At 63.4% G+C, this 227,596-nt stretch carries 222 protein-coding genes, 1 tRNA gene and 1 pseudogene (2 of these 224 cut by a window edge); 77 read left to right on the forward strand and 147 right to left on the reverse strand.

The features are described 5' to 3' along the window. The 3 genes from ispE to ISS97_RS04560 form a co-directional block, all read right to left on the reverse strand. Positions 1-203 carry the beginning of a 4-(cytidine 5'-diphospho)-2-C-methyl-D-erythritol kinase gene (gene ispE, locus ISS97_RS04550; RefSeq protein WP_379985887.1) on the reverse strand. The gene continues 1,195 nt to the left of window position 1, outside the view, so 203 of the gene's 1,398 nt are visible here — the first part of the coding sequence; the start codon lies at positions 201-203; its stop codon lies beyond the left edge, outside the window. A 69-nt stretch (positions 204-272) separates the two neighbouring features. Continuing rightward, positions 273-881 (reverse strand): lipoprotein insertase outer membrane protein LolB, encoded by a 609-nt coding sequence (lolB, locus tag ISS97_RS04555; RefSeq protein WP_379986163.1) that lies wholly within the window; start codon positions 879-881, stop codon positions 273-275. A gap of 11 nt (positions 882-892) precedes the next feature. Then, the gene (locus ISS97_RS04560) at positions 893-2,635 is read right to left on the reverse strand and encodes a tetratricopeptide repeat protein (protein ID WP_379985888.1); all 1,743 of its coding nucleotides are present in this window, start codon (positions 2,633-2,635) and stop codon (positions 893-895) included. A 109-nt stretch (positions 2,636-2,744) separates the two neighbouring features. Here ISS97_RS04560 and hemA point away from each other — a divergent pair, with 109 nt between their 5' ends. The 4 genes from hemA (at position 2,745) to ppk2 (ending at position 8,133) form a co-directional block, all read left to right on the forward strand. Then, positions 2,745-4,019 (forward strand): glutamyl-tRNA reductase, encoded by a 1,275-nt coding sequence (hemA, locus tag ISS97_RS04565; RefSeq protein WP_379985889.1) that lies wholly within the window; start codon positions 2,745-2,747, stop codon positions 4,017-4,019. An 83-nt stretch (positions 4,020-4,102) separates the two neighbouring features. Further along, positions 4,103-5,179 (forward strand): peptide chain release factor 1, encoded by a 1,077-nt coding sequence (prfA, locus tag ISS97_RS04570; protein WP_379986164.1) that lies wholly within the window; start codon positions 4,103-4,105, stop codon positions 5,177-5,179. Between the two features lie 58 nt (positions 5,180-5,237). Beyond that, positions 5,238-7,340 carry an O-linked N-acetylglucosamine transferase, SPINDLY family protein gene (locus ISS97_RS04575; protein WP_379985890.1) on the forward strand — a complete coding sequence of 701 codons (2,103 nt, stop codon included), beginning with the start codon at positions 5,238-5,240 and terminating at the stop codon, positions 7,338-7,340. A gap of 19 nt (positions 7,341-7,359) precedes the next feature. After that, positions 7,360-8,133, forward strand: a complete 774-nt coding sequence (gene ppk2, locus ISS97_RS04580; protein ID WP_379985891.1) for a polyphosphate kinase 2 — start codon at positions 7,360-7,362, stop codon at positions 8,131-8,133. On the opposite strand, the gene ISS97_RS04585 is transcribed toward ppk2, so the two are convergent. Genes ISS97_RS04585 through ISS97_RS04595 form a run of 3 tightly spaced genes read right to left on the reverse strand, consistent with a single transcriptional unit; the run spans position 8,130 to position 10,152 of the window. Continuing rightward, the gene (locus ISS97_RS04585) at positions 8,130-8,396 is read right to left on the reverse strand and encodes an acylphosphatase (RefSeq protein ID WP_379985892.1); all 267 of its coding nucleotides are present in this window, start codon (positions 8,394-8,396) and stop codon (positions 8,130-8,132) included. The genes ppk2 and ISS97_RS04585 overlap by 4 nt on opposite strands. A gap of 11 nt (positions 8,397-8,407) precedes the next feature. Beyond that, positions 8,408-8,887 (reverse strand): TlpA family protein disulfide reductase, encoded by a 480-nt coding sequence (locus ISS97_RS04590; protein WP_379985893.1) that lies wholly within the window; start codon positions 8,885-8,887, stop codon positions 8,408-8,410. Further along, positions 8,884-10,152, reverse strand: a complete 1,269-nt coding sequence (locus tag ISS97_RS04595; RefSeq protein ID WP_379985894.1) for a YihY family inner membrane protein — start codon at positions 10,150-10,152, stop codon at positions 8,884-8,886. Before ISS97_RS04595 ends, ISS97_RS04590 begins: the two co-directional genes overlap by 4 nt. A 121-nt stretch (positions 10,153-10,273) precedes the next feature. Between ISS97_RS04595 and wrbA the strand changes: the two genes are divergently transcribed. From wrbA to ISS97_RS04615, 4 genes are all read left to right on the forward strand, one after another. After that, entirely contained in the window at positions 10,274-10,876 is a 603-nt protein-coding gene (wrbA, locus tag ISS97_RS04600; protein WP_379985895.1) for an NAD(P)H:quinone oxidoreductase, read from the forward strand. After that, positions 10,873-11,211, forward strand: coding sequence for a DUF2069 domain-containing protein (locus ISS97_RS04605; RefSeq protein ID WP_379985896.1), 339 nt, complete (start codon positions 10,873-10,875; stop codon positions 11,209-11,211). The genes wrbA and ISS97_RS04605 overlap by 4 nt, the downstream gene beginning before the upstream one ends. A 235-nt stretch (positions 11,212-11,446) precedes the next feature. Continuing rightward, the gene (locus tag ISS97_RS04610) at positions 11,447-13,084 is read left to right on the forward strand and encodes an acyl-CoA dehydrogenase family protein (protein ID WP_379985897.1); all 1,638 of its coding nucleotides are present in this window, start codon (positions 11,447-11,449) and stop codon (positions 13,082-13,084) included. Positions 13,085-13,229: 145 nt separating this feature from the next. After that, positions 13,230-13,721: an asparaginase domain-containing protein gene (locus ISS97_RS04615; protein ID WP_379985898.1), complete on the forward strand. Its 492-nt coding sequence runs from the start codon at positions 13,230-13,232 to the stop codon at positions 13,719-13,721. An 82-nt stretch (positions 13,722-13,803) separates the two neighbouring features. On the opposite strand, the gene ISS97_RS04620 is transcribed toward ISS97_RS04615, so the two are convergent. Continuing rightward, on the reverse strand, positions 13,804-16,443 hold the full coding sequence (locus ISS97_RS04620; RefSeq protein WP_379985899.1) for a protease pro-enzyme activation domain-containing protein: 2,640 nt from the start codon (positions 16,441-16,443) through the stop codon (positions 13,804-13,806). A gap of 171 nt (positions 16,444-16,614) precedes the next feature. Here ISS97_RS04620 and ISS97_RS04625 point away from each other — a divergent pair, with 171 nt between their 5' ends. Next, on the forward strand, positions 16,615-17,061 hold the full coding sequence (locus ISS97_RS04625; RefSeq protein WP_379985900.1) for a hypothetical protein: 447 nt from the start codon (positions 16,615-16,617) through the stop codon (positions 17,059-17,061). Between the two features lie 87 nt (positions 17,062-17,148). Here ISS97_RS04625 and sufT read toward each other — a convergent pair whose 3' ends face one another. After that, complete coding sequence (gene sufT, locus ISS97_RS04630) at positions 17,149-17,721, reverse strand: putative Fe-S cluster assembly protein SufT (protein WP_379985901.1); 573 nt, start codon at positions 17,719-17,721, stop codon at positions 17,149-17,151. 247 nt (positions 17,722-17,968) lie between these two features. Here sufT and ISS97_RS04635 point away from each other — a divergent pair, with 247 nt between their 5' ends. Next, on the forward strand, positions 17,969-18,403 hold the full coding sequence (locus ISS97_RS04635; RefSeq protein WP_379985902.1) for a hypothetical protein: 435 nt from the start codon (positions 17,969-17,971) through the stop codon (positions 18,401-18,403). 187 nt (positions 18,404-18,590) lie between these two features. On the opposite strand, the gene ISS97_RS04640 is transcribed toward ISS97_RS04635, so the two are convergent. Together ISS97_RS04640 and ISS97_RS04645 are read right to left on the reverse strand one after the other, a co-directional pair. After that, positions 18,591-20,018 (reverse strand): NAD(P)(+) transhydrogenase (Re/Si-specific) subunit beta, encoded by a 1,428-nt coding sequence (locus ISS97_RS04640; RefSeq protein WP_379985903.1) that lies wholly within the window; start codon positions 20,016-20,018, stop codon positions 18,591-18,593. Beyond that, on the reverse strand, positions 20,018-20,323 hold the full coding sequence (locus ISS97_RS04645) for an NAD(P) transhydrogenase subunit alpha (RefSeq protein WP_090448774.1): 306 nt from the start codon (positions 20,321-20,323) through the stop codon (positions 20,018-20,020). Before ISS97_RS04645 ends, ISS97_RS04640 begins: the two co-directional genes overlap by 1 nt. 93 nt (positions 20,324-20,416) lie before the next feature. On the opposite strand from ISS97_RS04645, the gene ISS97_RS04650 reads away from it, so the two are divergent. Genes ISS97_RS04650 through ISS97_RS04660 form a run of 3 tightly spaced genes read left to right on the forward strand, consistent with a single transcriptional unit; the run spans position 20,417 to position 21,986 of the window. Next, positions 20,417-21,049 (forward strand): RNA polymerase sigma factor, encoded by a 633-nt coding sequence (locus ISS97_RS04650; RefSeq protein WP_379985904.1) that lies wholly within the window; start codon positions 20,417-20,419, stop codon positions 21,047-21,049. Further along, entirely contained in the window at positions 21,046-21,432 is a 387-nt protein-coding gene (locus ISS97_RS04655) for a hypothetical protein (protein ID WP_379985905.1), read from the forward strand. Before ISS97_RS04650 ends, ISS97_RS04655 begins: the two co-directional genes overlap by 4 nt. A 5-nt stretch (positions 21,433-21,437) precedes the next feature. Continuing rightward, positions 21,438-21,986: a DUF3106 domain-containing protein gene (locus ISS97_RS04660; RefSeq protein WP_379985906.1), complete on the forward strand. Its 549-nt coding sequence runs from the start codon at positions 21,438-21,440 to the stop codon at positions 21,984-21,986. A 55-nt stretch (positions 21,987-22,041) separates the two neighbouring features. On the opposite strand, the gene ISS97_RS04665 is transcribed toward ISS97_RS04660, so the two are convergent. Continuing rightward, the gene (locus ISS97_RS04665) at positions 22,042-23,142 is read right to left on the reverse strand and encodes an NAD(P) transhydrogenase subunit alpha (RefSeq protein WP_379985907.1); all 1,101 of its coding nucleotides are present in this window, start codon (positions 23,140-23,142) and stop codon (positions 22,042-22,044) included. Between the two features lie 187 nt (positions 23,143-23,329). On the opposite strand from ISS97_RS04665, the gene cdd reads away from it, so the two are divergent. Continuing rightward, positions 23,330-23,743: a cytidine deaminase gene (cdd, locus tag ISS97_RS04670; protein ID WP_379985908.1), complete on the forward strand. Its 414-nt coding sequence runs from the start codon at positions 23,330-23,332 to the stop codon at positions 23,741-23,743. 97 nt (positions 23,744-23,840) lie between these two features. Then, on the forward strand, positions 23,841-24,410 hold the full coding sequence (locus ISS97_RS04675) for a hypothetical protein (RefSeq protein ID WP_379985909.1): 570 nt from the start codon (positions 23,841-23,843) through the stop codon (positions 24,408-24,410). Between the two features lie 55 nt (positions 24,411-24,465). Here ISS97_RS04675 and ISS97_RS04680 read toward each other — a convergent pair whose 3' ends face one another. Then, positions 24,466-25,104 carry a PH domain-containing protein gene (locus tag ISS97_RS04680; protein WP_379985910.1) on the reverse strand — a complete coding sequence of 213 codons (639 nt, stop codon included), beginning with the start codon at positions 25,102-25,104 and terminating at the stop codon, positions 24,466-24,468. 104 nt (positions 25,105-25,208) lie between these two features. On the opposite strand from ISS97_RS04680, the gene ISS97_RS04685 reads away from it, so the two are divergent. Continuing rightward, positions 25,209-25,469 carry a hypothetical protein gene (locus ISS97_RS04685; RefSeq protein WP_379985911.1) on the forward strand — a complete coding sequence of 87 codons (261 nt, stop codon included), beginning with the start codon at positions 25,209-25,211 and terminating at the stop codon, positions 25,467-25,469. A gap of 195 nt (positions 25,470-25,664) precedes the next feature. Beyond that, positions 25,665-26,003 (forward strand): hypothetical protein, encoded by a 339-nt coding sequence (locus ISS97_RS04690; RefSeq protein WP_379985912.1) that lies wholly within the window; start codon positions 25,665-25,667, stop codon positions 26,001-26,003. Between the two features lie 166 nt (positions 26,004-26,169). On the opposite strand, the gene ISS97_RS04695 is transcribed toward ISS97_RS04690, so the two are convergent. The 3 genes from ISS97_RS04695 to ISS97_RS04705 form a co-directional block, all read right to left on the reverse strand. Next, positions 26,170-27,102, reverse strand: coding sequence for an alpha/beta hydrolase family protein (locus ISS97_RS04695; RefSeq protein ID WP_379985913.1), 933 nt, complete (start codon positions 27,100-27,102; stop codon positions 26,170-26,172). A 179-nt stretch (positions 27,103-27,281) separates the two neighbouring features. Then, complete coding sequence (locus ISS97_RS04700; RefSeq protein ID WP_379985914.1) at positions 27,282-27,872, reverse strand: hypothetical protein; 591 nt, start codon at positions 27,870-27,872, stop codon at positions 27,282-27,284. A gap of 68 nt (positions 27,873-27,940) precedes the next feature. Next, positions 27,941-28,861, reverse strand: a complete 921-nt coding sequence (locus tag ISS97_RS04705; protein WP_379985915.1) for an alpha/beta fold hydrolase — start codon at positions 28,859-28,861, stop codon at positions 27,941-27,943. 130 nt (positions 28,862-28,991) lie between these two features. On the opposite strand from ISS97_RS04705, the gene ISS97_RS04710 reads away from it, so the two are divergent. From ISS97_RS04710 to ISS97_RS04730, 5 genes are all read left to right on the forward strand, one after another. Continuing rightward, positions 28,992-29,561 (forward strand): nitroreductase family protein, encoded by a 570-nt coding sequence (locus ISS97_RS04710; protein ID WP_379985916.1) that lies wholly within the window; start codon positions 28,992-28,994, stop codon positions 29,559-29,561. After that, complete coding sequence (locus tag ISS97_RS04715) at positions 29,558-30,457, forward strand: 5'-3' exonuclease (RefSeq protein ID WP_379985917.1); 900 nt, start codon at positions 29,558-29,560, stop codon at positions 30,455-30,457. Before ISS97_RS04710 ends, ISS97_RS04715 begins: the two co-directional genes overlap by 4 nt. Before the next feature lie 552 nt (positions 30,458-31,009). Next, positions 31,010-31,837 carry an AraC family transcriptional regulator gene (locus ISS97_RS04720; protein ID WP_379985918.1) on the forward strand — a complete coding sequence of 276 codons (828 nt, stop codon included), beginning with the start codon at positions 31,010-31,012 and terminating at the stop codon, positions 31,835-31,837. Positions 31,838-32,005: 168 nt separating this feature from the next. Continuing rightward, complete coding sequence (locus ISS97_RS04725; protein WP_379985919.1) at positions 32,006-32,965, forward strand: DMT family transporter; 960 nt, start codon at positions 32,006-32,008, stop codon at positions 32,963-32,965. A 63-nt stretch (positions 32,966-33,028) separates the two neighbouring features. Further along, positions 33,029-33,601: an NUDIX hydrolase gene (locus ISS97_RS04730; RefSeq protein ID WP_379985920.1), complete on the forward strand. Its 573-nt coding sequence runs from the start codon at positions 33,029-33,031 to the stop codon at positions 33,599-33,601. Between the two features lie 96 nt (positions 33,602-33,697). Here ISS97_RS04730 and ISS97_RS04735 read toward each other — a convergent pair whose 3' ends face one another. Continuing rightward, a complete protein-coding gene (locus ISS97_RS04735) occupies positions 33,698-36,115 on the reverse strand; it encodes an Ig-like domain-containing protein (RefSeq protein WP_379985921.1) in 2,418 nt (805 codons plus the stop codon). Positions 36,116-36,462: 347 nt separating this feature from the next. Here ISS97_RS04735 and ISS97_RS04740 point away from each other — a divergent pair, with 347 nt between their 5' ends. Further along, the gene (locus tag ISS97_RS04740; protein ID WP_379985922.1) at positions 36,463-36,825 is read left to right on the forward strand and encodes a hypothetical protein; all 363 of its coding nucleotides are present in this window, start codon (positions 36,463-36,465) and stop codon (positions 36,823-36,825) included. Between the two features lie 120 nt (positions 36,826-36,945). Continuing rightward, positions 36,946-37,137: pseudogene (locus ISS97_RS04745) on the forward strand (IS3 family transposase); the annotation flags it as partial. On the opposite strand, the gene ISS97_RS04750 reads toward ISS97_RS04745, so the two are convergent. Next, complete coding sequence (locus tag ISS97_RS04750; protein WP_379985923.1) at positions 37,121-38,161, reverse strand: aldo/keto reductase; 1,041 nt, start codon at positions 38,159-38,161, stop codon at positions 37,121-37,123. The pseudogene ISS97_RS04745 and the gene ISS97_RS04750 sit on opposite strands and share 17 nt — an antisense overlap. Before the next feature lie 80 nt (positions 38,162-38,241). Here ISS97_RS04750 and ISS97_RS04755 point away from each other — a divergent pair, with 80 nt between their 5' ends. Further along, a complete protein-coding gene (locus tag ISS97_RS04755; RefSeq protein WP_379985924.1) occupies positions 38,242-38,793 on the forward strand; it encodes a TetR/AcrR family transcriptional regulator in 552 nt (183 codons plus the stop codon). Between the two features lie 32 nt (positions 38,794-38,825). On the opposite strand, the gene ISS97_RS04760 is transcribed toward ISS97_RS04755, so the two are convergent. From ISS97_RS04760 to ISS97_RS04810, 11 genes are all read right to left on the reverse strand, one after another. Further along, positions 38,826-39,362, reverse strand: a complete 537-nt coding sequence (locus ISS97_RS04760; RefSeq protein WP_449757858.1) for a hypothetical protein — start codon at positions 39,360-39,362, stop codon at positions 38,826-38,828. A 45-nt stretch (positions 39,363-39,407) separates the two neighbouring features. After that, positions 39,408-39,710 carry an STAS domain-containing protein gene (locus ISS97_RS04765; protein ID WP_379985925.1) on the reverse strand — a complete coding sequence of 101 codons (303 nt, stop codon included), beginning with the start codon at positions 39,708-39,710 and terminating at the stop codon, positions 39,408-39,410. 22 nt (positions 39,711-39,732) lie between these two features. Further along, positions 39,733-40,914, reverse strand: a complete 1,182-nt coding sequence (locus ISS97_RS04770) for a methyl-accepting chemotaxis protein (RefSeq protein ID WP_379985926.1) — start codon at positions 40,912-40,914, stop codon at positions 39,733-39,735. A 282-nt stretch (positions 40,915-41,196) separates the two neighbouring features. After that, positions 41,197-42,297, reverse strand: coding sequence for a protein-glutamate methylesterase/protein-glutamine glutaminase (locus ISS97_RS04775; protein WP_379985927.1), 1,101 nt, complete (start codon positions 42,295-42,297; stop codon positions 41,197-41,199). A gap of 129 nt (positions 42,298-42,426) precedes the next feature. Continuing rightward, positions 42,427-43,080, reverse strand: coding sequence for a chemoreceptor glutamine deamidase CheD (gene cheD / locus ISS97_RS04780; protein WP_379985928.1), 654 nt, complete (start codon positions 43,078-43,080; stop codon positions 42,427-42,429). Next, on the reverse strand, positions 43,077-43,958 hold the full coding sequence (locus tag ISS97_RS04785; protein WP_379985929.1) for a CheR family methyltransferase: 882 nt from the start codon (positions 43,956-43,958) through the stop codon (positions 43,077-43,079). The genes cheD and ISS97_RS04785 overlap by 4 nt, the downstream gene beginning before the upstream one ends. Positions 43,959-43,963: 5 nt before the next feature. Beyond that, positions 43,964-45,688: a methyl-accepting chemotaxis protein gene (locus ISS97_RS04790; RefSeq protein ID WP_379985930.1), complete on the reverse strand. Its 1,725-nt coding sequence runs from the start codon at positions 45,686-45,688 to the stop codon at positions 43,964-43,966. Between the two features lie 11 nt (positions 45,689-45,699). Continuing rightward, positions 45,700-46,227 (reverse strand): chemotaxis protein CheW, encoded by a 528-nt coding sequence (locus ISS97_RS04795; RefSeq protein ID WP_379985931.1) that lies wholly within the window; start codon positions 46,225-46,227, stop codon positions 45,700-45,702. A gap of 685 nt (positions 46,228-46,912) precedes the next feature. Then, entirely contained in the window at positions 46,913-48,871 is a 1,959-nt protein-coding gene (locus ISS97_RS04800; RefSeq protein ID WP_379985932.1) for a chemotaxis protein CheA, read from the reverse strand. Positions 48,872-48,881: 10 nt separating this feature from the next. Further along, positions 48,882-49,244 carry a response regulator gene (locus ISS97_RS04805; RefSeq protein WP_379985933.1) on the reverse strand — a complete coding sequence of 121 codons (363 nt, stop codon included), beginning with the start codon at positions 49,242-49,244 and terminating at the stop codon, positions 48,882-48,884. An 11-nt stretch (positions 49,245-49,255) separates the two neighbouring features. Then, on the reverse strand, positions 49,256-49,576 hold the full coding sequence (locus ISS97_RS04810) for an STAS domain-containing protein (protein ID WP_379985934.1): 321 nt from the start codon (positions 49,574-49,576) through the stop codon (positions 49,256-49,258). 679 nt (positions 49,577-50,255) lie between these two features. Here ISS97_RS04810 and fliK point away from each other — a divergent pair. Then, complete coding sequence (gene fliK, locus ISS97_RS04815; protein WP_379985935.1) at positions 50,256-51,392, forward strand: flagellar hook-length control protein FliK; 1,137 nt, start codon at positions 50,256-50,258, stop codon at positions 51,390-51,392. Beyond that, positions 51,389-51,655, forward strand: a complete 267-nt coding sequence (locus tag ISS97_RS04820) for a flagellar biosynthesis protein (protein ID WP_379985936.1) — start codon at positions 51,389-51,391, stop codon at positions 51,653-51,655. Before fliK ends, ISS97_RS04820 begins: the two co-directional genes overlap by 4 nt. 83 nt (positions 51,656-51,738) lie before the next feature. On the opposite strand, the gene ISS97_RS04825 is transcribed toward ISS97_RS04820, so the two are convergent. From ISS97_RS04825 to cls, 4 genes are all read right to left on the reverse strand, one after another. Beyond that, positions 51,739-52,293 carry a hypothetical protein gene (locus ISS97_RS04825; RefSeq protein ID WP_379985937.1) on the reverse strand — a complete coding sequence of 185 codons (555 nt, stop codon included), beginning with the start codon at positions 52,291-52,293 and terminating at the stop codon, positions 51,739-51,741. Between the two features lie 170 nt (positions 52,294-52,463). Next, positions 52,464-53,057, reverse strand: a complete 594-nt coding sequence (locus ISS97_RS04830; protein ID WP_379985938.1) for a hypothetical protein — start codon at positions 53,055-53,057, stop codon at positions 52,464-52,466. 239 nt (positions 53,058-53,296) lie between these two features. Continuing rightward, entirely contained in the window at positions 53,297-53,629 is a 333-nt protein-coding gene (locus ISS97_RS04835) for a hypothetical protein (protein WP_379985939.1), read from the reverse strand. Between the two features lie 378 nt (positions 53,630-54,007). Then, a complete protein-coding gene (gene cls / locus ISS97_RS04840; RefSeq protein WP_379986166.1) occupies positions 54,008-55,411 on the reverse strand; it encodes a cardiolipin synthase in 1,404 nt (467 codons plus the stop codon). 260 nt (positions 55,412-55,671) lie between these two features. Between cls and ISS97_RS04845 the strand changes: the two genes are divergently transcribed. Then, positions 55,672-56,319: a dihydrofolate reductase family protein gene (locus tag ISS97_RS04845; RefSeq protein ID WP_379985941.1), complete on the forward strand. Its 648-nt coding sequence runs from the start codon at positions 55,672-55,674 to the stop codon at positions 56,317-56,319. 89 nt (positions 56,320-56,408) lie between these two features. Beyond that, a complete protein-coding gene (locus ISS97_RS04850) occupies positions 56,409-56,918 on the forward strand; it encodes a protease inhibitor I42 family protein (RefSeq protein ID WP_379985942.1) in 510 nt (169 codons plus the stop codon). A 457-nt stretch (positions 56,919-57,375) separates the two neighbouring features. On the opposite strand, the gene ISS97_RS04855 is transcribed toward ISS97_RS04850, so the two are convergent. The 19 genes from ISS97_RS04855 to ISS97_RS04945 form a co-directional block, all read right to left on the reverse strand. Further along, a complete protein-coding gene (locus ISS97_RS04855) occupies positions 57,376-57,792 on the reverse strand; it encodes a DUF2802 domain-containing protein (protein WP_379985943.1) in 417 nt (138 codons plus the stop codon). Next, positions 57,782-58,258, reverse strand: a complete 477-nt coding sequence (locus ISS97_RS04860) for a chemotaxis protein CheW (protein WP_379985944.1) — start codon at positions 58,256-58,258, stop codon at positions 57,782-57,784. The genes ISS97_RS04855 and ISS97_RS04860 overlap by 11 nt, the downstream gene beginning before the upstream one ends. A gap of 30 nt (positions 58,259-58,288) precedes the next feature. Further along, positions 58,289-59,281, reverse strand: coding sequence for a flagellar motor protein MotD (motD, locus tag ISS97_RS04865; protein WP_379985945.1), 993 nt, complete (start codon positions 59,279-59,281; stop codon positions 58,289-58,291). Next, positions 59,278-60,018, reverse strand: a complete 741-nt coding sequence (locus ISS97_RS04870; protein ID WP_379985946.1) for a flagellar motor protein — start codon at positions 60,016-60,018, stop codon at positions 59,278-59,280. The genes motD and ISS97_RS04870 overlap by 4 nt, the downstream gene beginning before the upstream one ends. Position 60,019: 1 nt before the next feature. After that, the gene (locus tag ISS97_RS04875) at positions 60,020-62,008 is read right to left on the reverse strand and encodes a chemotaxis protein CheA (RefSeq protein ID WP_379985947.1); all 1,989 of its coding nucleotides are present in this window, start codon (positions 62,006-62,008) and stop codon (positions 60,020-60,022) included. 11 nt (positions 62,009-62,019) lie between these two features. After that, positions 62,020-62,661: a protein phosphatase CheZ gene (locus tag ISS97_RS04880; protein WP_379985948.1), complete on the reverse strand. Its 642-nt coding sequence runs from the start codon at positions 62,659-62,661 to the stop codon at positions 62,020-62,022. Further along, complete coding sequence (gene cheY, locus ISS97_RS04885) at positions 62,658-63,065, reverse strand: chemotaxis response regulator CheY (protein WP_090448814.1); 408 nt, start codon at positions 63,063-63,065, stop codon at positions 62,658-62,660. The genes ISS97_RS04880 and cheY overlap by 4 nt, the downstream gene beginning before the upstream one ends. A gap of 75 nt (positions 63,066-63,140) precedes the next feature. Next, positions 63,141-63,947: an RNA polymerase sigma factor FliA gene (locus ISS97_RS04890; RefSeq protein WP_379985949.1), complete on the reverse strand. Its 807-nt coding sequence runs from the start codon at positions 63,945-63,947 to the stop codon at positions 63,141-63,143. 1 nt (position 63,948) lies between these two features. Further along, positions 63,949-64,911, reverse strand: a complete 963-nt coding sequence (locus ISS97_RS04895) for a MinD/ParA family protein (RefSeq protein ID WP_379985950.1) — start codon at positions 64,909-64,911, stop codon at positions 63,949-63,951. After that, entirely contained in the window at positions 64,911-66,149 is a 1,239-nt protein-coding gene (gene flhF / locus ISS97_RS04900; protein ID WP_379985951.1) for a flagellar biosynthesis protein FlhF, read from the reverse strand. The genes ISS97_RS04895 and flhF overlap by 1 nt, the downstream gene beginning before the upstream one ends. Before the next feature lie 164 nt (positions 66,150-66,313). After that, positions 66,314-68,407 carry a flagellar biosynthesis protein FlhA gene (gene flhA / locus ISS97_RS04905; RefSeq protein ID WP_379985952.1) on the reverse strand — a complete coding sequence of 698 codons (2,094 nt, stop codon included), beginning with the start codon at positions 68,405-68,407 and terminating at the stop codon, positions 66,314-66,316. A 318-nt stretch (positions 68,408-68,725) separates the two neighbouring features. Next, positions 68,726-69,865 carry a flagellar biosynthesis protein FlhB gene (gene flhB, locus ISS97_RS04910; protein WP_379985953.1) on the reverse strand — a complete coding sequence of 380 codons (1,140 nt, stop codon included), beginning with the start codon at positions 69,863-69,865 and terminating at the stop codon, positions 68,726-68,728. A 4-nt stretch (positions 69,866-69,869) separates the two neighbouring features. Next, complete coding sequence (gene fliR / locus ISS97_RS04915; RefSeq protein ID WP_379985955.1) at positions 69,870-70,640, reverse strand: flagellar biosynthetic protein FliR; 771 nt, start codon at positions 70,638-70,640, stop codon at positions 69,870-69,872. Then, positions 70,637-70,906, reverse strand: a complete 270-nt coding sequence (gene fliQ / locus ISS97_RS04920; RefSeq protein WP_379985956.1) for a flagellar biosynthesis protein FliQ — start codon at positions 70,904-70,906, stop codon at positions 70,637-70,639. Before fliQ ends, fliR begins: the two co-directional genes overlap by 4 nt. Positions 70,907-71,411: 505 nt before the next feature. Next, positions 71,412-72,173, reverse strand: a complete 762-nt coding sequence (gene fliP / locus ISS97_RS04925; RefSeq protein WP_379985958.1) for a flagellar type III secretion system pore protein FliP — start codon at positions 72,171-72,173, stop codon at positions 71,412-71,414. Next, on the reverse strand, positions 72,158-72,520 hold the full coding sequence (gene fliO / locus ISS97_RS04930) for a flagellar biosynthetic protein FliO (RefSeq protein ID WP_379985960.1): 363 nt from the start codon (positions 72,518-72,520) through the stop codon (positions 72,158-72,160). Before fliO ends, fliP begins: the two co-directional genes overlap by 16 nt. Positions 72,521-72,530: 10 nt before the next feature. Next, complete coding sequence (fliN, locus tag ISS97_RS04935; protein WP_255367205.1) at positions 72,531-72,818, reverse strand: flagellar motor switch protein FliN; 288 nt, start codon at positions 72,816-72,818, stop codon at positions 72,531-72,533. Positions 72,819-72,877: 59 nt separating this feature from the next. Continuing rightward, the gene (fliM, locus tag ISS97_RS04940) at positions 72,878-73,894 is read right to left on the reverse strand and encodes a flagellar motor switch protein FliM (protein ID WP_379985962.1); all 1,017 of its coding nucleotides are present in this window, start codon (positions 73,892-73,894) and stop codon (positions 72,878-72,880) included. Between the two features lie 7 nt (positions 73,895-73,901). Then, entirely contained in the window at positions 73,902-74,417 is a 516-nt protein-coding gene (locus tag ISS97_RS04945) for a flagellar basal body-associated FliL family protein (RefSeq protein ID WP_379985963.1), read from the reverse strand. A 391-nt stretch (positions 74,418-74,808) separates the two neighbouring features. On the opposite strand from ISS97_RS04945, the gene ISS97_RS04950 reads away from it, so the two are divergent. Together ISS97_RS04950 and ISS97_RS04955 are read left to right on the forward strand one after the other, a co-directional pair. After that, positions 74,809-75,246, forward strand: coding sequence for a hypothetical protein (locus ISS97_RS04950; protein WP_379985964.1), 438 nt, complete (start codon positions 74,809-74,811; stop codon positions 75,244-75,246). Continuing rightward, the gene (locus ISS97_RS04955; RefSeq protein WP_379985965.1) at positions 75,230-76,363 is read left to right on the forward strand and encodes an MBL fold metallo-hydrolase; all 1,134 of its coding nucleotides are present in this window, start codon (positions 75,230-75,232) and stop codon (positions 76,361-76,363) included. Before ISS97_RS04950 ends, ISS97_RS04955 begins: the two co-directional genes overlap by 17 nt. Before the next feature lie 57 nt (positions 76,364-76,420). Here the strand turns inward: ISS97_RS04955 and ISS97_RS04960 are convergent, their stop codons facing one another. From ISS97_RS04960 to ISS97_RS05000, 9 genes are all read right to left on the reverse strand, one after another. Then, the gene (locus tag ISS97_RS04960) at positions 76,421-76,828 is read right to left on the reverse strand and encodes a GFA family protein (RefSeq protein WP_379985966.1); all 408 of its coding nucleotides are present in this window, start codon (positions 76,826-76,828) and stop codon (positions 76,421-76,423) included. Positions 76,829-76,981: 153 nt separating this feature from the next. Then, positions 76,982-77,881 (reverse strand): patatin-like phospholipase family protein, encoded by a 900-nt coding sequence (locus tag ISS97_RS04965; protein ID WP_379985967.1) that lies wholly within the window; start codon positions 77,879-77,881, stop codon positions 76,982-76,984. 103 nt (positions 77,882-77,984) lie between these two features. Beyond that, a complete protein-coding gene (locus ISS97_RS04970; protein ID WP_379985968.1) occupies positions 77,985-78,977 on the reverse strand; it encodes an RES family NAD+ phosphorylase in 993 nt (330 codons plus the stop codon). Then, positions 78,974-79,375, reverse strand: coding sequence for a hypothetical protein (locus tag ISS97_RS04975; protein WP_379985969.1), 402 nt, complete (start codon positions 79,373-79,375; stop codon positions 78,974-78,976). Before ISS97_RS04975 ends, ISS97_RS04970 begins: the two co-directional genes overlap by 4 nt. Positions 79,376-79,703: 328 nt before the next feature. Further along, a complete protein-coding gene (locus tag ISS97_RS04980) occupies positions 79,704-79,988 on the reverse strand; it encodes a hypothetical protein (protein WP_379985970.1) in 285 nt (94 codons plus the stop codon). A 59-nt stretch (positions 79,989-80,047) separates the two neighbouring features. Continuing rightward, on the reverse strand, positions 80,048-80,404 hold the full coding sequence (locus ISS97_RS04985; protein WP_379985971.1) for an EF-Tu C-terminal domain-related protein: 357 nt from the start codon (positions 80,402-80,404) through the stop codon (positions 80,048-80,050). Between the two features lie 343 nt (positions 80,405-80,747). Beyond that, a complete protein-coding gene (locus ISS97_RS04990) occupies positions 80,748-81,149 on the reverse strand; it encodes a VOC family protein (protein ID WP_379985972.1) in 402 nt (133 codons plus the stop codon). Positions 81,150-81,353: 204 nt separating this feature from the next. After that, positions 81,354-81,941, reverse strand: a complete 588-nt coding sequence (locus tag ISS97_RS04995) for a YdeI/OmpD-associated family protein (protein WP_379985973.1) — start codon at positions 81,939-81,941, stop codon at positions 81,354-81,356. A gap of 115 nt (positions 81,942-82,056) precedes the next feature. Next, positions 82,057-82,938 carry a LysR substrate-binding domain-containing protein gene (locus ISS97_RS05000; protein ID WP_379985974.1) on the reverse strand — a complete coding sequence of 294 codons (882 nt, stop codon included), beginning with the start codon at positions 82,936-82,938 and terminating at the stop codon, positions 82,057-82,059. Positions 82,939-82,943: 5 nt separating this feature from the next. Here ISS97_RS05000 and ISS97_RS05005 point away from each other — a divergent pair, with 5 nt between their 5' ends. After that, positions 82,944-83,492 carry a nuclear transport factor 2 family protein gene (locus ISS97_RS05005; protein ID WP_379985975.1) on the forward strand — a complete coding sequence of 183 codons (549 nt, stop codon included), beginning with the start codon at positions 82,944-82,946 and terminating at the stop codon, positions 83,490-83,492. Positions 83,493-83,670: 178 nt separating this feature from the next. Here ISS97_RS05005 and ISS97_RS05010 read toward each other — a convergent pair whose 3' ends face one another. The 5 genes from ISS97_RS05010 to ISS97_RS05030 all read right to left on the reverse strand — a co-directional run bounded on the left by ISS97_RS05010 (position 83,671) and on the right by ISS97_RS05030 (position 94,837). After that, on the reverse strand, positions 83,671-85,533 hold the full coding sequence (locus tag ISS97_RS05010; protein WP_379985976.1) for a glycoside hydrolase family 2 protein: 1,863 nt from the start codon (positions 85,531-85,533) through the stop codon (positions 83,671-83,673). Positions 85,534-85,758: 225 nt separating this feature from the next. Then, entirely contained in the window at positions 85,759-88,128 is a 2,370-nt protein-coding gene (locus ISS97_RS05015; RefSeq protein ID WP_379985977.1) for a GH92 family glycosyl hydrolase, read from the reverse strand. 60 nt (positions 88,129-88,188) lie between these two features. Then, a complete protein-coding gene (locus ISS97_RS05020) occupies positions 88,189-91,371 on the reverse strand; it encodes a TonB-dependent receptor (protein WP_379985978.1) in 3,183 nt (1,060 codons plus the stop codon). A 917-nt stretch (positions 91,372-92,288) separates the two neighbouring features. Continuing rightward, complete coding sequence (locus ISS97_RS05025) at positions 92,289-94,151, reverse strand: sensor histidine kinase (protein ID WP_379985979.1); 1,863 nt, start codon at positions 94,149-94,151, stop codon at positions 92,289-92,291. Further along, positions 94,148-94,837 (reverse strand): response regulator transcription factor, encoded by a 690-nt coding sequence (locus ISS97_RS05030; protein ID WP_379985980.1) that lies wholly within the window; start codon positions 94,835-94,837, stop codon positions 94,148-94,150. Before ISS97_RS05030 ends, ISS97_RS05025 begins: the two co-directional genes overlap by 4 nt. 198 nt (positions 94,838-95,035) lie before the next feature. On the opposite strand from ISS97_RS05030, the gene ISS97_RS05035 reads away from it, so the two are divergent. Then, complete coding sequence (locus tag ISS97_RS05035) at positions 95,036-98,710, forward strand: Ig-like domain-containing protein (protein ID WP_379985981.1); 3,675 nt, start codon at positions 95,036-95,038, stop codon at positions 98,708-98,710. A 36-nt stretch (positions 98,711-98,746) separates the two neighbouring features. Here ISS97_RS05035 and ISS97_RS05040 read toward each other — a convergent pair whose 3' ends face one another. From ISS97_RS05040 to ISS97_RS05065, 6 genes are all read right to left on the reverse strand, one after another. Next, on the reverse strand, positions 98,747-98,992 hold the full coding sequence (locus ISS97_RS05040; protein ID WP_379985982.1) for an XAC0095 family protein: 246 nt from the start codon (positions 98,990-98,992) through the stop codon (positions 98,747-98,749). Between the two features lie 864 nt (positions 98,993-99,856). Beyond that, positions 99,857-100,246, reverse strand: a complete 390-nt coding sequence (locus ISS97_RS05045; RefSeq protein WP_379985983.1) for an ACT domain-containing protein — start codon at positions 100,244-100,246, stop codon at positions 99,857-99,859. A gap of 101 nt (positions 100,247-100,347) precedes the next feature. Next, positions 100,348-100,761, reverse strand: coding sequence for a nuclear transport factor 2 family protein (locus ISS97_RS05050; protein WP_379985984.1), 414 nt, complete (start codon positions 100,759-100,761; stop codon positions 100,348-100,350). Positions 100,762-100,969: 208 nt separating this feature from the next. Continuing rightward, positions 100,970-101,272 (reverse strand): putative quinol monooxygenase, encoded by a 303-nt coding sequence (locus tag ISS97_RS05055; RefSeq protein WP_379985985.1) that lies wholly within the window; start codon positions 101,270-101,272, stop codon positions 100,970-100,972. Between the two features lie 15 nt (positions 101,273-101,287). Next, positions 101,288-102,226: an NADP-dependent oxidoreductase gene (locus tag ISS97_RS05060; RefSeq protein ID WP_379985986.1), complete on the reverse strand. Its 939-nt coding sequence runs from the start codon at positions 102,224-102,226 to the stop codon at positions 101,288-101,290. Between the two features lie 76 nt (positions 102,227-102,302). After that, positions 102,303-103,211: a haloalkane dehalogenase gene (locus tag ISS97_RS05065; RefSeq protein ID WP_379985987.1), complete on the reverse strand. Its 909-nt coding sequence runs from the start codon at positions 103,209-103,211 to the stop codon at positions 102,303-102,305. Between the two features lie 376 nt (positions 103,212-103,587). Between ISS97_RS05065 and ISS97_RS05070 the strand changes: the two genes are divergently transcribed. Beyond that, complete coding sequence (locus ISS97_RS05070; protein WP_379985988.1) at positions 103,588-104,826, forward strand: TetR/AcrR family transcriptional regulator; 1,239 nt, start codon at positions 103,588-103,590, stop codon at positions 104,824-104,826. Positions 104,827-105,247: 421 nt separating this feature from the next. Here ISS97_RS05070 and ISS97_RS05075 read toward each other — a convergent pair whose 3' ends face one another. Then, complete coding sequence (locus tag ISS97_RS05075; RefSeq protein WP_379985989.1) at positions 105,248-105,835, reverse strand: DUF1415 domain-containing protein; 588 nt, start codon at positions 105,833-105,835, stop codon at positions 105,248-105,250. A 297-nt stretch (positions 105,836-106,132) separates the two neighbouring features. Between ISS97_RS05075 and ISS97_RS05080 the strand changes: the two genes are divergently transcribed. Continuing rightward, positions 106,133-107,710, forward strand: a complete 1,578-nt coding sequence (locus tag ISS97_RS05080; protein WP_379985990.1) for an SDR family NAD(P)-dependent oxidoreductase — start codon at positions 106,133-106,135, stop codon at positions 107,708-107,710. A gap of 561 nt (positions 107,711-108,271) precedes the next feature. On the opposite strand, the gene ISS97_RS05085 is transcribed toward ISS97_RS05080, so the two are convergent. From ISS97_RS05085 to ISS97_RS05155, 15 genes are all read right to left on the reverse strand, one after another. After that, positions 108,272-108,658: a hypothetical protein gene (locus tag ISS97_RS05085; RefSeq protein ID WP_379985991.1), complete on the reverse strand. Its 387-nt coding sequence runs from the start codon at positions 108,656-108,658 to the stop codon at positions 108,272-108,274. An 83-nt stretch (positions 108,659-108,741) separates the two neighbouring features. Beyond that, positions 108,742-109,296 carry a hypothetical protein gene (locus tag ISS97_RS05090; RefSeq protein ID WP_379985992.1) on the reverse strand — a complete coding sequence of 185 codons (555 nt, stop codon included), beginning with the start codon at positions 109,294-109,296 and terminating at the stop codon, positions 108,742-108,744. A 112-nt stretch (positions 109,297-109,408) separates the two neighbouring features. Further along, on the reverse strand, positions 109,409-110,365 hold the full coding sequence (locus ISS97_RS05095; protein ID WP_379985993.1) for a hypothetical protein: 957 nt from the start codon (positions 110,363-110,365) through the stop codon (positions 109,409-109,411). A gap of 1,052 nt (positions 110,366-111,417) precedes the next feature. Next, positions 111,418-111,870, reverse strand: a complete 453-nt coding sequence (locus tag ISS97_RS05100) for a VOC family protein (protein WP_379985994.1) — start codon at positions 111,868-111,870, stop codon at positions 111,418-111,420. A gap of 110 nt (positions 111,871-111,980) precedes the next feature. Next, a complete protein-coding gene (locus ISS97_RS05105) occupies positions 111,981-112,649 on the reverse strand; it encodes a DUF998 domain-containing protein (RefSeq protein WP_379985995.1) in 669 nt (222 codons plus the stop codon). Positions 112,650-112,802: 153 nt separating this feature from the next. Next, the gene (locus ISS97_RS05110) at positions 112,803-113,441 is read right to left on the reverse strand and encodes a glutathione S-transferase family protein (RefSeq protein ID WP_379985996.1); all 639 of its coding nucleotides are present in this window, start codon (positions 113,439-113,441) and stop codon (positions 112,803-112,805) included. A gap of 244 nt (positions 113,442-113,685) precedes the next feature. Further along, positions 113,686-116,028, reverse strand: coding sequence for a glycoside hydrolase family 31 protein (locus ISS97_RS05115; protein WP_379985997.1), 2,343 nt, complete (start codon positions 116,026-116,028; stop codon positions 113,686-113,688). A 264-nt stretch (positions 116,029-116,292) separates the two neighbouring features. Continuing rightward, entirely contained in the window at positions 116,293-116,649 is a 357-nt protein-coding gene (locus ISS97_RS05120; RefSeq protein ID WP_379985998.1) for a DUF1428 domain-containing protein, read from the reverse strand. Positions 116,650-116,785: 136 nt separating this feature from the next. Then, a complete protein-coding gene (locus ISS97_RS05125; RefSeq protein WP_379985999.1) occupies positions 116,786-117,205 on the reverse strand; it encodes a hypothetical protein in 420 nt (139 codons plus the stop codon). Between the two features lie 39 nt (positions 117,206-117,244). Further along, complete coding sequence (locus ISS97_RS05130; protein WP_379986000.1) at positions 117,245-117,559, reverse strand: hypothetical protein; 315 nt, start codon at positions 117,557-117,559, stop codon at positions 117,245-117,247. 93 nt (positions 117,560-117,652) lie between these two features. Further along, the gene (locus ISS97_RS05135) at positions 117,653-118,138 is read right to left on the reverse strand and encodes a cupin domain-containing protein (protein WP_379986001.1); all 486 of its coding nucleotides are present in this window, start codon (positions 118,136-118,138) and stop codon (positions 117,653-117,655) included. A gap of 128 nt (positions 118,139-118,266) precedes the next feature. Further along, positions 118,267-118,755, reverse strand: coding sequence for a hypothetical protein (locus ISS97_RS05140; RefSeq protein ID WP_379986002.1), 489 nt, complete (start codon positions 118,753-118,755; stop codon positions 118,267-118,269). Between the two features lie 163 nt (positions 118,756-118,918). After that, positions 118,919-119,689, reverse strand: coding sequence for a TIGR00266 family protein (locus tag ISS97_RS05145; RefSeq protein ID WP_379986003.1), 771 nt, complete (start codon positions 119,687-119,689; stop codon positions 118,919-118,921). A gap of 557 nt (positions 119,690-120,246) precedes the next feature. Further along, positions 120,247-121,125 (reverse strand): PA3715 family protein, encoded by an 879-nt coding sequence (locus ISS97_RS05150; protein WP_379986005.1) that lies wholly within the window; start codon positions 121,123-121,125, stop codon positions 120,247-120,249. 150 nt (positions 121,126-121,275) lie between these two features. Next, positions 121,276-121,749 (reverse strand): Lrp/AsnC family transcriptional regulator, encoded by a 474-nt coding sequence (locus ISS97_RS05155; RefSeq protein WP_379986006.1) that lies wholly within the window; start codon positions 121,747-121,749, stop codon positions 121,276-121,278. Between the two features lie 79 nt (positions 121,750-121,828). Between ISS97_RS05155 and ISS97_RS05160 the strand changes: the two genes are divergently transcribed. Then, positions 121,829-122,308, forward strand: coding sequence for a DUF4440 domain-containing protein (locus tag ISS97_RS05160; RefSeq protein ID WP_379986007.1), 480 nt, complete (start codon positions 121,829-121,831; stop codon positions 122,306-122,308). 222 nt (positions 122,309-122,530) lie between these two features. On the opposite strand, the gene ISS97_RS05165 is transcribed toward ISS97_RS05160, so the two are convergent. The 24 genes from ISS97_RS05165 to flgB form a co-directional block, all read right to left on the reverse strand. After that, positions 122,531-123,574 carry a flagellar hook-length control protein FliK gene (locus ISS97_RS05165; protein WP_379986008.1) on the reverse strand — a complete coding sequence of 348 codons (1,044 nt, stop codon included), beginning with the start codon at positions 123,572-123,574 and terminating at the stop codon, positions 122,531-122,533. 12 nt (positions 123,575-123,586) lie between these two features. Further along, the gene (fliJ, locus tag ISS97_RS05170) at positions 123,587-124,030 is read right to left on the reverse strand and encodes a flagellar export protein FliJ (RefSeq protein ID WP_379986009.1); all 444 of its coding nucleotides are present in this window, start codon (positions 124,028-124,030) and stop codon (positions 123,587-123,589) included. Beyond that, positions 124,027-125,391, reverse strand: a complete 1,365-nt coding sequence (gene fliI / locus ISS97_RS05175) for a flagellar protein export ATPase FliI (protein ID WP_379986010.1) — start codon at positions 125,389-125,391, stop codon at positions 124,027-124,029. The genes fliJ and fliI overlap by 4 nt, the downstream gene beginning before the upstream one ends. After that, a complete protein-coding gene (locus ISS97_RS05180; RefSeq protein WP_379986011.1) occupies positions 125,388-126,017 on the reverse strand; it encodes a flagellar assembly protein FliH in 630 nt (209 codons plus the stop codon). Before ISS97_RS05180 ends, fliI begins: the two co-directional genes overlap by 4 nt. Continuing rightward, a complete protein-coding gene (fliG, locus tag ISS97_RS05185; RefSeq protein WP_379986168.1) occupies positions 126,017-127,006 on the reverse strand; it encodes a flagellar motor switch protein FliG in 990 nt (329 codons plus the stop codon). The genes ISS97_RS05180 and fliG overlap by 1 nt, the downstream gene beginning before the upstream one ends. A 7-nt stretch (positions 127,007-127,013) precedes the next feature. Further along, positions 127,014-128,684 (reverse strand): flagellar basal-body MS-ring/collar protein FliF, encoded by a 1,671-nt coding sequence (gene fliF / locus ISS97_RS05190; RefSeq protein WP_379986013.1) that lies wholly within the window; start codon positions 128,682-128,684, stop codon positions 127,014-127,016. 114 nt (positions 128,685-128,798) lie between these two features. Beyond that, positions 128,799-129,128, reverse strand: a complete 330-nt coding sequence (gene fliE / locus ISS97_RS05195) for a flagellar hook-basal body complex protein FliE (RefSeq protein ID WP_379986014.1) — start codon at positions 129,126-129,128, stop codon at positions 128,799-128,801. 783 nt (positions 129,129-129,911) lie between these two features. Beyond that, positions 129,912-131,372, reverse strand: coding sequence for a sigma-54 dependent transcriptional regulator (locus tag ISS97_RS05200; RefSeq protein WP_379986015.1), 1,461 nt, complete (start codon positions 131,370-131,372; stop codon positions 129,912-129,914). 356 nt (positions 131,373-131,728) lie between these two features. Further along, positions 131,729-132,286: a PilZ domain-containing protein gene (locus ISS97_RS05205; protein ID WP_379986016.1), complete on the reverse strand. Its 558-nt coding sequence runs from the start codon at positions 132,284-132,286 to the stop codon at positions 131,729-131,731. A gap of 135 nt (positions 132,287-132,421) precedes the next feature. After that, complete coding sequence (gene fliT / locus ISS97_RS05210; RefSeq protein WP_379986018.1) at positions 132,422-132,724, reverse strand: flagellar protein FliT; 303 nt, start codon at positions 132,722-132,724, stop codon at positions 132,422-132,424. Next, positions 132,721-133,137 (reverse strand): flagellar export chaperone FliS, encoded by a 417-nt coding sequence (fliS, locus tag ISS97_RS05215; RefSeq protein WP_379986019.1) that lies wholly within the window; start codon positions 133,135-133,137, stop codon positions 132,721-132,723. The genes fliT and fliS overlap by 4 nt, the downstream gene beginning before the upstream one ends. Before the next feature lie 15 nt (positions 133,138-133,152). Then, the gene (gene fliD / locus ISS97_RS05220; protein WP_379986020.1) at positions 133,153-134,541 is read right to left on the reverse strand and encodes a flagellar filament capping protein FliD; all 1,389 of its coding nucleotides are present in this window, start codon (positions 134,539-134,541) and stop codon (positions 133,153-133,155) included. Between the two features lie 62 nt (positions 134,542-134,603). After that, on the reverse strand, positions 134,604-135,734 hold the full coding sequence (locus ISS97_RS05225) for a flagellin (protein ID WP_379986021.1): 1,131 nt from the start codon (positions 135,732-135,734) through the stop codon (positions 134,604-134,606). A gap of 227 nt (positions 135,735-135,961) precedes the next feature. Beyond that, positions 135,962-137,152: a flagellar hook-associated protein FlgL gene (flgL, locus tag ISS97_RS05230; RefSeq protein WP_379986023.1), complete on the reverse strand. Its 1,191-nt coding sequence runs from the start codon at positions 137,150-137,152 to the stop codon at positions 135,962-135,964. An 11-nt stretch (positions 137,153-137,163) separates the two neighbouring features. After that, positions 137,164-139,041, reverse strand: a complete 1,878-nt coding sequence (flgK, locus tag ISS97_RS05235) for a flagellar hook-associated protein FlgK (RefSeq protein ID WP_379986025.1) — start codon at positions 139,039-139,041, stop codon at positions 137,164-137,166. 78 nt (positions 139,042-139,119) lie between these two features. Next, positions 139,120-140,112 carry a flagellar assembly peptidoglycan hydrolase FlgJ gene (gene flgJ / locus ISS97_RS05240; RefSeq protein WP_379986027.1) on the reverse strand — a complete coding sequence of 331 codons (993 nt, stop codon included), beginning with the start codon at positions 140,110-140,112 and terminating at the stop codon, positions 139,120-139,122. 1 nt (position 140,113) lies between these two features. Then, positions 140,114-141,232, reverse strand: coding sequence for a flagellar basal body P-ring protein FlgI (locus ISS97_RS05245; protein WP_379986029.1), 1,119 nt, complete (start codon positions 141,230-141,232; stop codon positions 140,114-140,116). Positions 141,233-141,612: 380 nt separating this feature from the next. Further along, positions 141,613-142,290 (reverse strand): flagellar basal body L-ring protein FlgH, encoded by a 678-nt coding sequence (gene flgH / locus ISS97_RS05250; RefSeq protein ID WP_379986170.1) that lies wholly within the window; start codon positions 142,288-142,290, stop codon positions 141,613-141,615. Between the two features lie 14 nt (positions 142,291-142,304). Then, positions 142,305-143,090, reverse strand: coding sequence for a flagellar basal-body rod protein FlgG (flgG, locus tag ISS97_RS05255; RefSeq protein WP_379986030.1), 786 nt, complete (start codon positions 143,088-143,090; stop codon positions 142,305-142,307). Between the two features lie 53 nt (positions 143,091-143,143). Next, a complete protein-coding gene (flgF, locus tag ISS97_RS05260; protein ID WP_379986031.1) occupies positions 143,144-143,884 on the reverse strand; it encodes a flagellar basal-body rod protein FlgF in 741 nt (246 codons plus the stop codon). 22 nt (positions 143,885-143,906) lie between these two features. Then, the gene (flgE, locus tag ISS97_RS05265) at positions 143,907-145,127 is read right to left on the reverse strand and encodes a flagellar hook protein FlgE (RefSeq protein ID WP_379986032.1); all 1,221 of its coding nucleotides are present in this window, start codon (positions 145,125-145,127) and stop codon (positions 143,907-143,909) included. Between the two features lie 295 nt (positions 145,128-145,422). Continuing rightward, complete coding sequence (locus ISS97_RS05270) at positions 145,423-146,076, reverse strand: flagellar hook assembly protein FlgD (RefSeq protein ID WP_379986034.1); 654 nt, start codon at positions 146,074-146,076, stop codon at positions 145,423-145,425. Positions 146,077-146,101: 25 nt separating this feature from the next. Continuing rightward, entirely contained in the window at positions 146,102-146,521 is a 420-nt protein-coding gene (flgC, locus tag ISS97_RS05275; protein ID WP_379986036.1) for a flagellar basal body rod protein FlgC, read from the reverse strand. Further along, positions 146,521-146,922, reverse strand: coding sequence for a flagellar basal body rod protein FlgB (gene flgB / locus ISS97_RS05280; RefSeq protein WP_379986038.1), 402 nt, complete (start codon positions 146,920-146,922; stop codon positions 146,521-146,523). The genes flgC and flgB overlap by 1 nt, the downstream gene beginning before the upstream one ends. 813 nt (positions 146,923-147,735) lie before the next feature. Between flgB and ISS97_RS05285 the strand changes: the two genes are divergently transcribed. The 5 genes from ISS97_RS05285 to ISS97_RS05305 all read left to right on the forward strand — a co-directional run bounded on the left by ISS97_RS05285 (position 147,736) and on the right by ISS97_RS05305 (position 152,051). Beyond that, the gene (locus ISS97_RS05285; RefSeq protein WP_379986039.1) at positions 147,736-149,046 is read left to right on the forward strand and encodes a methyl-accepting chemotaxis protein; all 1,311 of its coding nucleotides are present in this window, start codon (positions 147,736-147,738) and stop codon (positions 149,044-149,046) included. Beyond that, entirely contained in the window at positions 149,043-149,732 is a 690-nt protein-coding gene (flgA, locus tag ISS97_RS05290) for a flagellar basal body P-ring formation chaperone FlgA (protein ID WP_379986041.1), read from the forward strand. Before ISS97_RS05285 ends, flgA begins: the two co-directional genes overlap by 4 nt. A 91-nt stretch (positions 149,733-149,823) precedes the next feature. After that, positions 149,824-150,135, forward strand: a complete 312-nt coding sequence (flgM, locus tag ISS97_RS05295; RefSeq protein WP_379986043.1) for a flagellar biosynthesis anti-sigma factor FlgM — start codon at positions 149,824-149,826, stop codon at positions 150,133-150,135. Next, the gene (gene flgN / locus ISS97_RS05300; protein WP_379986045.1) at positions 150,132-150,575 is read left to right on the forward strand and encodes a flagellar export chaperone FlgN; all 444 of its coding nucleotides are present in this window, start codon (positions 150,132-150,134) and stop codon (positions 150,573-150,575) included. Before flgM ends, flgN begins: the two co-directional genes overlap by 4 nt. 210 nt (positions 150,576-150,785) lie before the next feature. Next, complete coding sequence (locus tag ISS97_RS05305) at positions 150,786-152,051, forward strand: EAL and HDOD domain-containing protein (protein WP_379986047.1); 1,266 nt, start codon at positions 150,786-150,788, stop codon at positions 152,049-152,051. 441 nt (positions 152,052-152,492) lie between these two features. Here the strand turns inward: ISS97_RS05305 and ISS97_RS05310 are convergent, their stop codons facing one another. The 7 genes from ISS97_RS05310 to rsmD form a co-directional block, all read right to left on the reverse strand. Continuing rightward, positions 152,493-153,521, reverse strand: coding sequence for a TMEM43 family protein (locus tag ISS97_RS05310; RefSeq protein ID WP_379986049.1), 1,029 nt, complete (start codon positions 153,519-153,521; stop codon positions 152,493-152,495). Continuing rightward, positions 153,518-154,372 carry an MBL fold metallo-hydrolase gene (locus ISS97_RS05315; RefSeq protein ID WP_379986051.1) on the reverse strand — a complete coding sequence of 285 codons (855 nt, stop codon included), beginning with the start codon at positions 154,370-154,372 and terminating at the stop codon, positions 153,518-153,520. Before ISS97_RS05315 ends, ISS97_RS05310 begins: the two co-directional genes overlap by 4 nt. Before the next feature lie 168 nt (positions 154,373-154,540). Further along, on the reverse strand, positions 154,541-156,280 hold the full coding sequence (gene ggt, locus ISS97_RS05320; RefSeq protein ID WP_379986052.1) for a gamma-glutamyltransferase: 1,740 nt from the start codon (positions 156,278-156,280) through the stop codon (positions 154,541-154,543). Between the two features lie 294 nt (positions 156,281-156,574). Then, positions 156,575-156,826, reverse strand: coding sequence for a YfhL family 4Fe-4S dicluster ferredoxin (locus ISS97_RS05325; protein WP_266171341.1), 252 nt, complete (start codon positions 156,824-156,826; stop codon positions 156,575-156,577). 293 nt (positions 156,827-157,119) lie between these two features. After that, positions 157,120-157,626, reverse strand: a complete 507-nt coding sequence (locus ISS97_RS05330) for a hypothetical protein (RefSeq protein WP_379986172.1) — start codon at positions 157,624-157,626, stop codon at positions 157,120-157,122. Positions 157,627-157,790: 164 nt separating this feature from the next. Further along, positions 157,791-158,294: a pantetheine-phosphate adenylyltransferase gene (coaD, locus tag ISS97_RS05335; protein WP_379986054.1), complete on the reverse strand. Its 504-nt coding sequence runs from the start codon at positions 158,292-158,294 to the stop codon at positions 157,791-157,793. A gap of 88 nt (positions 158,295-158,382) precedes the next feature. Beyond that, positions 158,383-158,952, reverse strand: a complete 570-nt coding sequence (gene rsmD, locus ISS97_RS05340) for a 16S rRNA (guanine(966)-N(2))-methyltransferase RsmD (RefSeq protein WP_379986056.1) — start codon at positions 158,950-158,952, stop codon at positions 158,383-158,385. 77 nt (positions 158,953-159,029) lie between these two features. Here rsmD and ftsY point away from each other — a divergent pair, with 77 nt between their 5' ends. The 6 genes from ftsY (at position 159,030) to ISS97_RS05370 (ending at position 164,629) form a co-directional block, all read left to right on the forward strand. Further along, on the forward strand, positions 159,030-160,178 hold the full coding sequence (ftsY, locus tag ISS97_RS05345) for a signal recognition particle-docking protein FtsY (protein ID WP_379986057.1): 1,149 nt from the start codon (positions 159,030-159,032) through the stop codon (positions 160,176-160,178). 31 nt (positions 160,179-160,209) lie between these two features. Then, the gene (locus ISS97_RS05350) at positions 160,210-161,277 is read left to right on the forward strand and encodes an AsmA family protein (protein ID WP_379986059.1); all 1,068 of its coding nucleotides are present in this window, start codon (positions 160,210-160,212) and stop codon (positions 161,275-161,277) included. Continuing rightward, positions 161,274-162,335 carry an A/G-specific adenine glycosylase gene (gene mutY, locus ISS97_RS05355; protein WP_379986061.1) on the forward strand — a complete coding sequence of 354 codons (1,062 nt, stop codon included), beginning with the start codon at positions 161,274-161,276 and terminating at the stop codon, positions 162,333-162,335. The genes ISS97_RS05350 and mutY overlap by 4 nt, the downstream gene beginning before the upstream one ends. Continuing rightward, positions 162,332-162,610 (forward strand): oxidative damage protection protein, encoded by a 279-nt coding sequence (locus tag ISS97_RS05360; protein ID WP_379986062.1) that lies wholly within the window; start codon positions 162,332-162,334, stop codon positions 162,608-162,610. Before mutY ends, ISS97_RS05360 begins: the two co-directional genes overlap by 4 nt. Before the next feature lie 73 nt (positions 162,611-162,683). After that, positions 162,684-162,759: transfer RNA gene (locus tag ISS97_RS05365), tRNA-Phe, on the forward strand. A gap of 169 nt (positions 162,760-162,928) precedes the next feature. Continuing rightward, a complete protein-coding gene (locus ISS97_RS05370; protein ID WP_379986063.1) occupies positions 162,929-164,629 on the forward strand; it encodes an MASE1 domain-containing protein in 1,701 nt (566 codons plus the stop codon). Here ISS97_RS05370 and ISS97_RS05375 read toward each other — a convergent pair. Further along, the gene (locus tag ISS97_RS05375; RefSeq protein ID WP_379986064.1) at positions 164,613-165,176 is read right to left on the reverse strand and encodes a hypothetical protein; all 564 of its coding nucleotides are present in this window, start codon (positions 165,174-165,176) and stop codon (positions 164,613-164,615) included. The two genes, ISS97_RS05370 and ISS97_RS05375, sit on opposite strands and share 17 nt — an antisense overlap. Before the next feature lie 223 nt (positions 165,177-165,399). Here ISS97_RS05375 and ISS97_RS05380 point away from each other — a divergent pair, with 223 nt between their 5' ends. Then, positions 165,400-165,816 carry a PepSY domain-containing protein gene (locus ISS97_RS05380; protein ID WP_379986065.1) on the forward strand — a complete coding sequence of 139 codons (417 nt, stop codon included), beginning with the start codon at positions 165,400-165,402 and terminating at the stop codon, positions 165,814-165,816. 45 nt (positions 165,817-165,861) lie between these two features. Here ISS97_RS05380 and ISS97_RS05385 read toward each other — a convergent pair whose 3' ends face one another. Together ISS97_RS05385 and ISS97_RS05390 are read right to left on the reverse strand one after the other, a co-directional pair. Then, positions 165,862-168,744: a type 2 lanthipeptide synthetase LanM family protein gene (locus tag ISS97_RS05385; RefSeq protein WP_379986066.1), complete on the reverse strand. Its 2,883-nt coding sequence runs from the start codon at positions 168,742-168,744 to the stop codon at positions 165,862-165,864. A gap of 3 nt (positions 168,745-168,747) precedes the next feature. Continuing rightward, entirely contained in the window at positions 168,748-168,930 is a 183-nt protein-coding gene (locus ISS97_RS05390) for a DUF6229 family protein (protein ID WP_379986067.1), read from the reverse strand. A 323-nt stretch (positions 168,931-169,253) separates the two neighbouring features. Here ISS97_RS05390 and ISS97_RS05395 point away from each other — a divergent pair, with 323 nt between their 5' ends. Beyond that, positions 169,254-170,906, forward strand: a complete 1,653-nt coding sequence (locus tag ISS97_RS05395; RefSeq protein ID WP_379986068.1) for a M28 family metallopeptidase — start codon at positions 169,254-169,256, stop codon at positions 170,904-170,906. Positions 170,907-170,993: 87 nt separating this feature from the next. After that, on the forward strand, positions 170,994-173,156 hold the full coding sequence (locus tag ISS97_RS05400) for a hypothetical protein (protein ID WP_379986069.1): 2,163 nt from the start codon (positions 170,994-170,996) through the stop codon (positions 173,154-173,156). Positions 173,157-173,227: 71 nt separating this feature from the next. On the opposite strand, the gene ISS97_RS05405 is transcribed toward ISS97_RS05400, so the two are convergent. After that, positions 173,228-174,016, reverse strand: a complete 789-nt coding sequence (locus tag ISS97_RS05405) for a TorF family putative porin (RefSeq protein WP_379986070.1) — start codon at positions 174,014-174,016, stop codon at positions 173,228-173,230. After that, positions 174,013-175,545, reverse strand: a complete 1,533-nt coding sequence (locus ISS97_RS05410; protein ID WP_379986071.1) for a BCCT family transporter — start codon at positions 175,543-175,545, stop codon at positions 174,013-174,015. The genes ISS97_RS05405 and ISS97_RS05410 overlap by 4 nt, the downstream gene beginning before the upstream one ends. Before the next feature lie 298 nt (positions 175,546-175,843). On the opposite strand from ISS97_RS05410, the gene betI reads away from it, so the two are divergent. From betI to ISS97_RS05430, 4 genes are all read left to right on the forward strand, one after another. Next, positions 175,844-176,434, forward strand: coding sequence for a transcriptional regulator BetI (betI, locus tag ISS97_RS05415; RefSeq protein ID WP_379986072.1), 591 nt, complete (start codon positions 175,844-175,846; stop codon positions 176,432-176,434). 35 nt (positions 176,435-176,469) lie between these two features. Beyond that, complete coding sequence (betB, locus tag ISS97_RS05420; protein WP_379986073.1) at positions 176,470-177,942, forward strand: betaine-aldehyde dehydrogenase; 1,473 nt, start codon at positions 176,470-176,472, stop codon at positions 177,940-177,942. A 60-nt stretch (positions 177,943-178,002) separates the two neighbouring features. Beyond that, positions 178,003-179,679: a choline dehydrogenase gene (betA, locus tag ISS97_RS05425; RefSeq protein WP_379986075.1), complete on the forward strand. Its 1,677-nt coding sequence runs from the start codon at positions 178,003-178,005 to the stop codon at positions 179,677-179,679. A 204-nt stretch (positions 179,680-179,883) separates the two neighbouring features. After that, on the forward strand, positions 179,884-180,144 hold the full coding sequence (locus ISS97_RS05430; protein ID WP_379986077.1) for a hypothetical protein: 261 nt from the start codon (positions 179,884-179,886) through the stop codon (positions 180,142-180,144). Positions 180,145-180,159: 15 nt separating this feature from the next. Here ISS97_RS05430 and ybaL read toward each other — a convergent pair whose 3' ends face one another. From ybaL to ISS97_RS05445, 3 genes are all read right to left on the reverse strand, one after another. Continuing rightward, entirely contained in the window at positions 180,160-181,842 is a 1,683-nt protein-coding gene (gene ybaL, locus ISS97_RS05435) for a YbaL family putative K(+) efflux transporter (RefSeq protein WP_379986078.1), read from the reverse strand. A 152-nt stretch (positions 181,843-181,994) separates the two neighbouring features. Further along, a complete protein-coding gene (gene recQ, locus ISS97_RS05440) occupies positions 181,995-183,809 on the reverse strand; it encodes a DNA helicase RecQ (RefSeq protein WP_379986080.1) in 1,815 nt (604 codons plus the stop codon). A gap of 555 nt (positions 183,810-184,364) precedes the next feature. Beyond that, complete coding sequence (locus ISS97_RS05445) at positions 184,365-184,706, reverse strand: MGMT family protein (protein ID WP_379986082.1); 342 nt, start codon at positions 184,704-184,706, stop codon at positions 184,365-184,367. Positions 184,707-184,773: 67 nt separating this feature from the next. Between ISS97_RS05445 and ISS97_RS05450 the strand changes: the two genes are divergently transcribed. Further along, positions 184,774-185,178, forward strand: coding sequence for a hypothetical protein (locus ISS97_RS05450; protein WP_379986084.1), 405 nt, complete (start codon positions 184,774-184,776; stop codon positions 185,176-185,178). A 12-nt stretch (positions 185,179-185,190) separates the two neighbouring features. Here ISS97_RS05450 and ISS97_RS05455 read toward each other — a convergent pair whose 3' ends face one another. Beyond that, the gene (locus ISS97_RS05455) at positions 185,191-186,309 is read right to left on the reverse strand and encodes an inorganic phosphate transporter (RefSeq protein WP_379986086.1); all 1,119 of its coding nucleotides are present in this window, start codon (positions 186,307-186,309) and stop codon (positions 185,191-185,193) included. A 10-nt stretch (positions 186,310-186,319) separates the two neighbouring features. Further along, positions 186,320-186,949, reverse strand: coding sequence for a DUF47 domain-containing protein (locus tag ISS97_RS05460; protein WP_379986088.1), 630 nt, complete (start codon positions 186,947-186,949; stop codon positions 186,320-186,322). 141 nt (positions 186,950-187,090) lie between these two features. Here ISS97_RS05460 and ISS97_RS05465 point away from each other — a divergent pair, with 141 nt between their 5' ends. Continuing rightward, the gene (locus tag ISS97_RS05465) at positions 187,091-188,410 is read left to right on the forward strand and encodes a hemolysin family protein (protein WP_379986089.1); all 1,320 of its coding nucleotides are present in this window, start codon (positions 187,091-187,093) and stop codon (positions 188,408-188,410) included. A gap of 2 nt (positions 188,411-188,412) precedes the next feature. Here ISS97_RS05465 and ISS97_RS05470 read toward each other — a convergent pair whose 3' ends face one another. Next, entirely contained in the window at positions 188,413-189,171 is a 759-nt protein-coding gene (locus ISS97_RS05470; RefSeq protein ID WP_379986091.1) for an RNA methyltransferase, read from the reverse strand. Between the two features lie 187 nt (positions 189,172-189,358). Here ISS97_RS05470 and ISS97_RS05475 point away from each other — a divergent pair, with 187 nt between their 5' ends. Beyond that, on the forward strand, positions 189,359-190,162 hold the full coding sequence (locus tag ISS97_RS05475; RefSeq protein ID WP_379986093.1) for an inositol monophosphatase family protein: 804 nt from the start codon (positions 189,359-189,361) through the stop codon (positions 190,160-190,162). Positions 190,163-190,265: 103 nt separating this feature from the next. Here the strand turns inward: ISS97_RS05475 and hda are convergent, their stop codons facing one another. From hda to ISS97_RS05495, 4 genes are all read right to left on the reverse strand, one after another. Further along, the gene (gene hda / locus ISS97_RS05480; RefSeq protein ID WP_379986095.1) at positions 190,266-190,976 is read right to left on the reverse strand and encodes a DnaA regulatory inactivator Hda; all 711 of its coding nucleotides are present in this window, start codon (positions 190,974-190,976) and stop codon (positions 190,266-190,268) included. After that, a complete protein-coding gene (locus ISS97_RS05485) occupies positions 190,973-192,142 on the reverse strand; it encodes an AI-2E family transporter (protein WP_379986097.1) in 1,170 nt (389 codons plus the stop codon). The genes hda and ISS97_RS05485 overlap by 4 nt, the downstream gene beginning before the upstream one ends. 89 nt (positions 192,143-192,231) lie before the next feature. Beyond that, positions 192,232-192,816, reverse strand: coding sequence for a CDP-alcohol phosphatidyltransferase family protein (locus ISS97_RS05490; protein WP_379986098.1), 585 nt, complete (start codon positions 192,814-192,816; stop codon positions 192,232-192,234). Positions 192,817-192,843: 27 nt separating this feature from the next. After that, positions 192,844-193,827 (reverse strand): DUF2066 domain-containing protein, encoded by a 984-nt coding sequence (locus tag ISS97_RS05495; RefSeq protein ID WP_379986099.1) that lies wholly within the window; start codon positions 193,825-193,827, stop codon positions 192,844-192,846. Positions 193,828-193,920: 93 nt separating this feature from the next. Between ISS97_RS05495 and purM the strand changes: the two genes are divergently transcribed. The 3 genes from purM to ISS97_RS05510 all read left to right on the forward strand — a co-directional run bounded on the left by purM (position 193,921) and on the right by ISS97_RS05510 (position 196,521). Then, entirely contained in the window at positions 193,921-194,949 is a 1,029-nt protein-coding gene (gene purM, locus ISS97_RS05500; RefSeq protein WP_379986100.1) for a phosphoribosylformylglycinamidine cyclo-ligase, read from the forward strand. Between the two features lie 103 nt (positions 194,950-195,052). Then, positions 195,053-195,718 (forward strand): phosphoribosylglycinamide formyltransferase, encoded by a 666-nt coding sequence (gene purN / locus ISS97_RS05505; protein ID WP_379986102.1) that lies wholly within the window; start codon positions 195,053-195,055, stop codon positions 195,716-195,718. Positions 195,719-195,813: 95 nt separating this feature from the next. Beyond that, positions 195,814-196,521, forward strand: a complete 708-nt coding sequence (locus ISS97_RS05510) for a DUF3108 domain-containing protein (protein WP_379986104.1) — start codon at positions 195,814-195,816, stop codon at positions 196,519-196,521. 73 nt (positions 196,522-196,594) lie between these two features. Here the strand turns inward: ISS97_RS05510 and murA are convergent, their stop codons facing one another. Together murA and ISS97_RS05520 are read right to left on the reverse strand one after the other, a co-directional pair. Further along, positions 196,595-197,854, reverse strand: coding sequence for a UDP-N-acetylglucosamine 1-carboxyvinyltransferase (gene murA, locus ISS97_RS05515; protein WP_090448935.1), 1,260 nt, complete (start codon positions 197,852-197,854; stop codon positions 196,595-196,597). A gap of 43 nt (positions 197,855-197,897) precedes the next feature. Next, positions 197,898-198,137 carry a BolA family protein gene (locus ISS97_RS05520; protein WP_379986106.1) on the reverse strand — a complete coding sequence of 80 codons (240 nt, stop codon included), beginning with the start codon at positions 198,135-198,137 and terminating at the stop codon, positions 197,898-197,900. A gap of 256 nt (positions 198,138-198,393) precedes the next feature. Between ISS97_RS05520 and ISS97_RS05525 the strand changes: the two genes are divergently transcribed. From ISS97_RS05525 to ptsP, 12 genes are all read left to right on the forward strand, one after another. Then, positions 198,394-199,407: a KpsF/GutQ family sugar-phosphate isomerase gene (locus ISS97_RS05525; RefSeq protein WP_379986107.1), complete on the forward strand. Its 1,014-nt coding sequence runs from the start codon at positions 198,394-198,396 to the stop codon at positions 199,405-199,407. A 122-nt stretch (positions 199,408-199,529) separates the two neighbouring features. Then, positions 199,530-200,081 (forward strand): KdsC family phosphatase, encoded by a 552-nt coding sequence (locus ISS97_RS05530; RefSeq protein ID WP_379986109.1) that lies wholly within the window; start codon positions 199,530-199,532, stop codon positions 200,079-200,081. Further along, a complete protein-coding gene (gene lptC / locus ISS97_RS05535) occupies positions 200,078-200,680 on the forward strand; it encodes an LPS export ABC transporter periplasmic protein LptC (protein WP_379986111.1) in 603 nt (200 codons plus the stop codon). Before ISS97_RS05530 ends, lptC begins: the two co-directional genes overlap by 4 nt. After that, positions 200,637-201,221: a lipopolysaccharide transport periplasmic protein LptA gene (gene lptA / locus ISS97_RS05540; RefSeq protein ID WP_379986112.1), complete on the forward strand. Its 585-nt coding sequence runs from the start codon at positions 200,637-200,639 to the stop codon at positions 201,219-201,221. The genes lptC and lptA overlap by 44 nt, the downstream gene beginning before the upstream one ends. A gap of 3 nt (positions 201,222-201,224) precedes the next feature. Continuing rightward, positions 201,225-201,944, forward strand: coding sequence for an LPS export ABC transporter ATP-binding protein (gene lptB, locus ISS97_RS05545; protein WP_379986113.1), 720 nt, complete (start codon positions 201,225-201,227; stop codon positions 201,942-201,944). A gap of 192 nt (positions 201,945-202,136) precedes the next feature. After that, positions 202,137-203,594 carry an RNA polymerase factor sigma-54 gene (locus ISS97_RS05550; protein WP_379986173.1) on the forward strand — a complete coding sequence of 486 codons (1,458 nt, stop codon included), beginning with the start codon at positions 202,137-202,139 and terminating at the stop codon, positions 203,592-203,594. A gap of 173 nt (positions 203,595-203,767) precedes the next feature. After that, positions 203,768-204,091, forward strand: coding sequence for a ribosome hibernation-promoting factor, HPF/YfiA family (gene hpf, locus ISS97_RS05555; protein ID WP_379986115.1), 324 nt, complete (start codon positions 203,768-203,770; stop codon positions 204,089-204,091). 161 nt (positions 204,092-204,252) lie between these two features. Next, positions 204,253-205,203, forward strand: coding sequence for an HPr(Ser) kinase/phosphatase (gene hprK / locus ISS97_RS05560; protein WP_379986116.1), 951 nt, complete (start codon positions 204,253-204,255; stop codon positions 205,201-205,203). A 4-nt stretch (positions 205,204-205,207) separates the two neighbouring features. Then, entirely contained in the window at positions 205,208-206,110 is a 903-nt protein-coding gene (gene rapZ, locus ISS97_RS05565; protein ID WP_379986117.1) for an RNase adapter RapZ, read from the forward strand. Between the two features lie 43 nt (positions 206,111-206,153). Continuing rightward, positions 206,154-206,546: a PTS sugar transporter subunit IIA gene (locus ISS97_RS05570; RefSeq protein WP_379986118.1), complete on the forward strand. Its 393-nt coding sequence runs from the start codon at positions 206,154-206,156 to the stop codon at positions 206,544-206,546. Continuing rightward, positions 206,539-206,808: an HPr family phosphocarrier protein gene (locus tag ISS97_RS05575; protein ID WP_379986120.1), complete on the forward strand. Its 270-nt coding sequence runs from the start codon at positions 206,539-206,541 to the stop codon at positions 206,806-206,808. Before ISS97_RS05570 ends, ISS97_RS05575 begins: the two co-directional genes overlap by 8 nt. A 152-nt stretch (positions 206,809-206,960) precedes the next feature. Continuing rightward, positions 206,961-208,691: a phosphoenolpyruvate--protein phosphotransferase gene (gene ptsP / locus ISS97_RS05580; protein ID WP_379986121.1), complete on the forward strand. Its 1,731-nt coding sequence runs from the start codon at positions 206,961-206,963 to the stop codon at positions 208,689-208,691. A gap of 12 nt (positions 208,692-208,703) precedes the next feature. Here ptsP and ISS97_RS05585 read toward each other — a convergent pair whose 3' ends face one another. After that, positions 208,704-209,306, reverse strand: a complete 603-nt coding sequence (locus ISS97_RS05585; protein WP_379986123.1) for a hypothetical protein — start codon at positions 209,304-209,306, stop codon at positions 208,704-208,706. 64 nt (positions 209,307-209,370) lie between these two features. Next, positions 209,371-210,255: a LysR substrate-binding domain-containing protein gene (locus ISS97_RS05590; protein WP_379986125.1), complete on the reverse strand. Its 885-nt coding sequence runs from the start codon at positions 210,253-210,255 to the stop codon at positions 209,371-209,373. An 89-nt stretch (positions 210,256-210,344) separates the two neighbouring features. Between ISS97_RS05590 and ISS97_RS05595 the strand changes: the two genes are divergently transcribed. Continuing rightward, positions 210,345-211,370: a YeiH family protein gene (locus ISS97_RS05595; protein WP_379986126.1), complete on the forward strand. Its 1,026-nt coding sequence runs from the start codon at positions 210,345-210,347 to the stop codon at positions 211,368-211,370. A 63-nt stretch (positions 211,371-211,433) separates the two neighbouring features. Here ISS97_RS05595 and tsaB read toward each other — a convergent pair whose 3' ends face one another. Then, positions 211,434-212,120, reverse strand: a complete 687-nt coding sequence (gene tsaB, locus ISS97_RS05600; protein ID WP_379986128.1) for a tRNA (adenosine(37)-N6)-threonylcarbamoyltransferase complex dimerization subunit type 1 TsaB — start codon at positions 212,118-212,120, stop codon at positions 211,434-211,436. Beyond that, positions 212,117-213,472 (reverse strand): cell envelope integrity protein CreD, encoded by a 1,356-nt coding sequence (gene creD / locus ISS97_RS05605; RefSeq protein ID WP_379986130.1) that lies wholly within the window; start codon positions 213,470-213,472, stop codon positions 212,117-212,119. Before creD ends, tsaB begins: the two co-directional genes overlap by 4 nt. A 276-nt stretch (positions 213,473-213,748) precedes the next feature. Here creD and ISS97_RS05610 point away from each other — a divergent pair, with 276 nt between their 5' ends. The 3 genes from ISS97_RS05610 to ISS97_RS05620 all read left to right on the forward strand — a co-directional run bounded on the left by ISS97_RS05610 (position 213,749) and on the right by ISS97_RS05620 (position 216,003). Next, the gene (locus ISS97_RS05610) at positions 213,749-214,180 is read left to right on the forward strand and encodes a YciI family protein (protein WP_379986132.1); all 432 of its coding nucleotides are present in this window, start codon (positions 213,749-213,751) and stop codon (positions 214,178-214,180) included. A gap of 29 nt (positions 214,181-214,209) precedes the next feature. Further along, complete coding sequence (locus tag ISS97_RS05615) at positions 214,210-214,629, forward strand: VOC family protein (protein ID WP_379986133.1); 420 nt, start codon at positions 214,210-214,212, stop codon at positions 214,627-214,629. Between the two features lie 87 nt (positions 214,630-214,716). Next, complete coding sequence (locus ISS97_RS05620) at positions 214,717-216,003, forward strand: RNA polymerase sigma factor (RefSeq protein ID WP_379986135.1); 1,287 nt, start codon at positions 214,717-214,719, stop codon at positions 216,001-216,003. 9 nt (positions 216,004-216,012) lie between these two features. On the opposite strand, the gene ISS97_RS05625 is transcribed toward ISS97_RS05620, so the two are convergent. Then, entirely contained in the window at positions 216,013-216,381 is a 369-nt protein-coding gene (locus ISS97_RS05625; RefSeq protein WP_379986136.1) for a VOC family protein, read from the reverse strand. Between the two features lie 61 nt (positions 216,382-216,442). Continuing rightward, positions 216,443-218,365, reverse strand: a complete 1,923-nt coding sequence (locus ISS97_RS05630) for an ATP-dependent DNA helicase (protein WP_379986138.1) — start codon at positions 218,363-218,365, stop codon at positions 216,443-216,445. Positions 218,366-218,438: 73 nt separating this feature from the next. On the opposite strand from ISS97_RS05630, the gene ISS97_RS05635 reads away from it, so the two are divergent. Continuing rightward, complete coding sequence (locus ISS97_RS05635) at positions 218,439-218,999, forward strand: DUF4166 domain-containing protein (RefSeq protein WP_379986139.1); 561 nt, start codon at positions 218,439-218,441, stop codon at positions 218,997-218,999. Positions 219,000-219,024: 25 nt separating this feature from the next. On the opposite strand, the gene ISS97_RS05640 is transcribed toward ISS97_RS05635, so the two are convergent. From ISS97_RS05640 to hrpA, 6 genes are all read right to left on the reverse strand, one after another. After that, positions 219,025-219,558, reverse strand: a complete 534-nt coding sequence (locus tag ISS97_RS05640) for a tetratricopeptide repeat protein (protein ID WP_379986141.1) — start codon at positions 219,556-219,558, stop codon at positions 219,025-219,027. A 2-nt stretch (positions 219,559-219,560) separates the two neighbouring features. Then, entirely contained in the window at positions 219,561-221,888 is a 2,328-nt protein-coding gene (mrcB, locus tag ISS97_RS05645; RefSeq protein WP_379986143.1) for a penicillin-binding protein 1B, read from the reverse strand. 128 nt (positions 221,889-222,016) lie between these two features. Next, on the reverse strand, positions 222,017-222,859 hold the full coding sequence (locus ISS97_RS05650; RefSeq protein ID WP_379986144.1) for an NAD(P)H-binding protein: 843 nt from the start codon (positions 222,857-222,859) through the stop codon (positions 222,017-222,019). A gap of 324 nt (positions 222,860-223,183) precedes the next feature. Further along, the gene (locus ISS97_RS05655) at positions 223,184-224,890 is read right to left on the reverse strand and encodes a hypothetical protein (RefSeq protein WP_379986145.1); all 1,707 of its coding nucleotides are present in this window, start codon (positions 224,888-224,890) and stop codon (positions 223,184-223,186) included. Positions 224,891-224,975: 85 nt separating this feature from the next. Further along, on the reverse strand, positions 224,976-227,123 hold the full coding sequence (locus ISS97_RS05660) for a bifunctional (p)ppGpp synthetase/guanosine-3',5'-bis(diphosphate) 3'-pyrophosphohydrolase (RefSeq protein WP_379986175.1): 2,148 nt from the start codon (positions 227,121-227,123) through the stop codon (positions 224,976-224,978). A gap of 139 nt (positions 227,124-227,262) precedes the next feature. Continuing rightward, positions 227,263-227,596, reverse strand: the end of a protein-coding gene (gene hrpA / locus ISS97_RS05665; RefSeq protein WP_379986146.1) for an ATP-dependent RNA helicase HrpA. 3,731 nt of this gene lie beyond the right edge of the window; the window shows 334 of its 4,065 coding nt (coding positions 3,732-4,065); its start codon lies off the right edge, out of view; the stop codon is at positions 227,263-227,265.

A 227,596-nucleotide genomic window follows, 5' to 3' on the forward strand; every position in this document is an offset into this window, starting at 1 on the left:
CCCACCAGTTGATTGTCGGCGTCGCTGAGTGCCACCCAGACCATGCCGCGCTCAATGGCCTGCACCAGCAGCTCCGGCGGCATCGATACATGCACGTAGAACGGCCAGGCGCGATGGCCGCGGAACAACTCCATGGCGGCGCGCTCAATGGCGCACAAAGCCTCGACCTGAGCGGGCACGGCGCGCTCGATGTGATACGTCATGACGATTCCGTTATGCGGCCAGTGTCCGCAAGGGGCGCAAAGCCTAACCCAAGCGCCTCGCTATAGGGCTCAGTTGAAGGTCCAGGACTCAATCGACAAGCGGACCTTGTAAGGCGGCTTCTCGGCAAAGACCTTGGTCGGCACGGGCGGTTGGCGACCCGCATCCCACTCACGGTAATCCACGTCCCAGCCATCCTGCTGCAGCAGGGACGGCAGGCGATTCGCCCCGAAATTGAGCTCCGCCGGACCGCTATCGGCGCGCAGCCCCAGCACCCACGCACGCAGATCGCGCAGCGGCACTTCCCAACCCAGCGCCTTGTGCATCAGCGATTCGGCATCCGGTCCGCGCAGCGGGCCGCCATCCAGCCCTTCCAGCAGGGCGCCATCCGGGCCACCGCTGAGGCGGAAACTCTTGCCGATCACCGGCGAGCGCAGGGTGAATTCATAGCGCTCGCCATTCTGCGTCCAGTTGAGCGTGCCGCTGCCGCCATCCTTGCCATCCGACACACCCAGCTTGCCCTGCAGACTCCAATGATCGGCACCGGCAAGCGCCCGCTCGCGCGCCTCCTGCTCACCGAGCAAGGCAGCATCGCCCTTCATACGGACGGCGGGTGTCGGCACACAGGCGGCGAGCAACAGCGGCAAGGCGGCCCCGAGATATCGGAGGCCGCGCTTCAGGGATGCATAGGTCATGGATTGAGCCGCTTGAGCGTGGTGTGCAGGTTATGGCTTTGCGGATCAATGCGGCGTACTTCGTCGAACACGCGCCGCGCATCCTCCTGCCGCCCCTGCTTCCACAGCACCTCACCCAGGTGAATGCCGACGTCCGCGTCCTTGCGTGTCTGCCAAGCACTGCGCAGGGATTGCTCAGCCTGATCCAGATGCCCCAGCCGGTATTGCAGCCAGCCCCAGGAGTCAGCGATGGCCGGGTCGTCCGGCTTGGCGGCACGGGCGGTCTGGATCAGCTTCTCGGCTTCGGGCAGGTCGCGATTGGCATCGGCCAGGGTGTAACCCAGGGCATTGCTGGCATCGACATCGTCCGGCTTGAGCTGCAGCAACCGGCGGAAATCGGCGACAGCCTGGTCGGTCTGACCGGCTTCTGCATAGGCCAGTCCGCGCCCATAGAGCAGTTCGGGATCGTCCGGCACCACCTGCAGCGCGCGACTGAATGCCGCTTCGGCCTGCGCGTATTTCTGGTCCTGCATGAACAGCCCGGCGTCCACTTCATAGGCACGGCGCAGCTGGCCGGGCTGATCGAGGTAGTCGGTCTGCATCTGCGACAGCTGTTCGTGCGCCTCGGTCGCCTTGCCCTGCTTGTGCAGCAGCACAGCGCTGCGCAGGTCAGCGTCGAAGGCATGCTCGTCGTCGTCGGGCACCTGGCTGTACCAATCCAGGGCTTCCTCGCTGCGATTGAGCATCTCGGCAAGCTGGCCGAGCAAGAAAGCACTACTGTCCCGCACCTGCTCCGGCGAGCGCTGCAGCTGGGCGTAGAGGCGCGTCAGCGCCTTGGTGTCGTTGGCACGGGCGGCCAGGGCGGCGCGCAGACTGTAGGTATCGGCATTCTGCGGACCGCTGTCGAGCAACTTGGATGCGCCGGCATAGTCGCCAGCCTGCCCAAGCAGGGTGGCATAGGCCAGCCGCAGGCCAAGGTTCTTGGGCGCGCGGGCGAGAGCCTTCTGGAACAGTACCTGCGCACCGGCACGATCGCCATTGCTGAACTTCAGGCGCCCGGCCCAGGCGTAAGTCTCTGCGCTGTTGAAGCGCTTGATCGCCGCATCGGCAATCTGCTGCGCGTACGCGTGACGGCCGAGCTTATCGCCCAGCTCGCTCATCGCCAGCCAGGCCTGCGCATCGGCGGGCAGCCGCTGCGGCGTTGCCAGCGCCTCAAGCAGACGTGCCGCCTGCGACGGATCGCGACTGCTCAGCAAGGCGCGTCCGAACTGACGCCACGCATCCGGATCGCCGCTGCCGGTGAGCAGCTCAAGCTGATGCCTGGCCTCATCCGAATCGCCCCGATCCAGCGCCAATTGCGCACGGGCCATCGCCAGCGAGGCCGGCTTGGCACCCAACGCCTGCCAACGTGCAATGGCCTGCTCCGCCAAAGCGTTGTCATGCACCGCAATAGCCATACCGGCTGCCTGTTCGGCGACCCGCGGATCGTTGCTCAGCATCATTGCCTTGCCGTAGGCGGCCGAGGCTGTCTTGAGATCGGTGCGCGTCAGCGCCATCTCGCCAGCCAGCAACTGAGCAATCAGGTCATGCTCGGCATCCGGCGTGGCCACCACCAGGTGATCCAGCGGCTGGGAGGCTGCCCCAGCCGACCGGGCGGGACGCTGGCCGGGCGCCGTGGCGCAGCCCGTCACCGTCAGAATCAGTAGTCCGCTCGCCGCAAAATGCCGCAGTTGCTTGAACTTGGCCCACCTGCTCAGCACACTATTCTCCGTTCATCCGTCTGTTACAGCGTCGTCACCTTATGGAACGGTCGGTGCGCCGGCCTAGTTTACGCTGCCGGATGCCTGCCGCCTCCAATCACCTCACACCATGCCGCTGATCGCCTTAGGGCTCAATCACCTCACCGCGCCGGTCCAGTTGCGCGAGCAAGTGGCATTCGATACGGATGCCGCTGGCGCCGCGCTGCATGAGCTCAGCCTGGAGCCCGGCGTGGAAGAGGCGATGATCCTCTCCACCTGCAACCGCACCGAGTTGTACGTGAGTGTTGCGGCCGGCGCAGAAACGGTGCCGCAGGCATGGTTGAGCCGTCATCATCAGCTGACCCCCGGCAAGCTGGACGAGTTCCTCTATCGCCACGACGAGGACGAAGCCGTACGTCACATGTTCCGCGTGGCCACCGGACTGGATTCGATGGTGCTGGGCGAACCGCAGATCCTCGGCCAGGTGAAGGATGCGTATCAGCTGGCGCGCGACGCGCAATCACTGCGCGCACCGATGGACCGCCTGCTGCAACACACCTTCGCGGTAGCCAAGCGCGTGCGCACTGACACCCGCATCGGCGCACACACCGTGTCGGTAGCTTTCACCGCAGTGCGGCTGGCCGAGCAGGTATTCACCGATCTGAAACAGGCTTGCGTACTGCTGATCGGCGCTGGCGACACCATCGAACTGGCCGCGCGCCATCTCGCCGACAAACAGGTACGCCGCCTGATCGTGGCCAACCGCACCATGGAGAACGCGCAGGAGCTGGCCAGCCGTCACGGCGGCTACGCCATCGCCCTGCACGATCTGCCGCAGCATCTGGCCGAAGCCGACATCGTGATTTCCTCCACCGCCGCGCGCCAGCCCGTGGTGTCGCGCACGATGGTGGAGAAGGCCATCGGCGCACGCCGGCGCAAACCGATGTTCATGGTCGACATCGCGGTGCCGCGCGATATCGAAGCCTCCGTAGGCGAACTCGACGACGTCTTCCTCTATGGCATCGACGACCTGCGCCAGGTCATCGACGAGAACCGCCGCTCGCGCGAAGCCGCTGCTCGCGAGGCGGGCGCCATCATCGACCTGCAGGTGGAACGGTACATGGCCTGGCGCCGCGCGCTCACCGTGCGCAATCCGGCGGTGGACATGCGCCAACATGCCGAGACTTATCGCGACGAAGTGCTGGACAAGGCACGCGCCATGCTCGCCCGCGGCAAATCGCCGGACGAAGCGCTCGCCTTCCTCGCCAACACCCTCACCAACAAACTGCTGCACCATCCCAGTGCCCGTCTGCGCGAAGCCGCGCTGAGCGGCGACATGGAACTGCTGCACGCAGCGGGACGCCTCTACGGGCTGGACGAGAAGGATACGGATACCGGGGCTTAGCGACGCTCATCGACGTCCCGCCCGGCGCTTCGCGCGCCGCCTCCCTATCCGCCATCCTGATCCGTCCCATGACCGCATCCTCATTGACCCCATCCATCCGCCGCAAACTCGAAGCCCTGGCCGAGCGTCACGAAGAAATCGGCCTGCTGCTTGCGCAACCCGACGTACTCGCCGACGGCGCGCGCTTTCGCGACCTTTCCCGCGAATACGCCCAGCTCGAACCGGTCATTGCATCGCTGCGCGAGCACGCTCAGACCGAGCGCGCGCTGGACGAGTCGCGCGCGATGCTGTCCGACCCGGACATGCGCGAACTCGCGGCAGACGACATCCAGCAGCTGGAAACCCGACTGACCCAGCTGGATGACGAACTGCAGATCCTGCTGCTGCCCAAGGACCCGCGCGACGAGGCCAATCTGTTCCTCGAAGTGCGCGCCGGCACCGGCGGCGACGAAGCAGCGATCTTCGCTGGCGATGTGTTTCGCATGTATGTGCGCTACGCCGAGCGCCAGCGCTGGCACGTCGAGATACTCAGCGAGAACCAAGGCGAGCACGGCGGCTACAAGGAAGTCGTGGCACGCATCGAGGGCAAGGGTGCGTTCTCCCGGCTGAAATTCGAGTCCGGCGCGCATTGCGTGAAGCGCGTGCCCGCCACCGAGTCACAGGGCCGCGTACACACCTCGACCGCAACCGTGGCCGTGCTGCCCGAACTGGACGACATCGAGGACATCGATATCGCCGCGTCCGATCTGAAGATCGACACCTTCCGCGCGTCCGGCGCCGGCGGCCAGCACGTCAACAAGACCGACTCCGCGATCCGCATCACCCACCTGCCCTCCGGCATCGTGGTGGAGTGCCAGGACGAGCGCAGCCAGCACAAGAACCGCGCCCGCGCCATGAGCCTGCTCAAAGCCCGCCTGCTCGACGAGGCGCAATCCAAGCAGACCGCCGAGCAGGCGGAATCGCGCCGGCTGCAGGTGGGAAGCGGCAGCCGCAGCCAGCGCATCCGCACTTATCGCTACAAGGACAACCTGGTCACCGACCACCGGATCGGGCTCGACCTGTACCGCCTGCCGGAGATCATGCAAGGCGACCTGGACGATCTGATCGGCGCCCTTATCCGCGAACATCAGGCCGACGAACTGAAATCCCTCGCAGGGTGAGAGCCAACGCACGCAGTCTGCGATTGGCAGTGACGGCCTGCTGGGTTAGCGTGCGCGGATGAAGCCGTCACACCGATCCGAACTCCTCGCCTATCAGCACCAGCTCGCCCAGTTGCTCGAGCGCGGCGAGGCGCCACAAGCCGATCAGCTGGCGCTGCGTGCACGCGCCGACTTCCCACAGGACGCGGAGATAGCCCGCCTGCACGGCCTGGCCCTGCTCCAGTTGACTCGCCACGAGGACGCGCGCGAAGCGCTGCTGCAAGCCGACCGTCTCGCGCCCGATAGCGTCGAGGTGCAATGCAACCTGGCCAGCCTGCAATTGAGCGAAGGCGATGTCGATGGCGCCATTGAGCGTCTGCGCGCCGCGCTACGGCTGCACCCCGGACATGCCGCCATCCTGCTTATGCTGGGCAATGCACTGATGACCGCCGCACGCTATGCACAGGCGCGCGAGTCCTACGCCATGGCCACCCACGGCGCGCCTCAGCACGCCGGACTGCGCCTCAATCTGGCGGCCGCAGAGTTGGAGCTTGGCAATCTCGAGCAAGCCAATCAGCACGTCGACGAAGCCCTGCAATTGGCCCCGAAATTCGACGGCGCCTATGCGCTGCGTGCCCGCGTGCTGCAGGCGCAAGGCCATTTGCACGAAGCCGCCAACGCCTGGCTGCAGGCGGAGAAACTGGCGCCGGAGCATCCGCATTACCCCTTCCATGCCGGCCTGGTGCTGGACGATGCCGGCGATCTTCCCCAGGCCGCCGCCGCGTTTGAACGGGCACTGCGACTCGACGCCGCCTCTGGCGCCGCACTGGGCATGCTGGTGTTCGCCAAGCGACGGCTCTACGACTGGCCCGGACTGGATGAGCTGTGCACACAACTGCACCGCGCCGTTGCCGACGGGCGAGAAGGTGTCACACCGTTCGCCTTTCTCGCCGAAGACGCCAGCGCCGCCGAGCAGCGCCGTTGCGCCAGCACTTACGCAGCCAGTATCGAGCAGCAGGCCGCCGCTTTGCGCAAGGAGCTTTCCCTTACGCTCCACCTGCCCAAAGCAGACGCGCCGATGCGTGTCGGCTTTGTCTCCAACGGCTTCGGCGAGCGACCCATCGGCCAGTTCACCGTGGCCCTGCTGGAACAACTGAGCGACAGCCTTCTGGACGTCCATCTGTTCTGCACGGCATCGAACGAAGGCGATTCGATCCGCCGGCGTCTGGAAGCCACCGCAACCATGCACGATGTCGCGCACCTGACCCCGCCGGGGCTGGCACGGCACATCCACCAGACTGGCATCGAAATCCTGTTCGACCTGCGCAGCTATGGCGGCGGTGCCAACAGCGATCTGTTCGAATTCCGTCCAGCGCCCGTGCAAGTGAACTGGTTTGCCTATCCCGCCACGTCCGGCGCGTCGTGGACGGACTACCTGCTCACGGATGCCGTCGCTCTGCCTGCCACCTTGCGCGATGCCTTCAGCGAAAAGATCGTGCGCCTGCCGCGTTGCGCGCTGCCGGTCGACAACACCTGCACCGTCGGCATGCCGCCATCCCGCGAAGCCTGTGGCCTGCCCGCGGAAGCTGTGGTGTTCGCCAGCTTCAACGGGAGCCACAAACTCAATCCGGCCGCGTTCGCGCGCTTCATGCTGATCCTGCAGCAGGTGCCGGGCAGCGTGCTGTGGCTGTTCAGTGGCCCGGATGGCGCCGACGACCGGCTGCGTGCCGCGGCAACGGCGCTGGACATAGAGCCGCAACGCCTGGTGTTCATGCCGCGCTTGCCGCATGCCGAACATCTCGCGCGCCTGACCCACGCCGACCTGTTCCTCGACACCCTGCCGTGCAACGCGCAGTCCACGGCGGTCGATGCCTTGTGGGCCGGTTGTCCGGTACTGACCTGGGTCGGCCAGACACTGGCTGGACGGCAGTGTGCGAGCCTGCTGTATCACGCCCACTTGCCGGAGATGGTCGCCGAGGACGAGGAGTCCTTCGTCGCCATGGCCACCCATCTCGGCAATGATCGCGAAGCGCTGGCGACGCTGCGCCAGCATCTCGCCCAACGGCGTTCACAACTGCCACTGTTTGACATGCAAGGCTTCGCGGCCGATTTCCGTCGCGCCGTACAAGCCATGGGTTCGCGCTATCGCATCGGGCGCCCGCCCATCGATCTGGATCTGTAATCAACAACGGGGAGTCGTCATGGCCAAGAACGACAAACGCTATCGCGAGACCATGGAAGAGCTGCAGATAGAGCTGGCCGGCCTGCATCGCTGGCTTAAGCGCAGCGGCAAACGGCTGATGGTGATCTTCGAAGGCCGCGACGCTGCCGGCAAGGGCGGCACCATCAAGGCCATCACCGAGTCGATGGACACGCGCGGCTACCGCATCGTCGCGCTATCCAAACCGGACGAGCGTGAAGCCACACAGTGGTACTTCCAGCGCTACGTTGAACACCTGCCCTCCGCAGGCGAGTTCGTGCTGTTCGATCGCAGCTGGTACAACCGCGCCGTGGTGGAGCCAGCCATGGGCTTCTGCACCAAGGATCAGTACGAGGCATTCATGCAGACCGTGCCGACCTTCGAGAAACTGCTCACCGACGACGGCATCATCCTGATGAAGTACTGGCTGGCGGTGGATCAGGAAGAGCAGGAGCAGCGCTTTGCGTCGCGCGCCAAAGATCCACTCAAGCGTTGGAAGCTCTCGCCGGTCGATCTCGCCTCGCGCGGCAAATATGCCGAGATCGGGCATCTGCGCGACGTCATGATCGAGCGCACGCACCAACCGAGCTCACCCTGGTTCGTGGCGGACTTCAACGATCAGAAGCGCGGTCGCATCAATCTGATCCGGCACCTGCTCGAACAGATCCCGCGCCATGACGAAACCGTGCCCAAAGTGAAACTGGGACCGCTCAAGGGCAAGCCCAGGCACGAGAAAGTGACGGACAAGGCACTGTGGGTGCCCAACACCTATTAGGTGGTACTGAAGCCCTTCGGTGCAGCGCCCGACCAGGCTTCGCGCTGCACTTCCGTCACCTTGGCTGTCGACGGCCCTCGCCATAGCCAGCGCTCCAGTGCCTCGATGGCTGACTCGCTGCCGCAGGCCAGCACTTCCACGCGTCCGTCGGGCAGGTTCTTGGCGTAACCGACAAGGCCCAGCGTCAGCGCCTGCTCGCGCGCGCTGGCACGATAGAACACGCCTTGCACCCGTCCACTGACCAAAAAGCGTGCCGCCGCCATGATGCCCCGCCTTATTTACCCAATCCAATCGCCTGACCCAGCGACGCCTCGGTAACCGGTCCGACGAAGCGCTTCGCTACCTTGCCGTCCGGCCCGATCAGCCAGGTTGTCGGCAGGCCGCGCGGCTCGTCGAAATCCTTCACCGGCTTGTCCAGCGTCACCTGCGCAACCGGATAGCTGACTGGATGCTTGGCCAGAAAGGACTGAATGTCAGCCTTGTCGCTGTCCTCATACGCCAGGCCGATCGCGGCGACCTTGTCCTTGTGCGTGCTGACGAAGTTGGAGATGTCGGGCATTTCCTTGATGCACGGCACACACCAGGTGGCCCAGAAATTCACGATCACAAACTTGCCGCGGTGCTCGGTGAGGTCGTACGGCTTGCCGTCCAGCGTAGTGATCTTGAGTGCGGGCTGCGCCGGCATCGCGGCGTGAACGCTCGCGGCACCGAGCAAAGCAGCGAGAGAGAAAACGAGCAAGGGAAGCCACTTCATACAACAATTTCCTTTTCCTCAGGGATGGGGGACGGCGGATAGGCCTGGTCGAGCTTGGCGCCCAGCGTGCTCTTCAGCGTGTCGGCGGCCTGACCCAGCAGCTGCAACAACTCATCGGGCAACTGAATACCCAGCGTCTGCGCCTCCTGCACAGGATCAAGCGGCAGAGGGTAGCCCGCATGGCGGTACACGCGCAGCAGATCGGTGGCATCCAGACTGCGGCTGAGCAGCCAGCCACCCGACTCGCTGCGCTGGATCAGGTCGGCGTGTTGCAGGTCATCGAAGAATACGGTGACGGACGCGCTACGCAGATACGGCTCCTGTACCCGCACCGTAGCCACGTCCACGCTGACGCCTTTGCGCTGCGCCTCCACAAAATGACGCAACACCACCAGCAGGCCGAGAAACTCGGAGCCTTCGGGCAGGCACGCGCTCGGCACCTGGTATTCGTACGCCGATACCGACGCCGCCACCGAAGCACCAAGGATCACGATGATCCACGACAGATAGATCCACAGCAGCAGAATCGGCAGCGCCGCCAGCGCCGCGCCATAAATCTGCTGATAGGTCTGCGCGTGGTGTACGAACACGGCAAAGCCCCAGCGCGCGATCTCAAACAACACCGCGCCGAGCAGCGCGCCAATCGCCGCATCCTTTAGCGACACCCTGCGATTCGGCACCACGGTGTACAGCAGCCACAAAGTGATGAAGGTCACCACAAACGGCAGGACGCCCAACAGGCGCGCGCCAAAACCGAGCTGGCCGGCCGCATCCTTCAGCAAAGGCACGGCGGTGACGTAAGAACTGGCGGCGAGGCCGCCCACCACAAGGATCGGCCCCAGGGTCAGTGCTGCCCAGTACAACAAAAGCCGTGGCCCCCAACCGCGCGGCTGATGCACGCGCCAGATGCGATTGAGACGATCCTCGATGCTGATCATCATCGAGATCGCACTGAACAGCATCACGATCACGCTGATGCCGGTGAGCTTGCTCGCGTTATCGGCAAACGCCAGCAACGCGTTCTTCACCGTATCCGCCGCCGCGGGCACAAAGTTGAAGACGAAATTGATCAGCGTATTGCGCCACTCGGCAAACACCGGAAACGCGGAGAACATCGCCAGCACAGCCACCGTCAGCGGCACCAGCGAGACCAGGGTGGTGTAAGAAAGCGCGCCCGCCGTCTCGAAGCATTTGTCGTCGATAAAGCGCTGCCACATGAAGCGGCTGAAGCTGGTAGTGCGGTCGCGGTCGAAACGCCAATTCATGGCTTTCCCTCTTCGGCTGCTGTCACCCGAAGTGCTCGGCGGCAACATGGGCGGAATCGACCGGTACACTACCCGATCCGCACTGAATGCCCCAAACCATCTACTCCACGAGCCACGCCGCATGAGCCGAGACATCCTGGTCCTCTACTACAGCCGCACCGGCCACACCGCCCAGTTGGCCCGCCTGATCGCGCGCGGTGTGGAGGAAGTGCCCGGCATGCAGGCGCGCCTGCGCCAGGTGCCGCCGGTGGCTCCGGTCACCGAAGTCGCGCAGCCACCCGAACCCGAAGATGGTGCGCCGTACGTGACCAAGCAGGACCTCACCGATTGCGCCGGCCTCGCGCTCGGCAGCCCCACGCGCTTCGGCAATATGGCGGCCCCGCTCAAGCATTTCATCGACACGACGGGCGCTGAGTGGGCCAGCGGCGCGCTGGCTGGCAAGCCGGCCGCCGTCTTCACCTCCACCAGCACCATGCATGGCGGACAGGAATCCACGCTGTTGAGTATGGCCTTGCCGCTGCTTCACCACGGCATGCTGTTGCTTGGCGTGCCATATACCGAGCCCGCACTGACATCCACGCATAGCGGTGGCACACCCTACGGCGCCAGCCACGTTGCCGGCCCCAAGGGCGACAACCCCATCAGCGAACACGAGCGCGAACTCGCGCGCGCCCTGGGCCGCCGCCTTGCCGACGTGGCGCGCAAGCTGGGCAGCGCGGCATGACGACAGCGGTTCCCGCCCACTATCGCCTTGGCCTCGCCGCCTGGGCCGGCCTGCTGCTATTGCAACTCGTATGGCACGGCTGGCTGTTCCCCGCGCAGTTGATGCCGGTATGGCTGGTGTTGTTGATCACCGTGGTGCCGCTGCTGCTGCCGCTGCTGGCGATCCGCGACGTGCGGCGCGCGCTGCTGTGGGTGGGCATCCTCAGCCTGTTCTATTTTTGCCATGGCATCGCCGAGGGCTGGAGTTCCTCCAGCGAACGCTGGCTGGCACTGGCCGAAATCATCCTCACCCTGCTGCTGATCGGCACCCTGGGCGCTGGCGTAAAGCGCAAGTAGGAGCCCACCCTGTGGGCGAAACGGCCCGCAAGGGCCGCGCTTTATCTGCATAGATGGCAAAAGCTGGCCCTGCTCCGCAGGGCTTTCACTCGGGCCATCCATGGCCCTCGCCCTTCGGGCGGCTTCGCCGTGCACACCGGCAATCCTGCCGGTATGTCGCGCACAGGGTGCGCTCCTACGAAACCCGTCCGCGTTGACGCCTATACTCTCAGGACGCATGCCTGGGAGCCGTTCCATGGGATTCCTGCAAGACGCGCCGCAACTGGCGCATCCGTATCGCGACGATCGCCTGCTCACCGCCCTGCTCGATCGCTGCCTGCCGATGGATCGCCGCACCGCGCTCGACGCCGACCTCGACGCGCTGGGCGACTACGCACAAATGGCCTGGAAGCGCGCCAGCGCCACCACGCGCCGCAAACCCGTACTGACCCAATGGGACGCCTGGGGCCGGCGCGTGGATCGCATCGAGCTGACCACCGCGTGGCAGGAAGGCCCGCAACTCACCACGCACCACGCTGTGCTCGCCGCCGGCCACGACAGCCATCCCTGCGCACGCCTGGAAGAGTTCGCCCGTGTCTACCTCTATCACCTCGCCAGCGAGTTCTACACTTGCCCGCTGGCCATGACCGACGGCGCCGCCACCGCACTCAAGGCCGCCGGCAATCGCGCGCTGATCGAGCGCGCACTGCCGCACTTTCTCAGCCGCGATCCCGCTACGTTCTGGCTCAGCGGACAGTGGATGACCGAAACACCCGGCGGCTCGGATGTCGGCAACACCGAAACCATCGCGCGTCGCGATCCTGACGGGCAATGGCGTCTCTACGGCCGCAAGTGGTTCAGTTCGGCCGTCGTCGGCGAAGCCGCCCTGGCTTTGGCACGCCCTGAAGGTGGCGAACCCGGCACCGCCGCACTGGCCCTGTTCTATGTGGAAACCATGGACGGCAGCCAGCGCAAGCCGCAGCTGGTGATCGACCGCCTCAAAAACAAACTGGGCACGCACGAACTGCCCACCGCCGAAATCCATCTCGAGGGCCTTCCCGCATGGCCCGTCGGCGAGCTCGCGCATGGCGTACGCCAGGTCGCACCGATGCTCAACGTCACGCGCACCTGGAACGCGATCTGCGCCGTCGCCAGCATGGCCCGCGCCGTCCATCTGGCCCGCGACTACGCACGCCGCCGCCACGCCTTCGGTAAAGCACTCGTCGATCAGCCGCTGCACGCCCACACACTGGCCGGCATGCAGGCGGAATTTGAAGCCGCCTTTGCCTTGGCGTTTGAAGTCGCCCATCTGCTCGGCCGCGTCGAACACGACGCCGCCACACCACAGGAAGCCGCCCTGCTGCGCCTGCTCACTCCGCTGGCCAAACTCTGGACCGGCAAGCTCGCCGTCAAGCTTTGCTCGGAGGCGATGGAATGCTTCGGCGGCGCCGGCTATATCGAAGACACCGGCCTGCCGCAGCTTCTGCGCGACGCCCAGGTCTACGCCATCTGGGAAGGCACCACCAACGTACTCTCCCTCGACAGCCTGCGCGCCCTCGCCGGCAAAGCCCCCGGCGCCCTGCACGAAGCCATCGGCCATTGGCTTGCCGACAACGACGACATGCACGCCGCCAGCACCATCCAGCACGTACTCGACGCCGCCACACACTGGCTCGACCACCACGGCCAACAGCGCGACACCCTGGAAGCCGGCGCCCGCGGCCTCGCCATCACCCTCGCCCGCTGCGCCGCCGCGGCTCTGCTGGCACGCCAAGCCGCATGGTCAAAACAACGCGGCGACATGCGCCCCGGAGCGGCACTGCGCCGCTTCATCAGCCACGGCCTTGATCGGCTAGTCACTCCAAACTCCACCGACACCACCCTATTGCTGTAGGAGCGCACCCTGTGCGCGAAAGCCCTGCGCAGCAGGGCCATGTTCTTTCTCCACATGGCAAAAGCAGCCCAGCGTTGCAGGGCTTTCGCGCACAGGGTGCGCTCCTACACTTAAACTACCCACCCCCAAACCACGGCCACCCCACATGCAGCACCTCACCATCGTCACCACCGGCGGCACCATCGACAAGATCTACTTCGACGACAAGTCGGACTATAAGATCGGCGCCCCGCAGATCGGCGACATCCTCAGCCAGCTCGGCGTCGCGTTCCAGTTCGACGTGATCCCGATCCTGCGCAAGGACAGCCTGCACATGGGTGAGGAAGACCGCGCACTGGTGCGCTCCACCATCGAGGCACAGCCACACCGCCACGTGCTGGTCACCCACGGCACCGACACCATGGTGGAAACCGCTAAGGAGCTGGCCAACATCAAGGGCAAGGTGATCGTGCTCACCGGCGCGCTGAACCCGGCACGCTTCCAGGGCTCGGATGCCGTGTTCAACATCGGCTGCGCCGTGGCCGCCGTGCAGACCCTGCCGGACGGCGTCTACATCACCATGAACGGCCGCGTGTGGGATCCGTCCAAGGTGCGCAAGAACCGCGACGCGAATCGCTTCGAAGAAGCCAACGGCTGATCCGCATTCATCGACGCAAAAAGAACGGGCCCGGTCATCGCTGACCGGGCCCGTTCCATTTACAGGCAAGCTAAGGCAAGCCTTACTGCACGTTCAAGTTGACATCGTCCACCACGAACGAGGTCTGCAGCGAGCTATCCTCGGTGCCCGTGAACTTGATGGTCACGGTCTGGCCGATGTACGCGCTGAGATCAAACGTACGCAGGGCATAGCCCGACGCCGCGTTGAGGTTGGAGTACGTCGCCAGCGTCTTCAGCACGGTACCGCTGCTGTTGAGCACCTGCACGTTCAACTTGTCGTACGCGGTGGAGCCGGTCTCCGCCGTGTCGATGTGCAGGTAGAACGTCAGCGAAGCCGAGGTCTTGCCGCTCGGAATCGCGACCTGCTGCGACAGGGTGTCGGTATGGCTGCTGCCATAACCGTCCAGCCACACGAACCAGCTACCGGCATGCGCGGTTTCACCACTGCAGGTGCTGTTGCTGCACAGCGCACCCGAGCTGATCGACCACGGCGAGGCCGCACCGCTCTCGAAGCCGGTGTTGCCCAGCAACTGCGTCGCACCGCCGCCGCTGCTCACGGTCACCGAAGCGGTCTTGCTGCTGGTCTTGCCGCTCGCGCTGTCGGTGACGGTTTCGGTCACGCTGTAGGTACCGGCCGCCGCATAGGTATGGCTCGGGCTGGTCGCGGTCGAGGTGCCGTTGTCGCCGAAGGTCCAGGAGTGCGACGTAATGCTGCCGCCGCTATCGGTGGAGCTGTCGGTGAAGTTGGCGGTCAGGCCGCTGGTGGTGTAGCTGAAGTTCGCCGTCGGCGTGCCACCCGTGCCGCCGCCCGACACCCAGTTCGCCGCAGCGAAGGTGTTGAGCTTGGCGATATCCAGCGAGCCCCAGCCGGTGGTGTAGTCCCAGCCGGCGGCGGCGTTGTAGCCATAGCCGTTGTAACCGTTGTTGCCCGAGGTCACGTCGTGCAGCAGCTCCGGATGGTTCGGGAAGTCTGCATACATCTTCGAGGTCGGGAACGGCAGGTTGTTGCTGTTGGCCGACTGGATGCGCGACCACACACCGACGAAGATCGGCGACGCCAGGCTGGTGCCGCCGATCTGCGCGACGCTGCCCTGGTAGACGATCTGCGCACCGCTGGACTGCGCGGCGTCAAAGGCCACGTCAGGCAGCACACGCTTGGTCACCGAGGAACCCAGCGCCGTGGTCTGCCAAGCCGGTGCGTTCTCGAACGAGCTGACACCGCCACCGGTCGCCCACAGACGCTTGCGCGTATCGGTGGAGCTGACCTGGGCGAGGCCTTCGTTCCACACCGTCTCACCCGCCCACACATTGCCGTTGGTGGTGGACAGCGTGGTGCCACCCACCGCGACCACGTACGGCGAGGTCGCCGGTTCGCTCACCGAGTACGAACTCAGATTGGCCGTGACCGTGCCGGACGAGTTGGTCAGCACACCGCCCTGCGACTCGTACACACCTTCGTCGCCCGAGGAGATCGAGAAGGTCTGGCCCTGCGCGACGGCCTGCTGGAACACGTTGTCGTCAGCCGCCTGCGTGCCGGCGTTGTGCGAAGCGGTTTCGTCTTCGCCCAGCGACACGTTGATGACCTTGGCGACGTTGTCGGTCACGGCCTTGTTGTAGGCGGCGGTGATGCCGGCGTCGGTGAGGCTGCCGTTGTTGGTGCCGTTGGCTGCGGTGTAGAGGATCAGCTTCTGCACACCACCCGAGGTACCGACGATGGTCTGCGTATCCAGATCCCACTCGCCGTCGCCGTTGGCGTCATCCCACAACGCGGCGGTGCCGACCTTGACGGTCTGCACGTTGGTCGTGGGCAGGCCGGCATTGCTGGTGAAGGTGTTGAGGTCGCTGATGGTCTGGGTGGTGTCGCCCCAGGTGATCACACCGACCGTGGTGTTGGACGCGTTCGGCGTGGTGCCGGCGTCGTAGATCGAAGCGAACTGGGTCGGGTTGTGGCTGGTGATGCTGCCGGTCGCCTGCGTGGTGACGTTGCTGTGCAACTCGCTGGACGTATTCGGCTTGATGAAGTGATACATCGTGTGCTTCACGCTCACGTCCTGCAGGCCGAGCACCGCGTTGACGGTATCGCCCAGCGCCGCAGGCACCAGCACTTCGCCGTCGTTGGCGATGCGCTGGCGGCCACGGAATTCAAACTGTTTCATGGTGGTGCGGAAGCCGGCCTGCACGCTGCCGGCATTGCCGTCGGCCTCGACCAGCAGGTTGTTCGGCGCCACCGTGATGTTGGTGAAACCGGCCGACCGCAAATGCGCGATCACAGCCTGCACCTGCTGCTCGGTCGGTGCGTAGGTGGCCTTGAACTGCGCCGGCGTGAGGAACTTGCCGTAGTGCGCGCTGCCCGGCGTGGCCAGCTCATGCAGGAACTGCTGCAGCTGGGTTTCGTTGCGCAGCTTCAGGCTTACTGCAACGTGCAGCGGCTTGCTCTGTTCCAGCGGCGTCACCAGCGTATCGGCGACGGTCGGATTGCCACGCATGGTCAGCGTCCAGGCCTGCCCCGCGGCCATGGTGGAAACGCTGGCCGTACCGGCCGGTGCCGCGGACTTCTGCATGGCCGCGTGCGTTTTGGTGTTTACCCACGAATCGGTCGCCGCCTGCGTGGTGCCGGCCAGCATCGCCATCGAGACGGCCAGCGGCAGCAGTGCCTTACGGTGACCCTTTGCAACTCCCCACGTTGTTTTACGACTGGTCATTCCATAACTCCAGACATTTTTTTGGGACAAACGAGCCCTATGCGGCCTCGTGGCCCCATGAGTAATGCCGTGCGTGGCACGGCTCCGGTTGGTGATTGCCCAGCGATCCTTCGAACGTCCGGATCACGACTTCCCCTGGTCATTCCATAACGCAGCCGTGTCTGGACTTGCTTGCATCAGCGACGCCGCCATGACGCAAAACGCCGCTTCCGGATCATCCGTCAACCTCCCCAGGTGACGGATTCGTCGACGCTAAGTGCAGCGCACAGGCGCGTCAATGAGTTCGAAAGAGGCCAAAAAACGCGCATTGCGCTGCGATTTTCAAAAGTGCAAAAGGCAACTTTTTACGATTTTGTTCGCGAAATAAATCGCCGCCGAAAGTTTCAACGCCGTCACGCGGGGATCGAAGGGACACATGCCTGCGCGGCATATCGACATGCCGTTCGCCATTTCTTGCGTTTCAAACGAGGCACCTGTCCTATGACTTTCGGCATAGATAAACGGATGCTGAAGAAAGGTTTCAACCGCGACCAATATGACGTTTCGTTGACTTGCCGGAACGTGACGAAGCGCACGCAAGAAGGCCCGGTCGTTGCCGACCGGGCCTTTGTTTCTTGATCGACTCGCAATGCTTTCCCGACTCAGCGGAAGTACTAGCCACGCCGCTGTGGCCACCGCATCACAGATGCGTTGAACGCGCTCAAATCAAAGCATGCCGGTTTCGAGCTTGGCCGCGTCCGACATCATCGAGTGATTCCACGGCGGATCGAACACCAGATCCACATCGGCCTCGACCACGGTGGGAATCAGCTCCAGCTTGGTGCGCACATCGTCCACCAGGATGTCGCCCATGCCGCAGCCGGGCGCGGTCAGCGTCATCTTCACGTAGACCTTGCGGCTGCCCTGGTCGCTGCCTTCGGGTGCCGACTGCTCCAGGCTCACGTCGTAGACGAGACCCAGCTCGACCACATTGATCGGAATCTCCGGGTCGAACACGGTGCGCAATTGCTGCCACACCAGTTTCTCGACATCGGCATCGCTGGCGTCTTCAGCCAGTTCGATCGGCGGCGGCGGCTCCTTGCCCAGCGCGTCCGCGTCCTTGCCGGCCACGCGGAACAGGTTGCCCTCCACGTAAACAGTGAAGCTGCCACCCAGGGCTTGGGTGATGTAGCCAACCTGCCCTGCCGGCAGCGTCACGGTTTCACCCTGCGGCACCATGACGGCCTCGCAGTCACGCTCCAGGGTGAAAGGTTCGCTGCTAAGACTGAAACCGCTCATGCCGATCCTGCGAATCACTGTCGAAAGGCTCGGCGATTGCCGGGCCAAGCTGTCTATTATGCCGGCCCGCGTGGCCGTTCGCTTCTCAAATCAGGCCACGGCAGGGGGTTCTCAAGGCCATGAGACCGGCCGCCCTTGTTCCTCGCGTTATGATTAACGCTTTATGCGGGCCGCCTTGCCGGCCCGCGCCAACGATATGCCCAGGGGAATTCCGCGTGCCAGCCCAGCTTTCCTGCCCTCGCCTGCCATGAGCGCACGTGCCTTGTTTGCGTTTCTGTTTGCCCTGATCAGCGCCACCATGCTGGGCATGGCTGCCGGCGCCGTATGGATGCTACCCACGCTTTATATGCAGCGCGCGCTGCCCTGGCTCGCCCTGCCCATCGGCTGGGTGCTGGGCCGGGCCATTCGTGGCTGGGTGCGTTCCGAGCCACGCAGCGCGGCGGCACTGGCCGCACTGGCTACCGCCATCGCCTCGCTTTATGTCGGCATGCTCACGGCTGCGGCACGCATCGCCGGCAGCATGGGGCTAGGCCTGGTCGATGCGATCCGCACCGCGGGCACGGGCTTGCTGGTGTCCCTGACCAGGCTCGCCACGACCGACGGCGATCTCGCCTGGTATGTGCTGGGGGTCGCTCTAGCTGCCTATGCCGCGTGGTCAGCCAAGCCCGCAGCGAAACTGTAGGAGCGCACCCTGTGCGCGACATACCGGCAGGATTGCCGGTGTGCACGGCGAAGCCGCCCGAAGGGCGAGGGCCATGGATGGCCCGAGTGAAAGCCCTGCATAGCAGGGCCAGCTTTTGCCACTTAGGAGATAAGGAGCGGCCCTGACGGGCCGCTTCGCGCACAAGGTGCGCTCCTACACGCGGTCCTCAGGTATCGAGCGTTTTCAGCTCGGCGACCAGTTGCCCCGCCGCGGCCTGCCCGTCGCCGTACAACATCCGCGCGTTGTCGGCGTAGAACAGCGCGTTCTCGATGCCCGCAAACCCGGTGCCTTTGCCGCGCTTGACCACGATCACATGCTTCGCGGCCGACACGTCCAGGATCGGCATGCCGTAGATCGGCGACGCCGGATCGGTCTTCGCCAGCGGGTTCACCACATCGTTGGCACCGATCACCAGCGCCACATCGGTGGCTGGGAACTCGGGGTTGATGTCTTCCATATCGGCGATCAGGTCATAGGGCACGCCGGCTTCCGCCAGCAGCACATTCATATGCCCCGGCATGCGCCCCGCCACCGGATGAATGGCGAACTTCACCTTCACCCCGCGCGCAATCAGCAGCTGCGCGAACTCCCACACCTTGTGCTGCGCCTGGGCCACCGCCATGCCGTAGCCGGGCACGATCACCACACGCTCCGCATAAGCCATCATCACTGCCGCGTCGTTGGCCTCGATCGGCTTCTGGCTGCCGCCGATCTCCTGCGCCGCCACGCCCGATGCGCCGAAGTTGCCGAACAACACATTGCCGATCGAGCGGTTCATCGCCTTCGCCATCAGCTGCGTCAGCAAGGTACCCGCCGCGCCCACCACCGTGCCGGCGATGATCATTGCCTCGTTCTGCAACACGAAGCCCTCGAACGCCACGGCCAGACCAGTGAAGGCGTTGTACAGCGAGATCACCACCGGCATGTCGGCGCCGCCGATCGGCAAAGTCATCATCAAGCCGAACAACAGCGCCAGCACGAAGAACGCCGCGATCAATCCCAGGGTCAGTTGCCCGCAGACCAGCGCCACGCCAATGGCCACCGCCGCCGCCAGCACCAGCATGTTGACCACGCGCTGGCCAGGAAACACGAAGCGCTTGTCCAGCCAGCCCTGTAATTTGGCGAACGCAATCAATGAGCCGGAAAAACTCACGGCACCAATCAGGGCACCCAGCACCGCCAGCGTCAGTTGCGCCGTTCCCGGCGCGGCGCCATCGGCAGTGAACTTGCCGCCGTCTAGCAAGGTGATGCTGCTGTTGGCATAGCCGATCAGCTCGGCCGCACCGATCGCCGCCGCCGCGCCACCACCCATGCCGTTGTACAGCGCCACCATCTGCGGCATCGCCGTCATCGCCACCCGGCGGCCTGACCACCATGCGGCCGACACACCGATCAACACCGCCACCAGGATCAGCGTGCGGTTGTGGATATCCGGCAGCGCAAAGGTCGCCAGCACCGCCAGCAACATGCCCACGCCCGCCCACACGATGCCGCCCCGCGCGGTGCGCGGCGAGCTCATGCGCTTCAAACCAAGGATAAAAAGCAGTGCGGCGAGGAAATAACAGGCTTTGATCAAGGTCGGCAGCCAGGCCATCACTTGGCCTCCTTGCCGCCGGCCGGCTTGCTGGATTTGAACATCTCCAGCATCCGCTCGGTCACCACGTAGCCGCCGGCGGCATTGCCCGCCCCCAGCAACACGCCCAGAAAGCCAATCGCAATTTCAAACGATGTTTCCGCATGCCCTAGCGCAACCATGGCGCCAACCAGCACAATGCCGTGCACAAAATTCGAGCCGGACATCAACGGTGTGTGCAGGATCACCGGCACTCTTGCGATGATCTCGTAGCCGGTAAATGCGGCCAGCATGAAGATGTAAAGCGCCAGGAACCCGTCGATCATGACCCCTCCCTGCCAACCCGTTGTTGTCGGAGCATCATACGGTTGCAGGTCAACCCGTGCGAGCCTGCCGCGTTGATGCGGAGAGCCGACCCGATGGAGTCTCCGGATGCCCGATCCGACGAACCGGACGACCGCGCCGTGAACAGCGTCGTCTCCACACTCGAAACGGAACTGCTGGTCGAAGACACCCGCGCGGTACCCGCCTCGCTGGACGCCTTCCTGGCTCAAGTGGAACGCCGTGCCTTTCGCCTGGCCGAAATGAACCTCGGCCACCGCGAGGACGCGATGGACGCCGTGCAGGACGCCATGCTGCGCCTCGTTCGCAACTACCGCGACAAGCCTGCACAGGAATGGACGCCGCTGTTCTGGGGCATCCTGCGCCGCCGCATCGTCGATCTGCAGCGCCGCCGCAAGGTGCGCTCGATCGTGGTGGGCTGGCTCGGCGGCGGCCGCGACGACGATGGCGACGAGCTCCCGGTCTGGGAACCCGCCGACACCGCTCCTGGCCCGCTGGACCGTCTACAGGATTCACAGTCGTACGCCGACATGGCCGTCGCCGTGAAGAAACTGCCGCAACGCCAGCGCGAGGCTTTCATGCTGCGCGTGCTGGAAGGCCTGGATGTAGCCGAAACCGCCCAGGCCATGGGCTGTTCGGAAGGTAGCGTGAAAACCCATCTGTCGCGTGCCATGCACAACCTGCGCGACCAATTGGAGGACTGGCGATGAATGCGCCCGACAACAACCTGGAACGCCGCGCCCGCGCGCTGTACCGCGAAGCCAGCCGGCATGTCGACCCGGCCACCGCCGGCCGCCTGCGTGCCGCCCGCCGCGAGGCGCTGGCTGCCGCTAACGCGCCCGCCCAGCACCATCTCGCCCGCGTGCTGGTGCCCGCCGGCGCCTTCGCCGCGGTCGCTTTCGCGGCGCTGATGATGTGGTCGCCGATGCAGCATCGCGGGTCGTCCGCGCCATCGTCCGCCGTCGCGGCACAAACCGTGGAAGTGGACGGCGACCTGCCGCCCGATCCGACCAACGCCGATCCCTCCATGGTCCAGAACCTGGACTTCTATGGCTGGCTGGCCACTAACGACGCCAGTCAGGCCAGCCGTTGAATCGTATGCGTTTGATCCGTTTTGCCCTGCCCCTGCTACTGGCCTGCCTGCTTGGCGGCGTGGCCGTGCCGGCATGGGCTCAAGCGATGCCACCCCCGCCGCCACCGGGTAACGGCCCGCCTCCGCCGCCGCGTTCGTGGGACAGCCTTTCGCCCGCCGAGCGCGACATGCTCGGGCCGCTCAGCAAGGAGTGGAACAGCTACCCGCCCGACAAACAGGCGCATATGCTGCAACGCGTGCAGCAGTGGAACACGCTGCCGCCGGATCGCCGCGCGGAAATCCGCCAGCGCATCGAGCAATGGCAGAAGATGACGCCCGAGCAGCGCGACCAGGCGCGCGAGAACATGCGCAAGTTCCAGCAGCTCACGCCGGACCAGCGTCAGCAGGTACATAACGCCTACCAGCGCTATCAATCCCTGCCGCAGGAACAGCGCCAGCAACTGATGCGCCAGTTCCGCCAGCAGAACGGCATCCCGCCGCACCGCTCACCCCCGCCGGGCATGCCGCGGCCAATGATGGGACCGCCGCCATCGCATGGAGCACACGGTCGTTGATACAAGAAAGCCCCGCATCGCGGGGCTTTCTTTTTACCGATGATGAAGGTGCAGCTCAGTTCTGGAAATGCGGCTCGCCGCCGTGCGTCACGCAACTCTTCGCCACCAGCTCATCGTTGAAATCCGGCTTCAATGCACCGTCCTGCACCAACAGCTCAACGAAGTTGTACACGTTGCGCGCATACATCTCCGACGCATGCAGCGGTGCGCCCGCCGGCAGATTGAGCGGCCCGAGAATCACCACGCCACCATGCTCCACCCGCTCACCCGGCCGGGTCAGCTCGCAATTGCCGCCGCCCTCCGCCGCAAGATCCACGATCAACGCGCCGGGCTTCATACCTTCCACCATCGCCGCGGTCAGGATCTTCGGTGAAGGACGCCCCGGCACCGCGGCCGTCGTCACAATCACATCCACCGCCTTCAAATGATCAGCCAGCGCCTGCTGCTGCGCGGCGCGCTCTTCCGCCGACAACTCACGCGCATAACCGCCGCTGCCCGCCGCGCTCACACCGAGATCGAGGAACTTCGCACCCAGCGACTCCACCTGCTCGCGCGTCTCGGGACGCACGTCATAACCCTCGATCTGCGCGCCCAAGCGACGCGCCGTGGCAATCGCCTGCAAGCCCGCCACACCCGCGCCGATCACCAACACGCGCGAAGGGCGGATCGTGCCGGCCGCCGTCGTAAGCATCGGGAAAAACTTCGGCGCCGATTCCGCCGCGATCAACATCGCGCGATAACCCGCCACCGCCGCCTGCGAACTCAACACATCCATCGCCTGCGCACGCGTGGTCCGCGGCAGCAGCTCCAGCGAAAACGCCGTGAGCTTGCGCTTGCCCATCGCCACGATGCGCGCCGCCGCGCCATAAGGCCGCAACTGTCCCACCACCACCGTGCCTTCGCGAAGCCCACCCCACACCGCATCGTCGGGCGGCAACACACAAGCCAGCAGATCCGCCTGGGCCTGCACAGCCGCGGCATCCGCGAACTCCACATCTGCATAACTGCTGTCGGGAAAACCAGCCGACGCACCCGCGCCGTGCTCCAGCAACACGCGCAGCCCTTTGCCGCGCAGCTTCTTCGCCACCTCGGGCGTAATCGCCACGCGCCGTTCGCCGGCGGCGGTCTCACGCAATGCGGCCACGGTGATCGGCATCGTGCATCCCCTGCGGAAAGGTCCGTGCATCTTAGAGCCAGCCACACACCACCGAGTAGCCCCATCGCCGGGCGGCCCAAGCCAGCCACTTGCCATCTGTCCCGCCGACAGGGTTAGACTGGCCCACCGCCGCACCGGCACCGCGCCACGCGCACCGATGCCAAGGGGTCCCACCATGGAGATCCCGATGTCCGTGCAACACGCAACCGATCCCCTGATTGCCCTGGCCCGCGAAGCACGCGAGCAAGCCTACGCGCCTTATTCCCGCTTCCTCGTCGGCGCCGCCCTGCTCACCCGCGACGGCCGCCACTTCCTCGGCTGCAACGTAGAAAACGCCGCCTACGGCCTATGCAACTGCGCCGAACGCACCGCCCTGTTCGCCGCCATCGCCGCCGGCTACAAACCCCGCGACTTCGCCCGCCTCGCCGTCATCGGCGACACCGAAGGCCCTATCAGCCCCTGCGGCGCGTGCCGTCAGGTGATGTACGAGCTATGCGACGAAGCGATGCCGGTGCTGCTTGCCAATCTGCATGGCGTGGTGCGGGAGACCACGGTGGATGCGTTGTTGCCGGGATCGTTTCGGTTGCCGGTCACCGCCTGATCTACAGTGAAGAACGTCGCCGCAGCCATCGCCCGAGCAACGAGCGAGACAGGCGCACGAAGTCGAACGTAAGCTGCCAAACCATCAGGAGGGGGAGATGCGCCGGATTCTCACACTGACAGGCTTTGCTCTGTCCTTTGCGTTCGGCTCAACCGCATTGGCAGCGTCGTCGCCCGGCACAGGTGGCCTGCCTCCTTGGCACTTTCAGATGACGCCACAAGAGGTCATGTCGTTTACCGACTACGGCCCCTACAAGACCTTCAGCAATGGTGATCTGGAAACCTATGCTGGGTTGTTCAACAACCACAAGGAGAACGTGCAGTTCTTCTTCAAGGATGGAAAGCTGGCGCGCATCGGGATCTATCTTTACGAAGGTCAGGATGTCAAAGCGGCTGCCAATGTATGGGGGAGGACGTACGAGGCGTTAAAGGCACAATACGGAGCCATCGAGCTGCCGGATATTCACATCGAGCCGGGTGGCACCGAGCTTGCGCCCGAAATCGTGGCAGTCACAGGCGGCGCCAACGTGGATGTCACAGGTAAATCGCAGATGGCTCCTATCAAACAACCTGCTGACAAGTTTGTATTCGCCGGCTTTCGACGCCAAAACGTGCAAGGGCAAACCTTTTACTACGTGACGGTCTTCTACGACCCACCGCGCGGCTAATTGGGTCGCCGACGCAGTCCCTCCAGGCGCCGCATCGGCAACCATTGCCGCGATTTCAAGCCGCCTTCGCTACGCGTACTGATTGCTGCGCTTCGCGAATCAACGCATAGACCTGGCGCGCATCGCCAATCAGATCAAAAGCAGGCGGCATCCTCCCGCTTGTTCCTGGCCAGGGAGTTCCCGCCATCATGGAGAACCCAAAGTTATTCGGGCCAAACATGATGGTGCCGCTGCGATCCGATCGCTCGCTAAAGGTGATATCACTCAGGGTGGTCAACGGCAGGCTGTTCACCTGCCTGGTGAACAGCCCGCTCATGATGATGACGCGCTGGTCAGTGACGCCGTAGTACGTACGCCGACGCAGGTAGGCATCGGCAAAGAAGCGGCCCACGATCATGTACAAACCGATCAGCACGAAAGGAATGCCCCATAGCGTCATGAAAACGGGCGCGTCCTTGGCCGAGCTCACCGAATACTCCCAGAAGAAGGCGAAGCCGCCCCACATCAAGCTGAAGGGCACCGCCAAAATATCGCTGCCACGAAAGCACACACCTTGCTTAGGCACACCACTCCACAGCAATCGCTCCTCACGCCCGAGCTCAGGCCTGAGCATCTGCTCCGTCGAAAACGTCACGTTCTCCCCCTTCCCCTGACAGCTGCCACGATGGCAACCGATGCTGGCGGCACGTTTCACCCCAATGAAACGCGACCCTTCCAGCAAATCCTACCCGCTAGCAGATTGGGCGGCCAGCACGAACAAACGGCGGGTCCGGATGGACCCGCGTTTTGGAGGAACGGATGAAAGCTTGGCCTTCAGTTTCCAGCATGGTGAAAGTCTGGCTCGCGACGACTTTTCTGGCGTCTCTGGCTTTCGTGCTGGCACTTCGCTACCAGCCGCCAGACGAAGAAACCATGTTCAATAATCTGGGCGGACAGATCGCTCTAGCGATGATCGAAGTCGCAGCACCGGCTTTCATCGGCCTTCTGGCTTTTCTTCTGATAGGCGCACTGATCAAGCGTCACGCACTGAATCGCGCCACAGATCGGTCGCATCACTGACAACCAGCGCTACAGCGCACTACAGAAAACCCTGACAGACGCACACCGCATCATTTGCTACGTTCGGCCAGTCGCCAACGCCGTCTCTCTTAGGGCTACGTCGGCGACCATTGCAGCGATGCAGTGAAAGCGCGGGCCGCGTGAGCTGGAACTCACACGACCCGCTAACCAAACCAACTGACTAAGGAGTTGATTGTGGCTAAGCCCGATCATACGGCACCCGTTCGCCTGTCGGATCCCCCCGGCGACAAACCCTCCCTCCCACGCAACCGCTCGCGCGCTCTTTCAGGCGCGGATAGAGAAGCGCGCAAGCGTCGCTCCATCAAACTCACCGGCATCGCTATTGCCGTGGATGCGGTCGCGTGTGTGCTTGCTCGCAGCGACGCGCTCGAGGGCGCGCAGGCCAATGCCATGTCAGCGGATGCAACGCACGACCCGCTGACACTGGAGTGCAGGGGCGGCCTACTCGTCGCGGTTCACTTTCTCAAGCAATACGCGAAAAAGTTGAAGCAAGGGAAAGTGGCAGACGACTAGCGCCCTATGATCACCCGCGGCACATCGCGTTATGAGCACGGTGTGCCGCACCTGGGCGAGCTCAAGGTAGGCGAAGACTTTCCATGCGATACCTGACTAGTTTGCGGGTAGCGTTTAAGCGGCCCAATCTTGACCAACAGGACAAGAAAGATTCGCTCCCGTTACCTCACTTGGCGAGCGGCGCCAGCCATCGCAGCAGCGCACGCGAAAGCTCCGCGCGCTTGTCGGAGTACGCGTGATCGGCAGCCAGATGCAAAGCAGTTACCTGACCATCCCCCGCTTGGCGAAGTGCGGCGGCGAAGGCTTCACTGGCGTTCGCCAGGCCGTCATCCGATGTGATAACCAGCGCTGGTCGCTGCTTGAGAGCACCCACTTTTGACTGGAACGCCCAGCCGGAGGCATGGTCGGCGAGTTCCTTGGCAAGTCCATCAGATGTGCATCCGCTGAGCGGAGCCATGCCCTCCTCGGCCAATCCCGCGCTCATCTTCCGTATGGCGGTCGGAAGAGAATCCTGCGTCTGCATTTGTCCGAAGATACCCCCCATATCAGCCGCGGATATCATCGCGATGCCTTTGACGGCGGGGTCCGCCGAGGCCGCCTGCACGGTCATGAATCCACCCATGCTGTGTCCTACCAACACGATGCGTGTCGGATCCAGCCGCAGTCGCTGGGCATTCGCGGGTTGCCGCACATAAGCGAGTACGGCCGCCGTGTCTTCAATGGCATGCGAGAAAGAAAAGTCGCCAGAAGAGCCCCACGACCCGCGATAGTTGAAATAGACAACATCCCATCCCGCACGACGCATATCCTGCGCCAGATCCAGATTGCGCTCATTGCCCGGAAAGCCGTGCAAAAGGATCACTGCAGGATGCGGCCCCGCACCCTCCGCAACGTAGACCAGCGCATTCATCTGCGCCCCATGGCTGGGTATCTGCATCACCTCCATGGAAGCCTTCTCCACGCCCTTCGGCTTGGCGAGGAGGTTGGCTTTGGAATTGGCAGCATCCGGTGTGACTTCTCCTTGTGAAGGAGTGGGACACAACGTGAAGCACGCGCACAAACAGACCATCAGGAACACAGACGCCGGGTGGATCTTCATGTAGCCCCCACTAAATGGATTGCCAGACTTCTGAAGAAAATTCGTATGCAAACACCGTGTACACAGCAGGCGCCATCACCACAACGTCAGATTGCACCATCAAAGTAACATCTCGAAAGATGGCCCTTCCTTCAAGCGCTCATCTTGGCTCGAAAGAAGACATCGCCTGTCGTTGCATCTCAATCCGGCTTAGCTGCCACCATGATCCGCTTGTATTCACTGACGGTTTCAGTCTGTGAAGGCCCGTCGTTATAGGAGTTTGCGGTCTCCTCATGAATCGCATTGTGATCCGCACTCATGGTCGCGTGAATGATGGTATGCACCTTGTCACCACCCGCCTCGCTATCCAGCTCAACCGTCCAGGCATTGCCCGCAATCACCGTCGTGAATTCGGTGCAGCCTTGCATGTTGTCGCACCAGACGCTTTTATAGGACTTCGCGCGCGGGTCCCACCACGTATAGCTTTGGCCGACGACATGACCACTGGTGCCGCGCGACCAAAAATCCTGGACCACCGAGAAACCGCCCGGACCTTTCGTGATGGTCATGACACCATGATCAACACCTGCCTTCGTCGAGCTTCTTCCGGGCACCGTGCGAAGAGTGACGTTCCACTTACCGATCCGCGGATAGAGCGCAGACATCTCTGACGGCGGCGTGCTCGTCGCAGCCTGTAGCGCTTTAGCGTCGGGCGCTGCGGATGCACGTCCTACCGCAGCCATGCAAGGCACTACGGACAAAACGCAGATGAACGCGATCGACTTTTTCATAGATCATTCCTGTCGTGCCCCAGGGCGTTCGAAGCAGCCAAACCGAGTTCAAGCCTTGGGTCCCACGCCTAACGCCCCCTGCGCAGCAACGCCTCCAAAGCATGATTGAAAGTCGCCGGATCGTCGACAAACACCGCATGCCCCGCCCCTGGCACCACCACCCACGTCGCTCCACGAATACTCGCCGCCATCTCCTTCTGCACATCCAGCAGCGGCGATTCGGCTGAGGCAATTACCAGCGTCGGCTTATCGACCTTCTGCAACGCCGGCCGTCGATCCGCGCCGAAGATATCCGCCACCAGCATGGCGGTACCGATGGAAGATGGTGTGCGTTGGGCTGATGCGATCACGGCGCCGATATCCAGATCAGGATGCTCGCGCTTGAAGATGGAGCGCACCATGCGCTCGGCATAGTCCGCGGGATGTGCGGCATACACGCCCAGCCCAGTGATGATCTGGCGACTGAATTCCTTATGCAGATCCAGCTCCACCGGTCCGGCTAACACGGGCGAATCGACAAAGGCGATGCCCGCGAGATCCGCCGTACCGAATTGCAGGATATACGCCGCCACATCCTGCGCACCTTGCGACCAGCCCACGATCACGAAACGCTTTACCTGCAACTGCACGAGCAGTTCATGCAGATCCTGCGCGCGACGCTCGGGTGTGTTGCCGGTCTGCATCAGCGACGAAGCGCCCTGCGAGCGCGAGTCCACGGCGATCACGCGTCGCGACGATGAGAACGTATCGAGTTGCCCGCGCCATAGCGTCGTCGTCAGCGTCCAACCGGGGATCAGCACCAGAGCGGGCTCGGTGTCGCGCGTGCCGGCTTGCAGGTAATGAATGTGCGCGCCGTCGCTAGTGACGAACTCGCCATCGCGGATGGCGGCAGGTGTTGTCGCTGCACTGGCCGCAACGGGTAGCGTCAACGCCAGCACGGTGACCAGAACCCTACCGACGCCCGCAACAAACCGCTTGGGAACACCCATCGCCGTCTCCCGCCTCAGGACATGAGCGCCGATGGTAGGCCGCCCTTCCTGCGGGTGCCCCGTCCCTCATCGCACTGGGGCCGCTTGCCCCCTGGTAGTAGGATGACTTCTTTTTCGCCCCGCCTCCCCTATGTCGAACGCACTTTCCCTGCTGCAACACCGCCATTCCGTGCCATCGCGCCAGCTGGGCGAGCCCGCGCCGGACGAGGCCACGCTGCATGCCCTGCTCGAAGCCGCCATCCGCGTACCGGACCACGGCAAGCTGGTGCCGTATCGACTGATCCTGCTGCGCGGCGACGCCAAATTGCGTTTCGGCGAACGCCTGGCGGCGATGGCGATCGAGCGCAATCCCGAACTCCCCGAGTCCAACCGCGAGAAGGATCGCCAGCGCTACACCTTCGCGCCGCTGGTGGTGGCGGTGGTCGCGCGCATCGACGGCAACAGCAAAGTGCCAGCCATCGAACAGAACCTCGCCGCCGGCTGCGTCGCCTACAACCTGCTGCTCGGCGCGCAGGCGCTGGGCTTCGGCGCCAATTGGCTCACCGGTTGGGCGGCCTACGACCGCGAAGTCGGCGGCATGCTGGGCCTGGCCGAAAACGAACACGTCACCGGTTTCGTCCACATCGGTACACCGCAAATCGACGTACCCGACCGTGACCGCCCCGCGCTCGCCGACCTGCTGTCCACGTGGACGCCATGAGCGCCGCACTTCCAGCCGTCCATTTGATCGACGGCAGTCTGTATGTGTTTCGCGCATGGCATTCCATGCCGAACGAATTCACTGACGTCGACGGCCACCCCGTCAACGCCGTGCACGGCTTCACCCGCTTCCTGTGCGAACTGCTGGAGCGTGTGAAGCCACCGCACGTCGCCGTCGCCTTCGACGCCTCACTCACCACCTCGTTCCGCAACGCCATCTACCCGGCCTACAAAGCCAACCGCGAACTGCCGCCACCCGATCTGGAACACCAGTTCGTGCTGTGCCGCGAAGTCGCCGAAGCCTTGGGTATCGTGGTGATGATCGACCACAGCTACGAAGCCGACGACCTCATCGGCAGCTCCCTGTGGAGCCTGCGCGGCCACGGTTTCCGCAGCGTCATCGTCTCCGCCGACAAAGACTTCGGCCAGCTCCTCGGCGAACACGACGAACAATGGGACTACGCCCGCGGCCTGCGCTGGGGCCCTGCCGGCGTGCATGAAAAACTCGGCGTGCATCCCCATCAAGTCGCCGACTACCTCGCCCTCTGCGGCGACGCCGTCGACAACATCCCCGGCGTCCCCGGCATCGGCGCCAAAACCGCCGCCGCCCTGCTCACCCACTTCGGCACCCTCGACGCCCTGCTCGAACGCATCGAAGAAATCCCCTTCCTACGCATCCGCGGCGCCGCCAGCTGCGCACAAAAACTGCGCGAACACGGCCAATCCGCCCTGCTCTATCGGCGACTGACACGCATCGCGCTGGATGCCCCCGTCTCCAACCATGCCGATGCATGGCTGCGTTTGAATGGCGACGGCGCGCGTATGGATGCGCTGTGCGAGCGGCTTCGCTTCGGGCCGCTGACGCGGCAGCGGTTGAGGGCGTTGATTCAGAGCTGAGCGCTCGCGGCATCACCCGATGCCTGCGGAAACGCGATCCCAAGTACTCACCCCTCCCCAACCCTCCCCTGTAAACAGGGGAGGGGGCAGAAGCTTTACTAGGCGATGCGTCAGCGAGCCCGTAACGGGTCCCCTGTGGAGCGGTGAGGGTTGGACGATCAGGCCCCGAAGGGGGCATCGGCATGGATGCCGATGCCTTTTCGACACGACAGGGACGTCGTGTCGAAAAGCCCGGCCAACCCTCACGGACTCGGAGGGCGAAGCCCGGAGAGCGCGTAAGAGGGGTGCCTTTTCTTTTGGTTACTTTTCTTTGGGCAAGCAAAGAAAAGTGACCCGACTCGCGGCAGCGAGGCGGAAGCCCGCCGCAGGCGAGCCCGGCCGCGACAACGCGACAATCGAGGCGCACCACTCTGGATGACCAGCTTCGCTGTTGTGAAGCGCCTCCGGCCTACGCCGGAATGACGAAGTAGACACGGCGTCTCGAGTGTCGAAACCTCGCTCCAACCCACCCCGAAGAGAGGGGCGGCAAAGCAACATGGCAGAATCCCCACCATGCAAGGCGTCCCCCACCACTTCGACCACCCCCAAGACGCGGCCGAATTCCGCCACCCCGCCCATCGCCCCGGCGTGGAGTTGTATCGCGCCCACATCATCCGCCACGCCTTCCACCCCCATACCCACGACGGCTTCGGCCTCGGCGCCATCGAATCCGGCGTCGAACGCTTCCGCTACCGCGGCGCCGACCATCTCGCGCCACCCGACTCGGTCGTGATGATGAATCCCGACGAGCTGCACACCGGCCGCGCGGAAACCGAAGGCGGCTGGCACTACCGCATGGTCTACATCGAGCAGGCCGCGGTGGAAGCCATCACCGGCGAACCCGGCTGGAGCTTCGGCGATGCCGTGCGCGAAGACCTGCCCAGCGCACGACGCGTCACGCATCTGCTCGCCGCGTTATGGCAAACCAGCGAGCCGCTCGCCTTCGACAGCCTGTTGCTCAAACTGCTCAACGAATTTCGCCACCACGCGCGCATCCCGCGCGCCGCGCAGGCGGAGCCAGCCGTGCGTTTCGCGCCAGTGATCGACTACCTGCGCGCTCATCTCGCGCAGCGCCTCACGCTGGAAGAGCTGGCCGCCGTCGCCAGCCTCAGCCCGTTCCATTTTTTGCGTCAGTTCCAGGCCCAGCACCATGCCACCCCGCAACAGATGCTGATGGCGTTCCGCCTCTCCGAAGCCAAGCGCCTGCTGACCTGCGGCGAAGCCCCCGCCCAGGTCGCCGCCGCCACCGGCCTCACTGACCAGGCCCATCTCACCCGCGCCTTCGCCCGCCGCTACGGCGTCACCCCCGCCCGCTACCAACGCCAGGTCATACGCGCGTAGGAGCGCACCCTGTGCGCGAAAGCCCTGCGGAGCAGGGCCAAGCTCTCGTACGGCTTTTGTCCAAAGTCGGCCCTGCTCCGCAGGGCTTTCGCGCACAGGGTGCGCTCCTACGGGGTCACCGCAATTTGGTACAAGACTCAGCGCACGCCATCGCCGATGCTCCGCCTCATGTGGACTGGAACGCTCTACGCACTTATCGCCGGCCTGATGTGGGGCCTGGTTTTCGTCGGCCCGCTGCTGATCCCGGAATACCCCGCAGCGCTGCAATCGGTCGGCCGCTATCTCGCCTTCGGACTGATTGCGCTGCCGCTGGCCTGGCTCGACCGCGCCGCGCTGCGCCGCCTCACCCGCAGCGACTGGCTGGAAGCGATCAAGCTCGCCGCCATCGGCAACCTGCTCTATTACCTGTGCCTCGCCAGCGCCATTCAGCGCGCGGGCGGCCCACTGCCCACCATGATCATCGGCACCTTGCCGGTGGTGATCGCGATCAGCGCCAACCTGCGCAACGCGCGCCGCGACGGCCGCCTGCCCTGGCTGCGCCTGGCGCCTTCGCTGCTGTTGATCGCCGCCGGTATCGCCTGCGTGAACCAGGCCGAGCTGGCCGCGCTACGCAACGATGCACACGCTGACATCACTCGCTACGCCTACGGTGCCTTGCTCGCCTTCGGCGCCGTGGCGTGCTGGACCTGGTATCCATTGCGCAATGCCGACTGGCTACGCCATCACCCCGGCCGCAGCCCGCGCACCTGGGCCACCGCGCAAGGCGTAGCGACCCTACCGCTCGCACTGACCGGCTACCTCGTGCTGTGGCTGGTCATGGGCGTCAGCGGAAGCCCGTTCGCGATGCCGTTCGGTCCGCGGCCGGCAGTGTTCATCGGCCTGATGGCGGCGATCGGCCTGTTTGCCTCATGGCTCGGCACGCTGTGCTGGAACGAAGCCAGCCAGCGCCTTCCCACGGCACTCGCCGGCCAGCTCATCGTGTTCGAGACATTGGCGGCGCTCAGCTACGCCTACATCCTGCGCGGCCATCCGCCCGGCGCGCAGACCTTGCTCGGCATCGCCCTGCTAGTGGCCGGCGTGATGTGGGCGGTGCGGGTGAAACCGGAGCCGGTGGAACTGAACGCCTAACGGTTGTGGGCGTCATACCGGCGCGGCACCATGCGTGATCCCTTTATCGATGCCGGATCACTCATGAGCACACCAGCCCACCGCATTCCCGCCGACGCCAACGCACCCGTCGAAACCCTCTACGAAGGCCGCTGGCTGAGCCTGCGCAAGCGCGGTCGCTGGGAGTACGCCGAGCGCAACAACCCCGGCGGCGCGGTGATCATCCTGGCGGTGACGCCGGAAGACAACGTGCTGTTCGTCGAGCAATACCGCGTCTCCATCCTGCAAAACACCATCGAAATGCCCGCCGGCCTGGTCGGCGACGAACACGGCCACCACGACGAAAGCGCCCTGCTCGCCGCCCAGCGCGAACTGGAAGAAGAAACCGGCTACCGCTGCAAGCGCGTGGAGTTCGTGCACGAAGGCCCATCGTCGTCCGGCATGAGCACCGAGATGATCGCCTTCGTGCGCGCGTGGGATCTGGAGAAAGTGGGTCCCGGCGGCGGCGATGAGCACGAGAACATCGTGGTGCATGAAGTGCCGCGCAAAGAAGCCGGCGCGTGGTTGTTCGCCAAAGCGGCCGAGGGCTACTCGATCGACCCGAAGCTGTTTGCGGGACTGTGGTTTATCGAACACACCGGCGGCGTGACAGCGTAAGGCGAACCAGCGGCGCGATACGCTTCACAAAAAAGCGACCAAGCCAGGAAAGGCTTGGCCGCTTTCGTTTCACACTGCGGGATTCGCAGTGCTACATCACATCACGGCACTCGCATGCTCGTTCGGCAACACAAGAGAACCGTTCAACGATGCAACGTCGTGCCACGAGACGTTCGCGCCCTGTGCAGTGGCGCTTTCCATGGCGCCGCCTTCCACATCCTGGAGCGCCAGGTGACCGACATCCTGCGTGTGTTCCGCCGCAAAAAGGTCGCTTTCGCCGGAACTCAGCATGTCATTCGCCGACAGCCCCTCAGCAGACTGGACACCTGGTGCAGCGTGTTCCGGCGCATCAACGTCGAACACGAAAGGCGCACCGAGCTGACCCTCAACCGAAGGGATCACCGAGTAACGGCCCATACCCAGTTCCTGTGGGATTTCGAAGGACCAATGGCCATTGGCGTCAGCGCGGACTTCACCCATATGACCCAGCGGGTAGACATAGAAGCTGACCAGTGCGCCCGGCTCAGCCGTTCCGGTCAGTAGCGGCGTGCTATCGCCAGTGTGGCCGTAAACTGAGATCTCGCTCAGCCCGCTACCCGAGTTGTCATAGACATGCTCGATGACCGGCAACGTCGGGAACACCGGAGCAGGATCGACGGTGAACACGAAGGGTTCACTGCTCAATCCGTTGGACTCCGCCGTGATCGAATGCACACCAATGTCACTGTGCACCTCGAAGGTCCAATGGCCGTTCTCATCAGCCACGGCCTTGCCGAGATAGCCGAGCTCACTGTCGTAAAAGGAGACGGTGGCGTTCGCCTTGGCTGTACCGGACAGCAGCGGCGTGGCATCGTCAGTGTGGTCACCGTTCTTGATGATGCTCGCCGTGCCCTCGTTGTCGTAACCCTCCTCGATCACCGGCGCCTGAGGTACTGGCGGCTGAGTCGTTGCATCACCGATGGTGAACACGAAAGGCTCGCTGGTCAGCGAGCCGCTGTAGGCCGTGATCGTGTGCTCGCCCAAGGGCAGGGCATTGGGCACATCGAAGGTCCAATGGCTGTTTTCATCCGTATAAGCCTGACCAAGATAGCCCTGCTTGCTGTCGTAAAGAGTGATGACCCTATCCGGATCAGCTGTGCCGAACAGGCGTGGCGTAGCGTCGTCGGTATAGCCACCATTGTCGATGACACCCACCGCACCCTCATCGTCATAACCCTGCGTGATGACCAGCGGCTGCGGGTCCGGCTGAGCCGTTGGTGCATCGAGTGTGAAGACGAACGCGTTGCTGCTCTGATCGCCACTAACGGCGGTAATCGTGTGCTTACCAAGCGCATCAAGCGAAGCATCGAAGAACCATTGACCCTTGCCGTCGGCCGTCACCTGACCGAGATAGCCCTGCTGGCTATCGTAAAGGTCGATGACCGCATTCGGCCCGGCTGTACCGGATAGGCGCGGATGGGCATCGTCGGTGTGGCCGTTGTTCCCGAACGCGCCCGTACAGGCCCCCGCGTCGTCATAACCCTGCGTGATCACAAGCGGCTGCTCGACCGGCGGCTGAACCGTCGGTGCATCGACGGTGAATACGAAGGCGCCACCAGTCAGCCATTGGCCATCGGCCTGGGCGCTGATTGAGTGCGTACCGAGAGACAGCGCGTCAGGCACCTGGAAAGACCAGCGGCCATCCGCATCGGCGTAAGCCTCGCCGATATAGCCTTTGGAATCATCGTAGAAATAGAGGTGCGCGTTCGGATGAGCCGTGCCGGACAGCAGAGGCGTGGCATCGTCAGTGTGATCGCCGTTCTTAAATACGCCTTCGGTGCCCACGTTGTCGTAACCCTGCTCGATCGTTCCCGTGGGCGCGTCGACAGTGAACGTGAAGTTGTCGCTGCTTTGATCGCCAGCGACACCATAAATTGAATGCTGGCCATTCAGCAGCGAACCGGGCACATCGAAAGTCCAATGGCCTTTGGCATCCGCCACCGCCTCGCCGAGATACCCCTGTAAGTTATCGTAAAACTTGATGACTGCATTCGGTGCCGCGGTCCCCGACAAGCGTGGCGTGGCATCGTCGGTATGACCACCGTTCATGAACGTGCCTTCGACGCCCTCATCGTCATAGCCTTGCTCGATAACCAGAGGCTGCGTGCCCGGCGGAGTCGTCGGAGCGTCGACCGTGAACACAAAGAAATCGCTGGTTTCATCACCGCAGCTGGCGAAGATCGAGTGCTCGCCTAGCTCGAGCTGCGGCACATCAAGGAACCACTCGCCCTTCTCGTTGGCGCGGGCCTGACCGAGATACGTTGTGCCGTCCCAAAGATCGACGAGCGCACCCGGCTCGGCCATGCCGGACAGACGCGGCGTAGCGTCATCAGTGTGGCCGCCATTGGCGAACGAGCCTTCAACACCTTCGTTGTCGTAGCCCTGATCGATGGTCAGCGCCTGTGTGGGCTTGATCGAGCTCGAGGCCCTCTCTTCAAAAAGCGATTCCATCATTATGGTTGTCTTGTTATTCATGACGTGATGCCTTTCCTAGTTTGTGTTCTATTTCTGAAAGAAAAATGTTCGCTATCACGCATATGGCTATGCCATACCGTGCCTCGGCACAAGCAACAATCTGTCTGCGCATCGGGGCACAGCAACGTACTGCCGCGTCTGGTACGCGTTCCATGCAATTTCTACGATTCTTTGCACCGCAACAATTGTTTCAGCCCTGCACTGAAACCGCTGGCGCATCGCACAGCTCAAACCTGCCTCACCATCTCCCACTCATGAAAAGGAGGAGCGACCTAAAGATTTCCCGTTAGCGGCCGATCCATTGAATCGTCGCCCTTTACACGATTCCCACTATTGGATCACCGCCCATGAAGACCCTGATCGCCGCCGCCCTTCTCTTGCTCGCCCCGGTCGCCTCCCACGCTGCCTGCTCCCCTGCCGACTTCGCCATCAAGGACTTCAAGTTCAAGTCCACCGGCACCGGCACCGGCCTGCGCCTCAGCCTCAGCGGCCAGCTGGTCAACCATTGCACCGAAGCTGCCGCCGCCCAGGTCCGCATCGAAGCCAAAGACTCCGGCGGCAAAGTGCTGCAGAGCAAGCAAGGCTGGCCGGCCGGCACCACCAACATCGCCCCAGGCCAATCCGTCGACTTCGACCTCGGCCGCCTGTTCCGCTACGAATCCGACATGCAGGACTACACCGTCAGCGTCTCCGACGTGCGCGCCTGGTAAGAGCCCTTTTTGAAACAGGCAAGTCTTTCGGCCCCGCAAGGGGCCGTTTTTTTGCCTCGGCAACGCAAAACGGTAGCTGTTGCCCACGACGGGCGATGAACCGCACCATCCGGCGGACCTTACGGCAGTCGCGAGGAAGCACGCAGCGATGTGTTCGATTACATTGAGGTTTTCTATAACCGGCAACGCCGGCATGGACATCTGGGTGGCCTTGCGCCAATGATGTTCGAGGCAGTCCAACGGCAAAGCGCCGCCTTTTGCGATACAGAATGCTGCGATATGCCAATTCCTGTATTCAGGCGTCTGCTCTGAATCCGGTGGCCGCCTCTGCAGCACGGTGCAATAGGGCCGGTACAGACACACCTTGGTGGTCTAAGCGAGGGGTGTAAGAAGCTTCCAGCTTCTTAGCCTCATCATCAGTCAGATTGATCGAGAGCGCCGCAATCGCGTCATCGATATGCTTGGTTTTGAGTGCGCCCACGATCGGTGCCGCAACTACGCGATTGCGACGGAGCCATGCGAGAGCGATCTGTGCCTGGTCCACTCCGCGCTCTGCAGCGACAGCGCCAACCGCTTCGATGATTTCCTGATCGCTCGCCGCTGCTATCGAGCTTTGCTCGGCGCCCGAGGGCTCGGTTTTTGAACGCTCGGTTATTTGACCCCATGGACGGGCAAGACGGCCACGCGCAAGTGGGCTGTAGACAATCGTCTGTACACCTTGGTCATCGCAAAGGGGCAGCATTTCTCGCTCCTCCTCCCGAGCGAGCAGGTTGTAATTGTTCTGCATGGAGATGAAGCGCGCCCAACCGTTTGCCTTCTGCAGATGCAGCGCCTTGCTGAACTCCCAAGCCATCATCGAAGACGCTCCGATGTAGCGAACCTTGCCCATCTTCACTAAGTCATGCAACGCCTCAAGTGTTTCTTCCCAAGGCGTCAGTTGATCGCGACGATGAATTTGGTACAGATCTATGTAATCTGTCCCTAGCCGACGCAGGCTGTGATCGACCTCAGTCAGGATCGCCTTGCGGGATAGGCCGAGGGCGTTAGGGCCATTGCGCGTGGGCGCGGACAGCTTGGTAGCAATGACCACCGCGTCACGGTTGGCGAAATCTTTTAGTGCCCTCCCCACGAACTCCTCACTCGACCCTGTCGAATACATATTGGCAGTGTCGAAAAAGTTGATGCCAGCTTCGACAGCATGGCGGATCAGGACGCGGCTTGCGTCTTCGTTGAGAGACCATGCTGGGTGCCCCTGTGCCGGTTGACCAAAACCCATACAGCCGATGCAGATGGGGGATACGTCCAGTCCAGTATTGCCAAGCTTTTTGTATTGCATGATGGATGCCTTTCGTTGAAAATGAGAGTGCTCTCCGTATTAAGAGGAGAGATCTCCGTTTTGTCAAGAGGAAAGTCAAATTGAGCGAAAAACTGCGCACTGACGCCCGTGTCAATCGGGATCGCATCCTCGAAGTGGCGCGGGACATGCTCACCACAGATCCAGATGTCTCGCTGAACTCCATCGCGAAGCTGGCAGGCGTTGGCGCGGGCACGCTCTATCGCCACTTCCCGAGCCGGGAAGCCCTTGTGCTGGGGGTTTATAGGAACGAGATAGACGCTCAAGTTGAACTCGCATCGGCGCTGCTGGCCCAACACCAGCCGCTCATGGCGTTTCGCCTGTGGTGCGACCGGCTTGCTCAACTAGGAAGGGTGAAGCACGCGATCGCCACATCGCTTCACGCGACGCTTTCGCACAAGGACTCCCAAGAGGCCTACCTGCCGATGCTGGACGCAGTTCAAAAGCTGATGTCAGCCTGCGAAGCCACTGGGGAGATTTCGCCAGGCAACACTGCGGCTGACATACTGGTTCTTCTGTCTTGCCTGTGGCGCATTCCACCCACCAGTGACGGCGAAGCTCAGGCAAGGAGAGTCCTCGCCCTCACCTTCCGCGCCATGGGCGCAAAGCAATGACGAGCAACGCAGCGCTCGTCACTGCTGCAGCGTCAAGGATGAGCGCAGCCGACCTGCCATAGCGAGGCGAGCGCGCCCCCTAACCGATGGCAGGTACACGTTGTCGTCCAAATTGCCATGAGATATTTCCGGATCTGTTCGGCCTCGGCGTGGACGGCCCACGCACCGGGCTGCTGCTCGGTCGCCAGACCCATGCGCTGCAAGCGTTGCAGGCGGCCGAGCAGCACCTGCCGTTGGCGCTGCAGCCGGGGTTCGGCAAAGCGTTCGACGCGCACCAAGCCGTCGTCGCCGGCCTTGCGTTGCAAGCTGCGATCCAGCCCCGTCCACCGTTCTTGTTCGACTTCGCGCAGCATGGCGCGCTGCATCTCCAACTCGGTGCGTGGCCCCAGCCATTCGATCGCCAGCTCAGATGCCCGGCGGCGCATCCCCTCGGCGATGCAGTCTCGGAAAATGATGAGGTCTTTGCCGGTGTCGTCCTTGCCGCGCAAGACGACGTGCGTATGCGGGTTGTCGGTGTTCCAGTGATCGACCGCGACCCACTCCAGCCGCGTGCCCAGATCGGCCTCCATGCGCACCAAGGTGCCGGGTGCGTTCCTACAGGAGGTGTTGCGATTTCAGTGCAGGACGAACAGCTTGTCGAAGCCTGCTACACGAAGCGTCCCACGCAACTCACTACCCGCATTGACGATGCGAATCTCCGACCGCTCCCCACCCGCATGCTCCCGCAACAACAACAACATCCCCAGCGCGGAACTATCCATGCTGTTCACCTCCCCCAGATCGATCACATAGCTGCGCGCAGCACGCGACCCCAGGCAAGCATCGTGAAAATCCCGATGCACAGTGAAATCGAAGCGCTCACCCAACTGCAGGGTCACGCAATCCTGTTCGGTATCGTGATGAATGGTCAGGCTCATAGCCGCGTTCCCCAGATAAAACTCAGAACAACTCAATCTCGCCCGCTTCCATCGAATTCTGCAGTGCCGGCCCGCGCGAACGCAGGCGCGCCTTTTCGCGCTGCATGGCAAGGCGTGCGCGCACGCGCTGCGCATGCTCGGCCAGTGCCGAAGCCTCGACGTTGGTGCAGGCCAGCTCTTCGATGTCGCGCGTGCAATCGGCGGTGACTTCCTGCAGCTCGACCAGACGCGTGCGGGTCTGGTTGATGAGCTGGCTGAGGATGTCCTCGAACTGCAGCGAGCGGATGGTGGTGGAGACGTCACTGCCCAGGCCGCGGTTGATCTCCACCACTTGGTCGGCCACGGCGCTGGTGCGCGCATCGCTCTCGGTGACGTGAGCCATCATCGCGTCGATGCCGCCCTTGGTGGAGAGCGCCACGTTCAGATCCTGCGAGGCCATGGCGCCGACCAGGCCGCGCAACTGTTCCATCGCCGTGCGCGCACGCTCGACGTGGCTGCCGATCTGTTCGTTGAACTGGTTGGAGTTGCTGGCCAGGTTGCGGATCTCCCCCGCCACCACCGCAAAGCCGCGCCCCGCCTCACCCGCACGCGCCGCCTCGATCGAGGCATTCAGCGCCAGCAGATTGGTTTCCTCTGCAATGGTGTTGACGTTCTTGAGCAGGCCGAACACCGCATCCATTTCCTTCGCCATACCGTCGATGCGGTAGACGATGCGCAGGCTGTCGCGCGACAGCTGCACGATCAGGCCCACGAAATGTTCCAGCAGGTCGCCGGTACGCGCGGCAAAGTCCTGCACCGACACACCACCGTTCTGCACATCGATGATCTGCTTCAACAACGACTGCTGCAGGCTGGTCTTGTGCGACAGGCCATCGAAGCCGCCACCCAGTTCCGACACGGCATCGCGCAGCAGGTCCAGCGCCTGATGCAATTCGCGCGCGGCGTGGCCGAGCTCATCCACCAGGGCTTCACGCACATCCTCCAGCGCTTCGCGCACCGGTGCGGTGTCAGCCTGTGGTGACGCCACCGTCACGATGCGCGCAGGCGTACGCCGCTGCTCCACGATCCACACCGCGGTCAGCGCCACGATCATCAGCGGCGCCAGCCACACGGGCTGCCACAGCAGGCAAAGCAGAAGCGCCACGGCGCTGGCAGCGAGGCCGAGCGGCAGGCGCGGGATGGACGGGGCGGGAATGGCAGACATGTAAGAGCCTATTTAAGATCTCCCCGTAGCTCGCGTTGAGTCGCTAGGCGCGCCAGGCGGTGGTGCGTGGCGCAGCGCCTGACTGGCCGTCAGGTCAAGCCACGCGCCACCGCCTGGCGCGCCTAGCGACTCAACCCTGCGGGCCGGGTCTGTTTGCCCGCAGGGCCGCGTCATCACTCGGTTGTGTACGGACGTACACGCCCTCGTTCTTCCTTGCCCTGCGTGCAAACAGATCCCGGCGCGGGCCACGGGGAGATCTTAAATAGGCTCTACGCGTCCAGGTCAGCGATAAGCGGCGCGCGGCGCGCCGGCAACGGGTTTGCGCGCCAGCTCCAGCAGGCGCGCGGCGATATGTTCGAGCGACAGCATCTCGTTGGCGGCGCCGAGCTTCCAGGCCGCGCCTGGCATACCCCACACCACCGAGCTGGCCTCGTCCTGCACGATGGTGGACGCGCCGGCTTCTTTCAGTTCGGCCAGGCCGCGCGCGCCGTCGTCGCCCATGCCGGTAAGCAGCGCAGCGATGGCGGTGCTACCCACGGTCGCGGCCATCGAGCGGAACAGCACATCCACGCTCGGCTTGTGCCGGTTCACCGGCGGGCCGTCGTGCAGGCGGCAGACATGGCGCGCACCGTCCCACATCACCAGCAGATGCTGGCTGCCGGGCGCGATGTACGCGTGGCCGGGCTGGATCGGCTGACCGTCGCGCGCTTCGCACACACGCATGGCGGAACAGTTGTCCATGCGCGCCGCGAACGGCGCACTGAAAGCGGCGGGAATGTGCTGGGTAATCAGGATCGGTGGCGCATCCGGCGGCATCGCTTCAAGCACCACACGGATCGCTTCGGTACCGCCAGTGGAGGCACCAATGGCGATGATCGGGCTGCCGCCGCGCGAATCCGCGGTTTGCGCGCGCGGCAACACCGCATCGGCGGACAGGCGCGGCGCCACTTCCAGCTTACGTACGGCGGTGCGCTGGCGCGGCCGTGCCAGCGCCGCGAGCTTCACCTTGGCGCAGATGTCCTGCGCACCTTCCGCGAAGGTGCTGGCCAGATCGCTGCTCGGCTTGGTGAAGAAATCCACCGCGCCCAGTTCCAGCGCGCGCAGGGTAACTTCCGCGCCTTGCTGGGTCAGCGAGGACACCATCACCACCGGCATCGGTCGCAGGCGCATCAGGTTTTCGAGAAAGGTCAGCCCATCCATGCGCGGCATCTCGACGTCGAGCGTAAGCACGTCGGGTTCGAGCTGCTTGATCTTTTCGCGCGCGATCAGCGGATCCGCCGCCGTCCCTACTACCTCGATCATCGGATCGCAGGACAGCATGGTCGTCAGCAGTTTCCGCACCAGCGCGGAATCGTCGATCACCAGGACACGGACTCGGGACATTCAAGCTTCTCGTCGTTGCATGGGTGGTGGCGGCAGGTATGCATCAAGGCCGGGGAGCGAGGGCGCGGCCACCCATACCGCATGGCAAGTCCCCCTGTAGGGCGCGCCCTCGCTGCCCGGTCCTGGCTCCTAAAACAGCTCCACCTCTCCCTTTATCGGATCGTTTGCCAAACGCTTGAGGTAATTCCGCTCGCCGTCCACCAGCACGCTCGCCTGATGGCCGCGCAACTGGCGCACGCGGACCTTGCCGCTGCGCGGAAAAAACTGCACTTGGCGCGGGTACACATCGCCCACATCGGCCGCGGCCAGCTCCAGCTTCTCGGCCGCCAGATAACGCCGCACGAAGGCGATATTGCGTTCGCCGATGTCGGTCATCTGGGTCAGCACGCGGCCGCCGCCGAACACCTTCACTTCCAGGTCTTCGCGCTTGCCGCCTGCCTTGAGAATCGCGTTGATCAACTGCTCCATGGCATCGTTGCCATAGCGCGCCGCGCGCCCCACCGTGGCCGACCAGCCATCGCGCTCGCCCATCGGCTCCGGCAACATGAAATGGTTCATGCCGCCGATGTTGCGGCGCCGGTCGCGGATGCAGGCCGAGACGCAGGAGCCGAGCACCGTAGCGATCAACTCGTCCTGCATGCTTACGTAAAACTCGCCCGGCAATACCTTGGCGGTCATGCTGCCCTGGGCCGGATCCCAGTAACGGCGTACATGCTCAAAGCCTGGCAGCACGCTCGATTCACCGGCGCCAACGAGGGCGTAACGTGGTCCCGGCGCGTTCATGCCGGACGCTTCCGGTAGACCGTGCGGCCTACCAGGTCGAAGTCGTCGCTGAGCCCGTGCATCGATTCGGAATGGCCGAGGAACAGATATCCTTCCGCCACCAGCTTGCCCGCGTAGCGCCGGAACAGACGCTCCTTGGTCGGCTTGTCGAAATAGATCACCACGTTGCGGCAGAAGATCGCGTCGAACAGACCCGACATCGGCCACTCATGCAACAGATTCAACGGCTGGATCACCACCAGCTCGCGCAAACGCGGATGGATACAGGCCAACCCTTCATAACTGCCCTCGCCGCGCAGGAACCAGCGGCGACGACGCTCCGCACTTACACCGCCGAGCTTGTCGATGCTGTACACGCCTTCGCGCGCACCGGCCAGCGCCTGCGGCGACAGATCGGTGGCAAGGATCTTCGCGTCCACATCCGCGCCATGACGCTCCAACGCCTCGGCCAGCACCATCGCCAGCGCGTACGGCTCTTCGCCGGTGGAACAGCCCGCCGACCAGATGCGCAGCCGATCGCCCTGCCGCCGCTTCTGCTGCAGCCATTGCGGCAGCAAGGTCTGTTCCAGCAAGTCGTAGTGATGCGACTCGCGGAAGAATGACGTGACATTGGTGCTGATCGCGCTGGCCAGATCGCCCAGCTCGCTGTCCGGGTCGCGCCGCAACAGCTCGCAGTAACTGCCAAACTCTTTCAGTCCCAGCGCGCGCAGACGACGCAGCAAACGTCCCTGCACCAACTGCCGCTTCTGGTCGCTCAGCGCGATACCGCAGTGCTGCAACACGAAATCGCGCAGGAAGCGAAAGTCCGCATCGCCGAGCACCGGCCCACCGGTGCCCGCCACGGTCACTTGATTGTCGAAGGTCACCGTGGCGGACATGAGGCTCAGAATTCCTTCCAGACGCCAGCGTCAGCCGTCTCGACCGCTACCCGTGCGGGTCGGGCGACCGGCGCCGCACTGCGCACCGCGGCGAACACTGCTTCCACTTCGGCCGTGGCCGTGTTGGTCGCTTTGCGTGCCGGGGCGGCAGCCGCCGCCGATTCGTCGCCCAGGCGGAAGAAGCCGACCTGACGCGACAGCTCGCCGGCCTGTTCCTGCATAGCGCGGGCCGCCGCAGCCGCCTCTTCCACCAGCGCGGCGTTCTGCTGAGTCATCTCGTCCATCTGGGTGACGGCGTTGTTGACCTGATCGATGCCGGCGGACTGCTCCTGACTGGCGGCAGCGATCTCGGCCACGATGTCCGTCACTTTCTTCACGCTGTCCACGATCTCGGCCAGCGCCTTGCCCGACTGGTCGACCAGCGACGTACCCGTGCGCACCTTCTCGGCACTGTCGGCGATCAGGCCCTTGATCTCCTTCGCCGCACCCGCGCTGCGCTGCGCCAGGTTGCGCACTTCGGTCGCCACCACCGCGAAGCCGCGGCCCTGCTCGCCGGCACGCGCCGCTTCAACGGCCGCATTCAAGGCCAGCAGGTTGGTCTGGAAAGCGATCTCGTCGATCAGGCTGACGATGTCGGAAATCTTGCGGCTCGAATCGTTGATCTCGCGCATCGCGCCGACCGCCTGCGTCACCACCTCGCCGCCGCGCTCCGCCTGTTCGCGGGCACCGCGGGCCAGCTGGTTGGCGTGGCTGGCGTTTTCGGCGTTCTGCTTCACGGTGGAGGTCATCTCCTCCATCGACGATGCGGTTTCTTCCAGGCTGGAAGCCTGTTCCTGCGTACGCTGGCTCAGATCGTCGTTGCCGCGGGCGATCTGCTGCGCCGCCGTGCTCACCGCCGTGGAGCCATGCCGCACTTCGCCGACGATGGCCGACAGGCGGTCGTCCATGGTGCGGAACGCCTGCAGCAGCTGGCCCAGCTCGTCGTTGCGGCGTACCTGGATGTCATGACCCAGCTTGCCTTCGGAAATCGCGTTGGCCACCTGCACCGCATGGTTGAGCGTATTGATGATCGAACGGATCAGCAGCACCGCTGCGACCAGCGCAATCAACAGGCCGGCCAACAGCGAGACCAAGCTGACCGCGCGGATCCACTGATAGCGGCTCAGCTGCTCGTTGAAGATCTGCTTGGCATCCACACGCTGCGCCTCGACCAGCTTGGCCAGCGCGGCCTGGCGCTCCATCAACAACGGGCGCACCTGCATTTCCAGCACATCCGACGCGCCGGCGTCTTTCTGGTTCAGCGCATCCAGCATGTCCTTCTTGGCCTGCGCGTAATCCTCGTCGGTCGAGCGCCACGCCTTGTACTGTTTCTCAACGCTCGCCGTCCTCGGCAGAACCTCGAACTGCTTCTTCATATCAACCATTTCGGATTGATACTTGTCGAACTCACCGATCTTCTGCTTGAGCTGATCCGGCTTGTCGACCACGTTGGCCGCTTCGCCCAGCACGATGAACGACATCAGCGAACGTTGAGTGATGCGGCTGACCAGTTCCGTCGGCACCATCTCCTCGTCATACATCTTGCGCATGCCTTCGTTCTGCATATGCATGGCGCCAAGACCGATGGCCGCGCCACCGATCAACATCAGGCCGAGCAGACCGAGCACGCCGCGCAGGCGGTTGCGGACAGTCAGGGCGGGAAGCTTCAATTTGATAGCAGGCATTTTCATCACGATTCCTGTCAGGCCACGGCCTTCACGTCATTTGCCGCGGGCAGAGCGGCTTCCAGCATCTGCGCATCCTGCGGTTGCAACAGCTTGTCCACGTCCAGCAGCAACACCATCCGCTCGGCGACGGAGGTAAGCCCCTTCAGATATTCGGTATCCACCGTGGTGCCCATGTCCGGCACCGGACGCACCGCATCAGCGGCCACGTCCATCACATCCGACACCCCATCCACCACCACGCCAAACAAGCGCCCGGCGACCGTGACGATCACCGTGACCGTGGTGGCGGTGTATTCCTCCCGCGGCAACCCGAAGCGCAGGCGCAAATCCAGCACCGGCACAATCGCGCCGCGCAGATTCAACACACCCAGCACATACGAAGGCGCCTGAGGAATCCGCGTCACCGGCGTCCACCCGCGAATCTCCCGCACGGCAAGAATGTCCATGCCGTACTCCTCGCGCCCGAGACCGACGATCAGATATTGAGTCGTTACCGCGATATCCGCGGCCGGTGCCTGAGCACCAAACAATGACTGGCTCATGAGTTCTTTCATCTGCGGGAAGGAAACCCGCCCCCTTGGTAGCTATCGGCAGCGGTGAGGCAGGCTTGAGCGGTTGTGTGGGGCCTTAGTGAAAAGAGAGAGCCTCTTCTTCACCGCTCGCCATAAGCCCAAACGCGAAAATGCGAACACCGAACCTCAACGCCACTGGACCCCGGCCTGCGCCGGGGTGACGGCCTTTAGAGGGCGTCTCAAGTACTCACCCCTCCCCAACCCTCCCCTGCGAGCAGGGGAGGGGGCAGAAGCAGAAAGGCGATGCGTCAGCGAGCCCGTAACGGGTCCCCTGTGGAGCGGTGAGGGTTGGACGAAAAGGCCCGAAGGGGAACCGGCATGGATGCCGGTTCCTTTTCGACAGGACATGGATGTCCTGTCGAAAAGCCCGGCCAACCCTCACGAACCCGCAGGCGTAGCCGGAGGGCGCGCAAGAGGGGTGCCTTTTCTTTTGGTTACTTTTCTTTGGGCAAGCAAAGAAAAGTAACTCGGCCTCCGGCAGGAGGACGAAACCCCGCCGCAGGCGGACCCGGTCGCGCTAACGCGACAATCGAAACGCTTCACTACTGGATTCCGGCCTGCGCCGGAATGACGAGGTAGGAGGGAATGTCGCACGACCGCCCCCTCCCCCGCAGGGACTACCTTCGAGTCGCCGAAGGGAGAAGGAGCAAGCGCATCAGGCGGCGCGCCGCCGCCCCTGCTGCCGAATCAACCCAGCCACATCCACAATCAACGCCACCGACCCATCCGCCAAAATCGTCGCCCCCGAAATCCCGGCAACCCGCCGATAATTCGCCTCCAGCGACTTCACCACCGCCTGCTGCTGCCCGATCAACGCATCCACAAACAGCCCCACGCGATGGCCCTCGCCCTCGACCACAATCACCAGCCCCTGCTCGATATCCGCGCGGGAACTGCTGCAACCAAACGCATCGCGCAACCGCACAATCGGCAGCCAGCTATCGCGGAAGCGGAACAACTCGCCGCCCCCCGTCACCGTACGCAAGGCATCGCCGCGCAACTGCACCGACTCCACGATGGAAGCCAGTGGCACGATGTAGTGCTCCTCGCCCACCATCGCGGTCAGCCCATCGATGATCGCCAACGTCAGCGGCAAAGTGATGGTGAACACCGAACCCTGCCCGGCCACGCTGCGAATACCGACGCTGCCGCCCAGATCCACCACATTGCGGCGGACCACATCCATACCTACGCCACGACCGGACAGATCGGTCGTCGTCGCCGCGGTGGAGAAACCCGGCTGGAAGATCAACTCGGCCACCGCCTCGTCGCTCATGCCCTCGGCGCTGTTGATCAACCCGCGCTGCAAGGCCTTGGCGATGATGGCCTCGCGATTGAGGCCCGCACCGTCGTCGCTGATTTCCACCACGATGGAACCGCCGCGATGCGAGGCCTCAAGCCGCAACGTGCCGGTTTCGCCCTTGCCCGCCGCGCGGCGGCGATCCGGCGTTTCCAGACCGTGGTCAATCGCGTTGCGCACCAGATGCACCAACGGATCGCCGATCTTCTCCAGCACCGTCTTGTCCAGCTCGGTCTGTTCACCGATCAGATCCAGCTTCACCTGTTTGCCGAGTTTCTGGCTCAGGTCGCGCACCATGCGCGGAAAGCGGTTGAACACCGAGGCGATCGGCAGCATGCGGATGCCCATCACGCTCTCTTGCAGCAAGCGCGTATGACGCGCGAGCTGCGCCAGGCCCTGCTGCAGCAGCTCAATGCGATTAGCGTCGAAGCCTTCGCGGAAGGTATCGAGCATGGACTGGGTGATCACCAGCTCGCCGACCAAATCGATCAGGCCGTCGATCTTGTCGATGCCTACACGTACCGAACTCGATTCCACGGCCACTTCGCGACTGGCGCGCGGTGCCGTCGCAGCGACCGGTGCGGCAACCGGCGCAGGCTCGGGCGCAGCCTCGACAAGTTCCTCGATCGCCAGATCGCATTCGTCTTCGACCCACTCGAATACCGCAGCAATAGCGGCACGCGTTACCTTGCCGCGCAGCTCGATGGTCCAGCCCACATAGCAATCCGAAGGCTCCAGCGCGGCCAGCGTGGGCAATTGCCCCAGCGCTGGCTCAACCTTCAGTTCGCCGAGTTCCGCCAGCTCGCGGAACATGCGCAACGGCTCATTGCCGCCCGCCAGCATGCCGCGATGCGGCGTGAAACGGATGCGCCACGCCGATGCTCCCGCCTCGGTAAGCTTGGCCGCGCCCGGCTTGGGCGGCGCCTCGCGACCGACGGCGGCGGCAAGCTCCTGGCGCAGTTGTTCGCTATGCGCATCGGCCAGTGCCTCACCCGACTGCGCACGCACGAACATGCCGCGCAGGCAGTCCACCGAGCGCAACAGCAGTTCGACGATGCCGGCATCGATGGCACGGCGGCCATCGCGCAGTTCATCCAGCAGCGACTCCGCCTCATGGGTGAACGCCGCCATGTCCGGAAAACCGAACGTGGCCGCGCCGCCCTTGATCGAGTGCGCCGCGCGGAAAATGCTGTGGACCAGCTCCGTATCGCCGCCACCGTCCAGCGCCAGTAGCGCGGTTTCCATGGCGTCGAGGCCTTCACGGCTCTCGTCGAAGAAGGTCTGATGAAACTGCGCCAGGCTCACCGTGCTCATGAAGGTTTACTCAGCCGAGAACGCGCTTGACGGTGGCCAGCAACTGGTCCGGATCGAACGGCTTCACCAGCCAGCCGGTCGCGCCTGCTGCCTTGCCTTCCATCTTGCGGTCGGTGTGCGACTCGGTGGTCAGCATCAGGATCGGCACGCCTTTGTATTCCGGCATGGTACGCAGCTCGCGCACCATGCTGATGCCGTCCATCACCGGCATGTTCACGTCGGCCAGCACCAGGTCGAAGCGCGAACCCTTGGCCGCATCGACCGCCAGCTGGCCGTTCTCGGCTTCGCTCACATCGTGACCGGCACCGCGCAGGGTGAAAGCCACCATGCCGCGCATCGATGCCGAATCGTCCACTGCAAGAATCTTTGCCATCGTCTACCTCATCAGGCCGGCGTCGACGCCGGCAGTTCCAGTGTGTGTGCCAGGCCCAGCAAGGTGGCGGCGTCGCGCAGCGCGGCACTTGCGCCAGTCCAGGCGACGGCCAGGCCTTTGGATGCCGCGTCGCGGCGGAACACGGCCAACAGTTGCAGGGCTGCAGTGTCGACGCGTTCTACTGCGCTGGCATCGAGCTCGGCGGCGGATGTGGCGAGCGCAGCCTGCAGTTCGGCCTTGACTGCCGGCAGGTCGGCGATGCGGCAATCGGCGGGCAGTGTTACTCGCGTTGTCGCTTCGCTGGCTGGCGTTGGTTTGGCCTTGCTGCCCATCCGGGGGATGCCTGTGTGTTGTTGGTGTACATGGCGGTTATCGGCGGGGTGGGGGTTGGCTTTAGCGCCGGCTGGCGATTTCCTCCATCGTCCCTGGGGAGAAGGTTCGGCCCTAGCGACATCCCCTCCTACTTCGTCATTCCGGCGCAGGCCGGAAGCGCTTCACAACAGCGAAGCTGGTCATCCAGTAGTGGTGCGCTCCGGTTGTCGCGTCTGCGTGCCCTGGCCGCTTATGCAGCGGGCATTTCGGACGCCTGCCGGCGCCCGAGTCACTTTCTCTTTGCTGGCCCACGCACCCGCCGGAGCGGGTGCGAACAGCGCAGCTGGCCCGAAGGGCGGAGGGCATGGATGCCCGGAGTCAAGAGAAAGTAACCAAAGAGAAATGGCCTCAGAGCAGGCGGTGTGCTTCATAGCCACGCCTTTTCCAGTGCCAGACCTCGGGATGGTTTTCTTCGTTTGGCGCTTTGCTCCCTCCCCTGCTCGCAGGGGAGGGTTGGGGAGGGGTGTGGGTGCTCGGGATATCGCTACTATGAAGCGCAGGTAGGAGCGCATCCTGTGCGCGACGCTCTACAACGCAAGATATTAAACAAGCCCCTCAAGTTCCTCCCCCATCTGCCGATGTCTGATTGACACATGGCGACCAGGCGTCAACCGGTTGACGCTATGCCAAGGAGTCCGCTTGATCATCCAGCCAACCAGTCTCGCCGCTTTGACCTGGGCCGGTGCCGCTTCCGGCGCCAGCGCGGAGAGTTGGCGTGTCGGTGCGGTGTTGGCGGCGCGGACGCTTGGTTTTAGCGAACAGATGAAGCTGGTGTTGCAGATTGGCGCGCTGACGGTGGAGGCCGAGCCGCCGGGTACGCAGTTGCCTTCGCAGTTTCAGGTGCGCGTGCTCAGCCTGGGTGCCGAACCGAAGCTGGAGATCTTGGGTACTGCGCCAGTCGATCAGGCGGTGAGCCGTGCGTTACGCGAACGCCTACCGCAGCAGAATGGTTACGCGCCGCTGCTTGCCACGCTTGGCGCACTGGCCCAGCGGCCGTTGCTGCGGCAATTGCCGGCACCGTTGCGCGCCGCGCTCGCTTTGCTCGAGCACAGCATTCGCACGCCGACCGAAATCACGCATGGCTTGGGTCTGCGTGAAGCCATGAAACGCAGCGGCCTGTTTCTCGAATCGCAATTGGCGCAGCCGCAGACCGATCTTGAAATGCTCGGTGAAGATGACTGGAAAGCTGCCCTGCTGCGCCTGGCAAACACGCTTGACCGATCCTCGCCCCCACCACACCCCAACGATCAGGAAACCGCGCCGCCCTTGATCCAGCGCGGCCTGGTCGCGCAACCGCGCGCGCCGATGCCGGAGCCCTTGCAGCCGGGCGATGTGGAAAGCCTGCTGCTGCGCCTGCATGGCGAAGTGCATGCCGCGCTCGCGCGTCTGGAAGTGGCCCAGCTCGAAGCGCATAACGCCGGTGCGTGGATGATCGAGATCCCGTTACAGGGCGAAGGTGGCCAGGACATTCTGCAACTGCAACTGACCCCGAACGCCGACGACCCCGAACACCCCACCGCGTGGACCTTCGGCTTCGCCATCGACCTGCCCCGGCTCGGTCCCGTGCAGGGCGAACTGCAATTGCGGGGGCTGCGTTTGTCCGTACGCTTGTGGGTGCAGCGCGCGGAAAGCGTCGAACGTATCGAGCGCCGCTTTACCGAACTCAGTCAGCAACTCACCGCCAACGGCCTGATCCTCGATCAGCTCACCTGCCAGACCGGCCTGCCCCAGCCGCCCAGCACGCGCAGCGCGGTGTTGCTGAAGGCCACCGCATGACCGCCGCGCTGCCCCCGCCCAGCCGCAAGGTCACGCTCAGCCTCTCCTCCTCCGGGCCGGGCGCCCCTTCGCCGCAACTCAAACCCGAAGCGCTGGAAGAACTGCTCTCTCGCGCACGGTCGATGGGTTTGCCCTTGCACCATGACGCACAAGTCGCCGCGCTGCTCGCCGCATTGCGCTTGCGCGCGGATGTGCCGGGCGAGTTGTATGCCGCGGCGGCAGCCGTGCTTGGATGTGTGTATCGGGCAGCCGAAGAAGGCTGACGCACTGACCGCTTAAAAAAAAGCTCGCCTTATTCGGCGAGCTTTTTTCTATTGATGTGCTGTCCAACGCAGACGCTTGACCGTTACTTCCCGGTACTTGGCGCCGAGCTCGATGCGCCATGCGACGCACCCTGAACATTGGGCATCGATCCATGCTGATACCCGCCGAAGTTCGCCGGCTGGTAACCCCGGTCATTGTTGAAACGCATGTGCCCCATCGGGAACTGATTATTCGGACCCGCCAGCGCGAGACGCCGGCCGTCCAGGTTCACCCAATGCCACTGCCCGATCGGCACCGGCACGGCAGATACATAGGCAAACTGCGCGTCGTAATTGCCTTCCTGGCGCGGCGTGGCCTTTAGCGCCAGATTGATCACGAACTGACTGGCCACCGGCTTGCCGTGGTCATACGCCGGTTTGGTGATCATCTCGTCGAGGTTCTTGTCGAGCAGCCGGCGAACCACGGGCGACAACTCGATCGCCGGAGAGGCGCCGGTGACCTTGCCCTGGGAATTCACCTGCACCAGGACCGGTACGACCTTCGGCGGGAAAGGACTGAGTGAACCACTGGACGCCATGGCGGCGCCGGCGGTGACCGATAAAACGCCCACAAGCACGAATGCATGAAACCGTTTCATAAGATCTCCTTCGACCATGATGGATCAGTGTCCTGAGCCTGTTGCCGATGCTCGGCCCTCACCCTCCGGCGACTGTCCTCCCAGCGTGACCGGCCGTCAACTGAAACCATTGTCATGGGCGGGTGGAACCGCCGTTCACGGCTCGCGGCAGCCGAGAAAGACTGAGCGACCTACAGCACCTCGAACTTACGGACGATCCAGCACAGCTGGTAAGCGACCGCAATCAACGCGTATGAAGCGTGGAACCAGGCTTTGCGTGTCCAGATGGCGACCATGCAGGCGCCGATATGACCCACGCTGCGAAACACGATCTCGTTGCCGAAACTGTCGAAATACAAGTCGCCCTTGATCAACGTGTCGACCATGCCCGCCACAAACACCAGCGCGAGCGTGCCAAAGAACCAGCCGCGCTTGCTGTAGTAGTACTCGCGATAGTGCCCGAAGCGCTCGGCATCACTGGGAATGACAAAGGTGGACACCAGGAACAGCAGCATGGCGTACAACGTGACGAACACATAGAGCAGAAACGTCCAGTCCGCCACACGCGCCAGCCGGTACTCCCACCACCAGAAGCTGATCAGATACACGAAGACAAACCATACCCACAGCATATGCACCCAATACAGCCGGATACGCCTGGGGTTGTCGATAATCCGCGCGATCTGCCCAAGGAGATGGGTCAGACCAAGGCCCACCACGATGCCGAGCACGACCCGTATATGCAGGTATTCGGAGATGCTTGAAATCTCGACAGGATGCATCATGAGCCGACTTCTTATGTCGTAAACGTCCATCGCCATCGGCCTGCTGATAGGGACGGATGCGCAAGGCGAGGCCACTGTTGGCTCAAACCTAATCTTTTTCTCGGCAAATTCAATAAGGCATTTCTCAGTCAAGCCTGCCTTCCAACCATCAAGCGCAGCATTCAATCTCACGCCTGCAGATGAGGCGCACCGTTCCTCACGCGATGCGCCACGAAAGCGATCATGCGAACGCGGGAAAACTACCCATCCAGCTCAAGACTGAGCGACTCGGCGTATTGCGCGAGAAAGAAAACACCCGCAAACAGACCTTCGGTGCATGTCGCCGTGAGCGGCCAATGACCGGGCTCGACCGACACGCTGTTGGCTTGCGCATCGCGAAACGCCTCGCTGTTGGCGAGCAGGCACGTGATGGCGTTGATCGCCATCGCGATGCCACCGAGTTGCGCGGCGCGGCGTTGCTGCGGATGACCCGCGGTGTCCGCCAGATAAAACGGACGGCCGAGTGGGTTGCTGGGATAGCCGTCGGAGGGAACCGACGGGCGTGCGACTACCGTATGATCTGGCGTAGCCATATCAACTCCAAGTCAGTTGGTTTGGTCAGCGGGTCGTGGGAGTTAACGGCTCTCACGGCCCGCGCTTCATAGCATCACTGCCATGGTCAACGACGTAGCTCTCAAAGAGAGAGCGTCAGTGACTTGCCGAACGTACCGAATTGGCGTGAGGGTGTCTGTAGGCATTGGCCGCTTTGACAGCGGGGCCTGAAGGAAACGAAACGTCTACTGCGCTCCACTCGACATCGTTGGCAGCAACGGACATGGGGCTTTCGTATCCACAGCAACCCAACTGAAAGCCTTCAGGCCCACTGTGACTCGATGCCGTAGCTGGGCGACCGCGCATCACGAAGGCGGCGTAACAGCCCATTCACCCCGCTCCACTGCCTGGACACGCCCTCACATAAACGAATCCGCCAACCGCGCAATCCCTTCTCGCCCACGCCGCCACCCAGGCCGCGTCCGCCAGGACTCCAGCGAAAGCACTGTAGCGTCGGCCAGATAACCCGCCTCCACCTCGCGTAAACGCCCCACCACATCGCGGTCATAACAAAGCATCCCGATCTCCGCATTCAACGCAAACGAACGAATGTCGAGATTGATCGATCCGATCAACGCGATGTCGTCATCCACGCTCAAGTGCTTGGCATGCAGAAAATGCGGCCGATACAGCGCTATCTTCACGCCACTGCGCATCAGTTCGTCGTAGTACGACTCTTGCGCCCACGCGGTCAGGCGCTGGTTGTTGCTTTCCGACAGGATCAATTGCACCTCCACGCCCGACAGCGCGGCGATGCGCAGTGCGGCAAGCGTGGCGTCATCCGGTATGAAGTACGGCGTGGTCAGCACCAGCTTGCGCTGCGCGAGATGGATCAGCGCATTGACCGCATCGCGTGCGTTCTCGAAGGGATAGGCCGGGCCGCTAGGCAGCAACTGCGTGGGGACATCGGCATCGCTGACCGAATAGGTGGCCGCCACCTCCAGGCGCTCGCCGGTCTCGATGTACCAGTCGCTGGCAAACACCGCCTGTAGATGCGCGACCTCCGGTCCCTCGATCCGAGCCACCAGTTCGCGATTCGGAAAGCCACGCACAAATGCCGGCGAAGCCAGATTCTGCGAGCCGACATAAGCGGCTTTGTTGTCGAACACCGCGACCTTGCGGTGATTGCGCAGATCCATGCGCCCGCTGCGACGCCAGCGCAGCCCGCCGGGCAGCATGTCATGCACGATCACCCCCGCATCCCGCAAGGGCTGCGCGTAACGACGCAAGCCGGGCTTGGCGCCCACCGCATCCAGCAGCACGCGGCATTGCACACCGCGAGCCACGGCACGCTTCAGCGCGGCGACCACCGCATCGCCTACGGCATCGTCGAACATCAGGTAGTACAGAAGGTGTATGCGCTCGCGCGCCGCATCGATGTCGGCGATCAGCGCACGCAGGGAACCATCGTAGTCATCGAGCAACTGCACGCTGTTGCCATGCGTCGGCATGAAATCGCCCAACCGTTCCACCAGCGGCGCCACTTCGGCCGCCGCCGTGCCGTCCGGCGGCACCCAGCGCAATGCCGTCATCGTGGCCTGCTCCGCCCGGATCACCTCCGATGCATTGGTCTGCCGCCGCACCCGTTCGCGCGACAGCCACGGATGCCCAAACAACAAGTACATCGGCAGCCCCAGCAGCGGCACAAAGCCCACCAGCAACAGCCAGCTGCGCGCCGCCGCCGGCGTAGTGCGCGAGGGAATCCAGAACAGTGCCGCCAGCCGGATCAACCAGTCGATACCCAGCAGCCACGTGCCTTGCATCCAATCGAACGACACTGCCGGCTCCTCCGGGGGCGAATGGGGTGATTCTGCCGGGCGCGGGTGGTAACGGAAAGTTATGCGGCAAACGGCCACTCATCAGCCGCCATCCGGGCGGCACAACCAAACGTGGCCGGCAAAGGGAACTTGCCGCCGTCCCTGGATGAGCGCTAGATAGGCGCCCAGGATAAGAACCGAAGCCTGCTCGTGCGTCCGAACACCCTCCGCCTGTTGGTCTTCCCCAGCTAGAAGCGAGACACACCATGCCAAAACTTCGCGTCCAGAGCTTTGCGGTTTCCCTAGACGGCTACGGCGCCGGGCCAGATCAGGATCTGGAACACCCGCTCGGCGTCGGCGGCCCGGAATTGATGGAGTGGTTCTTTCATTCACGCCTGTGGCGCAACATGCAGGGCGAAGACGGTGGCGAAACCGGCGTCGACAACGCGATGGCCGAACAAGGCTTTGCCAACATCGGCGCCTGGATTCTCGGCCGCAACATGTTCGGCCCGGTGCGCGGCCCCTGGCCAGACGACAGCTGGAAAGGCTGGTGGGGCGACGAGCCGCCCTACCACACGCCCGTCTTCGTACTGACCCACTACCCGCGCGCGCCACTCAAGATGGTGGGAGGCACGGAGTTCCATTTCGTCACCGAAGGCATTCACGCCGCACTGGCGCAAGCCACCGCTGCCGCAGGTAGCCGCGACGTCCGCCTCGGCGGCGGTGCCGCCACCATCCGGCAATACCTGCGCGCCGGCTTGATCGACGAACTGCACCTCGTCATCCGCCCCATCCTGCTCGGCGCCGGCGAGTCGCTATGGGACGGCCTCAATCTGCGCGCCCTGGGCTACGAGTGCACGCGGCACGTCGCTGGCGAACGAGCAATGCATGTCTTTCTGACCAAGCGCGGATAACGCATGCCAACATCGCACCGCACCCTCACCTCAGCATCCAAGTAGGATGCCCTCTGTATTTCCTGGCACGCGGACTTCAAGGAGGTTTTATGTCTACGCGAATCAAGGTATCGATAGCCGGATTACTGATCACCTGCTCAACCTTGACCTGCGCGCTCGCAAGCGCAGCGGACACACCGAAGCGCACGGCAAAACCCGCCGTGGTAGTCACCGAAGCCAATGACCGGCAAGAAGTGACGCTCGATGCAGGACAACTGTTCTGCGTACGCCTTCCGCAGAACCCATCGACCGGGATGTCCTGGTCAATGAACCAGGTCCCAGCAGGCATCCTCAAGCCTCTAGGCGAACCCACCGACCACAGCACCAGCAAGGGAACCGCCATGGTCGGCCAGCCAGGCACCACACAGTGGGCCTTCATCGCCACCGGCGCGAACACCTCTGACGTACAACAAACCCTGCGCTTCGAATACCGCCAGTGGTGGTCCAAGGATTTCGACGCACCGGGCAAGGTGATCTTCTTTCACGTGGTAGTGCACGCAAAGAACCAGTCAAAAATACCCACCACAGCACCCTCAAAAGCAGCCTGCGACGCTGCCTGATCACCACAAGTGCGGGCAACACCCGCGCTGCTCTTGCTTATGCTGTTGCCGTTGCTCTCTGCTCTTGACCTCCGGGTCCCCTGTGGAGCGGTGAGGGTTGGACGAAAAGGCCCCGAAGGGGGCATCGACAGGACGTCGATGCCTTTTCGACACGACATGGATGTCGTGTCGAAAAGCCCGGCCAACCCTCACGGACCCGTAGGCGAAGCCGGAGGGCGCGTAAGAGGGGTGCCCTCTCTTTTGGTTACTTTTCTCTGGGCAAGCAGAGAAAAGTAACTCGGCCTCCGGCAGGAGGACGAAAGCCCGCCGCAGGCGAGCCCGTGCGCGACAACGCGACAACCAAGCGATAACGCTACTGGATCCCTGCCTACGCAGGGATGACGAACGTAGGAAGCGCTATCGCGAGCACCCGCCCCTCACCCCAACCCTCTCCCCGAAGGGGAGAGGGAGCAAAACGTTACTGCTGACGCGACGAAACCATCCCCTCCCGCGCCGCATGCAAGCTCCGCAACAACTCCGCCTCCCCCCGCGACAACCCACAGTGCTCGACCAACTGGTCCGCACCCGCCCCTTCGCTCACGAGGCGACGCGCCACGTCATAACTTGAAACCGCCGGCGCGACAGATGCCACCTCGCGCACACGCACAGGCGAACGCTCCCGCACAGGCTCCGGCACAGGCGCGGCAGGCTTCGCCTCCAGCGTGCGCTGCACCCGCGACAACACCGCCACCAGCATCGACGTCGGCACATCCGTCAGCGCCGCCGCCTCACTCACGGCACGCAACCGCTTCAGCTCCACACGCACCTGCCACAGCACCACACCCTGCCCCACCACCAACAGCGCGAGTGCAGCCACACCCAGTTCAAGCCACATGATCGAGCTCCTCCGGCAGACGGCACATGCGACGCACATCGAGCAGCGCAACGAAACCACCCTGCCATGGCACTACCGCTTTCACCGGATCGTCATCACGTACGGTGCGCCCCGGCGGCGGCGCCAGCGTCTGCTCGCCGACATCCAGCAGATCGCCCACGGCATCCACGCGAAGCCCCACCAGGTTCCCCCCGTGAGAAAGAACGACGATGCGCGCGCGCGAATCATCGACACTGGCCTGACGCGCGAGCCCCAGACGCAGACAACCATCGAGCACCGGCACGATGCGCCCGCGCAGATGGCGGATACCAAGCAGATCGCTCGCGGCACCAGGCACCGGCGTGACCTCGCCATCGCGGATCACTTCGCTGACCTGGGTCAGCGGCGCGGCATAAGCCTGGCCGGCGAGATGAAAGATCAGCCAGCCCCGCTCGGCGGGTGTCATGGCAAGAGGATCCTGATTCATGCGGCCACTCGATATGACATTCAGAAAAAATCAGCCGGCGCCATGCGGCGCATCGACAACGGGCGTCGTGCGCAGCGGTTCGAGCTTGGCCGACACCGGCAGCGTGCCTGGCGGCAAGGATGGTGCGGTTGGAACTTCGCTCTGCGGCGGCGCGGGTGCAGGGGCGCTTTCCACCAGCTGGCCGGCATGCTCCGTATCGCTGGAGAAACGCGCCGGCACATTCTGGTCGCTGAGCACCACCACCAGCACGCGGCGGTTGCGGTTGCGCCCTTCCTGGCTGACGTTGTCGGCCGCAGGTTTGTACTCGCCCCAGCCGATGATGCCGAGCCGGTTCGGGTCCACGCCGTGTTCGGAGAACAGGCGCGCTACGGTAGCGGCGCGTGCGGCGGACAGCTCCCAGTTGGAGGGAAACACCGTGGTGTTGATCGGCACGTCGTCGGTATAGCCCTCGACGCGCAAGGGATTGGGGAACGGCGCAAGGATGCCGGCAATGCTGCGCAGGGTGACGTCGGCCGGTTCGGAAAGCCGCGCCACACCACTCGGAAACAGGATGTCGGTGCGGATCTCGATTTCCAGCCAGCTCTGCGAGCGGCGCACCACCACCAGGCTCTTGTCGATCAGCGGTTGCAAAGCCTTCTGCACCTGATCCTGGATGCGCTGCAGGTTTTCCTGCCCGGTTTCGCGGCTGGCCAGCGAGCCCGACGTCATCTGCGGCTGCAGCGAACGCGTGGCCAGCGGCGGTGCCAGGCGCGGAGCGATCGAAGGCGGCGTAGTGGAGCTGGAACGCTTCGCCGGTACCGGCGCCACCGGCGTCGCATTGTTGCTGTGCACCGGCTGGATCTGTTTGTTGTTGCCGTTGAAGGCTTCGATGATGGATTCCGACATCACGCGGTACTTGCCTTCGTTCACCACCGACACCGCGTACATCACCACGAAGAACGCCAGCAACAAGGTCATCAGGTCGGCATAGGGGATCGCCCATGCTTCGTGATTGATGTGCTCCTCGTGCTTCTTGCGTTTCATGCCAGGTAACCCTGCAGGCGGCTTTCGATCTGGCGCGGATTGTCGCCGCGCGCGATCGAGACCAGGCCCTCGATCAGGATTTCGCGCATCTGTCCCTGCTTGTGAATCATGCCCTTCAGGCGCGAAGCCATCGGCAGCATCAGCAAGTTGGCCAGCGCCACGCCATAGATGGTGGCGACGAATGCAGCCGCGATGCCGTGGCCGAGCTTGCTCGGGTCGGCCAGGTTCTGCATCACCGCCATCAGGCCCATCACCGCACCAATGATGCCCATGGTCGGCGAATAGATACCGGCCTGCTCGAACACCTTGGCGCCCGCCAGATCGACGTGCTCGCGCGTTTCCTGCTCCACTTCGAGCACGCCGCGGATGGCTTCCGGCTCGCTGCCGTCGACCAGCAGCTGCAGGCCCTTGCGTATAAAACCGTCCTGCTCCGAATCGATCTGCGGCTCCAGGCCGAGCAGGCCCTGACGGCGCGAAATTTCGCTCCAGCCGATCACGCGGCTGATCAGATCGTCAGGCTGGTGGCGCGGCGGCTTGTAGACCATCGGCAGCATGCCGATCGCATGCTTGAGCACCTTGCCCTGCGTCTGTACCAGCAGCGCCGCAATGGTGCCCATGAACACGATCACGAAGGCAGCCGGGTTCCACAGGGCCTCGATGCTCGAACCCTTGAGGATGGTGCCGACGATGATGACCACGAAGGCCAGGATCGTTCCAATGAGACTCACCAGATCCATGTCAGACCAACGCTCCTGAAGAAGAATGCTTTACCGGGGCCGATGCCGGTGCGGTCAGCAACAGACCGCCATCGCCCACCAGCCCGGCCAGATCGAGCACCAGCGCCAGCCGGCCATCGCCGGTAACGGTGGCGCCCGCCACGCCAGGCACGCCGGCAAACAGCGGCCCCAACGGCTTGACCATCACGTCCTCGCGACCGATCACCGCATGCACCAGGCAGCCCATGCGCTGATGGCCGATATGCAGCACCACCACATGACGGCCAGCGGTATCGGCCGCACCGCTCCACGCCGAGAGATCGCCCAGCGGCAACGCACGATCACGATGCGAAGCCACCAGGGAACCGTCGAGCAGACGATCCTGCCCCTGCGCGAGCTCGAACACCTCGTCCACATTGCTCAGCGGCATCGCGAACAGACGCTCGCCCACGCGTACCATCAGCACACGCAGGATAGCCAGCGTCAGCGGCACGGTGAGTTCCAGCTCGCTGCCCTGGCCGAGCTTCGAGCGCACCTGCAAGGTGCCGCCGAGTTCGGCCACGCGGGTCTTCACCACATCCATGCCGACGCCGCGGCCGGAGATGTCGGAGACGGTGCTGGCGGTGCTGAAGCCGGGGCGGAAAATCAGTTCAAGGCATTCGGTCTCGCTCAAGCGCTCGGCCTGGGCCTGATCGATCACGCCTTTTTCCACCGCCTTGCGGCGGAGGATGTCCGGATTCATGCCGCGGCCGTCGTCGGACACCACGATCACGATGCGCTCGCCGCGCTGGCTCGCCGCAAGACGCACGCGCCCCTTGCGCGACTTGCCGGCACGCTCGCGTTCTTCCGGTGTCTCCAGACCGTGATCGACCGCATTGCGCAGCAGATGCACCAGCGGATCGGCCAGCGATTCGACCAGGCTGCGGTCGAGATCGGTATCCTCGCCTTCCTGCACCAGCTCGATCTCTTTGCCAAGCTGGCGCGCGAGATCGCGCACGATGCGCGGGAAGCGCTGGAACAAGCGGCCGACCGGCTGCATGCGCATGCCGAGTACGGCACCCTGCAATTCGTCGGCGACGCGATCCAGATCGCCGGTGGCGACATTCAGCGGCTCGTCGCCGCTGCTGGCGGCGAGACTCATCAAACGATTGCGCACCAGCACCAGTTCGCCGGCGCGATTGACCAGCGCGTCGAGACGTGTGGTGTCGACGCGCACGGTGGCTTCCGGCGCCGGAGCGCTTTTTGCCGCTGCCTTCGGCGCCGCAGGTGCCGGTGCGGCGACAGCCGATGCCGGTTGTCCCGCTACCGTTTGGCCTGGCACCCCGCCCCTGCCATGCAGGCTGTCGAGCAAGGCTTCAAATTCGTTGTCGTCAATGCTGTTCGACGATGCCGGTGCGGCACCCGGCGACACACCCTTGCCATGCAGGTTGTCCAGCAAGGCTTCGAACTCGTCGTCATCGATGCTGCCCGATGTTGCGGGGGCCGGCGCCGCGCCTGGCGAGCCGCCCTTGCCGTACAGGCTGTCGAGCAGAGCCTCGAATTCGCTGTCGTCGATGGTGCCGCCACCTTCCGTGTCGGCTTGCGGCTCCGGCTCCGGCTTCGGCGGTGGTGCGGGAGCGGCGGCGCGTTGCACCGTCGGCTGCAAACGTTTCAATAGCTGCGCAGGCGCGGGCGGCAACTCGCTGGACGAAGCCAGCGCCGCCATCATGTCGTTGAGCAGGTCGAGCGCTTCCAGCAGCGCGTCCATCTGCGCCGAGTCGAGCACGAAAGCGCCATTGCGTGCTTCGTTGAGCAGGTCCTCGGCGTGATGGCACAACTGCACCATCGGATCGACCCCGAGAAACCCGGCGCCACCCTTGACGGTATGGAACGCGCGGAACACCGCGTTGAGCAGTTCCGCGTCACGCGGCGACGCTTCCAGATCGACCAGTTGTTCGCCCAGGCGCTGCACCAACTCCCCGGCCTCGACCAGGAAGTCGTCGCGCAGCTCACTGTCCAACGTCGGATCCATGCGCGGGCCGCTCAGAAACCGAATTCGCTGAGCAGGCGGTCGGCCTCGTCCTGGCTCGACACCTTGGCCGCGGCCACCGGCGCCTCGCCGCCCGCCAGTGCGCCGGTGAGGCGAACCAGTTCGAGCAGAGACGACTCCACGCTGCCGATGAAGGTGGCAACCTTCTTGATGCGCTGGCCGGAGAGATCCTGCCAGGACTGCGCCATCACCATATCGGACAGACCTTCGCGGCACTGCATGGCGAAATCGCGTGCCTGATGCGCAAGCACCGCGGCCGGCTGACCCGCCTCGCTCCACTCCAGCACTTCGCCGGCATTGTTCTCCAGCGCTTCGGCCTGCGGACGCATGCGCTCGGCGAAATCGATGCTGCGATGCGCCGCCTTGGAACTCATTTCCAGTACGTCGTGCAGATTCTGGCGCGCATCGGCGACGCTGTCGGGCACACCTTCCTGCGCCAGTTCGCCACCAAGGCGGCGTACGGCTTCGTGCAGATCGCGCGCCAGCAGGCCGAGCGCGCGGAACAGATGCTGTTCGCGCTGGCGCACCATGGTATCCAGCGCCTGCTCGAAGGCCGGGCCTTCCGGGCTATGCAGCAGTTGCTGCAATTCCGGCGGCAGGCCACTGCTCAACGTGGAGGTCATCACTGCGCTCATGCGCTTGCTCCTTGTGCGGCAAGCCGCTCGAAAATCTTGTCGAGCTTTTCCTTCAGCGTGGCCGCGGTGAAGGGCTTGACGATGTAACCATTCACACCGGCCTGAGCGGCGGCAATGATCTGGTCGCGATTGTTCTCGGCGGTAACCATCAGCACCGGCAGCCCTTTCAGGGCCGGCTCGGCGCGGATCGCGCGCAGCAGGTCGATGCCGGTCATGTTGGGCATGTTCCAGTCGGTGACGACCATGTCGAACGGCATCTTCTTGAGCATGTCGATCGCATTCACGCCGTCGTCCGCCTCCTGGATCAGCGGGTTGCTGAAACCCAGCTCGACCAGCAGGTTGCGCACGATGCGCCGCATGGTGGAGAAGTCGTCGACCACCAGGATTTTCATGTTCTTGTCCAACGGGAAACTCCGGAAGTCCTTGTGGGGGTAGAGAAAGAGCGGGAACGGGGGATGGGGAAACAGGGAACAGCGGCTTTAGCGTTGGGAGGGTGGGGTGGCTTTCGCCTCGCGACGACGCCCTCCGTTCCCCGTTCCCCGCTCCCCGTTCCCCGCCTCATCCCGCCAACCCGTCATGCGCGCCTTCAACCGGATCAGCGCCTGCCCATGGATCTGGCACACACGCGATTCGGTCACGCCGAGCACGGCGCCGATCTCTTTCAGGTTCAGCTCCTGCTCGTAGTACAGCGACATCACCAACTGTTCGCGTTCGGGCAGGCCGCCGATCGCGTCGACCAGGGCGTGGCGCATGCCCTCCTGTTCGATACGGTCCTGCGGACCCAGCCCTTCCTGGTCGGCCACGTCGAGCGCGGCGCCATCGTCGTCGTCCTCCGGCGCGGAGAGACTGAGCAGGCGCGCGCTGGCGGCGTCCGCCAGGATCTGGTGGTACTCCTGCACACTGATGCCCATGCGCCGGATGACTTCGGCGTCGGCGGCATCGGCGCCGGTTTCGTTCTCGATCTGCCGCACCACTTCGGTCACTTCGCGCAACTTGCGATGCACCGAGCGGGGCGTCCAATCGGTCTTGCGCAACTCGTCGAGCATCGCGCCGCGGATGCGGATGCCCGCATACGTCTCGAAGCTCGCCAGCCGGTCGGTGGCGTAATTTCGCGCCGCTTCCAACAGACCGATCATGCCGGCCTGCACCAGGTCATCCACATCCACGCTCGGCGGCAGCCGGCCCATCAGGTGATAGGCGATACGGCGCACCAGAGGCGCATGCCGGCGCACCATTTCCTCTGTGCTTTCGCGTTGCAGTTGTAGGTATTCGGAAGCCACGCTCATCTCACCACCCCTTACCGACGCCATCCGGTGCGGCCCGACCACCGAAAAAGGCAATCCGGTCACGGCCCGATCTCTGGGGTTCCCCCCATGTATCGACCACACCCGCCATTTGCTTGAATCCCCGCGACGCACGACTGGCCGGCCATAAATCCACCACAGCGCTCTGGCGCCGGATGGCCTGCCGCAAATGTTCGTCGTAGGGCACCGTGCCCATGAAATCGAGCGCCACGTCGAGAAAGCGGTCGCATACGCGCGCGAGCTTTTCATAGAGCTGCCGCGCCTCGCCGGCGTGACGCACCATGTTCGCCACCACGTGGAAGCGGCGCACGCGGAAGTCGCGGCTGAGCACCTTGGTCAGCGCATACGCATCCGTCAGCGAGGCGGGCTCGTCGCACACCACCAGCACCACGTCATCGGCGGCGGCGGCGAACATCACCACGTTGTCGGACACGCCGGCCGCGGTATCCACCAGCAGGTACTCCGGCGGATCGGGCAGTTCGTCGAAGGCGCGGATCACTGCCGCGTGCTCGCGCGTGTCGAGCTGAGCCAGCCGACGCGCGCCGGAACCGGCGGGAATCACTTTCAGACCGTGCGGTGCCGGCAGCATCAGTTCTTTCAGGCTGCAGGTACCGTCGAGCAGATGGCCGATGTGTCGCGCCGGACTCAGGCCGAGCAGTACATCGAGATTGGCCAGGCCCATGTCGGCGTCGAGCAGCATGGTGTCGTGCCCCGCCATGGACAACGCCATGCCCAGATTCACCGCCACCGTGGATTTGCCTACGCCGCCCTTGCCGCCCGCGATGGTGATCGCGCGGCAACGGCGCGGCGGCGCGACGGGCATGTCATCCGACGCCGGATTCACCACCGGCGCTTCCGCGCCTGGCAATGAGGTCAGCGCCGAGAACATGTTCTTCAGGCCCCAAGCCTGATTCATCGCAAACGAGTTCATGGCTAAGGTGCTCATCAAGCGTTCGCCAGGGCGAGACCGAAACGCTCGGCCATATGACTGTCATCGATCGCCGGAGCATTGCCCTTCAGCACCTGCGCCGCGCGGCACACCAGCACGCGCGCATCGGCGGCGGTGATGTCTTCCGGCACGCGCTGGCCATCGGTGGTGTAGTCCAGCGGCAGGCGGTGGCGGATCAGCGCCGACAATGCACCGCCGAGGCTGGGCGCCTCGTCCAGCTTGGTCAGGATGCAGGCTTGCGGATGCTGCGGCATATACGCGCGCACCATGTCGTCGATGGCCTGCGCCTGCGCGTTCGCGGCCAGCACCAGGCAGGTGCGCACTTCACCGGCGCTGCGCAGCAGTTCCATTTGTTGTTGCAGGCGCGGATCGCTGCCGGCGACGCCGGCGGTATCCACCAGCACCACGCGACGACCGCGCAACACATCCAGCACTTCACGCAGGCTTTCCGCGTCATGCGCGGGGAACACACGCACGCCGAGCAGGCGTCCGTAATGTTCCAGCTGCGCGGCGGCGCCGATGCGGTAGTTGTCGGTACTCACCAGCGCCACCTGCGATGCGCCGTGGCGGAGCACTGCACGCGCCGCCAGCTTGGCGATGGTGGTGGTCTTGCCCACGCCGGTGGGTCCGACCAGCGCAGTCACGCCGCCGTGCGCAGCGATGTCATGGCCGGTGATGCTCAGGCTGCGACTCAGCACGCCCAGCGGCAGATAGCGCGCCTGATCCGCGCTGAGCTGATCGGGCAATTCTTCGGCGAGCTTGCGTGCCACATCCGCCTCGATGCCGAGCCGCGCCATGTCGCGCAGTACGCGGCCGCGTAGTGGATGACGGCGCTGCATATCGTTCCAGGCCAGGCTGGCCATCTGCGATTCCAGCAGTTCGCGCAGGCTGCCCAGTTCGGCGCGCATGCGCGCGGTGTCCAGCGCGGCCTGCTCGATCACCGGATGCAAGGCGGGCGGTTCGTTGACTGCCACAACCGCGGGCGCCGGTGACTTCGTGGTTGGCGCCGCCGTGGTTCCGGCAGCGGCGGGCTTGATGCGTGTCTCCGCCGGCAACGGCTCGCCGGAGCGCGCGGCTTCGCGCACCAGGGCTTCGTCGTAATCGACCGCGGCAATGATTTCCACGCCATCGTCGAGTCGGCGCGTGGAAAGAATCACCGCATCCGGGCCCTGCTCTTCGCGTACTTCGCGCATCGCCTGGCGCATGTCGGGGGCCACGAAACGCTTGATCTTCATGGAGTGCTCCGAGGGGCGGGGAACGGAAAATGGGAAACAGGGAACAAAAGCGGCACCGCGGGCCACCCCTGGCATTTGGACGTCCGATCAACGCAAAGCACCGCAACCACGCGCGGCCAGCCCCCGTTCCCCGTTCCCCATTCCCAGTTCCCCATCGTCATCACCTATCGCCCCAGCGCCTGCACCAATCGCACCCGACGGTTGTCAGGCACTTCGTTGTAGGCCAGTACGTGCAGGTTCTGTGCCACGTGGCGAGTGAAGCGCGCGAGCCATGTGCGCAGCTGCGGCGCGACCAGCAACACGGCCGGTTCGCCGCTCATTTCCTGGCGGCGCGCGGCGTCGGCGACGCTCGATTGCAGGCGGTCGGCGAGACCCGGCTCCACCGCCGCGCCCGCCACACCGCCGTTTCCGAGCGAGGTGAGCAGGATCTGCTCCAGGTCCGGCGCCAGCGTGATGACCGGAATCTCCGTGCCCAGCCCGGCGATCTCCTGCACGATCTGGCGGCCCAGTGCGACGCGCACGGCGGCGGTAAGCGCGCCGGGATCCTGACTCTGGCCCGCGTGTTCCGCCAAGGATTCGACGATGCTGCGCATGTTGCGGATCGGCACCCGCTCGGCCAGCAGGTTCTGCAGCACCTTGACCACCACGCCCAGCGACATGCGCTTGGGCACCAGGTCTTCCACCAGCTTTGGCGCGACACCGGCGAGGCGGTCCAGCAGCTGCTGCACGTCCTGGTGGCTGAGCAGTTCGTGCGCGTGGCCTTGCAGGATGTGAGAAAGATGCGTGGCGACCACGGTGGCCGGATCGACCACGGTGTAACCCAGCGCCTGCGCGTTCTCGCGCTGGCCGTTCTCGATCCACACCGCTTCCAGACCGAAGGCCGGATCCTGTGTGGCGATACCTTGCAGCGGACCATGCACGCGGCCGGGATTGATCGCCAGCAGGCGTTCGTTATGCACCTCGGCTTCGCCCATCGGCACGCCCATCAGAGTGATGCGATAGGTGTTGGGCCCCAGGTCCAGGTTGTCGCGGATATGCACCGCCGGCACCAGAAAGCCCAGCTCCTGCGACAGCTTGCGACGCACCGACTTGATGCGCCCCATCAGCTCGCCGCCCTGGTTCTTGTCGACCAGCGGAATCAGGCGATAACCCACTTCCAGCCCTACCGGATCGACGCCGGCCACATCTTCCCAACCCAGCTCCACCCGCTCTGCCGGCGGCGCCGCGGGTGCCGGCTCGGCGGCTTCTTCCGCGAGCTTGGCGCGCGTGTCGCGCTCGCGCTTGATCATCATCCACGCCGCGCCACCGCAGGCCGCGCCCAGCAGCAGGAACGCAATGTTCGGCATGCCGGGCACCAGGCCCATCACACCCAGCACCACGCCCGCCACGGCCAGCGCCTTCGGCTGCGCGAACACCTGCGCCACCAACTGCTGGCCCATATCCTGCGAACGCGTGGCACGGGTGACGATCACCGCCGTGGCGATCGACAACATCAGCGCCGGCACCTGCGCCACCAGGCCGTCGCCGATGGTGAGCAAGGTATAGGTCTTGGCCGCATCGCCGGCCGACAGACCGTGCTGCATCACACCGACGAAAAAGCCGCCAACGATATTGATCAGCAGAATCAGGATGCCGGCCGTGGCGTCACCGCGCACAAACTTGGAGGCACCATCCATCGAACCGTAGAAATCCGCTTCCTCGCGCACTTCCTGGCGGCGCTCACGCGCCTGCTCCTGCGTAAGCAAACCCGCATTGAGGTCGGCATCGATCGCCATCTGCTTGCCGGGCATCGCATCCAGGGTGAAGCGCGCCGTCACTTCCGACACGCGGGTCGCACCCTTGGTCACCACCACGAAGTTGATGATGGTTAGGATCGCGAACACCACCAGACCCACGGCAAAGTTGCCGCCGATCACGAACTCACCAAAGGCTTCGATCACCTTGCCTGCCGCGCCGGGACCGTTGTGTCCGTGCAGCAGCACCACGCGCGTGGAAGCGATATTCAACGCCAGGCGCAGCAGCGTCGCCATCAGCACCACGGTGGGGAACGCGGCGAACTCCAGCGGCCGCATCACATAAATCACCGCCAGCAGGATTACCAGCGACAGCGCGATGTTGAAGCTGAAAAGCATGTCCAGCAGGAACGGCGGCAGCGGCAACATCATCATCGCCAGCATCGCCAGCATGATCACCGGCGCACCCGCACCGCGGCGGCTCACCTGTTTGAATGTGTCGAATACGCTGCTGGCGACGGCCATGGGTCAGTTACCTTCCGGAAAAAACAAACTCCCTCCCCTGCTTGCGACGCGCAAGCTAGTCCCTGTGGGACAGGGGAGGGTTGGGGAGGGGTGAGTACTTGAAAAAGCGCTCGGGCGAGGTGGTCGCAGGGGCTCACCCTGCGAGCAGAGGGAGGAGCCAAAGCTCACGAAACCCTGCTCCCTCCCCTGCTTGCAGGGGAGGGTTGGGGAGGGGTGAGTACTTGAGAAGGCGCTCGGGCGAGGTTGTCGCAAGGGCTTACCCCCTCCCAGCCTCCCCCTGCGAGCAGGGGGAGGAGCCAAGGCTCGCGAGGATGTGCACTAGCTTTCACGGTACGGCCCCATCAAATCAGGATCGACATCCGGCGTAGGTGGCGGTGGCGGTGCATCGCCATGCGCAACGGCCTGCCGCAGCTGGAACACATAGGCGAGCACCTGCGCCACCGCGATATACAGCGACGCAGGAATCTCGCGCCCCAGCTCAGTAGTGGCATACAGCGCACGCGCCAGCGGCGGCGCCTCCACCATGGGAATGCGATGACTGCCGGCAACCTGACGGATCTGCATCGCCAGCACGTCCACACCCTTGGCGATCACGCGCGGCGCACGCATGTGGCCATCGTCGTACTTCAGCGCCACCGCGAAGTGGGTGGGATTGGTCACCACCACATCGGCCGTAGGCAGCTCCTGCATCATGCGGCGGCGTGCCAGCTGGTGCTGCACCTGGCGGATACGCCCCTTGAGCTCGGGGTTGCCTTCGTTCTCTTTCATCTCGTCGCGCAATTCCTGCTTGCTCATGCGCAACTTTTTGCCGTAGTCGAAACGCTGGTACACCGCGTCGATGCCGCCGATCAGCGCCAGCATGGTGCCGAACAACAAGGCCGCACGCCCGAGCAAAGCCAACGCATGCGCAATCCCCGACACCACCGTGCCGCGCCCCGTGGCCTGCATCGCATCCTGCGAATGCCACAACACCCAGGCCAGCGCTGAGCCGATAAAGAGCAGCTTCAGCAGCGACTTGGCCAGCTCCACCAACCCACGCAGCGCGAAGATGCGCCCGAACCCCGCGATCGGATCAAGCCGATCGAACTTCGGCTCCAACGCCTGCCCGCTGAAACTCAAACCACCCAGCAGGATCGGTGCCGCGAATGTCGCCAACAGCGTCGCCACCGCCACTGGCGTGAACAGCAACAACGCCTCGCGCAAAGCCGCTCCCAGCACACGCGCTGGCAACTCACCCGAGAACAGCGCTTCGCGCCCATAACCCAGGCTCATCGCATAGATCTTGTGCGCATGCAGGAACGCACGCTCGCCGCCGCTCATCAAGGCAGCCACACCAGCCAACACCACCATCGCACCGGAAAGATCGCGCGAGCGCGGAACATCGCCCTTCTCCCGCGCTTCGCGCAGGCGTTTTTCTGAGGGTTTTTCGGTGCGTTCCTGATCGTCATGCTCGGACATCGCCCTAGCCTCCGACCAGTTCGTGCATCAACGACCATGCACTGTCCTGCAAGGACGCGAATGCGCCCGGCAGGCTGCGCAAGGCCAGCCACAGAGCGATAAAGCCCAGACAGATCGTGATCGGGAAACCCACCGCGAACAGATTCATCGACGGCGCCGCGCGGCTGATCGCCGCAAACCCCATATTCACCACCAGCAACGCCGTCATCGCCGGCAACGCCACCCGCACCGCACCGGCAAACAACTGCGAGCCGAACGCCACCACCGCATGCAACCCATTCGACGTGATCGCATCCGTCCCCGGCGGCAAGCTGGTGAAGCTATCCGCCAGCAGCGCGATCAAACGCAAATGCCCATCCATCGCCAGGAACAACAGCGTCACCAGCAACAGATAAAACTGATTCAACACCGGCGAACTACCACCACCCTGCGGGTTCACCACTTCGGCGAAGCCAAGACTCATGCTCTGCGCCACCAGCTGCCCACCGAACGCCACCGCCTCAAACGTCAGCCGCAACACAAAACCCACCGCCGCCCCGATCAGCACCTGCCCCGCCATCGTGGCCATGCCATCCGCCGTCATCGGATCGATCCGCGCCGGCGCCAACGGCGCCAACACCATCGTCAACAACAGAATCAACGCCACCCGGATCCGCGCCGGCAACACCGACGCCCCAAACACCGGTGCCATCAAAAACAACCCCGCCACACGCCCCATCGCCCACATCAGGCCACCAAGCCACACCGGCAACTGAGCGAGATCCACATTATTCACCGCACCGCCCCCGGCAACCCCTCGATCAGATGCCGCGTGAACTGCACCAACGTGCGCAACATCCACGGCCCCGTAATCAACGCCACCAACGCCATCGCGATAAGCTTCGGAATGAAGCTCAGCGTCATTTCATTAATCTGCGTAGCAGCCTGGATCACACCGATCAGCAGGCCGACGGCCAGGGCGGTGAGTAGCAGTGGCGCTGCTACCAGCATCGCGATGTAGAGCGCGTGCTGGCCGAACTCGATGACGGACTCGGGAGTCATGACGCCACCACAGAAGCAGACGGAAACCGCTCCACAAGCCTCGAACCCTCATCCCGGAGGAGAGAGGGAGCTATTGCTCTAAAAGGCGATGCGAAGCGAGCCCGTAACCGGGTCCCCTGTGGAGCGGTGAGGGTTGGACGAAAAGGCCCCGAAGGGGGCGCAGGCAGGGATGCCTGCGCCTTTTCGACACGACAGGGATGTCGTGTCGAAAAGCCCGGCCAACCCTCACGGACCCGGAGGGCGAAGCCCGGAGGGCGCGTAAGAGGGGTGCCTTTTCTTTTGGTTACTTTTCTTTGGGCAAGCAAAGAAAAGTGACCCGGCTCGCGGCAGCGAGACGGAAGCCCGCGGCAGGCGAGCCTGGGCAAGCAGTCGCCAAGGTCGAGCGATGCTGCCACTGGATCCCTGCCTACGCAGAGATGACAAAGTAGAGACGGTGAGCCGAGCACCCGCCCCTCACCCCAACCCTCTTCCCGGAAGGGAGAGGGAGCCAAAGCCAGCGACGCCGTCATGAGTAAAAACTCCCCGCCAACGTCCCCAACAACAACGCCCACCCATCCACCAACACAAACAACATAATCTTGAACGGCAACGAGATGATCATCGGCGACACCATCATCATGCCCATCGACATCAACACACTCGCCACCACCAGATCGATAATCAGAAAGGGAATGAACAACAAAAACCCCATCTGAAACGCCGTCTTCAACTCACTGGTCACAAACGCCGGCATCGCCACCCGAAACGGCACCGCACTCTTGTCCGCATACGGCTGCTCATTCGCCAGCTTGGTAAACAGCTGCAGATCCGCATCGCGCGTCTGGTCGAGCATGAAATGCTTGAACGGGGCGGCTGCCGCAGGAATCGCCTGCTCCACCGTCAGCTGCCCATCCATATAAGGCTTCACACCATCCTGGTAGGCGTGATTAAGCACCGGCGTCATCACGAACAAGGTGAGAAACAACGCCAGTCCCAACAGCACCTGGTTCGGCGGCGTGGACTGTGTGCCCAATGCCTGCCGCAAGAACCCGAGCACGATGATGATGCGCGTGAACGACGTCATCATCAGCAGGATCGCCGGCAACAGCGTCAGCACCGTCATCAACGCCAGCAACTGCAGGGACAACGTCCAGCTCTGCCCGCCACCTGCCGCGTTCTGCACATTCAGCACGGGAATGCCGGCCGGCTCCGCCAGTGCCGCGAACGGCGTCAGCAACAAGAGGGGAAGGATCAGTACGCGCAGCCACTTCATCATTTGCGCTTCCATAGGCCGAGCACGTCGGCGAATGACGAAGCGGGTGGCGCCGGCGGCGCATCGGCCGGCGCGGTTGCCGCACCGTCATAGACATGCAGTGTGCGCATGCCGCCCTGCCCGACGCCCACCAACAGGCGTTTGCCATCGGCATCCAGCAGCAACACGCGCTCACGCGCGCCGACCGCGAAGGATTCAACGCAACGGATGCGCCTGCCACCCGGCTGCGTGCGCGCTTGCAGGCGGCGGCTGAGCCAGCCTGCGGCGAAGATCAGCAGGATGATGCCGGCCAGGCTCAGCACCACGCGCAGCAATTCCGCACCCACGCTGATATCGGCGGCCGGCAAGGCGGCGGCGAGCATCGTCAGCACCTCAGCGCAGCTTGCGCACGCGCTCGGCGGGGCTGATCACGTCGGTCAGGCGGATGCCGAACTTCTCGTTGATCACCACCACTTCGCCGTGCGCAACGAGCGTGCCGTTGACGAACACATCCAGCGGTTCGCCGGCCGCGCGATCCAGTTCCACCACCGAGCCCTGGTTGAGCTGCAGCAGGTTGCGGATGCTGATTCGCGTGCGGCCCACTTCCATCGCCAGCGTCACCGGCACGTCGAGGATCAGGTCGAGATTGACATCACCACCCTCACCCGCCACGCCGAGCATGGTTTCGTATTCGGGACGGCCGGCGGGATCGAGCAGGGTGGCGGAATCATTGGTGGTGCTCATGCGGAAGGGTTCCCGTTGGAGAAGTCGGCGGACGCGCGCACTTCGCGGCGTCCGGCCAAAGCTTGGAAGCGCACGGCCTTGTGGCCGCCGGATTTACCGTGATGGCCGCGGAAGATCGGCACGTCCTCGGCGAACACCGTGCACAGCTCAGGCATGTTCACGGGAATCACGTCGCCGGGACGCAGGCGCAGGAAGTCACCGATGTTCATGCTGGTTTCCAGCAGCATGGTGCTGAGTTCGACCTCGGCATCCAGCACTTCCTGATGCAGGCTTTCCAGCCAGCGCTCGTCGCGCTCGACGCGGTCGCTCTGCACGCCGGCATCGAGCAGCACGCGGATCGGCTCAACCATCGAATACGGCAGGGTCAGATGAATTTCGCCGCCGCCACCGTCCAGCTCCACATGGAAGCGCGACACCACCACCGTTTCGGTGGGGCTGACGATGTTGGCGAACTGCGGATTGATCTCCGAGTTGAGGAACTCGAAGTTCAGCGGCAGCACCGGCGCCCAGGCCTCCACCATCGCGGTGAAGATCTCGGCCAGCACAATCTGGATCACGCGCGACTCGGTCGGCGAGAAGTCGCGACCCTCGATACGCGCGTGGTAGCGGCCATCGCCGCCAAAGAAGTTGTCGATGACGGTGAACACCAGGCGCGGCTCCATCACCATCAGCGCCGTGCCGCGCAGCGGCTTCACCCTCACCAGGTTCAGATTGCTCGGCACGGCCAGGCCATGCACGTACTCGCTGAACTTCATCATCTTCACGCCCAGCACCGAGACCTCGCAGGTCTTGCGCAGCACGCCAAAGACGCCGGTGCGGAAGTAGCGCGCGAAGCGGTCGTTGACCATCTCCAGCGTCGGCAGGCGGCCGCGCACGATGCGGTCCTGCTGGGTGAAATCGTAGGAAAGCACCGAGTCTTTCGGCGGCGGCTCGTCGCCACCGGTGACCACGTCGCCACCGTTGACGCCGTTGAGCAGCGCGTCGATTTCTTCCTGGGAGAGCAGCTCGCTCACGGTGTCCTCACTGCATCACGAAACTGGTGAAGTACAGCGCGTCCACGCCGGGACGGCCGAGCTTGTCTTCCACGATCTTCTGCACCGCCGACAGCGCCTTCGACTGCAGCTTCTGCTTGCCGGCGGTGTCGACCAGCGCGGTGTAGTCCTGGCTGGAGAACAGCATCACCAATGCGTTGCGGATCACCGGATCGGCATCCTTCGCGGCCTGGATCGCCGCCGGGTCGTGCGCCATCAAGGTCACGCCCACCTGCAGATAGCTGAGCGAATCGGCCTTCTGGAAGTTCACCACGAAGGCGGGATCGAGCTGCAGATACAGCTCCGGCCCCTTGGGCTTGTCCGCCGCCTTGGCATCGGCCGCATGCCCTTCCGCCGCCGCGCCATGACTGCGCAGCGTGTACAAGGCATAGCCGCACACCGCCGACACCACCAGCAGCGCCACCGCCAGAATCACAACCACACCCCGCCCGCCACCTGCCTTCGTGGCGGGAACCTCGGCGGGAACTTGCTCTGCGTTCGACATGCATGACCTCTAAAAGAAACGGATCCATGCCCGGCAGCGATGCATCGCCGCGCCGGGCCAAGGTCTAAAAGCAATCCGTGTGCCATCAGGAGAAATGGCTTCGTAGCGCGGGTTGGCGAGGGCCGGTGGCGTGCCGTGGCGCTTTCTTGACGCGTGTCGGGGAGTTGTCGTGACGGGGGTGCGGCGCCAGGTTGCGCGCGCCGGTCCCATTCTGGCTATGCGTTGACTCCGGCACCGCTCGCATCGCCCGGGTGCCGCCGGACCCGGCTACGGTACCGCTTGTCCCATAACCGCTGCGCGCCCATCAGGGGCGACACACTCTGGCTCTCTCCCTCGCAACGGGCAGGAACTCCTTAGCCGATGCGCGGGGCGCCTTCTATTGAGGTTATCCATGCGATCCGAAGCACTGATCAAGCTCTCCTTTGCCGTCGCCGCCAGCCTTTTGCTCAGTACGCCGAGCCATGCCGCGGATGCCAGCGCGCAGGCGTTGGTTGCCCAGGCACTGAAGGCCATGGGCCAGACCCATGACCTGCATCAGGTAGCCGCGTTGCGCGCCGACATCATCAGTGCGAGCTGGGATACGGTCGAGTTCGACCATGCCGATGCGCCCTATATTTTCCAGGGCGCCGCCCACGCTACCGTCCTGGATGATTTGCGGGGCGGCCGGCGATTGACCGACGAGACCCAGCTCGGTGCCGGCGCTGAGCCCACCTCGCTGCATACGCGAACACTGCTGACGCCGACTGAGGAACGCACCGACAGAACGATGGCCGGCAACCCGCCAAGGACGGTGCACAGCGACGCGCCCCCCCGTGTGGAACGTCGATGAGCCGATCACCGCGCTCCTCCTCGCCGAGAAGGCCGGTGATCTCGTGCGAGAGAAGGACGCCTCGCCGCATGGCATTCCGCAGCACGTCGTTTCGTACCACGTGGGGCGTTATCCGGTGCGCCTGTTTCTCGATGCCACCACTGGCCTGCCCAGCGCCATCGAAGTGACGCGCGTGCTACAGCGCGCCAACAGCATCGATCTTGCCTATAACGCCATGGGCGACCTGACCGATCGAATCGAGTTGATGAACTACGCGCTGTTCGATGGCCTGCGCTATCCCGTGCAATCGGACCTGTTCCGCAACGGGGTGCACCTGAGAACGACTGTCTGCAACGATCTGCATACAGATGCGGCGCTCGAAGCGAACGCCTTCGCCATGCCCGAAACCTCCGCCCCTATGTCCCACGTGATGCTGGATGACCTTGTACTCGGCCAACCCGTGGGACTGGCGCCCGATCCCAAAGCGCCCATTGAAGAAATCGCCACCGGCATCGTGCAGATCCCCGGCTCATGGTTCAGCACCATCGTGCGCCAGGACGATGGGCTGGTGATCATCGACGCCCCCATCTCCACCGGCTATTCGCGCAAGGTGCTCGATGAAGCGGCGCGACGTTTTCCGGGCATGCGCGTTAAAGCGCTCATCACCTCCACCGCGTTCTACTGGCACGTGGCCGGCGTGCGCGAGTATGCGGCGCGCGGCATTCCCATCTATGTGCGCGACCGCAACGTCGCCGTCATCCGCGCCATGCTCGATGCACCACACACCCTGGCACCGGATGCGCTCGCCACCCACCCTGTCGCCCCCATCATTCGTTCGGTATCGAAGGCGACAACCATCGGCGAAGGACGGAATGCCATCGTGCTGTACCCCGTGAACGAAGGCGAGCAACCCATGCAGATGACCTGGATTGCCGGAGCGCACCTGCTGCATACCGGCGAAATGGTCATGCCACTGGGACCGAAGGGCGTGCTGTTGCAGCCTGAGTCATTGTTGGAACTGAAGCATTCGGTCGAGGCAACACCCATCGACACCGACGGACTGCGCATGATCGGCATGCATATGCGCCCCACCGCGTGGGAGATGCTGTTGAAAACGCTTAAAAACACGGGTGTTTAGGGAGCGCCAGGCGCTACGTAAGTCGGCGCCGAACTCAGTCCGCCAAAGCTGCGCCCCTTATCGCTTCGGCATGCGCTCGAAGGTCGGCAAGCCGTCGGGGATCTGATGGAAGGGCTGCCTGTCCACCGTGAAGATCGCCATCTGCGGCTGGCCGAAAACGACAGGATCGTCGAGCGTACCGACTTTCAGAATGATGGCGTCCAGACCCGGCCGTCGGGTGATCAGCTGCGTGCCGCATGTCGCGCAGAATTCCCGCGTCACGGGATGCTCCAGATCGCTTCGCGAAAACCGCCGGGGCTCCCCTTGGGTGTAACGGAAGCCGTCGGAGGGCATCAGCAGGAACATATGCGGAGCGCCGCCGCTGAAGTACTGGCATTCGCGGCAATGGCACTGCGCCTTCAACATGGGCACCCCTTCGGCGGTGTAGCGGACTTCACCGCAATAGCACCCGCCTTCAAGCTTCACGGTGTTGTCATGACGAGTGGCGTGCATGCGTCGGCCTCCATGTAGGTGTCCGGCATTTGATCAGGTTAGGAGATGGCATTCATCAAGGCAGAACAAGGTGCCAGCCCGTCTAACGATGCTTTGTGAATCGCCGTCGAAAGCAGATGTTAGGCGTCAGCGCCAGAATTCAGTGAGCTGCCCGGCAAGGGCCCTGCCTTGGTGGTAACCGGCTTGAGCGGCGGGCGGACGTGTCGACAGATCCATCATGTTGACGCCGAACGCGTTGAGCGAATCGCTGTCCGGAAAGATCGTCTCGACTCTGCTGCCGCTTGCGCGGAGTTCGTCGACCTGTGCGGCGAGGTGCATGCCCCACTCCACCGGATGCCGTGATCTGCCACCGAAGGGTGACAGCACCAGCACCCGTGCGTATCCGGCTGCCAGATCGGCATTCTCGTTGCGTCGGTAGCCGCCGTTGATGTATCGGTTGTCGCCGATGCTGTAGGGAGGGACACCGAAGCCATTGGAAGTGCTGGCGGCAACGGCGTCCACCAGATCGACTCCGCTATGGCGGTCGAACACCACCGGTTCACCGGTATGGGCATCGACCGCCGTGATGAGCAACGGCTGTTCCGGCCAGCGCTGACTGGGCAGACGAGCCGCGACCACACCGCGCCACTGTGCTTGCCCGGAGCCATCCGACGACGCATCCATTTCGAGCGCCGCCGCTCCCATTCTGCGGCGCATGTCAGCCGCATCCTCAGCGGCAGCGATGATTCGGCTTGTTATCTCCATATGGTCCGCCGCCGGCCCAATGGGAACGCGCCCGCCCTCGGGTCCGCCCGGAGCAGTCCGTTGCTGGGGCGCGGCGGAGAGGATGGCGGCAAACAGCTCGGTCGGAGTCGCGCTGGTGATCTGGGCCGCGGCCGTCGATCCAGCCGATGTCCCTATGATCACATCGGCCTTGGTCACATCCAGCCCGGCATCGAACAAGCCGGCGACGACACCGATCTCCCACGCGTTGCCAGCCGCCCCGCCACCATGGAGGACCAACGCTCGCTCACGTCCAATTTCCATGCTATTTCCTGTATGGGTTGATCCGATCGAGTCGGTGATTTTTTCTGCTGGTCAAGCATGTCAGCCTTGGGTCGGAAGCGGACACTCCGAAAAACTTTCACACCTAGCCGTCGCTCTCGGCACGTGGTCGCTGCCGCGGGTGCAGTAACTCCCAACCGCAGAGTTGGGCGGCGTTCTCCATGGAAATCGATCGGTGCTTGATCTCTTGTGGAGCCGAGTCATGCAGCTCAAGGCGCGTGAGTTCGCTCACAATCCGGTCGGGGAATAGCGCGACGCAGTGACCACCCCCTTTGGTGGACGGATATCGAATGCCCTCAAAGCCTGCGTCACGCACCATGCCGGCGAATATTTGGCTTGTGGCCGGAAGACCGTACTGCGCTGGCGCAATGCGCCAGTTGTTGATGAGGACATCTTGGACCAGGCGACCAGGCGTACGGACCATGTATGCGTGATTTGTCGGCAAGCCGAGGCGCTTCTGAATCTGACTCACTTCTGCGGGCAGCTTCATCTTGCGCAATACCGCGCAGAGCTTTTCGAGGTGTGCCGGCTCCCCAAGGTCGAAAATGCGCTCAATATGGCCGTCGAGCTGCACACTTGAAAAGCTACTTAACGGCGCAAGTGCGAAGTCCTCTGCGCGTAAACCATCGCTCGTCGCCCCCATGGCGATCTGGAATTTCTCGCGGAACGCCGTCTCGAAATCCTCCGCGATGTACAGTGCCGGCCACGGGTTCTGCATGGCCTTTTCGACATCCCGGCCAATATTGAAACGACCGCCGAAGTCCGTAAGCGAACCTGCAGCCGAGAGCGGGTTGAGGGAAAACCGGTATGTGACGAGGCGTGTCCAGCCGCGTATATCAACCGGCAATGCAGGCACGGATTCTAGTGCGGCGCGGACATCGTCCTTGAAGCGTTGGCGTTGTGGCTCTACGCCGAAGTAGAGGACATCGTTGTACTCGTCCAGGTCCGCAGAAAAGCGCTTCCAGCGATCCAAGTCGACAGAAGAGAAGCGATCGAGTTCGAGAATGCCGCGGACATCCGGTGTCTCGTTGATCGGCGGGTGCTGCGGCGGTGGTTGTTTACCCCGGTGCCGCGTCACTCAGCTGCGACCCTCGGGGCCGCCCGTTCGTTCATAGCGTTGATGATGAACTTGCGGAGCCGATCAAACCTTCCGAGGCGGACCATGTCTCTTGGCGAGACATCTCCAAGCAGAGGGTTTCGCGCCTTAAACCACATGGCGGTCTTCACGACATCGCCATCAAATGCCTCGGCTACGAGATTGCATGTCATTGCAATCTCTTCGAGGCGATCACGCATCGCAACCGGAATCTCTTCGTCGTAGCGCACAGAATTGGGCGAAACATCGGCGACCCGAGAGACATCCGTCTTTCGGAGATCTAGCCACTCGGTGACGCGCCGGGGCTGGAATTGGGGGCCCAATCCAAATCCCAGAAGGTCTTGCTGTGGAATATTGCTGAAGAGAGCCGCGGCAGACATAGAAAAAACCTCTGTGGTCTAAAATTCTAGCACTGCCATAAAGTTAGGATCAATAAACCCACGTTTTAACCACGTTCTACACACTACTGGGGCAGTATGCAACGTGGAATGTGTTCGGCCGGCGTAGGGTTTAGCCAAGAGCCCACCCAGCAACGATCTACCGCACTTAGTTGTCTCATTAATTGATGAGATGTCCGCACCTAACTGTGGATTTCCCTGATCCTGGCTCTAATTTTGGCGAGAGTATTCGGAGCGCACTGACGCCATCCCGGCTTTCCACCGAATCTGGAAAGTGTCCGCTTCGGGCCGGAAGCAGACATTGGCCAGGCTAGCCACTGAGATGATCCCGCCATCCCAGGAGGAGACCCACAGCTTTCGAGTCTTGATCCGGGTTGGCGGCCATACCGATATGTTCTGTGCTCAACCAATGCAAGTATTCGGCGACATCCTTCCCGTCGACAGTGGCCTTGAGTAGCTGGAAGACCTGCGAAACATAGCTTTCGTACTCATCTCTGGCCTGGGGGACACCGGCAATTCCGATGGGATCCCACATGTAGTGAAGAACTTCATCGATCCTGCGCAAAAGCTCTTTGTCTTGCGGCGAAACATTCACTGGAGAAGTCCTAGCTGCGTTTTGACGATGTCGGCAATGTGTCGGAAGCAGACATGCCGTCAAAGAACAGAAATAACCTCTGCCTCACCGACTAGCTTTCCACCCTCCTGAATTCGCCAGCGGCGCCCGGGCTGTAATAGCTCCGCTATCCCCACGACGTTCAGAAACTCGACCACCAGCTCGGCGGTCTCCCCAGGCTCAACCCAGCGATCCCCCGGAACTTCGAATTGACCAATGTAAAAGGTCAGACCGGCAACGCCACCAAAATTGTGATTTGGCCGATATCGAGTCGTTACCGGACTGGTCCGACCGCCCCCTTGGGCACTAAGCATGTGTATCTTCGCCTGGACTCGAATGACCTTGGCGCCACTGCCATTTGGCTCTAGCACGTCATGGAAACCAAACGCTTTCGACATTTCCTTCCCCGATATTCAATGTCCGCTACGGGTCGAAAGCGGACATTTCCTTTTTCCGTACCGACCCCAGACGCTTATGACTTTCCAAGCTTCTTCAGCTTGGCATCAACCAAGCCCCAGATAGCGAGAACGACAACGAGGCTGCCGAATGCGGAACCGAAGCCAGAACGCGGCTCAGTAGATTCACTCCCGAAATAGGCCTGAAGAAATAGGTATGTAGTCAAGCAGACCGCGCACCATGCAGTCCTTGCTATCCGACTAGTTCCAACGCCTCGCATCTCCCCTCCATTGTCTACACCAGGTCCGCTTCGGGTCGAAAGCAGACGTAAAGATGTTGGACTCGTCAGTTGCCCATCTTGGCTTCGCCATCTTGCACGAGGCGGGAGGGCCAGCCGATGCGGATAAGGAGGCCGTCGGGCCCGCATATCCCCACCTCATAGAGACCCCACTCACGGTGCCGCAGGACGCCACCAGGGCGGATGACCAGGTCATCCACGCGCGCGGCAATGGCCTCTACTTCCGGCGTGCGGATGAAGACACCGAAGGGGTTGTGCTCCTGCGGAACGGCCCAGGGGCCAGTTCCTGCCTGGATCAAGTGCACCTCGCAACCCCAGCCGGTCATGATGAAGTAGTTGGCGTCGCCACCCGTGCGGGCAAAGCCCAGGCGCTCCCAAAACGGAAGCGCGGCGTGCAAATCGTTGCTAGGAACGATAGCGAAGGCACCGATGGTGGAAGGAATGGGCATACAGTTACTCCGGCTAGAGGCGACTCTTGCGGGTCTGCGCTGAAGACCGCTTTGGGTCGAAAGCGAACATGCAGATCATTCCGATATTGGGCATAAAAGAAAAGCAGCCTATCGGCGGCCACACCTGGAGAGAGCAGCTCAGGAGAGGCGGTCATGGACACGGAAGTGGCGAATGACAGTGCTTCGAAGCACGGGCCTGGGCAGTCAGTGAAATTTTTCGCCGCGCGCAAGCATCTCCACAATCAGCTTTATGCGCTTGATCTTTGTCTCTGGGCGCTTTGCTGTTTGCAACCGGTAGGCAATCGAATACAGATTGGTCTTGTTGAGTGTCGCGTAAAACTGCTTTGCCTTGGCGTTACGTGCGAGCTCCTCGACGAACTCCGGAGGCACCGTTGCATTAGCAGAAGAGTCGTACGCAGTAGCCCAGCGCCCGTCGGCTTTGGCCGCTTCTACCTCCTTGAGACCAGCAGGCGTCATGTGGCCCTCCTGGATAAGCCGATCCACATGCGCAACATTTTTCTTGGACCAACCGCTTTTCGCCCTGCGCGGGGTGAATTTTTGCACCCAGGAGTTTTCGTCAAGCGGTAGCTTTTGCCCATCTATCCAACCGAAACATAGCGCCTGGTCAAGCGCCTCGGCATACGTGACTGATGGAACGCCAGAGTCCTTCTTGTAAATTCGCAGGAGCAGACCAGGGGCTTTAGCGTGCTCCTTCGTCATCCATGCGCGAAGTGCTTTCGATGACCGAAAACTCTGCGGTTCCGGCGTAGCACGGGAAGGTAGTTTGCCCATAGGTGGCTCACCTCAGGTTCGTGCGGGTTTATCGTCGTACTGTATCAAGTCGCGGGCGTGCTTCCAGCAGAAACATATAATCGATCCTTGCCGATCCGACGCCCTGCAACGCTTGTCACGGGAGTCGCAGCGCGTTCACTAGCGCAGCCAATGCAGAAGGCTGATGCTGACGACTGGGGTAGTACATGAAGAAGCCGGGAATCGGCGGCGTCCAATCTTCCAGCACGCGGATAAGCCGCCGCTTAGCGATGTCCTTGGCGACCTGCTCTTCATAGACGAGACCGAGGCCCGCCCCAGCGAGCGCCGCCTGGATCACCAAGTGAGTGTCGTCGATGATGAGCGGGCCGTTCACGCTGACCGTGACCGACTTTCGTCCGCGCTCGAACTCCCATCGATAGGGGCCGCTCGGAAGGCGTAGCGTTATGCATCGATGATCACTGAGATCCGTCGGCTTCTGCGGAATGCTTCGTGACGCGAAATAGCCCGGCGACCCCACTACCGCCAGCCGCAACTCCGGCGTGACGCGCACGGCAATCATGTCCTTCTGAATGTACTCGCCGAGCTGAATACCGGCATCGAACTCGCCCGCAACGAGGTCTACAGGGCCAGTAACGGTGACAACGTCGAGAACGATGTCAGGATAGGCCTTCGCGAATGCCGTGAGCCGTGGCAGCAATACCATTACGGCGGCCGAGCGTGACATCACAATGCGAAGGCGGCCCGCAGGGCGACGCCGGATGCTTCGCGCTCTGTCCAGGGCCTGAGCTATCTGCTCAAGCGCCGGAGACAAATCTTTCAAGAGAGCAGCCCCTGCAGCGGTTGGCGCGACGCTCTTCGTTGTTCGAGCGAGAAGATGTAACTCAAGTCGCTCTTCGAGCCCGCGAATCGTGTGGCTCAGCGCAGACTGGGAGACACCTAGTTTTGCCGCAGCTCGAGTAAAGCTTCGCTCCCGGGCAACCATCGCGAAAGTAGCGAGTTCGTTCAGTTCGTTTCTCATGATTGATGAATATCACTCATGACACCTTAAACCACAACAGCCCTATCCTCATAAACGACTCCCCTCTACGCTTGGTCAGCAACGCAACGCCAAGACTTTCTGCCGATGCACAGGCGCTTGATGCTTGGCACGGAATGGCCGGGCCGCATGAATCGGCCCAACGCAACAAACTTTCGAGGGCCGCTATGAATTCAGATATTCCCGCTTTGCGATCGATCGCTCAGACCTACTTCGATGCCGCTTATGAAATGGATGCTGAGAAATTTTCATCCCTGTTTCACCCATCGAGTTCCGTGACAAAGATCAGCGAAGACGGCAACGTGAGCGTGACGCCGATTGCGGCCTGGCTAGCAGCCGTACGCAACATGAAAGCGCCGAAACAGCAGGGCTTCGAGCGTGATGACCAGATCCTATCCATAGATGCTGAGAAGGAGCTCGCGATCTTGAAGGTGAAATTGCAGGTCCATCCGCGCGTCTTCACGGATATGCTGTCGTGCTTGAAGGTTCATGGAACGTGGAAAATCGTCCAGAAGGTGATGACTTCCAACACGTGACGCCGGCGAACTCAAGTTGCGCGCCAACGGCACCATGCCATGTCCGCTTCGGGTCGGAAGCGGACATGGCAGTCCGTGGCTAAAGTGCCAAACGTGATCGCGCGCAGATCACGGCTCTCTTCAGGACCTTCGATAATGGCTGTGACCAACAACCTCATCGCCCCGCTATGCGCAGGTCTCAGGGCTGTCCACCCGCGCGTATCGTCGCCTCATTGATCGCACGCACCTTAGCCTCGTCCACCTTTTCGACCTTGCGGTCGTAGGTGTACAGGCCGTTGTGCTCGCCCTCGACATCGGTGATCTGGGTATAGACGCTGCCGGACATGCCTTTGGGCGCCCCCTTGTCACGCAGCACGGCGGTATTGGCGACGTAGCCGTCGATCAACGCGGCGCGGTCCTTTACTGTGCCGTAGGGGTTGATCGGCGTGTTGGGCCAGACGTGGCCGGGAATGCCCAGGGTCAGGCCTCCGTGCTCGCCGTCGATGGCGGCGCGCTCCGCATCCGGACTGGGTAGGCCGGGGCCTTGATACTCATGCACGTCGTAAACGTCGCCGGCATGCGGATCGCCCTTGGTGTCGCAGCAGTTGGCGCCGCTGCGCGCGTCGACCAGGCGCGAGGGGTCGCGTTGCTTGATCTGCTTGGACAGCTCGGCGGCGGCCGGAATGCTCCATTGCCCCCAGCCCTCGTTGAACGGGATCCAGCCGATGATCGAGGTTACGCCCTCGAGCTGATCGACGATGGCTGAGACATCCGCGCGGAAACTGTCCTTGTCCGCCCCGCTGAGTTTGTCGTTGTTCCCGGTCGGCAGCGCCGGCATGTCCTGCCATACCATCAGGCCGATACGGTCGGTCCAGTAGTACCAGCGCGCCGGCTCCACCTTGATGTGTTTGCGGATGGTGTTGAAGCCCAGGTCTTTGGTCTTCTGTATGTCGAATTTGAGCGCCGCGTCGGTAGGTGCGGTGTAGATGCCGTCCGGCCAGTAGCCCTGATCCAGCGTGGCCAGCAGGAAGGTCGGCTTACCATTCAGCACGATGCGGTTGCGTCCACCCACCTTCGCGACAGCGATGGTGCGCAGGCCGGCATAGCTGGTCACCTCGTCGCGTTGATCGCCCTGGGTGAGCGTGGCCTTGAAGGTGTACAGGAAGGGATCCTGCGGGCTCCATAGGCGCGGATGTGCAATAGCCAGATGCAGCGATTGGCCAGCCGGTCCGCTCGCCTCGCCCACTGCTTTTCCATCCGCGTAGGCGGTGACATGCAGCGTGGCGCCCGCGCTGCGGCCGTGCAGTTTCGAAGTAACAGTAAACGCGTCCAGGCTGCTCGCCGGGGTGAAGCTCAGTTGCGCCACGCTGATGGCCGGCACCGGCTCCAGCCACACCGATTGCCAGATTCCCGAGGCCGCGGTGTAGAAGATGCCCTCGGGTTTCAGCCGCTGCTTGCCGACCATGATGTTGGCGCCGTCTACCGGCGCATGCACGGCAACAATGATCTCCTGTGGCCCGTGCGGGCGAAGTGCCGACGTGATGTCCGCGCTGAAGGATGTATAGCCGCCGGCATGACGCCCCACCTGCTTGCCGTTGACGTACACCGTGGCGTCGTGGCTTACCGCGCCGAAATTCAGTTGCACGTGCTGGCCATGCGCGGTGAAAGCTGCCGGGATCTCCACCAGCCGGCGATAGAACATGAAGTCCGCATGCTTCTGCACACCCGAGAGCACCGACTCGATCGGATACGGCACCAACACTTGGTCCTTCAGCGTCTGACCGAACGGCGGCGCGCCCTGCCCGTCGCCCGGCGCGTACTGCCACAGCCCGTTGAGGCTCATCCATTGCGGATGATCCAGCGATGGGCGTGCCAGCTGCGGGCGCGGATATTCGGGCAACGCGTTGCTTGGCGATACCTCAGCGGTCCACGGCGTTGCCAATGGTGCGGTCTTGCCGTTCCAGGTGGTCGCCTGGTCCGGTGCGGCCATTGCCATCGACGTAAAGCTCATGACCATGGTCATCCAGGCGCACGCACCCCATACGCTGATGTTGCTCTTCATTTGTCTGTCCTCATGACAAGTTGCCTGGCACCCGCTCTTACTCCCTCCCCTGCTCGCGACGCGAAGCTAGTCCCGTGGGACAGGGGAGGGTTGGGGAGGGGTGAGTACTTGAGAAAGCCCAGCAGGAGAGGTTGAACCAAGGGCTTACCCCCTCCCAACCTCCCCCTGCTAGCAGGGGGAGGAGTAGGTTGTTCTGCGCTGCTGAGATTCGACGCTGACCGACAATCACTGGCGCTCCACCGACATCGAAAACGGCGCATCGCTCGCATCAGCACCCCACGACTTGTTTGGCTCAGGCCCCATCACGAGCACCAGCATGCCACCGTTCGCCATGTCGGCATGGCTGAACCATGGCTTGGTCCACGGCTTGCCGTTGAGTGTGGCGGACTGGATGTACATGTTCTGAGTCGAGTTGTTGCGCGCAACGATCTCGAAGACCTTGTCGTTGCCCATGCGCACGCGGACCCGGTCGAAGATCGGACTTCCCAGGATGTAGTCGGGGCGAGAGGGATCGACCGGATAGAAACCCATCGCGCTGAGCACATACCAAGACGAGGTCGAACCCTGGTCGTCCATGCCGGGGAAGCCGTAGCCGCTGGCGTCGCTACCGTACAGCTCGGCGAGGATGCGGCGAGTAAGTGACTGCGTCTTCCACGGCTGGCCGCTCCATGCGTAGAGATAGGCTGCCTGCTGGTCCGGCTGGTTGCCCTGCACGTACTGCCCGATCATGCCGGTGCAGTCGCGGCAGATGCCTTTGGGCTGGTAGGGCGTGGAGAAGAATGCATCGAGCTTGGTGTTGAACGCGGCGCGCCCGCCGAGCAGGTCGATCAAGCCTTGCACATCGTGCGGCACCAGCCACAGCGTGGACCAGCCCGAGGCTTCCTTCATCATGAAGTTGTAGTACGGCTCGCCCGGATCGAACGGCGAAATCCATTTACCGTCATCGGTGCGGCCGCGAACGAAGCCCACCGATGGATCGAACACGTTGCGATAGTTGGCGGCACGGCGCAGGAACATCTGCGCATCGTCCATCTTGCCGAGGCGACGGGCGACATCCGCCAGTGCGTGATCGTCCCATGCGTACTCGAGCGTGGTGGCAGCACCCGCCTTGCCTCCCGCGTAGGGCGGGCTGGGGTTGCCCGATGGAACGATGTCTGCGATCCAACCGTTCTTCATGTATTCGGCCAGATAGCCGCGTGGCCCGTTGGGATCGGTCGCGTTCTTGCGCAGATACGTATAGGCAGCGGCGTAGTCGAACGAGATGCCGCGCTGCCATGCGCCGTCGTAGAGGAACACGGCGTGGTCGCCGTGGAACGAGGTATTCATGTAGCCGCGCTCGCGCGCCATATCCAGCTCGGAACGCATGATGTCCTGCACCACCTGCGGTTCCAGCAGCATCAGCAGCGTGATCTGGTTGCGGCCGGTATCCCAGAACGGCACCGGTCCGTAATGATCGTAATCCGCTACCTGGTCGCGCCCCTGGGCGTCGATGTAGTGCTCGCCCTTGCGAGCGATCATCCGTGGGCTGGCGAAGGCGTGGTACAGCGTCGAATAGAACAGCATGCGCTGCTTCGCCGTACCGCCGGTCACTTCCACGCGGCCGAACAGTTCCGCCCAGCGAGCGCGCGCCTTCGCGTGCACGCGGTCGAAGTCAGTGTCGCTGTCCTGGGCGCGAAGCCTTTGCTCGGCTTCCTCGGCGCTATGGCCGTGGGCCATACGCACCACCACCTGGTCGCCAGCCTTTGTGTCGTAGGTGACATAGGCGCCAGCGTAGTCGCCGGAGACCTTCGGACGGGCAGCCTTCACGTCTTCGCGGCCCAGGCCCTCGCCAGTGGCGGTGACTTCGGCATGGAACGTGCCGAACGTTGTGAACGGCCGCGAGAACTCGGCGACGAAGTACGGGCCATCGGTGTCTCTGTCGCGACGGCCGGCCATGGCGACACCGCGGATCGTATGGTCATCCACCACTTCCACGTCGCCGCCGGCGCGGCGCAGGTTCAGCACCACGTTCGATCGGTGGCTTTCCGGGAAAGTGAAGCGCATCAGGCTGGTCCACTGCGTGGCCGTCAGTTCGACCTTCGTGCGGAACGTGGCGAGATCCACGGTGTAATAGCCGGGCGATGCTTTTTCAGTGGCCTTGTCGTAGTACGACGCCATGTAGTCCGGCGGCACCGTCCAATCTCCCACCACGGGCATGACGATGGGTGCGCCGCGCGCGCCATAGGTCGAGCCGCCACCGCTGAAACCGAACATGGTGGGACGTCGGTAGTCGTAGGCCACAGGCACACCGGTGGCAAAGCTCAGGTCGGCGTTGATGTTGACCGGCGCGGCTTCGGTGGCGCTCTGCGGCAGGCTGGCGCCTGGCGTAGTCATGCCGGTGTAGGTGGGCTCACCGGGCGGTGGCGCGTTGCCGAGCAGAGTCTGCTTGTCGAGGGGGGCCGTTCCCACCAGAGGGTTGGCGAGGTCCACTGGCGCCGCGGAGGATGTCGCAAGTTGGTTGTCTTTAGCCCATGCAGCTGTCGCGCAGGTCACGGTGAGCATGGACAACGCAACGGCGAGAGCACGATGGGGAAGGCGTGCCATGGGTGTATTCATGTGGTTTTCCTTCGCTTGAAAAGAAGACGGGGCCGAGTGATGTCCCCGGCCCCGTCTTTTTTACTTGTCGCTGTCACCGCCGAACTTGTAGGTCACGCCCAGGTAGTACTGCCGGCCCGGATACATCAGCTGGACCAGACGCGCGCGCGTGTCGCCACCTAGATAGGTGTGCGGCGTCGCCTTATTGATGTTGATGATCGACGCCGTGACCATGAAGTGCCTGTTGAACTGGTAGTCACCGTTCAGATCGATCTGGTGGTACGGCTGCGCGTAGATCGGCAGGCCCGCGGCCAGGCCCTGCATCGTGCGGCCCGTCCAGTTGTCGCTGGCACGCAGCAGCAGGCCATTCTTTTCGTAGAACAGCGAGGCATTCGCCGCGTACTTCGCGCTGCCGATCAGCTCGGCCTTGCCCACCTGCGTATCGCCCAGCGAGACCGCGGTTTCATTGGTCTTGTTGAGTGTGTAGTTGACGATATAACCGAAGCCCGAATCCCAGGTGTGCTGCGCATAGAGCTCGATGCCCTTCGATGTGCCGGAGCGGCCGTTGGCATTGGTGCTGTACTGCCGGAAGTTCGTCTGGGTACCGCCTACATTCACGTTGATGTTGTTGACGGTGACCGGGACGACGAAGTTCTTCACCTTCTTCTCGAACAGATCGATACCGACGACGCCGTGGGGGGCGTAGTACCACTCGCCGGCAAGATCGAACTGGGTGGCCGTAAAGGGCTTCAGCGCGGCGTTGGCGCCGGAGCCGTACCAACCCGGCAGCGGAGCGCCAAACTGCTTGCGATCGTTGTAGTAATCCTGCGTGTTGTTGGTCAGCTGGCCCAGCTGGGCCAGGTCGGTGTAGTTGGCACGGGCCATCGCCTGCGAGCCGGCCGCACGCAGGACGAAGTCCTCCGCGATCGTCCAGGCAATATTGAAGCTCGGCAGGAATTTGTTGTAACGCTTGTTGGTCGTCGAGTTGTTGAAGTTCTCTACCACCGCCACTTCGCGCGGCAGGTACTGGAAGTCGCCCGGGGCGCACGCCCCGCCGCCCGCGTTCACGCCCGTGGCGGGACAGATCAAGATGTTGCCCGCCGCGTCGTGGTAGTACACCGCGTTGTTGGTGGTGACCTGGTTGGCGACGGTGAGATCCTGCTTTGTGGTGACGAAGCGCAGGCCGACGTTGCCGCGCAGGGTGCCCGTGTCGAAGTTCATCTGCACGTAGGCAGCCGCGATCTTTTCGCCGATCGACGACTTGTTCTGCGGCTTGTTGTAGAGCACTCGATCGTAGGTCGAGTTGAGGTGGTTGTAGTACGCCGGGAAGTTGATCGCCGGGAAGATGCTGTCTTCGTAGGCATGGTTCGCGCCATTGAGGTAATTCGGCAGCAGGAAGCTGGCCGGCAGCTGGCCCGCGTTCGGATCGCAGGTCTGGAACTGTGAGGTGGTCCCCCTGCAGTACCAGCGCACTTCGTTGCTCTGCTGCTCGGCATGAGCATCGCTGTACTTCGCGCCGAACTGCAGCGACTGCATCCACGAGGATTCGAACGCCCAGGTGAAGTCCGCCTGCGCGAAGTTCTGCGAAGTACGGGTGTTCACCATGTTGGAGCCCGTCGAACCGAGGTCGACCTGGCCGGCGCCGGCCAGCATGTTCGGCAGCACCGACTGGTCGGCGACGATGCCGGGCTTGCCGCTGAAGGTCCATGCCGCGCCCGTGCTGCCGTCCACCCATTGGCCATTGACGAAATTGCGCGGCTTGGCGGCCATGCCCAGTTCGATCGAGGGGCCGCCCTTCGCCCAGGTCCGACCGACGTTGAACGAGCCGCTCAGGCTGCCGCCGTTATCCCATTCGCCTTCCAGGTTAAGGGTCTGCGAGGTGGCCTTCTCGACGGAGTAGTTGCCATTGAGCCAGGGGATTTCCGTCGAGCACACGTCCACCGCTTGACGGGCAGCGCCCGTGACCGGGTTCACCGCGGCGTTGCAACCGACGCCTTTGGGCGGCAGCACATAGTTCGCGCCTGTGACGATGGTGCCGGACTTGTCGAAGGTCAGGCCATTGGGCGCGAGCAGGCGGCCGTTCTGGTCGGCGTAGTTGGAGTTGTTCGGCAGGCCCCATTCGGGAATTTCGAGAGTGTTGGTAATCTGCGTCTGCTGGCGTTCGAAGCGGAAATAGTTACCGGTCAGCAGGAAGTGGTTGCTCGGCTTGAACTGCATCGTGGCCTGGGCGCCCTTGGTCTTCAGGGTCAGGTCGTTGCGGCTCGTGGCGAATTGCTGCGGCATCCAGAAGCCGTTGGAGATGTGCCCGGCCTGGTCGACGACGCCATTGCCCCACAGGTCGATGTTGTTGTTGACCGCGGAGTCGTAGGGCCTGCCGTGGACATCCACCGGCGGCTGGGTACAGGTCGCGTGGTCTGTACACGCATCCGACCACCAGTGCCAACTCGTAGCATCAGCTTCGTAGGTGGTCGCCTGGCGCTTCTGGTAGGCGCCGGCGACGAGCACGCCAAAGGTTTCATCCTTGTTCTTCCACGACCACAGCGCCGAGCCCTGCGGTTCCGTCTTCGAGCTGGTATCGGAGCTCGCGGCGGTGCCGGTGACGAAGCCTTCGTTCGCCGCCATCTCGAGCGGACGGCGCGTGCGCAGGTCGACGTTGCCGCCGATGCCGCCCTCGTCCAGACGTGCTTCAAGGCTCTTGTAGAGCTTGATGTCCGAGAACATGTTGGCCGGGAACAGGGTGTAGTTGAACGAACGCGAGAGGCTCGCCGACGTGTCGGCGGACGCCACGTAGTTGCCGTTCAACTGGGTCAGCGTCAGTTCGGGTGCGAGGCCGCGGATGCTGACCGTCTTGCCCTCGCCCGACTCGCGGCTGATGACCACGCCCGGCACGTGCGCCAGCGCGTCCGCGATGTTCTTGGCGGGAAACTGCGCGATGTTCTGCGCGTTAATCACTTCGACGATGGAATTGGAATCGCGCTTGTCCTGAACGTTCTGATCGATCGACTGGCGGTAGCTCGTGACGACGACCGTTTGGAGCGTGGTGGGATTGGTCGTGCCGCCGGTTTTTTCCTTATCGGTTTTCTTCGTCGTTGCGCTATCGGACGTTTGTGCCGGCGGCGGTGTTGTCGCTGGAGCCGCTGCAGGCGCGGATGCCTGCGCAAAAGCAACAGCGGGCATTCCCAGGCTGCCGCCCAATGACAAGGTTGCCAAGGCGAGTGCGGTGTACAACGGCTTGCGCGTAAACACGTGTGGCAGGTAAGTCATTTTTTTGATTCCCCTACTTTGGTGTGCGCCCTTCAGGAGTAGGCGCGGTGATCCCCCGTTTGATCACTGCAGCGCTGCGCGATTTATGGCTGCAGGCCCTCTCTCTTCCTCTCTAATTAGATCGATCTAAATTTTCGATGCACGACGGGCATCAGGCTCGTTAGCGGTGAATGTTTCAGGCCCCCGGATGCGCTGTCGCGAAGGCCCGGGTCTGGCGTTGCCAAAGCGGCACGCCGCTTGCCCCGGCGCAGCCGGAGCCAAATAAATGGGTGGAACTGAAGCCGCGAACGCGCGTGCCTGTCATCACGGAACTACGGACGGTTTCTGGTTTCATGCGGCGACTCCCCACTTCCCTCAACCGGTCTGCGGGAAGCAGCGACATCCTGGGCGGCGCCTGACGCACACCCATTGCCTCTCCCCGCCCCTCTCCAGGTCATCCAGATCTTTCGCGGCAGCGACATGATCCGAATCACTCTTGACTTAGATCGATCTAAGTCCCCTGAGGGGAAATTAAGACGCTGAAGACGCGAGGTGTCACGCTGCGACGCAAAAACTCAGCGTCCGATCGATAGGGGATTTCGTGCCGGCCAGATCGTCAAAATGCAGACAGCATCGACTATGGGTTGGACTGACTACCCACACCCACGGGGGTGATCACATGCACCGATTTATCGTGGTCAGCGGATCGAGGGCAACCGTTGGCGAAGATGAGGCGTTCGCTCGCCGGCTTGTGCCGATCAGTATCAGCATACCCAACCGGGTGGACCGGGCCGCAACGAACGAAAGTGAAGCGAATGCGGTTCATCGCGATGCCCCCCGGCACGCGCGCACTGCCGACGAACGCCGGCCGGCTAAAGGTTGAAGCTGAGATTCGAGGGCAAGCTAGCGTTGCTCTCGGGGGTGGTCTATCCCCGAAATCAGGGCTGCGCGGAACCGGAGGATGTCGGATCGAGCACCAGGGTCAGGGCGACCCCGGAGCCGACCGCGGTATCCAGAGCCAGCTCGCTGCCGAGCCGCGCCGCACGTTGGCGCAGACTGACGAGTCCCGCGCCGCCCTCCCGGTCGAGGCGCGGGCGGGTGGGATCGAAGCCGCGGCCGTTGTCGCGCACATCGACATGCAGCTGCGCATCGACATACCGCACGGCGACATCGACGCGACTGGCGCCGCTGTGTTTGAGCACGTTGGTCAGCGACTCCTGCAACAGGCGCAGCAAATCGAGGCTGCGTGCGGGGCCGAGGCGCAGCTCGACGAGGCCTTCCATCTGCCAGCGACTATCAATGCCGGCCATCTCGAAACGTTGGCTCCAGCGGTGGCGCAGCGGAGCCAGCAGACCGGCCAGGTCGGTGTCCTGTGCATGAGTGGTCGTATCGATGACCAGGCGCAGGTCGTCGCGCAACTCCTTCAACGCAGCAACAGTGCGTACCGCATCGGGTGACGGCGGCGATTGCTCCAACGTGGCGATCGCACCGAGCAGGCTGCCACCAAAACCGTCGTGCAGATCGCGCACCAGGTTCAGACGCTCGCCGATGCGGGTATTGGTCAGAGCCAGATCGTGCTCTCGCGCCAGCGTCTGGGTGAGCTGGCGAGTGGCGGTCTCCACTTCAAGCTGCAGCTCGGCGTTGAAACCTTCCACGCGACGCATGGCCACGGCAAAGCGATACGCCAGGACGAAGCCCATGCCGATCAAGGTGAGCGGCGAAGTGAACGCGAGCAGATAAACGCTGCTGCGGATCCATCCATAGAACAGCAGAAAATCATGTATCGACGTCAGCACCTGCACCAGCATGCACGCGGCCAGCACCAGGCGGTCGGCGCGAGGACGGCGCAGGGCATGCCAGAGGAAAGCGAGCGTAGCGGTGTAGTAAATGATGCCGCCAACGATCGCCCACCCACTGCGATTCGAGCCCATGGTCTCCGGCACCAGCAACGCGGCGATGATGGAGAGCAGCGAAGCGGCCAGCAGGACACCTTCGAGGCGCGGCAAGCGGCGTTCGCGATAGCGCAGCAAGAACACCATGAAGGTGACGCCGGCGGAGAAATACAAGGCGATATTGAACGCTTGCCAGGCGTGCGTACTGGCGAATGGCCAGATGTCGGTGGCGAGGTAGTTCCAGTTGTAGCCGGCAGACAGCAAGGTGCTGAAAGCGAACCAACCAAATACCGTGTCCTTGCGGCGCAGCAGCCAAAGCATCAAAAACAGCGAGCCCAGCACCATCCCCACGGCCTGGTCGAACATCTGCACGTTGTGGCGCCAGAACACGCCCTGTTGATAGCGCGCCTGCACCGCGTCCGGCGCACCCACCGCTACCGTTCCGAAGCCAGGCTGATAGGCAGCCAGACCGGAGACGCGCACCAGCAGCGTGTTTTCTCCGGGATGCAGCAGCGGTCGGTCGAGCAGAAAATATTTCGGCGAGGTCCAGCTACGGGATAGCGGCTCGGTGAGATGCGCGTCGCGATGGATCAGACTGCCATTGATATAGACAGCGTCGGCCAGGCATACGTAGTCGACCAGCAGGCCCACGGGCATCTCCGCATCGGCCTGGTTCCATCGCAGCCGATACCACACCACACCATCGTGATGCGGCCAGCGCGCATCCCAGAAATCGATCAGTTTGACCGGCGTCCAGCCGGTGGCGGGGGGCATCTTGCTGTCCCAGTCGGCGCGTACCGCCTCCGCCTGATCGATAACCTGGAGCGCGGCGGTGGTGGGAGGCTGCTGCGAGCACGCAGCGAGCAACATCAACAGGCCAATGCCCAGCCAGAAACGAAAACGGTTCAATGCAGCAGACCCAATGCCTTGGCTTCGAACACAGCGGCCGTGCGAGAGCCGACGGCCAGCTTGCGGTAGATACTCTTGGTGTAGCTCTCGATGGTGAAGCGCGACAGGCCGGTCAGTTCAGCGATCTCGCGGTTGCTGAAGCCGCGTGCCACCAACCGAAGAACCTCGGACTCGCGCTCCGATAACGTCTCGCCTGTCGTGGCGGCAGAGGGCGGGGTCGACGCGACCGGCTCATCCGCGGCGCCCAGCAGCGCCAGAATGCGTCGGGCGACGAAGGGGTCGATAGGTGCGCCACCACGCTGGATGCTCTGCAACGCCAGCGTCAGCTCGGCATCCTCACGCTCTTTCAGCAAATAACCGATGGCTCCCGCACGGAGGGCGGCCAGTACGGTCTCCTCGTCACCCCATGCGGAAATGACCACGGCGGGCACGTGCGGACGATGGGTGCGCAGCCAGGCGATCAGCTCGATGCCGTTGCCGTCGGGCAGGCCGATGTCGACCAGGGCCATGCGAATGCTGTCGTTCTCAAGGCACGACTTCGCTTCAGCGAGGCTGCCGGCGAAGACGGGCGGCACAGCAGCACCCGGCTGCTCGGCGAGCAGTCGTGCCAGACGCAGCCGCATGGCCGGATCGTCTTCGACGACCAGCGCCGGGCTCAAAGCAATGGCTTCCCCTGTCGTCCCCATCATCGCGATTCGTACCCCTGTCGACGCAATTATGCGCTAACAGCGTGGCAACTTCGGGTCGCAGGCGAATTCTGCCCATAGACGGTATCCGGCAGCGCTTCAAGGACTCATGCCACCCTGAAATCGGGGATACCCGCCCTGTTGGCCGTATGCATAACTGATCGCACTTAAAAAATGCGGGACAGGGGAGCGAACGCCATGTGCAGCACGAGGACACGGCGATTTTGGCGTGGGCTATCCAAGCTCGCGCTGTTGGGCGTGATCGGCTTGCCAGCCCTCGCACAGGCCTCGCCCGGGTGCCAGGCGCTCAACGGGCAGAGTGGCACCATTCCCGGCCACGGATACGTCCAACTATTGACCAATAGCCAGCAGGTCAACCAGGGGGATTACGTAACGCTGACATCGTCCGGCACGGTTCTGTACCTCAGCTCCTTCCTGATGATGTCCACCAATGCCAATACCGTCTCCGGTGCGGAGACGGGCTCGGGGGCGAGTGCCGACAACCTCAGCAATCAGCTCAGCAGTTCCGCGACGTACAGCATTACTTGCCAATCGGCCGGCGCCACGATATCGAGTGTCAGCCCGGCTTCGGCGACGGTCGGCAGCGTGACGACCATTTCAGGCTCCGGTTTCTGGGGCGCCACACAGGTCCTTTTCGGCGCCACGCCGGCCACCTCATTTACCGTCACCTACGGTTCCGGCAACCCGATCATTTACGCGATGGTACCCAACGGCTCGGGTACGGTGACGATCACAGTCGTCACCGACGCGGGTACTTACAGCGGCGGGTCGTTTACGTTTGCCGCACCCACAGCCGGCCCCTCAAGCGCCAGCGTGGCATTCAACAGCAGCAACAACGCCATGCCCTTGAATATCAGCGGCAATCCCGCGTCCGTAGCGGTGGCCAGCGCGCCGGCCCATGGCGTGGCAACGGCCACCGGAACGTCCATCACGTATTCGCCGGCCACCGGCTACACGGGACCGGACAGCTTTACCTACACGGCCACCAATGCCGCCGGCACATCAGCCCCAGCGACCGTAACGATCACCGTCAACCCACCGGCTGCGCCCACAGTGGCGGCCGTTTCGGCGACGACGCCCTACAACACGGCAACCAACATCAACCTGGCGAGCGCCATCACCGGAACCAACATCTCAGCCGTCAGCATCGCCACTGCTCCAACGCACGGCACGGCGACCGTCTCGGGTGAAACGGTGACCTACACGCCATCGGCAACCTTCTACGGTGGCACGGATAGCTTCACCTACACCGCAACGAATCCCGGAGGAACCTCCGCGCCAGCGACCGTTACCGTGACCGTCAACGCGGTGAGCGTCCCTACGGTTTCAGCCACGTCGGTCACAACGGCCTACAACACGCCAACCAACATCAACCTGGCGAGCGCCATTACGGGGATCGATATCACGGCGGTCAACATCGCCAGCGCACCGGCGCATGGCACGACGACTGTCTCGGGCGAAACGGTGACCTACACACCTTCGGCAACGTTCTACGGCGGCACCGACAGCTTCACCTACACCGCAACGAATCCCGGAGGAACCTCCACGCCGGCAACCGTAACCGTGACGGTCAACGCGGTCGGCGCCCCTACGGTTTCAGCTACGTCGGTCACGACGCCCTACAACACGGCGACCAATATCAACCTCGCAGGCGCCATCGCCGGAACCGCCATCACCGCGGTCAACATCGCCAACGCACCGGCGCATGGCACGGCGACCGTCTCGGGTGAAACGGTGACCTACACGCCATCGTCAACGTTCTACGGCGGCACCGACAACTTCACCTACACCGCGACCAACCCGGGCGGCACATCGGCACCGGCGGCCGTTACGGTCACCGTGGGCGCGCTTCCGATACCCACTGTCGCCGCGAAGTCGGCAACGACGCCGTACAACACCGCAACGAACATCGACCTCACCAGCGCCATCTCGGGCACAGGTGTCACCGGCATCCTTATCGCGAGTTCACCGGCGCACGGCACGGTGAGCACGTCGGGTGAGACCGTCACCTACACGCCCTCCTCCACCTTCTACGGCGGCACGGACAGCTTCACCTATACCGCAATCAACCCGGGTGGCCATTCAACGCCCGCAACCATCACGATCACGGTCACGCCATTGAGCACGCCGGTCGCGACGGCACTCTCCGTCGTCACCACGAAGGCAACGCCTGTACTCATCGAAGCCGCCGCGATGGCAACCGGCCCGCAGCCCCTGACCGGAGCGACGGTGGCGACACAGCCGATGCATGGCACGGCCACAGCCAATGGCGAGCAGATCGTCTATACGCCGGCCGCGGGCTTCGTGGGGACGGATACGTTCAACTATCAGCTGAGCAACCATTTTGGTACGTCGGCGCCGGGCACCATCACGGTTACGGTCACCGCCTCAGGCAGCGCCACCGGCCTGAGCCAAACGGTTTCCACGCAGCCCGGTAGTCCCGTGTCGGTGAACCTGGCCGCGGTGGCGCCCGGCACCTATACATCATCCGCCTTGCTCGGGTTGTCGCCGGCTGGTGCCGGCACTACGACGCTGAGCCAGCCGACCACGCTGACGTTTACGCCCGCTTCGACGTTCCACGGTCTGGTGCAGATCACAGCCGTACTCACGGCATCCGATGGGCAAACGCAGGTAATCAACGTGCTTGTGCTGGTCAGCAACCAGCCCGATCCGTCGCGGAACCCGGATGCGCTAGGACTGATCAATGCCCAGACCATGCAAGCCAAACGTTTTGCAGAAAGCCAGCTTCGCAACATCCAAAGCCGGCTGGACAGTTTGCATGATGGAAATGCAACGGCCTCCTTCAGCAACAACGTATCGATCAGCCTGGGCGGCAAGCCCATGCAGGCGCCGACGGGCGCGGCTACAGGTGCGAGAAACGCAGCGCCATCCGGCACGCCATCGCCTGTCGGTATGCGCCCCGGCATGGGCGCCGCCGAGAGCGGTGATGGCGCATCGGCCCCGGCAGATACAACACCCCAAGGCAGCGCCCCCACAACGCAGCCACCAGCATCATCGGGTCTTGGCGTATGGATCAACGGCGCGGCGAACTTCGGCTCTTTCGATGCGTATCGACGCGCGGCCGGGTTTGATTCCGACAACATCGCAGTGAACACCGGTGCCGACCAGCGCATCGGCGAGCACGCCCTGATCGGCTTCAGCCTCGGCTACAACCACGACCGTAGCGAAGTCGGCAACAACGGGACGCGCAGCGTTGCGCAGGGCTACAGCGCCGCCATCTACGGCAGCTACCAGCCGACATCGCACCTGTATATCGACGGCGTACTGGGCGGCGGTGGCCTGCGTTTTGATAGCCGGCGTTACGCCAGCGATAGTGGCACCGCACTCGCCGGCCATCGCAACGGCAACCAGTGGTTCGCCTCGCTCACGGCAGGCTACGCCTACAAAGCGGGCGCATGGGCCGTGTCGCCCTACGGTCGACTGGCGTGGTCGCTGTCCTCACTCAACGGCTACGCCGAAAGCGGCGATGCCGCCGAAGCCTTGAGCTACGGCACCCAGACGGTGCGCACCTCACAGGTGGTCGTAGGGATACGTGCAAGCGGCAAGATGGCCTGGAACGACAACATGTTCATTCCGCACGCACGCCTTGAGGTTGGTCACGATTTTCAGGGCACCAGCGACACCACCTTGGGCTACGCCTTCGTGCCGACAGCGGGTTCCTGGAATGTGTTGACGAACCCCTATTCCGCCAATGGCACCAGTGTGCAGGCGGGCGTCGGCGGTGACTGGCAGCTTCGGGACGACCTGTTGATCACCACGGAGTATCAATACCTGCTGATGCCGCATGCACACGACCAGAGCATACGGATCGGAGTGCACAAACAGTTCTAGGCAACCATACCGATGGCGGCAGTTCGATTCACTTGCCTAGTTCCCCGGCGACCGCCACTGGCAACTATCAAGCACAGCGGCGAGTTCTTCCGCGTACTTGGCGAAGCACGCAAACACGGGCCTGGCATCCACCTTCAGCGGCTTCGCCTTGGGATCGGCGCTGGCGGCAAGGTCAGCCAGTTGCCATAGCGCGTCGCGCATCTCGCAGAGCTGGCGATACGCGTGTTCGGGAAGATCGTAGTGCAGCGCGAGGGGCTGCGACTTGCGTGCGATACCGGCCATGGTGGTATCTCCTTGGCGTGGACTCGTTCGTTTCGCCCAGGTGCGGCACACCGTGCGCAATGCACGACGTGCCGCGGGGCGATCACAGGACTCAAGGGCTCACCGACGGCTCATGCCTGAGCGCCGATGCGGTGTGATTGAAGAAGTGGATCGCAGCGACCGCCCTTGCCATCGAGGCACGCGGCAACGCGCCGGGTGCAACGGCTTAAGTGAATTCGCATGGAAACGGCAGCGCCGCGGTTCCTCAATCGTGTTCGCTGATAGCGCGAACCGCCCGGGTTATCGGTGAGGGTGTCGCCGAGGGGTTCGGCGGGCGAGCGAGTACCGTATGATCTGGCTTAGCCATATCAACTCCAATGCAAGTTGGTTTGGTTAGCGAGTCAGGGGTGCTCTAACACCTCTGGCTCGCGCTTCTACACTGCATCACTGCAATGGTTGCTTGCGTCGACGTGTACAGACTCCGCAAGCAACGGAACGAAGCTAGCAAAAGATCAGATAGACGTCTGTAGGGATTGGACTGCACGCTGCGCGTGGAATGTGTCGGCGGCGGACGGTGCTTGCGAGTGCCGTCCATAGCGACGGCGACAATCCCTAGGGACCATCAACCGCCCCGACCAGGCGCCAAGGCCATCGAGCCAAGCCGGAACTTGCCTGAGAGGCGCTTCCAAAGCCTCAGCATTTCCAGATGTAGCAGCAGTATCTACGGGACCAACCCAATATTACGAGTTGCCTCCCCAGGGCTCCCTCACGACAAAGGGTTCGCCATTGACATCGAACGCTAGTCCTAGTCATTGCGACAAAGTTACGAAGATGACGTAACTTGATCTCGTTTCGCGGTTCTTCAGTAAAAAGGACACATGGCCTTCAAGCGGACAACAGAATATGGCCCGCTTGCATCAGCAACTCGGCCGCCCGTGTCATATCGGCGGCTTTCAGCAGCACGTGGTCTTCGTCGTAGGTGGAGACGACGAAGATTCCAATCCCGCCTTCGGAAAGAGGCTGTGCGACTGACAACAAAATCCCAGTCTCGTCGAAGGCAAAGGGACCGACGAAGCGAATCGCTGTCCATCCCCCTTCTGTAGTGATGCCTGCTGGCACACGCTCCTGGAGACAAACGACAGACAATTCATCAGCGCCGCGACTGATCGATACAAATCCCAGGCCATCGGCCCACGCCGGAATTGCCGACGATGCGCTCAGGCGTGAGATGGCATAGGTTCCGCCTAGGATTTGCAGGCGGATTCTCTTGTTCACTAGGCTTTCCTTCAAAGTCCAAGTGCTCAGCGGACGAGGAAGCGTCCACCGTCGACCAAAACACTAAGTTCAGTAGAAGAAATTGAGCACGATTGGTGGTCTTAGAACATTGTGTTGTTGTTAGCCGATGCTTCCGGTACCGGTTGCTGCACGTCCCAGTGCTCGACAAACTTCCCGCCGACTGCGCGATATATGTCAACGATCACTACGCCACGATCTCCCGGGCCGTTCGTTACGTGTGAGTGGAGGATGACGAAATCGTCATCAACGAAGACTCGCTTGATGTCATAGCGTCTATTAGGCGCAGCCTTCGCTATGGCTTTCATACCCGCACAAAAGGCTTCCACGCCGTCCGCCGATCTTGGGTTGTGCTGGATGTAGGGATCTGCGAGATAGGTGGCTGCGGCTTCGTCCACTTTTCCCTGATGAGCCACCAAGTCAGCAAATTTGACCGCCGCAATACCCAACGGATGGTTGGTGAGTTTCGATGCATCAATCTCGAACCGGGCAACCATTTTGAGTTCTCCTGCAATTGAATTTGTGGAACGGTGCTACTCGCCACATCAAGCGAGCAGCACCGGTCAGTTCATGTGCGGCCCGGACACTTTACGCGTCCCTGTAGACGACACGAAGGCGATGTGCTCCAAGCAAATCTTGATTGCCGCGCCGACGGTTGGGGACCCCATGGTCGGTGTGCTGCGACAACCTCTTAATCCTGACCACTTAGCTGTGCCGCTCGCGGACGCCAACGACCTCATAAATCGGCGCGTCAGTTGACGTGATTAGGGGCATGACACGCACAAACAGGCTCTTGATCCATGGCTGCGCCATATGCGCGTCAACAGCCGCCTGATCGCGCCAGACCTCAGTGATGTTGATCAGGCCCCGGTCGCGATCCTCCGCCAACACCGAATAGTGGTGACAGCCATCTTCCTTACGGACGATGTCCACGACATCGGCTATGGCTTTCTCGAATGTCTTCAGTTGACCGGGATCAACGGTCAGATAGCCGGCTACGATAATCATTGCTTCCCACCCCGCTCAAGTCGTGAGAACAAGCTTTCCAAGAACGCCCTGAGCTTCAAGCAACTCGTGCGCTTCGCGGGCATTTTCGAGCGGAAGCGTCTTCGCAATATGCACCGCCACCGATCCCAGCTCGATCAGGGAGGCGACTTCTGCCAGTTGCTGAGCATTCGTTTGCGTGAAGATGAAGGCAGTGCGCGCGACGCGCGCGGAGGCCTGCTCGGCAGAGGGCGGGCTCATCGTCGAGGCAAACGCGCCGCCACGCTTGAGCAGTGGCCATGCTTGTTCTTGCAGTTCGCCGCCGACCAGATCGAGCACGGCGTCGACCTGACCCACCGAGGAGAGATCGCCTCGCGCGGTGTCGACGACGAGATCAGCGCCAAGCGCACGTAGATGCGCTTGCTGCGACGCGCGACCTACAGCGATGACACGCGCGCCTTTCCGTTTTGCGAGCTGCACGGCGAAACTGCCGACACTACCCGCAGCGCCGAGAACGAGAAGCGTCTGGCCTGCGGCAAGTTCGAGCGCGCCGTCATTGAACAGCGCCTGCCAGGCTGTGAGCGCACCAGCCGGGATCGCCGCCGCCTGCACATGGTTGACGCCGGCGGGTTTGCGAACAATATCTGCGGTCGAAACGACGACGAATTGGGCGTAGCTCCCGCCGCCGGGGAAGCTGCTCTTGCCGAACACTGCATCACCCACAGCGAATGCCTCCACGTCAGGGCCGACTGCATCGACGGTGCCCGAGAAATCGAATCCCGGAATCCACGGCAGCGCCAGCGGCATCATGTCCTTCAGGTAGCCTGCGCGGAACTTCCAATCGACCGGATTTACACCTGCGGCGACCACGCGCACGAGCACCTGGCCCGATCCCGCCACCGGACGCTGCACATCTTCGTAGCGCAGCACGCTGGCCGGGCCGTACTCATGCATTTGGATTGCTTTCATTGTCGTCATAACTCTTCTCCAATCGGAACTAGTGAATTGCGTGGCCCGGACCGCATGCCGGCCCGGGCCGATCTCTTGAGTTTGGTCAGGCAACCGCGCCGACGCGCAGGCCGCGGACGAATGTCGCGAGGGCAGTTCCGATCTCTTGCGGACTGGTCTCCTGGACGAAGTGCGTGCCTTTGACAGTCACTTCTGTCTGGTTCGGCCAAGTGCGGGCGAATTCGAGCAGTCGGCCACCGAGGATGAAGCCCGGCTCCGTGTTGACTAGGAGTTTCGGAACATTGCTCTCAGCGAGCCAGCTGGCGTAGTCACTCATGACCTTGGTGGTATCCGCGGGCACACCTTCGATCGAGAACTGTGTTCCGGTGAATGGGCGGCGGTCTTCGCCCGGGATCAGGAAGGGTTTGCGGTAGTAGGCCTGCTCAGTCTCCGTGAATTCGCGTGTGTGGAGCAGGAAATGGTCGATGAAGTCCAAGCCGGGGGCAGGCCCCTCTGGCCGCTCCGTCGGGTCGGCGCGCGAGGCCAGCATCGTCTTGAAGGGCTCGGGGAAATCCGACAGCAGCAACGGCATGACAAGCGATTCCATGTAGGCAATGCCCTGGACGCGGTCGCGATGCTGGTTTGCCCAGTCGAAGCCGTAGATTGAGCCGATGTCATGCAGCACGAGGATCACCTCATTGCCGAGACCCAGTTCCTCCCACAAGGCGAATAGGCGCTTGCGTTGCTCGGCGTAGCCATAGCGATAGCGCCCGAGAGTCGGGTCGAGCTTGTCGGAGTCGCCAAAGCCCGGCAGGTCGCAAGCGATCAACCTTCCCAGGCCAGCACAAGCTGGCATGACATTGCGCCAGAGGTAGGACGAGGTGGGACTCCCATGCTGGAAGAGAATTGCTGGCCCCTCACCCTCGTCGATGTAGGCCATGCGATGGCCGTTCACGTCCAGGAACTTCTTCTGGGCAAAGGGTTGCTCAGAGGTTCGTTCAGCTGCCTGATTCATTTGTTTTCCTTCGCACGGCTCATTATATACCGATCGGTATTTAAGATATCAGGCCGACTCGACGAAGGTCAAGATCAATTTGTATTGATTGGTATAATGTGCCCTTTGGCACACCCCTTCATGCCTCAGGAACAGCCCCTCTGCGCTCCGTTACGGGAACGCGCACGGCAATCAGCGCCAGATTCGACGCTTTTTGGCAATTTTCTGGCATACCCACCCTGATCAACGTCCCATCGGGACCCCGCCAGGCGCTTTCGCCCAGCCATCGTCCAGGGGGATAATTATGTAGTGTGTGTTATATTAAACCTCGACCGCCAGCGCTTGATGGCACCCAAGTTTTCTGTAATGAACGATATAGAATAAGGAGATGCCGAGGATGGCTCGTCCACGCTCATTCGACGAAGGTGACGTACTCGACCGTGCTATGAACGTATTTCATCGCCACGGCTACGACGGCTCCACGATGGCTGAGCTGACTTTGGCTATGGGGCTGACTGCACCGAGCATCTACGCCGCGTTTGGAAGCAAGCGCGGCCTCTTTGAGGCTGTGCTCGATCGATATACCGATTCTCAAGGTGAGAGCTTCGCTGGGGTGCTTGCAGCACCCACCGCCCGCGAAGTAGCCGAACGCTTACTCTGCTGGGCTACTGATCAGACTCGAGATTTGCAACGCCCGCCTGGCTATCTCTTAATTCAAGCCGGGCTTGCCGCTGGACCGGAGAGTGCCGATGTTCCAGTCACGCTTGCAGAGAGAAGGCTGGCCAATGAAGTCGCTTTGAGAGAACGGTTTGAGCAAGCCAAAGTAGCTGGGGACCTGTCGACCGCTGCTGACTCCGCGGCATTGGCGAGTTTCGTAACAACGGTGTTCTACGGCCTTAGTGTGAGAGTCGCTAGCGGAGCTACGTCCGACGAGCTTCGAAAAGTCGTTGAACAGGCTATGGCGAACTGGCAAGCACTTGCGTCCGAACCTGAGGCCAATCTCGCTTCAGGACCTAATCTCCTGGATGGCAATGCGCCAGGCACTCGGGGGCGCCCTCGCGAGTTCGATGCATCGAGCGCTTTGGATGCTGCGATGAAAGTCTTCTGGCGCAAAGGCTATGAAGGAACGTCACTCGCTGACCTGACCGAAGCCATGGGCATCACTCGCCCCAGCCTTTACGCGACATTTGGGAACAAAGAGTCCCTGTTCTTCAAGGCACTCGACCAGTATCAACGCGTGAACATGGCATACGGCAAAAAGGCGCTTGAAGCCCCGACCGCACAGGCTTTCGTCGAAGAGTTGCTTGCAGGTGCGGTTGCCGCACAGCTATCCGATGACCAACCCCGAGGCTGCCTTTCAGTCATCAATTCCATGCAAGGCGGCGATCAATCCCAGGTGATCCGCGCCGAGGTACTTAGACGGGCCTCAGAAGTGCACAGCCTGATTGTGATGCGGTTGACGCGCGCGAAGACCGAAGGGGATCTTCCGGCTTCCGCCGATCCCGAAGGGCTCACCAGACTACTAGCTTCCGTCCTGCAATCGATTGCTACGTTGGGAGCGGCAGGCGCCTCGGCGGATCAACTTCACGCCTTGGCTAATAGCACGATAGCGGTCTGGCCACATACCAAGCACTAAGCGAAAGAGCACGGGGAAAAAGACGTCCCCGTTCGCTCATTCATGTGACTCCATCGGCCCCCTTTTCTTAGATCCGCCATGGGTCGAAAGCGGACATTACGGTTTAGCGCTTGCAGACATCACGCCTTGTATCCATGGGATGTAGCTTGAGACGCGAACGGCGTACACCACTTCGCCGTACAAACCCTCCACAAATGGGTGATCCGGCGCCCATTTTTTCCAAAAGATAACGGTGCCAGGTTCAGTTCTTTCTACTTACGGAAGCGAATCCGGTCTCGGTTGCGCCGACCGTGCCGGATCCCAATAAAAACGGTATCAGGTTGCCTTTCAGGCGAAACCAACGGATCGCTAATGACGAAGGGGCCGGCAAGGCACCTGCACCGAATGCATTGCGCGCCATCGAGACGGATCAATCGCCGCCCTATTCGAGCGCACCCACGTCGAGCGCATCCCAGCCGGCGCGCCCCAGCTTTCGCATCGTCTCGATATTCCGGCGGTAGATCTCGTCCGGGTCGCTCATCGCATCGGCGGCGCGTTCGACGCTTGCCTCGCGCAGCAGATGCAGGGTCGGCCAGGGCGATCGATTGGTGGCGTTCTCGACATCATCAGGCGCGGTGTCGGCGAACTGGTAGTGCGGATGAAAACTGGCGATCTGTAGTACACCGTCGAGCTTCAGCGTCTCGACGGCGGCATCGGCGACATCGAGGAAGTCGTTGTAGTCGAGGAAGTCGCCCAGCACGTGCGGATGGATCAGCAAGGTCGTTTCGCACTCGTCCGCATCGACGGCGGCGAGGCTCTGCAGCTCGCCGCAGATATCCTCCAACAACGCGTCGGCATCACGGGCATGGCTGACCGCATAGCGGATTTTCCCGTGGATGAACGGCGCTCGTGCGAACGGGCATAGGTTGAGGCCGACGACGGCGCGCTCCACCCAACGGCGGGTGGTGTCGATGTACGGCGTATCAGCGGCACTCACGCCGGCGGTGATGGCGGAAGAGGAGTCGGTCATGGGAAGGTCATAGGCGGGTCAACGCGTACTATATCCCTCATGCCGAACACGCCGGTTTCCCAGGCTGGATCGAGGTACGGCCCCGCCAGCTAGCCTCATGCGGCGTCGCCAATGACCAGGAGGGTGGGTCGCCGAGGGCTTCCTATGGCTGCTTTACAGCCTCACCCGGTCACCGTGCCCACGGCAAGCTGAGCGGGTTAACCCCCGGGCGGGCCATAGCAGGCAAAATAGACGGTTGGCAACGTGAGATGCCCTCTCCTTGCATCTCACTTCGTGCCGCCTCACTCCATACGGATAATGCTCGTGACCACCACCACACCACCACCCAGCGACGCCGATACCGCATTGCTGCAGCGCGTACGCGAAGCGGCACAGCTGCTTGAAACGGTGGCGGCCGATCGGCTCTTGCTGGACACGCTGCCGGCGGATGACCGCCAGCGCCTGTCTCAGGCGGTGGCGCAGCTCTATCACCCGGACCCGGTCGAGCGTCGAATCAAGCTGAAGGCGGCCCAGAAGGCACGGCATGCGGCGAAGATCCAGGCCGATGACACCGTGCTCAATCAGACCGGTATCCGCGAGCTGCGCCGCAAGCCGGTATTCACCACGCCGAATGTGTTTGCTCCGAAGGATTTCGCGGCGCACGACGTCGCGCCCGATGCCGACGCCGCGCAACCGCGCGAATCGATCGAGCCCAAGCACTGCTATGTGTGCAAGCAGAAATATTCGGCCATCCATTTCTTCTATGACCAGCTGTGCCCCGCCTGTGCTGCGTTCAATTACGCCAAGCGCACCGAACTGGTTGATCTGCGCGGTCGCGTCGCGCTGCTGACCGGCGGTCGCGTGAAAATCGGTTATCAAGCCGGCCTGAAGTTGCTGCGCGCCGGTGCGGAACTGATCGTCACCACGCGCTTCCCGCGCGACTCGGCGGCACGCTATGCCGAGGAACCAGACTTCGGCGAATGGGGCCATCGTCTGCAAGTCTACGGACTGGACCTGCGCCACACGCCCAGTGTCGAAGCGTTCTGCCAGGAACTGGTCGCCACGCGGCCGCGACTGGACTTCATCATCAACAACGCCTGCCAGACCGTGCGCCGCCCGCCCGAGTTCTACGCGCACATGATGGACGGCGAGACGGCGGCGCTGCACGACATGCCCGAACGCGTGCGCAAGCTGGTCGGCCACTACGAAGGCCTGCGCGGCTCCAACATCCTGCCCGATGCGGCTGTTTCGGCGAGCCCGCTAGCCAGCCGCGCCGCGGGTCTGCCCGGCTTGACCCGCGCTGCCGAACTCTCCCAGATGCCACTGTTGCCCGAAGAACTGCTGGCGCAGAGCCATCTGTTCCCCGAGGGCAGGCTTGACCAGGACCTGCAGCAGATCGATCTGCGCAAGCGCAATTCATGGCGGATGCTGATGGCCGAAGTGCCCTCGTTTGAATTGCTGGAAGTGCAGCTGGTCAATGCGATCGCGCCGTTCATCATCAACGCGCGACTGAAACCGTTGCTGCTTCGCACCCCTGAACGCGACAAGCACATCGTCAACGTGTCCGCGATGGAAGGCCAGTTCTACCGCAATTTCAAGACGACGCGCCATCCACATACCAACATGGCGAAGGCCGCGCTCAACATGATGACGCGCACCTCGGCCACCGATTACTACAACGACGGCATCCATATGAACAGCGTCGACACCGGCTGGGTGACCGACGAGGATCCGGCCGAGCTGGCAGCGAAAAAGGTGCTGGAAGAGCGCTTCCACCCACCGCTGGACATCGTTGACGGCGCTGCGCGCATCGTCGATCCGATCATCAGCGGCATCAACACCGGCGAACACGTGTGGGGGCAGTTCCTGAAAGATTATCGACCGACCGCCTGGTAAGGCGGTCAGGCGAAACAATGCGGATGACCGTCCTGGTCTGGCCGCAATGATCAGGTCCGCTTTGGGTCGGAAGCGGACACTGAAGCTCCGATTCTACCGCCCCTCATTGTGCCTTGGATTCAACGTGGCGCTTTCCACAGGCAGCGCATCCGCTACGCCACCGCCTATACAGATCTGGAGTACTTCAGTCTTCCTCGTGAGAAACCCACAGGTCCTTCCACTATCCAAGTTGGTTGCAAGCTCTGGGAATTTTTCAAAGCAGACATTCTTGGTCGAACATGTGGTCGAAACCGGCTTCCAGCCATCCGCGAGCAGATGGGGGCGCACCGACTCGTAGAATTCGCCTCTCATCGGCAAAGTGCCTCCCTTGGCGCCATGTCGTGGTCCGTCCATTGCGACGACCACCCCGGATGCCAGTAATGCGGTAGCAGCGGCTAGCCGGCAAATCCCCCTTGTGCATTCCGCCACTTTCGCGCGCTGAGACATCGGTTCGACCTCATCGGGATCAAGGCTTCTGTGGTCTCTCAAGGTCCGCTATGGGTCGGTAGCGGACCATTGGATCTACAAACGGCCAGCCACTTGTTCCAAGAGGATTCGCGGCCCTTTCATTGTCACTTCGAGCCCAGCCCCGCTTATGCGAACGACTTTCCCCGACATGAACTCAATTTCGAGAGTGACTGGCCCAATGGTCGACAGCGGCAGCATAAGCAAGTTGTGATAGGGGCCGTCTTCTGTAACAAGCTGGCCATCCCCTACCTTTGCAGGGTAGTCGACTCGCTCGCCGCCAACGGTTGCGCTGCCAATACGGATCTCAGCTTCCTGAGCCCATCCTTTGCCATCCAGATGCACATATGCGCGACTGAACTTGATAAGGATCGACCCGTCGCGACTCTCGACGTCACTGATCGTCGAATCATGCAGCTCAATCGAATAAGGCAAGTTGGGCACGTCTAGACTCCCTGTAGCCACTGTTTGGGCAATGTCCGCTTCGGGTCGGAAGCGGACAGGTCTAACCTCCCACCGATACGCATTCAAGCGGACATTGGCCTGGACTTGGTAACTAAGCACTCAACCCGATGAGCACGCGCCTTCGATACAACCAGCTCCGCCAGTTGGTCGATGTCCTCAATCGTATCGGTGAACTCAATAAGCGATCGCTTGTTTGGTCCGTAAAGCTCCAATGTGCCGCCGTCACTTGATGGGTTCAGGTAGATGACCTTGCTGACTTGGTCGAATGGAAGCTTCGATGTTCTTCCAGCCTTGCTTATCGCTAGGCCATCGGCCTGAACCCGTACCTCAAAAGACCGTAGCCCATTCCAAAGCCAGAACATTAGGCCGCAGGCCAACATCCCAGTCGACATTAAGAATGTGATGGCCAAGATTCCTGGCGCGGGACGAGCTACGAGGCAAATGAAGGCTGCGCATACGATCGGAAGGAAACAGCAGCCGTGCGCAATTCTCAATAGCTTGGGTCGATAACGAAACACATCTTCCCCTCCGACAACGGCGTGCCCTTTGCTTCGGGTGAACGCCAGAATGGTGGCGAGCGTGCTCGAAGTGAGGATGTAAACGAGTGCCGTTCCCATGTGCTCTCCCTATGCACCAATCCGAAGTCTAACGTCCGCTTTGGGTCGGAAGCGGACGTTAGCCCAGCTACTTTCGCGACCCATGCCGAGATTTAACAACGGCGCCCCCTCGCTAGAAGAAAACCGGGTCGTTCAGATTCGAATGAGAAATGGATACAGACACACCGTATTTCGATGAGACATCGGTGACGACATGCGCAAACCACGGAGCGGCGGTGGGCGACAAAACGACCGATTCAATCAACACTGTCAAATCGCAAGGCAAGTGCAATCCCTTTCTGTCAACCCCATAGTCGACTGTCATCGCCCTCACTTCTCGCTCGTGCTCAAAAGACTTTCGCTTGCGCCAAAATGCGTCGTTTGGACCCGCATATTGCGATTCAAAGTCCAGATACTCAACGCGACCGATCGAGATGGCTGGATTCCGTCCGAGGGAACGGTAGAGCCTCCCGTAGCTTGTCCGAACCGCGAGTGCATTCGGGAGGTAGGTTGAATAAAGTCGCCACATGGCCTCCGACTCACGCTCGTTCTCATGCCAGCAGTTAATGAACGTCTGACGTCGCCCATGCTCGCCCCCAAGCTCTAGATCCGAAAGTAATCGCTGCGCTTCTGCATCAATCTCATCGTCGGTCAACTTTGATTCGACGCCGTTCGGGTGACTGCCTAGCGCGGTCCGGAAAAATCTCAGATAGTGCTCGTCCCATCTGCTTTTTGCATTCCTGAGACCTTTCGCGCCTTCGTATGGGTCTTCAAACTGATCAGCTCGTGCGAAGTACAACGATTGAGTGGCCAGCATGCTCACGTACTTAGTGAAGTCTAAGTAGCGCCAGAGACGAACAGCTTCGTTAGGGACTACGTATGGTCTTCTGAAAAAGACCATTTTTGCCACGGAATCACTAAGCACGTGCGAACAGCTCTCGCATGTCGAGGCAGGAGAGCCATCACCTAGATACCCCAGATTGATGGTCTCATGTTCTACAAAGTTGCGCAGGCATACGGAGCACGCGTCATAGTGCTCCACACGAAACTGCTGGAGATCGACGGGTACCGGCCTAGCTTCTTGATTCATCTCTTCTCGCACCCTTTTCCTAGATCACGCCCAGCCTTTGTTGCGCCACCTCGCTCATCTGCACAGTCGGGACAAATCTATCCCTTAGTCCAAAAATGAGCGTCGGCGCTAGCGATATCCTTCTAGGTCCGCTTCGGGTCGAAAGCGGACCTTAGGAGATCCTAGCCTGCCAGGCGCGCCGAAACGTAGGCAAGGGCGTCGTCAACGATCTCCTTGCCCAACCTTTCGATAGCAAGGGCATTCAACGTTCCGTCCGCAAACTCGACCCATGTGCAACAGGCCGAGCCTGAGCTGTGCGCATACCGGCCAGACGCTACGCAGACTTGCTCACTGCTCAGAATGGTGAGTTCGTGAAGGTCGCCGCCAGGCACATTCCTGGTCCAGCGCATAAGCACGCTTGGTGCTTGATACGTCCCCATATGGATCCCCCTGCTTGTCGATTCTCCGATGTCCGCTCTGGGTCGAAAGCAGACCTTGGTCAGATGTTAACCCCGCAGCCTTCAGAAGAGACCTGACCGTCCCTGTTCGTTGAGCGCCATTTCCATTTTCGCACCGTCAACCGTCGTGTTAGTGAGAGGGGGTTCCCATAGGTCCCCTATAGCGTCCGCAAGCGGTCTTTTGCTTGCTGACTGGTTGCGATTGCCTCGCCTCATTCACGGTGCTTGGTCGTGGCGGCCACGGCCTTCGGAGACGTCTAGATGCCTTTGACTCGAAAGGAAATCAACAAGGAGATTAGAAGGCTGGAACCCATCGTTCCTCGCATGCTGGAGCGCAGCCATGGCGCCAGGTTCTGGGTCGAGTTTCTGGAGCGCGCCAATGACATCAGAGCACGGGTCCGTCCGTACGATAGGGATTGGGTGAGAGCAGAGGTCGGCCGGCTACTGTCGAAGTACAACCTCGCACTACCGGGACAGGAAGCGTCATCCACCGAGGCCACGACCGGCAGGGTTTATGCCTTTCCGACAGGTATGCGTACCGCTTGAGCGAGCGATGCAGGTCTTCGCTTGGCAGGTATATGCACCGCCATGGAGCTTTTCTGCGCGATAGCGAAACTAACGCTTTGGCTCCCAGAGCTCGACCTTGTTTCCTTCGGGATCCAGAATCCAGGCAAAGCGGCCGTTGGGATCGCTGTCGTCACGCTTAAGAACCGTGACACCCTTGGATCGCAACCGCGCAAGCAACGCATCCATATCATCCACGGCGTAGTTGATCATCAATCCACTCGTTGATGGCGCGAAATAGTTCGTAGTCGCGGGAAACGCATTCCATGCCAGCGCGGGAGGGTGCTTTGGCGCGTCGTAGCGGAGCGCCGCGCCTCCCCAGACTTCCACAGGCATGCCAAGGACATCGCGATACCACGCCGCGAGCGCCTTCGGATCCTTCGCCTTGAAAAAGATTCCGCCGACACCCGTGATGTGTCCAGCGGGAGGCGCGGACGCAGCCGTCGCCAGACCGGCCATTGAAAGCACGGTTAGACATAGCAAGAGAATCGATCGTCGCTTCATCCAAGCTCCTCCAGTTTGTGTGACTTGCCCCGTTCTGACTGCTGGCATGTCCGCTATGGGCCGGAAGCGGGCACTCCCAGAAGATTCATTTGGTACCTGCTCGTGGCCCACTACTGATCGGCGGGGAGCTTCTTAACAGCCTGCTCGTGTGGTGGCGCTCGCAATCGAAAAGATACGGCGAACAGCCACGCGAATAGCACCACGACAAAAAATCGGTTCGCGAGTCCATACGGCATCCCCTTGTGGAGAGTGAGGAACTGGACGACAAATCCGGTCAATATTAGAAAAGTCAGTATCCAAGCGGTTCGCCGATAGGAGCGCCACGCTGGATGCCCCCCAAAACTCGCGGATAGCAGGACGGCTGCGATGAAGATACTTCCGACATTTACGAGGAAGCTCATGTCGTGGATGGCCCCCGATGGAGTTGATGGCGCACCGGGTGCATCCGTGGGAAATACGGCCGAGACGACCAGCCCGATCGCCGCGATTACGAGCAGAAACATCCCTAGTCGGGCGGCAATGGAGCGCAAGCCGTTGGTATAGAGCCCCGCTGCAAGCGTTAACAAGCCGCAGCTCATCGCAAGGAACCAAGTCGTCATGATCCAGCCATACCGACCCACAGCGTAGTTGCTGATGAAGTTGGTTGCCGGCGCGTAATCGGGCCGCAGGAAGTGCAGTGTCAAAAGGGCCATTGCGGCGTAGAAGAAACAGGCCACCGCAATGGTTGCAAAGGCACCAGACGTTAAGCCTGACGCTTTCCCGGCATTCTCTATAGCCATAGTCGAATCTCCTGGCTCCTGCGTTTTATTGGGGGAACTTCTCTTCGATCTACTGTCGCCTATAGTGTGTTGCGTCGACCGGCTGAAACCGCAGTCAGAAGCGGACACTCCCCGCTTACTTACAAGCTTGGCCGGCCGCAACACGGCGGCCAGCTATACCGGATTAGCAAGCCACGCCTTCCTGGATTGACAGGTTTCCATCGCGCGCTCGTAGCCTTCGCGTGCACGGGTGCGAGCCATATATGACTGCTCTACCTCGCCCAAGGTGATGCCTCCACATGTTATGGCCAACTCCAGGGCGTAGGTCACCGAAATATCGGCGGCGGTGAACGTCTCGCCGGCAAGAAAGGGCGTGCGTGCAAGCTGCCGCGTCACCAGCGTTAGCCGGCTCTCGAAAACGCTTAGCGCTTGGCCAGCGCTCCAGTTCTGGCGCTCGGACGCCGGCGCAAAGTTGCGGGCACCAACGACGAAGTAGATGGATGCCGCGAGGCCGGCTTCACCGAGGTGGAGGAACTGCTGATAAGCGGGAAAGGTGGGATCGTGCGGGGCAGGCGCGAGCGACGTCGGCCCGTAGCGCGCCATCAGGTATTCCATGATCGCAATGGACTCGACCATCGTGACGTCGCCATCCTGAATCGCCGGAATGAAACCGGCAGGGTTGATGGCCAGGAACTCCGCGTCGTTCTCGACGCCGGCCATAAGATCCACCGGCCTCAGCCGATACGCGAGCCCCATCTCCTCCAGCAGCCAGACGACCCGAAAACCTCTTCCTTCACCAAATACAGTGATCATCTTTCGTCATCCTCCTTTGATTCGGCCTTATCGACCGCCATCGAAAAGACGAGCGGGAATATCGAAAATCGACATCGTCGGCAGGATCGTATATGGCTTGGCCATCTGATGCTCCCCGTGTGGCTACCCCCTGCCGGTGAGATATCCGCCATCGCTATATCAGGCGGCAGAAGCTCACGGCCACGGGCGGCGAAGCCGCTTCCCGACGGCCATGCTCCGGCCTGCCATCTGCCGCCACCTACGCTTACTTGCCCACGACCTTGGTCAGTTCCGCCACCTTCTTATTGAACGCGGCATCACCACCGGTGGCGCTCAAGGCAGCTGACGCCTGATTCCAATGTAGCTGGGTCGTGCTGCTCTTGCCCTTCTCGTAGCCGTACGAGGTGCCGTCGTCGTCGTAGAGCGCAAAGTCGGCGTCCTTGCCCGGATAGATGCGGACCTCGGCGATCGACTGTTTCGTCGCGGTCGACTGAATGTCCGAACCCAGCGGCACGATGGAGCCGGCGCGGACGAATACCGGGATCTGGTCGATGGGTGCGGCCACCTTGACCCAACGTCCGCCGGCCAGCTTTTCGTTGGTCCAGAAGTTGTACCAGTCGCTGCCGGCAGGCAGGTACACATCCTTCTCCGTCTGGCCCTGCTCGGTGATCGGCGCCACCAGGAAGGCGGAGCCAAACATGTATTCCGTGCCCAGGTTGGAGACATGGGCATCGCCCGGAAAATCCATCCACAACGGGCGCATGAAGGGCGCGCCGGTGTCGTAGGTTTTCCTGGCCTGGCTGTAGATGTAGGGAATCAGGCGATAACGAAGCTTGTCGTACTCCGCCAAGATCGACTCGGCCTGGCGGCCGAACGCCCAGATTTCCGCGTGCTTGCGATCGCCGTGCAGACGCAGAGTCGGCAGAAAGGTGCCGTACTCGAACCAGCGCGTGAGCAGCTCCGGGTAATCGTTATTCTGACCCACCGTGTCGCGTGCATCGGAAGGGTCGAGCAGCGGCGCCTTGGTGGCGCTGGTGGTCTGCGGCAGAGACTGCCAGCCACCGATATCGTTGCCCCAATACGCAATGCCGGAGGCGGTCATGTTGAGGCCGGCGGGAATCTGGCGCTGCAGCGCCTCCCAAGTGGGATCGATATCCGACGACCAGAACAGCGCGCCGGTACGCTGCGAGCCAAGATAGGCGGCGCGGGAAAGAATCAGCACACGCTCATCCGGTTTCCAGGTGTGCATGCCCTGCGCCACGCCTTCGACGTGCACCAGCGGAAACACATTGTGGTAGCGGTCACCCGAGCCGATCGAGAAGAAGTAGCCATCCGGCACGAGATCCGGCTCGGTCTCGTCGAGCCACGGATAGTCGAAGCCATGCGAGAGGATGTTGTCGCGCGCATGCGCCCAAAACCACTGGCGCGCCGCCGGGTTGGTGGAGTCGATCAGCGCACCGGCGCGATCCGAGCGGAACGCCAGGCCGTCGACCGTCCTGCCATTGCTGTCCTTCAAGAAGTAGCCCTTGGCATCGAGCTCGCTGAAGTAGCGCCCGGAGCGCTCGAAGCGCGGCCAGATCGAGATGATCGACTTCATTCCCATATCATGAAGCTGCTTGTTCATGGCGTCGGGATCGGGGAACTCCGCCGGGTTGATATCCAGCTGGCCCATGCGCGTCCAGTAGAACCAGTCAAGCACCATCACGTCGAGCGGATAGTTCTTTTCGCGATACGTATGCGCAACGCGCAGTATCTCGGCCTGGCTGTCGTAGCGTGCCTTGGACTGGATCAGGCCAAAGGCCGCCTTCGGCGGAATGGGCGTCTTGCCCGTGACCCGGGCGTAGGCGGAGTAGATGGCCTCGGGCGTATCGCCGGTCACGACAAAGAAGCTGACGCGCTCGCCCACTTTCGACTGGAAACTGGTGCGGCCACGGATACCCGCGACAAAGCGGGTATCCGAGGGGTTGTCCCAGATGATGCCGTAACCCTTCGATGACACCATGAAAGGCACGCAGACGGTTTCACCCGTAGGCGCGTCGTACCAGTGCTGACAATCGATGACGCGGCCGCGCAGGTCGAGCGGGCCAAGGCTGTCCTGGTTCTGGCCCATGCCGTAATAGTGTTCATCAGCCGATGCCGCAAACGTCGCGCCCACCTGATAGGTCGCCTCGCGTGCCACTTCGTGCGGCGCCATTTCCCAACCGGTCATGTTGACGACGGTTGCGCCCCTGGCGTTCTTTACCTGCAGGCGAACCGGCGCCAGGTCGGGCGCGAAGTAGCGCTCCATGGTGCCTGGCGTGTGCGGCGGCGGTGCAGCGTCGACATGCAGGGTAAGCGCGGAGGAGGCAAAGGTATCGCCGCCTTGATCGTGGGTTTGATGAAACGCCGACGCGTCGGCGTGATCGGCAAGAATCCCATAGCCGGGTGCCTTCAGCGCCTGCGCCTTGTCGGCGGCAATCGTGATGTGGACCACGTTGGGACCATAGGCCTCAACGCCGACCCACGCACCATGCCGGTCAAGCGTGGCGATGGGTGCCGCGTGCGCAACGGTGAACGCCGTGGCGAAGGATAAGGACAGGCCGAGCAAGGCAAGTTTATAGGTCCGCACGATAATCCCGCAGCGTTGGCACATACACCCGCGTCGCCTGGCGCGCGGCCGAATGCTCCGGTTTCTAACATACGAGACCGACGGCCCCGCCGCCCTGCCCGGCCGGCTGGGTAAATTCGCTATGTCCACTGTGAGATTTAGCAAAGACCCGGCAGAGCCGGCCTGCGCTGAGCCCGCGGCGGTGGGGGCAACGCTTGGCCTGGCTAATGTCCGCTAGGGATCGGAAGCGGACGTAGCTTTGAAAGCGCGCCGCTCAAGGCCTCCCTAGTCCGGCAGGCTAACCACCGACTTGAAGCCGCCAAAGATCATGCGCTTGCCATCGAAAGGACAATCACTGGCGGCTCCCATGCGCGGGTCTTGCATGAATTTCGCCATGCCGGCATCGCGAGTGGTCTTGTCGGGCCATTCCACCCAGGAGAACACCACGGATTCATCCTGCGTCGCCTGCACAGCGCGGCGGAAATCGGTGAGCTTGCCGTCGGGCACGTCGTCGCCCCAGCACTCCATCACTCGGGTGGCGCCGTACTCCAGGAAAATGGCGTCGAAGGTACGGGCGTGCGCGATGAACTGCTCGCGGTTAGCGTTAGGTACAGCGATCACGAAACCATCGATGTAGGACATGATTGTCTCCTTGGCGTGAAGGGTGGCCGGTATGGTCACTTTCATGTATGAGACGAATGAGCGCCTGCGGGATCGACACCGGGCCTCTGGAGATGCTTTCCGCTATGGATCGGGAGCGGACATTACACGCCACCGATTAGACGTTGTTGGATAGCGTATTTCTGTGCAAAGCACTGCCCCACACATTGATCGTCGTGGAGAAATTCCCTGGATCTGACGCCTTTACGTTTATCGCGATCGGAATGAAGCTTCGACCTTCGTACTCCGGGGTGGCGCTGTAGTGTCGAATCGTCCCGTTTGCAGCTAACGGAGCGATGACGTTTTTATCGATTCCAGCTTTGATCTCGGAAATGCCAGGTGGCAGGTACACAATGTTTGGCGGAAAGTCCGCCCCACCAAATTCAAGTGGCATTAGGCAGACCTTCTCAAGCTGACCGCGCTTGTACAGCTCTTCGGCCTTTTCCCGTGAATCTACGTGAGAGAAATCAGGCCCGGAACCGGGGCGCTTCTTAAACCAGTTGAACACGGACTCCCCCTTCGAAATGTAGTTCAGCATTCGACATCTACTCCGGACCTGGCTACCTGCGGGGTGCATCTAGCCGCCGAAGATGCCTCGCAGGATGAAAACCAGGATATAGATGCCGAAAGCAGACATGGCTATGAGGTTGGCCGCACAAACGTAGCGAAGCATGATTACGGTTGGCTTGATCGCATCAGGAACAGCTTCGAAGAACAGCGGGCGAAATCGAGCCGGCCCGGCCTTATGCAAAAGCTGGTCGCCAACCGAATTGAAAAGCTTCTTCGCGAAATCAGGTGCCTTTTGCTCAACCTCCGAGCGGCTTCCGTTCACCGTAAAGAACTCCACGATCATCGTGGCCAGCAGAAGAAGGCCAAGAAACAAAGGAAGCATCAGAAGGATTCCTGGGGGTTGCTCAGCCAGCTTCTTCTCTACGGTCATAAAACAGGCAACGTCCACTTCAGGTCGGAAGCAGACACTACGCTGTTACGAGCCCGGCGCCCCCTTCGGTGCAGGCACTAGAACATCGTCACCCTTGCTCCATGCCGGCGTCGTTATGGCATAGAACTTCAGGGCTTCGCCTTTACTGGCTCGAATCGAGCGGACCACCGAAGGCGGAATCAGAATGTAGTCTCCCGGCCCTACGGGATGTGCTGTGCCGCCGGTCCAAACCTCGCCATGCCCCTCCAAGATGAAGAAGGACTCTTCACCGATCTTGTTGTGACTCCAGGCGCTCGCATGACCTGGATCGAGTTCGAATAACGCGACGCTGCCAAGAGCGGATTTGGCGCCAACTGGGGCCGCACGCCCCGTCAGTTCCTTCAGGCGTACGCCCTCGGAAACTTGAATAAAAGGAAGTTCAGCGGGAGAAATGACCTTGGCTCCGTTGCCACCCGGCGCGGCATCCGTGGCCCATACACCGCAGGACGCGAAGAAACACAGTGAGGCAAGCCAAGCGTACTTATTCAACATGAGTCACCTCGTTTCCTGATCTATGGTGTGGGATCAAATATAAGCGAAGCGAACCAAGGGCAATCGGTGATAGCCCTCAGAACGTGGAAGGTTTGCTTTGGGTCGGAAGCGGACAGCAGATTTTCTGCCTAGACACCTCTTACCTGGCCCTGTCTGCTCGAGCAGATCCGGATCGGCCTCGCCTTTATTGACCCGTCGAACGCTCGAAACTTGGCGGCCAGTCGATCGCGATACGTGACAACCAGTGTTACGCAAGCACTCTTCGCCTCATAACTATGCATCAGGTCAGCGATGCTATAGATGTGACCGAAGGCATCGCCCGGGCCTAGCGAGATGTACGCAGAGTCAGTGGGTAAATTCTCATTCGGCGGGAACGTAGGGCCATATCTGTGGCCCCCTTCGGACAGGTTGAAGTTCAGAACGCCGAAAGCGGGATTTTCGTTGAACACAGCGCTGACCTTCACCCGGTCGCTCGAACGATTCTTCAAAACGACTTCAAGCTCACCTTCAGATGCACGAGAGACCTCAAGTTCAAGGGTGCCCTTGGACGTTTGAGCTAATGCGACGTTTGTCGCCAAAGCCGAGAACACTAGTCCCAAAGCAATGGATCGATTCACACCGCCTCCGATTTCCATGGTTGGCAATGGTCTGTTTTGAGCCAGCACGACCGTTTTTAGAATCGCCTACGTTCGACAAACCCTCAAAGGCCCCTTTCTTACCGGCCTTCTCCATCCGATTCGCCCCATGGGAATAGCTTCGCTCTTGGTTCACTGCACGGAATTATTTGTCGTCACCGCCCAGCAGAGAACCCACGATGCCCCCGAGCAAGGCACCACCGACAGTCGCCCGTCCACCACCGCCCTCGCCACTCGGCAGGTACTCGGCAATCTGGTGCGCCAGGCGAGAGATGGGCAATGTTTGCAGCCACACCGTACCGGGGCCGGTCAGCGACGCCAGGAAGATGCCGTCGCCACCGAAGATCGCATTCTTGATGCCTGGCACCGTGGTGATCTGAAAGTTGACCGAGGCCTGGAACGCACCGACATGCCCGGGGTGAACGCGCAAGGTTTCGCCCGGCGCCAGATCCTTCCGGATAAGCTCACCTGAGAGTTCCAGCCAGGCCGTACCTGTGCCGCCAAGCTTCTGCAACATGAAGCCACTGCCACCGAAAATACCGGCGCCCAGCGACTGTTGAAAACCCACGCTGATGGTGACTTGCGGCGTGGCGCAGAGAAAACCGTGCCGATGCACAAGGTATTCGTTACCCGGGTTTACCGTCACCGGCACGATATGCCCTGGTACTTTGGTGGCAAACGCGACCTCTCCTGGCGTCCGCATGGCCCGGTACTCGGTCATGAAGAGGCTGCCGCCGCCGACCACGCGCTTGAACGCACCCAACAGACCCCCACCGCCACCCATCTGGGTGTGGGTGGTCATCTGGATCGATGAAGTCATCCACGAAAGCTCTCCGCTCTCTGCGAAGACGCTGTCGTCGGGATCAAGCTGCACTTCCAGCACGGGCATCACTGTGCCCTGGATACGCGTCTGCATAGAGTGTTCTCGTGATGATGGATGGTTGTCGGGAGTTTTCGAAATCAGTGTGCGCTTTGGGTCGAGAGCGGTGCCATCGAGCCATCATCCTGCTGCTGCGAGAAGGAAGTAACGGCGGCCGAAACGCACGCCATTGACAACATCCATTTCATGCTCGAATCCCCCTGAAGCATTCTTCCCTGCGAAACTACTTTGCCATCAGTGGCGCACCTGCCCCGCAGGCTTTCCTCACGCAACTGACTAGCTACGACGGTGCGGCGGACCTAGACGAGTATCCGCCGTCGGTCTCTCGAAATGATGCACTGGTTCGTTGACCACGCGACGCCTAATCGTGCAGGGGCGAAAAGGTGACGGTCAATATGCTGAGGTGGTCGTTCGTGAAATTCGGAGGCCAGCGTCAGCAGGAATGACTGAGTCATCTATCTCAGCACTCGGGGCGAAAGAATTTACGCCACAGGCATCGCAATGAGTGGGATGGGCGGGACCTGAAGATCGATGCCTCGGGTCCGCTCTGGTCGGAAGCGGACATAACCCTGTTCAAATCCTAGTGCGGTCCATCATGAACCCTGCTGTGGCTCGACCGATTTGTATTCGCGCCCGTCGAACCGCCATGTCTTTCTGACTTTGCTGGGGGGCAATGCTGGGCATTTGGCGGTGGCTTCATCGGACTCGTAATACGCCTGCCCAACGGTCAGCTGATTCAGATCAGCCATGCCGTGTTCTTTGTGTCGACCGACAACGATGGTGCTTTGCTGCTCGGTATACGACTCGCTGCAAAGCGGCCGATTGTCTTCGTAGCCATCGGACTCTGCTTGCCATGTATGCATCGTGGTTTCGAGCAGCTTGTCGACACGATCACCATTTTGGGCGAAGAGGATCAACCCACCCCAACTGCTATTTGCACACGTGCAATGGGTCGAATTGGCCGTGCGTATACCGAAGGCACGCTTGCCTTGCGCCAATATGTATTGGCCTGTATCGATGCCGAACCCTTCGAGATGCTCTGCATCATCTTGGATTTCGCTGTCCCAATGGCCGCGGGCAAGGATACTGCCGTCCGAGAGTTCCAGGATCACTATGTCGAGGTCCCGGGTCCCAGGATTGGTATCCAACGTTTTTCCGGTGCGCTCCTCTCCCGATACGTATGCCAGAGCTACGATGGCCCTGTCATCGTGTGCCGGATCAAGCCTGCATTCACTGTGATAATCACCTTCCCAAAAATCTTTTCCCCCAGAGAATTTCAAAGCTCGCACAGTGCGTTCGACTACATCGTCAGCACAGTTCAAGGATGGCGACGGCACAACAGGGGCTGAGTTGGGCTGACCGTCCGCGAAAACTGGAGCCGCCATGGCCTTCGTAAAAAAGGAAGCGCCCCACAGGGCTATCAGGCAAACAAACGGCCAACAGCCACGTTGGGCCAAGCAGAAGCGACGCATGATTCCCCCAGTGAAGCTGCAAAGTAGGTCCATCTAAATCTCGCAGGTCATTTCAAACGAGAGTTATGACCTCGGTGTACCCGCTTCGGGTCTAAAACGGACCCCACGGCTTAGCTTTCCACCTCGATCAATTGATTCCGAACCCAACCTCTAAAGCGGAAGCGGCATGACGTGCTGCTGCTGGCGATTGAACACCACGGACGTTTCCACGCGCAGCACAACAGCGTGGCGATTGAAGTGCTCCGAAATGATCGCCTTCAAATGCTCCATGTCCCGCGCAACGACGTGGACGATTAAATCCGCGCGACCCGATACAAGAAACACACCGCGAACTTCCGGAACCGTGGCGGTAGCGCTCACGAAGTTATCGACAACATCGATCTCCAACTTGCCAAGCTGCACGAGCAGCACAGCCTCCAGTGCGAACCCGATCGCACGCAGATCCACCTCGGCATGAGCACCCCGCAAAACGCCGCGCGCCCTGAGCGACTTGATGCGCTCATGGCAGGTGGATGGCGCAAGGCCAACCGCAGCCGCGATCTGCTTGTTGGACAACCATGCATCCTTCATCAAAAGGCGAAGGATGGCGAAATCTGTTCGGTCGAAGTCGGGCTCGGCGGCCATATATCCGAAATTTATTCGTTTGACGGTTTATCGATCCTAATTACATTCTAATTGCATGACAAACTATCGAATATTCTCCATGCGCACCGCTCTAGCTGCCCTACTGCTATCGATACTCGCCGCCGCCACGCCAGCCGTTTGTGATGCCGCAGCCTCTCCCACCCTTGTACCCGCCGCAGTGAATGACACGATCGGACAACGCTTGTTTGCCGAAGAGCGGGCAAGCTGGGATTTAGCCATCAAGCGGGATGCCACTGCTTACAAAGCCCTCCATGCGCCGGACTTCTTCACAGTCACCGGCACCGGCGTGGTGGACAGAGTGCGCAGCGAAACATCGGCCATGGACGCGAATGTACGCTTCGACCAATGCGAGCTTTCAGGATTCGACGTCCGCTTTGTCGCGGAGAATGCCGCGCTTGTTACCTACCACGTAAAGGCAGCGGGGCTTGATCATGGCAAGGCCTTCCAACTTGACAGCTACGCGTCGTCCTTATGGATGAAACGGGATGGCAAGTGGATGAATGTGTTTTATCAGGCGACGCCCGCGCCGAATCGGTAAGCCCACAGGACATTGCTATCGAGAAAAGAACGGTGTCAGGTTCACTTCCGCTTGAAGTTCGAGTGAATCTGACACTAGCCCCCCCCTCATCGGCCCACTCAAAGGCCGGAACCACAGGTAGCTTCATCGGCACCTGTCAATTTGCTACTAAAACCCAACTGATTTAGTAGAAAGGCGATAGGTCGCCTCGCGGTGGGCCCCATCGGTTCCGCCTACCGTCAGTCAGGCGAACGTATCGAGCAATCCCACCGCCATCGGCTGAGCCACCTGCCCCACCGGCTCAGCTTCATTCGCGAACACATCCCCTGCCTGCCCCGCTTGCTCGCGCCCACCACCATGACCACCCTGCTGCCCCACCTGCGCCTGCCCCAGCGACAATCCATGCCCGGCCAGCATCAGATCAAGCTGCCCTAAGGTCTGCTGCACGGCGGTCACCGCGGAGGGATGCTGCGCGGTAAAACTCACGTCGACGCGACCGTGTTCAACGCTGACTTTCACGTCGAGCTGGCCGAGTTCTTCCGGGCGCAGGCGGATGCGGGCCTGTTTGATGTCCTGGCCGCCGAGCCATGCTACTTGCTGACCGAGTTCCTGCGCGAAGGCAGGTGTGTTGACGGGGGCGTCCATTTTCAGCGCGTGCGGTGCGGGTGTGCCGCTGGGGGCTGAGTGGAGGTTCAAGGGTGCGGCGAGCAGGTCTGCGGCGGATGCTTCGGCGGATTTGTGTGGTTCCGCGATGGACGGGCCGATGTCGTTCGCGGCGAGTGTGGCTACGTCGACTATCGGGGTGGCCGCGGCTGCACCGACTGGCGATGCGTCTGCCGTATTGCCTGTCATGGCCGCGCCGGGATGAAGTTGCAGCGCGGTCTTGTTGCCGGTTAACGACAAACCTGCGGACTTACCTGCCTGCGCGGTGGTCGCGGGTGCCGCTGCGCCCTGCCCCAACATCGCCAGTACCGCAGCGGCCAGCACATTGCCGTTGCGTTCGGCGGGATCGATCGTGGCATCGTCCGCCGTCGCCTCTTGTAGCAAGGCCGTCGGCTCCTTGAGCGATGCGGGGGCTTTTGGCAACGCGACGGTCAGCGGTGCAACGTCGCCAGTCAGTGGCATTACGTTCGTCTGCTGCCGCAGCACTTGATCGAGCTGATTGGTAAAGGTCTGGCCGGGTTGGCCAGGCGTGGGCGACGACGGCTCGGCGCCATGCGCGGTGCGCGTGGCACCGGCGGCGGGTGTCTTGGAGGCGGGCATAGGTAGGGAGACGATCGTAGCCATGGGAGGTCCAGGTCAGGTGTCGCGGCGGCGTGCGGCGGGGCGGTGCTGCATGCGCTCGTCGACGTCGTTCTGTTCGCGGCGTTCCTCGGTCTTGCGCTCTTGCTCGCGGTATTGGCCGATCACGCTGTCCAGCGCGCGCTCGCGCGCATGGGCATTGCGCCAGGTGTTGCCGGCCTGTTCGAGCAGGCGGCGCTGGCGTTCCACTTCAAACAATTGCTGCGCGATAGCCTTGTCGATGCGCTCGAGAAATTGCTGGCGGTTGACCAGTGCGCTGACCGACATGCCGCCGGACTGGTCGCCGATGGCGTACTCGGCACGATAACGATGCAGCTCGCTGAGCTGATGTTCGGCCGCCTGCAACCTGCCCTGCTGGTCGGCCAGGCGCTGCGCCGCGTCCTCGCGCTTTTCGCGGGCGTGGTCGGCGGCGGGTGTCAGGCGGGTGGCGCGCGACTTCATGCAGCGGCCTCATCAGCGATGGCGCCGAGCGCATCGATAGCGGGCGCCAGCGCGGTCGGCTCGTCCACTTCCTGTTGCAGGAACGCACGCAGTTGCGGCCACATGATGATGGCCTTGTCGACTTGCGGGTCGGAGCCTTTTTGATAGGCGCCGACTGCGATCAAATCGCGCTGCTGACGGTAAGCGGAGTAGATCTGGCGGAACTGTTGCGCCGCACGCAGGTGCGCGCGATCCACCACGGCTGGCATCACACGGCTGATCGAGGCTTCGATATCGATGGCCGGATAGTGACCGGCCTCGGCCAGGTCGCGCGAAAGCACGATATGACCGTCCAGAATCGCGCGTGCCGCATCGGCAATGGGGTCATGACGGTAGTCGTCGCCTTCGGCAAGCACGGTGTAGAACGCGGTGATGGAGCCGCGCCCTTCCGCATCGTTGCCGGCGCGCTCGACCAGCGCCGGCAGCAGCGCGAATACCGACGGCGGATAGCCCTTGGTCGCGGGCGGTTCACCGATGGCAAGCGCGATTTCGCGCTGCGCCTGCGCATAGCGGGTGATCGAATCCATCAGCAGCAGCACGCGCTGACCACGGTCGCGGAACCATTCGGCGATGGCGGTGGCGTATTGCGCGCCGCGCAGGCGCTTGAGCGGCGGCGCATCGGCGGGTGCGGCGACGATCACCGCGCGGGCACGGCCTTCCTCGCCCAGCGTGTGTTCGACGAATTCCTTTACTTCGCGGCCGCGCTCGCCGATCAGGCCGACCACGACGACGTCGGCGTCGGTGTAGCGCGTCATCATGCCGAGCAGTGTCGACTTGCCGACGCCGGAACCGGCGAACAGGCCGAGACGCTGGCCGCGGCCGACGGTGAGCAAGGCATTGATCGCGCGCACGCCGGTATCCAGCGGCGCGTCGATGGGTTTGCGCGCCATCGGGTTGATCGGCTCGCGCTTGAGTGTGGCGTGTTCGTCGACTTCCAGCGGACCCAGGCCATCGAGCGGTACGCCATCGGCGCCGACCACGCGACCGAGCAATGCCGCGCCTACGGGCAGATCGCCAGCACGCGCGCATGGACGCACGCGCGCGTTCGGCAGTACGCCGTGCATTTCGGTGACTGGCATCAGCAGCAAACGATCGTCGGCGAAGCCGACGACTTCGGTATCGAGCTGGGTGCCGTCGGCGGTGGAGACCAGGCAGCGTGCGCCCAGCGGCGCCTCGCAGCCTTCGGCTTCCAGGGTCAAACCCACGACACGGCGCAGTCGCCCTTCCACCACCAGCGTCGATGCCGCTTCCGCGCGACGCGCGCGACGCGCCAGGCGCTGTTGCCAGCGATGCCGGGTCGACGCGGGCGCGTGAGTGTTCATGCCATCTCGGCCTCGGGATCGGCTTCCACGTCGTTGCCGAAAACGGCATCGACGACGGCGGCCAGCCGCGTTTCAACGCGGGCGTCGAGGCGCGAGCTTTCGCTTTCGAGGCGGCAGTCGCCGCGTTGCATCGAGGGATCGGGCAGCAACTGCCAGTGCGGTTCGGCGGCTTCGTGTTCGCGCAGCAAGGCGAGATCGTCGGGATGCAGATAGACGCGCAAGGCACGTGTTGCCGAAGGCAGCGCCAGCGCGGCCTGCCGTACGGTCTGCACGATCAGTTCCGGTGACACCTTCAATTCCTGCGCGATCACCTGCCGCGCGATTACCAGTGCGAGCCGTGCCAGTTCCTGTTCGGTGGCATCGTCCAGTGCACCCAGCGGGCGAGCCGCCGCCTGCAGGATCGCCTCAAGTTGCACCACGCGTTGCACATATTCGTCGTGCGCCGCTGCGCGGCCTTCGGCGAGACCGGCGGCGTAGCCGGCCTCGCGCGCCTCGCGCTCCAGGTCTTCCAGATCGCTGACGGTGGGTCGCGCGGCTTCCGCCGGCGTGGGTTTGGGCTCGCCCATGTCGGGCAACTCCCAGCGCTGGAAGCCCGGCAACTGCTCACGGGTAAGGATCGCTGCCATCAGACGAAGTCGTCACCTGTCGCGGAAAGGCTGATCTGCCCCGCGTCGGCGAGCTTGCGCGCGATCTGCAGCACTTCCTTCTGCGCCGCATCCACCTCGCTGAGGCGCACCGGCCCGGACACTTCCAGATCGTCGCGCAGCATGTCGGAGGCGCGCTTGGACATATTGGCGAAGATGCGCTCGCGCACGCTTTGCTCGGAGCCCTTCAGCGCCGTCACGAGACGCGCCGACGGCACCTCGCGCAGCAGCATCTGCATGCTGCGGTCGTCCAGTTCGGCAAGATCCTCGAACACGAACATCAGTTCTTCGATACGGCCGCTGAGGCCAGCATCGTGGCCACGAATGGCCGAGATCAGCTCGGCTTCGCGGGTGGACTCCATCGCGTTGAGGATATCCGCCGCCGCCTTCAGGCCGCCGACAGTGGCGGACTTGAGCTTGTTGGTGTTGCCGGAGAACTGGCGCTCCATGATCTCGTCCAGCTCGTTCAATGCATGCGGCTGCACGCCGTCGAGCGTGGCGATGCGCATCACCGCGTCGCTGCGCACGCGCGGCGGCAGGTAGCCGATTACCTCGGCGGCCTGATCGGGTTCGAGATGCGCCAGCACCAGCGCGATGATCTGCGGATGCTCCTGCCCGATCATCTCGGCGATAGCGCGGCTCTCCATCCACTTCAGCGACTCCAGACCCTTGCTGCTGCGGCCGAGCAGGATGCGGTCGATCAGGCCGCCCGCCTTGCTCTCGCCCAGCGCGTTGACCAGGATCTTGCGGATGTATTCCTCGGTGCCCACGCCCAATGCGGTGTGACGGCCCATGTCCTCGTTGAGGCGAGCCAGCACTTGCTCCACCTGATCGCGCGACACATTGGTGAGTCCAGCCATCGCCTGGCCCACCGCCTGCACGTCGCGTGCGTTGAGGTGCTTGAGCACTTCGGCGGCATCTTGCTCGCCGAGCGTAAGCAACAGGATCGCCGCGCGCTGCGCGCCGTTGATCTCGATATTAGCCGCCATCTTCGCCCACCCAACTCCTGACTACCTGTGCGACTTGCTTGGGATTCTCGGTAACCATGCGCTTGGCCATCGCCACGCGTGTTTCATATGCCATGCCGGGCGGCGGACCGAGACGGCCCTGCCCGTCGATCTCGTCCTGCGGATCGTCGATGCGCACTGACACCGTCGGCATCGGCGAAGGCAGGGTCTGCAGCGCCGTGCCCGGCCCCTTCAACACGCCGCGCAGCAAGGGGCGCAACAAGCCGAAGGCGATGATCAGCGCGATCAACACGCCGCCGCCCTGCTTGAGCAGATCCATCATGCCGGGGCGCTGCCAGAACGGTTGTTCCGGCAAAGCTTCATCGCCCGGCGCCTTGTGGAAAGGCTGGTTGATCACGCTGACACTGTCGCCGCGCGTCTGGTTGAAGCCCACCGCGTTCTTGGTCAGCTCGGTGAGATGCTCCAGCTCCTGCGGCGTAAAGGCGACGCTCTTGCTGCCCTTGTCGTCGGTGATCAGTTTGTTGTCCACCGCCACCGCAACAGTGAGACGCGCGAGGCGTCCGGCCGGATCGCTGACGTGACTAACGGTGCGGTCGAGTTCGTAATTGCGCGTGGAGCTGCTGGAGTTTTCGCCGCCTGCGGTGGCGTTGGTATTGGCCGCCGTCGCGGCACCCGCGTTCGGCTTGGCCGCCGTGGGTTGCGCCACGGTGTTCGGCGGCTGATTGCTCAAGGCGCCGGGGACTGCGCCACCATTGCCTTCGCGCCGCTGTTCGCTGCTGGTCTGCTCGCTGCGCAGCGCGGGGTTTTCGTGATTGAAGGTTTCGGTGGCCTTCTCGGTCTGGCTGAAATCCAGATCCGCATAGACCTGCGCACGCACCTTGCCAGGGCCGACCAGCGGCGTCAGCAATTCCTCGATGCGCTGCGCATAGGTGTTCTCCATCCGTGTGGCGAGGCGAAGACGGCTGTCGCCCACCGCGCCCGCGCTGTCCGGATCGGTCACGGTGAGCAACTGGCCTTGCTGATCCACCACCGAAACCTGGCGCGCATCCAGCTCCGGCACGCTGGCCGACACCAGGTGCACGATCGCCGCCACTTGCGAGGCATCGAGCTGGCGCCCCGGATACAGCGTGACCAGCACCGACGCACTGGCCTGGCGATTGTCGCGAACGAAAGCCGATGGCTTTGGCAAGGCTAGATGCACTCGCGCGGCACGTACCGACTGCAGGCCCGCGATGGTGTTGCCCAGATCCGTCTCCAGCATCTGCTGGTAACGCGTGCGCTCGGCCAGATCGCTCATGCCGAACGGCGAATCTCCCGCCGACAGTGATGTACTGGTGCCCGCGCTGCCCTGCGGCAAACCCTGCGCCGCCAACTTCAGACGCACACTGGGCAGATCCGCTGCCGGCACGGAAATCGACGCACCATCCGCACCCAGCTGATAGGGCGTATTGGAGGCCTGCAACGCCTGCGTGATTGCCGCCGCGTCCTTCTGATCCAGCCCCGCATACAACAGACCGAAATTCGGTCCGCGCGACCACAGCACCACCGCCACGCCGAACGCCACCGCCGCCGCCACCGCGACAAGCAGCATCAGCTGCCGCGTCGCCGGGTTCTGCGCGAGGTTCTTCAGTGGGTCCAGACGCGAGCCGTTGCCGGTTTGCGCGATGGCGTTTTCTGCCATGAAAACTGCTCTTGGTTAGGAGAAGGCGGGAACGGGGAATGGGAAACGGGGAATGGCAAGGGCGTCACAAACTTGCAGCTCTTGTTCCCCGTTCCCTGTTCCCCGGCTTTTTCATCACACCGGCATGTTCATGATGTCTTTGTAGGCATCCACCAACTTGTTGCGCACCTCAGTCATCGCGCGCAACGACAAATCAGCCTTCTGCACCGCCACCATCGTGCGCCCCAGATCCGCGCCCGCATCGCCGCGCTCAAAACCCGCGGCAAGTTTTCCCGCTTCCATCTGGTTCTGCCCCACCGCGGCGATCGATTGACGCAGCAACGCGCCAAAGTCCCCGCCCTGCGATGCAGAAGCCGCGTTAGTAAACGAAGTCTCCGGCATACGCACCTGCGTAGAGAGCTGGCGCATCTGAGACAACAAGCTGTTGACGTCGATCTGACTCATGACGGTTTTCCAACGCGTGATCACGAATATGGGGGTAGATGCACGAGGCGTGCCATGGGTGTGTGCGGTGTGATTGATGGGTGCGCTATCGCGCTTTTGCTGCTTATGCAGCGGGCGACAATCGATGAGTTATCGCGACCTGGCCGCTTATGCAGCGGGCATTTCGGACGCCTGCCGGCGCCCGAGTCACTTTCTCTTTGCTGACCCAAAGAGAAAGTAACCAAAGAGAAATGGTCGGAAGAGCGCGGCGTGCTTTGTAGCCACGCATCTTCCAGTGTCAGACGCCGGGTTTGCTCTTGCCCCCTCCCCTGCTCGCAGGGGAGGGTTGGGGAGGGGTGAGTACTTGAGAAAGCGTTTCGGGAGAGGTTGTCGCAAGGGCTTACCCCCTCCCAGCCTCCCCCTGCAAGCAGGGGGAGGAGAAAATCGCGCGGCTCTGACGACGCCAATCAGCTCCAGCGAAGAGAGCAAGAAGCGAAGCCATCCGGATGTCTGGCACTGGAAGATGCGTAGCTACGAAGCACACCGCCTGCTCTCAGGCCATTTCTCTTTGGTTACTTTCTCTTTGGGCCAGCAAAGAGAAAGTGACCCGGCTCGCGGCAGCGAGTCGGAATGCCCGCTGCATAAGCGGCCAGGTCGCGACAGCGCGACCACCGAAGCGAACCACTACTGGATGACCAGCTTCGCCGTTGTGAAGCGCCTCCGGCCTACGCCGGAATGACGAAGTAGAGGCGGCATCACAAGGGCCCAACCCTCTCCCCAAAGGGGAGAGGGAGACAAAGCGCATCAGGGCACCTGCAACCCCGTCTGCAACCCATACTTGCGCAGCTTCTCCACCAAAGTCGTGCGCTGCATCCGCAACAACTTAGCCGCATGCGCCACCACACCACCTGTGGCATCGAGCGCCTGCCGGATCAGCCCCACCTCGATATCCGAAAGGTGATCCTTAAGATCCAGGCCACCCTCCGGCAGGATCGCCGCCGACTCGCTCGCCATCGCCGGCGCGATGACCGGTGAACGCCCTTCCATCAAGGCGAGCAAGGCCGCGCCCGTCACTTCTTCGCCCACAGGAATGCCGCGATATTTTTCCGGCAGGTCGCTGGCGCGTACTTCGCAGGAGGGATAGAGAATAGCCATGCGTTCGACCAGGTTGCACAGCTCGCGCACGTTGCCCGGCCACGTGTGGCTGCGCAGTGCGTTCATGGCGCTGGTGCTGAAACGCACGCCGGTCAGGCCACGGCGCAGCAGGCGCTGGTTGAACTCGCCGATCAGCTCGGGCATGTCTTCCAGGTGTTCGCGCAGCGGCGGCATCTCCAGCGGGAACACGCTGAGACGGTAGTACAGGTCTTCACGGAAGCCGCCATCGGCGATGGCCTGCTCCAGGTTGCGATGGGTGGCCGCGATGATGCGCACGTCGCAGCGCTGGGTGCGGTTGCCGCCGACGCGCTCAAACACGCGCTCCTGCAGTACGCGCAGCAGCTTCACCTGCATCGGTAGGCTCATGTCGCCGATTTCGTCGAGGAACAGCGTGCCGCCTTCGGCCAGTTCGAAGCGGCCTTTGCGTGCGCTGATCGCGCCGGTGAAGGCGCCTTTCTCGTGGCCGAACAGCTCGCTTTCCAGCAGTTCGGCGGGAATCGCGCCGCAGTTGATCGCGATGAATGGCTTGTCGCGTCGCTGTGAGTTTTCGTGGATGGCGCGCGCCACCATTTCCTTGCCGGTACCGGACTCACCAAGCACCAGCACGTTGGAATCGAACGGCGCGACCTGACGGATCAGCGCGTTCACGCGACCGAGCGCGGCGGAGCCGCCCACGATGCGATGTAGCGCGGATGGCGCGGCAGTACTCTTGTAACCGGACGCCGTACGCGACGGCGCGGCGAAGCGTCGTAGCGCATCCATCAGCGGCTCATAGCGCAGCGGAAAGCTGATGAGTTCCACCGGTCGCGAACGCGAACCGGGCAGCGCACCGGGCATCTGCGCGGCGAGCGGCGAATCGGCCGCAACCAGCAACGGCAGGTGCAAGGCCTGCTCGCCCAGCGTGTCGAGCTGACGCTGGAAATCGTCGAGGTCCACTACGTCACCGATATAGATCGCACACCAGTCGCGTTTGCCGTTGTCGGCCGGCGCGACATGCCCGTCCTGATGCGGGCGATAACCCAGAAACTGCAGTGCCGATTTGACGGTTTCCGCCCTGACGGCATCCGCTTCGATGATCAGTACGTCGATGTCTTGGACTTCGTTATGCACAACAACCCCCTGCTATGGCGCGTGTCCGGATTTCCGTCCCGGATCACTTGCGCGTATCGCGTCAACGCTTCGTCGCTGACGTCGCATGGCATAACGCAAGATCGAGGCCAACGATGTGTCGACGAAACGGCACACCCAGGGGATGGGGTCGGTTTTCCGTCCCGCCGCGTCGACAAAAAGCGGGCATTTGACGTCGACAAGGTGCCGCAAGCTCTTGAGCGACGGGGGTTAAATGAACCTGAGCTGACGGGCGCCAGAACTGTGCCAGCGCACAGAACAACTGTCGGCTGCGTCAAAAACCAAACGGACTGGCTTCCGGTTTTGTGAGGGCAGTCACATTCGAAAAACCAAGCCAGTCACGCCTGCGAAGCGTGCCCTTGGCGGGTGACTGCCACTCTGCGTCGGTGTTGACGAAAAACCATACGTTCCAGCCCTTCGCGCAGGGCATCGGAGATAGTTTCGAATAAAACGAACTGGCTGCCGTCATCAAAACGGCGCTGTACGCACGCCGGCAACTCCAGCGGCAAGCTGGGGCAAGCGTCAAAACGGAGGCGCAACAACAAAGTGTCGCCAGCCACCGCCAGCGCCGACGGCAACACGGCGCCCATGGCGTTGAAACGCAGGGCGTGGCGCGGCCGTACCAGAGCATCCGGTATCAATACGTGGTTGATGATGTGGATCAGCGCGGTGAGCTTGGCGTCCATCCGCGCCACTTCCTGCATCAGCGGGCTGTCGTCGTCGAGGGGCTCGGCGCGGCGCTCTTCCAGCACCGCCATCATGGTCAGCGCGGAGAGATTGCGCTCGGCGTAGCCGGTGGCGATGCGCTCGTCCAGCGGCAGCGCCAATGGCTCGGCCTCGGCCAGCCAGTCGCCTTCGCAGGCCAGCAGTTGTTGGAATTCGTCCCAGGCATTCATTGGATGTCCCCCTCGTACAACGACATGGCCTTGCCGCCCCGGCGACGGAGGCGGCAAGTATCAGGGACGGATAGCGAGGGCGCGAGAACCAGACCTTGCATGAACCAGGAAGCGCCGCCAGCCTGCGCCCTCTTTCTATGAATCTATCGCTCCCAGGCTGGCAGCGTAGGCCGCAATAGCCTGCGATCGCCCCTGGGCCTGTTGCCAATCCAGCGCCACTTTATCGCGTGCTCGCTCCACTTCCTCGCACAACTGACGGTTGCAGGCGATCAGCGTACGCAGGATGGGTTCGTCGCGCTCGCCTGACTGGAAGGCTTGCGCCAGCAGATCTTCACGCTCCTGCTGCAGCCGCGCGAAACTGTCCCAGTCCGCCCCAGCGGCGGTTTCCATCATGGACCGGCTGAGCGAAACCGCGCGTTCGAGCAGCGTTGCGGTCATGTAGGGTCCTGCGCCGGCTGCGGGCGGCGCGCGTCGAGCGGGATCATTGCCCAGCTGTTGCGCAGTTGCTGCAGCAGGCCGGTGACTTCGTCGAGCACGCGCGGGTCGTTATGCAGGCTGGCATGCAACAGGCGGCGGCTCATGTAGTCGTACAGCGCGTTGAGCTGGGGAACCAGCGGGGTCTCGACCTTGGGATCGAGGCTGCCCTGCAGTTCGCCGATGATGTCGATGCAACGCGAGATCAGCTCGCCCTTGGCGGCCACTTCGCCGCGCACCATATGGCCGCGCGCCTTGACTAGGCGCTCGATGGCGCCGTCCATCAGCATAGTGATCAGGCCATGCGCATCGGCCGTTTCCACTGAACCGTGCGAACGCACTTGCTGGTAGGCGCCAGCGCCGTATCCGAATCCCATGGTCTGGCTCCTCGCTTACTTGCTGCTCTTGGTGAGTGCGTCGAACTGCTGGGTCAAATAGCTGCCGGTGTTGTTGAGCTTGGTCACCAGGGTGTCCAGCGCCGTGAACTGCTTGGTGTACTGCGCGGTGAGCGCATCCATGCGGGCGTTGAGGTCGTCCTGGCGCGTACTCAGGTCCCTGAGCTGCTTGTTGAGGTTGGCGGTGCGCGTGGTCAGCACGCCACTGCTGGCGGTCCAGTCGGTGAGCGGGCTGTTGAGCTTGGTCGCCATGCCATTGGCGCCGGCGAACAGGCCGCTGACCTTGGTGCCGCCGTCGCTCAGCGCCGTCGACAACGCGCCGGTGTCGAGCTTGAGCGTGCCGTCGATCTGCAGGGTGACGCCGATGGAGTTCAGCATGGCGCCATTGCCGCCGGGCCCGCTGATCATCGACGACAGCGTGCTCTTGATGCTGTTGAGCGTGGCATCACCGATCAATGGGCCGGTATTGGCGCCGGACGGGTCGTAGGCCGTGAGCTGCTGGTATACGCCGACGAAGTTGTTGTACGCGGTGACGAAGTTGCCCACCGCGGTGGACGCCGCCGAACTGTCGTTGCTGACGGAAAGCGTGGCCGTGCCCTGCTTCCACAGGCTCAACGTGATGCCGTCGATAGCCCCGGTCACGGTATTGCTGGCGCTGGTGGCGGCCATGCCGTCGATGGTGAATTTCGCGTCCTGCGCGGCGTTCACCACCGACATACCGTTGCTGCTGGCGGCCGGACTGTAATTGAGCGCCGCCAGGCCGCCGTCGCCGCCGCTGCTGCTCACCGTGAAGGCGTTGGCCTGGCCGGTGGCGGTGCTGCTGAGCACCAGGTGCGCGCCGTCCGAGCCGGTGACGATGGTGGCGGAGACGCCGGGGTTGTTGCTGTTCTTGTTGATCGCATCGCGGATCTGCGACAGCGAAGCGCCGTCGCTGCCGATATCGATGCTCATCGACTTGCTGCCGACACCGATGGTCAACGTGCCGGTGCCGACTTTGGCGTCGCTGCTGGCCACGCCGGCCGACTGCACCTTCAACGCGGTCGCCAGCTGCGACACGTTGATGTTGTAGCTGCCGCTCATTGCGCCGGTGGTCGAGCTGACACTGAACACGCTGGCGTCGCTGGTCGCGGCCTTGCGGGTCTGGAAGGCGGTGCCGTCGCTCAGGCCCTTCAGCGCGGTCTGCAGTGCCGACAGTGCCGAGCTGACCTGGCCCAGTGCGGAAATCTGTGTCTTGGCCGTATTGGCCTGCGAGGTGATCTGGTTCTGCAGCGGCGCTTTCTTCGCCGCCACCAGCTGAGTGACCATGTCCGCCAGCGGCAATCCCGAACCGCTGCCGAGCGAGCTGAGAGTGCCGCCCGAAGAAGTGGAAGTGGTGGTGATCGCCATGGTCGCTGGATTTCCTTATGAAAAGGGACGGCCGCGTTTCAGGCGCGGCCGTCCGCCGGGAGTTACTGCAGGAGCTTGAGCACGCTCTGCTGGCTGGAGTTGGCCTGGGCCAGCACCGACACGCCGGCCTGCTGCAGGATGTTCGCGCTCGACATGTTCGCGGTTTCCGAAGCGAAGTCGGCGTCCTGGATCTGGCTGCGCGACGAGTTCAGGTTCTGCGAAATGGTCTGCAGGTTGGAAATGGTGGACTGGAAGCGGTTCTGCACGGCACCCAAGTTGGAACGCAGGTCGCTCACCGACTGCAGCGCGGCATCCACGCGACGGATCGCGTCGTTGGCGCCGGACACCGTGCCGACCGAAGCGTCGGACAGGTGCTTGGCGTCGAGCGCGTGAGTGGCCTTGTCAGCCGCGGCGAAACCGAGCGCGGTGGCGGCAGAAGCGTCCACGTCGGCGCCGAACGCCTGGATGCTGATCTTGCCGGTGGCGTCAGCGGAAGCCTGGGCGTCGACGCCCTGATCCTTGAAGCCGGCGTTCAGGGCATCCGTCACGTCGTTGGCGGTGTTGAACACCGTGCCGCTCTTCAGCGTGATGTTGGTGGTGCCGATCTTGACGGTCTGGTCAGCCGCCAGGGTCAGCGGGTAGGTCGGAGCCGTGCCGCTCGCGGTGACGGCGGCGGTATCGACCTGGCCGACCTGGTTGGTCTTCATGCCGACGCTGAAGTTGACGCTGATGGTCTCGCCGACGTTGGCGCCGACCTGGAAGGCGACCGAACCGGCGCTGCCGTCCAGCACCTTGGTGCCGTTGAAGTTGGTCTGCTGGGCGATACGGGTCACTTCAGCCAGACGCTGCTGCACTTCCTTATCCAGCGCGGCGCGGTCGGTGGTGGAGTTGGAACCGGTGGCGGACTGCACGGCCAGCTCGCGGATGCGCTGCAAGTTGTTGGTGACCTCGTCCAGCGCGGATTCGGTGGTTTGCGCCATCGAGATACCGTCGTTGGCGTTGCGCACCGCCTGGTTCAGGCCGTTGATCTGGGTGGTGAAGCGGGTGGAGATGGCGAGGCCGGCGGCGTCGTCCTTAGCGCTGTTGATGCGCATACCGGAGGACAGGCGCTCGATGGCGGTGCTCAGTTTGCTCTGCGTCTTGGCCAGGTTGTTCTGGGCATTCAGCGAGCTGATGTTGGTGGTGACGCTCATGACCATGGGAGTTACTCCGTTTCGGGTCTGAAAGCCGACATGGGCCGGCGGTTGATGTCAGCGGGCATTCCTGCTGGAACATCGCCGCCTCAGTGACTGTTTCGACCCTTCATGCGGAAACTTGAATGCCCTTGATTAAATGTTTTAGTGATGTCATGCGCATAACGGTTAATGACGGCCTTCGCCATCCGTCATCCCGGCGAAGGCCGGAATGACGGTCAAGAGCCCTACCGCAAGTAATCAAACAGCGTGGAGCTCTGCACCTTCGTGTAGGTCATCTGCGCCGCCTGCAACGCGGTGTTCTGCAGATTCAACTTGCTGATGGCGTCGTAGTAGTCCAGGTCCTGCACATCCGACAGCGAACTCTGGTATTGCAGCGAGAGATCACCATTGAGCGACTGCTGCTGGTCCAGCGCATTCATGCGGCCGCCGATGGCGGCGCGTGTCTGCGTGATGGTGTCCATCGCCTGGTCGAGGTTAGAGAACTGCTGATTGAGCGTGTTCTGCATCGCCGTGCCGCCGCCGGTGGTCTGCAGCGCACTGATGATGTTGCCCAGCGTGGTGAAGATGTCCTGTTGACCGGACGGCGCGACGTTGAAACCGTCGCCCGCCGCTGGCGTGCCAGTGATGCCGATCTGCACGCCGCGGAATGCGACGACCGAATTACCGTCGTTGGCATAGCTGCCGGTGCTCACCACGTTGTTGCCGGCATCGCGCACTTCATAGGCGTTGGGCGCGGTGAATTTGATGGTGTAGCTACCGTTGTCCCACTGCGTGCGGTCCGCCACGCTGATGCTGCCGCTCACGCCGGTGCCGGTGTTGCCTGCTGTCGCGGCGACCTGGAAGGTGCCGTTGCCAGTCGGGATGTTCATGAACACCGCGCTGCCCGGATCGCCAGTCGCCACCTGCATGCCGGGGCCGGCCGCGACCATGCGCTGACCGTTGTCGCCCTGGTAACTCACTGCACCGCCTTGCATGGAGAACGGCTGCGCACCGGTCTGGTTGCCGGCGAACAGATAATCACCATTGCCGTCCTTTCCGTTAGCCAGGCCCATCAACTGCTGGCGGATCTGGGTCAGCTCGGCGGCGATATCGCCGCGTGTCTGATCGGTCTGCGAACCGGTAATGCCCTGCAGCACCAGCGTGCGCACGCGGGTCAGCGCATCGGTGGAGGTGGACAGCGCCTGATCCTCGATGCCGAGGCGCGCGTTCGCGCTGGTGATGTTGCGCTGGTACTGCGTCACGTCGGCCGTCATATGACTCAGCTCCAGCGCGCGCGCGGCGCCCACCGGATCGTCGGACGGTTGGTTGATGCGCTTGCCGCTGTTGATGCGGTTCTGCAGGTCGGCAAGGCTCGACTGCCCGTCCATCATGCTGTTGACGGACTGCTGGGCCATCCAGCTGGTTGAGACTCTCATGGACGCGCTCCTCAGCCGTGTACCGCGCTAAGCAGCGCGCTGAAAATTTGGTTGGCGGTGGAGATCACCTGAGCCGAGGCTTGATACGCCTGCTGATAGCGCACCAAGCTGGCCGCCTCTTCGTCGATGTTCACGCCGGATACGCCCTGCTGGGTTTGCAACGCCTGCTGATACACCGAGTTCTGCGTGGTCAACGCGTCCTTCGCCAGCGAACCCGCGCTGCCCACCTGGCTGGTGAGCTGGCCATAGGCGCGGCCGACGCTGGTGTTGCCGCTGTCGAGTACGCCGAGATTCGCCACCTTGCCCAGGTTCAATGCGTTGGCGTTGTCGCCGCGCGCATTGCTGTTGGCCTTGACGGTGAAGCTGTCGTTCGCCGCTGGCGCGCCGCTGAGGTTGAGGCTCCAGCCGTTGGCGCTGATCGGCTGCCCCGGCGTGTAGGTCTGCGCCGCGCCGCCGTTGATGGTGTAAGTGGTCGGCGAAGTGAACACGATATTGGCGCTGCCAAGCAGCCCCGCATTCGATGGATCGGTAACGCTGATGCCGCCAACCGCCCCGCTGCCGGTATTGCCGGAACCCTTCGCGGCGACCAGCGGTGCGGCGGCGGCGATCTTGTTCGGATCGGTGATCGCGGTATTGAAGCCCGCCGCGGCGGCGCTGGTCGGCTGGATACGGAAGCTGTCGCCCGCACTGGCCGCACCGCCGACGACGAAGCTCAGGCCATCGGCCTTGAACGGATCGGCCGACGTGCCGGTGCCCGTCATCGCGACGCTATTGCCCGCGGTATCGCTCAGGCTCCACGCGCTGCCGTCGTACTTCAGCACATAGTCCTTGGTGGTGAGTGCGCCCACGTTGGTGATGCTGGCACTGACCGTGCCGCTGCCCTGATTGGCCGCGTTGCCCAGCACCTGCGGCGCACCCACGTTGAAGAAGGTGCCGCCCATGGCGCCGTTGAGATCCATGCCCTGCGCGTGTTGCGCATTGAAGGCGCTCGCCATCGCCACCGCCGCGCGGCCCAGCTGGTTCTGCGCGGGATCAAGCACGTTGCTGCGGAAATCAAGCAAGGCACCGAGCGTGCCGCCGCCGATCTGGCCGGTGAGCACCATGCCGCTATCTTTGGCGACGACTTCCAGCTTGCTCGGGTCGTAAGCGTTCGGCGCCGTGCTCAGCGCATAAGAGTTCGCACCATTGACCAACGCCTGGCCGTTGCCCACGAACACGCTGACAGTGTGATCGTTCTGCGGCACCACGGTGACGCCGACTTCGCTGGAGATTTTCTTCACCAGCGCGTCGCGCTGGTCGAGCAGATCCGAAGGCTCGCCCTTGCCGCTGGCATAGGCGGTGCGGATCTGATCGTTGAGTTTGGCGATCGACTGGCTGTCGCTGTTGATCGAATTCACCGTGTCGCCAAGCTGGCGCTGCACCTGCGCACCGAGCTGGTTGAACTGGCTGGACAGCGACTGGAAAGTGCTGCTCAACGCATTGGCGCGTGCCAGCAATACCCCGCGCGACGAAGCGTCGGAAGGCGTGTTGGCGACATCGCCCAAAGCCCCGTAGAACGCGTCCAGCGAGGTCTGCAGGTTGGTGCTGCCGGAAAGCTGGTTGTTCAACTGCGCTGTGAGGCTTTGATAGGCAGCGGCGCGCCCCTGGTCTGAAGCGGCCGTCCACAAGGCGGTGTTGAGGTACTGGCTATACGCGCGCTGCACCGCCGCCGTGTTGACACCGGTGCCGACATAGAAGTTGCCCAGCGCCTGCGCCGGCCGCGCATTGAACTGCACCAGCTGGCGGCTATAGCCATCCGTGTTGACGTTGGCCACGTTGTGGCTGACGGTGCTGAGTCCGATCTGCGAGGCGAGCAGGCCGGAAACGCCCGTGGAAAGCAGGTCAGCCATGGCGTGGGGTCCTTGCTAGGGGGGAACGGGGAATAGGGAATGGGGAACGGGGAAAGCAGGGTGCGTTCGCGTGTAGGCTCATATACCGCCCTCCGTTCCCTGCTCCCTATTCCCCGTTCCCCGATCCCCCTGTGACGGCAGTCCGTCGGCCGACTTGAGCGAGGCGAGCGCCTGCTTCATTTCCGGGCTATTGGCGATGGATTCCAGCTTCCTGGCGTAGCCCGGATCGGTGGCATAACCGCCACGCGCGAGTGCATGCGCAAAACCGCGGATGTCCTCGCCACGCCCGAGCGCCGCCGAATAGCGCGGGTTATTGGCGATCACCTGCGCGTAATCCTGGAAGGAATCGCTGGGCGAATCGTAGGCGCGGAACTGATCGCGCTTGCGCACGGCCACGCCGTTCTCGTACTCGAGCGTTGGCACGCTGACCTTGTCGCCATCCCAGCTACTGCCGGCCTTCATGCCGAACAGATTGTTGCTGCTGGTGCCGTTGCCATGACTGGGCAGATGCTTGCCCCAGCCGGTTTCCAGCGCGGCCTGCGCCAATAGCGCGCGCACGGAGACGCCGAGCTTCTCCGCCGCGGCCTGCGCATGCGGCGCCAGCGCCTGCACGAAACTCACCGCATCGCCGCTGCCCGGTACGAACTGACTGACTTTGCCCGCCGCATTCGCCGCGCTACGTGACAGTTGCTCCAGCGTGTCGCGCCAGGCCGACGGGCTGCTGGCATCGACACCGGCCGCCGCACTGTTGTCCTTGCCGCCCAATTGACGCATCAGCATCTGCGCAATGCCGATACCGTGCCCGCTGTTGGACAGGCTCAACGACAGCTGATGATCGAACAGATCGCGATAGGCATTGCCCTGCTCGCTGTCGCCCATGCCGTCGCCCGGGCTGGCTTCGCGCATCGACTTCAACATCATCTGCGTAAAGATCGCTTCGAACTGGCGCGCAACCGCCGGCAGAGCCGCCTTGCCGCCGTCGCCCTGCGCCTGCGCACGCAGCTGCTGGAACCCGGACAGCTCGGTCCAGGTACCCAGTGAGCCGGCAGCGGAGGGATCGCCGACGGCCATGTCAGATCACCACCAGTTCGGCGTGCAATGCGCCGGCCTGTTTCAATGCTTGCAGGATGGAAATCAGATCCGTCGGCGATGCGCCCACCTGGTTCACCGCGCGCACGATCGCATCCAGACTCACGCCCGGACCGAACTTGAACATATGCGCGCCGTCTTCGCTGACCTGCACCGTGCTGCTCGGCACCACCGCCGTCTGTCCGCCGCGACTGAACGGGGCCGGCTGACTCACCTGCGGCTGCTCGGTAATCGTCACCTGGATCGAGCCGTGCGCTACCGCCGCCGCACTGACCTTGACCTCCGAGCCGATTACCACCGTGCCCGTGCGCGAATTCACCACCACACGGGCCGGTGCATCGCCCGGCGTCACATCCAGACCCTGGATCGCGCCTAGCCACGACACCCGCTGCGAAGGATCCACCGGACCGCGCACCGCCACCGAACCACCATCCAGCGCCTGCGCCGTGCCCACACCGTAAGCACGGTTCACCGCGTCGGCGATGCGCGCGGCCGTAGTGAAATCCGGCGTATTGAGGTTGAGCACCAGGTCGCCGCCGCGATCGAACGACGAAGGCACACTGCGCTCCACCGTCGCACCGTTCGGCACACGCCCGCTGGCCGAGATATTCACCTGCACACTCGATCCGCTCTTGCCCTGCGCACTGATGCCGCCGACCACCACACTGCCCTGCGCCATCGCATAGACATTGCCATCCGCACCCTTCAGCGGCGTCATCAACAACTGCCCGCCACGGATACTCTTGGCATTACCGATCGACGCCACCGTCACATCAATCGCCTGCCCCGGCTTCGCAAACGGCGGCAAATCCGCCGTCACCGTCACCGCCGCCGCATTCTTCAACTGCGGCCGTGCATTCGCCGGCACCGTAATGCCGAACTGCTGCAGCATGTTCTCCAGGCTCTGCGTGGTGAACGGCGCTTGCGTCGTCTGATCGCCGCTGCCATCCAGACCCACCACTAGGCCGTAGCCGATGAGTTGATTCGTGCGTACACCGGCGACCTGCGCGAGATCGCGGATTTTGTCGGCGTGGACAGGAGTAGTGATGAAACCGGCAGCCGCAAACAGCACAGCTACGACAGATATAGCGTTGAGTCGCATAGTGCGTACCCGATGTAAAAATATGTGAGCGGCGACGAGGAACGGACGGTCAGAAACTGAAGAAACCATCCCGACATCTGACACTGGAAGATGCGAAGCTACGAAGCACACCGCCTGCTCGTCAGGCCATTTCTCTTTGGTTACTTTCTCTTTGGGCCAGCAAAGAGAAAGTGACCCGGACCGCGGCAGCGGTTCGGAAGCCCGCGGCAGGCGAGCCCGGTCGCGATAACGCGACAACCGAGCGATAACGCCACTGGATTCCGGCCTGCGCCGGAATGACGAAGTAGGAAGCGGAGTCGCGAGCACCCACCCCTCACCCCAGCCCTCTCCCCAAAGGGGAGAGGGAGAAGTGCAACTCAAAGTTGCCAACCCCCCATCCATCAGTACGGCATCCACTTGGAACTGAAGAACCGCGACAACCACCCCTGCGTATTCGCATCCGCCAGCGACCCGCGCCCGGTATAGGCAATCCGCGCATCTGCCACCCGCGTCGACGGCACACTGTTGTCCTGCCCGATGTCCTGCGGCCGCACGATGCCGGAGATACGCACCAGCTCCTGCCCCTGATTGATAGTCAGCCACTTCTCGCCGCGCACCAGCAGGTTGCCGTTGGAAAGACGGCGCGCCACGGTGACGGTGATCTGGCCGGTGAGCTGGTTGCTCTGGCTGCTGTTGCCGCTGCCGTCGAAGCTGCGGTCGCCGTTGGTGCCGAAGGTGACGGGCTTGCCATTGAGCGTGACGGACTGGCCGAGCAAGGTCGGCGCACCGATATTGGTCTTGTCTTTCTTGCTGGTGCTGGTGGTGGCCTTCTTGCTGGCCTGGGTGCTTTCCACCAGCGCAATGGTGAGGATGTCGCCGACACGATGCGCGCGCGGATCGTTGAACAGCTCCATGCCCTGCGCTTCGTGATAGATCGCGCCGTCGGCAGGCGGCGCGGATTCCGGCTCCTGCGGCGGTGTGGCGGCGAAAGCGCCGTCGTCGCGCGGCGGCACCATGGCGCAACCGCCAAGACCGGCCATGGCCAGCAGGATAAGGAGCAGACGCGCGCAGCGGTACATCGACATGATCGTGCTCAGGTCTTGTTGGTGAGGAACTGCAGCATCGAATCCGCGGCGGAGATCGCCTTGGAATTCATCTCGTAGGTGCGCTGTGTTTCGATCATGTCCACCATCTGCTCGACCACGTTGACGTTCGAGCTTTCCAGCGAACCCTGCGCCACGGTGCCTAGGCCGTTGAGGCCAGGCTGGCCGATCTGCGGCGCGCCGCTGGAGGCGGTTTCGAGATAGAGGTTGTCGCCGTTCGGCTGCAGGCCCGCGGGATTGATGAAGTCGGCGAGCTGCACGGTGCCGATCTGCTGCGGCGCGGCCTGGCCCGGCACGGTGGCGCTCACGGTGCCATCGGTGCCGATGGTGACGCTCTGCGCGTTCTGTGGAATCACGATGGCCGGATCCAGCGCGTAACCCGCCGCCGTCACCATCTGGCCGTTCTGGTCCAGATGCAGTGAGCCGTCGCGCGTGTAGGCGATGGTGCCGTCGGGCATGGTCACTTGCAGGAAGCCGCGCCCTTGCACGGCGAGGTCGAGCGAGTTGCCGGTCTGCTGGATATTGCCCTGAGTGAACAGCTTCTCGCTGCCGACCACGCGCACACCGGTGCCGAGCATCAAGCCCGACGGCGCCTGTGTCTGTTCGGTGGTCTGGCCACCGGGCTGGCGCACGTTCTGGTAGATCAGATCCTGGAACGATGCGCGCGCGCTCTTGAAGCCGGTGGTGTTGGCATTGGCGAGATTGTTGGAGACCACGTCCATGCGCGTCTGCTGCGCATCGAGACCGGTCTTGGCAACCCACAGGGATGAAAACATGCTTGTTCTCCGCTAGGCCGTGCGCGTGGCGCAGGCCGCAATGAATGGTTGGATCAGCCCACTTGCAGCAGGCGCGAGGCCGACTGCGCGTTGTCGTCGGCGGTACGGATGGCGCGCACTTGCAACTCGTACTGGCGTGACAGCTGGATCATCTGCACCAGGGTCTGCGACGGATTCACGTTGCTCGACTCCAGTGCGCCGGATTTGATCGTGACCGCGGGATCCGCTTGCGCAACGCCGCCGCCGTTGAGATGCATCAGGCCGTCGTTGCCGAGCTGCAGCTGATCCGGCGCCGGATTCACCAGCTTCAACTTGCCAACCACCGACAAGGTGTCCGGGCCCTGCCCCATCGGCACCACCGATACGGTGCCGTCGGCGCCGATGTTGATCTGCGAACTCTGCGGAATGGTGAGCTGGCCGCCGTCGCCCATCACTGGATTGCCGCGCGCATCGGTAAGCAGGCCGTCCGCGGTGAGCTGCAGCTGACCGGCGCGCGTGTAGCCCTCGCTGCCATCCGCCGACTGCACCGCGAGCCAGCCATCGCCCTGCACCGCCACATCGAGTGGACGCCCGGTGTCGACCTGCGCACCACTGCGCAAGTCCCAACCGGTGCCCTGGGCGACGCCATTGATGCGCGTCGCCAGGCCGGCGCCCTGCACTTGTAGCGGCTGGAACGCCGACATCTGCGCCTTGAAGCCGACGGTGTCGGCGTTGGCCAGGTTGTGCGCCACTTCGGTTTGCGCACGCATCATCTGCGTGGCGCCGGTCATGGCTACATAGATCGAGCGGTCCATGGGCTACCTCAGTGCGGAAGCGTCAATTACGGATGTTGATGATGGTCTGGGTGAGCTTGTCGTCGGTGGAGATCACCTGCGCGTTCGCCTGGTAGTTGCGCTGCGCCTTGATCATGTTCACCAGCTGCGCGGTGAGGTCGGAGGTGTTGGAAGCCTCCAGCGCGCCGGACTGCACATTGCCGAAGGTGCCGTTGCCGCCGGCACCCATCACCGCCGTACCGGAGTCGAACGACGCGGCCCAGTTGGTGTTGTCGAGCTGGCGCAGACCCTGCTGGTTGGCGAAGTTGGCGAGCGCGAGCTGGCCCAGCGCCTGCGACTGGCCGTTGGAATACTTGGCCTGCACGATGCCGTCGCTGGAGACGTCGATGCTGGACAGCGTGCCGGTGGGGTAACCGTCCTGACTGATCGAGGTCACCGCGTAGTTGTTGCCGAACTGCGTGGCCTTGGTCACATCCAGGTTGATCTGCAACGGATTGGAACCTGGGTTGGCGGTGATCGCCGGGAAGGTCAGCTTGCCGCCGGCCGGCGTCGCCAGCGCGCCACTGCTGTTGAAGCTCAGCTGCTGCACGGCGCCGGTGTCGGTGCCGTCGATATACAGATGCGCGTCCCAGGTATTGGCGGCCGCGTTGCGCACGAAGTACACCGTGCCGTTGTGCGTGGCGCCGAGCGAGTCGTACGCGGTGAACGGCGTGGACTGGTTGAAACTGGTGGCGTCGGTGGGGCTGAACGCTTTGGCCGGCGGCGTGGCGTTGGATGGCAGGTTCAACGCGAGCTGTACGTTGTTGGTGGCCTTGGCCGCGTTCTGCGAAGTGATCAGGCGTAGGTCGGCCAGCGTGCTGTTGTCGAAGCCACCGGCGGCATTCGGCGGAAACACCTGCAGGTTCTGGCCAGCGCTGTTCACCACATAACCGTTGGCGTCCTGGCGGAACGCACCGGCGCGCGTGTACGACAGGCCCTTGCCGTCCTTCAGCGTGAAGAAGCCGTCGCCGCTGATGGCGAAGTCCAGGCTGTTATTGGTGTTCTCGATATTGCCGGCGGTGAACTGCTGCGCCACGTTGGTGAGGCGCACGCCGCTGCCGATCTGGGTGGAGCTGAGATTCTTGCCGGCCACGCTGTACAGCTCGGCGAATTCAGCGCGCGAGCCTTTGAAGCCGGTAGTGGAAGTATTGGCGATGTTGTTGGCGGTGACTTCGAGATCCGAAGAAGCCGCCTTGAGGCCGCTCAATGCGATGTTGAATGCCATGGTGTTCCCCTGTCTGTGGAGCCTGTTCAATATCCCCGCGTAGCCCGCGTTTCGTCGCTAGGCGCGCCAGGTAGTGGGGCGTGGCGCAGCGCCTGACTGGTGGTCAGGCCAAGCCGCGCACCGCTGCCTGGCGCGCCTAGCGACGAAACCCTCCGGGCCGGGTCTGTTTGCCCGCAGGGCCGCGTCATCACTCGGTTGTGTACGGACGTACACGCCCTCGTTCTTCCTTGCCCTGCGTGCAAACAGATCCCGGCGCGGGCCACGCGGGGATATTGAACAGGCTCCCTTGAGACGCTTAGTTGACGCGCGCGACCTGTGCGAGCAGGACGCCACCGAAACCGTTCACTTGCAGATAGGCGCCTTGATCGGTGCCCGCCATGCCCACGCTGCCGACCTTGCCGGTGACATAGGTCTGCACCGCCGTGGTGCCCACCTGCGCCTTCAGGCCGTAGGTGCCCATGGGCAACGGCTGACCGTCGTCGCCCAGGCCATCCCAATGGAAATCCGCCAGGCCCACGTCCGGCGTGCCCAGGCCAATGGTGCGTACCACCTTGCCGGCGCTGTCGACGATCTGCACCGATGCAGTCTGGCCCGCGTCGGACACATTGATCGCGCCATCCAGCCCGGCACTGCTTTCCAGCTTGGCCGCGCTCGACGGCACGGTGACCTCGCACCCCACCAGGTTGCTCGCCTGCAACAACTGATTGCCCTGCATCGCCGTGCTGAGGCTGTTAAATGAGGTCTGCAGCGCCTGTGTCGCCGATACCTGACTGATCTGCGCCAACTGGCTGACCATCTGCGATGAGTCCATCGGCTGGGTCGGATCCTGGTTGCGCATCTGCTGGATCAGCAGGCTGAGGAAATCCGCCTGACTCAGCGAATTGCTCTTGCTCTTCTGCGTCCCCTGCGATGCGGCGGAGTTGGTGTTGTTGATCGATATGTCGGCCATGGCGGCTGCCTTGCGTGTGCGTGCCTTACTTGCCCAGATCCAGCGTCTTCTGCATCAGCTGGCGTGTGCTGTTCATCACCTCGACGTTGTTCTGATATGAACGCGAGGCGGAAATCATGTTGACCAGTTCATCCACCGGGTTGACGTTGCTGGCGTAGACATAGCCATCGCCATCGGCGAGCGGATTGCCTGGCTCGTAGCGGCTCTCCACCGCTGCCTGGCTCTCGGTGACACCGAGCACTTGCACGCCCTGCGTACCTTCCTCGCCCTTCACCGCGAGACCGCGCTGCACCGTGGCGAACAACGGCTCCTTCGCGCGATACGCCGCATCCGACGAACTGGCCACGCTGTCCGCGTTGGCGATATTGCTGGCGACCGTATTGAGTCGCAGCGACTGCGCCGCCATACCCGAACCGGCCACATCGAAAATCTTGAACAACGACATCAGCCCTGCCCTCCTGTGATCGCCGTGCGCAACATGCGGATCTGCGCCGTGATGAAAGAAAGACTTGCCTGGTAATGCACGCTGTTCGCCGCGAAGCTCGACTGCTCCACCTGCGCATCCACCGTGTTGCCATCCATGCTCGGCTGCATCGGCACCCGATAAGCGAGCTGATCCGCCGCCTGCGTCGACGCATCGATATGCCCCGGCGTCGTCGCCGCCATCGCCAGCTTGTCCGGCGTACCGCCCGCATCCGCCAGCGCCTTGCGGAAATCCACATCGCGCGCGAGATATCCCGGCGTATCCGCATTCGCCAGATTGCTCGCCAACACCTCCGCCCGCTTCTGCCAGAGGCCAAGCGCCTGCGTATGCATACCGAACAAGTTGTCGTTGATCTGACTCATCGCAAACTCCACACGGCAACGGCCGCAGGTGCGATGTGGCAAATTGCATGCCAGTAGTGCGCGAAGCGTTGTGGGGACTGGGTTTGCGGGATTTGGTGAAGCGCGTTGTCACTACAGGAGACGGAATTCCGACGCGCGGAAATCAGGTTCGCGTCAATTGTCGGGCTGCTCTTGCTCCCTCCCCTGCTAGCAGGGGAGGGTTGGGGAGGGGTGAGTACTTGAGAAAGCGTATCGGGAGAGGTTTTCTCGAGGGCTTACCCCCTCCCAACCTCCCCCTGCGAGCAGGGGGAGGAGAAAAGGCGCGCCTGGCTCTGACTCAACCCCAATCAGTTCCGGAGGAGCGGAGCAAGAAGCGAAGCCATCCAGATGTCTGGCACTGGAAGATGCGTAGCTACAGAGCACACCGCCTGCTCTGCGGCCATTTCTCTTTGGTTACTTTCTCTTTACTCCGGGCATCCATGCCCTCCGCCCTTCGGGCCAGCTGCGCTGTTCGCACCCGCTCCTGCGGATGCGTGGGCCAGCAAAGAGAAAGTAACTCGGGCGCCGGCAGGCGTCCGACATGCCCGCTGCATAAGCGGCCAGGGCACGCAGTCGCAACAGTCGGGCGATAACGCCACTGGATCCCTGCCTACGCAGGGATGACGAAGTAGGAAGGAATAGCACAAGGGCCAAACCCTCTCCCAGAAGGAAGGGAGACAAAGCGCGCTCCGCAAGGAGAGAAGAAAAATGGCTGGCATGCGCCTTGCTTCCTCAAGTTTCGCCACATCCCGACGATCACCCCCGGGACCCAAACAAAAAAGGACCGCCCCTCCCATGCCCCTGATCCAAAGCAAACACCTCGCCGCGCTGGCGCAAGCCGCCGCCGACGGCGATGCCGATCAGGTCGCGCGCCTTTCGCGGGAACATCCACGCCTCGCCCAGGCGCTCGCGCCGTTGTTTGCCAGATTGGCGCCGCGCGAACCGGCGGCCATCGCATTGCAGGCGGTGGAGCAGCAGAGTCTGGTGATGGGCACCGCGCAGACCTTGTTGCGCGCGCAGGAGGCGTTGAACAAGGCTACGGGCGAGGCTCGCGATAGCGTCGGTCGCTTGACGGAGCATGGCGCCGGGATCTCGACGGCCCTGCAGCAAGCCTCGGGCGAGGTCGCACAGGCTTGCGAGCACACACGGCGTGGCGCGGATACGGTCAATGAACTGGACGGCCAGCTGCGCCTGCTGCGCAGTGCGCTGTCGGCGATGAACCGCAACCAGAGCAAGCTGGCCGAACAGGTGGCGCAGATCCGCAAGCTCACCTCGACCGTGCAGGACATTGCGCATCAGACCAACCTGGTGGCCTTGAACGCCGCTATCGAAGCGGCACGTGCCGGTGAAGCCGGGCGCGGCTTCTCCATCGTCGCGGATGAAGTGAAGCAATTGGCGGAGAAGACTACCCAGGCCACCGACGAGATCGAGGCCGTCACCAGTTCGATCGGCGAGTTCTCGCAGCAGCTCGATGGCGATGTGCGCCAGGGTGTGCAGCGCCTGGAGCGCGCGCAGAATCGTATCGATCACACCGTCGCCACGCTGGGCCAGGGCGACGAGGCGCTGCGCGGTATCGCGTCGCGCGTGCAGGCGGTGCAGCAAGGTTGTGATGCGCAGAGCGCGCGTATCGCCGCGGCGCAGGCCATGCTCGGCGCGCTGCAGCGACGCAGCGGCGAGGCGATACGCCAGTCCGAATCGCTGGACCGCGCGGCAGTGCTGTCACATCGGCTGTGTCTGGGCTGGCTCGATCATGCCGACGCGCCTTCCACCGCCAGCCTGAGCCTGAGCCTGCGCGAATCCATCCAGGGATTGCGCCAGGCGATGGAGCTGGCACTGCACGAACCGGCGGCGCTCGATCGCCGCTGGTTCGACACCAGTGCGTTTCATCACGCGCTTGCGCATATCGGCGAGCAGCATGCCGCACATCCGGCGGCAGCAACCTTGCTGGAAGCCGGCCAGCGGCTGGGCGACCACGCCGACACTTTTGTGCGATTGCTCGGCGAAGGTCAGCTGGAACAGGCGGCACAGTTGCCTGACCGGGTGGAGCGCGAGCGCGAAGCCATCCATCAGCAGCTTGGTCAGTTGCTGGCACAGGCCGAGGCGTGAGGCGACGATCGTCCATCCCGTGGTGGATGCTGCCGCTGTTCGCGGCGGCGTCGGCGCATGCGGCATCCGCCGATGCGCTGCGGGGTACGGCGGAGAGCTGGCTGCGCCAGCATTTCGAGCAGGCCGGCGATCGCGTGGTGGTACAGGCCGATGCCTTGAGCGAACGTGTGCAGCCACCGGCCTGCCCGCAAGCCTGGCAGGCCAGCCTGCCCGATAACGCGCGCCCCGCGCCGCGATTGAGCGTGGAGCTGCGCTGCCCGTCGACGGGTTCGCGGATGCAGATACCCGTGCGGCTTCAGTTGTTTCGCAATGTGCTGGTCACGACGCGCCCGCTGCAGCGCGGCGATGGCATCACCGCAACGGACGTACATGCCGAAGAACGCGATATCACGCGGCTTGGCTATGGTTACATCGATCAGCTCGACCAGGTGTCTGGCCGGCTGCTGTCGCGCCCGCTGGGCGCCGGCAGCGTGCTGACACCCGGTGCGCTTGGCGGCCGGCAGGCTGTGCGCGCGGGCGACCGGGTTCAGTTGATCGCGCGCCTGGACGGGATCGAAGTGCGCACCAGCGGCGTGGCCCTGGGCGGCGGCGATACCGGCGCCCGCCTGCGCGTGCGCAACGACAGCTCCGGCCGCACCATCGACGCCACGGTGCGCGACGCCGGGGTAGTGGAGGCGCTGCCCTGATGAATGCCATTCTTGCTTCCGCATCTAAAGTTCTGCCACCCGTCGCCGATAAGCTGGCTGAAGGGTCAAAAACCCACTGGGACACGTACTTATGAACACCACGATTACCTCCAACGGTTTGCCGGTACTGCCGCAGCCCAAGGGCAACCAGGGCACGGCGGCGCAGCCGGCCACCGGCACCACCGAAGCCGCTCCGGCGGCCGCGGCGGACGACAGCGTGAAGCTCACCGACTCCGCTCGCGCCCTGCACGAAGCGGCCAAGGGCGGCGTGGACTCCGGCATCGACACCAAGCGCGTCGAGCAGGTGCGCCAGGCGCTGGCCAACGGCAGCTACAAGATCGACGCCGGCCGCATCGCCGATGGCCTGCTCTCGCTCGAAGGCCAGATCAGCGGCAAGCCATGAACCACGGCCTGCACGCCGAGATGGAAAGCGCCGTGGCCGCTGTGATCGGCGACATGCGCGAAGCCGTCACCCAGCTCGCTGCCGCGCTTGCCGCGGAACGCAGCGCGCTGGAGCAGGCGGACGCGGAGGCGCTGCATCTCGCTGGCACGGCCAAGCAGGCACAGATGGAACGGCTGGAACAACTCGATGGCGAACGCGTGCAACTGCTGCGCGCCATCGCCGCCCCGGCGCCCGCGCAAAGCGCGGCCTGGAGCGAAGTGGTCGCGGCACTGGCCGATTGCCAGCGCGCCAATCAATACAACGGACAGGTCGTTGGGCAGCGCCTGCGTCAGGTGCGCCAGGCTTTGTCCGTACTGACCGGTGGCAGCGAATCGACCCTGTACGGCCCGGCCGGCACGCTGCGTACCGATCACCGCCAGCAATCGCTGGCAGAAGCTTAAAGACATCACGTAGGAGCCCACCCTGTGGGCGACGCAGGGCCAGTTTTCGTCCGAGCCGTTGTAGAGCGCGGCCCTGGCGGGCCGTTTCGCCCACAGGGTGGGCTCCTACGCCAAGCGGTACAGCAGTAGCACTGGCCCTGTCGCTTTGCGGCGTCAGGCGATTCATACGAGCGGCACCCCATGCGCCCTCCCTGGCCCGATGAAGTATCCATGACCGATACCGCTGTTGAAGCCGCCCGTGCCGCCGCCAATGCCGCGGCCTCCGCCGTCAGCGCGCCGCTGCCGCTGCTGCGCGTTCCGATGCTGGATCGTGATCGCCAGTTGATGGCCTACGAACTGCTGTTGCAGCACGGCGAGGAAGAAGAGTCCGCGCTCGCCCACCGCATGCTGTCGATCATCATCGACGGCTCGGTGACGCAATGGGCGCGTGGCAACCGCGTATTCCTGAGCCTGCCGCGCGATCTGGTGCTGGAACAGGCCGACCAGGTGCTGCGCCATCCGCGCATCGGTCTGGTGATACAGCCCGACGCGATCCACGACGACCTGCTGATGGAACGCCTGCGCCAACTCTCCGCGCGCGGCTGTGCCCTGCTGCTCGATCTCGACGATGTCGGCACGTTGGAAAGCAATGAAGTGCTGCGCGTGCTGGATCTGGTGCGCTACGTACGCCTTGACGCCAGCCGACTCAAACCTGATGCATTGCGCGAGCGTTGCGAGACGTTGCATGCGCGTGGACTTCATGTGATCGCCGGCCACGTCAACGATCACGAAACCTGCGGCCACTGCATGTCCCTGCCGTTCGCCGCAGTGCAAGGCGCCTACCTGCTGCGCCCTGAAAAAGTCGACGTCCCCGTACTCACCGCTAACCGCCTCAGCGTGCTGCGCCTGCTGCGCGCGCTGGAAGAAGACGGCACCGGCCCGGTGGAACTCGGCCAGATCATCCGCAACGACGTGATCCTCAGCTACAAACTGCTTGGCTGCGTGAACTCGGCTTATTTCTCATTGCCGCGCCAGCTCAAGTCCGTGGAACAGGCCGCGATCTTCTTCGGCCTCACCCGCATGCGCAACTGGATCAGCACCATGGCCCTGAGCGGCATGGACGACCGCCCACCCGAACTCCTGCGCGCCGCCCTGATCCGCGCCCACATGTGCGAACAACTCGCCCAGCACCTCCCGCGCGAGCAACGCGAGATGGCCTTCACCACCGGCCTCTTCTCCCTGCTCGAAAGCCTGATGTGCGCACCGATGGAACTACTGCTCCAACACCTCCCCCTCGCCCCCGAAATCCGCAGCGCCCTGCTCGAACAACAAGGCCCCTTCGCCCCCATCCTCGAACAAGTGCAACGCTGGGAAGCCGGCGAACTGCGTGGCGGCGAAACCCAGCCCCAGCACATCCGGCGCATGGCCACCGCGTATCTGGAAGCGATCCGCTGGGCCGACCATGTGCATTCGTTTGCGGAGCAGCGGCCGCATTGAGCGGCCATGTGGCAGCGCAGCTCGAGCGCGCTGTCTTGGCTTAGCGCGCATTCGATGACGCTGTAGAAGCGCGATCCCGAGCACCCGCCCCTCACCCCAACCCTCTCTCCGGAGGGGAGAGGGAGATGTTGCGCGGCGCCAAGGAACGGACCATCAGGCGCGAAGAAAAACCGTCCCACCGTCTAGCACTGGAAAATGCGTGGCTACGAAGCACGCCGCCTGCTTTCAGGCCATTTCTCTTTGGTTACTTTCTCTTTGGGCCAGCAAAGAGAAAGTAACTCGGGCGCCGGCAGGCGTCCGAAATGCCCGCTGCATAAGCGGCCAGCGCACGCAGTCGCAACAATCGGGCGATAACGCCACTGGACCCCTGCCTGCGCAGGGGTGACGAAGTAGGAAGGGCGTCGCAAGAGCCAGCCCCTCTCCCGAAGGGAGAACAACAAATCAGTCAGCGCGCGCGTGCACCCGCCACACAACAAGCGCCAACCCCAACACCGCAAACACAAACCAAAACGCAGCGACCTGCAAATCCTTCCCCACCCACATCAGCCCACCAACGGCCCCGGCCACCAACAACCCGGCACCCAAAGCCATCGGCGCAATACGCCGCACCGACCACCGATCCCACAACAGCAGCAACGCACCAAACGCCGCCAACAACACGCCAAGCACACGCCGCGGCATGGCAAGCCCCGGCGGCTCGGGAACATCAGGCAGCACGTCGACCAAACGACGATCCCCCACCTGCACGTCATAACCCTTGCCGTCGGCCGCATCGCTCGCCGGCACCAGTTGCTGGCCGTCCAGACGCGCGAACACGGTGACCTGCTGCACCGGCAATGCCTCCCAGCTCACGCGCAGATCGCCCAGTCGCGGGTGATCTGGATTGGCGCTGGTGCTCATGTAATTGCCGTGCAGCGAAAAGCTCGCGGCGAGATTGGCGGGCAGCGCCTTGATGTCGGGCTCGATCAGCTCCCCACCAGGCAAAGCATGCATAAGCACGGGCGACAGCGCGTAACCGCCAACCTTGGCGAGACCGGCGTCGAACTGTTTGCCCTGGATCGGAAACGGACCGGGGTTGGCATGACCGGCGGGGCGCGCGAAACGGCTGGCGTCGATCGGACGGTCGACCCAATCCTGCTCGTAGTGCACGTCATCGCCGACGCGTATTTCGCGCCACTGGAACATTTCCACATGGCGGACCAGTACTGGCGTTTTCACGCGCAGGTTGAAGTCGGGGTCGAAAGGTTCTTCCACGACATCGACGGGACTGCTCACGCGCACCATGTAGCCGTGCTGGTCTGCCTGCGGCGAACTGCCAGTATCGATATCCAACACCTGGCCGCCATGTCGTTCCGCGGCGACGCGATGCTGGATGGCGGCCTGCTCGGTCATCGCGACCAGGCCGGCGCCGGCCAGCACCAGCAACGCGCCTGCGGCGCCAAAAGCAAGCTGACGAAGATTCATGTTCATGCGTGCACCAGCCCGGTGAGTTCGCGCTGTTCGTCGGCGGTGCCGTAACGGCCGCGCTCGTCGCGGATGACACGGGCCATCGCGCAGTCGTGGTCGTGAGTGAAGAACAGGCGCACGTCGCGGGCCAGCTTGTCGTCGAGGAAGGCGCGCTTCTCGTCGATCAGTTTTTCGGGCCAGCGGTCGTAGCCCATGGTGATCGGCAGATGCACCCAGAAGCGGCCCGGGATCAGATCAGCGCAGAACACCACGCCACCGACTTCGGCCAGCATCAGGCCAGGCGTATGGCCGTCCGAATAACTGAAGCGCACTGCACCGCCCAACGCCTTCGAATGCTCGCCTTCGACCAGTTCCAGCCGGCCGCTGTCGAGCAGCAACTGTTGCAGTTCGGGAATGAAGGATGCGCGGTCGCGCGGATGCGGATGCTCGGCACGACGCCAGTGCTCCGCGCCAACGACGTAGGTGGCCTTCGGAAACAGCAGGCGCGGCGGCTGGCCTTCCTGCCAGGCTGCGAGCAGGCCGCCGGCATGATCGAAGTGCAGATGCGACAGCACCACCACGTCGATGTCTTCGTGCGACACGCCGGCGGCGGCGAGGGAATCAAGCAGTACGTGGCGCTCTTCCACCACACCGTAGCGCTCGCGCAGCGCCGGCTCGAAGAAGGCGCCGATGCCGGTTTCGAACAACACGTTGCGGCCGTCCAGATCCTTCACCAGCAAGCAGCGGCAGGCTAGCGGGATGCGGTTCTGCGCATCGGGCGCGATCCAGCGTGACCACAACGCTTTAGGCGCGTTGCCAAACATGGCCCCGCCATCGAGCTGCTGCGAATTTCCGACCAACGACCAAAGCTTCATTAAAAAAAACCTCGCGTTGCCACGGATTCGCCGGGAGCGAATCCGGACGCCGTAGGCGGCCCCGCGCGTAGCGCGGGGTGAGGCCTATGGACGGGCCGAACAAACATGGCACCGCCGTCGAGTTGCTGCGAATTACCGATGATCGACCACAGCTGCATGCCGGACCTCTTATTGCACCTTGCCCAGACCCGACGGACGGCGCGGATCGCTGGCCGCGTCCAGGGTGCCACTCTTCAGGTCCCAGGTCACCACATTCATGTAGCCCCACGGCTCGCGCTGCTTCAAGGCGTGGCCCATGCGGGTGAGTTCGTCAGCGGTGGCCTTGTCGAACACGCCGTCTTCCATGTCCACGCGGTCGGGCATGAACTGATGATGGAAACGTTTCTGTCCGGCGATGCCCAGCGCGTTCTTGCCGTCGATGAAGGCAAAGATGCCCTCGAGTACCTGGGTGATGATGGTGGAGCCGCCGGGCGAGCCGATCACACCGATGCGGTCAGCACCGAACACGATGCTCGGCGTCATCGACGACAGCATGCGCTTGCCTGGCTCCGGCGCGTTCGCCTTGCTGCCGAGCAGGCCGTAGACGTTGGGCTTGTTCGGCACCAGCGCGAAGTCGTCCATCTCGTCGTTGAGCAATACACCGGTGCCCTGTGCCACGAAGGTGGAGCCGAGCGTGTAGTTCACCGTCAGCGTGATCGAAGCGATATTGCCTTCACCGTCGATGATAGAGAAATGCGTGGTGTGCATGCCCGGCTCGGCACCGGCGCTGGACGGCAGCATCGAGGACGGCGTGGCCTTGTCCATCAGGATGGTCTGGCGCAGGCCGTCGGCGTAGTAAGGCGACAGCAGCATGTCCAGCGGCATCTTCACGAAGTCGGGATCGCCGAGGTAATCGTTGTGATCGCGGAATGCGCGGCGCATGGCTTCGATGACGAGATGCATGCGATGCGCGGTGTCCATCTTGCTCAGATCGAAACCGGACAGGATGTTGAGGATCTCCGCCACGGCCACGCCACCGGAGGACGGGGGCGGCGCGGTGACGATGCGGTAGCCGCGGTAGTTCACCGTGATCGGCTCGCGCTCTTTCACTTGATAGCTTTCCAGATCCTTCGCGGTCCAGTTGCCGCCTGCGGCGCGCACGGACGACACCAGCTTCTGCGCCACTTCGCCGCGATAGAAACCGTCGAGACCTTTTTCGCCGAGCAGTTCCAGCGTGCGGGCCTGATCGGGATCGCGCCAGACTGCGCCCGCCACCGGCGGCTTGCCGTCCGGCAGGAACTTGGTGACAGAGGCCGGCCAGCGACCGATGTCCTTCTGGCGTTCGGTGATGGCGTTGATCAGACGGCTATCCGGCTCGAAGCCATCGCGCGCGATGCGCACCGCCGGAGCCAGCGCATCCTTCAGCGGCAACTTGCCGTAATGCTTGGACAGCCAGACCAGACCTGCCGGCTCGCCGGGGATGCCGGCCGAGAGCGGACCGTTGAGGGCGGTGTCGCGATTGGGTGTGCCGTCCTTGTTTAGGTAGTCCTTGACGTTCACCGCGGCCGGCGCGGTCTCGCGCGCGTCGATAAAGAACTGCTTACCGTCCCATGCGCGGTGAATCACCGCCATGAAGCCGCCGCCGATACCGGAGCTTTCCGGCTCGACCACCGACAACGTGGATGCGACCGCCACGGCGGCGTCGAAAGCGTTGCCGCCTTTGGAGAGCACTTCGAGGCCGGCTTCGGTGGCGTGGAAATTCGCACTGGCGATGGCGGCGCGGCCGGGCCCGCGCAGGGCGGTCGGGCCCTTATGCCCGGCGGTTTGCGTGGTGCGGGGATCGTCGGCGTAAGCAGCGCTGCTTGCAAGCAACAGACCGAGCAACAGAACACGGCCGTTCAGTGCCGGCCACTTCAACGGAAACCTCATGCGCAGGGACCCTCTGATCTATTCCACGTAGGCGGCATGATATCCAGAACGGCCGTTACCGCTGCCGCGTGGCGAAGCGCCTGACTGGCCGTCAGGTCGAGCCGCGCGGCAGCGGTAACGGCCGTTCTGGATATCACCCTGTCATTAAAATTCATCAAGTGAGGGCCCTTGCTGTTTGCGCGCAGCTCACCGCCACGCTGCTTCTACAGACGTCCAGTCTGCCATCAGCAGCGCAACGGCGATCTGCGCGCAAACAGCAAGGGTGACGCCTGCGTGGAATAGATCAGAGGGTCCCTACCCCTCTTTCATCAACTGGCGGTACTTGAGTTCAAGTTGATCGTGCGTTTCGGTGTGTTCGGGGTCGACGATGATGCATTCGACCGGGCACACCTCAATGCACTGCGGTTCGTCATGATGCCCAATGCACTCCGTGCACAACGCCGGGTCGATCACGTAGTACTCCTCGCCGAGCGAGATGGCCTTGTTCGGACAAACCGGTTCGCAAACGTCGCAGTTGACGCAGGTATCGAGGATTTTCAGAGACATCAGACGAGTTTACACGGTAGCGCCGGATGCTGCGGCGCACAAGATGACTAAAAATGGGGAGAAAAAAGCTTTTGCGCGGGCGGGGTTGTTTCAAGGGCTTACCCCTCCCCAGCCCTCCCCTGCAAGCAAGGGAGGGAGCTCGGTATCGCGAGCTTTTAGCTCCTCCCCTTGCTTGCAGGGGGAGGCTGGGAGGGGGGGGTAAGCCCTTGCGAAAACCTCTCCAGCAACCCCAAAAGAAAAAGCCCGCGATGCTCACGCATCGCGGGCCTTCATCACATCGGTTGCCGCGTGGCTTACATCGCCACGAAGCGCACATTGGCGCCAGTCGGCTGCAGCGCGGTGGTGACGCGCTCCTGGTCGGCCTTGTCGCCGATGAAGAGCACGATCACGTCCTTGAAGGAACCCGGCTTGGCGTCCTTGAAGGCGGCAATGACCAGATCGGCGGTCTTGGCCGAGTCCGGACCGGCGAACACCAGCATGTTGCCCGGCAACACGCCACGGGCGACGGTGTCCTGCACGGTCTCGAGCTGGCGCTGGCGCTTGGCCTGGTCTTCTTCACCGTCGCCGGCGTTCACCAGGTACGGGTACGGACGGTCGGCCGTCATGCCCTGCATGTTCTTCTGCACGATCTGGCCGAGGTAGGCATTCCAGGCCTTGCCGTCGTTCGGATCGGTGGGCTTGGTGACCTGGGCGACCTGCTCGGTGGTCTGCTTGGCGCTGTCGTCGGCGTTGTTGCCGCAGCCGGTAAGGGCCAGCGAGCCGGTGAGCGCAAGGGCGGCGATAAGTGCGTACTTGTACATGGTGATCACCCTGAAGTGGTGGAGTCTGGACATGGATCCCCCGGAAGACGGGGCCCACCAAGAGCCTGTCCGCAGGATGGCGGCGAGCATACACGAGCGCCCGGGTCCCCAACCACAGCCGGGCGGCGGGCCTTAGCCGCCTCGAACGGCGGCGACTCGGGCGATTACTGGCGGCGCTGCCGCATCGCCTGCTGCACGGCCGGATGCACGAAGCCGGAGATGTCGCCACCGAGGCGGCCGATCTCGCGCACCAGCGAGGAGGAGATGAAGCTGTACTGCTCCGCCGGAGTAAGGAACAGCGTCTCCACCTGCGGGATCAGATGGCGGTTCATGCTGGCCAGCTGGAATTCGTACTCGAAGTCCGACACCGCGCGCAGGCCGCGGATGATCACGCCGGCACCGATCTCGGTGACGAAATCCGCCAGCAGGCAATCGAAGCCACGTACTTCCACGTTGCGCAGGTCGGCTAATGCCAGCCGCGCCAGCGCGATGCGTTCGTTGAGGCTGAAGCCAGGACCCCTGCCCTTGTTCGGGCTGTCGGCCACCGCCACCACGATGCGCTCGAACAGCGGCGCGGCACGCGCGACCAGGTCGGCATGACCATTGGTGATGGGATCGAAAGTACCCGGGTAGACAGCAAGGCGCGTATTGACCGGCGGCTTGTTCACGAGGCGTGTGGCGTCTGGCTACGAAAGGGCCGCTAGCTTAGAGCCTGTGTTCCTCATCCGCATAGCCCACCGAAGACGAACACAGGCGCTAACGAAGTTCGCTGGTCCGGCGATAGAGCGCGTAGCGCACTTCGCCGGCCTGCCCTTCCCGATGCAGTTGCCAGTTCGCGGGCAAGGCCGGCACGGTGGCGCGCGGCGATTCCACATAGATCCAGGCGGCAGGTGTCAGCCAGCCGCCGTCTTCCAACTGCCGCGCCAGTACCGACCACAAGCTCAAGGCGAACGGCGGATCAAGGAAGACCAGGCCATAGGGCTGGGCGGTGCCTTGCAGATAGGCGCCAGCGTCGGCCGCACTCACTTTGCCGTTCGCCACCTTGAGCCGGGCGAGGTTGTCGCGTAGTGCCTGGGCCGCGCGGGCGTCGCGCTCCACGAACTGCACGTGCGCTGCGCCACGCGACAAGGCTTCAATGCCGAGCGCACCGGTACCGGCGCACAGATCCAGGCAGCTCTCGCCGGCGATGAACGGCGCCAACCAGTTGAACAGGGTCTCGCGCACCCGCTCCGCGGTGGGGCGCAGGCCGGGCAGTTGGGGCACGTTGAGGCGGGAATTGCGCAGGTTGCCGCCGATGATGCGGATGCGGCCGGAGCCAGCGCTCATACGGGCCGCCATGGCTCAGCGGCCAGTGCAGGTGGGGGTGTTAGCATGCGCGCTATTGTCTTTGAATCGCTGCCGCAATGCTCAAGTTCTGGAAGAAGAAACCCGCCGACACGACTACGGGTCAGCCCGCCGCCGCCCCGACCAGCACGGAAGCCGCCCCGGCAGCGGCGCTTCCGCACGACGCTGACGCTGTTTCGCTGGACAACGCCGCCGCGGTGCTGGGCGAAGCGCTGGCCGAAGCCGCGCCGCCGGCCGAAGCACCGGGCGAGGAAGTGCCTTTCCAGGTGCCTGCCGAAGAAACCGCACCGGCCAAGCGCAGCTGGCGCGACCGGCTCTCCGGCAGTGCCTTCGCGCGCGGTCTTACTACGCTGTTCGTACGCCATCCCAAGCTCGACGACGCGCTGTTGGATGAGCTGGAAACCACACTGATTACCGCTGACGTGGGTATCGAGGCGAGCACCGCACTGGTGGAAGATCTGCGCAAGCGCATGCACAAGCGCGAGTTCGCCGATGCCACCGCCCTGCTCGCCGCGCTGCGCCAGGCACTCGTTGCTTTGCTGGTGCCGGTGCAGAAGCCGCTGGACGTGAGCGGCCGGGCGCCGTTCGTGGTGCTTACGGTGGGCATCAACGGCGTCGGCAAGACCACCACGATCGGCAAGCTCGCGCGGCGTTATCGCGACGACGGCCGCAACGTGATGCTGGCCGCGGGCGACACCTTCCGCGCCGCCGCGGTGGAGCAGCTCAAGACCTGGGGCGCGCGCAATAACGTGCCGGTGATTTCACAGGGCCAGGATGCCGATTCCGCCAGCGTGATCTTCGATGCATTGCAGGCGGCGCGTTCGCGCAATGCCGACGTGCTGATCGCCGATACGGCCGGCCGCCTGCACACGCAGGGCGGCCTGATGGACGAGCTGGGCAAGATCGCGCGCGTGCTGAAAAAGATCGATACCGAAGCGCCGCACGAAGTGCTGATGGTGATCGATGGCACCACCGGGCAAAACGCAGTGAGCCAGGTGCGCCAGTTCCGCCAGATCGTCGGCGTCACCGGTCTGGTGGTGACCAAGCTCGACGGTACCGCCAAGGGTGGCGTGGTGTTCGCGCTGGCGCGCGAGTTCGGCCTGCCGATCCGCTATGTGGGCCTGGGCGAAACCGCTACCGACCTGCGCGTGTTCGATGCGGAGGCTTATGTCGATGGGCTGCTGCCGGCCAATATCGGCCATGGCTAAACGCAACCTGCAACGGTGGCGGAGCTAACCCATGCCGCGCTGGCTACGCATCAGCCTGTGGAGTTTCGGCGGCATCGCACTGGCGGTGCTGGTCACCGTGGTGATCTCGCTTTACCTGTTGCTGCAACCCGGCCGCTTCACTGCGATGCTGCAATCGCAGGCCGGCCAGGCGGGGCTGGACCTCAACCTCGCCAGCCCGGCCAGCCCTACCCTGTTCCCGCGCCCCGCACTTGAGCTGCAAGGGCTTACCTTGAGTGCGAAGGGCGCGAGCATGCCGATCCTGCTCGCCGCGCGCGGACGCCTGCAATTGCCGTGGCGCGCACTGCTGGGCAATGAAACCGTGATCTCGCGGCTGGAGATCGATTCGCCGCGTGTCGATCTGGACGCATTGCAGGCCTGGCTCTCTGCGCTGCCTCCGCGTACGGAAACTACGTTACCGGAAATTCCGCGCATCGATGCCGGTGTGCGCATCACCCGCGGCAGCCTGGTGCGCGGCAACGAAATGCTGTTGAACGATGTGGCGGTGGACGCCGGCAGCCTCATACCGGGGCAACCGTTTCCGCTGACCATTTCCGCCCGCAGCGCGGATGGCACACCGTTGCAGTTGCGGCTTTCCGCGACGCCGCGCGTCAAGGGCGAGGCATTGCGGCTGGAAAATATCGAACTGCATCTCGCCCAGGGCAACACACTTACGCTGCAGCTGACCGGCGAGGCGCGCTGGCATGGCGCCGCCGATGCGTCGCTCAAGCTCAGCGGCAAGCTCGACCATGCCGATGCCGGCATCTACGACACCTCGCTGGTGCTGACACCCGCCAACCAGATCGACCCCTTGCTGCTGGCGGTGAAACTCGACGGCCCCGACAACCATGCCGACCTGCGCCTGCCGCCGCTCGCGCTGGCCGACTGGTGGTCGCAACTCAGCCACCCGCAAGGGCCGCGACTTGGCGTACCCCCAGGCACCGGCACTGCGGATATCGCCAAACTCGAAGCCGGCGGTGTCGTGGTGGAAGGCCTGAGCATCAAGGCCGGCGTCGAGCCACCGCCACCCGCGCCCACTAAGAACGCCAGCAAGCCCGCGCCTGCACGTAAGAGCCAATGACCGTCGACACCAGGAACGCCTTCGCCACCGACCTGTTGGCCTGGTTCGATCGCCATGGCCGCCACGACCTGCCATGGCAGCATCCGCGCGACGCTTATCGCGTGTGGCTGTCGGAAGTGATGTTGCAGCAGACACAGGTGACTACGGTGATTCCGTATTTCCTGCGCTTCGTGGGCACGCTGCCGACGCTGCGCGATCTCGCGGCCGCCGATGAAGACACCGTGCTCGCGCTGTGGTCCGGCCTGGGTTACTACCGGCGGGCGCGCTTCCTGCATCGCGCCGCGCAGATTTGCGTGGAGCAGCATCAGGGCGAGTTGCCGCGCGACTTCGACGCGCTGGCCGCCTTGCCCGGCATCGGCCGCTCTACCGCGGGTGCGATCCTGGCGCAGGCGCATGGGCTGCGTTTCCCCATTCTCGACGGCAACGTCAAACGCGTGCTTACGCGCTATCACGGCATCCATGGCCATCCCGGCCAGAGCGCCGTAGAGAAAGTGCTATGGCAGCACGCTGATGCACACACGCCGGATGAACGCGTGGCCGACTACACCCAGGCCATCATGGATCTGGGAGCTACGCTTTGCGTGCGCTCGCGGCCACTGTGCAGCGGCTGCCCGTTGGCTGCTGGCTGCGTCGCACATCGCGATGGACTCACCGCGCAATTGCCCAGCGCCAAGCCCAGCAAAGCCATTCCCACCCGCTCCACCGTCATGCTGGTGCTACGCGATGCGAACAAGCGCGTACTGCTCGAACGGCGCGGACCTCAAGGTGTGTGGTCCGGCTTGTGGAGCCTGCCCGAAGCCACCGATCATGACGGCGCCTGGCGCGCTGCGCAGCAGCTCGCGCGCATCGACGATGCACAGGCGCTTGCGCCGTTCATCCACGTTTTCAGCCATTACCGCCTGCAAGTCGAGCCGCTGCTGTTCGACGACGCGACAGCGCATCGCGCCATCGCCGATAATCCCTCGCTGCGCTGGTGCGATACCGGCGAGATCGCCGCTCTCGGCCTTCCCGCACCCGTGCGCAGCCTGCTGCAAAGCCTTCAAGGAATCATGCAATGAGTCGCACCGTTCACTGCGCCAAGCTCGGTACCGATGCCGAAGGCCTGGATTTCGCCCCCTGGCCCGGTCCGCTCGGCCAGCGTATTTACGCTGAAATCTCCAAGCCCGCATGGCAGCAATGGCTGGCCCACCAGACCATGCTGATCAACGAATACCGCCTCAACCCGCTCGATCCCAAGGCACGCCAGTTCCTGAGCGGGGAGATGGAGAAATTCCTGTTCGGGGGCGAGGTGAAGCCGCCCGAGGGCTTCGTCGCCCCGGGCAGCGAATCTTGACGCCCATCCCGATATCCGGTTTAATGCGCGGCTCCACGCAGTATCGATGACTGTAGCAGTCATCCACACTCTTGGCCGAGTAGCTCAGTTGGTAGAGCAGGGGATTGAAAATCCCCGTGTCGGCGGTTCGATTCCGTCCTCGGCCACCATCGAATTCGAACGGTCCGCAGCGATGCGGGCCGTTTTCGTTTTTGCCGTGGCCGCTCCGTTCGATAAACGGTCGCGCCCTCGACGCGCCGGATCCTTCCTGGAGTGCGCGACGCATAGGCAACACCATGCCGCGAATTCAAAACAGGAACCGGACCACAAAAAACCAAAGTGGCCGATATCGGCTATCCGCAGCGCCGCCGTCATGCCGGCGATTGCTACACCCGATTCCGGCAGTGGATCACACCTGCTTTCTCAGGTATTTCACATCACTGTCTCTATGTTGAAAAATGGATCGGGGATGTGATGGGGATCGGGACGGACATGGATCAAAAGCTGGGTTGGCTCGGCCGGCAGGTCGCAGTGGCAGTGGCGTACGGACTCGTGTATGAGTTGCTGCGAAGCATGAGCTTCGCGCATTTCGTGCCGGTCAGCGGCTTCAAGCTGAGTGTGCTGTTGCTAACACCGCGACGTTATTGGCCCGCGCTGCTGATCAGTGAAATGTCGGTTCTCGCTTATACCCTCGAGAGCTGCATCGCGAGCTTCGGGTGGGCGTTCTATCTCTTCTCCATCATCCCGCCAATCGCACCGCTCATGATCATCGTGGCAGCCTGCCGCGCCAGGCTGCCGGGGCTTGCGCTTCCGAACTTCAAATTAAGCAGCCTGCTTATCTGCACGGTGATTTCGACCGTAGTGCTGGTGGCTGACAGCCTGATTTCTGCCTCGCTGATTCTTGACCCGGTCGGCGTAGGAAGAAAGCCGCTGTCGGTGCTGATGGGGGATTACCTCCTGGGCACCTATACCGGCATCCTGGCCGTCACTCCACTGGTCCTTACAGCGGCGTTTGAGTGGCGTAAGCGCCGATCGCTTACAGCCATCTGGATGAACAACAAGGCATTGCTCCAAGCCACCGCGTTCGCGCTGGTCGCGATGAGCGTAGAAGTCTTTGCCTTCTCGTACTCTGATAACTCCACGTTGCGCTTTGCGGGCCAGGCCATGTTGCTGGTACCGGCAGCTTATTTCTTGATGCGCTGGGACTGGAAGGGCGCGGCGGTGGTGGGCGCGCTGTCGAGCTTCGGCATCGTGGCCCTGATGCCGGCCAAGTTCGATCTTGCCACGCTGATGACGCAGACGATGATGGCATTGTCGCTGACCGCTTTCATCGTACTTGGTCAACAGACCGCCAAGCTCAAGCAGGCGACCAAGGCCAAAGACAACCACTTGAAGAAGGCCCGGCTCGAGCAGCACCTCTCAGAGCTGAGACTTCAACGCAGCTCCTTCGAACTCTCGTTCGTCAATGTAGAGCTGGCGCGCGCCCACCGGCATCTGCTGATCCAGCTCGGCCATACGCATAACCGGGGTGAGGTGGAAACACAGAAACACCACCTGACGAAGACCACACGGCGGTTGACTGAGCTTGCCAACTCGCTGGCACCGCCGATGGGTGCAGGGCATCCGCATGCACTTACCGAGGGGCCAATATCGGAGTTATTGGCCAAACTTGGCGTCGACTACCACGTCAATCTCCGCGGACAGCTCAGTCTGCTGTCAAAAAGCACATTTGCCCTGCTCTACCGCCTCTCATGCGAGGCGGTGGCCTATCTTCTGAAGGAGCATCCCACCGATCGCATTGTCCTATCGACACAGACCGTCATCGAAGACAACGTCATGACGATCGCGCTTACGGTGCAAAGCGCCGGGCAAATCATTTCGTCTCCTGCCCGAAACAGGATCATGCAAGAGCTGGGTACTTACGATCTCGGATTGGAAGAGCTGCGCATCCGCGCGCAGCTCTTCAATGGCGACGTGACCGTCGACGGCAAGCAGGTCTACGTAAGCCTCCAACAGGAATTCATTACAGAGCTCGACTGACCGGGCAGTCGTTGGGATCACATAACGCCGCTGCTGGCGCCGACTGGATACGGGTAACCGGGCAGTCGTTGGGATCGCATAACGTCGCTGCTGGCGCCGGCTGGATACGGGTAACCGGGCAGTCGTTGGGGTCGCAGCCTGCTACCGGCGTAACGCTCCATACATACTGACCCTTGCCATTCACTGCCACGGCAACCTGCGTAACACCGTCGCTGTAAACCACCTCGGCATGACTCAACTGGCCGCTTCGCATGGGCGCATCCGGCGTGGATACGCTGCCCGCATCGCTGCCCATCGGCAGCACAAGATAAAGGCCATTCGCCGTGGCGACACCCATGCGGACCTGGTTGCCGAGGTCGTTGACCTGGACGTAATTAATACCGTCACGAATAAAGCGATAGACGTGCCAGCGCGGACTCTGCGAGACATCCTTTGTTGCCGGCCTCGCCGCCCCCATACCCTGCTGCTCCAAAGCGGTGGCACCCGCGGTTCCGAACAACGAAGCGGCGAGCAACAGAACTCCAAATACTGCGTGGCGCATTTTCATACCTAAATGACTCCCCCTTCCAAAGGTTCGCGGTTCCGGCGGGCATGATGACGTCGAAATCGTGACGCCATGGTGAGGAATCTTGGCATAGCTCTCGCATTGGCGAACCTGTCTGATGGTCTATGTCGGGCGTGAATGGCCTTGCCCCGATGCCCTGTATTCACCGCAGGTTGGACTTTTGCGGACAAGACTCAGGATCCCCGCCAACCACGAGGAACCGTCCATGAAGAAAAGTATCGCTTCATTGACCATCGCTCTCGCCCTGGGAGCCTCCACCGCTATGGCGCAGGAAGCGCTCACCGAGCGTCAGGTGCATACGCAGCTCGAGCAGCAGGGCTATACCAAGATCCATGATCTGAAATTCACCGACGGTATGTGGAGAGCACGGGCCAAGAGCGCGAATGGTACGCGCGTTGCGGTGAAGATCGACGCCAAGACCGGACAGGCCTATCCCGACGAACAGGTCTCGCGCCTCAGCGAGCGTGACGTGCGCGCAGCCCTCTCTACCGGCGGCTATACCCACGTGCATGACGTCGCTTACAAGGATGGTTTATGGAGGGCGAAGGCCGAGAACCCGGCCGGCGCCGACGTGAAATTGCAGATCGATCCCGAGACCGGACGCGTCATCGGCACTAACTAACGACGAGCAGCCCGGAGGCACTTTGCCTCCGGGCATGCATCCGGCTCAACCGTGCGCACTCAGCGTGAGAATGGAAGGCAGCGTGCTTTCGGGATGAGCGCGAAGCAGTTGATAGGCGATGCCACCCAGACCTGGCATCAAGCCCGGAGAGAAGGTGTCGCGTACCATGCCGCAGATCGGACCATGATCTTCGATGCTGGTCAGCCAATGTGCCAGAAGCGCTTCGCGAGTCAGCCCGTCCGGTGCTTCACTTGCGCTTATCGCTGCATCGAGCAACTCCCACGCTGAAGCATCGCCATGGCATGCGGAGTGATTCCAACCCAGGCCCTGGCGCCACGTCGCCGCTGCCGCACGCCGAAGCTGGGTGCGTGTGTGTGGTTGTTGTAGCGAGGGATCAAGATCGAGATGCGCAAGGCCGATGCCGACGGCGCCGTGGCACCACGCTGCCGCGGTCCTGGCACCGGGCAGCATGCGCAGGTCGAGCCAATTGCGTTCGCTATCGTCGTACAGCGCTTCTTCAAAGGCCAAAGCCGCCGTGGCCATGTCGAGATAGCGCTGTTCGTCTGTTGCACGCGCGAGCTGGGTCAATGCCCACGCGATACCCGTGACGCCGTGGGCGAAACCGCCGACGCCGTCCGGCCATTGCTCCTGCTTCCAGCAGGCTTTGTCGCCATCGCGGACGGCCCGTGCGCAAAGACTGTCACCGAGTTCGCGCGCCATCTGCAGATAGCGCGCATCGCCGCTGCGTCGCGCCAGCATCAATAGCGGAGGGATGACTCCCGCGGCGCCGGAGAGCACGTCCACCATATCGCTGGCATCCGCGGCCTCCGGTATCGCCTCAGCGAGCGTGCGGGCATGCGCCAGACCGCCGCCGCGATCCATGCCCCAGTCCGCGAGGGTCAGCCACATCCAGATCAATGAACCCAGGCCGGAATACCCGCCTAGCGGCAACGGCCGCACCTTGAGAGTGTCCTGGCGCTGGCGTTCTGCCTTGGCGGCAAGCAGCTCGAGCGAGAACAGCGTTGCGGTCAGCAACTCTTCCAGCCCTTCCACGCTGTTGGCACGTCCTGCCCCGACCTCGCGCAAATAAGCTGCGATCAACAAGGCAACGCCGGATGTACCGCCATAGAGATCCTGCGTCAGCGGCTGCACCGACCAACCGGTGACCGGGTCGAACACCGGCGCGATCCACGCCACGCTGCCATCGTCGCCGCGGATCGCCGTGGCGACCAGTTCGCGCATGATCTTCGCCACCTGCTCGCGACGGCGCGCGTCGATATCGCCCATGCGCGCCTGCGCCGGCCACAGCGACTCGTCGCCCGGCATCCAGCCCTGGTTGATGTAGGCACTGATCAGCGTCGCCTTGATCACGCTGCGCTCCAGCAACGGATCGATGCTGCGCCAGTGATCCAGCGCCGCGTCCACCAGGTTCAACGGTGGCAGCCATTGCGTGTCGCGCGGACCGTCCAGCCGCCCCTGCCTTGCCGTGGTGGAGAAGAAGGGAATATCGCCTTCCAGCAGGTCGCTGATCTCAGCCTCGATGACTTCCGGGTCGCCCGGCGCCACCGCGACATTCGTCGCCATGCGCGCCATCAGATCGCGCGCACGCGCGGTCGCACTGGCTTCGTTATGCAGCGACACCGGATGCCACAGCATGCGCGCCAGCTCGGCATAAACCTCGGTGGCGCGCGGCACGACGCGGATGCGGCAATCGGCGAAACGCTCCAGCCGACAGCGCAATGCACCGTTGTCGTCGAGGCGGCGCAAAGTAGCAGTCATGCCGTCGAACGCCTCCAGCACATCGGGCCAGAATCGCGACAGCACTGGCTCCGCGCTCGGATGATTCTGCGCTATCGGCGCGGCGACTTTGATCGTACCCAGGCGCGCTTCGTCCGTGCCAGCGTTGACGATGCTCGGCTGCTCCAGCATCGGCTGTTGTCCGGGCAGTGAGCCCACCGCCGAGGTATCCACACCGCGCCAACCCAACCCCAATCCACGTCCCGGCAACATGCCAATACTGAGCACCGTGCCCGCCACCATGTCGGCGGCGCAGTCGGCCGCCTGGCCGTAACCGGAAGGCTTGCGCGGCAACTTCGGCGTGAACAGCGTTTCGCAGTCGATCACCACGGGACTGCCGCCGTGGGCGATCAGGTTTTCCGCATGCAGATCGCTGCCACCGAGCAGGCTCATGATCGCCAGCCAATGGCCGATGCCGCGATAGAAATCGCGCAGCTCGCTATCGTCGGCGGCATAACGGTGGCCGACGAATTCGGCCCAGCCATATTCCGTACGGTTCACCACTCGCGGCACGCGAATGGCCAGAGGTTCGTCGTGGTCGCCCGCCAGTGTTTCGATGAAATGGGCGAGCTCGCGATCGGTCGCCATCGAGCGCGGCTTGTAGACGACCCGCCCGCCTTCGCAATGCACCAGGGCCACGGTCTGGCCGCGACGATGACTGTCGCCGGCACCGAAGCTCAGTTTCAGCAAGTGACCGGCTTCGCCACCGCATAGCGTACCCAGGCTGTCGCGGTCATGCGCCCAATGTTGCGCAAAACGCAGCGCCGCGCGGCAGCGGTTGCGCACAATGCTGCCAACCCGCGCAAGCAGTCGCGGGTAATGCGCGGCCAGGCCGGCCCAGAAATCCGCGTGCGAAGACAGCTCGATGAAATGCGTCCAGCGCTGTGCCGCGTCTTCGCCTTGCAACGTACCCGCGGTACGCGCCGCATGCAGCTCCACCAGCAGTACGCGGGTGAGCTTGGCATGCAGGATAGCCAGTAGTACCTCGCGCGTTCCTGCCAGGATGACCGCGCGCTCGCTTGCATGCAGGCCGGCGATTTCCACTAGCTGGGTTGCCAGTCCGTCCACGTCGGACGAGAACAGGCAACCCAGTGAAGCGTCGAAATGGCCGGCGTCCGTGACGGACGCCATGCGTCAGCAGCAATAGCGGGTGTGTGAGCCCGTACAGGCCGTGCCACATCCACCGAAGGTCGTCAGCGAACTCATTTCGCTGGTGATCTCGGCTTCGGCGAACTGGCCACCCGTGAACAGCGGGCCGGCCGGGTTGTGCTCATCAGCCTCGTTGCGGAGCTGGGCAATGCGATCTGCGTTTTCCATGGCTTACCTCTTTGACAGGTCTCAGGAAAGAACCGTGCCGTGAGGTCAAGAGAAAGCGGAGGCGGCGCGCACAACCATGTGCGTTATGTCGAGCCGTCACATCCCGTAACCCCTGCCGACACGCCGTGGGAGGTCGAACGCAGCCTCCCGCCAGGGATGGTATGGACCGGTATGCATGCATTCTGTGATGCAGTTCCGGCTGCCTTCCGCTGCCATGCAGCACCGCAATCCCGCCCATGCCCGGCTCCCGATTCGCAAGAAAGTGGACCCATGCACCGCCAGCTATCTACTATCGACGGCGGACTTCCCCACAGGTAACGCCAGTGAAACGACTTGCCCTTTCCATGCTCGCCCTGTCCATCGCCTCCGCCGTGATGGCGGTCGACGCCCCGACGTTCGACCCGCACCGCCTTTCCGCCGACGTGAAGACGCTCTCCTCCGACGCTTTCGAGGGCCGCGGTCCGGCGACCGCTGGCGAAACCAAGACCATCGATTACCTGATCGCGCAGTACAAAGCTGCCGGCCTGCAGCCTGGCGGCGACCTGAAGAACGGCAAGCGCGCATGGACCCAGGCCGTTCCACTGCAGCGCGCGGAAATCACCGGTACACCGTCGCTATCGGTGAAACTGGACGGCAAGGCGCAGGCTTTGACCCAGGGCGAGCAGATCGCCGTGCGCGCCGCGATGGATGGCTCCAAGTCCGTGTCGATCGCCGATGCGCCACTGGTGTTCGTCGGCTATGGCGTGAAAGCGCCGGAGCGCAACTGGGACGACTTCAAGGGCGTGGACCTGCACGGCAAGATCGCCGTGGTGCTGATCAACGACCCGGATTTCGAGACCGGCGTGGGCGACTTCGGCGGCAAGGCCATGACTTATTATGGCCGCTGGACCTACAAGTACGAGGAAGCCGCGCGCCAGGGTGCTGCCGGTGTGCTGATCGTGCATGAGACCGAGCCGGCTTCCTACGGCTGGAACACGGTGAAGAACTCCAACACCAATGCGATGTTCGACATCGTGCGCGACAAGCCGTCATCGGTGCATCCGCAGGTCGAGGCCTGGATTCAGCGCGACTTCGCCGTGGATCTGTTCAAGCATGCCGGCCTCGATTTCGAGGCACTGAAGAAACAGGCGCAGACGCGCGAATTCAAGCCGGTCGTACTCAAGGGCGAAACCTTCTCCGCCAACTACAAGGTGGACAGCAAGGTCATCACTTCGCACAACGTGGTCGGCCGCATCGACGGCAGCAAGCGCCCCGACGAGACCGTGATCTATAGCGCGCACTGGGATCACCTCGGCGTCGGCGCACCGGATGCCAAGGGCGACCGCATCTATAACGGCGCAGTGGACAACGGCACCGGCACCGCCGCGCTGATCGAACTGGCGCGCGCGTTCAAGAAGGCGCCCAAGCCGGAGCGTTCGATCGTGTTTCTCAATGTCACGGCCGAAGAGAAAGGCCTGTTGGGCTCGGAGTACTACGCTGCCAATCCGCTGTATCCGCTGGGCAAGACGGTGGGTGTGATCAACCTCGATGCGCTCGATCCGCACGGCCCGGCGCGCAACTTCACCATCTCTGGCAGTGCCAAGCTCGACCTGCTCGACGAGCTGATTGCGACCGCGAAGAAATGGGACCTTGTCTATTCGCCCGATCCGAAGCCGGAGGCAGGTCACTTCTTCCGCTCCGATCACTTCTCCTTTGCCAAGCGCGGCGTGCCGGCGATCTCGTTCGGCTCAGGCAACGACTGGGTGGATGGCGGCCTCGCCGCGGGCAAGAAGGCCGAGGACGAATACACCGACAAGCACTATCACCAGCCGTCGGATGAGTGGGAGGCGGGCTGGTCATTCACCGGCATGGCACGCGACCTGCAGATCCTCTACACGCTCGGCAGCGACCTCGCCAACTCGGATCGCTGGCCGGACTGGAGCAAGGATTCGGAGTTCCGCGCGGCTCGCGATGCGAGTGCATCCGAACGCAAGTAAAGAGAGGGCCGCCCCGCCCCTTCGCAGACCGGCCCGCCTTGCGCGGGCCGGTTCGCATCCGGACATCGTCATCGAATGGAAGCTGTCATGAATGCAAGTTTTGCAAGGATCGCCACCGGCCTCATGGCCATCACAAGCCTCGGCTTCGGCCGCACTACCCATGCACAGAGCACCGCCGTCGAAGGCACGAACTGGAAGATCGAATCAGCCGCCTTGTTTCCCAGCGACCTCGGGCCGGCCGCCAAGGCAAATGAGCCGATCCTGGTGTGGAGCACCAAGGACGGGGAGAAAATCGCTTCGGAGGTGCACTTACTTGTCGAGGCGCCCTACGACAGAGCCCAGCCGGCCGTGCAAAAGGCGCTGGCTATGCTTGGCGCATTCACTTCCGACAGCGAAAACGTCTCGCTGGCCTACCAGGCTGACGGTTGGTCCGAAGTGCTGCTGTCGCGCCGCCCCGATCTTCGCAATGCACTGGCAACTCGGTTCGAGGAACCTCGTCTGCAACTGGCGGTGAAGGAAGGTGCACTCACCCCAGACGAGATGGAGCAGCGCCTCGCTCGAGCACGGGCCAGGGTCGAATCGGTACCGCAAGATCGCGGCACTATCGATGCGTTTCATGTCACCTATCCGAGTTACTACGCGCAACAGGAGCGCAGCTACGGACTGACGGGCAAACGAAGCAGCAAGCTATTCGTCCGCGTGTTCGACGTCTCGGCCGCCTTCGGACACCCGGCGACCAGCGTGCGCATCAGCCGCGTAGACAGCTATCCCAACCCAAAGTACGGATTGCTGAAGAACTGGCGCAACTTCAATGTGCTGAGCACGGGCCCATCACCCACATTGAGCGATGGCGTGGTGCCGGCAACCGTATTCGAAACTGTACGCAGCGCGCTTGCCTCCGCGGCCGATGGGCATGCGGTGAGCGTTGCTCCTACGCCAACGGCCTGGGCGATACCGGCCGACCTGACCGCACAGGTACCAGCATTCACGCTGGCTGCGCCGAGCAGCGACAAGCCAGCACTGGAAGCCCAGACGATCCGCTGGGATACCCTCATCGGTACGGAGCGCGACCTGCGTTATCCACACGACCTGCTCACCCTGCCCGATGGCGACCTGATGCTGAGCGCCGAAACTTCGGACGACAGCGGCTGGTCTCAACGGGTGTGGCGACTGCATGACGCCAACGGCGAGTGGAAAGCGGAGAACGTCTGGCGCGGCGGCAACGGCGCCCGCCAGCTTGCGCTCAGTGCAGACGGGCACACCGTCTGGTTCTCCGGCAGCGCCACGCGAGACGATGCGACGCAGATGCACGCTTACGACGTCGCAACGCGCCGGCTCACCAGCTTCACCCTGAGTTTGCCCGACACCGCCCGCGGCAGGGACTGGCACTGGGAGCTGGCCGATGATCAATGGCCCGCGATCTTCGATCATCAATCTGCATCACTGTTCGAGCGCGACAAGGCGAACGCCAGCAAGCTCGGCGATGAACAACTGATCGTGCTGCGACCGGCGACACCGCCATCCGCAACTGGCGGCACCTGGCCGTTCCGGCTTGCGGCCTCGTCCGTCCGCCAGTCCATGATGAATGTGCGGATGAAGGGCAACACCTATATCTGGCCCATACGCTGGCGCGGCGCCAAGACCTTCTGGACCGAAGACCAGCTCGGGATCGCCGAACTGGATGCTGCCAACGGCCGCGTGCTGCGTGCACTGCCACTGCCGCAGCGCGCGGGCACGCCCGACCGCAACGATGCCAGCGGCGTAGCGCCATGGGTACCCACGCCGCTGGGTTCACCGGAGGCCGGCTGGATCGCCAGCGGCTTCGTACTCATGCTGACCGACGATGGCAGCATGCCGCCCAAACTCGACGGCGACGCGAACCGCAACGATCGTTTCGTCGGCATGCACGTGGTCGACCTGAAGGACGGTCATGTGCACCTGTCCGCCTTGCTCGGCCGCGCCGACACCCTGCAGGCCGCCGCACGTTCTGCCAACGGGCGCCTGTTGGCCATCGGCTCCAACGGCATCAAGCCACGCGGCCCCAAGGTCGCGCTTTGGGATATCGCCAAGGCGCAGACGCCTGTACAGCTCAGCACATCGGCGCGCGGCGAATTGCATGCGCTCGCCTTTTCATGGAACGGCGCCGAGCTGTGGGCGCTGGGTAGTCGCGAGTTGCTGCACTGGCAACTGCCTGATGCGCTCAAGGATGCCGCCGCACGGGGAAGCTTTCCTGATCAGTCGCACGACTGATCAAGAATTTGGACATCTAAAGAGCACCGTCCCTCGCCCCCCCCCCAAGGAGTAAGAGGGTCGAGCGTTTGTCAGAACGCGTGGCCGACTGTGAAATACCAGTTCCCCGCGATGGGATTCGATACATGCATACGACCGCGCGCATCAGCCACGCCGGTGCCGTAGTGGCGATAGACACCCGCGCTGTTCCAGCCGCGCGCATAGGCCAGGCCCAGATCGAAACCGCCGAAGTTTTTCGCCAGCGCCACACGGGCATCCTGCCAACTGTAGTCGCTGAAATGGTTGACGCGTTGCCAGCCGTAATGCACCGACAATTCATAGCCATTGCTGAGATCGAATCGCCGCATGACATCGAGATAGGTCGATCCACGCGAATGCGAACGCTGACCGACACCGAGCGTCTGGCTGTTGAAGCCGAAGTAGTCGCGTGTAACCGTCACCGAATACGCGAGCGACCACCCCCGCCAATCCAGGCCAAGTACCAGCTCGCCATAGTTGTACGAAGTACCGGTGACGCTCACGCGCGCGCCTGGGTAGCGGTAGTAGTACAGCCCCGCGCGATAAGCGAGCTCACCTTTATTGCCTGCGTAGCCGGCGTAGGTATCCCACTCGGCATGGCCGCCTTCGACAAAGTAGGGGCTGACCGTAGAAGCCCAGCTGCCTACGAACCAGCCCTGAGGTGCCGCGTAGTCGACACCGCCCTGCAGTGCGGGCTGGCCCCAGCTCTGCTGGAAGCCACGAGAAACGTACTGCGACGCTGCGGTGATGCTGCCGCTCCAACGCTTCGCCACCTCATCGGCCTGCGCCAGCGGTGCCGCGCCTAGAGCCAGCGCGGCACCAACCAGGATCGGCGCCCTCATCCATTCACCTGGGTGTCTTGCGCCAAGGCCTTGCGCAGGCTCTGCATGTACAGCAACAGCACCACCGAGAACGGCAGGCCGCATAACACCACGGCGGTTTGCATCGCATTGAAGCTGCCACCCAGCAGCAGGCCGATGCTCACCACCGTCGTCGCCACCGCCCAGAACACGCGTAGCCAGATCGGCGCATCTTCTTCACCGGTACCGCCGCGGGTGGAGAGATTGGCAATCATCAACGTGCCCGAATCCACCGGCGTCAGGAACAACACGAAGCCGATCAAGATTGTGATACCGGCAACCACGCGCGTCCCCGGCAAGTACTCGAACAGCTTGAACAGCGCCATCGGCGGATCGGCCTGCGCCACTTGGCCCAGCTCCGCGGCGCCATGGTTGAGCACCAGATCGATCGCGGTATTGCCGAAGATGGACAGCCACGCCAGGGTGAAACCCAGCGGGATCAGCAGCACACCGATCACCAGTTCGCGAATGGTGCGTCCACGCGAGATGCGCGCGATGAACATGCCCACGAACGGCGCCCAAGCGATCCACCACGCCCAGTAGAACAGCGTCCACTCACCCAGCCATTTGCGGGCCGAGTCATACAGATAAAGATTGAAGCTCTGGCCGACAAACGAAGTGAGGTAGTCGCCGACGTTCTGCACCATGCCGTCGAACAGGTGCAGGGTTGGGCCGCATACCAGCACAAACAGCAGCAACAGGCAGAGCAGGCGGATATTGAGATTGGAGAGGATGGCGATGCCTTTCTCCACGCCGGTGATCGCAGCGATGGTCGCCACGACCATCATCACGATCACCAGCCCCACCAGCACCTGCGGCGTCGCCGGAATGCCGAACAGATAGTGCAGCCCCGAGTTGAGCAGCAGCGCGCCGATGCCCAGGTTGGTCACCATCGATACCAGGGTGACCAGGATGCCGAAGCCGTCGACCAGATGGCCGATCCAGCCGTGGATACGTTCGCCGAACAACGGATACAGCGCGGAGCGCAGCGCCAGCGGCAGACCGCGGCGATAGGCGAAGTAGCCAAGCGCCGTAGCGATCAGCGCATAGAGCGCCCAGCCGTGCAGGCCCCAGTGCAGAAAGGTGATGGCCATCGCCTCGCGCGCGGCGTGCGCCGTGCCGCCCGCACCGACAGGAGGCGACAGGAAATGATCGAGCGGCTCATAGGCGCCGTAGTAAAGCAGCGCAATACCGATGCCGGAGGAAAACAGCATCGATGTCCACGAGGCATAGCTGAAGGTCGGACGCTCATCGTCCTTGCCCAGCCGGATGGTGCCGTAGCGCGATGCCGCCAGCCACAGCACGAACACCATGCAGGCCACCATCACCAGCATGTAGTACCAGCCGAACGTTTTCGACACGCTGGCCTGCGCCAGTGCCAGCCAGGCCTGCGAGGCCTCGGGATAAACCACGGTGAGTGTGCCCAGCAACAGGATCGCCGCCGCCGAGCTGTAGAACACCACCGGATTCAGACGCGCACGCGCGTGCGTCGAATGGGTGCCTTGATCCATCGGTGCATCTCCGGATACCCAACGATCGGGCACCGGGGTGCTTCGCATCGACTTGGGGTCGCCCTAATGATGTCGCCAGCCGAACCCCGGCTGGCGGATTGAAGGCCTGCGACGGCACCCGATCAGGATGCAGGGCCTGCCCCGGAGCCACCTGCGCCAACCGCCCGCGCCAGCCCCATCCGGCAAGCCTAGTCATTTTTTATTGAACGATCAATCAATTTAACGTAGGCTCCTGCAGTTGACTCCGCCGCGCGTCCCCGGCACGGCGCCCGCTAACCCCTGTCCCACGGTGGCCCCTATGCCCAAGGTCGGCATGCATCCCATCCGGCGCGAACAGTTGATCCGCGCCACTTTCGAGACGATCGACCGGATCGGGCTCGCGGACACCACCATGGCCCAGGTCGCGCGCAGCGCCGGGCTTTCCACAGGCATCGTCAGCCATTACTTCGGCGACAAGGACGGCCTGCTCAACGCGGCCATGCGCCACATCCTTCGCCAGCTGCGCGACGCCGTCGCCCATTGCCGTGCCGAGGCCGGGGATGACCCGCGCGAGCAACTGCAAGCCATCATCGACGGCAACTTCGATGACACTCAGGTCAGCGGCACCGCGATGCGGGTCTGGCTCACTTTCTGGGCCGCGAGCATGCACCAGCCCGAACTGCGCCGGCTGCAGCGCGCCAACGACCGCCGCCTCTATTCCAACCTGTGCCACCAGTTCCGCCGCGCCCTGCCCCTGCCGATGGCACGCCAGGCAGCGCGCGGACTCGCCGCGCTGATCGATGGCCTGTGGCTGCGCGGCAGCCTCACCGGAACCGAGTTCGACGTGAGCCAGGCCCGCCGCCTCGCCTACGACTATCTCGATCATCTCCTGCCGACGCGCGCGCACTAACTAAAGCGCTACGGCCGAACGAACGGAAGCCGAACATGAGCAAGTACGAACTGCAGAAGCTTTACATCCACGGCGCACTGGTCGATGCCACCAGCGGCGAGACTTTCGACGTCGTGAATCCCGCCAACGGCGAAGTGCTCGCCCAGGTGCAGCGCGCCTCCAAGGCAGACGTGGAGCGCGCGGTGGAAAGCGCCGAGGAAGGCCAGCGCGCATGGGCCGCGATGACCGCGATGCAGCGCTCGCGCATCCTGCGCCGCGCGGTGGACATTCTCCGCGAACGCAATGACGAGCTGGCGTTGCTCGAAACCGAGAACACCGGCAAGGCTTACGCCGAAACCTCTACGGTGGACATCGTCACCGGTGCCGATGTGTTGGAGTACTACGCCGGCCTGGCCTGCGCGATCGAAGGCGAGCAAGTACCGCTGCGCGAATCGAGCTTCTTCTATACGCGCCGCGAGCCGCTGGGCGTAGTCGCCGGCATCGGCGCGTGGAATTACCCGGTGCAGATCGCGCTGTGGAAATCCGCTCCGGCCCTGGCCGCGGGCAACGCGATGATCTTCAAGCCGAGTGAAGTCACTCCACTGACCGCGCTCAAGCTGGCGCAGATCTACACCGAAGCCGGCGTACCGGCGGGCGTGTTCAACGTGCTGCAGGGTGCCGGCCGCGAAGTCGGCCAGTGGCTCACCGAACATCCGCGCATCGAGAAAATTTCCTTCACCGGCGGCGTCGAGACCGGCAAGAAGGTGATGGCGAGCGCCGCCTCCTCGTCGCTGAAGGAAGTGACCATGGAGCTCGGCGGCAAGTCGCCGCTGATCGTGTTCCCGGACGCCGATATCGCCCGTGCCGCCGATATCGCGGTGATGGCGAATTTCTTCAGCTCCGGCCAGGTCTGCACCAACGGCACCCGCGTCTTTGTGCATGAATCGATCAAGGCGGCGTTCGAAGCCGCGGTTGTTGAGCGTGTGGCGCGCATCCGCCTCGGCGAGCCGACCGACCCGGCCACCAACTTCGGGCCGCTCACCAGCTTCCCGCACATGGAGAAGGTGCTGTCGCTGATCGAGAGCGGCAAGCGAGAAGGCGCTCGCCTGCTCATCGGCGGCGCCCGCGTGTTGCAGGCGCCGTACGACAAGGGCGCTTACGTGCAGCCCACCGTATTCTCCGATTGCCGCGACGACATGACCATCGTGCGCGAAGAAATCTTCGGGCCGGTGATGAGCATCCTCGCCTGGCGCGACGAACAGGAAGTGATCGCGCGCGCCAACGACACCTACTTCGGCCTGGCCGCCGGCGTGGTGACGCCCGACCTTTCGCAGGCGCACCGCGTGATCCATCAGCTCCAGGCCGGCATCTGCTGGATCAACACCTGGGGCGAGTCGCCGGCGGAAATGCCGGTGGGCGGCTACAAGCAATCCGGCGTCGGCCGCGAGAACGGCATCAGCACGCTGGCCCATTACACGCGAATCAAGTCGGTGCAGGTGGAACTGGGGCCGTTTGCCTCGGTGTTCTGACCCGCGATCCGCCGGGCGGCCGCCGCGATGGCGCCGCCCGATTTCATGCAAGGAGTTCCCATGAGCGACATCAAGACCTACGACTACATCATCATCGGCGCCGGCTCGGCAGGTAACGTGCTGGCCACGCGCCTGACTGAGGATGCAGACGTCACGGTATTGCTGCTCGAGGCAGGCGGTCCCGACTACCGTCTCGATTTCCGCACGCAGATGCCGGCCGCATTGGCCTACCCACTGCAGGGCCGCCGCTACAACTGGGCTTATGTGACCGACCCCGAGCCACATATGAACAACCGTCGCATGGAATGCGGCCGCGGCAAGGGCCTGGGCGGCTCCTCGCTGATCAACGGCATGTGCTACATCCGCGGCAACGCCATGGACTACGACCACTGGGCCAAGCGTCCGGGTCTGGAAAACTGGACCTACCTCGATTGCCTGCCCTACTTCCGCAAGGCCGAGACGCGCGACATCGGCCCCAACGATTACCACGGCGGCGACGGCCCGGTCAGCGTCACCACGCCTAAGAACGGCAACAATGTGCTGTTCCACGCGATGGTCGGGGCCGGCGTGCAGGCCGGCTACCCGCGTACCGATGACCTCAACGGCTTCCAGCAAGAAGGCTTCGGTCCGATGGACCGCACAGTGACGCCGCAGGGCCGTCGCGCCAGCACGGCGCGCGGCTACCTCGACCAGGCGCGCGCGCGGCCGAACCTCACCATCGTCACGCACGCGCTGACCGATCGCATCCTGTTCTCCGGCAAGCAGGCAACCGGCGTGGCGTGGATGCGAGGCGACCAAAAGCAGCAGGCGCATGTGCGTCGCGAAGTGCTGCTGTGCGGTGGCGCCATTGCGTCGCCGCAGATCCTGCAGCGCTCCGGAGTGGGCCCGGCCGATCTGCTGCGCAGCCTGGACATCCCGCTGGTACATCACCTGCCTGGCGTCGGCGCCAACCTGCAGGATCATCTCGAGATGTACATGCAGTGGGAGTGCAAGCAGCCGGTGTCGCTCGCGCCCGCGCTCGAGTGGTACAACCAGCCGAAGATCGGCGCGGAATGGTTGTTCTTCGGTACCGGCATCGGTGCCAGCAACCAGTTCGAGGCCGGCGGCTTCATCCGCAGCCATGAAGAATTCGAATGGCCGAACCTGCAGTACCACTTCCTGCCGGTGGCCATCAATTACAACGGCTCCAACCCAATCAAGACGCACAGCTTCCAGGCGCACGTCGGCTCGATGCGCTCGCCGAGCCGTGGTCGCATCCATGTGCGCTCGCGCGATCCGCGTGAGGATCCCAGCATCCTGTTCAACTACATGTCGCATGAGCAGGACTGGCGCGAGTTCCGCGCAGCGATCCGCATCACCCGCGAGATCATGCAGCAGAAGGCCATGGATCCCTATCGCGGCAAGGAGATCTCGCCCAGCGCCGACCTGAAGACGGACGCGCAGCTCGACGCGTTTGTGCGCGCCCATGGCGAAACGGCCTACCACCCGTCCTGCTCGAACCAGATGGGCAACGACGACATGTGCGTGGTCGACGGCCAGGGTCGCGTGCACGGCATGCAGGGCCTGCGTGTAGTGGACGCCTCGATCATGCCGCAGGTAACTACGGGCAATCTCAACGCGCCGACGATCATGATCGCCGAGAAGATCGCTGACGCAATCCGCGGCCGCACGCCGCTGCCACGCGCCACTGCCTCTTACTACATGGCGAACGGCGCACCGCTGCGCCGCACGGCGTAAACGCTCCCCCTAAGGCATCCCGTTTCCGTGCGGGGTGCCTTCGGCACAAGGATGTGCCACCTTTTCTTTCGATCCGTTGGCAGGCGCGTTTAACGCTGCTCTTACGCCCGATCCGCAACCGCCACAAAGCCGTCTTCAACGAATCATGGTTCAGTCATTTGCGACGCGCAGACTGTGCCGGCACCGTCCCCCGAAGACCGCATCATGCTGGCCCAATACGTTTACTCCGCCAAGGCAGGCTTATTCCGCATCGTTCGTCATGGGCGCCGCTGGCGCAGCATGCTCGAAATGCAGGAAATCGACCGGCACGATACCGCCGAATCCGCGCTGGAAGCGCTGCGTCGCAACTGGCCGCACGCGCGTCTGCCGGCGCAACTCACTGATTGGCGTTACCTGCCGGAACTGGCACTGGCGCACTCGCGCGTATCGAGCGAGCCCGTGATCCGCTGGCGGCTGGCCGGGTAAATCACCGGCCGCCCCTTACGCGACCGCCGGGCGCAGGCCGCCGATCATCGTACGGGCCAACTCGCTTTCGCCGAGCACCACCAGATCCGCCCCCTGCTTCAGCAGATGCTCGCGGCATTCGTCCGAATCCGCGCGCGCAATGATCTGCAAGGCCGGATTCAATAACCGTGCCGCACGCACCACTTCGCCACTTTCGAAAGCCTGCGGTACGGTCACCAACAGGGCCCGTGCCTGCGGCAGATTGGCGGCTTCCAGCACGTCATCGCTGGAGGCATTGCCGACGATGGTTTCGATACCGCTCTGGCGCAGTGATTCGGTGAGATCTCTTTCTTCCTCCAGCACCAGCAAGGTATCGCCGCGTGCATGCACGGCCTCGCCCAGCAATTGCCCCAGACGGCCATACCCGGCGACCACCACGTGATCGCGCAAAGTGCTCAGCGGCAGCGGCACTATATCGCCCACCGCCGGCATCTCCGGACGGGATTCCACAACGACGGCCTCGCGCGCGTCCAGCCGCGCCTTCACGCGATCCATCAGCTTGAACAAGAGCGGATTGATCAGGATCGAGACGATCGCTGCCGCCAGCAGCACATCCTGCGCTTCCTTCGACACCAGGTTCTGCGCAACGCCGACACCGATCAGGATGAAAGAGAACTCGCCGATCTGCGACAAGCTGGTCGCGATGGTCAGCGCCGTACTCAATGGCTTGCGGAAGGCCAGCACGATGCCCAGCGCCGCCAGCGATTTGCCTACCACGATGATCAACAGTGCCGCCAGCACCACCAGCGGCTCGGTGAGCACAACGTGGTAATTGAACAACATGCCAATGGAGACGAAGAACAGCACCGCAAAAGCGTCGCGCAGCGGCAGGGTTTCTTCCGCAGCGTCGTGCGCCAGCTTGGACTCGCCCATCATCATGCCGGCGAAGAAGGCACCCAGTTCGAACGACACGCCGAACAGACCGGCCGCACCGAATGCTACGCCCAGCGCAATCGCCAGCACCGCCAGGCGAAACAGTTCGCGCGAACCGGTATGCGCAACCACCTTCAGCAGCCACGGGATCACCCGCTTGCCGACGATCAACATCACCGCGACAAAGGCCACCACCTTGCCCACAGTGATACCGACCGTGGTCGCAATCTCGCCAAACGACGGCGCCGCTCCACCGTCGCTCGCCAGCGAAGCACCCAGTGCAGGCAGCAATACCAAGGCAAGCACCATCGCCAGGTCTTCGACAATCAGCCAGCCCACGGCGATACGGCCGCGCTCGGTTTCCATCAGGCGGCGCTCTTCCAGCGCACGTAACAGCACTACCGTGCTCGCCACCGACAACGCAAGACCGAACACGAAACTCTGCGCCGTCGGCCAGCCCATGGCCCAGCCCAGCAACATGCCGAGGACCGTAGCCACCGCCATCTGCACAATGGCGCCGGGGATGGCGATGCTTTTGACCGACAGCAGATCCTTCAATGAAAAATGCAGACCCACGCCGAACATCAGCAGCACCACACCCAGCTCCGCCAACTGATGGGCCAGCGGCCCATCCGCGACGAAGCCCGGCGTAAAGGGCCCCGCCACCACGCCGGCGAGCAGGTAACCCGCCAGCACCGGCAGCTTCAGACGATGGGCAATGGCGGCGAACAAGAAGGCCAGCACGATGCCTCCGACGATCGTGGCGATAAGCGGGGCGTCATGCATGGCGGCGTTCCTTAGGGCAACGGGGAAGTGAGAAAGCGTGCGCCAACGAGGGCGCGTGATGCAGCGTGGCTACCGTCATCCGACGCTGGCAGAGCTTTGCACTACATCCGTTGTAAGGGCATTCGGCGGCCAGCACAAGCACCGCCGGGCCGCTATTCCTGCGCGTTGATCACCGCGAGGAAATCGCGCCCATAGCGTTTCAGCTTGGCCTCGCCCACGCCACTGATCGAAGCCATCTCCTCTTCGTTGGCGGGCAATGCGCGCAGCATCCCCAGCAAGGTGGCGTCGTGAAAGATGACATACGCCGGTACGCCATGCTGCTTGGCCAGCTGCGCGCGCAAGGCGCGCAAGGCATCCCACATCGGCTGCTCGTAAGCCTCGATGCCCAGACTGCTGCCGGTCACCAGCTGACTGTCGCGACGGCGGCGCGAGCGGCGTTCCGGGCGCACATCTTCGCGCAAGCGTACCGATTGATTACCCACCAGCACATCGCGACTGGCCTTGGTCAGCCGCAAGGTGCCGAAGCCTTCCGCATCTGCTTCAAGCAAACCCGCGGCAAGCAGCTGACGGAATACCGAGCGCCACTGCTTTTCATCCATATCGGCGCCGATGCCAAACGTGCTGAGGCGATCGTGGCCGAGCTCGCTCATGCGGTTGCCATCAATGCCGCGGAGGACGTCGATCACATGGCCCGAACCGAAACGCTGTCCGCTGCGATACACCGCCGACAAGGCTTTTTGCGCCGGCACCGTGGCATCCCAGGTCTTGGGCGGTTCCACGCAGTTATCACAATGACCGCATGGGCCCTGATAGCTCTCGCCGAAAGCACCCAGCAACAACTCACGCCGGCAGCGCGTGGCCTCGGCATACGCCAGTAGCGCCTCCAGCTTCTGCCGCTCGACGCGCTTGCGTTCATCCGCCGATTCCGACTGCGCGATCATCTGGCTCATCGTGACCACGTCGGAGAGACCGTAGATCATCCAGGCCTCGGCAGGCAGGCCATCACGACCGCCGCGGCCAGTTTCCTGGTAATAGCCTTCCATGCTGCGCGGCAGATCAAGATGCGCCACGAAGCGCACATCCGGCTTGTCGATACCCATGCCAAACGCCACCGTGGCCACCATCACCACGCCGTCCTCGCGCAGAAAGCGCTGCTGATTCTTCGCGCGCGTCGCCGCATCCAGCCCTGCGTGATAAGGCAAGGCTTCAATACCGGCTTCCGCCAACGAGGCCGCCGTGTCGTCCACCTTCTTGCGACTGAGGCAATACACGATGCCGGCATCGCCACGATGCCCCTCGAGAAAATCCATCAACTGTCGCCGCGCGTTATGCCGCAAGCCGACGCGATAGCGGATATTGGGACGATCGAAACTCGAGACGAACTGCCGCGCATCCTGCAGCGCCAGCCGCTCCACGATCTCCTCGCGCGTACGCGAATCCGCCGTCGCGGTAAGCGCGACGCGCGGCACCTGCGGAAACCGCTGATGCAGCACCGCCAGCTCGCGATACTCCGGACGGAAATCGTGACCCCATTGCGATACGCAATGCGCTTCGTCGATGGCGAACAACGCGACTTCCGTCTGCTCCAGCAAACTCAGAAACCGCCCAGTCAGCAGACGCTCCGGCGCGACATAGAGCAGATTCAACTCACCCGCCAGCAGCTGACTCTCAACCCTGCGCTGCGCCTCGGCACCCAGGCTGGAATTCAGATACGCCGCCGCCACACCCGCTTCGCGCAGCGCATCGACCTGATCCTGCATCAACGCAATCAGCGGCGACACCACAATGCCCGTGCCCTGCCGCAGCAAGGCAGGAATCTGATAGCACAGCGACTTGCCACCACCCGTCGGCATCAACACCAACGCATCGCCCCCCTCCGTCACCTGCTCGACGATGGCCTGCTGCTGACCGCGGAAACTGGTGTAACCGAAGACGCTATTGAGAATGTCGAGAGGCTTGGAAGGCATCTGCGGAATGCTAGCAAATGCGTCCGGTCAGCATGGCAGGAAGAAAGCCACTCCAGCGGTACGACATGTCGCAGATGGATGTCGGCCGGGGGATTCCCCAGGTGACGTCATCCCGAGCATCCACCCCAATTCCCTCGCCGAAAGAGAGGACTGTTGCTCCAAAAGGCGATGCGAAGCGAGCCCGCAACGGGTCCCCTGTGGAGCGGTGAGGGTTGGACGATCAGGCCCCGAAGGGGGCGCAGGCAGGACGCCTGCGCCTTTTCGACACGACAGGGATGTCGTGTCGAAAAGCCCGGCCAACCCTCACGGACCCGCAGGCGAAGCCGGAGGGCGCGTAAGAGGGGTGCCTTTTCTTTTGGTTACTTTTCTTTGGGCAAGCAAAGAAAAGTGACTCGGACCGCGGCAGCGGTTCGAAAGCCCGCGGCAGGCGAGCCAGTGCACGCAGACGCAACAGCCGAGCGATAACGCCACTGGATCCCTGCCTACGCAGGGATGACGAAGTAGGAGGAAATGTCGCTAAACCGAAGCCTCTCCCAATGGAGGGCGAGAAAGCCATCAAAAACCGGGCATACCCCACAACACCCGATCCACATCCGCATCCAACCCAAAGCGAGACAAAGGCACCCGCCCATTCTTCACCTCCACCCCCTCCGCCTTCAGCAACCGGCACTGCTCGCGAAACCCCTTGCTCCCACGCGGCAAAGCCACCTCGCCACTGGCACGCAACACGCGAAACCAAGGCAAGGTCATGCCATCAGGTACCTCACCCAGCAAACGCCCTACCAGGCGCGCGCGTCCAGGCAGGCCGGCACGGGCGGCAATAGCGCCATAACTGGCGACCCGTCCCGGCGGAATCGCGGCAATAGCGGCGTAGATGCGTTCTTGAGCTTCGTTCATGGCGCGGCGTTAACACACGATCGTGGCAGAGTAGCAGGGGCACTTGGCCCCAAAGCGGACCCGCATCATGCGTCATTTCGAAGCCGTGCGTTCTCACATCGGCAGCCTGCACCAGCTACGCCACAACGACCCGTACCTGATCAGCTTCGACATGCAGTTGCCGCATGGACGCCACCAGGGCATCTACCTGACGGAACTGGAAGACGAGTCGGGGGGCCGCTACCTGCGCATCTCCACACCCATCGGCCCGTTGGCGGGTTCGGATGCCCGCCGCTGCCTGCGTTTCAATTGGGAGCAACGCACCGGCTTTCTCGCCGTGGCCGACCTGGACGGCTCGCCCTATCTGCACCTCTGCGAAAACCGTCCCTACGAGCTGCTCAGCATCGCTGAGCTGAAGCGGCTGATCCATGAGCTGGGCACGCTTGGCGACCAGCTCGAGCGTGTCGTCGCCAGCGGGGGCGACGATTTGTAACGCCCGACGTTGTCAGAACAACAGCGCGGCGAGACGCACGGCGCCGTACGCCAGCAGCGCCGTGATTGGCAGGGTCAGAATCCACGCCCACACCATGCGCTCCACCACCGACCAGCGAATGGCGTTCCAGCGCTTAGCCGCGCCCACGCCCATGATCGAGGCGGACACGTTGTGCGTGGTGGACACCGGCACGCCGAACGCTGAGGCGGTAAGAATGACCGCGGCGGAACTGCCTTCGGCGGCAAAGCCGTTGATGGGATGCAGCTTCACCATCTTGTGGCCCAGCGTCTTGATGATGCGCCAGCCACCGCCGGCGGTACCGGCTGCCATGGTCAGCGCACATACGACAGCCACCCAGGCCGGCACATTGAAGCCGCCATCATTGGAGCCTGCGATGCGCAGGAAACCCAGCCAATGCGGCAACTGATCGAACTGACCCGCCGCCGTAGCGCCGGCCAGGGCCAGTGCAATGATGCCCATGCTTTTCTGCGCGTCGTTCATGCCGTGCGCCAGACCCATCGCGCTTGCCGAAACGATCTGCGCCTTGCCGAAGAAACTGTTGACGAACGGTGTGCGTCCGAAGCGCCGCAGAAAGCCCTTCCGGTTGGCCAGCCAGCCGAGCAACGCGTACAGCGCCCCCATCAGCAGGAAGCCCATGATGAAACCGAGCAGTGGCGACACCACCATCGGCACGATCACCTTGGGTATCACGCCCTTGCCCTGCCACCAATGCTCGCCGCCCTGCATCCAGATGATCGAATGGAAGTTATCACCCGATGCGGCGATCGCTGCGCCCACCAGCGCGCCGACCAGCGCATGGCTGGAGCTGGAAGGCAGTCCCAGCCACCAGGTAATCAGATTCCACACCGTAGCCGCACCCAGCGCGCAGATCAGCAGCTGCGAACCGGCGGCCACCACGTTGGTATCGAGCAAGCCGGCGGCGATGGTCTTGGCCACCGCGGTACCCCACAACGCGCCGATCAGATTGGTCACCGCCGCCAGCAGCACCGCCTGGCCGGGCGTCAGCACCTTGGTCGCCACCACCGTGGCGATGGAGTTGGCGGTGTCGTGGAAGCCGTTGATGTAGGTGAAGACCAGTGCAACCAGCACCACCGCGATAACCATGCTCATCGCGGCGGCCTTAGGAGTTCTTCAATACGATGGAATAGACGATGTTGCCGACGTCGCGGCACTTGTCGATGGCCTTCTCGATCAGCTCGAACAGATCCTTGGCCAGCATCGCGCGCATCGCGTCATTCCCTTCGACGTAGAGCGTGCGGTAGGGCGACAGCAGCATGCGGTCGCCTTCGGACTCCAGCGTCTGCAGGCGGTCCTGCAACTTCTTCACCGGATCGATGCGCAGGCCGCGACGCAACTCGCCGATCATCTCCGACACCACGGCGGTGGCGCGCTCGAGCACCAGGGCGCGCTGGGCGAAATCCACATCGGTCAGGCGTGAGGCCACGATCTCGTAGCGCTCGGCGAATTTCTCGACGGTCTTGGGAATCTTGTACAGCGCCGAGTTCAGCGCTTCGATGTCCTCACGATCCAGCGCGGTGACGAAGGTGTTCACCAGCTCCTCGCTGATCTGCGCGGCCAGCGCCTTCTCGCGGGCACGGGCCGAAGCGAACGCGGCCATCACCGGGGCATGGTCGGTATGCGTCACCAACTCATGCAGCGCCCGTGTGCTTTCCTTGGCTGCCTCCGCACTTTGCTCGAGCAGGCCGTAGAACTTGTCGCCTTTGCCGAAGATGGTTTGCAGTGAAAACATGCGGAGGGTGCCTGGGAATGGACGAAATGACGGCTATGTTACAAGACAGCCCCGCCGCACCGCACCAAGCGCCCTTCCCGCCGGGAGGCCCCGCCCAGGCCTTACACTGGGTGTCTTCCCCCCACCGATCCCCTTGACAAGATGTTGACTGAGATCGCGATTGTTCTTGTGCTTGCCCTGTTCAACGGCTTTTTTGCGCTGTCGGAAATGGCCCTGGTGGCCTCGCGCAAGAGCCGGCTCAAGCAGATGGCCAAGACCAGCCGCCGCGCCCGTGTTGCGTTACGCCACGCCGAAGCCCCCGAACACTTCCTGTCCACCGTGCAGGTAGGCATGACCCTGGTGATCCTGATCACCGGCTCGCTGGCCGGCGACGCCCTGGGCGACCACATTGCCGAAGCCATCCACGGCGGCCGCGCGGCCTGGCTGGAGCCCTACGCCAAGGTGCTGGGCCTGGTGCTGGGCTTCGCGCTGATCTCCTTCGTGCAGATCGTGATCGGCGAACTGGTACCCAAGCGGCTGGCGCTGTCGGCACCGGAGCGTGTCTCCGGCTATGTCGCCATGCCGATGCTGGTGCTTTCGCGCATCACGGCGCCCTTTGTCTGGCTGCTCAATTTTTCCAGCGGCCTGCTGCTGCGCCTGCTGCGCGTCGGCAAGCGCAGCAGTGAAGCAGTGACCGAAGAGGAAATCCGCCTGCTGGTCGCCGAAAGCGCCGAACAAGGCGTGCTGGATGCCGATGAGCACAACATGGTCAACCGCGTGCTGCGCCTGGGCGACCGCACGGTAGATAGCGTAATGACCCCGCGCACGCGCATCGCCTGGCTGGATATCACGGCCACCCAGGAGGAGAACGATGAAATCCTGCGCGCCACGCCCTACTCCCGCTACCCGGTCTACCGTGGCGATGAAAGCGACGTGGTTGGCGTGGTCGAGGTGAAGAACCTGCTGCGCAACTACAGAGAAGGCTCACCCGATCTGTTCGGGCGCATGGCCAAGCCGCTGTTCGTGCCCGCCACGGCGCGCGCACTGGATCTGATGGAAGAATTCCGCGATGCCGAATCCCAATTGGCCCTGGTGGTGGACGAATACGGCGACATCGAAGGCTTGGTGACACTCAACGACCTGCTGGCCGCAGTGGTTGGCGCCACTCAGCGCGGCCAAAGCCATGTAGAGACCTCGCCCATCGTGGCGCGCGAGGACGGCAGCTGGCTGGTGGACGGCTCGATCTCCACCGACGACCTGCGCGAACTGCTGCATGTCGACCATCTGCCCGGCGAGCAGGAGCACGAATACCGCACGGCCGCCGGCATGGTGATGGCGGCACTGGGCCATATTCCGCAGACCGGCGAGGTGTTCGCCTGGCAGGGCATCCGCTTCGAGGTGGTCGACCTCGATGGCGCGCGCATCGACAAGTTGTTGATTACGCCAGCAAGGCGGATCGAGTTGGCCGACGACGAGCAGTAGCGCTATTCCTTGCGCGCCAGCGTCGCCATGCGCTGCGCATCGGCGAGGATGCCGTGCAGCATACGCAATTCCCGCTCATCCATCTGCGCCCGCTGAAAGAGCTTGCGCAAACGCAGCATGATGGTGGTGGGCGCTCGCCCTTTGTGGAAGTCGATATCGTCCAGCGTCTGCGCCAGATGTTCGTAGAAGCGTTCCATCTGCGCCGCGTCGGCCGGTGGCTCCACATCGACGCGCGCCGGCGCCTCCGGCACATCGCCGCCCAGCAAGGCTACGCGCAATTCGTAAGCCATCACCTGCACCGCCTGCGACAGATTCAGCGAGCTGAAATCGTCCACGCTGGGAATGCGCACCATGGCATGGCAGCGCGCCAGCTCCTCGTTCTCCAGCCCGGTGCGCTCGTTGCCGAATACCAGCGCCACCTGCTCGCCACGGGCCGCTGCCGCCAAGGCACGGCTGGCTCCCTCGCGCGGAGAAATCTCTGGCAGGTCCACCCCGCGGCGGCGTGCCGACAGACCCAGAGCCAGGCTGCAGCCAGCCAGACCGTCGATCAGCCCCTCATGCACGCCCGCCCCCTCCAGCACATCGTCGGCGCCCGCCGCCAGGGCCGAGGCTTCGCGGTCGGGAAAACGATGGGGGGCCACCAGTTCCATCCGCAGGAACCCCATGGTGCGCATGGCCCGCGCCGCGCTGCCGATATTGCCGGGGTGCGAGGTGCGGACCAGGACGAAGCGGATGAGTTGGGCCAGTTCGAGGATGGGCATGAAAGGGTTACGCGAAAGCGGGGGCGAAAGGATAGCGGGGAACGGGGAACGGGGAACGGGGAACGGGGAACGGCAAAAGCCTGACGGACTTGCGGACATAGCGCTCTTGTTCCTCCTTCCCTGTTCCCCATTCCCCCACCCCTGCTAGAATCGCCGGCCGTATCCCGTTCTTTTGAAAGCCGAAGCCATGCCAAGACCCGCCGTTAACGTCGCGGTGCGCGCCGCGCGCGCCGCAGGAAACGTGATCCTGCGCTATATGAACCGCATCGACGGACTCAATGTCGTCGAAAAGCAACGCATGGACTTCGCCTCCGAGGTCGACAAGCTGGCCGAGGCCGAGATCGTCAAGGAACTCCGCCGCGCCTATCCGACCCACGCCATCCTCGCCGAGGAAAGCGGCGCTACCGGCAAAGGCCCGCTGCAGTGGGTTATCGACCCGCTCGACGGCACGCACAATTACCTGCGCGGAATCCCGCACTTCTCCGTGTCCATTGCGCTGCTCGACAAGGGCGAGCCGGTATACGCCGTGGTGTTCGATCCGCTGCGTGACGAGCTGTTCACCGCCAGCAAGGGCGACGGCGCCTATCTCAACGATCGCCGCATCCGCGTCAGCAAGCGCGAGAACCTGGGCGGCGCGATGATCGCTACCGGTTTCCCGTACCGCCAGCGCGAGCATCTCGATTCGCAGCTCGCCATGACCCGCGCCCTGCTCGGCCAGGCTGAGGACATCCGCCGCTCCGGCTCGGCCGCGCTCGATCTGGCCTATGTCGCCGCCGGTCGCTACGACGGCTATTTCGAGATCGGCCTGAAGCCGTGGGACATGGCTGCTGGCGTACTGCTGGTGCGCGAGGCGGCCGGCCGCTACTGCGACTTCGCGGGTCGCGACGGCATCCCGGCCAGTGGCAACATCGTCGCCGGCAATCTGCACGTAGCGCAGGCAATGGTGGACGCCATCGGCGCGCAGGCGACGCCCGCACTACTCAAGGCCTGAGCCATACACCGACGATGAAATGAAGGCGCCCTCGGGCGCCTTCTTTCATTTGGGCGACTTCGCCGTGCAAACCGGCAACCCCACCCATTTGTCATTCAGCCGCTCAACCCGGCGGCGTTTCACCGGTTTCGCGCAGGAAGCCGCGCAGGAAAGGCACGGTGATGCGACGCTGCGCCGCCAGCGAAGCCTTGTCCAATCTATCGAGAAGATCGAGCAAGGCGCCGAGATCGCGCGCGTAGCGTGCAAACAGCCAGTCGAGCACGGTGTCGTCGAGTTCGATGCCGCGCGCCGCAGCCTGCCCCTTGAGTACTTCGCGCCGCTCGGCGTCGTCCAGCGGCTTCAATACCGCCTGCTGGCAGGCGCCGAGGCGGGATCGCAGGTCCGGCAAGCCGAGACCCAGCTGCGCGGGAACCGCTTCGGCCGCAAACAACAGAGCGCAGCCTTCGGCCTTAGCGCTGTTGTAAACGTCGAACAGCGCATGCTCGGCTTCGCGGTCGCCGGCGATGGCGCCGAGATCGTCCAGGGCCAGCAGCTCGCTGCCCGCCACGCCGCGGATCGCCGCGGCACGGCTGCCGATACTGGCCAGCGGCAGATACTGCACGGCGCGCCCGGCGTCGCTGGCCGCCTGACAGGTCGCCATCAGCAAATGGCTTTTGCCGCTACCGGCAGGCCCGCTTAGATAGAGCCATGGTGCCTGCGGTGTCGTGGCCAGCTCATGCAGTGCAGCCACAGCAACAGCATTCGCGCCGACATGGAAATGTTCAAAGCGCTGGCGGCGTGGCCAGCGCAGGGCAAGCGGAAGCTGCGGAATCATGACTGTGGTTTGTTGTGCTCAGCTGCCGACGCAGACATCAGGGCTTCCGCCTCGGCCTCGGCCGCCGCAGCGATATTCGCCTCGGCGACCACCGGATCCTCGCTGCCCTCTTCGGTATACAGCCGGCTATGGAGATAGCGCTGGGTCAGGTAGCGCAACACCACCAGGATGACCGACGCCGCCGGCAGTGCCAGCAGGATGCCGAGAAACCCGAACAGATAACCGCCCGCCAGCACGGCGAAGATCACCGCCACCGGATGCAGGCCGATCTTCTCGCCGACCAGCCTCGGCACCAGCACATAGCCTTCCAGCAACTGGCCGACGGTGAACACGCCGACCACCATCAACAGATGGCTCCAGTCGCCGTACTGCACCAGCACCGCGATGATGGCCGAACCGAAGCCGACGATGAAACCGAGGTACGGCACAAAGCTGAGCAGGCCGGCCACCATGCCGATCAGCGGGCCCACCGAAAGCCCCACAAGCGTGAGGCCGGCGCCATAGAAAATGCCCAGTGCAAGCATCACCAGCAGCTGGCCGCGCACGAAGGCACCGAGCACCAGATCCGATTCGTGTGCGAGGTGCGCGATGGTCGGCTCGATCGAGCGCGGCAGCATCCCGTCGATCCAGGCCACCAGGCGGTCCCAGTCGCGCAACAGATAGAACGCCACCACCGGAATCAGCACCAGGTTGGTCAGCCACGCCACGACACCGAGACCGGAGCGGGTGAGTTTGCCCAGCACCGACGAAGCGACACTGCCGACGGAGCCGATATTGTCCTTGAGCTCGGTCATCAGGCGATCGGTGTCGAAGAAGGCCGGATCCAGCCGCAGCTTGGCCTGCAGCCAGGGCAAGGCCGTGTTGCGCACCCAGTCCACGTAATGCGGCAAGCTCTGTATCAGGTTGTCGACCTGGCGCGAAATCAGCGGGATCAACAGCAATAGCGCGCCGATCGTTACCAGCACCAGCAAAATGAACACCACGCTCACCGCCAGAGTGCGCCCCATGCCCAACCGTTCCAGACGGTCGGCCAGTGGGTCGCCGAGGTAAGCCATCATCGCGGCGAAAGCGAAAGGCATCAGCACCGGGGCCAATAGCCACAGCACATAAAGGATGCCGGCGGTGATCGCCAGCATCTGCCAGCGGCGGGAACTGTCTTGGGTCATCGTCTCGGCTCGTCGGGGGCGGGGGCGAGTACTGCCTGGCCGGGGCGGGCATGGGCACGCGCAAGTGTGACCCATGCAGGGGGGCGCTGTCAGCGCGGCACATCCCCGCTGGAAGGATGTTTGATGGCCCAGGCCTTTATCGACCAGCGCAACACGTAGTGGATGCCGCTGGCGATGCAGAGCAGCGCGGTAGCGATTTCCAGCGGCGATTGCGGCAACGCCGGCCACGCGCTCGCCGCCACCAGCACATCGAGCAGATACACGATCTGTATCAGGGTGCAGGCCTTGGAAAGCAGACTGGGTTCGGGGCGGATCGGCCCGATCAACAGCCGCCAGGCCAACGCCCCCGCCACAATCACCACGTCGCGCCCGCACACCAGCAAGGCAAGCCACCACGGTGTCAGTCCCACCCAGGCGAGCAGCAGAAAACAGGCGACAAGCAGCATTTTGTCGGCAAGCGCATCCAGAATGCCGCCAAGCCGGCTCTGCCATCCGTACCGCCGCGCCACAAAACCATCCAGACCATCGGAAACGCCCGCGATGGCGATCAGCCCCAAGGCCATGCGCGGCTGCTGAACAAGGATGGCCCACGCGACAGGTAACACCAGCGCCATGCGCAACAGCGAAATGGCGTTGGGCAAATGGCGCCAGGGAGAGAGCCGCGTGTCGGACATCACCGCAGGCTCCGTTGGATCGCCTGCTCAGTGCACCCAGCGCAGGCTGGCATCGGCGCCGGTATGGGCATCGGCCTGCAAGAGCCGGCCACCAGCGGCAAGATTGTTGGCGAGTGCGCTCAAGGGCAGCCCGGTCTTCATGCCGAGCATCATGCCATCGCCCTGCGCGCTGAGCGTCACCACCTGGCGGACCATCGGGTCGGCGCGCAAGGTGGCCAGCAGATTGGCGTAATCCATGGCGGAATTGACGCCGCTCACCCACAGCTTGCCGTCGATGTTGCCTGCGCCGATCACATTGAGCTGTTTGCCGAGACGATCGGCCAGGGCGTTGCCGGCATCGGTGAACAAAGCCGCGCCGCTGGTGCCGGTACCGCTCCAGCGCTGCTGCGGGCCACCGGAAACGAGGTTCCAGTCCGCACTGTCACCATGCAATTGGCCCAGCAGCACCAGGCCGGTCTTGTACTGGCGCGCCAGATTGAAGATCTGCTCGGGATCGGCCGATGCCACTGTGGGCGTCTCAGCGACCTTGCCCGGGTCGGCCAGTACGGCGTTGTAGCCGCGCGACACCATGGTCTGAGCCAGCGGCGCCAGCGCATCCTTGGTCAGCACGCTGCCGTCCTCATCGCGCACCAGCAGCAGCACCGGCGGCTTGCCCGCTGTGCCCGCCACGCCCATCTGGGCAATAGCACGCTGGACCGCGCCCTGATCGAAAGTGACTTGCAGGCTCATGCCGGCACCGGCGGTGCCGCGCTGGTACTGGTACTGCTGCACGATGCCCGGCGCGCCTTTGAGCGCATCGGCGTAGCCCGGCTTGCTGCGCAGATCCTGCCCGCCAGCCGTGCGCGCCAGCACCTGGCTCAACGCCACGCCGAAAGCTTCGTCACGCTGGGCTTCGCTGGTGTCGTTCACCGGCACCGTCACCGTATAGGGCGAAACCTGGCCCTGGGCATGGACAGCGGGAAGCAACAGGGCCAGCAGAAGACCGACGATCACCAGGCGTGAGAGGCGCATAAGCTCGGATGGCTCAAGGGAAAACGGTCTGAAGTCTGCCCAATCCGGCCCTCAGCGTCTATCATTACGCGTTTCTCCACGCCGGTTCCTGCCATGTCCGACGCTCTTACCTACCGCGCCGCCGGTGTCGATATCGACGCAGGCAATGCCGTGGTCGAACGCATCAAGCCCCTGGTCAAGCGCACCTTCCGCCCGGAAGTGATGGGCGGCCTGGGCGGTTTCGGCGGTCTGTTCGATCTGGCCGGCCGCTATAAGGAGCCGGTGCTGGTTTCGGGCACCGACGGCGTCGGCACCAAGCTCAAGCTCGCGCAGCAGCTGGGTCGCCACGACACCATCGGCATCGATCTGGTCGGCATGTGCGTCAACGACGTGCTGGTGCAAGGCGCCGAGCCGCTGTTCTTCCTCGACTACTTTGCCACCGGCAAGCTGGACGTGGATACCACCGTCGCCGTGGTCGGCGGCATCGCCAAGGGTTGCGAACTGGCGGGCTGCGCACTGATTGGCGGCGAGACGGCCGAAATGCCCGACATGTATCCGCCGGGCGAATACGACCTCGCTGGTTTCACTGTCGGTGCGGTGGAGAAGTCGCAGCTGCTGAGCGGCGAGGCCATCAAGGCCGGCGACGTGATCCTCGGCGTGGCCTCCTCCGGCCCGCACTCCAACGGTTACTCGCTGATCCGCAAGATCGTCGATCGCGCCGGTCGTCCGCTGGACCTGGACCTGGGTGGCGTGACCCTGGCCGACGCGCTGATGGCGCCCACCACCATCTACGTGAAGCCGATGCTGGAGTTGCTGAAAGCATCGCCCGTGCATGGCATGGCCCACATCACCGGTGGCGGCCTGAAGGAAAACATCATTCGCGTGATACCGGATGCGCTGGGTGTCGCCCTCGACGCTTCCGCCATCGTGCTGCCGCCGGTGTTCGAGTGGCTGATGCGCGAAGGCAATGTGGCGCGCGAAGAAATGTGGCGCACCTTCAACTGCGGCATCGGCTTTACCGTGATCCTGCCGCGCGATGCGGTGCCGGCGGCGTCCGCGCTGTTGGCGAAGCATGGCCTGGCCAGCTCGGTGATCGGCGAAGTCGTGCCGGCCAAGGGCGACGAGCGCGTGCATATCGGTTGAGGCGCATAAACGCCTCGATCACCCGCATCACCTCAATCGCGTCATCCCAATCCGGCCCAACGGCATGGCGAGATGACCGCATCAAAGACGACTGCTGCATAGCATGCCCTCACCTTTTCGCATCGCCGTACTCGCCTCTGGACGCGGCAGCAATCTGCAAGCGCTGATCGCTGCACGCGACGCAGGCGAACTGCCGGTGGAGTTCGTGGCGGTCGGCAGCGACAAGGCCAACGCCGGCGCGCTCGACCTGGCGAAAACGGCGGGCATCCCCTTTTTTGTATTGAACCCGCGCGACTTCGCCACGCGCCGCGATTACGACTTCGAACTGTTCGCGCGCCTCGACGCCAGTGGCGCTGACCTGCTGGCGCTTGCGGGCTTCATGCGCATTATCGATGGCGATGCGTTGAAGCCGTGGGTCGGACGGATGATCAACATCCATCCCTCGCTGCTGCCGAAGTACCGCGGCCTGCATACGCATCGCCGCGCTCTCGAAGCCGGCGACGCCGAGCATGGCGCCAGCGTCCATTACGTGACCGCAGAGCTCGATGGTGGACCGGTGATTGCGCAGGCGGTAATCGACATCCGTGCGGGTGATGACGAGCTCAGCCTCGCGCAGCGCCTGCTCGCCAAGGAGCATCGCCTGCTTCCGGCAGTGACCCGGCTCATCGCCGATAGCCGCCTGCGCCTGACCGCGCCGGACGGCGTCGAGTTCGATGGCCAGCAACTGACTGCGCCGCTACGCCTTGTCGACGATACGTTGACACGCTGATCTCACCCGCCCAACGAGACGTTCCTCGCTCCTCAAAGCCGGGCACATCCATGTGCCCTCTCCGCGTTCAGCCAGGCCGGGTAGACTTCGGCGTCATGGCTACCCTCACTCCCGCGCGCAAATTCATCGCCGGTCTCGCACTGGCCGTTTCCACCTCCGTGGCTATCGCTGCCACGCCCTCGCCGTTTACGGCGACCTATCAGGTACTGCAAGGCGGCCAGGTTATCGGCGAAGCCGTGGTCAGCCTGAAGGCGACCGGCAGCGGCCAATGGGAATACAGCAACCAGACGCGCGGCACCTCCGGGCTGGCCGCCGCGCTCGGCGCCAACTCCAATGAGACCACCCGCTTTCGCTGGAACAACAATGCGCCGGAAACCGTTGCCTACGATTCCCGCGTGAACGCCTTCAAGGTGAAGCAGCGGCATACCGAAGTGAACTGGTCGACCAACCAGGTCTCGGTAGATGAAGGCAAAGGCGCGGATACCTACGCCGCGACCTCCGGCCTGGTCGACCGCAATACGACGCCCTACGCGATCGGCCTCGCACTACGCGGCGGCAAGCAGACCGTCACCCTGCCCGTGGCCGTGAGGCGCAACGTAGAAAATCAGCAATTCAAAGTTGCCGGCAGCGACGACGTGCAAGTTCCCGCGGGCCGCTTCAAGGCGCAGCGCGTGGAGCGCAGCGACTCCGACAAGGCGTTCAATGCCTGGTACGTGCCGCAGAAATATCCGGTGCCGGTGAAGCTTTCGCAGAGCGAGGGCGGGAATCTCACCCTGCAGTTGGTGAGCTACAGGCAACTCTGAAAACGAATGAAGGGGCGTGGGAAACGAGTGTGGTGGTCACCACTCGCTTCCCACGCCCCTTCATTGTTTTCTCTTACGAAGGCAGGCGGCGAATCTTCGCGCCCAGCACGCCCAGCTTCTCTTCAATGTTCTCGTAGCCGCGGTCGATGTGATACACGCGATCCACCGTGGTGTCGCCTTCCGCAACCAGGCCGGCCAGCACCAAGCACGCCGACGCGCGCAGGTCGGTCGCCATGATCGGGGCGCCGCTCATCTTCGCCACGCCCTGGATGATCGCGGTGTTGCCTTCAAGGCGAATGTCTGCACCCAGGCGCTGCAACTCATGCGCGTGCATGAAGCGGTTCTCGAACACCGTCTCCGTGATGATGCCCACGCCTTCCGCCACGCAGTTCAGCGCGGTGAATTGCGCCTGCATATCGGTGGGGAATGCCGGATACGGCGCGGTCGTGATGTTCACCGCCTTCGGCCGCCTGCCCTGCATGTCCAGCTCGATCCAGTCTGGGCCGGTAGAGATATGCGCACCGGCCTCTTCCAGCTTGGCCAGCACGGAGTCCAGCGTATTGGCGCGCGCGTTGCGGGCGCGCACCTTGCCCCCGGTCATCGCGGCGCCAACCAGGAAGGTGCCCGTCTCGATGCGATCTGGCAGCACTTCGTACTCGGCGCCGTGCAGACGCTCGACACCATGGATGATCATCGTCGAGGTGCCGGCGCCTTCGATCTGCGCACCCATGGCGATCAGGCAGTTGGCCAGGTCGACCACCTCGGGTTCCTGTGCGGCGTTCTCGATGATGCTGGTGCCCTTGGCCAGGGCCGCCGCCATCATGATGTTCTCGGTACCGGTGACGGTGACCATGTCCATCGCGATGCGCGCGCCCTTCAGGCGATTGGCCTTGGCCTTGATATAGCCGTTCTCCACCGTGACTTCGGCGCCCAGCGCCTGCAGGCCACGGATGTGCTGATCAACCGGACGTGAGCCGATGGCGCAACCGCCCGGCAGCGAAACCTCCGCCTGACCGAAACGCGCCACCAGCGGGCCCAGTACCAGGATCGAGGCGCGCATGGTGCGCACCAAATCGTATGGCGCTACGCAATGTTCGATGGAGCGCGGATCGACGTGCATCTTCATGCGGTCGTCCAGCACCAGCTGCACGCCCATCTGGCCGAGCAGTTCGATGAAGGTGGTGACGTCATGCAGGTGCGGCACGTTGCTGATCGCCACCGGCTCGTCGGCGAGCAGGCAGGAAGCGAGGATCGGCAGCACGGCGTTCTTGGCGCCGGAAATACCGACCTCGCCGTGGAGCGGCTCGCCGCCGCTGATCAGGATCTTGGCCATGGTTGTCCTTACAAAATATGGGTTGAGAGTCGGGTCGCTGCCATCAACGGCGCGCCGCGACTTCCTCGGGGGTCAGGGTCTTGAGCGCCAGCGCATGGATCGCGCCGCCCATCAGGTCACCCAGGGTGGCGTACACAAGGCGGTGGCGAGCCAGCGGCAGCTTGCCAGCGAACTGGGCCGCAATCACTTCCGCCTCGAAATGCACGCCGTCGTCGCCACTGACTTGCGCCTGCGCACCGGGCAGGCCGTTTTCAATCATTGCCTGGATGGTGGCAGCGTCCATTTTTGAGTTTCCACTTGCGACTGAGCGGCGACGCCGGGAACGGACTCTCAGCGGAATCCAATGGCGCCGACCGTGACGGTAAAATGCGAATATGCCATGTTAATGGAAATCTCCTGTCGCAGAAACGACACGGTGTGGCTCCGGCCTTTGGCGCAAGCCTTGGGACCCGATCCAAGATATTGAGCAACAAGATAAAATGAGGCAGGGCAAGGCAACGATGCCCAGGACAGCCCAGCCCGATCACTTCTGAGGACGCATGAACGCCCACGTCGCCCACCCCACCAAGCCCGCCGCACTCGACGCCGAAGCCATCGTGCGCAGCGCGCGCACGGTGATCGCCACCGAAGCGGCTGCCATCCGCGCCCTGGAACCGCGTATCGGGCCGGAGTTCGTCGAGGCCTGCCGCCTGATTCTGGGCTGCGCCGGCCGCGTGGTGGTGATCGGCATGGGCAAGTCCGGGCACGTGGCGCGCAAGATCGCCGCCACCCTTGCTTCCACCGGTACGCCGGCGTTCTTCGTGCACCCGGGTGAAGCCAGCCATGGTGACCTGGGCATGATCCTGCCGCAGGACGTGGTGCTGGCCCTCTCCAACTCCGGCGAAACCGACGAGGTGTTGTTCATCCTGCCGGTGATCAAGCGCCAAGGCATTCCCCTGATCGCGATTACCGGCAACGAGCGTTCCTCGCTGGCCGACCAGGCTGACCTGCATCTGGATGCCAGCATCTCGGCCGAAGCCTGCCCGCTGGGCCTGGCCCCCACCGCCAGCACTACGGCGGCGCTGGTCATGGGCGATGCACTCGCCATCGCCCTGCTGGAGGCGCGCGGTTTCACTTCCGAGGACTTCGCCCGCTCGCACCCCGCCGGCAGCCTCGGCCGTCGCCTGTTGCTGCACATCAGCGATGTCATGCATACCGGCGATGGCATTCCGGCAGTGGCTCCGGACGCCAGCCTGACTCAGGCGCTGATGGAAATGACCCGCAAGCATCTCGGCATGACGGCGGTGATCGACGCCAACCGCCACCTGCTCGGCGTGTTCACCGACGGAGACCTGCGCCGCGCCCTGGACGACGATGGCGTGGACCTGCGCGGCGCCACCGTAGCCGAACTGATGACCCGCGGCCCCAAGACCATCGGCGCCGACAAGCTGGCCATCGAAGCCGCGCAGATGATGGAGAAGCACCAGATCCATGCCCTGCTGGTGGTGGACGAGCAGCAGCGCGTGGTTGGCGCCCTGAACATTCACGATCTGCTCCGTGCCCGCGTGGTTTGATGGCGCGTTATCCGGCGAAGCCACGGGAACAAAGCGGCTACCGATAAGGCGAAGGTCAGCCTTCTCCGGTCTCATCCGTTCCTCAGGCTTCCAGCCATCCCCTCCCTATCCAGATTGCTCCTGTGCCGCCCTCCAGCTACCTCGCCGATCTCCCCGCCGACCTGCTCGCCCGCGCCGCGAAAATCCGCCTGGCGGTGTTCGACGTGGACGGCACCCTGACCGACGGCCGCCTGTGGTATGCCGAGGATGGGCACGAAACCAAGGTGTTCCACGTGCATGACGGCTTGGGCCTGAAGCGCCTGCAAGCCAATGGAATCCAGGTCGCCATCATCACGGCGCGCATCAGCCATCCGGTGGCGCTGCGCGCCGAAGAACTCGATATCACCCACGTCTACCAGGGACAGAGCGACAAGCGCGGTTGCCTGCAGCAACTGCTTGAGGCACTGAACCTGACGGCCGAGCAGGCAGCATTCGTCGGCGACGACCTGCCCGATCTGCCGGCGATGCGCATCGCCGGCCTCGCCGTCGCTGTCGCCAACGCGCACCCCTGGGTGAGCGAGCAGGCGCACTGGCAGACCCGCAAGAGCGGGGGCATGGGCGCGGCGCGCGAAGTCTGCGACCTGCTGCTGCTGGCCCAGGGCAAGCTCGACGCCGAACGGGAGCGTTGGCAGTGAGCATCCGCGAATACTTGCGCGATCGCCGCCTGACCGCGGCGATCGTCCTGGTCGGCCTGGCCGCCGGTGTCAGCCAGCTGCTGTTGTGGTGGATCGCCCCGGCGCCCAAGGCCAACGATTTCGTCGGTCCGCCACGTTCCGGCTACACCCTCACCCAGTTCAAGGGGTACGTCTACGGCGAGGACGGGCTGCCGAGCTTCCGCGTCACCGGCCCACGCCTGGACCGGCGCGAGGGTGACGAATCGCTCTACATCGACACCCCAAAATTCGAGATGCCGTCCAATACCCCCGGCGTACCGCCTTGGCTGGGTGAATCGGAGTACGGCTGGGTCGACAAGAGCGGCACCCTGCTCAAGCTGCAAGGCCCGGTGTATATGCACCGCGCGGCGTTCGAGGACACCCCCCAGGCTGAACTGCACACCTCCGAGGTGACCGCCTGGCCGAAGGAAAACCGCATGGAAACCGCCGAGGCGGCGCAGATGAACCAAGGCGCCACTACAATGCGAGGGATCGGCATGCGTGCCAACCTCAACGACAATCATCTGGAGCTGCTCAATGACAGCCACGGCTCGTTCCCGCCGCGCAAACGGAAGTCGTAAGACCGCGATCGGCCTGCTTTCGCTGGCCGCTCTTGCCTTGCTGCCAGCCATCGCTCTCGCCAAGAAAGACGATCGCTCCAAGCCGATGGACTTCACTGCGAAAACCACCAACGCCTATAACGCCCCCAATACGATCACCACCCTGAGCGGCAACGTGAAGCTCACCCAGGGCACGCTGCTGATCACCGGCGGCGAGGCGAAAGTGCATCTGGACGGCGATACGCAGATCGCGCGCGTAGTGGTCACCGGCAACCCGGCGCATATCCAGCAGTTGGACGAGAACAACAACCTGATGCAGGGCGATGCCGCGACGCTGGATTACGACAACATCAACGGCATCGCTGTGCTCACCGGCAACGCCAAGGTCACCCAGCAAGGCCGCGGTGAATTCCATGGCGACAAGCTCACCTACAACACCGATACCAGCCTGATCACCGGCGAAGCCGGCGGCGATGGCCTGGTCCACGGCACCTTCCTGCCGAAGCCCAAGCCTGCCGCTGCCGCCCCCAAACCCGCCGCCGCGCCGGCCGAGGGCAAGTAATCGATGCTTTCCGCTGAGGGTCTGCAAAAACGCTTCCGCGCGCGCCAGGTCGTGCGCGATTTCGCCTTCTCTATTCGTGAGGGCGAAGTGGTCGGCCTGCTTGGCCCCAATGGCGCCGGCAAAACCACCTGCTTCTATATGGTAGTGGGCCTGATAGAGGCCGATGCCGGCACGATCAAGCTCGACAAGTACGACATCACCGGCCTGCCGATGCATGCCCGCGCCAAACTGGGCATCGGCTATCTGCCGCAGGAGCCTTCGGTGTTCCGCCGCCTGAGCGTGGCCGACAACATCATGGCTGTGCTGGAGCTGCGCGAGAACCTCGACGCCAAGCAGCGTGCTACCGAACTTGAAAGCCTGCTCGACGAACTGAAGATCTCGCACATCGCCGAACAGAAAGGCATCAGCCTTTCGGGCGGCGAGCGCCGCCGCGTGGAAATCGCCCGCGCCCTGGCTGCGGAACCGCGCTACATGTTGCTGGACGAACCCTTTGCCGGCGTCGACCCGATTTCGGTGGGTGAGATCCAGCGCATTGTGCGCCACCTCAAAGAGCGCGGCATTGGTGTACTGATCACCGATCACAATGTACGTGAGACGCTTGGCATCTGCGACCGCGCTTACATCCTCAACGACGGTGAAGTGCTCTCGCGCGGTACGCCAGCGCATATTCTCGCGGACGAGAAGGTGCGCGAAGTCTATCTGGGCCGCGAGTTCAGGCTTTAAACGCAAGTAGGGCGATACGGCATCGGGCTGCCACCTAGGCGGCCTGATGCCTTGAAGCACTAGCCTTTCATCGCCGTACTTTTCTACTCCGTCACATTCGGCCATCCGGCCTACGCGCCTAAACGCTCGGACCTATGGCCGCCCTCTCGGCTAAGGGTTAGGATGAAGCTGAGTTCATCCGACCCGGCTGGCATGAAACCCGGACTGCAGTTTCGTCTCAATCAGCAGCTCACCCTGACGCCACAGTTGCAGCAGGCTATCCGCCTCTTGCAGTTGTCGCAGCTGGAGCTGGAGGCTGAATTGCGGCAGATCGCCGAGAGCAACCCGTTGCTCGAATTCTCCGAAGACAGTGCGGCGGAGAACGACGGCGACGGCGACGGCAACGAATTCGAAGCGCCCGCCGAAGCCTCAACCAGCAGCGATGTGGATGTCGACGAAGCGGCCGACTGGAGCGAATCCACCGGTCCCGCGGAAGAACCCATCGACTTCTCCGGCAGCAATGGCTCTGGCAGCCGCACCAATGGCTCCGGTGAAGACGACAACTTCGAACCACAGAACGCCGCGCCCGAAACGCTGCAGGAACATCTGCTATGGCAGCTCAACCTGACGCACCTGAGCCTGCGCGAACGCACCATCGCTGCGATCCTGATCGACTCACTGAACGCGGATGGCTACCTCACCGAAGGCCTGGATGCCGTCACCGCTGCCGTACCCACTGACCTCAAGGCCAGCGTGGAGGAAGTGGATGCGGTGCGCCGCCTACTGCAGCGCTTCGATCCCACCGGTGTAGCTAGCCTCGACTTGCGCGACTGCCTGCGCGTGCAGCTTGAGCAGTTCGATCCCGAGCTGCCGCAGCGCGAACTGGCCCTACGCATCGTCGATGGCGAACTTGAACTGCTCGCCCGCAATGACATCGCGCGCCTCGCACGTCGCCTGCGGGCTACGGAAGACGAGACCCACGCCGCGGCCGTACTGATCCGCAGCCTGGACCCGCGCCCCGGTGCCGCGCTGGATGTCACTCCGGTCGAGTACGTTGCGCCCGACGTCTATGCGCGCAAGGACGGTGGCCGCTGGCGCGTCAGCCTCAACCCCGATTGCCAGCCGCGCCTGGGCCTCAACCAGCATTACTGCAACCTGATCGCACAGGCCCGTGGCGACGACGCCAGCTGGATGCGCGGTCAGCTCCAGGAAGCGCGCTGGCTCATAAAGAGCCTTGAATCGCGCGCCGAAACCTTGCTCAAGGTGGCTGATGCCATCGTGCGCCGCCAGAGCGCCTTTCTCGACTACGGCCCTGAAGCCATGCACCCGCTGGTGCTGCGCGAGGTCGCCGAGGAAGTGGGCATGCACGAATCCACCATTTCCCGCGTGACCACGCGCAAGTACATCCATACGCCGCGCGGTACGTTCGAGCTGAAGCACTTCTTTTCCAGCGGCGTATCCACTGAAGATGGTGGCAGTGCTTCGGCCACGGCCATCCAGGCCATGCTGCGCAAACTCGTCGACGCGGAGGATCCGCGCAAACCGCTCTCCGACCAGGCCATCGCCGAGGAACTGCACCGCAAGGGCATTCAGGTGGCCCGTCGCACCGTCGCCAAATATCGGGAGGCATTAAGAATTCCGAGCTCCAGCGAACGCCAGCGCGCCGGCTGATTCAGCTCAGCCCCCTGCGCGGATTTCACCGACCTCGGGAACTTGGCGGGATGGAAAGCGTCCCCATACCAAGAGATGACAGTGGTGTGCCGATGGCATGACAACGTGAACAGTCACGTGACCGGCACATCGACCCACGCCGCCAGCGGCGGCAGTACCAGAGGAGGCGCAACATGCAAGTCCAGCTCAGCGGCCAGCAGATCGAGATCACCCCCGCCCTTCGCGACCGGGTGAACAACCAGATCGATCGCCTTACCCGCCTCGACGAAAAAGCCATCAGCCTCAGCGTCGTGCTTTCGGTCGACAAGCTCCAGCAACGGGCGGAAGGCACGCTCAATGTCACCGGTACCACGCTGCATGCCGAAGCACTTACGTCGGATCTGTACGCCTCTATCGAAATGCTGTTCGACAAGCTGGTGACCCAGCTGCGCAAACATCGCGAAAAAATCTCTGACAAACATCAGCGTGAAGTCCGCCAAGAGCGGCAGTACGGCTGATGCGTTCCGGCCCGCCCCGATCCCGGGGCGGGCCAAATCGGACAATTCGCCCGAAGCGTCCGACCCGCCCCGCTGGGGCACGCCCTCTCCCGAACTGGCACAATGTCCCCCGCCGCCGCCGCTCGCCCTACCCGGCCAACCTGCGGCGCAAAGGACAAGGTTTGGATCGGCTCACCGCAAGACAACTCTACGATGGCGTTCACGAGCGCATGGCGTTGCGCTGGGTTTCCGGCATGCGCGGCGAGTCACGCGTGCTCGAACGCGGCGTCACCACCTCGCGCCGCCCTTCGCTAATCGGCTACCTCAACGTCATCTATCCGAACAAGATCCAGATAATTGGCACCGAGGAGCTGAACTTCCTTGACAGCCTCGATTCGCGCCAGCGCTGGGAAGCGATCAACAAGATCGCCGCATACCAGCCGGTGGCCATGATCGTCACCAAGGATCAGACCATCCCGGCGGACCTGCGGGAAGTTGCCGAAGAAACCAATACGCCACTGTGGATCAGCTCCAAGCGCGGCCACGAGCTGCTGACTTGGATGCAATACCATCTGGCGCGCATGCTGGCCCCTAAGGTCACGTTGCACGGTGTATTTCTGGAAGTGTTTTCCATCGGCGTGCTGATCACCGGCGAATCCGGTTCGGGCAAAAGCGAGCTGGCGCTGGAACTGATCAGCCGCGGCCACCGCCTGGTGGCTGACGATGCCACCGAATTCACCCTGATCGCCCCCGACGTAATCGACGGCAACTGCCCCGAGCTGTTGCAGGATCTGCTGGAAGTGCGCGGCCTGGGTGTGCTTAACGTGCGCGAGATGTTCGGCCATACCGCGGTCAAACCGTCCAAGTACCTGCGCCTGGTGATCCATCTCAAGCCGATGCGCGACGGCGAAGACACTGACGGCCTGACCCGTCTCACCGGCGATGTCGGCCACCGCGAGATTTTCGAGGTGCAGGTGCCGATGATCACCATTCCCGTGGCGCCCGGCCGTAACTTGGCGGTACTGGTGGAAGCCGCCGTGCGCAACCATATGTTGAAGAGCAAGGGCATCGACCCTGCACAGACGTTTATCGACCGCCAGGCGCACCAGATGCGCCGGCTGCCGCCGTGGTGACCTCATGAACCAGTCCGTTTCGCCTACCGAAATCCATCAACCCGACGCCATCCATCTGGTCGTGTTGACCGGCATGTCCGGCGGCGGCAAGACCGTGGCCCTGCGTGCCCTGGAAGACCTGGAGTTCTACTGCGTCGACAATCTGCCCACCGCGCTGCTGCCGGAGCTGGTTGCCGCCGTTAGCCACGGCAGTGCGCCCGGCGGGCGGCGCAATATCGCGGTGGGCGTCGACGTGCGCAACCGTGGTGAAGACTTCCTGCGGATGCCGACGGTGCTGTCCGAACTCGCCGCCGCAGGCGTGCAGGTGCACCTGATCTTCCTCGACTGCCGTGACGAAGTGCTGATCAAGCGCTACTCGGAAACGCGTCGCCGCCATCCGCTCTCGGCACTCGGTCTGTCGTTGGCCGACGCGATCGTGGAAGAACGCAAATTGCTGCGCCCGCTGATCGCCATCGCCGAGAAGGTGATCGACTCCAGCGAGCTCAACGTGCATCAGTTGCGCCGTCTGGTCGCCACGGATTATGCGGCAGCTACCGAGGGTCTGACCCTGATGTTCCAGTCTTTCGCGTTCCGGCGCGGCCTGCCGCTGGACGCGGATTTCGTATTCGATGCGCGCTGCCTGCCCAACCCGCACTGGGAACCGCGCCTGCGCCCGCTGTCCGGCAAAGATGCGCCGGTGCGCGAATATCTCGAATCGCAGCCGCTGGTGGAGGAGTATTTCAACGACACCGTGCGCTGGCTGGACGCTTGGCTGCCGCGCTTCGAATCCGACGACCGCAGCTACGTGACCATCGCTATCGGCTGCACCGGCGGCCGCCATCGCTCCGTGTATCTAGTGGAGCGTCTGGCTGCCCACTATCGCGCCCGCCACGAAGGGGCGCTCACCTTCCATCGTGAACTCGAATGATCCCGATGCAAGCGTCCCAGTCACATCCGCGAGGCACCCGGCCATGAGCGTTGGCGTGTTGTTGATGACCCACGAGGCAGTCGGCCAGGCGCTGATTTCAGCCGCCCACCACGTGCTGCCCAAACTGCCGTTGAGTGTGGAAGCAGTGGAAGTGCCGCCCTCGGCCGATCCGGATGTGATGCGCACACTCACCGCCAAGCACGCGCGCGAGCTGGACCACGGCGACGGCGTGCTGGTGCTGGCCGACCTGTACGGCGCCACCCCCTGCAATATCGGCCTGTCGCTCGGTGCGCTGGGCGTTCGCCTGCGCTGCGTGTCGGGGCTCAACCTCCCGATGCTGCTGCGTGTACTCAACTATGCGGAAAAACCGCTCGACGAACTGGCGGAAGTCGCCGCCAGCGGCGGCCGCGGAGGAATTTTCATCGATCATGCTTGAAAAAGAGATTGTCGTATCCAACAAGCTGGGCCTGCACGCCCGCGCATCGGCCAAACTGGTGCAGCTCGTGCAGGGTTTCAAATCCACCGTGTGGCTGGTCAGCAAGGGACGTGAGGTCAACGCCCAAAGCATCATGGGCGTCATGATGCTTGCCGCCGGTATCGGCACACCGTTGACGGTGCGCGCCGAGGGGTCGGATGAGGAGACTGCCCTCAGCGCCGTAGTGGCGCTGTTCGACCGCAAATTCGACGAAGGAGCTTGAATGGGGAAAGCATTCGCCAGTCCATCGCCGCAGCGAAATGTGACGTCCGGCGCAAATCGCCGTGCGACGTACGGAACCGCCGTTGCCATCGCGACTGAGCAGCCCCACATCCGCCGCTCTCTTCATACCGTGCCGCGCCACGGAGGGCGCTCATGAGACACGTTCTTTCCGGCACCAACGCTTCCCGTGGCATGGCCCTTGGCCGCGCACGCCTGGTGCAGCCCAGCCGCTACCTGGTCGATACGCGCCCCCTGGCTGAAGAAGAAGTCGAGGTCGAGATTGAGCGCCTGCATCGCGCGCTCGACACCGCGCGACAGGAACTGCGCGAATTGCGCGGCAAACTGCACGGTGCGCTGGCCCGCGAAGTAAACGAGTTCATCGATGCGCACAGCCTGCTGCTGGATGATCCGGAACTACTGCGCGGCCTCGACGATCTCGTACGCATCGGGCATTACCGCCCGGGCGCCGCGCTGAAGAAACAGCGCGACCGGCTCGCCGCGGTGTTCGAAGCCATGGACGATCCCTATCTGCGCAGCCGCAAAGAGGACGTCGACCAGGTCATCAGCCGCGTCATCTCCGCCCTGCAACGCCAGACCAGCCGCGAGGAACGCAAGCTGGCTGCGCGCGTAGGCGAGATCCTTATCGCGGACACCATTGCCCCGGCCGACATGGCGCACCTCGCCGGCAATGGCTTGCTTGGCGTAGTCGCCAGCTCCGGCAGTGCGTATTCGCACAGCGCAATCCTCGCTCGAAGCCTGGACCTGCCGATGCTGGTGGGCGCGCGTGATGCGCTGTCCACCATCCACGACGATGACCTGATTTTGCTCGATGCCGAACGCGGCGAAGCGGTGGTCCACCCCACTGCGCAGGACCTGGCCCGCTATCGCGCCTGGCAGCGCGAGGCTCAATTGGAAGGCCGGCGTCTCGCGGCGCTCGCCAACGCGCCGACGCGCACCCGCGACGGCACCGACATCCGTCTGCTGGCCAATGCCGAAACGGCCTCCGATATCGCCATGGCGCGCACCCGCGGTGCTGATGGCGTAGGCCTGTATCGCACCGAGTTCCTGTTCCTGCGCCACAAAGATCTGCCATCGGAAGACGAGCAGTTCATCGCCTACCGCGACCTGGTATTGGGTATGGGCGGCCTGCCCGTCACCATTCGCACGCTGGATCTGGGCGCCGACAAAGCCGACGCTGCCGGCCTCGCACTACGCGGCGAGGAAAATCCCGCGCTGGGCGTGCGCGGCGTGCGTCTGTCGCTGCGCTATCCCGCCGTCTTCACCACGCAGATCCGCGCCATTCTGCGCGCCGCCTGCTATGGCCCGGTGCGCGTGCTGGTGCCGATGGTGACGCAACCAGACGAACTGATCGCCGTGCGCACGCTGTTCAAGCTGGCGCGCCAGGACCTCAAGCGCGAGAACGTCGACCTGCCGGAGAAACTGCCGCTGGGCGCGATGATCGAAGTGCCGGCAGCTGCCATCAACGTACGCTCGCTGCTCGAACATGCCGACTTCCTTGCCATCGGCACCAATGACCTCGCGCAGTACGTGCTCGCGGCCGACCGTGGCAACGACGCGCTCGACAATATCTACAACCCTCTGCAACCGGCCTTGCTGCGCCTGATCTCGCACGTCATCTCCGCCGGCCGCCGCGCGAAGAAGCCGGTGAGTCTGTGCGGCGAAATCGGTGGCGACATCCGCTTCACCGCGCTGCTGCTGGCCCTGGGTCTGTGCGAATTCAGCATGCACTCCAGCCAGCTGCTACATGTGCGCGACCGTATCGCCATGCTCGACTACCTCGAGTTGCGCAAGCTGGCACCTGCCATTCTCCGCGCACGCACGCATGAGGAAGCGGAGCTGTTGCTGTCGCAGATCAGTTGCTGAGAGTGTCAGCCATCATGGCGCACAAGCCCGGTCATGCCACTCGCGCCGCTCGTGGTACTGCTGTTCCTTGAGCGGGTTGTACAGGCCGATCCACGACAGATATTTGCGCGCCACTTCGGCGCCAAGCGTTTCGTCCTGCCCCCGGCTGTAGCTACGCGCGAAGCGCGTACCGTGACAAGGCTGGTTCTGGAAATGGCGCATGTCGGCGATGCTGGTTTCGCGTACTTGTGCAGACTTCGACGGCAGGCGGATCGAGCCATCCATGTTGCGTAGTTGAGGCAAAGGACTTGTGCGCCCTTCATCTTGGCTCGTCGTCGCGCTCGACACGGAGGCACCAACCTTCACCGTCGATGACGTCATCGAACGAATCACAGTGCTAGCACGTGTGGGCATGTGAATCGCCGGTAGTGCTGGCACCACCTGGCTCTCCACCAGCATCCGAACCCGCAAACGATCTTCACTGCTCACTACACGCGGTGACATCGCGAAACTGCCTTGCCCTGGCCGCAACATCACCAGCAACAGCAAGGCATGCAGCCCCTGCGCCACCACCCACGCAGCAACGATCCGTCGCCGAATACGCTGTCTTGCCGCGCCTCCATGCACCCGAGCCATCACCGGCCATCCCCATTGCGGCGGAATCCTGTGGACCGTGATGTGGGGAAAAGATTCCGGAAGCTCAGTCGCCCCGGGCATCGGCGAGAAAGGCATCGAGCAAGGCGCCCCGATACTTCTCCCGATGCATCAGCAGGAACAGCTTGCGGCGAAGGTCCAGAAAAGGCGTCTTCAAAGCCTTCAGGCGATCCGCCGCCAATGCGTCGATCACCGCCACCTCCGGCAAACATGCGATCCCGAGTCCAGCGACCACCGCCTGCTTGATCGCCTCGATCTGATCGAGTTCCAGCGCCGTCTCACCGGGCGGCAATTGCGCCAAGACGCGCTCGCTGGTGGTGCGTGTCGCCGAACCCGGCTCGCGCAGTACCCAGCGCGCACCGGCGAAATCCTCCGGCTGCAATCGACGCTTGCGTGCCAGCGGATGATCGGGCGGCGCGCACACTACCAATGCGTCATCACGCCATGGCTCCATTGCCAGCGCCGGATGCGCCACCGGGCCTTCCACGCAACCCACATCCAGTTCGTGGGCCAGCAACGCGGCGGCAATCGCATCGGTATTGGCGACACGCAATCGTATTGCCACCTGCGGATGCGCCCGCACAAAGCGCCCGAGCAACTCGCCCACCCGATAGTTGCCCACAGTATTGCTCGCACCGATGCGCAACTCGCCGGCAAGCGATGCCACCCCGCCGCGCCCGAGGCGACCGAACTCGGCGTAGCGCTCCAGCAATTCCTGGGCGAGCGGCAGCAATTCGCGGCCCCGTGCATTCAGACGCAACCGTCCGCGCTCGCGCGCGAACACGTGCGCTTCCAACTGCCGCTCCATCTCGGCCAGCGCCATGCTGGCAGCCGGCTGGGTCAAATGCAGCGTTTCCGCCGCAGCGCGCACGCTGCCCAGACGAGCCACTTGCACGAACACTTCGAGCTGGCGCGGGCTGATATTTATCATCAAATGATCTTATACATCGAATCAGATATTTAAAATTTTATTTATGGATGGCCGCCGGGACAATGACCCTAGATTTAAGGAGTCCAGCCATGAGCGCCACCACCCTATCCACCCCTGTCGGCCCGACTTTCGGCCAGCGTATCCCCGGCCTGTTGCTGGCCACCGGTATCGCCTTGCTTGCACTTGGCCTGGGCAAAGTGGCGCCCCTGGTCGGCGGGCCGGTGTTTGGCATCGTGCTTGGCATCATGGTGCGCAACGTCTTGGCACCGGGCGGGCAGTTCACCCCGGGTATCCAGTTCGCCGGCAAGCAGGTGTTGCAGTGGTCGATCATCGCGCTCGGTTTCGGCCTGAGCCTGGATCAGGTAGCCAAAACCGGCCTGGAATCGCTGTCAGTGACCCTGGTGACCATGACCGTGGCCTTCCTCGCCGCCTGGGGTCTGGGCCGTGCGCTGAAGGTGCATGACAAGCTGAAGATCCTGATCGGCGTGGGCACCGCCATTTGCGGTGGTTCGGCCATCGCGGCGGTCACCCCGATCGTCAAGCCGGACGAACACGACACCGCGTTCGCCATCTCCACCATCTTCCTGTTCAACCTGGTCGCGGTACTGCTGTTCCCGTTGCTGGGACACCTGCTGCATCTGTCCGACCTCGGTTTCGGCCTGTGGGCCGGTACGGCAATCAACGACACCTCGTCGGTGGTGGCCGCGGGCTACAGCTTCAGCAAGGAGGCGGGCGACTACGCCACCATCGTCAAGCTCACCCGCGCCACGCTGATCATCCCGATCTGTCTGGTGCTGGCCTTCGCCGTGGCGTGGAAAGAGAAGAAGCAGGGCGCCACCGATTTCAGCCTGCGCAAGATCTTCCCCTGGTTCATCCTGTGGTTCCTGGTCGCCTCCGGCGTGCGTACGGCAGGTCTGGTGCCGGCAGCGATCCAGCCGATGATTCACATGGCGGCGGAATTCCTGATCATCGTGGCACTCACCGCCATCGGCCTCTCTGCCAACCTGCGCAAGATGGCCGCAACCGGAGCACGCCCGATCCTGCTGGGGCTGGGCGTATGGATGGCGGTATCGGTGAGCAGCCTGCTGGTGCAGTTGGTGATCGGGCAACTCTGAAGCACAGAGAACGCAGCACCAGAAAGGCGCACTCCGTGCGCCTTTCTTTTTTCCCGCTACTTATTAGCGCCCCTGCTCCACGAGCGTCAGCGCCACCTTGTCGCGCAGGTAAACCGGCAACGCCAGTTCCGGCGCCAAAGCATGGCCCGCCAGAAATTCACGCACCGCAAGCTCGGCCACATGTTCGGCCTGTGGGAAACAGGCGCCATCGGAAGTAAGCAGCGTGCCAGTCAAGCGTGCGGCCAATACGGTGCCATAGGTGGCCCAACCCGTACCGACCACGTGCCATGCCGCCGCGTCCGGCAGCACCAGTGATTCGGCGGTACAGACGCGTTCTTCATCCAACGCTACCAATCCGCCGTTATCGTCGCGGCAATAGCTCGCCGCATAGATCTCCCCCATGCGCGCATCGATCACCGCGAGGATGGCGGCATCGTCTTCCGGCGCCTCCAGCGCCAGCGCGGCGAGCGAAGACACCGTGACCACCGGCCGATCCAGCGCCAGCGCCATGCCCTGCGCCAGCGAGATGCCCAGCCGCACCCCGGTAAAAGCGCCCGGCCCACGCCCGACCGCGATGGCATCCAGCGCATGGCGTCCCAGGCCAGCTTCCGCAAGCAGCCCATCGGCCATGGGCAGCACCAGTTCGGCATGGCGGCGCGGGGCGATTTCGCTGCGGACGATCACCTCGTCGCCATGGACCAGGGCGACGGAGCAGGCTTCGGTGGAGGTTTCGATGGCGAGCAGATTCATGATCGCTCCATGGTAACGGCTTCGCCGCGCACTGGCTCAGCCGCGGCCGACCATCCATACCAGTCGATGCGACGGGTGAGGTACATCAGCAAGGCCACTGTGACCAGCAATACACCCGCGCCCATCAGCAACGCGTACTGCTCGGCGGCAATCAAGCCATAGAGCAGCGCATAGACCAGTGCCAATACGCCACCGAGCAACAGGCCGGCCCGCCGCGCGCGCAGCACGGCGGCGGCATAGCCGCCTACGATCAGCACCACGGCCGCAGCCGCCAGGGCGTACGCCGCACCAAAACCGATCTGCTCCGACAAGGCCAGCAGCACGACATAAAACGTCGCCAACGCAGCACCCACCAACAGGTATTGCACCGGATGCACGCGCAGGCGCTTGAGCACTTCGAACAAAAAGAACGCCACGAAAGTCATGGCGATAAACAACAGACCGTATTTACCTGCGCGCTCATTGCGCTGATACACATCCACCGGCTGATACAACTGCACGCCGAACGCGGATGCGCCAAGCAAAGCTTCAATACGCGTATCCCCGTTGACCCAATGCTGGCCATAACTGCGATTGAGATCGAGCATGCGCCAGTGCGCACTGAATCCACCCGCATCCAGTTTGCGCTCGCCCGGCAAGGCGGCACCGATAAAGCTGGGGTCGCTCCATGGGGCGTTGATCTCCACCGACGTGGAGCGCGCCAACGGCAACACCTGCAAGGATTCCGTGCCGGCCACCTTCAGGCTGGCCTCGAAGGTGATGGGCTGGTCACCCAGCGCCTTCAGATCGATCGGTATAGCAACACTCGCCAGATCGCCGATGCGGTCGGTTGAAGAGACGAAGCGCACGGGACGGCCATTGATCTTCAACGCCGTCACTTCCTGCAACCCTCGCAGGTCGCTCAGCAACAAGCGCAACTCCGCCTTGTCGGTCAACCACTCGGCACTGCTTGAACGCTGGTAGCCGGCCAGGTCTTCCGGCAGGAAGCGTCCACTCAACTGCACGGTCGAGGTAAACACCGGCGCACCGTAAATACCGTAGCGGCGCATCTGCACATGCATCGCCGCCGATACCTGCACGTCATCCGCCAAGACCGTTTCCGAGGCTAGCCGCACCCGCGGCTTCTCCTTCTCATCGGCCGCGATCAGCTCGCGCGTCGGCACCGCAAGCACCAGGCCGCCGATCACCTGGCGCCCGCCCCAGCCCTGCGCGATCTGCTCGATGGCGGTCTCGCGCATGCCCTGGCGCTCCTGCACCAGCCAACGCACCTGCATCAGGGGAATCAACATCAGCAAGGCCAGCAGGCCTATGCCCAGCACTTTTCCAGTCGGGCTCTGCATCCATCTGCCCATCAGTCGGCTCCATAGTCGCGGGAGCCTGCATGGCAACACGCCGGACGGGAAATGACCGGGCAGCCCGGGCCCGTTCACGGGCGGAGGTGGGGCAGCCATCGGCCCGGCAAAAGCCCATGCCATATCGCTGCATCGCCTTCACATTCCCCGCTCCCGGACCGGTGAAAAATTCTGCGGGTACCTGTCGATTTCCAGCCAGGCCGCTCGTCGCCTAAGCGAGAGACCCGCCCGATCCGGTGGCTCAGCCTCCCCATTCCACGCTCAGGAGATACAACCATGCGATTCATGCTGATGATTCACGCCACCAAGGAATCCGAAGCCGACGTGATGCCGAGCGAACAGTTGCTGGCCGAGATGGGCAAATACAACGAAGAGCTGGTCAAGGCCGGCGTGCTGCTTGCCGCCGAAGGCCTTCATCCCAGCTCCAAGGGTGCGCGGGTCCATTTCTCCGGCAATAAGCGCACCGTGATCGACGGCCCCTTCACCGAAACCAAGGAACTGATCGCCGGTTTCTGGCTGATCCAGGTGAAGTCGCTGGAGGAAGCCATCGAATGGGTCAAGCGCTGCCCGTGCCCGTTCGATGGCGAATCGGATATCGAAATCCGCCGCGTTTTTGAAGCCGAGGACTTTGGCGCCGAATTCACTCCCGAACTGCGCGAACAGGAAGAGCGCCTGCGCGCTGAAGTCGCCGCCCGCACCAGTCACTGATTCAGTCCCAACCTACTGAGGAGAAACCTATGTTGGCCCAGCCCTACCTCAACTTCGATGGCCGCTGTCAGGAAGCCATCGACTTCTACCAGACGACCCTCGGCGCCGAAGTCACCATGCTCATGCGCTTCAAGGACAACCCGGAGCCGCCAACCGCCGACTGCCCGCACGACCCTGCGGCAGCCGAAAAAGTGATGCATTCCGCCCTCCGCATCGGCGAAACCATGGTCATGGCGACCGACGGCTACAACAAGGGCGAGACGAAATTCAGCGGTTTCTCGCTCTCGCTCACGGTGAACAGCGACGCCGAGGTCAAGCGTTGCTTCGATGCGTTGGCCGACGGCGGCCAGGTGCAGATGCCCCCGGCCAAGACTTTCTTCGCCTCCAGCTTCGGCATGGTCACCGATCGCTTCGGCGTGTCGTGGATGATCCTGGCACTGCCGCAATAAGCTGGCACCCCGGCATCGCTCCGCCAGCGTGGGGCGATGCCTTTCGGCGGTTGCGCCCGGGCGGAGGTGATGGTGTGATCGGCCGCTATGACCGCGACCGACATCCACCGCGCCATCGACGCCGTATGGCGCATTGAATCGGCCAGACTGATCGCCGGCCTCGCGCGCATGGTGCGCGACGTGGGCCTGGCCGAAGAACTGGCGCAAGACGCCCTGGTGGTCGCGCTGGAGCAATGGCCCGAATCAGGCGTCCCGGACAACCCCGGCGCCTGGCTGATGACCACCGCCAAGCATCGTGCCATCGACCGCCTGCGCCGTAGCAAGCTGATCGAACGCAAGCATGAGGAGATCGCGCGGGACATGGAGGACGAACCCGCGTTCGCGTTCTCCGAAGTCGAGCTGGCTGCTGACGACCACATCGGCGACGACATGCTGCGACTGGTGTTCACGGCCTGCCATCCACTGCTGTCGATGGATGCACGCGTCGCGCTCACCCTGCGCCTGCTCGGCGGCCTGACCACGGACGAGATCGCGCGCGCCTTCCTGGTTCCCGAGCCCACCATTGCCCAGCGCATCGTGCGCGCCAAGCGCACGTTGAGCGAAGCCAAGGTGCCGTTCGAAGTGCCGCGCGGCGAGGAACTGCAGTCGCGCCTGACTTCCGTGCTCGGCGTGATCTACCTGATCTTCAACGAAGGCTATTCCGCCACCGCCGGTGACGACTGGATGCGTCCCGCGCTGTGCGAGGAAGCACTGCGCCTGGGCCGCATCCTGGCCGAGCTGGCGCCGCAGGAAGCCGAAGTGCACGGCCTGGTCGCCCTGATGGAAATCCAGGCTTCGCGCGCCGGCGCGCGCACTGGCCCCTCGGGTGAACCGATCCTGCTGCTGGAACAGAATCGCGCGCGCTGGGACCGGTTGCTGATCCGGCGTGGCCTGGCTTCGCTGGAGCGCGCCGAAATACTCGACGAGCAACGCGGCATCTACACCAGCCAGGCCGCCATCGCCGCCTGCCATGCACGTGCGCGAACCGCAGAAGCTACCGATTGGCGCCGCATCGTCACGCTCTACAGCGAACTGGCACGGATCGCACCATCGCCGGTGGTGGATCTGAATCGCGCCGTCGCCGTGTCGATGGCATTCGGTCCCGTGCCCGCACTGGCTATCGTCGATGCGCTGACCAGCGAACCCTCACTGGCGAACTACCACTTGCTGCCGAGCGTACGCGGCGATCTTCTGCGCAAGCTGGGGCGAACCAGCGAAGCGAAAGCAGAATTCGAACGCGCCGCCTCGCTCACCCGCAACGCGCGTGAGCGGGAGTTGCTGCTGGACCGTGCCGCGGACTGCGCGAAGACCATCGATGGCCCTGCCAGCCCCTGAAGTCCTGCATCAGGCCACCGGCGGTTGCCACAACTCGATGCGGGTGCCTTCGGGATCCACGATCCAGCCAAAGCGGCCGTATTCGCTGTCATCCACGCGCTCGTCCACCTCGACACCCGAGGTGCGCAGCTGCGCCAGCAGCGCATCGAGATCGTCAACGCGGAAGTTGATCATGTAAGGCTGCGTGCTCGGCGCGAAATACGAGGTATCCGCCGCGAACGGCGACCACAGCTGATAGCCCGGGTGCTTCGCGTCCTCAAAGCGCGCGCCGCCCCACTCCTCCACCGGCAAGCCCAGATGCTGTGCATACCAGGCGGCCAGTGCCGCGGGATCGCGGGATTTGAAGAAGAAGCCACCCAACCCGATCACTTTCGCCATGACCTGCCCTCCCTCACATTAGGAAGGCCAAGCATAGCGAACCCGGATGCGATGCCGCCGTCTACGCCTCGGCGGCTTCGAAGAAGGCCTGTACGTCCGTAAGTTCGCGCGTCCGTGGCATCGCCGGCAGGCTCGCCAGGAACAATTTGCCGTAACCCTTGCCAAGCAGGCGCGGATCGCACAGCACCAGCACGCCACGATCATGCACATCGCGGATCAATCGTCCCGCCCCCTGCTTGAGCGCGATCACCGCACTAGGCACCTGCCAGCCCATGAAGGGATTGATGCCGGACTGCTCCAGCGCATCTAGTCGCGCCTGCAAGACCGGATCGTCCGGTGCGGCGAACGGCAGCTTGTCGATCACCACCACGCTGAGTGCCTCACCGGCCACGTCCACGCCTTCCCAGAAACTGGCGGCGCCGAGCAGCACCCCATGGCCGCTGGCGCGGAATTCTTCCAGCAGGCGATGCCGCGGTGCCGTGCCTTGCACGAACAATGGCCATGGCACGCGCTCGCGCAATAAATCCGCCGCGCGGCGCAAGGCGCGATGCGAGGTGAACAGTAGGAAGGCGCGACCGTTCGATGTATGCAGCACTGGCAACACGGCATCGATCACGCGTTCGGTGTAATCGCGCATCGCCGGATCGGGCAGGCCGGGCGGCAGATAACACAACGCCTGCCGTGCATAGTCGAACGGACTCTCTAGCGTGAGTGTCTGCGGATCGTCCAGACCAAGCTGTCGCGCGAAGTGATCGAAATTGCCCGCTACTGATAACGTCGCCGAGGTATGAATCCATGCCGCCTGTGTGCGCTCGCGCAACGCGCGCAGTGGCGCAGCGAGATCCAGTGGTGTCGCATGCAAGGCAAAGCCGCGCGGAAAGGTTTCGTACCAGCGCACGTCCTGCTCGTCGGCCTGCTCCACAATGCGATCCAGCCGTTCGCTGAAATTCGCTGCGCGTTCGTGCGCATTGGCGAAACCGCGCGAGCGCTCTGCCTGCGAAGCGAGCACATCGGTCAGCGCGGCAAGCAGTTCGCGCACATCATGCAAGGCATCGCGGATCGCGGATGAGCCTTCCAGCGCATGGAACGGTCCGCGCTCAGGCAACACGTCCATCGCCAGGCGCAGTTTGCGAATCGCATCCTGCAGAGCTTCAACCGGTTCCAACACCAGGCCGATCGCGCCGGTGATGCCATTGCATTCACCCAAGGCATCCTGCGCCAGTTCGCTCAACTGACGCGCACTGATGCTCTGCGAAAAAAACTGGCCGGCCAGTTCGGGAATCTGGTGCGCCTCGTCCAGAATGAAAGCTTGTGCACCCGGCAGGATTTCGCCGAAGCCTTCCTGCTTCAACGCCAGATCGGCGAACAATAGGTGATGGTTGACCACCACGAGGTCGGCTTCCTGCGCTTCGCGCCGCGCCTTCACCACATGACAATCGTCGTAGAACGGACACTCCACACCCAGGCAGTTTTCCGGCGTGGAGGTCACTCGCGGCCACATCGGCGACTCTTCCGGCACCTCCGCCAGCTCCATGCGATCACCGTGACGCGTGCGCGCCGACCAGGCGCGGATCGCCGCGAGCTGCGATGCCTGCGTATGATCAAAACTGGCGCCCTCACGCACCGTCTGATCGAGACGGTACAGGCACAGATAATTGGCACGCCCTTTCAGCAGCGCGGTCTTCAGGCGCGCGCCGAGCACCGAACGCACTTTGGGCAGGTCGCGAAAGAACAACTGATCCTGTAGGGCTTTGGTGCCGGTGGACACAATCACCCGCTCGCCCGACAACAAGGCCGGGACGAGATATGCATAGGTCTTGCCGGTGCCTGTGCCCGCCTCGGCGATCAGCGTTTCGCGCTCGGCGATGGCGTGCTGGACCGCATGCGCCATCGCCTGCTGGGCGGCACGCGGTGCGAAGTTGGGCAGTTCACGGGCGAAGGGGCCATCCGCGCCGAGCAGCGCAGATACGTCGGTATCGGTCATGCGGACAAGTATCGCCGACTCTGCCGGCAGGGGCGATGCCCTAGACTGCGCAAGCCTCTTTCGGAGCATCACCATGACGGAGACTGCCGTCAGCACCTGGTTCGGCCAGGGCTTTGCGCAGCTACACCCGCTATTGCAGGACCTGCACCGACACGGCGGACGATTGCACGGCCCCGTGCAGATCCGCACAGGCCGGGGTGTCGGTGGATGGATAGGACGCCGTCTGGCCCGCAAGCTCGACGTACCCGTCGACGAAAGTCGCGCGCATACGCTGGAAGTCACCATCTATCACGCCGACGGACTACTCCACTGGGATCGCCGCTTCGACGACGCGCACCGCTTTCCATCGACGTTCCGGCCGTCCGGGCAATGGCCCACGGGTTACTGGATCGAAGACGCCAGCGCCATTGCCTTGTTGCTGCAAGTGGATGTCGTGGATGGCGGCTGGTACTGGTGCTGCATCGGCGCCCAGCGCGGCGCCTTGCGTCTTCCGGCCTGGCTGCTGCCGCGCAGTAACGCCTACAAACGCATCGAGCAGGGCCGCTATCGCTTCAGCGTGAGCTTTACCCTGCCCGTGCTGGGCGAGCTGCTTGCCTATGAGGGATCACTGGAAGCGGGTACCGCAGTGACGTAATGCAGTTGGGTTACCGCACCACCGATCAGTAACGCGGCACGCCTTCCACATGGCACTGCTTCACCCACTTGTCGGCCGTGGCCGCCGCGGCATCGTCACCGGCGTGCTGACGCAGTTCGGCGATGGTCCGCCAGTTGCGCGCGCACAGTGGACCCAGGCGCGGGCCGAGTTCCCAGGACTTCTTGGCAAGCTGCTCGGCCTGCCCATAGTCCTTGAGATGGATGGCCACCTCGGCGCGCTCCTGCAGCAGATCGGGCGACGTGGGGCTTAACTTCAGCGCCTGATCAAGCTTCGCGGCAGCCGCGTCGAACTGACCACCGCGCACATCGGCCTGCGCCGCATCCTGCAGTGATGCCACGCCGGGATCACGCAGCGGCTGTACGTCGATCACCGACTTTTCTTTTTCACCCGCCGCCCGGATGGATGCCAGCATGTCGTTGTCCGAACGTGTCGGCCGCGTGGCCTGCGACGGCGCGCTGGGCTGGGTGCACGCCACCAGCACAAGGGCGGCGAACGCAGCGGAGAGAACGGGGCGGCAGGCAAGACGACGGTACGACATGATCAATCTCGAATAGCGGAAGAGGAGGCGGGAGCCGGCGCATTATCGCTGCCTCCGAACCAATTCTGTACGCGCTGCCAGAAACAGCCTTCCGCATCCTGCGCCAGCGAACCCGCAACTACCGGCAACTGACGCGCACCTTCGCACTGCGGATCGGAGCGCTTGCCGGTGGCGGGGTTGATCCACGCCAGTTCCAGACCTTCACCCGGCGCCGCGGACAGCGGACGCGTGGGCAGCTTGCGGAACAATTCCTGCCATGCACGCAGGCTGCCGGTGGCGCCATACAGGCCGCTCGGTTTGTTGTCGTCGCGGCCCATCCAGATTACCGCCAGGTGCTCGCCGGTGAAGCCAGCGAACCAGCTGTCGCGCATGTCGTTGCTGGTACCCGTCTTGCCGGCGGCATTGAGATAGGAGAGACCGGATTTGCCGATCGACGCGGCCGTGCCCGAACGTGCCACTTGCTGCATGGCCCAGGTCACCAGACGCACCGCCGGCTGATATTCGCCATTGCCGGTCTTCACTTCATAGCGCTTGATCGTCTGGCCCTTGCTGTCCACCACGCCGCGCACCGCCACCAGCGGCAGCGCATGACCATCGGCCGCGATGTACTGATACAGCTGAGCCACCTGCAACGGCGCCAGATCCTGCGCGCCAAGCAGCAGCGACGGGCTGGGATTTACATTGGTCAGGCCGAAGGATTCAAGGAAGGCCTTGATCCGCGGCACGCCAACGTCGAGGCCGAGATGGATGGTCGCCAGATTCCAGGAATGCACCAGCGCATCGATCATCGGCACTTGGCCGTGTACATCGCCCTCGTCGTTCTTCGGCGTCCATTGCGTACCGTCCGGCTGACGCATGCTCACCGGTACATCGTCGATCAGCGTGCCGAGGTTCCAACGTTCTGGCTGCGCAAGCGCCACCAAATAGACCAGTGGCTTGATGGTCGAGCCGATGGCGCGACGCGCGTCCATGGCGCGATTGAAGCCTTGGTCACCCGGATCCTTGCTGCCCACGACGGCCAGCACGCTGCCGGTCTGCGCATCCGTCACCACACCGGCCGCCTGCGCGGCTTCGCCACGCTTGCCGAGGCTCTTCATGGTGGTGACGATGGCCTGCTCGGTATACAGCTGCGCGGCCGGATCGAGCGTGGTGAACACGCTGAGGTTGCCGGCACTGAGCGTGGCGTCGTCAAAGTCGCTGATGATCTGCGCGCGCACCAGCTCCATGAAGGCCGGGAAGCGGTTATGCGGCAGCTGGCCATTGCTCACGATACCCAGCGGCGTCGCCTCGGCTGCCTTGGCCTGCTCCGGCGTCAACAATCCGGTGGTGGCGAACTGTTCCAGCACCAGATTGCGACGCGACAACGCGCGATCCGGATAACGGCGCGGGTCGTAATAACTCGGCCCCTTCACCATGCCGATCAGCAGCGCCATCTCCTGCGGGCGCAGGTCTTCCATGCGCCGACCGAAATAGAACTCCGCCGCCGCGGCGAAACCATGCACCGCCTGGCTGCCCTGCTGGCCGAGGAACACCTGGTTGACGTAGGCCTCCAGAATGCGGCCCTTGTCGTAGTGCGCCTCGATCAGGATCGACATCAGCGCTTCGTTGAACTTGCGTGTGAAGTTCTGATCGCGGTCGAGAAACAGATTGCGCACCAACTGCTGGGTCAGCGTGGAACCACCCTGCACCGTGTGGCCGGCGCGCAGATTGGCGAAGGAGGCACGCAGGATCGCCGAGAAATCGATGCCGATGTGATGCTTGAAGTCGCGGTCTTCCACCGCCTGCAAACCGCCGAGCAGCAAAGGCGGCACATCGGCGAGACGCACGATGCGGCGCTCTTCCTGCTGCGCGCCATACAAGGTGGCGATACGCGCCGGGTCCAGATGCGCCAGCTCGATCGTCTTGCCGCTGGCGGCATCCTTCAGGCTGCTCACCTGCCCCTTGCCCAGCGCCACGCGAACACGCTTGGGCAACTCGCCGCCGTCCGGGCCGGCATAGCCGCGCGAGGAAATAATGTAGGTCGAACCATCCTTGGCCCAGCTGCCGGCGACCTGGCCATGGCCATCATTGCTATAGCCGGAGAAAGTCAGCTCCAGCTCCAGTGCGGCCGGCGTCATCGGCGCACCCTGCTCCAGCGGCAGCGGGCGGGCATAGATGCGGGTGGGCACGGCGAAGACCAGATCATTGAAGCGATCCTGCACGCGCTTGTTCAACACCAGCGTGTACGGCAGGACGAACCCGAACAGCAGGCCCATGCAGATCCAGAACGGAATGCGCAGCCAGGGCCAGGCGGCGCTTGCCAGCGAGCGGAGTCGGGTCAGAAAGGCCAACGGGAAGGAATCCTGAACAACAGTGTGGCGGGGATCATAGGGCCTGCCGCCCGGCGGGCATATGAACGCTGGCCGCGGTTTGGGGCGGAAATGAGGCCGCGATCAAGCGAAACGGAGGCACTGAGCCCCTAACGGGGACCCATGCCCCAGCTCGCCAGATCCGGACGGAACGGGCGCGGCGATACGCCCAGGATGCGCTGTAACTCACTGTTGTCGGCGATCAGATCGCCCTCCAGCCGGCTAAGCGGACCGCGCAGATGCGGCACCGCATGACGCCCCAGCTTCAACAGCCACGCCGGCAGCGGCACCGGCAACGTCGCCATCGGCAGACTGCGGCGCACACGGGCGAACATCTCGCCAGCCGTCAGACGCTCACCGCCGCCGATGGACAGAATCCTGCCCGCCGCGTCGGCGGTCACCAGCGCGGCGACCGCCGCCTGAGCGATATCGTCCGCATGCACCGGCTGGCGTAAACCACGCCCGGCGGGGAGCGGAAAGACTTTCGTGCGGCTGGCGCGCCGCGCAATCGGCGACAGGTTTTTGTCCAGTCCCGCGCCGTAGACCAGGGTGGGGCGAAACACGGTCCAGACGTAGCCGCGTCGTTCGCACGCTGCCGCCAATGCCGCTTCCGCGTCGCGCAGGTGTTGCGACAACGCACGTTCGGCCGGTACTTCGGAGTGCCGTTTGCTCTCGGCGCTCATCGAGCTGGTAGCGATCACTTGTGGACTGCCTTGGATCTCCGCCTGCTCCAGCCAATCGGCCAGCTTTTGCAAAGGGCCAAAGCTAATGATCGCGGTGAGCGGCTGCGTCGGCGGAACCAGCTGCGGCAAATCACCCTGCAGCCAGGTCACACCGCTTTGCGACGGCCTGATCTGCCGGCTGACGGCGAATACGGCGTCACCACGCGCGAGCAGCCGCGGCAGCAGGAAATGGCCGATCTGGCTGCTGGCACCAAAGACAAGAACACTCATGCAAGAGCCTGTTTAGTGGCTTTGAATGGCCCGCGCCGGGAGCTGTTTGCGCGCAGGCCAAGGAAGAACGAAGGAGTGTACGTCCGTACACGACTGAGTGATGACGCCGGCCTGTGGGCAAACAGACCCGGCCCGCACGCGGGGAGAGTCCATGGATGGACTCGGCTCTGAGGAGCGAGGAAGGGTTGCTGTTGAGTGGCCGCCATGCGGCAACGCGCGGCTTGGCCTGGCAGCCAGCCAGGCGCTGCGCCACGCGCCACCACCTGACAGCCACTCAACAGCAACGCGGGCCATTCAAAGCCACTAAACAGGCTCTAACCCGACTCAACCGCCGGCCTGGAGATGCGCGGCAATTACGGAAAGCCGCGGATTGTCCGGCGCCAGCTTGCGCGCGCGATTCAATGCCTGCGCCGCATTGGCGCGATCGCCACGAGCCAGTTGCTGCTCCGCCTGATCCATCCACGCACCGGCCAGACGCTGACGCAATTCCGCCTGCCCGGCGTCACCCGGCGCGAGGTCGCCCAGATCCGACAAACGCTCGCCGGCCTGCGCGAGATTGCCGTTGGCCAGCGCCTGGTTGAACTGGCTGGTAACCAGCCCGGGCAGTGCCTGCAAACCGCGCCGCGCCGTTTCGTTATTGCCGTCGATGGCCAGCGCACCGCGATACAGGTCGTAGGCGCTCTCGCCGGGCGGCAACATGATGTCGCCATGCCGTGCCGCCGTATCCGCGCGCTGGATCATGCGCGCCAACTCGGTGCTCTGTTGCGGCGTGAGCGTGGCGGGTGCTTCTTCAGCCACCGGTGCCTCGCCCGACACATTTCGCGGCGCGGTGTTGGCACGTTTGGCCGAGTCGGCGAGATGTGCGCGAGCAGCCACCAGGTCCGCCGACTTGGGCGCCAGTTGGGAGGCCTGATCGAGCAACTTGCCGGCCTGCGCGTTATCGCCGCCGTCCATCGCCGCACTCGCCTGCACGATCAGCGCCTGCGCGACCTGGCCCAGTCCGGCCTTGGCATCCGCGTTATCGGGATCGATGGCGAGCGCCGCCTTGAAACGGGCCAGCGCCGTATCGTCACCAGCATCGGTGATGCGGCCGGCACGCAACGCCTCCTGCCCCTGTTTGAGCGCGTCGGCAAGTTCGCCGTTGTCGGCCTTCTGGTCCTGCACGAGCGCGGCGCGCAGCGAAGGCAGCTCGCCATAGTTCGGCAACAGGGCCGCCAGCCGGTCGACGCTGACGCCAGCCGCGGCCCGATCGCCGCTTTCGATGGCCTTGCGAGCCTGCGCGGCGAGCGCATCGCCGACCTTGTCCAGACCGTGCTGCGCTACTGCGTTGCCGGGGTCGGCCGCGAGTACACGCTTATAAAGATTGCCGGCTTCTTCGGGTTTACCGTCGGTCATGGCCTGCTGGGCCTGATCGACGAGCGCGCCGGTTTCCACACTGGCACCGCGCGCCTTGGCAATGGCCTGGGCCAATCGGTCCACGTCGCTGCCACCGCCGAGCAGTTCACGCGCGCTGTTGGTGGCCTGCTCGGCCTGATCGAGCTGACCGGCATTGAGCGCGGCATCGGCGCGCGCCACTTCGGCCAGGCCTACTTTGCGCAGGCCGTCGCGGGCGCGGTCGTTGTCCGGTTCGAGCGCACGCGCGGCCTCGAACAACTCGCGTGCGCTGCTGCCGTCATTGCCGTCCAGACGTCCATCCTGCAAGGCCTGTTCGGCACGGCCGAGCACGTCGTTGAGTTCGGTGTTGGGTACCAGCCCGCGCAGGCGATCCTGTTGCAGCCACAACGTCACGCCCAGCCCGATCACCACCAGCAACAGCAGCGGCCACAGCCATCCGCGTTTGCCGGACGGCGTGCGCGAGGTCCGCGATGCAGTTGACCCTGACGGACGGCGGCGCTCGGGATCCAGGGTGACCTTGGGCAGACCGTCATCCGGACCCGATGGCGCCGGCGCACCCAGGTGATCGATGTCGCCCAGGGTCGGCTCGGTGCGCCCATGCGTGCCGTGTTCGTGCTGGTCTTTGCGTCCGTTCATAGTCCACACATTGAGATCAATCGAAGCAGCTTAGCATCGCGCCATGTAAGGCCTGAGGGTCGAACGTTGTCGAAAGCTCCTGCGTTCAGCCGCCACTGACGCGGCGCGCCTCCACCACGTTCGGCAGCGCCACCAGGCGCCCCAGCAGGGTGGAAAGCTGCTCGTAGTCGCGCACGCGCAGGGTAAAGCGCATCTCCACCTCGCCAGTACGGGTAAACACTCGGCTGGACGAGGCGATGATGTGGGTGCCGGAGTTGCTGATCACGCTGGTGACGTCCTTCTGCAGGCCCTTGCGGTCATAGCCATGCAGTTCGACATCCACCTCGTAGGCCTGCGCACTGGCCTTGCCCCACTCCACTTCGATCACGCGATCCGGGTCGCGCTTGGCCAGCCGCGCCAGGCTGACGCAATCGGCACGATGCACCGACACACCGCGACCGCGTGTCACAAAGCCGCGCACCGCATCGCCGGGCAAAGGCTGGCAGCAGCGCGCCAGCGTAGTGAGCAGGTTGCCCACACCCTCAATCCGCAGCGCACTGTGATCCAGCGTGCTGTGCCGCGAAGCCACCGGGAACGACGACTGGGTCATTTCCGTCGACGGCGTTTCGGTTTCCTGCAGCGCACGCGCGATCTGGCCGGGCGTGATCTCGCCCAGCGCCAGCGCCACCAGCACGTCATCCAGCTGCTTGAGATGGAAGTGCGCGGGCAGCTTGCCGGTATCCGCCGCCGGCAGTGCCAGGCGCCTGAGCTCGCGCTCGAACATCGCGCGTCCGGCGGCGAGGTTGGCGTCGTGCGCACTGCGACGGAACCATGTACGCACCTTTTCCCTGGCGCGCGAGGTGTTGAGGTAACCGTGGTGCGCCGACAGCCAGTCGCGGCTCGGCTCCGCCGTCTTGGCGGTAAGGATCTCGATGCGGTCGCCGCTGTGCGGCTGGAAGGTCAGCGGCACGATGCGTCCGTTGACCTTGGCGCCGCGGCAGCGATGCCCCACTTCGGTGTGTACGTGGTAGGCGAAGTCCAGCACGGTCGCGCCGCGGGGCATGTCCACCACCTCGCCCCGCGGGGTGAGCACGTAGACGCGGTCTTCCATCAGCTCGGTATGCAGCTCGGCGGCCAGGTCGCCCTCGCCGTCCGTCTTCGGCTCGAGCAGGCGGCGCATCCAGGCGATCTTGGCCTCGAACTCGCTGTCGCCGCTGCCGCCTTCCTTGTAGCGCCAGTGCGCGGCCACACCCAGTTCGCTGATGCGATGCATCTCGTGGGTGCGGATCTGCACTTCCAGTGTCTTGCCGTGCGGCCCGATCACCGCCGTGTGCAGCGAGCGGTAGTCATTGCCCTTGGGGCGCGCGATGTAGTCGTCGAACTCGCCCGGCAAGTGCGGCCACAGCGAATGCACCACGCCCAGTGCGCCATAGCAGTCGGCCACGCTGTCCACCAGCACGCGCACCGCGCGGATGTCATAAAGATCGGAGAACTCCAGCTCCTTGCGCTGCATCTTTTTCCAGATGGAATAGATGTGCTTGGGGCGCCCGGCCAGATCGGCGCGGATGCCGGCGGCGTCCAGCGAGCGCTTTAGCTCGGCCAGCGAATCGCGGATGAACTCCTCGCGATCCGTACGCCGCTCGTCGAGCAGGCGCGCGATGCGGCGATAGGTATCCGGCTGCAGATAGCGGAAGGCCAGATCCTCCAGCTCCCACTTCAACTGCCAGATACCGAGGCGGTTGGCGAGCGGCGCATGGATATCGCGCGTCAGCCGCGCCAGCCCCTGCCGCTCGGACTCCGCCAAGGCACCCGCGGCGCGCATGCGCGCCAACTGGCGTGCCAGCAGGATGAACACCACGCGCAAGTCACGGATGATCGCCAGCAACAGCCGGCGCAGACCTTCGGCACCGCTCTCCGGCGCCTGCTGCGCGTGCAGTGCCCATACCTTCTCGGCCGCCAGCTGACCCGCGACCAGTCGCTGCAGCTCGGCGGGCGACGACGCTTCGCGTTCCGCCCAGAATGCCGGATCGACCCGCGCCAGCTCGAACCACAGCGCCGCAGCCTGCGTCTGCGCGTCGCAACCCAGCATGCCGAGCAGATCGAGCACGTCCGCGCACTCGGCCTGGTGCACCGGACGCACGGCACAGGCCTCCAGCGCCTGCGCGAGCAACGGCGACACGGAACCCGCGCGGCTTAGCCACAGGGCCAGACTGGATTGTGCAGTGGGGGCGGCTTGAACCACGAAGCGTTCCATCCTCGGCAGTACGCCCATTCTAGTGCTGTAGGAGCGCACCCTGTGCGCGAAAGCCCCGCCATAGCAGGGCGGCCTTTGAACGCCGTGCTCTATTGATGAGCGCGGCCCTGCCGGGCCGTTTCGCGCACAGGGTGCGCTCCTACGACAGAGCTTCCAGGGCTCGGGCCAATCGCTTGGCCGATACCGGCTCGGCGGTCTTCAGCTCCTGGGCGAAAAGCGACACGCGCCATTCCTCGATCAGCCAGCGCAGCTCGGCCAGCGCCTCCGGCTCGGTACCGCCGGCGCGATGCTTGAGATACTCGCGCCAATACGGCAGCACCTGCAGCATGCGCTGCTGATCCTTGGCCGGGTCCTGTCGCAGGCGCTCGGCGCGCAGACGCATCGCCTTGAGGTAGCGCGGGAAGTGCGTCAGGCGAGCCGTCGACAGCTCGCGCAGGAAACCCGGAGTGAGCAGGCCATCCAGTTGCTCGCGC

The sequence above is a fragment of the Dyella koreensis genome, from assembly GCF_044904565.1.
GTDB classification, from domain to species: domain Bacteria; phylum Pseudomonadota; class Gammaproteobacteria; order Xanthomonadales; family Rhodanobacteraceae; genus Dyella_D; species Dyella_D koreensis.

Excerpts from the sequence above, each read along its gene's own strand:
- purM (WP_379986100.1), top strand. The coding sequence starts at position 193,921 with ATGTCCGACGCTCTTACCTACCGCGCCGCCGGTGTCGATATCGACGCA.
- lptA (WP_379986112.1), top strand. The coding sequence starts at position 200,637 with ATGACAGCCACGGCTCGTTCCCGCCGCGCAAACGGAAGTCGTAAGACC.
- ISS97_RS05470 (WP_379986091.1), bottom strand. The coding sequence starts at position 189,171 with ATGCCCATCCTCGAACTGGCCCAACTCATCCGCTTCGTCCTGGTCCGC.
- ISS97_RS05080 (WP_379985990.1), top strand. The coding sequence starts at position 106,133 with ATGCTCGTGACCACCACCACACCACCACCCAGCGACGCCGATACCGCA.
- flgG (WP_379986030.1), bottom strand. The coding sequence starts at position 143,090 with ATGTTTTCATCCCTGTGGGTTGCCAAGACCGGTCTCGATGCGCAGCAG.
- ISS97_RS04790 (WP_379985930.1), bottom strand. The coding sequence starts at position 45,688 with ATGAAAATGCCTGCTATCAAATTGAAGCTTCCCGCCCTGACTGTCCGC.
- fliN (WP_255367205.1), bottom strand. The coding sequence starts at position 72,818 with ATGCTCGGCGTGGCGGGTGAGGGTGGTGATGTCAATCTCGACCTGATC.
- ISS97_RS05305 (WP_379986047.1), top strand. The coding sequence starts at position 150,786 with ATGACCGATACCGCTGTTGAAGCCGCCCGTGCCGCCGCCAATGCCGCG.
- ISS97_RS04850 (WP_379985942.1), top strand. The coding sequence starts at position 56,409 with ATGTCTACGCGAATCAAGGTATCGATAGCCGGATTACTGATCACCTGC.
- recQ (WP_379986080.1), bottom strand. The coding sequence starts at position 183,809 with ATGCCTTCCAAGCCTCTCGACATTCTCAATAGCGTCTTCGGTTACACC.
- fliS (WP_379986019.1), bottom strand. The coding sequence starts at position 133,137 with ATGGGATTCGGATACGGCGCTGGCGCCTACCAGCAAGTGCGTTCGCAC.
- flgC (WP_379986036.1), bottom strand. The coding sequence starts at position 146,521 with ATGTCGTTGTTCAAGATTTTCGATGTGGCCGGTTCGGGTATGGCGGCG.
- ISS97_RS05120 (WP_379985998.1), bottom strand. The coding sequence starts at position 116,649 with ATGTCCTACATCGATGGTTTCGTGATCGCTGTACCTAACGCTAACCGC.
- ISS97_RS05205 (WP_379986016.1), bottom strand. The coding sequence starts at position 132,286 with ATGAATGCCTGGGACGAATTCCAACAACTGCTGGCCTGCGAAGGCGAC.
- ISS97_RS04730 (WP_379985920.1), top strand. The coding sequence starts at position 33,029 with ATGAGCACACCAGCCCACCGCATTCCCGCCGACGCCAACGCACCCGTC.
- murA (WP_090448935.1), bottom strand. The coding sequence starts at position 197,854 with ATGGCCAAGATCCTGATCAGCGGCGGCGAGCCGCTCCACGGCGAGGTC.
- ISS97_RS04835 (WP_379985939.1), bottom strand. The coding sequence starts at position 53,629 with ATGGCTACGCCAGATCATACGGTAGTCGCACGCCCGTCGGTTCCCTCC.
- ISS97_RS04830 (WP_379985938.1), bottom strand. The coding sequence starts at position 53,057 with ATGATGCATCCTGTCGAGATTTCAAGCATCTCCGAATACCTGCATATA.
- ISS97_RS04605 (WP_379985896.1), top strand. The coding sequence starts at position 10,873 with ATGACGACAGCGGTTCCCGCCCACTATCGCCTTGGCCTCGCCGCCTGG.
- hda (WP_379986095.1), bottom strand. The coding sequence starts at position 190,976 with ATGATTCCGCAGCTTCCGCTTGCCCTGCGCTGGCCACGCCGCCAGCGC.
- wrbA (WP_379985895.1), top strand. The coding sequence starts at position 10,274 with ATGAGCCGAGACATCCTGGTCCTCTACTACAGCCGCACCGGCCACACC.
- ISS97_RS05330 (WP_379986172.1), bottom strand. The coding sequence starts at position 157,626 with ATGTACAAGTACGCACTTATCGCCGCCCTTGCGCTCACCGGCTCGCTG.
- ISS97_RS05595 (WP_379986126.1), top strand. The coding sequence starts at position 210,345 with ATGAGCGCCACCACCCTATCCACCCCTGTCGGCCCGACTTTCGGCCAG.
- ISS97_RS05620 (WP_379986135.1), top strand. The coding sequence starts at position 214,717 with ATGACCGCGACCGACATCCACCGCGCCATCGACGCCGTATGGCGCATT.
- ISS97_RS05245 (WP_379986029.1), bottom strand. The coding sequence starts at position 141,232 with ATGCGACTCAACGCTATATCTGTCGTAGCTGTGCTGTTTGCGGCTGCC.
- rapZ (WP_379986117.1), top strand. The coding sequence starts at position 205,208 with ATGAACCAGTCCGTTTCGCCTACCGAAATCCATCAACCCGACGCCATC.
- ISS97_RS05430 (WP_379986077.1), top strand. The coding sequence starts at position 179,884 with ATGCTGGCCCAATACGTTTACTCCGCCAAGGCAGGCTTATTCCGCATC.
- ISS97_RS05410 (WP_379986071.1), bottom strand. The coding sequence starts at position 175,545 with ATGGATCAAGGCACCCATTCGACGCACGCGCGTGCGCGTCTGAATCCG.
- ISS97_RS05625 (WP_379986136.1), bottom strand. The coding sequence starts at position 216,381 with ATGGCGAAAGTGATCGGGTTGGGTGGCTTCTTCTTCAAATCCCGCGAT.
- fliF (WP_379986013.1), bottom strand. The coding sequence starts at position 128,684 with ATGGCAGAAAACGCCATCGCGCAAACCGGCAACGGCTCGCGTCTGGAC.
- ISS97_RS05640 (WP_379986141.1), bottom strand. The coding sequence starts at position 219,558 with ATGTCGTACCGTCGTCTTGCCTGCCGCCCCGTTCTCTCCGCTGCGTTC.
- ISS97_RS05455 (WP_379986086.1), bottom strand. The coding sequence starts at position 186,309 with ATGAGCATGGTTATCGCGGTGGTGCTGGTTGCACTGGTCTTCACCTAC.
- fliE (WP_379986014.1), bottom strand. The coding sequence starts at position 129,128 with ATGAGTCAGATCGACGTCAACAGCTTGTTGTCTCAGATGCGCCAGCTC.
- ISS97_RS04675 (WP_379985909.1), top strand. The coding sequence starts at position 23,841 with ATGCGCCGGATTCTCACACTGACAGGCTTTGCTCTGTCCTTTGCGTTC.
- ISS97_RS05070 (WP_379985988.1), top strand. The coding sequence starts at position 103,588 with ATGGCTCGTCCACGCTCATTCGACGAAGGTGACGTACTCGACCGTGCT.
- ISS97_RS05325 (WP_266171341.1), bottom strand. The coding sequence starts at position 156,826 with ATGTCTCTGAAAATCCTCGATACCTGCGTCAACTGCGACGTTTGCGAA.
- lptB (WP_379986113.1), top strand. The coding sequence starts at position 201,225 with ATGCTTTCCGCTGAGGGTCTGCAAAAACGCTTCCGCGCGCGCCAGGTC.
- ISS97_RS05020 (WP_379985978.1), bottom strand. The coding sequence starts at position 91,371 with ATGACTTACCTGCCACACGTGTTTACGCGCAAGCCGTTGTACACCGCA.
- ISS97_RS04685 (WP_379985911.1), top strand. The coding sequence starts at position 25,209 with ATGAAAGCTTGGCCTTCAGTTTCCAGCATGGTGAAAGTCTGGCTCGCG.
- fliJ (WP_379986009.1), bottom strand. The coding sequence starts at position 124,030 with ATGAAGTCGCGCGCCACCCGCCTGACACCCGCCGCCGACCACGCCCGC.
- ISS97_RS04750 (WP_379985923.1), bottom strand. The coding sequence starts at position 38,161 with ATGCAATACAAAAAGCTTGGCAATACTGGACTGGACGTATCCCCCATC.
- ISS97_RS05635 (WP_379986139.1), top strand. The coding sequence starts at position 218,439 with ATGACGGAGACTGCCGTCAGCACCTGGTTCGGCCAGGGCTTTGCGCAG.
- ISS97_RS04735 (WP_379985921.1), bottom strand. The coding sequence starts at position 36,115 with ATGAATAACAAGACAACCATAATGATGGAATCGCTTTTTGAAGAGAGG.
- ppk2 (WP_379985891.1), top strand. The coding sequence starts at position 7,360 with ATGGCCAAGAACGACAAACGCTATCGCGAGACCATGGAAGAGCTGCAG.
- ISS97_RS04895 (WP_379985950.1), bottom strand. The coding sequence starts at position 64,911 with ATGAGCACCTTAGCCATGAACTCGTTTGCGATGAATCAGGCTTGGGGC.
- flgH (WP_379986170.1), bottom strand. The coding sequence starts at position 142,290 with ATGTACCGCTGCGCGCGTCTGCTCCTTATCCTGCTGGCCATGGCCGGT.
- ISS97_RS05350 (WP_379986059.1), top strand. The coding sequence starts at position 160,210 with ATGCCGCGCTGGCTACGCATCAGCCTGTGGAGTTTCGGCGGCATCGCA.
- ISS97_RS04720 (WP_379985918.1), top strand. The coding sequence starts at position 31,010 with ATGCAAGGCGTCCCCCACCACTTCGACCACCCCCAAGACGCGGCCGAA.
- ISS97_RS05385 (WP_379986066.1), bottom strand. The coding sequence starts at position 168,744 with ATGGCGTCCGTCACGGACGCCGGCCATTTCGACGCTTCACTGGGTTGC.
- ISS97_RS05225 (WP_379986021.1), bottom strand. The coding sequence starts at position 135,734 with ATGAGCGTCACCACCAACATCAGCTCGCTGAATGCCCAGAACAACCTG.
- flgK (WP_379986025.1), bottom strand. The coding sequence starts at position 139,041 with ATGGCTGACCTGCTTTCCACGGGCGTTTCCGGCCTGCTCGCCTCGCAG.
- ISS97_RS05285 (WP_379986039.1), top strand. The coding sequence starts at position 147,736 with ATGCCCCTGATCCAAAGCAAACACCTCGCCGCGCTGGCGCAAGCCGCC.
- ISS97_RS04710 (WP_379985916.1), top strand. The coding sequence starts at position 28,992 with ATGTCGAACGCACTTTCCCTGCTGCAACACCGCCATTCCGTGCCATCG.
- ISS97_RS05015 (WP_379985977.1), bottom strand. The coding sequence starts at position 88,128 with ATGAATACACCCATGGCACGCCTTCCCCATCGTGCTCTCGCCGTTGCG.
- ISS97_RS04700 (WP_379985914.1), bottom strand. The coding sequence starts at position 27,872 with ATGAAAAAGTCGATCGCGTTCATCTGCGTTTTGTCCGTAGTGCCTTGC.
- ISS97_RS05630 (WP_379986138.1), bottom strand. The coding sequence starts at position 218,365 with ATGACCGATACCGACGTATCTGCGCTGCTCGGCGCGGATGGCCCCTTC.
- ISS97_RS05110 (WP_379985996.1), bottom strand. The coding sequence starts at position 113,441 with ATGATCACTGTATTTGGTGAAGGAAGAGGTTTTCGGGTCGTCTGGCTG.
- ISS97_RS05570 (WP_379986118.1), top strand. The coding sequence starts at position 206,154 with ATGAGCGTTGGCGTGTTGTTGATGACCCACGAGGCAGTCGGCCAGGCG.
- ISS97_RS04620 (WP_379985899.1), bottom strand. The coding sequence starts at position 16,443 with ATGACCAGTCGTAAAACAACGTGGGGAGTTGCAAAGGGTCACCGTAAG.
- mutY (WP_379986061.1), top strand. The coding sequence starts at position 161,274 with ATGACCGTCGACACCAGGAACGCCTTCGCCACCGACCTGTTGGCCTGG.
- cheD (WP_379985928.1), bottom strand. The coding sequence starts at position 43,080 with ATGAACGCGCCGGGACCACGTTACGCCCTCGTTGGCGCCGGTGAATCG.
- ISS97_RS04965 (WP_379985967.1), bottom strand. The coding sequence starts at position 77,881 with ATGGAAATTGGACGTGAGCGAGCGTTGGTCCTCCATGGTGGCGGGGCG.
- ISS97_RS04595 (WP_379985894.1), bottom strand. The coding sequence starts at position 10,152 with ATGAATTGGCGTTTCGACCGCGACCGCACTACCAGCTTCAGCCGCTTC.
- ISS97_RS05155 (WP_379986006.1), bottom strand. The coding sequence starts at position 121,749 with ATGGCCGCCGAGCCCGACTTCGACCGAACAGATTTCGCCATCCTTCGC.
- ISS97_RS05390 (WP_379986067.1), bottom strand. The coding sequence starts at position 168,930 with ATGGAAAACGCAGATCGCATTGCCCAGCTCCGCAACGAGGCTGATGAG.
- ISS97_RS04640 (WP_379985903.1), bottom strand. The coding sequence starts at position 20,018 with ATGGCCTGGCTGCCGACCTTGATCAAAGCCTGTTATTTCCTCGCCGCA.
- ISS97_RS05450 (WP_379986084.1), top strand. The coding sequence starts at position 184,774 with ATGCGTCATTTCGAAGCCGTGCGTTCTCACATCGGCAGCCTGCACCAG.
- ISS97_RS04770 (WP_379985926.1), bottom strand. The coding sequence starts at position 40,914 with ATGTCTGCCATTCCCGCCCCGTCCATCCCGCGCCTGCCGCTCGGCCTC.
- ISS97_RS04880 (WP_379985948.1), bottom strand. The coding sequence starts at position 62,661 with ATGAGCGCAGTGATGACCTCCACGTTGAGCAGTGGCCTGCCGCCGGAA.
- ISS97_RS05310 (WP_379986049.1), bottom strand. The coding sequence starts at position 153,521 with ATGAACATGAATCTTCGTCAGCTTGCTTTTGGCGCCGCAGGCGCGTTG.
- ISS97_RS05165 (WP_379986008.1), bottom strand. The coding sequence starts at position 123,574 with ATGGCTACGATCGTCTCCCTACCTATGCCCGCCTCCAAGACACCCGCC.
- ISS97_RS04890 (WP_379985949.1), bottom strand. The coding sequence starts at position 63,947 with ATGAGCGTGGCTTCCGAATACCTACAACTGCAACGCGAAAGCACAGAG.
- ISS97_RS05040 (WP_379985982.1), bottom strand. The coding sequence starts at position 98,992 with ATGGCCGGTATCGCACGCAAGTCGCAGCCCCTCGCGCTGCACTACGAT.
- creD (WP_379986130.1), bottom strand. The coding sequence starts at position 213,472 with ATGGGCAGATGGATGCAGAGCCCGACTGGAAAAGTGCTGGGCATAGGC.
- ISS97_RS04950 (WP_379985964.1), top strand. The coding sequence starts at position 74,809 with ATGCGATCCGAAGCACTGATCAAGCTCTCCTTTGCCGTCGCCGCCAGC.
- ISS97_RS04665 (WP_379985907.1), bottom strand. The coding sequence starts at position 23,142 with ATGCCGATCACCGTGGCCGCATTGCGTGAGACCGCCGCCGGCGAACGG.
- ISS97_RS05125 (WP_379985999.1), bottom strand. The coding sequence starts at position 117,205 with ATGCTGAACTACATTTCGAAGGGGGAGTCCGTGTTCAACTGGTTTAAG.
- ISS97_RS04870 (WP_379985946.1), bottom strand. The coding sequence starts at position 60,018 with ATGGATCTGGTGAGTCTCATTGGAACGATCCTGGCCTTCGTGGTCATC.
- ISS97_RS05660 (WP_379986175.1), bottom strand. The coding sequence starts at position 227,123 with ATGGAACGCTTCGTGGTTCAAGCCGCCCCCACTGCACAATCCAGTCTG.
- ISS97_RS04695 (WP_379985913.1), bottom strand. The coding sequence starts at position 27,102 with ATGAAGATCCACCCGGCGTCTGTGTTCCTGATGGTCTGTTTGTGCGCG.
- ptsP (WP_379986121.1), top strand. The coding sequence starts at position 206,961 with ATGAGACACGTTCTTTCCGGCACCAACGCTTCCCGTGGCATGGCCCTT.
- sufT (WP_379985901.1), bottom strand. The coding sequence starts at position 17,721 with ATGAGCGGTTTCAGTCTTAGCAGCGAACCTTTCACCCTGGAGCGTGAC.
- ISS97_RS05050 (WP_379985984.1), bottom strand. The coding sequence starts at position 100,761 with ATGGTTGCCCGGTTCGAGATTGATGCATCGAAACTCACCAACCATCCG.
- flgF (WP_379986031.1), bottom strand. The coding sequence starts at position 143,884 with ATGGACCGCTCGATCTATGTAGCCATGACCGGCGCCACGCAGATGATG.
- ISS97_RS05585 (WP_379986123.1), bottom strand. The coding sequence starts at position 209,306 with ATGGCTCGGGTGCATGGAGGCGCGGCAAGACAGCGTATTCGGCGACGG.
- ISS97_RS05400 (WP_379986069.1), top strand. The coding sequence starts at position 170,994 with ATGAATGCAAGTTTTGCAAGGATCGCCACCGGCCTCATGGCCATCACA.
- ISS97_RS05315 (WP_379986051.1), bottom strand. The coding sequence starts at position 154,372 with ATGAAGCTTTGGTCGTTGGTCGGAAATTCGCAGCAGCTCGATGGCGGG.
- ISS97_RS04585 (WP_379985892.1), bottom strand. The coding sequence starts at position 8,396 with ATGGCGGCGGCACGCTTTTTGGTCAGTGGACGGGTGCAAGGCGTGTTC.
- ISS97_RS04635 (WP_379985902.1), top strand. The coding sequence starts at position 17,969 with ATGAGCGCACGTGCCTTGTTTGCGTTTCTGTTTGCCCTGATCAGCGCC.
- ISS97_RS05055 (WP_379985985.1), bottom strand. The coding sequence starts at position 101,272 with ATGATTATCGTAGCCGGCTATCTGACCGTTGATCCCGGTCAACTGAAG.
- ISS97_RS05150 (WP_379986005.1), bottom strand. The coding sequence starts at position 121,125 with ATGCGTCGCTTCTGCTTGGCCCAACGTGGCTGTTGGCCGTTTGTTTGC.
- ftsY (WP_379986057.1), top strand. The coding sequence starts at position 159,030 with ATGCTCAAGTTCTGGAAGAAGAAACCCGCCGACACGACTACGGGTCAG.
- ISS97_RS05495 (WP_379986099.1), bottom strand. The coding sequence starts at position 193,827 with ATGCGCCTCTCACGCCTGGTGATCGTCGGTCTTCTGCTGGCCCTGTTG.
- flgM (WP_379986043.1), top strand. The coding sequence starts at position 149,824 with ATGAACACCACGATTACCTCCAACGGTTTGCCGGTACTGCCGCAGCCC.
- flhF (WP_379985951.1), bottom strand. The coding sequence starts at position 66,149 with ATGAAGATCAAGCGTTTCGTGGCCCCCGACATGCGCCAGGCGATGCGC.
- ISS97_RS04615 (WP_379985898.1), top strand. The coding sequence starts at position 13,230 with ATGCAGCACCTCACCATCGTCACCACCGGCGGCACCATCGACAAGATC.
- ISS97_RS05520 (WP_379986106.1), bottom strand. The coding sequence starts at position 198,137 with ATGGACGCTGCCACCATCCAGGCAATGATTGAAAACGGCCTGCCCGGT.
- ISS97_RS05105 (WP_379985995.1), bottom strand. The coding sequence starts at position 112,649 with ATGGCTATAGAGAATGCCGGGAAAGCGTCAGGCTTAACGTCTGGTGCC.
- ISS97_RS04590 (WP_379985893.1), bottom strand. The coding sequence starts at position 8,887 with ATGAAGTGGCTTCCCTTGCTCGTTTTCTCTCTCGCTGCTTTGCTCGGT.
- ISS97_RS04575 (WP_379985890.1), top strand. The coding sequence starts at position 5,238 with ATGAAGCCGTCACACCGATCCGAACTCCTCGCCTATCAGCACCAGCTC.
- purN (WP_379986102.1), top strand. The coding sequence starts at position 195,053 with ATGCCCTCACCTTTTCGCATCGCCGTACTCGCCTCTGGACGCGGCAGC.
- ISS97_RS05035 (WP_379985981.1), top strand. The coding sequence starts at position 95,036 with ATGTGCAGCACGAGGACACGGCGATTTTGGCGTGGGCTATCCAAGCTC.
- hemA (WP_379985889.1), top strand. The coding sequence starts at position 2,745 with ATGCCGCTGATCGCCTTAGGGCTCAATCACCTCACCGCGCCGGTCCAG.
- ISS97_RS05525 (WP_379986107.1), top strand. The coding sequence starts at position 198,394 with ATGAACGCCCACGTCGCCCACCCCACCAAGCCCGCCGCACTCGACGCC.
- ISS97_RS05030 (WP_379985980.1), bottom strand. The coding sequence starts at position 94,837 with ATGGGGACGACAGGGGAAGCCATTGCTTTGAGCCCGGCGCTGGTCGTC.
- motD (WP_379985945.1), bottom strand. The coding sequence starts at position 59,281 with ATGAAACGCAAGAAGCACGAGGAGCACATCAATCACGAAGCATGGGCG.
- ISS97_RS05010 (WP_379985976.1), bottom strand. The coding sequence starts at position 85,533 with ATGAAGAGCAACATCAGCGTATGGGGTGCGTGCGCCTGGATGACCATG.
- ISS97_RS05095 (WP_379985993.1), bottom strand. The coding sequence starts at position 110,365 with ATGAATCAAGAAGCTAGGCCGGTACCCGTCGATCTCCAGCAGTTTCGT.
- ISS97_RS05145 (WP_379986003.1), bottom strand. The coding sequence starts at position 119,689 with ATGCAGACGCGTATCCAGGGCACAGTGATGCCCGTGCTGGAAGTGCAG.
- ISS97_RS04655 (WP_379985905.1), top strand. The coding sequence starts at position 21,046 with ATGAATGCGCCCGACAACAACCTGGAACGCCGCGCCCGCGCGCTGTAC.
- ISS97_RS05090 (WP_379985992.1), bottom strand. The coding sequence starts at position 109,296 with ATGGGAACGGCACTCGTTTACATCCTCACTTCGAGCACGCTCGCCACC.
- ggt (WP_379986052.1), bottom strand. The coding sequence starts at position 156,280 with ATGAGGTTTCCGTTGAAGTGGCCGGCACTGAACGGCCGTGTTCTGTTG.
- cdd (WP_379985908.1), top strand. The coding sequence starts at position 23,330 with ATGTCCGTGCAACACGCAACCGATCCCCTGATTGCCCTGGCCCGCGAA.
- ISS97_RS04645 (WP_090448774.1), bottom strand. The coding sequence starts at position 20,323 with ATGATCGACGGGTTCCTGGCGCTTTACATCTTCATGCTGGCCGCATTT.
- ISS97_RS04995 (WP_379985973.1), bottom strand. The coding sequence starts at position 81,941 with ATGGGCAAACTACCTTCCCGTGCTACGCCGGAACCGCAGAGTTTTCGG.
- ISS97_RS04785 (WP_379985929.1), bottom strand. The coding sequence starts at position 43,958 with ATGTCCGCCACGGTGACCTTCGACAATCAAGTGACCGTGGCGGGCACC.
- betB (WP_379986073.1), top strand. The coding sequence starts at position 176,470 with ATGAGCAAGTACGAACTGCAGAAGCTTTACATCCACGGCGCACTGGTC.
- ISS97_RS05180 (WP_379986011.1), bottom strand. The coding sequence starts at position 126,017 with ATGGCAGCGATCCTTACCCGTGAGCAGTTGCCGGGCTTCCAGCGCTGG.
- cls (WP_379986166.1), bottom strand. The coding sequence starts at position 55,411 with ATGCAAGGCACGTGGCTGCTGGGTATCGACTGGTTGATCCGGCTGGCG.
- ISS97_RS04705 (WP_379985915.1), bottom strand. The coding sequence starts at position 28,861 with ATGGGTGTTCCCAAGCGGTTTGTTGCGGGCGTCGGTAGGGTTCTGGTC.
- ISS97_RS05100 (WP_379985994.1), bottom strand. The coding sequence starts at position 111,870 with ATGAAGCGACGATCGATTCTCTTGCTATGTCTAACCGTGCTTTCAATG.
- ISS97_RS04660 (WP_379985906.1), top strand. The coding sequence starts at position 21,438 with ATGCGTTTGATCCGTTTTGCCCTGCCCCTGCTACTGGCCTGCCTGCTT.
- ISS97_RS05380 (WP_379986065.1), top strand. The coding sequence starts at position 165,400 with ATGAAGAAAAGTATCGCTTCATTGACCATCGCTCTCGCCCTGGGAGCC.
- ISS97_RS05490 (WP_379986098.1), bottom strand. The coding sequence starts at position 192,816 with ATGTCCGACACGCGGCTCTCTCCCTGGCGCCATTTGCCCAACGCCATT.
- ISS97_RS05075 (WP_379985989.1), bottom strand. The coding sequence starts at position 105,835 with ATGACCGACTCCTCTTCCGCCATCACCGCCGGCGTGAGTGCCGCTGAT.
- flgB (WP_379986038.1), bottom strand. The coding sequence starts at position 146,922 with ATGAGTCAGATCAACGACAACTTGTTCGGTATGCATACGCAGGCGCTT.
- ISS97_RS05485 (WP_379986097.1), bottom strand. The coding sequence starts at position 192,142 with ATGACCCAAGACAGTTCCCGCCGCTGGCAGATGCTGGCGATCACCGCC.
- ISS97_RS05130 (WP_379986000.1), bottom strand. The coding sequence starts at position 117,559 with ATGCTTCCTTTGTTTCTTGGCCTTCTTCTGCTGGCCACGATGATCGTG.
- ISS97_RS04975 (WP_379985969.1), bottom strand. The coding sequence starts at position 79,375 with ATGTCTGCCGCGGCTCTCTTCAGCAATATTCCACAGCAAGACCTTCTG.
- ISS97_RS04715 (WP_379985917.1), top strand. The coding sequence starts at position 29,558 with ATGAGCGCCGCACTTCCAGCCGTCCATTTGATCGACGGCAGTCTGTAT.
- ISS97_RS05445 (WP_379986082.1), bottom strand. The coding sequence starts at position 184,706 with ATGAACGAAGCTCAAGAACGCATCTACGCCGCTATTGCCGCGATTCCG.
- fliO (WP_379985960.1), bottom strand. The coding sequence starts at position 72,520 with ATGCTCGCCGCCGCCTTGCCGGCCGCCGATATCAGCGTGGGTGCGGAA.
- ISS97_RS04775 (WP_379985927.1), bottom strand. The coding sequence starts at position 42,297 with ATGTCCCGAGTCCGTGTCCTGGTGATCGACGATTCCGCGCTGGTGCGG.
- tsaB (WP_379986128.1), bottom strand. The coding sequence starts at position 212,120 with ATGAATCTGCTCGCCATCGAAACCTCCACCGAAGCCTGCTCCGTCGCC.
- ISS97_RS04945 (WP_379985963.1), bottom strand. The coding sequence starts at position 74,417 with ATGTCGAACGCAGAGCAAGTTCCCGCCGAGGTTCCCGCCACGAAGGCA.
- ISS97_RS04875 (WP_379985947.1), bottom strand. The coding sequence starts at position 62,008 with ATGGATCCGACGTTGGACAGTGAGCTGCGCGACGACTTCCTGGTCGAG.
- ISS97_RS04765 (WP_379985925.1), bottom strand. The coding sequence starts at position 39,710 with ATGAGCCTGACCATTCATCACGATACCGAACAGGATTGCGTGACCCTG.
- ISS97_RS04855 (WP_379985943.1), bottom strand. The coding sequence starts at position 57,792 with ATGTGGCTTGAACTGGGTGTGGCTGCACTCGCGCTGTTGGTGGTGGGG.
- hpf (WP_379986115.1), top strand. The coding sequence starts at position 203,768 with ATGCAAGTCCAGCTCAGCGGCCAGCAGATCGAGATCACCCCCGCCCTT.
- ISS97_RS05550 (WP_379986173.1), top strand. The coding sequence starts at position 202,137 with ATGAAACCCGGACTGCAGTTTCGTCTCAATCAGCAGCTCACCCTGACG.
- ISS97_RS05005 (WP_379985975.1), top strand. The coding sequence starts at position 82,944 with ATGAATATCACTCATGACACCTTAAACCACAACAGCCCTATCCTCATA.
- ISS97_RS04795 (WP_379985931.1), bottom strand. The coding sequence starts at position 46,227 with ATGAGCCAGTCATTGTTTGGTGCTCAGGCACCGGCCGCGGATATCGCG.
- ISS97_RS04800 (WP_379985932.1), bottom strand. The coding sequence starts at position 48,871 with ATGAGCACGGTGAGCCTGGCGCAGTTTCATCAGACCTTCTTCGACGAG.
- ISS97_RS05655 (WP_379986145.1), bottom strand. The coding sequence starts at position 224,890 with ATGAACGGACGCAAAGACCAGCACGAACACGGCACGCATGGGCGCACC.
- ISS97_RS05060 (WP_379985986.1), bottom strand. The coding sequence starts at position 102,226 with ATGACGACAATGAAAGCAATCCAAATGCATGAGTACGGCCCGGCCAGC.
- ISS97_RS05270 (WP_379986034.1), bottom strand. The coding sequence starts at position 146,076 with ATGGCCGACATATCGATCAACAACACCAACTCCGCCGCATCGCAGGGG.
- ISS97_RS05375 (WP_379986064.1), bottom strand. The coding sequence starts at position 165,176 with ATGAAAATGCGCCACGCAGTATTTGGAGTTCTGTTGCTCGCCGCTTCG.
- ISS97_RS05615 (WP_379986133.1), top strand. The coding sequence starts at position 214,210 with ATGTTGGCCCAGCCCTACCTCAACTTCGATGGCCGCTGTCAGGAAGCC.
- ISS97_RS05610 (WP_379986132.1), top strand. The coding sequence starts at position 213,749 with ATGCGATTCATGCTGATGATTCACGCCACCAAGGAATCCGAAGCCGAC.
- ISS97_RS05000 (WP_379985974.1), bottom strand. The coding sequence starts at position 82,938 with ATGAGAAACGAACTGAACGAACTCGCTACTTTCGCGATGGTTGCCCGG.
- ISS97_RS04610 (WP_379985897.1), top strand. The coding sequence starts at position 11,447 with ATGGGATTCCTGCAAGACGCGCCGCAACTGGCGCATCCGTATCGCGAC.
- ISS97_RS05475 (WP_379986093.1), top strand. The coding sequence starts at position 189,359 with ATGCCAAGACCCGCCGTTAACGTCGCGGTGCGCGCCGCGCGCGCCGCA.
- ISS97_RS05460 (WP_379986088.1), bottom strand. The coding sequence starts at position 186,949 with ATGTTTTCACTGCAAACCATCTTCGGCAAAGGCGACAAGTTCTACGGC.
- rsmD (WP_379986056.1), bottom strand. The coding sequence starts at position 158,952 with ATGAGCGCTGGCTCCGGCCGCATCCGCATCATCGGCGGCAACCTGCGC.
- fliD (WP_379986020.1), bottom strand. The coding sequence starts at position 134,541 with ATGGCGATCACCACCACTTCCACTTCTTCGGGCGGCACTCTCAGCTCG.
- ISS97_RS04740 (WP_379985922.1), top strand. The coding sequence starts at position 36,463 with ATGAAGACCCTGATCGCCGCCGCCCTTCTCTTGCTCGCCCCGGTCGCC.
- ISS97_RS05135 (WP_379986001.1), bottom strand. The coding sequence starts at position 118,138 with ATGTTGAATAAGTACGCTTGGCTTGCCTCACTGTGTTTCTTCGCGTCC.
- ISS97_RS05510 (WP_379986104.1), top strand. The coding sequence starts at position 195,814 with ATGGCTACCCTCACTCCCGCGCGCAAATTCATCGCCGGTCTCGCACTG.
- flhA (WP_379985952.1), bottom strand. The coding sequence starts at position 68,407 with ATGGCCGTCGCCAGCAGCGTATTCGACACATTCAAACAGGTGAGCCGC.
- ISS97_RS05360 (WP_379986062.1), top strand. The coding sequence starts at position 162,332 with ATGAGTCGCACCGTTCACTGCGCCAAGCTCGGTACCGATGCCGAAGGC.
- ISS97_RS04820 (WP_379985936.1), top strand. The coding sequence starts at position 51,389 with ATGACCGCCGCGCTGCCCCCGCCCAGCCGCAAGGTCACGCTCAGCCTC.
- fliQ (WP_379985956.1), bottom strand. The coding sequence starts at position 70,906 with ATGACTCCCGAGTCCGTCATCGAGTTCGGCCAGCACGCGCTCTACATC.
- ISS97_RS04985 (WP_379985971.1), bottom strand. The coding sequence starts at position 80,404 with ATGTCGAAAGCGTTTGGTTTCCATGACGTGCTAGAGCCAAATGGCAGT.
- flhB (WP_379985953.1), bottom strand. The coding sequence starts at position 69,865 with ATGTCCGAGCATGACGATCAGGAACGCACCGAAAAACCCTCAGAAAAA.
- ISS97_RS05465 (WP_379986089.1), top strand. The coding sequence starts at position 187,091 with ATGTTGACTGAGATCGCGATTGTTCTTGTGCTTGCCCTGTTCAACGGC.
- flgN (WP_379986045.1), top strand. The coding sequence starts at position 150,132 with ATGAACCACGGCCTGCACGCCGAGATGGAAAGCGCCGTGGCCGCTGTG.
- flgJ (WP_379986027.1), bottom strand. The coding sequence starts at position 140,112 with ATGGCCGTCGGCGATCCCTCCGCTGCCGGCTCACTGGGTACCTGGACC.
- ISS97_RS05575 (WP_379986120.1), top strand. The coding sequence starts at position 206,539 with ATGCTTGAAAAAGAGATTGTCGTATCCAACAAGCTGGGCCTGCACGCC.
- ISS97_RS04760 (WP_449757858.1), bottom strand. The coding sequence starts at position 39,362 with ATGGAGGCCGATCTGGGCACGCGGCTGGAGTGGGTCGCGGTCGATCAC.
- fliI (WP_379986010.1), bottom strand. The coding sequence starts at position 125,391 with ATGAACACTCACGCGCCCGCGTCGACCCGGCATCGCTGGCAACAGCGC.
- fliT (WP_379986018.1), bottom strand. The coding sequence starts at position 132,724 with ATGACCGCAACGCTGCTCGAACGCGCGGTTTCGCTCAGCCGGTCCATG.
- ISS97_RS04805 (WP_379985933.1), bottom strand. The coding sequence starts at position 49,244 with ATGGCAAAGATTCTTGCAGTGGACGATTCGGCATCGATGCGCGGCATG.
- betA (WP_379986075.1), top strand. The coding sequence starts at position 178,003 with ATGAGCGACATCAAGACCTACGACTACATCATCATCGGCGCCGGCTCG.
- ISS97_RS05065 (WP_379985987.1), bottom strand. The coding sequence starts at position 103,211 with ATGAATCAGGCAGCTGAACGAACCTCTGAGCAACCCTTTGCCCAGAAG.
- betI (WP_379986072.1), top strand. The coding sequence starts at position 175,844 with ATGCCCAAGGTCGGCATGCATCCCATCCGGCGCGAACAGTTGATCCGC.
- flgE (WP_379986032.1), bottom strand. The coding sequence starts at position 145,127 with ATGGCATTCAACATCGCATTGAGCGGCCTCAAGGCGGCTTCTTCGGAT.
- ISS97_RS05650 (WP_379986144.1), bottom strand. The coding sequence starts at position 222,859 with ATGAGTGTTCTTGTCTTTGGTGCCAGCAGCCAGATCGGCCATTTCCTG.
- ISS97_RS05405 (WP_379986070.1), bottom strand. The coding sequence starts at position 174,016 with ATGAGGGCGCCGATCCTGGTTGGTGCCGCGCTGGCTCTAGGCGCGGCA.
- ISS97_RS05590 (WP_379986125.1), bottom strand. The coding sequence starts at position 210,255 with ATGATAAATATCAGCCCGCGCCAGCTCGAAGTGTTCGTGCAAGTGGCT.
- ISS97_RS04860 (WP_379985944.1), bottom strand. The coding sequence starts at position 58,258 with ATGAATCAGGATCCTCTTGCCATGACACCCGCCGAGCGGGGCTGGCTG.
- ISS97_RS04825 (WP_379985937.1), bottom strand. The coding sequence starts at position 52,293 with ATGAAACGGTTTCATGCATTCGTGCTTGTGGGCGTTTTATCGGTCACC.
- flgL (WP_379986023.1), bottom strand. The coding sequence starts at position 137,152 with ATGAGAGTCTCAACCAGCTGGATGGCCCAGCAGTCCGTCAACAGCATG.
- ISS97_RS05160 (WP_379986007.1), top strand. The coding sequence starts at position 121,829 with ATGCGCACCGCTCTAGCTGCCCTACTGCTATCGATACTCGCCGCCGCC.
- ISS97_RS04725 (WP_379985919.1), top strand. The coding sequence starts at position 32,006 with ATGTGGACTGGAACGCTCTACGCACTTATCGCCGGCCTGATGTGGGGC.
- fliP (WP_379985958.1), bottom strand. The coding sequence starts at position 72,173 with ATGGAAGCGCAAATGATGAAGTGGCTGCGCGTACTGATCCTTCCCCTC.
- ISS97_RS04990 (WP_379985972.1), bottom strand. The coding sequence starts at position 81,149 with ATGCCCATTCCTTCCACCATCGGTGCCTTCGCTATCGTTCCTAGCAAC.
- ISS97_RS04810 (WP_379985934.1), bottom strand. The coding sequence starts at position 49,576 with ATGGGCAGCAAGGCCAAACCAACGCCAGCCAGCGAAGCGACAACGCGA.
- ybaL (WP_379986078.1), bottom strand. The coding sequence starts at position 181,842 with ATGCATGACGCCCCGCTTATCGCCACGATCGTCGGAGGCATCGTGCTG.
- ISS97_RS04650 (WP_379985904.1), top strand. The coding sequence starts at position 20,417 with ATGGAGTCTCCGGATGCCCGATCCGACGAACCGGACGACCGCGCCGTG.
- ISS97_RS04845 (WP_379985941.1), top strand. The coding sequence starts at position 55,672 with ATGCCAAAACTTCGCGTCCAGAGCTTTGCGGTTTCCCTAGACGGCTAC.